Below are 230,686 nucleotides of genomic sequence, written 5' to 3'. Positions count from 1 at the left end.
ATACCCAAAGGCACACAAAGTTCTCAAGATATACTTTCAAGTGCATATGATGCATGTGCTTTAGCCTTTAAAAACGGCGGAAATTGTTATCAGTTATTACCATTTTCCAGCGTCAGCGGTTTTTCACGAGGAAATATTTCATTTTGGCTAAATACAATTCAAAAGGCCTTAAAAGAAAACCGTTTTGTACTATACGCCCAAGCAATTATGCCCCTAAATGATCTTTTATCTCATACTAAGTATGAAATTCTGGTAAGACTTAAAAGCGATGATGATCATATCATAGAACCGGATGTCTTTATTCCTATCGCTGAAAGATACAATCTTATATATGAAATCGATAAATGGGTAATCAAAAACGCTTTTGCTTTTTTTGCCGATGCCGTAAAAAAAGGTATTATTGATGATACTGTCATATTTTCAATTAATATTTCGGCCGATTCTTTTTTTTCAAATGACCTTATAGAATTTATAACTGAAAACCGTAAAGCATTCAATATTCAGCCTCATAACTTTTGTTTTGAAATAACCGAAAGCTGTGCCGTCCGTAACCTTGAAGCAAATTCAAAATTAGTTACGGAATTAAGAAAGCAAGGATTTTCATTTGCCCTAGATGACTTTGGAAAAGGGTTTTCTTACTTTCCATATTTAAAAACCTTACCCATAGACTATGTAAAAATAGACGGCTCTTTTATAAAGTCAATAGATAAAGATTATGTAGATTTTTCAATGGTAAAGGCTATGAGAGATATGTGCCACCATCTAGGTCTTTACACAATAGGTGAATATGCCGAAAACGAAAAAATCGTTTCAATTTTAAAAGATATAGGAATTGATTATGGGCAAGGCTATGCCTTCCAAAAACCTGTTCCCATTGCAGAAGCTATAAAGCTTCAAAACAATAGGAACGGAATATAGGGGCCTAGTTCTTTTTTTCGCCCCAGATTTCTTTAAATGTATGAATGGTACCGCAATATTGGCAAGCATAGCGATTGTCGATTGTGCGGTAAAAAATGGCGGGAACGCCTTCCGATTGCGCCGGATGCGAAACACAAGCCTCGTTCTTACAAATCAGATCTTCAAAATTATAAATTCGAGGCGGAAGGTGAGTACGGTACTTTGACTGAATTTTTCCGTCTTTTATTAGGTTGAGGGTACAGCTCGAAGCAACGGCAGACAGCCTCTTTAAGTCTGCCCTCGAAAACTTATACTCTCCCGGTCGGAAAATTATACCTTTAAAAGTTCCCTTATCTTTTGTAGAAGTTGACACCCATTCACCGCCCTTACCTTCTTCAAGTCCCATAACATTTATAATCTTGGACATGTGATGTCTTATTACTGAGGGCTTCTCTCCTCGGCAAATATGGTCAATAACTATTCCGTTTTGTATGGGCCGGACGCCTTCGGAAAAGGTTTCAACCTTGCTTTCTTTGGAATTATTTATGGGAACTTCAACTATGTAGTCTTCATCTGCGGCACGTTCACAAGATTTAGGTTCAGGCCCCTTATAGTCATCACCTATTTTACCTGCAATCATCGAAAGAAGAACCATTCTTACGTACATTCCGTTTATGGATTGTCTTTCCCAGCCGTTAAGAGAGGTTGTATCTAAAAAAGTAGGAATCGTCGGATGTACGCGGTGTCTTGGAAGAGGATGATAGAAGCGGGTATTTTTAGGAAGTTTTTCGATAAATTCTTTTCGGAAAGTTATGGAGCGGCGGAGCTCGTCTTGCTTTTTTAAAACCTGCTCGCCCATTCTTTCAAGCTGGGGGCGGGTAAAGTACCAAATAAGCGCTACATCGGACTGTCCCAGATATTCCTCTATCGAAGAAAATTCCCTTACGGTAAAGCCGTTTTCCTGCATCCTGACCTTGTAATATTCAGGCATAGCAAGTTCGGCAGGAGCTATAAGGTCAACCTTTACAGACTTAAAAATTTTAAGACCATCGGCCTTTGAGTGTACAGTTCTTCCGTGGTACAAGTCGCCTACTAAGGCTATGTGAATCTTGTCGAATGACCAGTTATTATCTTCGATAAAAGTAAATTCATCAAGAAGCTCTTGAGTAGGATGCTCATGCCTCCCGTCTCCGGCATTTATAAAGGCCGGTTTTCTCTTTAAATTGTTTCTTTGATAAAATGCCTGAGCCTCGTCCTCAAGCCAGCGGCAGACTCCTTCAACCTTGCTGCGTACAATAAAAATGCTGTTTTGATAGCCTGCAAGAGTATTAAATGTGTCGGCATAGCTTTCTCCCTTGTTAAAAGAAGAAGATTCAACAGCTAAATCGCTTAATTTTACTTGATGAAATTTGGCTGCATTCCTAAACGATTCTTTTGTGCGGGTACTGGGTTCCAAAAAAACCTCATAAATACCGAAATCTTTGTCGTTAATTCTAAATTCATCCATAACCTTTTGATCATCTTCTTGAATGGCTTTTTTTAAGCGCTTTGTCTTGTCAAAAAGGTATTTTCTTTCATCGATTGATAAATCGTCGATAACCGTCAATGAACGGCCCATAAATTTGTTTGCCATTTTAAACTCCTGTTAATAAAACAAAAATGCAAAAAAAAACATCGGCAAAACCGATGTTATCAAAATAAACGGGGGAGGCAGAATCTGCAGCTTATAGTAGTTAATGAATAAATCATCTTGGCCCCTCCATGAAAATGCGGACTTAACCGCATATATTAGGAGAGATTTTATCAAAAATTAAAAAAGCTGTCAATAGAATGACAATATTAAATTCAGTCTTGATTTTTTTTAGAAAAAATTATATTATTGACAAATTATTTTTAGGGGTAACTTATGGCTTTTTTTTATGATGAACCTTCGCATACATTCAGTGAATATTTATTGATCCCGCGTCTTTCGGGAATTGAACACGTTCCTCAGGCGGTTTCCCTTAAAACGCCTTTAACAAAATATAAAAACGGCAAAAAGCCTAAAATCAGTTTAAACATTCCTTTAGTTTCTTCGATAATGCAGTCTGTTTCGGATCATAATATGGCTATAGCTTTAGCACGTGAAGGAGGGCTTTCTTTTATATTCGGCTCTCAATCTATTGAAAGTGAAGCTAAAATGGTTTTAAGAGTTAAAAACTATAGGGCAGGTTTTGTAGAAAGCGATTCAAACCTCACGCCTGAGCATCATTTAAGAGATGTTTTAGATTTAAAGGACAGGACAGACCATACTACCGTTGCCGTAACCCATGACGGAACCGGACATGGAAAACTCTTAGGTGTAGTTACAGGCAGGGATTACCGCATAGGGCATACGGATTTAGATACAAAGGTAAAAGAATTTATGACCCCTATCGAACGCCTTCATGTTGCCGAAGAAGGCATAAGCCTAAAAAAAGCTCAAGACATTATTTGGGAGTATAAACTAAATTCTCTACCCATTTTGGATAAAAAAGGATGCCTCGTAGCCTTTGTTTTTAGAAAAGATTATGAAAGCAATACGGAAAACCCGCTCGAACTTCTTGACGAAAAAAAACGGTACATGGTAGGAGCAGGTATAAATACAAGGGACTATGAAGAGCGAGTTCCTGCCCTTGTAGAAGCCGGAGCAGATGTACTTTGTATCGATTCTTCGGACGGATTTAGCGATTGGCAAAAACAAACAATTCAATTTGTAAAAGAAAAATACGGAGAGTCTATTCCTGTAGGAGCAGGAAATGTTGTCGATGCAGACGGATTTAACTTTTTAGCAGATGCCGGAGCCGACTTTATAAAGGTAGGAATAGGGGGCGGTTCAATCTGCATTACCCGTGAGACAAAGGGAATAGGAAGAGGTCAGGCCACTGCCGTAATAGAGGTTGCTAAAGCCCGAGACGAATATTTTAAAAAGAAGGGCGTCTATATTCCTATCTGCTCGGACGGCGGAATTGTCTTTGATTATCACATAACGCTGGCTTTGGCTATGGGAAGCGACTTCTGTATGTTAGGACGCTATTTTGCGCGCTTTGATGAAAGCCCTACAAACAAGGTATTAATTAACGGCAACTATATGAAAGAGTACTGGGGAGAAGGCTCTGCGAGAGCTAGAAACTGGCAGCGATACGATTCGGGCGGGGAGAAAAAACTTTCATTTGAAGAAGGTGTAGACTCCTATGTGCCATATGCAGGAAAACTCCATGACAATGTCTCAGTAACCCTAAACAAGATACGCTCCACCATGTGTAATTGCGGAGTTTTAAGCATTCCGGAATTCCAGCGTGATGCAAAAATTACCTTGGTTTCTTCCGCAAGTATTATAGAAGGAGGGCCTCATGATGTCGTCCTAAAAGACATGAGTCACTCCTCAGGTTCCAATTATTAATTATAGAGCAGCTTAAATTACATATAAGGCTTAACTTTTTTATCTCCCGAATGTGCATTTTGCCGCTTCTTGCCGTAATGGAAATCGGCTGGATCGAATTAGCGGAATAGTTGTGTCTGTCTTATGATTCCATCAATATCTTGTTAAATTTCATAAAATAAAAAGCCTGGTTCGCCCATCGGTATTTCTTTTGTAAGTTTACCTTGATGCCAAACAAAGGCGCCTCCTCCTATAGCCTGAGCATTTTTCTTTACAAGGGAATTTATAAATAAAACCGGTTTATCTAGGATTGCAGTTCTTTCGGCATAGGCTGTGTCTTCACCGTTTTTCCATTCTTCCTTTGTATAACCGCAAAATACCGGCCATAAAAAGGCATCGGGATTAAGGCTTATAATAGGCTCTAAAAGATTATCTTCCCATAAGTCTCCGCAGATAAAAACGGCAAGACGCTTAGCCTCAAAATCAAACTCAAAAAACTCTTTTCCTTCCCGATAGTCGGCACAGGTACCTTCAATTCTCCAGCCTTGGGAAACTCTTTTATAAAGGCAAAGCATTTCTCCGTTTTTTCCTAGTATTATGTAGGAGCTGAAAATAGCGCCATGGTCATTTTCGATAAAGCCGAAACCTATGGCTGTTTTTCCTTTTTTGGCAATTGAACGAATCTTTGCAATGGGTTCAGAGTTTATTTGTAAGGCCGTCAAGATATCTTTTTTGTATTCAAAACAAAGAGAGTCAAAGCCCTGTAAAAAACTTTCTCCAAATAGAAGAAGATCGGGCTTTTCAGACCTTGTCTTTTCTATAAAGCCTTCAATCTGCGATATATTAAAATCAATATCATTGTTTTTATTTTCCGATGCACAAAGTCCGATTTTCATACTTTCCTCCATCATAAAAAAAGGGGCAGCCGATATAAAGCAAAAGCCTTTCGGAGCCCCTATCTCAATTAAAAAAAAGCAGTCCTTAGCAGTAAACGCTCTTTAAATAGTCCAAATCCAATTCAGGATAAAGAACAAATTTATGTAAAAGGGCATCTACTTCTTTTTGTATCGCTGCTTTTACGGCAGGGTCTACAGCTACATTAGCCTTGCTGGGAGCACCGCTTTTTGTTACACCGGGTTTTGAAGCTTTCAATACCCTGTCGATAATTGAAGCAATCTGCTTCATTTCGGGTTTTCCCATTCCAAGACTTGTTACGGCAGGAGTACCTACACGTAAACCGCTTGTCCACCAGGGGCCGTTCGGATCAAAGGGCAAGCTGTTTCTGTTAAGGGTTACACCGCACTCGGACATTGCAGTTTCCGCCTGGCGGCCGTTTAAGCCGTATTTTGTTACATTAATCAGCATTAAGTGATTGTCTGTTCCGTTTGTCTGGAGCTTCATACCGAGCTTCATACATTCTTCAGCAAGGGCAGCAGCGTTGTCTCTTACATTGTGCGCATAGTCTTGATATTCCTTGCTGCTTGCCTCGCGGAAGGCAACGGCCTTTGCAGCCATAACATGAGGAAGAGGTCCGCCGATTACAAGAGGGCAGCCCTTATCTACAAATTCGGCAAATTCTTTTTTACAAAGAATCATAGCACCGCGGGGGCCTCGGAGAGTTTTGTGGGTTGTAGTTGTTACCACATCAGCCCAAAGAACGGGGTTATATTCGCCTTCAAAAACTTTTCCGGCAACAAGACCGGCAAAGTGGGCCATATCAACCATTAAAACGGCTCCGCATTTATCCGCAATTTCTCTAAATTTCTTAAAGTTAATCTTTCTGGGATAAGCACTGTATCCGGCTAAAAGAATCAAGGGCTTTTCTTCCATTGCTCTTTTTTCGATTTCGGCATAATCAAGCTCACCGGTTTCTTTGTTTACCGTATATGAGCATGTTCTAAACATTTTTGAAGAAACGTTTTGAACATAGCCGTGGGTAAGGTGTCCGCCCGAATAGTAATCCAAGCCCATAAGTTTTTGATTTCCAAGAGCATGGCGTAATTCTTCCCACTCCTCATGGCTCAAACCTTCAAGGTTCATCTTTTTAACCTTTCCGTCTACAACCGTCTCAAATTTCTTTAAGAAGGGCTCTTCAACCTTTGCATTTAAGATAGCCCAATAAGCTACGATATTTGCATCGGCTCCGGAGTGAGGCTGAACATAGGCATGTTCGGCTCCAAATATTTTACATGCTTCTTCGCAAGCAGCCATTTCAACGGCATCGACGTTTTCGCATCCTCCGTAATATCTATGTTCAGGGAATCCTTCTGCATATTTATCGGTAAGTAGGTTACCCATAGCAGCTTGAACTGCCAATGAAGAATAGTTTTCGCTGGCGATAAGTTTCAAGTGACTCCGCTGATTTTCTATTTCTTTTACAATGCTCGATGCAACCTCAGGATACACGGAAGAAACCTGATCCAAATTGGCTAAATATGCAACCATAGCTAACTTTGCATTTGAGCCTTCTTTTTCAAGGTATTTTTTTAAACCCTCTTTCATAGTATAACTCCTATATAATATGTTTTATATAATTTACTTCTGTATTATATCAATTTTTGAGATTATGTTCTAGTCAGTTTACGTATAGAATATTACTTGTTATTTTTATACTTTCGATAATCAAGATAATGATTATAAAAAATATAGATTTTTTCAAATAGAAAAACAAAGATTATAAAAGCGCAAGAATACTCTGCAATTAAAAAAGTATTTTGAAACTTTTTTAGGAATGGAATAAAAAATTCTAAAATCTTTATGGTATACAAAACCATAGTTGCTGCAATGGTTATCTTCCCTCCCTGAGTTGATCTTATCTCCATGGGAAACTTTAAAATCATAAAAAAAATCATTCCAAGAGCTTGAAACATAAGTCTTATAAAAATCAGATAAAAAAACCAGTTAGGTAATATACCTAATTGATAATAGATTATTGACACTAAAGCGAGGAGGGAATAATCGCTCATAGAATCAAGCATTCTTCCTATTTTTGTTTCTTGATTACATTTTCTAGCTATAAGACCATCAAACAAATCGGTCAAAAATACTAAAATCAAAACTACTGCTAAAATAGTTTTAATTCCCTCTACTTCATTTTGCTTTAACAAAAAAGCAATCAAAGGAACGGAGCTTATTCTGCAAAGAGTTATAATGTTTGCAATATTTATCTTCTCAAGCATTAGACCGTTTTGTACATTTATAAATTCTCCCTTGTAAAAAATCAAAAAAAACAAAAGAAGAGAGTGCCATAATACTATATGAATTAAAAAAGAAATAAAAATTTCCGCATTTGTATTAAAAATCTTATAAACTGCAAAAATAAACGCACACTGAAAAAGCAAAAAAAACAAAACCAATCTGCCGATCTTTTTTTCCATAAAACTTTTCTTAACTCCACAATACATTTATTGTTTATTTATGATTTTTTCTTTTTCGTAATGTATAAGTGTAAAAAATAATACTCCAATAAGTATAATACCCATCAAAATAACCATTGCTTCAAATCCTCTTAATATTATTGAAAGCGCCGTAAATAAATTAATTATTATCTGAAATATCATAAAGATCCCCAAAGCACCTCTAGGACTGAAACCTATTAGCATGAGTTTATGATGTAAATGAAACCGATCACCCTGCCCTACAGGCTGTTTATCCCTTAAACGCCTCCAGATTGCAGCAATAGTATCAAATATAGGTAACATCAAAATAACTGCAGCAAATTGAATATCTGCAGATTCATAACCCTCAGGGTTTGGAATCAAAGGAAGAACGGATAAAGCAAAGCCTAATACTTGTGAACCGCAGTCTCCCATAAATATTTTTGCAACAGGACGAGAAAGATTGAAAAATAAAAAGCCTACAAGTACAAAAACCAGTATCAAAACATACAAAATAATCACCCGGCTTACACCGTTAATATGATAAACAACTGCATAAGTTAAAAGAACGGAGATACTCAAACAACCGGCTTGTCCGTCAATTCCATCCATTAAATTTACTGCATTAGTAATACCTATTATCCACAAAAAAGTAATTATATAAGATCCATACCCTAAACTCCAAGAAAAACCGAGAGGAGTAAAACTTATTTTTTTAAATGTATAGCCGCCATAAATTACAAGAATAGCGGCGCAACTTTGAATTAATAATTTAAAAACGGCCCTCCAGTTTTTTATATCATCCCAGAGTCCCATTATAAAAATTATAGTGCCGCCTGCAAAAATATAAAAAAAGTTAGAATTAGCTAAACTCAAAGAAGGAAATCTAAAATGTAATATAACTACTGAAAAGAAATACGCAAGACCAAAACCTAATCCGCCGAGTCTCGGTATATTACCCGAGTGAATTTTCCTTCCTCCTGTTTCATCATATAAATTGTGTTTTTTTGAGAAAAGAATAGTTAGAAAAACAAATAAAGCAGATATCAAACACGGAAGAGCTGCAATATAAAAAATAAACTGGACCGAGTTCAAGTTCAAAAATCAGATCTCCTTTTAAGAAATTCTAAAAGTATTATACATCAATAAGGTTAAATTATCAAGGCGAAAATAGCCTTATATCGGCACGCGATATAAGGCTGCCTATTCCGAATACTTTCCTATGCTTCTTATCTTTTTGCTTCGGTATTTTACCAAAACAGCAGGGTCGCGTTTTGTAAGGTCGTCTAAATCCTTTAGGATTTGCTCCTTTATAGCATCTGCGGTTTTTTTGGGATCGGTGTGAGCTCCTTTTTCGGGTTCGGGGATGATGCCGTTGATTACCTTTAGGTCAAGAACTTCTTGGCTGGTAATTTTAAGCATTGCGGCTGCATCCTTTGCCCTGCTTGAATCCCTCAATAGGATTGAAGCGCATCCTTCAGGGGATATAACCGAGAAGATGGCGTTTTCAAGCATGTAAATTTTGTCTCCGACTCCTATGCCGAGGGCTCCGCCGGAGCCTCCTTCGCCTATGATTATGCAGATTATGGGAGTCTTTAGGCGGCTGAATTCCCGCAAGTTAAAGGCGATGGCTTCTCCGATTCCTCTTTCTTCGGCACCAAGGCCGGGGTAGGCTCCTTGCGTGTCGATAAAGGTGATAATCGGCCGTTTAAATTTTTCGGCCTGTTTTGCAAGGCGCATGGCTTTGCGGTAGCCTTCAGGGTTTGCCATACCTCCGTTCCTGTCGATGGTTTCGCGCAAGTTTCTTCCCTTTTGAGTGCCGATTACCGTAACCGGCCTTCCGTCGATAAAGCCTATCCCCCCTATCATTGCAGGGTCATCTCCGAAAAATCTATCGCCGTGAAGTTCGGTAAAATTATCGAAAATCAAGTTGATGTAGTCCAAGGTTCTGGGCCTGTCGCTGTGACGGGCGAGTTCTACCCTTTCCCATGTTTTGGAAAGGGCTGTTGAGCTTTCAAGTTTTGCGTTTATTTTTGCAAGCTCTTCACTTATATCAAGCCCTGCTTTTTGGGCTATATCCTTTAAATTATTTAACAAGTTTGTCTGATCCGTATTGCTCATGCATTTCCTCCATAACACGATGTTTGCCCTTGGGCAAACTCGAAGATAAACATGGAGGCTTGTATTTCAAGCCGTAATGTTTATCGCTCCTCCATAAAAACTTTAGGCCTTTTTCTTTTTAGGGGCTTCTTTAAGGCCGAGGCTGTGAGCGTCAATCATGCGGGCAAAAAACTGCCTTTGCTCTTGGCGCGGCACTATACAGTCCACAAAGCCCTTTTCCAACTGAAATTCCGCCCTCTGAAATCCTTCGGGCAGCTGCTGGCGGATGGTGCCTTCGATAACTCTAGGGCCTGCAAAACCGATAAGGGCTCCGGGTTCCGCTGCCGTTATATCGCCAAGCATTGCAAAACTTGCCGTAACACCTCCCGTGGTAGGGTCGCATAGCATTATAAAAAGAGGAACTCCTTTTTCATCCAACTCTGCAGCCGCACTTGAAGTTTTGGCCATCTGCATCAGCGAAAAAAGCCCTTCCTGCATTCGTGCTCCGCCTGAAGTCGCATAGATAATTACAGGTATCCTTTCGGCTGCTCCCTTTAGCATAAGCCGCGAAATCTTTTCGCCTACAACGGAGCCCATGGAACCTCCCATAAAGTGAAAGGACATGAGGGCTAAGAGGGCGTCTCTTCCTTTAATCTTACAAGAGCCTGTAATAACGGCTTCGTTTAAGGCCGCTTTTTCTTCGGCAGCCGAAATCTTTTCTTCATAACCTTCCATTTCGATGGGGTTACATGTTTTGAGGTTTGGATACAGTTCTTGAAACGAATTTTCATCTGTCAGATAGGTAATCCTTTGCCTCGGTTCTATGCGTAAATGACAATTACAATGAGGACAAACCATCAGGTTATCTGTAAAAACCTCTTCATCGTATGATACTTTACAACTAGGACAATCCATTTAAGTCTCCTATAAAAAGTCAATGAGAAAATATCAATTTTCGATTTGACTTTTTACGCCGTTTCGCAACACCTGTGAGAAACGGCAATCAATAATGCGATGTTTTGTGCAAAGCACAAAACTCGTCAGATAAACAGTGAGGCGGAATTCCTGCCGAACTGTTTATCAACTCTCCTTACTTATTTCCAAAAAGCTCTTCATAGAGCCCTGTACCGAAAACTCCCGATTTGAACTTTTTCGAGTTAAGTATAATCTTTTGCTCTTCGATATTGCAGGTAATGCCTTCAATTTTAAGCTCATCTAGGGCGCAAAGCAGCTTTTGAATGGCATTGGCCCTGTCAGTCCCGTGAACGATGAGTTTAGCCGTCATCGAGTCATAAAACGGAACTACCGAATAGCCTTGATATAAAAAGCTGTCAAAACGCACTCCGTTTCCTCCGGGAATCCTTAAATTCTTTATAAGTCCGGGAGAGCGGGCATTTATTCTGGCTTCGATAGCCCAGCCCTTGGTAGGCAAAATTCCTTGGGCAAACTTCATATTTTCCCCTGTACAAACACGGATTTGTTCTGCAATTATATCGGTGCCGGTAATCATCTCCGAAACGGGATGCTCTACCTGAATTCGGGCGTTTACTTCCATAAAGTAGAAATTATTGCCCGATACGAGGAACTCGATTGTTCCTGCCCCGCGGTATTTAAGGGAAGAAAAAAGGCTGACAGCTCCCTTACACATGGCTTCCCGCATTTCCTCGCTTACGGCCGGAGAGGGGCTTTCTTCTATCAGCTTTTGATGATTTTTTTGAACCGAGCAATCCCTTTCACCCAAAACGGAAACGGCTCCTTTTCCATTGCCTAGAATTTGAAGCTCTACATGGCGCGGATCTACCAGATATTTTTCGATATAAACCGTGCCGTCGGCAAAATTGGCTTCGGCTTCGGCGGAAGCGATTTTTAGGTTTTCGGCTAATTCCGATTCTTTATAAACGATGCGCATTCCCTTTCCGCCGCCGCCTGAGGCAGCTTTAATGATTACGGGATAACCGCATTTTTCGGCCGTTTTTTTGGCTTCAGCCAACTCCTTTATAGCTCCATCCGAGCCGGGGGTTACGGGAAGCCCACTTTTTACGGCTGTTTCGCGGGCACGGACCTTATCGCCGAGCATTTCGATTGTGTCGGGTTTTGGCCCTATCCAAAAGAGCCCTGCGTTTTCTACCTCGCGGGCGAAACCTGCGTTTTCCGATAAAAAGCCTACCCCCGGATGCACGGCCTCACAGGAAGTGCAAAGGGCTGCCGTGATTAGAGCTTCTTTGTTAAGATAGCTTTTAGCCGAGGGGGGCGGGCCTATGCAGACTGCCTCATCAGCTAAAAGCACATGAAGACAGTCCTTGTCCGCCGTAGAGTAAACGGCGACGGTTTTTATTCCCATTTCGCGGCAGGAGCGGATAACCCTCACGGCTATCTCGCCTCTGTTGGCGATAAGTATTTTTTTAATCATAGGAACCTTCCTATTTAGCCTTTATCTTAAACAAGACCTGATCGAATTCTACAAGGTCTCCGTTTGAAACTAAGATTTCCTCTATAACTCCGTCATATTCACATTCGAGGGTATTCATCATTTTCATGGCTTCAAGCACACAAAGGGGTTGCCCTTTTTTTACCGAGCTGCCTTTTTCAACATAGGGCGGAGAATCGGGAGACGGGGCCCTGTAAAAGGTTCCGACAATGGGGCTTTTTACTTCGAGTAGGTTTTGAGCCGATGAAGCTGCGGGTGAGGCTTGAGCAGGAGATTCTGCAGCAGGACTTGCTGCTTGAGGCGCTGCCGCTTGTCCGGTTGTTCCTGCCGGAGCTGTCTGAATGCCCGCCGGAAGGCCGGATTGAAATCCTGCCGGTATCGATGCATAGGGCATAGGATAGGCGGTCTGCACTCCTCCGCACGCACCTGACTGAATGACAGCTTCCTTTTTAGGAAAGGCTCCTTCTTTTTTTAAGATAAGCTCACAGTCGTCCTGCTTTATCTGCAAAACCACAGTATCGCCTTTTTCAAACTTTTCTATCACTTTCAAAATAAAATCTTCTTTCATAAAATCTCCTTAAAGTTTTATTTATTTAACCGTAAAGGCCGACATTTTATCATTTATACAGGCAGAGTGTCTATCCCTTATAAAAATCCATTTTTAAGCATCTTAAACCTCTTCCTCATTTCCAACTGTATCCCGTTTATAGAATCTCCAGTTTTTTGCTTTTGCAGCTTCAAAAGCAGCTTTTAATTCGGCGGAAGAAGAAAAATCCGTTATAGTTCCTTCCCTTAGATCATTTTTTTTACCATATATCAAAGCTCTGCCTTCTTTTTTTTGTTTCCTATCGGGCAGGGCGGTTAGTATCCAGATAAGGGTTTTTTCGTTAAAAAGGTTATCATAGCAGCACAGTTCCTGTAAACCGTGTAATGTTGATAGTTCAAGAGTAGAAAGTTTATTATGATAACAGTTCAGTCTTTGTAAGGTGTTTATGGCCTGTACGTCGAGTTCAGCAAGATTATTGTTAAAGCACTCCAGGTCACGCAATGCGTGTAAGCCTTTTAGGTTAAGTGTTGTAAGTTCATTATAACCGCAATTCAGCCACTGTAAAGCGGTCAGCCACTGTACATTGAGTGAGGTAAGCTTGTTTTTGTAACAGTTCAGTTTCTGCAACGTCTTTAAGCCTTGTATTTCGAGTGAGGTAAGCTCATTTTCGGAACAGTACAATTTCTGTAATGTATTCAATCCTTGCACATTAAGCGAGGTAAGTTTATTGTCCCTGCAATCCAGTTTCTCCAAAGCTGCTAAGTTCCGTACGTCTAGTGAGGCAAGTTGATTTGCGGAACAGTCCAGTTCCTTTAAAGCGGTTAACTTCAGTATATTGATTGAGGTAAGTTGATTTACGGAACAGTTCAGTTCCTTTAAAGCGGTTAACTCCAGTATATCGATTGAGGTAAGTTGATTTACGGAACAGTCCAGTTTTTCCAAGGCCGGTAAGTCCCGTACTTTGAGTGAGGTAAGCTCATTGACGGTACAGCTCAGTATCTTTAAAGCCGGTAATCTTTGTACATCGAGTGAGGTAAGGTCATTGCGGCCGGAATCCAGTACTTCCAAAGCAGTCAAACCCTGTATTTCGAGTGAGGTGAGCTCATTTTCGGAACAGTTCAGTTCCTGTAATGTATTCAATCCCTGCACATTAAGCGAGGTAAGTTTATTGTCCCTGCAATCCAGTTTCTCCAAAGCTGCTAAGTTCCGTACGTCTAGTGAGGCAAGTTGATTTGCGGAACAGTCCAGTTTCGATAAGGAAGTTAAACTTTGTACATCGAGCAAAGTAAGCATGTTTTTGCTGCATTCCAGTCCCCATAATGCGGTTACGCCATGTACATCAAGCGAGGTAAGTTCATTACCTACGCAGTCCAGTTCCTGTAAAGCACTTAAATCCCGAACATCGAGTGAAGTAAGCCGGTTACTGTTACAGTGCAGTCTCTGTAACACTTTTAGGTCTTGTACGTTAAGCGAAATAAGTTTATTGGCGTTGCAGAACAAATCCTGCAAAGCGGTTAAACTCTGTACATCAAGCGAAGACAGATGATTGCGGTTGCAGTACAGTTCCCGTAAACCGGTTAAACCCGATACGTCGAGCGATGTCAGTAGATTCTCTCCGCAGCTCAAGCTTTGCAAAGCGGTTACACCGCTGACATCAAGCGAGGTAAGCAGATTGTCATCGCAGAATAATTTTTGTAAAGATGTTAACCCCTGTACGTTAAGCTCTGTAAGCCTGTTGCCTCCACAGTCCAGCTTGTGTAACGCAGTTAAGCTATGTACATTGAGTGAGGTAAGCAGATTAAAGGCGCAGTCCAGTTCTTGTAATACAGTTAAGTTGCAAACATCGAGTGTGCTAAGCTGATTACTGCGGCAATCCAGCTCGGTAATAGCGCCTTTAAGGATAACCTTTGGTCCCGTTGCCGTGAGCACCGTTTTTTCTCCGCTCGGTAATTTCGTAACCGTACAACCTTCAACCTGTATTGCGGAACCGTCAGCCGTTACCGCCGTCACGACTATCCTTTTTTGGTTGTCGTTTATACCGAGTATTGCTCTTCCTGCACCTGCGGTTTTTGCAGGATTTTCCGCTGCTGCGATACCCGCTGTCAACAGTCCTGTTAAAAATAATACCGTCAAAAATTTTTTCATAAGTGTTTATTAAAATCCCCCATATATAAATGTCTAATTCTTTGCTTTCACAATCCACCGGCCGTCTTTTGCACTGCCGACATACTCAATCTTGTTATCTTTTCTTAATTTTTCAATATCACGCTCTACAGTCCGTTTAGATACATTTAAAAGCTCTTTAAGTCTATCTGCTGTCATAGCGTTATCACTTTCTATATATCTTATGATTCTTTTCAGTCTATTGTTTGCACTTATTTTTTGACCGTCATTTTGGACATCATAATTTCGATTAAACAAAGAAATATCTTTTAACGTTATCATATAGACGACCGTCTCCTTTATTTAATTTGTAATGTGTCGTTACCGCATACCGTACATAAATCGCTTTAACTACCAATTACAAATTCTCCATTACCAATTACCCATTACCCATTACCCCATTATTTCCCAACGCTGTACGCCACACGCAAACCGAGAAAGTCACATCTGCTGACCGGATTACTGATGTCCCGAGAGGCGCAAGCGGCGTAAATCGCTCTATTAAACCAGCTGCCGCCGCGAATGACGCGGACCGAACCCGCCCCAACACCGTCAAGGTCGTGTCCCTCGGCAGGCGTATTATCGTCGTACCAGTCCCAGCACCATTCCCATACGTTCCCGCTCATATCGTATAAGCCGTAGCCGTTCGCTTGCTTCTGCTTTACTTCATGCGTCTTATTGTTCGCATCTCCTCCGTCGCTGTCATCATACCATGCATACCACGCATACTTTTTAAGTTCATCTTGCTCATCCGTTCCTGCCCAGCGGTACTCTTTACCTCCCTTCGCTGCCCATTCCCATTCTGTCTCCGTCGGTAAGCGGAACCCTTTCTTGCTCATATCCATTTCCGGAACCTCTTGATTTTGGGCATCTTCCTTTGTGTATGCGTGTCCTCCAAAGGTATATACGCACTGGTTTTCTTCTAACTCCGATACTTTCTTCGTCAGCTCGTTACAGAACACAATGCAGTCAAACCACGTTACGTTTTCTACCGGCCGTTTTCCCTGCGCTTCGCCTTTAGCCGGTTCGCTGTTTTGGGAACCGTCGAAATAGCTCGGATTATTCCCCATCACTGCAAGCCACAGTTCCTGCGTTACTTCCGTCTCTCCTATATAATACGCTGACAGGTTTACCGAGTGTTCTTGGTTATCCTCCATGCTATTATCACCCAGTACGGCGTCCGTTACGGCGGTAATCCCTTTCATCGTAAAGCTCACGCCTTTTACCGTGTAGGTTTTATCGATTGGAACGGCGGCGCCACCGAAGCCTGTACCGCGCTCCGATTCCTCCGTCACCTCAAGCTCTTCAAAATCTCCTCCGACAATCTGCTTATAAATCGTCCAATTTTTTGCTCTTGCAGTTTTTATTGCTGCTTGGAGACCGGCGGAAGAGCTCCAATCCGTATAGTTTCCTTCACTCCGATTATCCTCTTCCGTGTAAAATACGGCTGTGGCTTCTTCATCACCTGAGCGCCCCCCAATCTTTTTCAGCATGGTGAGATTGATATAGTTATAGGCGCGTTCATAGTAAAAAGTATTGCGTAGATACGATTCAAGGTTTGTCATCGCGTTAATTGCCGCATGCATAATTTTTGCATATCCCAAATTCCCTTCATTTACCATATATTGCTGCATATCGATGTTTTGAGTCCCGACAGTCCACAAAAAATACTCAAAATCGGATTTTTCAGCTTCGGATAATGTACGCTCTTTTACGGCGGTTTCGGATTTTTTCAAATAGGTCAAATCATATTCCACATAAGCGCAAATCCGTTCTGCTTGATGACCGAAATAGGTTCCCCCTCCTGCCGTCAGTGCAAAAAATGTATTGATTGTTTGGTACATTGCATGTAATTCAGTTCGCTCTTTTTCGTATCCCTTATTTTTTTGCTTTAAAATATGAGTATATATCTTAAAATATGCATCCTTTTGAGACTCTGATGTATTGTGATACGTTATTTCCACATCAATCGGCTTTAAGAGTTCCTTCGTTTGTTTTTTATGACGAGCCAAATACGTTAGAATTTCTTGATATTCCTCTGAATCAGTATCGACTTCGTTCATATATTGATCCGTCAAAAAATCGCCGTAATAGTCCGAGCTTTCCGGCTTTACTTCAAATTTTCCAATCGGTATATCGAACAATTCAAAATACCCTTTATCATCCGTCTCAACGGTTTTATACATGAAGCCGTTTTGTAAAATCGAAACCTTCGTATTTTTCAGAGGAGCGTTTGATTGGGCATCTTTTACGATGACTTGTAAGCCTCCCCGCACCGCAAGCAGCCCGCTTTCTTTGCTCCTTATCCCTCCGCACTCGATTATAAATGCGTATTCCGGCAGTGCATAGACGTTTTCATCTTCTTCGCTGTTTGTATCATCCTCACCGGCGGCATAAACGATTTTCCACGCGCATTCAATGGTGTTGTTCCGCACCGGCGCCGTAAGCGTTGCAACATCGGCGTCATTGCCGCCGGCGGCTTTTTCTATGATTTTGATTACCGCGCTCGTTCCATCGGGAATATTTTTCGTGCCGGCGCACAATGTTACCTCGTCGCCGATAAGGGCTTTGGCGATTGCTGTGCCGTCCTTATTCCAGGTGAGATGTACTATGGATTTTTCAGATTCCGTCTGAGCTTCGTTTACCGCAGTCTTTCCAGCAGTGTGTTCGGCGCCCAATGCAGCCGTTACGCTCAGCATACATACTAATAAAAATGCAAGCTGTCTCATATTCCCCATCCTTATTAATCAACGTCAAATTCATTATGTGTAAAAACATTAACATTTTGCGCCAAAACCCTGCCAACCCCTTGTGTTTTAAGTTCGCGATCACGCGTGGCTTGATCGATTTTGTAAAGGTCCCGGTTTGCGTGTATGTTTTCCTTTTTATGCTGAAAGTATACATTTATCGTAAATTGCTCTGCCGAAGAAATTTTCAGATGATAGACGGCTCTTTGTTGTAAATTACGTTCACCGGCAAACAATGTAGCTACTGTAATAAAAAATAATATTATCGGCACCGATTTTATTTGTTCAAAAAGTGGTTCGTACATAACAAAGGCCTCCATTACTAAAATGATTTGTCTTATTCGTGCGGGAGGTATTCATACCTGCCGCTCCTGCGTTACTTCCGTTTCGCCTATATAATACGCTGACAGGCTGACCGAGTGTTCTTGGTTATCCTCCATGTTATTATCGCCCAGTACTGCGCCTTGTACCGCAGCTATAGGCTTCATCGCAAAACGTATACCTTTTACCGTGTAGGTTTTATCGATTGGAACGGCGGCGCCACGAAGCCTGTACCGCGCTCCGATTCCTCCGTCACCTCAAGCTCTTCAAAATCTTCTCCGACAGTCTGCTTATAAATCGTCCAATTTTTTGCTCTTGCAGTTTTTATTGCTGCTTGCAGACCGGCGGAAGAACTCCAATCCGTATAGTTTCCTTCATTCCTACTATCCTCTTCCGTGTAAAATACGGCTTCGGCTTCTTCATCCGTTTTGCGGTCGGGCAAACTGTTGAGTATCCGTATAAGGGCATCTTCTTCAAGGCGGTTATGCTGAAAAACCAGCGCCTGTAAGGCGGGTAAGCCCTGCACATTGAGTGCGGTAAGCTGATTATCCGAGCACACCAGCTTCTGTAAAGCAGTCAGCCCCTGTACATCGAGGGAGGTTAGCCGGTTATTTTCACAGTACAGCATACGTAAGCCGGTAAGTCCCCGTACATCGATGGAAGCGATTGCATTGGAACTGCAATCCAGCTTCTGTAAAGCAGTCAGACCCTGTACATCGAGGGAGGTTAGCCGGTTATTTTCACAGTACAGTATACGTAAGCCGGTAAGTCCCCGTACATCGATGGAAGCGATTGCATTGGAACTGCAATCCAGCTCCTGTAAAGCAGTCAGCCCCTGCACATCAAGGGATGTCAGCCGGTTATTGTCACAGTGCAGTGCCTGCAGCGCGGTAAGCCCCCGTGCATCGAGGGATGCGATTTCGTTATCATTGCAGTACAGCTCCTGCAAAGCGGTCAACCCACGTATATCCAGTGCGGTAAACCAATTTTTGCCGCAATACAGCGTATGTAAGCCGGTTAATTCCCGTACATCAAGCGAAGTAAGCATATTGTTTTGGCAATACAGCTCCTGCAAAGCCGTTAAACCGCGGACATCAAGCGCGGTAAGTTTGTTAGCATAACAGAACAGCTCGATAAGAGCACCTTTAAGGACAACCTTTGTTCCCGTTGCCGTAAGTACCGTTTCTTCGCCGCTCGGGAATTCCGTAACCGTGCAGCCTTCTACCTGTACGGGCGAGCCGTCTGCCGTTACCGCCTTTATGCTTATATCTTTTCCATGCGGACTTATTCCGAGTATAGCCTTTCCTGTGCCAGCAGTTTTCGCAGAATTTTCTGCTGCTGCGATACTCGCTGTCAACAGTCCTGTTAAAAATAATACCGTCAAAAATTTTTTCATAAGTGTTTAGTCCTTTAATTGGTATTGTATAATTACATTATTCATTTCCAACTATCCATAAACTTCATTTTTTATCATCTTCTTTTTTCGAATTCTTTTTGAAAGCTTTTAGGGCTGCTTAAAATTCTATACGCTTCTTCTGAAAGGTTTACTTTTAGAACTCCGGTATCGGTTGTTATATTCATTTCTTTTGTGTCTTTGTAAATATACAGCTTCATAATTTTGTCATCATCCATAAATGAATAATGCACAAGGACTTCTCGGCCATCATGAATGCTTTCGGCGGTAAAAAGGCTTTTCAAATTTCTTTCTTCGATTTCGATTTCGGCGATATCTTTTCCAAACAATGTGTCGAACATATCCAGAATTTTTTCCCCTGTAATAAATAGTAAAAGAGAGTCCTTATCATCATATATGCGGATATAAGAATTTTTCGCAGAATAAGAAAGCAGCTTTTTCACCTCAGCCGGCTTGCCGGCGATTTCGTATGCATATTTAAAAAGTTTCCATGTTAATTCTTTTGGGATATCCTCCTTTTCCTGTAATTGGGGAATCCGGCAAAGAGGATAATTTTTATATACTATAAAACTGAAATACTGCTCATCATCACTGTAATTATATGAAAGAACATAACGGTATAACACTTGTGCGTCTTTAGGTAATTCCGTAAACAAAGCTTCGTCAGCTGCTATCTGCAAAGATTCTTGAAAAAGCAGATATAACGCATTGACTTCGCTCTTGGCGGTTATCTTGTGTACAATATTGTCTTGTGCATCATAAACCGTAAAGCTATTGATTCCATAGGCAAAGGCATTTACACCGCCTGCTAATAAACATACTGTAATCGTTATCATTAAAAATTTTTTCATAAGTGTTTATTAAAATCCCCCCATATATAAATGTCTAATTCTTTGTTTTTACAATCCACCGGCCGTCCTTGGCACTGCCGATATATTCAATCTTGTTGTCTTTTCTTAGTTTAGCTATATCCCTCTCAATGGTAGGTTTTGATACATTAATTATACATTTTATCATATCAATTGTGATTTTGTTATTTGATTTCATCAGTTCCATGATCTTTTCTTTTCTTTGTTCTGCACTCAATTTTTGAACATCATTTTGAACATCATTTTGAACATCATTTTGAACATCATTTTGGCCGCCACTTTGACCGTCATTTTGGACATAATAATTTCGATTGAATAAGGTAACTATTACCCCGTTATCGGAAATATAATATTCGGGTTGTTTTTTAAAATGTGCATAATCTTCAAATATTCTGCGTACGCCCGAAGCATAATTTTCAATAACATCGGCTTTATCCAGAGTATCTACGATAATTTTATTTCTTTTTGCAACCATGCCCATTTTTATGTTTTCCAATGTCAATCCGTCTGGCAAGCTGCCGGGAGAAAAAATCTGCACTCTGTCATCGTAAAATTCTATTTTTATATCTCCGCTTAAGGTCCAATCTCTATGACAATAACAATTTACGATAGCTTCTCTGAGTGCTCTTTCGGGAATATCCAAATATTCATCCCGTTCAGGTTTTCCGGTAATGGTGATTTTTTTTCGATTTGATAAATTGGCAAAATAGAGAACTTCATCTAATTGTTTTAAGATGGAACCTGTAAATTCTTTTTTATCCAAAAAGATATTCACCGTAGTGCCTTGAAAAACTGCAAATTTACTAGTAGTAGGATTTTGGTCACTCAATAAGAGAGCTGCATTATTGTATTTATCATCTTTATCGATGAGGGATAGAGCATATTTGTCAAAAAGGACTCCTTTTTCTTTAAATCTATTTTCTACATAATTAAAGGTTAAATCATCCCGATGACATAACAAACGCTCGTAATCATGCTGACTATGCTGCCGTATCATTCTTTGAATTTCATCAAAACTTGCAAGTCTTTTTGTACTGCCGACTCTGACATATACGCCTTTTGTATTAAAACCTTCTCCATCTTTATAAAAATAAGGTCTTTCTTTTCCCTTAAGAATCTTTATCCTAAAAGGTGTTTCATTTGGATAGATATATATTAAATTCGTTACATCGGGATTAAAAGCATTTACAATCCAATTTGAGAGTATTTCTTCCCATTTTTCCTTTTTTTCGTTTATAAGATCATAATGTATAGTTCCGCTGTCATCTACACCTAAATATATTTCTCCATTGGTGCTATTTAAAAAAGAGATGATTTCAGCTTTAAGTGCACTTTGTTTTTTAGGAATATCGATTTTAAACTCTTTATTATAATCTTCCATATTTTATAATTATCCGCTAATGGTATTTTCCAATTCCGCTAAGTATTTGTCAAAATCGGAAACAAAGGTCTTATCCTGAATGATGCGGTATTTTTCAAATTCGGTTTCGGCATGCAGTTTTGCAATTTCCGCAGATACCTTTCCCGCGTCTTTTAAAAGTCCGTATTCGAACATTTCGATAAAACCGGTAAGCCGCGTTTCCCAATCTTGCATGGTAAGCGGAATCTTCCGCAACGCCATATTTTCTGCAAAGTCGAGATATGAAGTTACCATCCGGTTTAACTGCGAAAGTTCTGTCTCGCTTAAGTAGTTTTTTGCAATAATAACATCGGATTTTTTAATTTTGCCTTCGGGAGCATCCTGCCATGTAGTCAGTCCCATGTGCGGTTGCGTACTGTCGGCACGCTCATAAATAAGCTCCGCAGCCGTATGCCCGTGGACGGCAAAATGCATTTTGTTTTGTACCGTTGCATAAAACCTTTTGGTAGCAGCGGCTGTTTTATCGTAGTCTAAAGCAGTTGCATACAGGTCGGTAATCTTTTGATAGAACTTGCGTTCGCTTGCCCTGATTTCTCTAACCCGCTCCAGCTGTTCTTCAAAATATTTGTCTGTAAGAAAAGAGCCTTTTTTCAGCCGTTCCGAATCCATGACCCAGCCTTTGATTGTGTACTCTTTTGTAATACGGTTGACCCATTTTCTAAATTGCACCGCCCGCTCAGAATTAACTTTAAAGCCTACGGCAATAATCATTTGCAATCCGTAGTGTTTTGTGTCATAGTCTTTTCCGTCAGCGGCAGTTATCCGAAAATTTCGGATAACTGAATTTTCCTGCAATTCACTATCAATAAAAATTTTCTTAATATGATAGTTGACTGTTCTTACATCAACATCATACAAAACAGCCATCATTTTTTGAGTCAGCCAAATATTTTCATCTTCATACCGTATTTCGATATTTTCAGCGCTTTTACCGCCTGCAGCAACAAAAGTCAAATACTCCGCCGCCGAAGATCGAATATCCGTTTTAGCTTTTTTTGCCATTACCTCATTTAAATCCTGTCGAACCTTTCTACTTCGGCTTCGTAGTTGATGCCTTCGACATCAAAGCCGTTTGAGGCTAAAAAGTCGTGGCGGTAGCCTGCAAGGTCGGTTAGGCTTTCGGCATTTTCGCTTGTTACCTTTTCCATTAAAGCTGAAACTGCCTTTTGAACGTCTTCTTCAAGCTCCCAGTCGTCGATACGGATTCTGTTTTCTTCATCGACAGGGATGGTGCCGTCTTTACGGTAGAGCCTTTCGGCATAAAGGCGGGTAATTTGCTCAATACAGCCCTCGTGGTTTCCTTTTTCTTTCATAACCTTAAACAAGGAAGCGAGGTATAGGGGAATTACGGGGATTACCGCACTTGCTCTTGTTACCAAGCCCTTGTTTACCGAAACGAAGGCCCGTATTGACGGGTTTTCTTTGTTTAGGCGGTGGGCAGTTGCTTCAAGGTGTTCTTTTGCCTTTCCTATGGTGCCCTTTCGGTAGAGGGCTTGAGTGGCCTCCGGGCCGATATAGGAATAGGCTAGGGTAATGCAGCCTTCTTCTAAAAGACCTTCTTTTGAAAGCTGCTTTATCCAGCGTTCCCAGTCTTCTCCTCCCATAACCTTAACGGTTGCAGCGGCTTCTTCATCGTTTGCAGGTTCGGCGGAAATTTCTTTTAGTTCTCCCGTAAAGGGATCGACTGTCTTGCCTGTAAATGTCTTTCCGAAAGGCTTTAAGACGGACTTGTGCATTATGCCTGTATCGGGATCGGTTCTTACAGGACTTGCCAAGCTGTAAACTATAAGATCGAATTTAATTCCTTTCTTTTTGGCTTCTTCGATTACTTGTGCCTTGATTTCATCGGAAAAGGCGTCTCCGTCTATAGTTACGGAATAAAGGCCTTCCCTCTTGGCAGCCTCGTCAAAGGCCAGGTTATTGTACCAGCCGGGTGTGCCGTACTTTGTTTCGCTTCCGGCCTTTTCAAAGGAAACGCCGATAGTGGCTGCCCCATAGCCGAATGCTGCCGTTATGCGGCTTGCAAGTCCGTAACCGTTCGAGCAGCCGAGTACCAGCACATTTTTAGGTGCCTTTGCTCCGGCTTTTACCTCAGCGGTAATTCTCTTTTTTGTGTACTCTATTTGATCCTCAACGCCTTTTTTGCATCCTTGCGGATGAGCGTTTAGACAAATATTGTTCCTAACCATTGGTTTTACAATCATATCATACCTCCAGAACTGTTTCTTGTTTAATTTAACCGCAGAGATCGCAATGACCGCAAAGAATATTTAGGGAGTCTTTATAACTCATTTTTTAAATTTCTTTGTGCTCTTGGCGTTCTTAGCGGTTTCTATCGCACTTTATAGTCCATTTGCTATTCGTTTAATTCCGTCCTTTAAAAGTTTGGTATTAAAATTAAGCAATAAACCAAGTTTGCATTTTGATAATTTTAAGTATGTAAGTACTTGAGCAACATGAACATCAGCTATCTTATCAACAGTCTTTAGCTCAACTATTACTTTATTTTCTACAAACAAATCGACTCTATATCCTGAATCGATTATTACTTCTTTGTATTGAATCGGGAAACTCTTTTGCCGTTCAACTTTTAATCCTGCCTGAAGAAGTTCGTAAAAAAGACATTGCTCATAGCTGCTTTCCAAGAGGCCGGGGCCTAAAAATTTGTGGACATCAATTGCTGAGTCAATTACTATTTTAGAAATTTCATCTTCAGTCATGTTTCCCAATTCCTCTACAAAGACTCTTTTAATTTAACCACAGAGATCGCAATGACCGCAAAGAATATTTAGGGAGTCTTTATAACTCATTCTTTAAATTTCTTTGCGCTCTTGGCGTACTTAGCGGTTTCTTAGCTTCATTGCCTGTTATGCACCCAGTCCGCCGTCGACACCTAGGACTTGGGCGGTTATATAAAGCGATAAGTCCGAAGCCAAGAAGACTGCGGCGTTTGCTATGTCTAGGGGCTGTCCTGCTCTTTTAAGGGGGATTCCCTCGACCCATGCCTTCCGCATTTCTTCGTTTACGGCGGCGGTCATATCTGTTTCAATATAGCCGGGGGCGATGGCGTTTACGCGTACTCCTCTTCCTGCCGTTTCTTTTGCAAGGCTCTTTGTAAAACCTATGAGTCCTGCCTTGCTTGCGGAATAGTTGACCTGTCCTCCTTGACCGTGAAGACCTACGATACTTGTCATATTGATAATCGAGCCGGCTCTTTTTCTAATCATATCGGAAGAAACAATTTGCGAGGCGACAAAAACGCCTGTTAAGTTTACGCGTAAAACGTCTTCCCAGTCGGAAAGCTTCATCCTAAATGAAAGGCCGTCTCTTGTAATACCTGCGTTGTTTACAAGTATGTCAAAGCCGCCAGATTCTTCGAGGGCTTTTTTTACCGTTTCGGTAAGGCATTCCGCATTGCCGCAGTCGGCGTATATTTCATGAAATACGCTTCCTTTCTCTTTTGCAAATGCCTCCATTTCTGCCTTGCTTACAGAAGGTTTTGTACATAAACCCCAAACTTCGGCTCCCTCTTCAATGAATCTTCTAACAACCTCTTTTCCGATTCCTCTCGAAGAGCCTGTTACCAATGCTTTTTTTCCTTTTAATAACATAATACTTGTACCTTTCCTATTCTATAATCTTGTTTAATTGGTCTAAAGTGCCTGTCGGTGAACATGCGAGTTCATCCGATGCAAAACCGCTGTCTCTCCAAAGATTGCACAGGGTGTTTCCCGGACCTACTTCCAAGAGGCGGCAGGGTTTTAAGCTTCCGCTTAAAGAAGCGATTTCCTTTTCTTCGCTCGTCCATAGGACGGGGTGGGTAAGGTGAAGAACTGCGTTTGCTTTTGCTTCTTCTCCCGATCTTACTTGCTTGCCCGTAACATTTGAAAATACCGGGATTTGAGGGGCTTTAAAGTTGAAGCTTTTTAAGACCTCTTCAAATCCTTTTGCCGCTTCTTCCATTAGGGGGGAGTGGAAGGGGCCTGCAACCGCAAGGCGGACGCATCTTTTTGCTCCGGCTTCCTTGCACAAGTTTTCGGCAAGGCTTAAACCCTCCGCTGTTCCCGAAATAACGGTTTGAACGGGACTATTCATATTGGCGGCAAATACTATTCCGCTTTTAGGGCCGGAATAGGGTTTTAATAGCTCCAGAACCTTTTCGGGCTCAAGTTTTAAAATAGCCGACATACCCAGGGAACCGGAGCCCTCTGTTGCCTTTGCTGCAATCTTATCGCAGGCTGCCTGCATAATAGCCCCCCGTTTTTGTACGATGCGTATCATATCTTCAAAGCTTAAAATACCGGAAGCATAGAGGGCTGAAAACTCACCCAGACTGAAACCTGCAACGGCTGATGGGCTTATTCCTTTTTCTTTTAAAACGGTAAGAATAGCCGTCTCAACCGCAATTATAGCCAACTGGCTCTTATCGCTCCTTGAAAGTTCTTCGTTTTCGGTGTGCCGTAAAAGGGCATCGATATCCTCTCCGGTTATATCGCCGATTTTTTTGATTAGGTCCTTTGCGGCACCGTATTCGTCAAGAATATCTTGAGCCATACCCTTAAATTGGGCACCCTGCCCCGAAAATAAAAATATACTGTTCATCATAATCCTCTCTTTACTAAAATCTTATTACGGCTCCGCCCCAAGTGAGCCCGGCCCCAAAGCCTGCCGTAATTATTGTTGTTCCTTCAGTTAATTTTCCTTGAAGCCTCAAATCATCGAGGGTTATCGGAATGGAAGCGGCCGAAGTGTTTCCGTAGTTTTCCATATTACATGCGAATTTGCTCATATCGGTGTTAAGTCTTTTTGCGGCAGCTTCTAAAATACGCTTGTTGGCTTGGTGGCATACAACCAGGTCTACATCTTCCATATTGATGTTTTCTTTTTGAAGAAGGCTTTTTACGGTTTCGGTTATAACGCCGACTGCAAAATTGTAGACGGTTCTTCCGTTCATTTTTAGATGGTCTGCCATATAAAGAGCTTCATAACCTGTTCCGTCAGAACCCAAAATTACCGAACCTATGCCCTTCTTTGAATTATCAAATGTGTTTTCAAGGAGGGCTGCCCCGGCCCCGTCTCCGAATAGTACGCAGGTAGAACGGTCTTGCCAATCGATTATTTTGCTTAAAACTTCGGTGCCGCAGACAAGGGCATAACGCCGGCCGTGCCTTTCCATGAGGGCTGCTGCCGTATCTATTGCGTATAAAAAGCCTGAACATGCTGCCGACAAGTCAAAACATGCCGCATTTTTTGCACCCAGCTCTTTTTGGATAAGACAGGCATTCGACGGAAAGCCTTGGTATTCTGCCGTGGCGGTGGCACAGATAATTAAGTCTATATCCTGAGGATTTAGATTTTCATTTGCCAAGACCTGCTTACAGGCCTCGGCACCGAGGGATGCACTTGTATCTTCTTGGGAAGCTATGTAGCGGCTCCCTATCCCTGTGTGGCTTCTGATCCATTCATCCGAAGTATCTAAAGAAGCGGGAAAATCGCTGTTGTGCATTATTTTTTTGGGGATAGCCTTCCCCGTTGTTTTTATTATAATAGCCATAGTTTTCTCGCTTATAATTTTATGGAGGCTATTTTAGTATTTTTTTGATAATAATGTCAACTAATTATCAATATAACAATTATCGATTTTCGCTAGCCTTCATTTATATTGATTGTTATAGTTTAGTTTTTTTGTTATAATGTTTTTATGCTTAAAATAGCCGTCATCGAAGATAATGAAGTTCAATCCAGACTCCTAAAAAACTATGCAAACGAATGGGCAAATAAAAATAATATTTTGCCGGAAATTAAACTTTTTTCTTCAGGCGAACAGTTTTGGTTTGAGTTTGAAGAGCTTTCCGATATAGATATAATCTTATTGGATATACAGATGTCTAGGATAAGCGGTATCGAACTTGCCAAAAAAATAAGAAAAACAAAAACCGATGCAGTTATCATCTTTATAACAGGTATACCCGACTATATGCAGGAAGGGTATGATGTTGAAGCTTTACACTATCTTTTAAAACCTGTAAAGAAAGAAAAACTTTTTGATTGCTTGGATCGAGCCTTAAAAAAACAGGATAAAGTTAAAGAAGAAAATTTTGTATTTTCCTGCGAAGGCCGCCTTACAAAATTAAAGCAATCTGAAATTGTTTTTATAGAATCTATTTCGCATAATCTAAAAATAAAAACTTTAAAAAGCGAATACATAACAAGGATGAATTTATCGGAGGCGGAAGAAAAGTTAAATTCCAAACTATTTGTAAAAACTCACAGAGCCTTTATCGCAAACCTGATGCACATAAGGCAGCTTCAAAAAGACAAGGCCGTCCTTGCGGATAATACTTTAATTCCGATAAGCCGCAGGGAATATAAAAATGTCAACACCCTCTTTATCGGCTTTTTTACCCAAGGAGAAACATGATGTTCATTTTTATACTTGTTTTAAGCTCAATCCTTTTGCTGTTTATACTTCTGTACTTTTTAATTAGAAGAACCGTCAATAAACGTTTTGATGATTTTGAAAACGGTCTTATTAATAAATACTACGAGGATGTAGATTCCATCTATAAAAAAATGCGCGGCTGGCGGCACGACTTTCATAATCATATTCAAGTTATGAAGGCTTATCTTGAATTTAAAAACTATGATGAACTTGAAAGTTATTTAAACAATCTAACCGATGACTTGATTAAGGTAGACAGTGTAATCAAAACCGGAAACTTGATGAGCGATGCAATCTTAAATACAAAGGCCGCTATCGCTCTTTCCCATGATATAAAACTAAACATAAAAGCCTCCATTCCTCAAAACATAACCTTAAGCGACCTTGAACTTTGCGTAATAATAGGGAACCTTTTTGACAATGCCATTGAGGGGACTTTAAGTCTAAAAGAAAAAGAGAAAAGATTTATAAGGGTGTACATAAGAAAATTAAACGACAATCTCTATATCTCGTTTACAAATTCTTGCGAGGGCCGCCGCAAAAAGACCCAAGGAAAATTTCTTACAACAAAAGAAGGTAAAGATCACGGCTTCGGCTCAAGCCGCATCGATGCAATAGTAAAAAAATATTCCGCCTTTATAAACCGCCAAAGCGAAGAAGGCGCCTTCGCCGTAGAACTCATGTTTCCGCTTCTCTTGAACAGCAACCCGCAGTTTTAAATAGCCTTTTGAAAATAGGCGGAGCAGATTCAAGGAGTCAGGCAAAAAAGTACCACAGGCACGACCAAGAATTAGTTTCTCTGGAACTAACAGATTATAAAAAAGAAACTTGGTTTTTAAATAATAATATTCATTACCTGTGCTTCGAGACTCCAAAAGAAATAGTAATCCTAAGAAAAAGGGCAATGTTACATTTTGCAAAACAGTGCATAATAGCGGATTATGGAAGCGGACGGGATTTTTTTGCGACATCTACGCATTTAAAATATAATAAGGATTTTAAGGATTTGTCAATTCAGAATTTAAAGCATTTTAGGCCTATGTTTGTACCGGAAAAGTATAAAAGCCTTATTAAGGAATATGTGGAGTGTCATTGCCCCAAAAACAAGACTGCATTGCTAGCGTTAAAATCAGCTTTCTAAAAATGTGCAATTTAATCGAATTCTACTACATAAAATAAAAATTACAGCTTTTCAATTTCGGATTCGGGGAGGCCTGTAACCTGCATAATTTTTTGCAACGAGTCCCCCAGCTGTTTTAAAATTTTTGCTGTTTCTCTCTTAGTTTTATAAGCCCCTCTATCCATAGCGTCCATTTCAAAAGTAGACATTAACCTGTATTCCTGCCTTGCCTGTTCATTTTGTTTTATTGCTTGTATCATAGTTTCTATCTCCCTTGTAAATTCATTTGTCGCTTTCCCTGTTTTAAGGTATTCTAAAAATTCTTTTAATTCTTTGTCCTCAGTGTTATTAAAGGCCTCTGCATTTATTATAGCCTCTAAAAGGGGAAGGGACAACCCCCCGTTCCCTTACGGGCTTTTCAAGTCAGAGCGGTGGTTTTACCTCGAAACTCCGTTGGTTGTGCCCCTACCCCTTTGACCCCATCCCTTTTTACCTTGAAGCTCCGCTGGTTGTACTCGCGCTGCCAAAGGACTTACAGTCCTTTGGAATCCCTCATTTTTACAAAGTTTATGGCCAATTCGTTGGTTGAGTTAGGAAACAAAGTTTCTGAGCGAAATTTAAAGTTGTCTACGCAAAGATAAGATGTTAAAAGCCCGTCATGGATGGCGGAGGTTCCTGCTTCGAGAGTTTTGCACAGCAAAACTCTTAGATTAAAAATATACAAGGAGGTACATTTTTAATCAATCGTCTGTAAATGTTAAATTTTCAAATCTTTTTACCATTTGTGTTCTCCTATTATTTTTTTAGTTTATTTTCTTCCTCCTCATTATATTTATAGGGATTATTTGAAAAAAATAGTATATTTTAAAGAAAATTAAAAAAATCCTTTGCGCTCTTAGCATCTTTGCGGTTATATAGTATGAGTTCTTTTGAAAATAGGCGGAGTAGATTCAAGGCGCAAACAAAAAACACCTGCAGGCGTACTTTTTGCACGTCGAGGATTGTTTTTTTTGAAGTAACGCAGAAGATGGCCGCCGTTTCAAAACACCGTTTGTGCCAAATCTGATACCATCTACGCCATTCTCTCCCAAAACCTTAGTTTTTATTGTATAATAAGGCTCATTGGAGGGCAACTCTTATGGAGTCAAAAGAAAGAGGCCTTATAAAAAACAGCCTTTATATGTTAAAAAACATTCTTAAAACCGATAAGATTCTTTTTTTTCTGATGGTTTTGTACATACCGGTCTTTGTTTTTTCGCCTCTTGCAAGTGCCTACTTGCCTAGGGCGGTAATAGAATCGATTCAAAATAAGGCAGGAATTTCCGTCTTTATTCAAAATTTTTTGATTATAGCCTTTATTGTAGCAGCCTTAAAAGCTCTTGAAACCTTCCTCAATGCAAGGTTTAATTGCCGCGGATCTTACCGGAGAATAGAGCTTATGACAGAGCTTTACAAAAAAATGTGGACGATGTCATATAAAAATATTGCTTCACAAGAAGGAATTTTAAGTTTGGAAAAAGCAAGAGATATGATAGATAATGATTACTCAATAAGCCAGCAGTTCCCGAAGAAAATAAGCAGCCTTATTGTAAGTATTGTCGGCATCTTCTTTTTCGGAAGCCTTATTGCTTCTATCAATCCTATTCTTATCGGATTAATTTTTATATCGGGAACAGTAAGTTATTTTTACGGAAAATATGAGATAAAAAAGAATAAAGAAATAAATGAAGTCTTAAAAAAAGAACATCATAAGATGAGGTATCTTACGCAAAGGGCTTGTGATTATAAATTTGCTAAAGATATAAAACTCTACAAGATAGAAACTTGGATAGTGCAAGCATATAAGAGTTCTTTAAAAATAATAAACAAATGTTACGGAAAAATAAAAACCGTAAATTTTATCGGTGCCACTATATCGGCTCTTTTTATATTTTTAAGAGACGGCCTTGCCTATATTTATTTAACCGGAATGGTTTTAAACAAAGAGATCGGCATAGGAGAATTTATCTTTTTATTTTCTATTATAAAAACATTTTCAGGCTGGTTATTGGGAATTATTTCGCAGATTACTCTCTTAAAAAGAGAAAGTTTAAGCATAGACTATTACCGCGATTTTTGCGAGCTTGATGACGGATTAACCAAAGGTAAAGGCATTCCTCTTCCTAAAAAATTCGATATAGAGTTAAAAAATGTTTCTTTTAAATATGGCGAATCTGAGAGATATATTTTTAAAGATTTAAATTTGCGCATAGAAGATAAAGAAAAACTTGCAATAGTCGGAGTAAATGGAGCCGGAAAAACTACCCTGACCTGTTTGATAATGAATTTGCTTCAACCCACTGAAGGTGAAGTTTTATTAAACGGAAAAAATATAAACGAATACAATATTGATGAATACTATTCTTTATTTTCAACTGTTTTTCAGGATATGTATGTTTTACCCGATACTATTAAAAATCTGGTTACCGCAGGAAATAAAAAATTTAACCAAGATGACTTTGATTCTGCCCTAAAACAATCCGGCTTACAAAAAACTATTGAGAACTTAAACGAAAAGGAAAACACCTATCTTGTAAAAGGAGTTTGGCCTAATGCGATAGACCTTTCAGGCGGACAAGAACAGCGTCTTATGCTTGCAAGAGCTCTATATAAAAATGGACATATTTCTATTTTAGATGAACCTACAGCGGCTCTTGACCCTATAGCGGAAAGTCAAATTTATTCCGAGTACAATAATATGACAAAGGATAAAACTTCTATATTTATTTCGCATAGACTGGCATCAACCCGTTTTTGCGATAGAATTATCTTAATCGAGAACGGTAAAATAATAGAAGAAGGAAGTCATTCGGACTTAATAAAACAAAACGGAGAATATAAAAAAATGTTCGATATACAAAGCTCATACTATCAAGACAATAAAATAAAGGAATAAAATAAAATGAAAACAGGTATAAAAGATATTATTAAATTTTCTTATAAAACGGATAAGGTTTTATTTACATCCTTGATTTTAGAACAAATTGTAAGTTCAGCCGATATTTTTATAAACCTTTATTTGGTAAAACTCATCATCAATGCTTTTGTAAAGGGTAAAACAAAAGAAGAAATATTATTTCTCTGTCTTATAGCCCTTATAAGTAACTTTGTTTTAATCTTGATAAAAAGATTTTCAGAAGAGACTCAAACTAACAGATTCCGTATCATACTGTATAAAAGGGATATGGAAATAAATAAAAAAACTATGAAACTCGATTACGAATTTTTGGAAGACACTGATCTTCAGTTAGGTCTTACAAAGATGAGAGAATATGACAACTTCGGAAATTACGGTATCTATCATGTAGGCAGGCATTTCGGTGCAATAATAAATTCGGTATTGACTTTTATTTTTGCAATAATTTTTTCCATAAATCTTTTTACGATGCAATCGGAGCTTATTCCTATAGCCAACTGGCTATGGAATACGATTTTTATTCTTTTATTTTTTTCGTTCAGTCTTATTTCAATACTGGCTTCCAAAAAATTTAATACCAAAATGCAGGCAATGTTTGAGAAGGATGCTGTATTTTTTAACAGACTACTTCGTGCATATATGAATATTAACGATGATTACAAATCGGGAAAAGATGCCCGTCTTTATAATTATAATTTACTTACAAGTGTGTTAAAAAATTCCAATAATAATGTGAAAAATTTTTATAAACGGCTGTCTCATAATCTATTTAAGTGCAATGTTCAAACGGGACTGATGACAATTTTTTCTTCTTTGCTTGTATACTTTTATGCAGGATTCAAAGCCTATTACGGTCTTATCGAGTTAGGTGATATTGTTCAGTATACGGGCATTGCAGTACTAACTGCCGATGCCGTAACTCTTATCATCATGTCGATTTCAAGTCTTTATGCCAATAAAGATTATTTTAAGACCATCTTCGATTATCTTAATTTATCGAACGGAAAATACGAAGGCTCTCTTCCGATTGAAAAACGGGATGATAACGAGTATGAGTTTGAATTTAAAAATGTCGGTTTTAAATATCCTAAAACTTCAAAATATGTTCTACAAAATGTGAACTTAAAATTTAAAATAGGCCAAAGGCTTGCCATAGTCGGCATGAATGGCAGTGGAAAAACCACTTTGATAAAACTCCTCACCCGCTTTTATGATCCGACGGATGGCGAAATTTTATTAAACGGTATCAATATCCAAAAGTATGATTATAACGAGTATCTGGATATATTTTCGGTAGTCTTTCAGGATTTTAAACTTTTCTCTTTTATGTTGGGACAAAATATTTCAGCTTCGATGGAATATGATGAAAAAAGAGCGGAAGAAGCCTTAACCAAAGCCGGCTTTGAAAAGGCTTTACAAAAAATGCCGCAAGGTTTAAAAACCTATCTCTATCAAGACTATGAAGAAGGCGGAATCGAAATATCGGGCGGTGAAGCTCAAAAGATTGCGATGGCAAGGGCTATTTACAAGGACTCTCCTTTTATAATACTCGATGAGCCTACCGCTGCCCTCGACCCTATTTCCGAATTTGAAATTTATTCAAAATTTGATACCATAATCGGAAACAAAACAGCCGTTTATATTTCGCACCGTCTTTCTTCATGTAAATTCTGTAATGAAATTGCAGTCTTTGATGAGGGTAAGTTGGTACAGCACGGCTCCCATGATGCTCTTCTTCAAGACAAAGAGGGTAAATATCACGAGCTCTGGAATGCCCAAGCTCAATACTATAAGGAAGAAGAAATTGAAAAGCTGTTAAAATAAATAACATCTTTTAAAAGCTCATAAGGATTTTTAACTATATAAAATATTCGGAGGAATTTAAAATGAAAAAACGAGGTGTTTTACGGAATTGGGGCTATCTACTAAAAAACATGGCCGAAACCGACAAGCTATTATTTTTACTTATATTTGCCTGTGTACCGATTGCAATACTTATGCCTTACCTGCAAGCTTTTTTACCGAGGGCTGTAATCGAGGGTTTACAAAATAAAACGGAGCTTCAATCCTATCTGCTAAAAATTCTTTTAATAGCAATGGCTCTTGCCGTTACAGTGCTTTTAGAACAAACCGTAAAATGGCTGCTCGAAATGAAGGGGCAAAGGCAAAGAGGAAGGTTTTCAAAAGAGCTAAGTAAACACGCAATAAAGGTTGATTATGAAAAAATGGCAGCAGTTTCCTTTGCTCAAAGCTTCGACCTTGCAATAGAAGCAATTGCCGGAGATATAGCTATTACAGGACAGTCTGCAAATATAACCGCAAATTTTTTAACAAGTCTTTTCGGTATAATTGCATTTGCTCCATTAATCATCAATATACAACCTGTTTTAATTTTAATCATCTTTATTTCATTTTTGACAAATTATTTTTATGGAATTTTTCTAACAAATTATGATGAAAAGATAACCGAACAAAATAAGGGAGTAAACCGTAAGCTGCACTACATTGCTTATAAGAGTATCAATTATAAATATGCAAAAGATATAAGACTATATAAAATGTCCGATTGGTTTTTTAAAAGCTATCAAACCTACAACAACGAAAGAAGAAGATGGGAGCGGAAATTAAGCGGCAAGCGTTTTCTAGGCGATTTAATCGCAGGACTTTTTGTATTTATCAGAGACGGCCTTGCATACTTTTATCTTATTACTCAAATATTTACAGGAAAAATCGGAATAGCCCAATTTGTTTTCCTGTTTCCTATTATTACAAGTTTTTCTGATTGGCTTATTTCCCTTTCCACCCAAATAACCGAATTGCGTACAGGCAGTCTAAAGCTGGATTATCTTCGTAATTTTTTTGACACATGTAATGATAACCGTAAAAGCAAGGGAGCACCCCTGCCGGTTTCTTTTAATATAGAATTAAAAAATGTTTCTTATAAATATCCCGAATCGGATAAGCTTATTTTAAAAGATATTAACTTGAATATTAAACAAAACGAAAAAATTGCCATAGTCGGAGTAAACGGTGCAGGAAAAACAACCCTCATCAATTTGATTATGAATTTATTTTTCCCGACTCAAGGAGATGTTTTTATAGGAGGAAAAAACACAAAGGACTATTCCCAAGATGAACTCCTTCCGATTTTTGGAGCGGTGTTTCAAGAGACCTTTATACCTCCTGAAACAATTAAAAATATTATATGTGCATCTTCCGATTCACATGATGAAACAAAGTTCCAAAAAGCAGTAAAAGACTCCGGCTTTGAAAAAACTATTTTAGAACTTCCTCAAAAAGAAAATACTTATTTGGTAAAAAGTACAAGAAAAGAAGCCGTCGATTTATCGGGAGGACAAAACCAGCGGTTAATGCTTGCAAGAGTTTTATATAGAGATGCCCCAATCCTTATTTTGGATGAGCCTACTGCAGCCCTAGACCCGATAGCCGAAAGTGAAATATACGAGCATTACAATAAAATGACTCAAAACAAAACTTCAATCTTTATTTCGCACAGATTGGCTTCTACAAGATTTTGTGACAGGATTATTTTAATAGAAGACGGAAAAATTATCGAAGAGGGAACCCATGAAAGCCTTATGGCTAAGGGCGGCAAGTATGCCGAAATGTTTAATATACAGTCAACATATTATACGGAAAAATAATAGGGAGGAAACGATGTTATTAGAAAAAAAAGGTCATACAACAAAAGAAATTATTTCTACATTTTTTAAGTCGATTAAGTTTTTAAATACTTTGGATAAGGGGCTTTGCTTTAATTATGCATTGATAGGTATCGTAACAGGCTTGCGTCCCTTTGTGAATATCTACATGCTTAAAAAGATTATAAACGCTCTCTCACAAGGTTTACCTAAAGAGCACTTATTTTTGCTTGCAGGAATAAGCATTGCAATAAATTTATTATTATTCTTATGCGAAAAATTTATAGGGCACAATTCCTATTTTAGAATGGAAAATTTAACGCAGCTTCGAAATATGGAAATAGCAAAAAAGAATACCACAATGGATTATGAATTTATCGAAGATGCCGAACTGCAAATCGAAATGGAAAAAATGTATAACATGGATTATAACGGAGGCTTCGGCTTATTTTCACAGCTTATGAATATTCATAATCTTAGCCAAAATATTGTGTTGTTTATCATCGGCTTAATTCTTTCAATTCCAATGTATACATCTTATGCTCCGATTTTAGGAATACCTTTATGGATTCAAAACAGTATTTTCACTTTCTTTATTATTTTGATATCCGTTTTAAGTATAAGAATAAATAAAAGAGCTTTGGAAAAAAGAGATGCATTTATGAAAAACAATCTCTTTGAAGAAATGAGACCTTACAGTTATGCCGTAAGTCTTGCTCCGGAATACAAAATAGGAAAAGATATACGGCTGTACAACAAAAAATTATATAACGAATATTTTACCAGTTCAAAAGATTTTCAAATAAAAATAGTAAACGCATTTTTAAGATTCAGCCTTTTTCCACAGCTTGCTCAAATCTTTTTTAACATGTTCAGTTTAGGTTTAATCTATATCTTTGTGGGAATAAAGGCCTATTACGGAGCCATTCAGATAGGAGATATAATTCAATATTCGGGAGCCGTTACTCAATTTGTTTTTGCGGTTGCAGGTCTTACAAGAGCTTATAATCAAATTGCAGCAAACTGTGATTTCTTCGATCTTTGTTTAGGCTATATCAACTTAAAAGAAACAAAATACAAGGGAAGTCTTCCTATCGAAAAAAGAGATGACAACGAATACGATTTTGAATTTAAAAATGTAAGTTTTAAATATCCTCAAAGCGAAAAATATGCATTAAAAAATGTCAATCTAAAATTCAAGATAGGAAAAAAACTTGCCATAGTCGGCATGAACGGAAGCGGTAAAACAACTCTGGTAAAATTATTAACCCGCCTCTATGATCCGAGCGAAGGCGAAATTTTACTTAACGGTATCGATATTAAAAAATTCGATTACGATGAGTATCTGGATATTTTTTCGGTTGTCTTCCAAGATTTTAACCTTTTTGCTTTAAACATTGCCCAAAATGTAGCCTCTTCAACAGACTACGATAAAGCAAAAGTAGAAGAAGCCTTAAACCTTTCAGGCTTTTCCGATTCGCTTAAAAAAATGCCTAAGGGCATCGAAACATACCTCTACAATGATTTTGAAAAGGGAGGCGTTGAAATATCGGGCGGTGAAGCTCAAAAGATTGCTATGGCAAGGGCTATTTATAAAGACTCTCCTTTTATAATACTCGATGAGCCGACCGCCGCCCTTGACCCTATTTCCGAATTTGAAATTTATTCAAAGTTTGATACCATAATCGGAAACAAAACAGCCGTTTACATTTCGCACCGGCTTTCTTCATGTAAATTCTGCGATGAGATTGCCGTCTTTGATGAGGGCAAGTTAGTACAGCACGGTTCCCATGATGATCTTCTTCAAAACAAAGAAGGTAAATACCATGAGCTCTGGAATGCCCAAGCTCAATATTATAAGGAAGAGGAAATTGAAAAGCTGTTAATATAAAAATACCGGCCGATTGAAAAACACTTTTTTTTATGTTATATTATTCCTTAGTTTACTTTAGGATTAATTATGGAAGAAAAATTATCTACACTTTGTTCGGTTTTAAGCAAAGACCAACCGGTACTTGTACAGACTCATGATTTTCCCGATCATGATGCCCTGGGTGCCGCTTATGCTCTTTTAAAACTTTTAGAAACTTACGGCTACAAAGTAGAGATTGCTTACGGCGGTCATATTCAAAGTCTATCTTTAATAGAATTTGTAGAATATTTAGACCACCCGCTTTTAAAACTTGATGAAATAGAAGATTTAAAAAAATACCAAGTTGTAATTGTAGACGGCTCTCCTTTTAAGGGAACCGTAAAATATGTAGGCGGTATCTTAAAAGCTGTAATAGACCATCATCCTGAAAGAATTCAGTCTACGGCAGCTTATACGGATATAAGAGTAGGAATCGGAGCCTGTTCTTCCATTATTTGGTCTTATTGGAAAGAATCCGGAAAAGAATATGACGGAATGACTGCGACGGCAATGATTGCGGGTATACAGCTGGATACGGCTTTTTTATCCAGAGGTGTAAGTAAACTTGATCTGGATGCTTATTACGAACTCTACTTTAAATCGGATGTGCAAAAAACATATCAAATGATTAAAACGACCATAAACATCTGCGACCTCGAAGAAATAGGACAGGCCTTTACAAACTATTTACGCATAGATAATTTCTTAATTGTAGAATTAAGTGAAGACTACTCAAGAGCTATTTTGTCGGTTGTAGCCGATTTTTTAATTTGGATAAAAGATATTTCTTTTGTTATTGTAATAGAAACAGACGGCCCTGAATATAAACTCTCCGCACGAAGCCGTGATAAAAACCTTGATGCAGGCTGGCTAATTCAAGAAGCAGTAAAAGACATGGGTTCGGGAGGCGGTCATGCACACATGGCCGGAGGAGCAATAGATGCAGAAAGATACTGCGGTAAAACCGCATTTTTAAACTCTATCATTAAGTTAGCTAATTCTGAACAAGGAAATAACTGTGGACGAAAATAACGAAAAAACTTTAAAGCGTATTCTTTTAAAAGACCGTGAAATTATTCTTTTAGGAACGGCCCATGTTTCTAAAGAAAGTATCAATGATGTTGAATCTACAATTAGGGAAGAAAACCCCGATTGTGTATGTGTAGAATTGGATGAAGTAAGGTATAAGTCCTTAACCTCAAAAGATGCTTGGCAACAAATAAATATTTCCCAAGTATTAAGGGAGGGGAAAGGCTTTTTACTCCTTGCAAATCTGGTTCTAGCCTCTTTTCAAAAAAAACTTGGAAGCGACCTTGGCGTAAAACCCGGCGATGAGATGAAGGCCGCAATTGAAGTTTCTCAAGAACTAAACATAAAAACCGAAATGGTCGACCGCCCAATTCATACGACCTTAAAACGAGCTTGGGCAAAAAACCGCGGCTGGGGAAGATCAAAACTATTGGCAACCCTTTTAAGTGCAGCATTTTCAAACGAAAAACTTGAAGAAGCCGAAATCGAAAAATTAAAAAATCAAAGTGCAATGGATAACATGATGCAGGAAATGGCCGAATATCTTCCGAACATAAAAGGCGTCTTAATAGACGAGCGAGACCGCTATCTTGCATCAAAAATTTGGGAAAGCAGCGGTAAAAAAATTGTGGCTGTCTTAGGAGCCGGCCATCTTCCCGGAACGGAACGATTTATAAAAGAACTGGAAGCAGGTACAAAAACAACAGACGTATCCGACATTGAAGTAATTCCGCCGAAAAGCACAGGAAGTAAGATTGCCTCTTGGATATTTCCTATAATTATAATAGGCTTGATTGTTCTAGGTTTTTTTAGAGGGGGGGGCATAAAAACCGGTCAAATGCTATTATCCTTTGTACTCTGGAACGGAGGCCTCGCAGCGATAGGAGCTCTTATTGCACTCGGCCATCCCCTCGCTATTCTCGCCTCATTTTTAGGAGCACCATTTACAACGATAAACCCGTTTTTGGGTATAGGAATGATTTCAGGCCTTGTACAGGCTTGGGCAAAAAAACCTCAGGTAAGAGATATGGAAAACCTTACAAATGATGCAGCAAAAATATCCGGCTGGTATAAAAATAGAATCACAAAGGTTCTTCTTGTTTTTATTCTTTCTTCGCTTGGAAGCTCGATAGGAACATTTATAACTGTTCCTGCCCTTATAGCTAATTTAATCAAATAAAAAGTTGAGGCAATAAAACGGCTAAACGGGCTATAAAAAAGGAGGGGAACCTCTTGAGGAGGTTCCCATTATGAAAAAAAACTAAAAAATGGAAAAGGCGCCGATCAGAATCGAACTGATGAATGAAGGTTTTGCAGACCTGTCCCTTACCACTTGGGTACGGCGCCAAATTATCGTTAGTATATCAAAAAATACAAAGTTTGACAAGGCCTTATAGCAATTTTAATCAAAAAATAGTATAATGTACTCATGTTTGACATGGAACCTGTAATTATAAAGAAGATATTTAAAAATCAGCCTCACTATATTCTTACATGGTCGCCTCTTACGAAGGCTGATAAGTATCAGATTAACCGTGCTGTACCTGCTATGTCAGGTGTTTATGAATTGTATAAAATGGATAAAGAAAAGCATCTTAATCTTTTATCGGTAACCCATGCATGGTACGGCGGTTTACGAAGCAATATCAGAGAAGCTATAGACCCCGACACTAAGACGGATCCTGAAAGAAAAAAAATCTTGGAAGATGATGATATAGAGCTTTATTACAGGTATTCATGCTCGGACTCCTTTGGAGACTTGTTGGATGTTGTCTGGTTTTTACATTCGACATATTTTCCTGATGACATACGTGTAGAATCTTCAAATAGATATGAAAATTTTTTTCTAACCGAAAAAGCTCCGGATAAGGTTTACTGGCTGGAATAAACAAACTTATGAAAACTAAAATCTCACTTACAAAGAAGAGCATATCTTTTTTCTGTATTTTTTTATTAATGTTTAATCTATACTCTAATTATGACGCAAAAAAATTACCTAACTTTTACGATAAGGTGCCGAACGAAAAACTGGCAGCTGAAATAATTGAGAACATGACCGATGAGGAACTTTTGGCTCAAACATTTATGTTTGGCTGGGCAGGTCAAGATCCCGGAGACTTGCTTATTTCATGGATTGAAGACTCCGGATTAGGCAGTATCAAGGTTTTCGGCTGGAATACCGGAGATTCCCGCAAGCTTGCTAAATCCATTTCGCTTTTACAAAAAAAATCCCTCGAAGGCAGATTCGGTATTCCGCTTTTTGTAGCAACGGATCAAGAGGGAGGCTGGGTCAGGCATGTAAAGGGTCTAACCTCGGAAACCCCCGGAAACCTTGCAATAGGAGCTTCCGGCATACCTCAAGATTCTTACTATTCAGGTTATTATATTTCAAGAGAAATAAGGGCTCTCGGCATAAACTTAAACTTTGCTCCCACTGTAGACCTTCTAACGGATCATGACTCATCAATAATAGGCCCCCGCTCCTTTGGGGACTCCCCCCATGCTGCGGGAATCTTAGGAGCCGCCTTTGTACGGGGAAGCAGGGATGCGGGGGTTCTTACAACAGCAAAGCATTTTCCGGGACATGGAGATACCAGCATCGACAGTCACGGCCGTTTGCCTAAAATCGGCATATCCGAAGAGATTTTCCGCAACAGAGAATTAGTTCCTTTTAAGTATCTAATAGATGCGGATGTTCCCGCAATTATGACGGGGCATCTAAACTTTTCATCAATCTTACCTAATGGAGAACCCGCAACATTTTCCAAATATCTTTTAATGGATATACTGCGCGGAGAATTGGGTTTTAAAGGCCTTATAATTACCGATGATATGATGATGCATGGTGCTATGAATTTTGCAGGAGGAATTGCAAAGGCCGTGAAGTTGGCTCTGGAAGCAGGGAACGACATAATCGAATCCTCTACAACACCGCGGCATTATCAAGCCTTTTGGAAAGAAAATATTAAGGCTATGAAGGATGAACCTAAATTTAAAGAAAGGGTAAAGGATGCGGCTTTTCGGATTTTGATTGAAAAATTAAAGTATTTTAAAAGCAGCAACCATGTTCCCATTATGCCGGATATGGAAAAGCTGGATGAAAGAATTCCAGATAAAGAAGGACAAAAATTCTTTTTAAATTTAGCAGGCCGTTCCACCACAATAGTTCGGGATGCCGAGATCCCTTTTAGGCCTGATGAAAATGAGGATATTCTCCTCGTTTCGGCATATAAAGATTTTTTTAAATACGGCTTAAAGCGTTTTCCCAAAGCAAAAATAATAGAAGTAGATTCGGCCTTTTACCATGCCCGCCGGTTTGACACAATTATCTTTTGCCTATCCGACAAATACTCCTTAAGTATTTTACAAAAAATAACGGCTGCTTACCCCAATAAAAAATATATCATTATTTCCGTTTTATCGCCGGCTTTTTTATCAAAGATACCGGATGTGAAAACTGCAATTGCTATTTACAGTTATTCACCTGCTTCATTTATAGCCGCTTTCGGAGCCCTCTGCGGAGACTTTACTCCTACAGGGAAACTGCCGATTTCAGGAATAAAGTAGGCAGCTTAAATGAAATTCTTTGCGATACCATTAACAAAAAAAAACATCGGCAGTTTTATTAAAGAGATTCTTCCATATGAGCATATATGTATAAATCTTTCCGAGTGTTTAAAAAAGCAAAAAAGATTTTTTGATGAAGGGCGGGAACTATATAGCTTCATAAAAGCCGAAAGCTTTTTCTCATCTGATAAAGGTAAAAAAGAATTTGTCGGGATTCTTTTTCTGGCAGCTCACGGTGTTTTGTTCCATTGCTTTTGCAGGAAAATTCCGGACAATCTTTCAGAATATATAATAAATAATTTTTTAAAAGATACCGGTCCTATTTCCGTGATGGGTGAAAAAGAAACTTCCATCCGTTTAGAGGAATTAATAAAACAAAGCTTATCCTTAGAACCCATCAGATATGAAAATTATAAACTTCTTGTTTTAAAAAACAAAACAATTGAAGCAAAAAGCTTTTGTGTAAAAGCTTCTAATAATTTGAATTCTTACTTAGAATTTTTAAAACCTCCGATGGAGGATGCGGAAATTCTTTGTCCTATGGAAATAGAATACAATGAATCCGAAGTCCTAGCTCCCGGAGTAAAAGCTTCACCTGAATTATGCTTAAAACTTTTAAAAAAAAGAATAAACAATAATGCTTTATATGCTGTAAAAAAAGATGGAGAATATATTTCAAAAGCCGGAATAAATGCATCAGGATTTAATTGGTATCAAATAGGAGGAGTTTTTACAAAGCCGAACTACAGAAACAAGGGAGCTTCAACAGCCAATATATTAGTCTTGATCAATGATAGCTCTCAATACAAAAAGAATTTCGCTCTTTTTGTAAAGTTAAAAAACTCTGCAGCAAGACAAATGTATAGAAAAATAGGATTTGCCGAATTTTGCGATTTTAGAATTTCATATTTTTAATATTTTATTTTTTTAATTAATTTGATTAGAAATTTGCCAAAAAAAACATTGCAAGCAAAACGGCATATCTGGCTTTTTCTGCCGAGATAAGCTCTGCCTTTGCAAGACAAGTAACATAGTACCAAAAAAAGCCGAAATCGGGATCAATACGGAAGGCATATTCTATAAAAGAATCGGATTTTACCAAATCCCCAAATAGGAGAGAAACAACATCCTGTAAAATGGAAAAACATTCTTCAAATAATTCTTTATATACCGAAGGACTAGCTGATATAATAAGTTTTTCGCATAAAGAATTTATCCTATATAAAGTATCTTCTTTACATTCTTCATCATCTTTTTCCACCCATGTTTTTTGGACAAGAAGTTGAATGTTTTTCATAAAGCTTTCTATCAATGCTTTTTCAGCATCAGTCTTGGTTATATCCGTATAAACTTCAAAAGATGCTCCTCTGCCGAAGGCTTTGGATATTTTTAAAGCTGATGATGCCAGTTCACCATCTTCAGCATCTATGAACCTCGGAATTTCAAACGCTGCGATATCTTTTATTTCAGGAGACATTAAAAATTCATCATTAAAAATCGGATTAACCATGGCTATACCTTGCTATTTTATAAAGATTTTGTCAATACCTTAACAGCATTTTTTAATTATTTTTTACCGGAATAGGATTTTTCCAATACCAACAATGTTTATACTTCTTAAAGAAAATAAGAAACCTTATGATTATTCTAACCAAAAGATAAAGAATTTGGATAATTTGAATAATCATAGAATAGTCAAACACTACAAAATATAGAATACAGCTGATAGGTACCAAAAAGTCCGGTAAGGATTCTTTTACTTTTTCTGCTGTAGCCGATAAAATCGATTGAATAAACAGAGCATTATAAAATGTAATAATCAAGGTTTGTGTAAATATTGAAGCTTTTACATGCCAAACTAAAACAAATCCTATTAGAGCAGAAAAAATTATATGCAAAAATAAACGTATACTGTGCTGCTTAGTTTTAAAAACCGCAGTTAGGCCCGTAAGCCAAGCCGCTCCAAAAGCCGCAAAAATAATTATATACGGAATACTAAAACCGAATAAAATATTTTGTACACTTGCTTCACGTATAAAACCGATAGAAGAAAGGGCAGACATAAGGGCAATGGCCATAGTTCCTTCACTTGTACTAAATGTTGAAAACTGCATAACACCGTATTTAAACCGTCCCCAAAATGTTCCTATTTGTCCCAAATATAAAAACTGATATACACAAAAAAGCAAGACCGGATTTGTAACTCTAAAACAAAGCATTAGAGTACCGGTAAGGAAGCCTGTAACAAAGCTATCCAAAAAATGATCAAAGTATTCGCCAAGCGGGGAACCGGTTTTTGTCCTCCTTGCCTGTATTCCATCCGAACAGTCCCCTACAATATAAGTCCAGCACAAAATAGGAATCAACCACAAAAATCTATAAGTATCATGAATATAATTTAGATAGGCGATAATAAATGAAAGCACTACAAAGCTATTGGAGAATATGGTTATTATATTTGCCGGAACAGATTCAGGTAAAATTTTTACGAGCGGGAACACAAAATACTTATAAAGCAGAGGAGTAAGCAATGACTTATCCTCTGCACTGTAGGAGTAATTTTCCATTTGCGATTCTTTTTACTTTACCCTTTTATAGTTTTTAATTTCGGTTTTTATTCTTGAAATTAATTCCGTCCTGGGAATTCGAACTTGTTCCATAGAATCCCTAAAGCGCAATGTAACCGTATTATCTTCTTTTGAATCATAATCTACGGTTACGCAAAAAGGAGTGCCAACCTCATCCTGACGGCGGTATCTTTTTCCGATAGCTCCGGATTGGTCATAATCGGTTTTAAATTCCTCTTTAAGCTCATTTCTAATTTCTCCGGCTAACTCTGCAAGTCCGTCTTTTTTCATCAAAGGAAGAACAGCAACGGTTATAGGAGCAATATTAGGATGAAAGTGTAATACGGTTCTCCAATCATCATCATTTCCCTTATCGGCAACCTTTTCTTCATCATATGCATCGCAAATAAACATAAGAACATTTCGCGTTAAGCCGGCTGAGGTTTCAATGATGTAGGGAATATATTTTTCGTTTCCGTTATCTTGATCGATGTACTGCATATCTTTGCCTGAATATTCGGTATGACGTGTAAGGTCATAGTTAGTTCGGTTATGTACACCTTCAAGCTCCTTAAATCCCATCGGGAATTCGTATTCGATATCATAAGCATCTTTTGCATAATGAGCAAGTTCATCTTTGCCGTGCTGATGCCATTGGAGCTTATTTGTTCTTACTCCGTATTTTTCATAGAAGGCCCAGCGCTGTTTTTTCCAATAGTCGAACCACTCATCATCAGTTCCGGGTTTTACAAAAAACTGCATCTCCATCTGTTCAAATTCGCAGGTTCTAAAGATAAAATTCTTTGTAACAATTTCGTTTCGGAAGGCCTTTCCGATTTGAGCGATGCCGAAGGGAATCTTCATCCTGTTTGATTGAATAATATTTTTATAGTTTACATAAATACCTTGTGCAGTTTCGGGGCGAAGATAGATAACGCTTGAATTATCGTCTGTGGGACCGATGTGAGTTTTAAACATAAGGTTGAATTTTCTGGTATCGGTAAGTTCGCCTCCGCAATCGGGGCAAACTCTTTTTTCAAGGTTTTCAGGAGGTAAATGATCTGCTCTAAAGCGGGATTTACATTTTTTGCAATCGACTAAAGGATCGGTAAAATTTTCAACATGGCCAGAAGCCTCCCATGTGCGGGGATGCATCAAAATTGCGGCATCAAGCCCTACGATATTATCATGAAGCTGGGTCATCTCCTTCCACCAAGCGCGGGAAACATTATTTTTTAACTCTATCCCTAAGGGGCCGTAATCCCATGCACCGTTCTGGCCTCCGTAAATTTCTGATGACTGAAAAACAAAACCTCTTCTTTTACAAAGGCTTACAATTTTTTCCATTGAAATTTTATGATCTTCCATAATTATATCTCCCTTATTGCAATTATAAGTGCAAATTATAGTATTTTTTTTATCTTTATACAAGTACCGATTGCTAAGCCGCATTTTCTGCCTTTTTCTATAAATATAAAAATAACACCGCTATCTTGACAATCAAAAAGAAATTATGTATACTAAAAATAACATTGCTATTTTTTATTAACGGCGAAATATTGTGTTTTGCCGAAATCCGTGAATCAACAATCAGAGGAAAAAAATGGATATAAAAGATTTAATGAAAAAATGGTCTGAACAGGCAGAAAATATGCGGATGTTTCACATGCAGGAATTAAAAGAAAACGGGAGTGAATGGAAAAAACTGCTTCAGGAAAATCTCAAGGACTGCAAGGGAAAGAAAGCTTTGGATGCAGGGTGCGGTACAGGTTTTTTAGCTATTCTGCTTGCACAAGACGGCTGGGAAGTTACAGCCATAGACAGCAGCGAGGCGATGCTTGAAGAAGGGAAAAAAACAGCGGAAGAATTGGGGCTTTCTGACAAAATCATCTTTTTGCTTAAAGATGCTCATTCAACGGATTTTCCTGAATGTTTATTTGATGCTGTGGTTTCCAGACATGCTTCATGGCTATTCACCTCACCGGAAACCGTATACAAGGAATGGAAAAGAATACTAAAGCCTGAAGGGATCATGCTGAACATTGACGCTAATTGGCTTAAACCGATATGGAATACAGATGAGTTTGAAAAATTTAAATCATACGAAGCGGAGCTTGTTAAGCAATACGGCGAATTCAGAGATTATTATCATGATGAACAGATTATAAACATTCTGAAAAAATTTCCGCTTGCCTATATAAATCGTCCTGAATGGGATGAAAAAATGCTGAAAAAAATCGGCTTTAAGGAAATTGCAAGCAGCATTCTTTCCAAAGAAAAATATATGGATGCTTTTCAAGCGGCGAGATATAAAACCATACCTATGTTCGTGATAAAAGCAAAAAACATAGAAAAATAGGAGATTCAAATGAATAAAAAAATGAACACAACAGCCAAATGGACGATAAAAGATGTAATAACTACGGTTTTATTAAGTGCTCTTCTTGTCGTTATGCAATTTATTGTAAATATGATGTGCATGGCAAACCATTTTGTCAGTATGACATTATCAGTCGGTTTTTCAGTATTTATCTGTGCTCCGGTTTATTTTCTCATGGTACAACGGGTGGGAAAACGGGGCGTGTCTTTTATCTACATGACACTTCTCGGCATCATTTTTCTAATAATGGGAAACTGGTATTTATTGCCGTATTACATCGTTATCGGCTTAATATGCGAAGCCGTTTTATGGAAACATGGAGCCTATCAAAATCCGCACCGGCTTACGGCTGCATGGACGGTTTCCAGCCTGTTATTTAACGGAACAAATTTGCTTCCGATCTGGTTCTTCTGGGATGCTTATTATGCCTTTGCCGTTTCAAGCGGAATGAGTCAAGAATATATCGACTCATATGTTCGGTATTTTACCGTTCCTTATTGGATTATTTTTATCGTTGCTTTTACGACACTTTGCGGTTTTGCAGGAAGCCTGATTGCTTCAAGACTGATAAAAAAACATTTTGAAAAAGCGGGCGTATTATAAAAATATTTGCAAAAAGCTCATCAGAGTTTTTAAAAATGCCTTGTTAAAAAATTAAATGAAAAAGGTTTCAAAAGATTTTACGGCTCCGGTAAAACTGTGGACGCTTTTGTGCGTTATTGTAAGCTCATTTTTTATCGCCGATTACAGGATAAACGGTATTCTTTCGCTTATCGGACTTTTATATCTTGCCGTCCAATGTAAATGGCGGCTGCTGATATCATTCAGCCTCTTTTATGCGCTGCTTTTGCTTCTCTTAATAGGTATCCGCCGATATGGCATTAGAACAATCATCATACCGGAATTCTATATTTTTTTATGCTGGAACCTCTTACCTGTTATGCTTATAGGATGGGATGTGATAACAACGCCGCCCGGAGAGATTGCAGCTTTCCTTTCCCGTATCGGAATGCCGGTATCCGTTATTTTAGGACTGCTCGTTATTTTCCGTTTTATACCGGTGATGAAAGCGGAAGTAAAAAAGCTCCGCCTTTCAATGAAAACCAAAGGCCTTTTGGAACCGGCCCGCATCCTAACTCATCCCTTAGAAACGGGAAAATATGTGCTGATTCCTCTGCTTTTACGCTGCATTCAAATTGCCGATCAACTCGCAGTCTCGGCTGTTGTGCGGGGTATTCAGTGTCCGGTAAAAAGGAGCAGCTATTACGGAAAAAAGATGCGGACTTTCGACTATATCGCTGTTATCGTGTGGAGTACTACTACAGCTGCGGTTATCATGGTAAGGAGTCTTGCTTAATGATACGGATGGAAAATGTAAGTTTTCATTATGAAAACAGTGAAAGAGGTGTATCAAACATAAACCTTACAATTAACGAAGGCGAATGTACGGTTCTAACCGGGCCGTCGGGCGGCGGAAAAACGACAATATTGCGCCTTTTAAACGGATTAGCACCGGGCTATTACAGCGGAGCGCTTTCAGGAAATATATTTATCGGCGGGAAAGATATGTCTTCTACCCCATTATGGGAGAGGGGCAAATTTATAGGCAGCGTATTTCAGGAGCCACAAAGCCAGTTCTTTTCTTCCGAGCTTGCAGGAGAGATCGCTTTTTCATGCGAAAATTACGGACTGGCACAACACGAGATCATCGCCCGCACGGAGGGGGCAATCGAAGCTTTTCATCTTGCAGCATTACGAGACCATACGCTTGACACATTTTCAAGCGGAGAAAAACAGCGCGCTGCAATCGCTTCTGTCTATGCCCTATCGCCTTCAATATATGTATGTGATGAGCCGACTGCCAATCTCGATGAAGAAAGTGCCGTAAGGCTTTCTCATGTTTTAAAGAAACTCAAAGAAGAAGGGCGTACTCTGATTATTGCAGAACATAGGTTAAGCTGGCTGTACAGAATTGCCGACCGTTTTATCTATATAGATGGAGGAACAATACAGTGGGTGCGTACGGCTGAAGAAATGCAGAAAATGACGCTTGAGCAAAAAAAGCATTTTGGACTGAGGTCTTTTACGCCTGCTATAAAACCGGCTCTTCCCCCTCCTTCATCAAGAGCCTTATCTTCCGGTACGGCAAATGAACCCTTACTGCAAGCAGACGGGATATACCGCAAAGAAAAGGGGACCCTTATTTTGCAAACAGTATCTTTTTCCGTATGGCGCGGACAGATTATTGCGCTTACCGGTAAAAACGGAGTTGGAAAAACAACGCTCGGCCTTATTTTGAGCGGGCTTAATAAAGAGTCGGGCGGCACGGTATTCCTTAACGGAAAAAAATGCGGACTTCGGGCGCGCCGCAAAGCGGTATGGTACAGCGCCAACGATACGGGAACACAATTTTTTACCGAAAGCGTTTCCGAAGAAATTCTATTGAGTATGATGAATACCCCTGATAAGCTTGAACGAGCGCGGAATATCTTACAGACCATGGGGCTCTATGACCTCAAAGATGTTCACCCGGCAACGCTTTCCGGCGGACAAAAACAGAGACTTTCCGTTGCCTGCGCCCTGCTGTCCGGCCGCGATATACTCATTTTCGATGAGCCGACCAGCGGTTTGGACGGCTATCATGCGGACATCCTTGCAAAAGCTTTTTTGGATGCGGCGGCTTGCGGTAAAACGATTATCATTATTACGCATGACTTTGAACTTATCGCTGCTTGCTGCAGCTCCGAAATCTCGCTTGGAGAAGAAGCTCAAACGAAATAACAGTTGCAGCAATTACTTTTTGTGCAGCACGGTTTCCTATACTTGTTTTTTTTAATTAGTTTTAATTTTTTTCGATTTCGGTGCCGGTAATTCATCATATATTGCATTAAACAAGCCCGTTATAAATGCTTTGTCATCGACTTCGTCTACTAAAAGCATTTCTTTTGCGCCCTGATACGGCAATTCGTAAGAAGCGTTCGGCATATACGCAATTGCCGACGGAACCGCTTTTACCAGCAAGCGGTCATCGTAGATACCGCCCACAATTTTATTTCGATAATAAATGATAAATTCTCCCATCATTGCGCGATAGCGTATGTCTTGCAATTCCGATAACTGTTCCAAAATGAAGTCTAAATATGTTTTACTTGATGCCATAATTATCCATTCTATTCTCTCTAAAATTTCAATAGACCATCTTCGTCAAATTGAAAATCGGGTCCCCAAGATACTTCCCAGTAATACCCATCTAAATCGGAAAAATATGCATGATATCCGCCCCAAAATACTTCTTGCGGCTCTTTAACAATAGTTCCTCCTGCTTTTCTTACCAAGTCAATAACACTATCTACATCTTCTTTGTTTTTTACATTGTATGTTAATGTAATTCCTGAAAAGCCGGTTCCTGTCGGCGGATTATTTTCATCAATATCTTTTGCCAATGAATCCAAAGGGAAAAGTTCGAATTTTGTTCCCGGTGTATTAAAAAAGCATACCGCTGGATTATCTTCTTTACAGTCTGTCTTATATCCCAACCCGTCTCTGTAAAATTTTAATGCTTTTTCCATATTTCGCACGCCTAAACAAATACATGTTATTTTATTCATTTTTTCTCCAGACATCCTATTTCTTTTTTGATTATACCATAATCCTAAAATTATTTCCAGAATCCTAATATTTCAAAATCTTCACAGTCATATTCATCTATGCTTTTTAATAGTAAAGTTTTAATTTCTTCATCGTAAACATTATTTATCCTAAAAATCCCGTGTCGTATCAAAAATTTCCAAGAGTTTTTCTTTATTTATAGATAGAGAAGGCGGTATTAAATCTAAAAGTTCTGTAAGAGCACAATAAATATCTTCTCTTTCTACTGTTTCGATAAAATACTTGCGCTTATCCATTTTATTAAAACCTTCGGTATATGCCTTCACCAAAGATTCGGCAGTCCGGGCTGCTTCGAGCGGCGAGCTTTGTTCCAATTTGAGAATTTCGGCTCTTGTTTTTTTATATAAATCGGCTGCTTTCTTGACATTCGCTGCAGAAATATTTTCTTGTCCGTCCCATGAGCGGAACGGATTGTCAAGGTTCTGCGCCAACCATTCCGGTTTTCGCGGCTTTTGTATCCAAAGATCAAGCCCTTCTTCTTTTCTCTTTTTATAAAGCTGTTTAGCTTTTTTGGCTGCATTTTCCGGCAGGCTTCTCATCCAAAACCAATGTAAGTTAGGTAAACATTCCGGCTCCGGAATGTCTTCGGCAGAAAAACCGAATAAATCAACCGTGGTAAAGCCCTCCAATTTTGTAAATTGGGATAGCATAGAAAGGTTAGAAAGAATACCGGGTTTGCCCCATAGCCGCAATTCCCGCAGCATCGGGTATGCTTTTAAAATCTCGGCTACATCAAGTTCTGTAATCTCTGAGCAATGCAGTTTGCCCAAGTCTTTTAGCCCCTGTATTTTAGGCACTATTTCAGTTGCTGTTAAAAGTAATAAAGCTCCGTTTTCAACAGCATGTATTTTACAGTTATTTGTTACTTCACCTAACAGAATAAGTTCTTCCAATTCGTTATTCAGATAAAGGTCTTCCACACCGTTCATATCAATGGAAAGCTTATGTAAATGCGTATTGGAAAAATCCAATTTTTTTTGCTGATGATTTTCAAGTACCAGCTCATCTAAAAACGGACAGGATTGTAAATATTCATATAAACCGGTATGCCATTTTTTACATGCCAAATAGGATAAGCATGGAAAGGCTTTTAATTCCAGCACATTTTCAAAAGGAACATCATCATGTATGCGATGTCTGGAAACCGCCATTTCTTTTCCGGCAAATATAATTTTTTCCTTACTGCTCTCCGCTTTTTTAAACGCATCTCTTTGCTCTTTAGGAATTTCCTGCCATTTAAGTTGACGATATACTTCGTATCCGTTTCCCCAAGACATTGCATAGGTATTTGTGCTTTCATCGGTTAATGGCTGCATGTTACCGATTAACATATGGTTCGCAGGCACCATGACATCAACATTACAAAGATGCAGGCCTCGTTTCCAGTACATAAAGTCCTGATAAAGCGGCTTTAGTAAAGGTAATTCTTCCTCTTTGAGAGGCTGTTCACCCGACCAATCTAACCAGAGCAGCACTGCTTTCGGCTTTTTCTCACCTTCCTCTATCTTGGTTATTTGGCACGCAGTATATTTTTTTAAATATGAATTATACACACAGTATACATCTCCGCTTTTAGCTTTCATTATCGGAATTCTCCTTGTCATTTTTATTTTCTATAACTTAGTATCTTTCATATTGGAACTTTTTTGTTCTATAAACATCTGATTGCTTTTTTAAATTTTATAGCGGTTTATAATTTTTTTCCGTAAGATAATAAATAAAAACCATTGCCGCCCCCTTTAATATCAAAAGTTATAGATAATGTATCATATATTTTTTACCTTTACAATAGAATGATAAAAAAAGAAGACCTTGACAGTAGAAAAAAGGCGTGGTAAACTAAGCTTCATAATAACTATAGGAGGCTTTTTAATGAAAAAGTATGTACCCGAACCGTTTAGAATTAAAATGGTTGAGCCCATCAAAATGACAACGCGTGAGGACCGTATCAAATATCTTGAAAAAGCAAAATACAATATGTTTAACTTACGCGGTGAAGATGTCTACATTGACTTATTGACCGACAGCGGAACTAATGCAATGAGCGATAAGCAGTGGGGCGGCGTTATGGTCGGAGATGAGGCCTATGCCGGAGGAAAAAGCTATTTTAAATTGGTTGAAGCAGGACAGGATATCTTCGGATATGAATTCATCCAGCCCGTCCATCAGGGCCGAGCTGCAGAAAAGGTTTTATTCCCCTTGCTGCTCAAAAAAGGCCAAGTTGCTATTTCAAATATGTTCTTTGACACAACCAGAGCTCACGTAACCCTAGCCGGAGGAAGACCTCTCGACTGTGTATGTAAGGAAGCAAAAAAACCTTCCGAATATGCACCTTTTAAGGGAAATATGGATGTCGAAAAGCTTGAACAACTTATTAACGAGCACGGAAAAGAAAAGGTCGGAATGATTGTAATGACTATTACAAACAATTCAGCCGGAGGACAAGCCGTTTCAATTCAGAATATCCGTGATGTTGCCAAAGTTGCAAAAAAATACGGCATTTTGTTCAATATTGATGCAGCACGATTTGCAGAAAATGCCTACTTTGTAAAACAAAGAGAAGAAGAATTTAAGAACAAGCCTATTAAAGAGATTATCCGTGAAATGTTCAGCTATGCAGACACTTTTACGATGAGTGCAAAAAAAGATGCTATCGTTAATATGGGCGGTTTGATAGGTATTAAAAACAATCAAGAAATCTATCAAATGATTAAGGGCAACTGTATTTCTTTTGAAGGATTTATTACCTACGGAGGTCTTGCCGGCCGCGATCTTGAAGCCTTGGCCATCGGTTTGTACGAAGGTATTGATGAAGAATATTTAAAATACCGAAACGCTTCTATGGAATACCTAGCCTCTCAGCTTCTTGATGCAGGTGTTGCCATTCAAAACCCGGCAGGCGGACACGGTGTTTATGTTGATGCCAACGCCATGTTCCCGCACATTCCGTATTATCAATTCCCCGGCCACACTCTTTGCGTAGAGTTGTATAAAGAAGCCGGAATCCGAACATGCGACATCGGTTCCTTTATGCTCGGAAACGATCCCGAAACCGGAGAACAAATCAAATCCGAATTCGAATTTGCCCGTCTTGCAATTCCGAGAAGAGTATACACACAATCTCACTTAGACGTTATTGCAGGAGCTTTAATCAATATTAAAGAAAGAGCCTCTCAGGTTAAGGGCTACAAAATTATCTGGGAACCCCCGATTCTTAGACACTTCCAAGCTCATTTGGAACCCATAAAATAACCGGTAATTTATAAAATAAGCCTTTAGCGGAGGCTATTCAGGTCCGTCAAAGGCTTATTTGCCCTGATAATGGGATAATTTTAGACTAGAATTTTTCTCTTTTTTATGATATTATCCTCCCGCCTATTCTATCTTAAAGCTTTATGGGGGAATTTTATGTCAATTTTTCAAGCTATTATTTTGGGGGCTGTTCAAGGCTTAGCCGAATTTTTACCTATTTCAAGCTCCGGCCATTTGGCAATTGTAGAGTATTTTTTTAAACAAGAAGATCTTCCCATCCTATTCGATATACTACTGCATGTGGCCACCCTTGCAGCGGTTTGTACGGTTTTTGCAAAAAAAATTGCCGGTCTTTTTTGTGTCTTAGGACGGTTTATTATAAGAAAGTCCAAGGATGAAGATAAAGGCGATTTAATGATGATAGCTGCTATTATACTTGCAACCGCAGTAACGGGCATAATAGGTCTTTTATTAAAGGATTGGGTAAAAAATATAGACATTCGTATTATACCCCTTTGTTTTATAATAACAGGCCTCCTTTTAATAGCTTCCTCCAAGATAAAATGCAAAAAAGCTTCAAAAAATATAAATCTTATTATTGCAGCTATTACAGGCCTTGCTCAAGGAATAGGAGTTATCCCCGGCATCTCGAGATCGGGCAGCACTATTTCAGCCTCTTTGTTATCCGGTCTTGATAGGGAAAAGGCGGGAGAATTTTCCTTCTTATTGTCCATTCCTGCAATTCTTGCAGCATTTATGCTTGAACTTAAATCTGCCGATAATCTACTTGCAGGTGTAAGCCTTACCGCCTTAATTGCCGGAATGATCAGCGCTTTTATTGTAGGTTATTTTTCGCTTAGATTTTTGCTTGGACTTATAAAAAAAGGAAAGCTTATTTATTTTGCTTTCTATTTAATTCCATTAGGAATAGGTCTTAGTGTTTATTTTTGGGGTTTTGCCGGATAGCATGTATATTTTCGGAGTTTTATTTGATGCAGGAATCAAAATTTAGGATTATATCGATTGTATTAGGAATATTTATTTTTATATGCTCAGTATACATAGCTCTTGCAGTCTTACTGCCTATCTTCGGCTTTAAGACCTATATTTTCCCTTTTGCAAACATAGGAAAGCTTATTTTTTCTACATATAAATTTTCTTCCTTATTGATACCTGTTATTCTTCTTTATTCTGCAATCTTATTGATTATTCCGGGATGGACATCTCATTCAAAGCTTTTATTGGCCTTTATGCCCATCTATTTTTTAACATGCGTATTGGGAGAACACTTAGTTTATTTTTTGCTGCCAAAAATAGAAAATAATACAGTACAAGAATTTACGAAGCTCACAGTAACTATTTCCACAGGTCTTGTACTAATTCTTGAGGTGCTTTCTACTTTAATTTTAAGTGAGAGGCTGAGCCGGAAAAAAAATGTTTTGAGTGAAGAAAAAGAAGAGGATATACAGGACATCGTAGGAGACTGCTACTGTTCATCCGGTTTTAGATCTAATCAAAGAGTAAATACTTCGGAGCATGGTACTTCAAATCCTTCACCATCGGAAGAACCGCTTACACAAAATCGGTTTATAAAATCTCAAGTAAATAATAGTACTGAAGAATTTAAAGAAGATATTCCCGCACTCAAAAATGTAGATGCCGATATAAATGTGGATATAGGGGATGTTTCAGGCGGAGAATCTAAAAAAGGCATAATAGAATCTCTTGTCGTTATAGACGATATTAGTATTGAGCAAGATTTAGAAGAGCTTAGCTCTATAGAAGACAGTGAAGATGAAAAGCTTTTATCGGCCCCGGAAGAAGAAAACGGTGAGGATGAGGATGACCCGGCTCAAGAAGATATCCTGCCGGCAGATGAAACCGATGATGAAGAAGCCGAAAGCTCCGAGGAAGAACATTCGGAAGAGATAGAAATCAGTGCTGCCCAACCTTTGGAGCCTAAGGCTGATTCAAAAGATAAAAAAAAGGGTTATTATATTCCTTATGACCTATTAACAAAATACCCGGGAAACGAATATTGGATAGTGGATGATTCAACCCGAAAAGCTGCAATCGCCTTAAAAAACACATTTGAAGAATTTAATATCGGCATCGAAATTACAGGTATCAGGAAGGGGCCTGTAGTTACCATGTTTGAGGTCTTGCCGCCTCCGGGAATAAAACTGGGTAAAATCACAGCTCTTCAAGACAATATAGCTTTACGCCTTGCGGCTCAAAGCGTCCGTATTGTTGCCCCCATTCCGGGAAAACAAGCTGTCGGTATTGAGGTTCCTAATGAATCAAGGGCAATAGTCGGCTTTAGGGAACTAATCGAAACGGAAATACCCGGGACAGAAAAAATGGGTATACCCATAGTGCTTGGAAAAGATGTAACGGGAGAGCCTCAAACCTTAGACCTTTGTCAGACTCCCCATCTTTTGATTGCCGGAGCTACAGGTTCAGGTAAATCTGTCTGTGTAAACTCCATTATTCTTTCAATTCTTTATAATAAGAGCCCTGAAGAGGTAAAGCTCCTCTTGGTTGACCCAAAGATAGTAGAGCTTAAACTTTATAACGGCATAGGCCACTTATTAACTCCGGTCATTACAGAACCTAAGCGGGCGCTTCAAGGCTTGCAATACTGTATCTGCGAAATGGAAAGGCGCTACGCGATGCTTGACTCTATGAGCGTTCGAGATATTAAAAGCTACAATAAAAAAATAAGACGCGAAAAAATTGCTGCAGAAACCCTGCCTTACATAGTGATTATAATCGATGAATTTGCAGATCTTATGGCAACTACGGGCAAAGAACTTGAAGCTACCGTTTCAAGGCTTTGTGCTATGAGCCGTGCTGTAGGTATTCACTTGGTGCTTGCAACCCAAAGGCCTTCGACCAATGTAATTACAGGTTTAATCAAGGCAAATATTCCGAGCAGGATTGCCTTTATGGTTGCCTCCCGTGTAGACAGTCAGATTATCCTCGATAATATCGGTGCCGAAAAACTTTTAGGAAAGGGTGATATGCTCTATGTAAGCACAACAAAGCCTTTCCCTGCCCGAATCCAAGGTACATTTTTATCGGATGACGAAGTAGAACAAGTTGTAGAATGTGTAAAAACTTTCGGTGAACCCGATTACATAGATGACGAAATATTTGTAGATGATGAAGAATATTCGCAAGGAACTCTCTTCGGAGAAGAAAGCGATCCTCTCTATGATGAAGCTTTAGAGATTGTTTTGGCAGAAGGAAAGGCTTCAGCTTCTTACATTCAAAGGCGGCTTAAAATAGGTTATAACCGTGCGGCACGAATAGTAGAAGAAATGGAAGAACGCGGAGTAGTCGGGCCTGCAAACGGCTCAAAGCCGAGGGAAGTTATTATACATTCTTAAAAATAATTATATGAGGTAAAATTTATGATTTGCAACGCTTTATTTTCAGACTTTTATGAATTGACAATGGCTCAAGGTTTTTGGAAAAAAGGAAATAAAACAAAAACCGTTTTTGAAATGTTTTTTAGATCAAATCCTTTTAAGGGGGGCTATTCCGTCTTTGCAGGACTTGAACCCCTCTTAAAAACCATTCAAAATTTTCACTTTGAAAAAAGCGATATCGATTGGCTTAAGTCTTTAGGAATATTCGAAAAAGATTTTTTAGAATATATTGCCGGTTTTAAATTCTCTGGTAATATTTGGGCAATGAAAGAAGGAAGTGTCGTTTTCCCGAATGAACCCTTAATCCGTGTCGAAGCTGATGCGGTTGAAGCCTTGCTCTTGGAAGGCCTAATTTTAAACATGATAAATTTCCAAACCCTTATAGCAACCAAAACAGCCCGAATTTGGCTGGCTTCAAAAAAAGGAGCTATAATGGAATTCGGACTTCGACGGGCTCAGGGCAATGACGGAGCTATGAGTGCAACAAGGGCTGCCTACATAGGCGGAGCCTTCGGTACAAGTAATTCCCTTGCTGCCAAGGAACTCGGCATACCCGCCCTCGGAACAATGGCGCACTCATGGATAATGTCTTTTAAAAGCGAAGAGGATGCTTTTCAGGCCTATGCCGACATGTATCCCGACAATTCAATATTCTTAATAGATACTTATGATACGCTCCGTTCGGGTATCGTAAATGCTATAAAGGTAGGAAAACGCCTGCAAGAAAAGGGAAAGAATTTCGGTGTCCGCCTCGATTCGGGCGATATTTATTATTTGAGTAAGGATGTTCGGAAGCGCCTCGATGAAGCCGGCTGTCCTCAGGCAAGGATTTCCGTTTCAAACGAACTGACGGAAGAAATTGTAGAATCCCTTGTTCAAAATAATGCACCTATAGATTCTTGGGGAGTAGGGACTCACATGGTTACAGGCGGAAATGAAGCCTCCCTTACAGGCGTATACAAAATGGCAGCCCGCAAAAGTTTAGGAGAAACGGAATGGACTCCTGTTATGAAATTTTCGGATAATCCCGCAAAGATGACTAATCCTGCATGTAAGCAGGTTTGGCGCCTATACAATCCTGACGGAACATTTAAGGCCGATGTGTTGACCTTTGAAAACGAAAAAATTGAAGAGGGTGTGGAACAGACCTTTTATCATCCTGCAAACGATTATCAGAATTTTACATTTACACCGACAAAGGTTGAAGCTCTTTTAGAAAAGCGTATTGAAAACGGCAAGGCAGTCGGCAAGACTCCAAGTCTTAAAGAAATAAAAGCCTATGCTGAAAAACAGCTCGACAGTTTGGACTACACTTCAAAACGCCTTTTAAACCCTCACATATACAAGGTTTCTTTAAGCGAAAAAATGAGGGATTTAAAACAGCAGCTGATAAAAAACAAACCGATTTTTAAAAACTGATTTGGGCAATCACCCCATGTAAAAATAGAAAGTTAAACTTATTAGTTAAACATACAGCCTTTCCTACTGAAGCAGGAAAGGCCGTTTTTATTTTAGTTTTTAACTACCAATATTTTTCTTACTTCATCAATATCGGGACCGGCTATCCTTACAAAGTAGATACCTCTAGCAACAGGATTTCCGCCATTGTTTTTACCGTCCCAGAAATAAATGTGGTCACCGGCAGCTTTGTAAGAGCGCTCTATGGTTCTAATAATGCTTCCGTCGAGGCTCATTATTTGAATTGTAAGCATTCCCGGTTTTTGTAAGTGGGCTGCAATGATCGTTTCCTGTCCCTTGTATGGATCCAAAACATTATCAAAGATAGAAACGCCGCCCTTTTGTTTTTGAACACCTACTATCTTAAAGTGCCAAACATCAAAAGAAAGAATATCGTTTGAATTTCTAAGCCTTGCACAAGGAAGCCATCCGTCATAGATATACATAAAGCCTCCCACTTTATTCGGCTCTAAGTGAACATCCTGTTCAGAAATTATAGATTTTAGAAGATTATTTTCTAATGTACAGCCATAGTTTGTGGTTCCGGCTTGAGGAACGGCAAAGCGCGGCGGCGGACCTATAGGTACTGTTCCCGGATGCCAAAGCTTATGTTCGGCTGAATCCTTGGAGTAAAAATAGAGTTGAGCATTATTTGAAGCACCTTTTTTTTCTGCTAATATAGTAACATCAAGCCGAGGCAAAGCCTTATCATCTTCAGACGCATCAAAGCTGCGCAGAACTATTGAGTTAGAAGCTCTTTGGGGTGTTATCATATCTATACCTATATCGGAGATATGGAGCTTTTGTTTTTTTCTATCATAGTAGTCAAGAGAAATAAGAGCGTTTTGATTTAAGATCCAATCCGGCGATATTGAGTTATTAAGGGTAAATTTCCAAAAAGTATGTTCTTTAATAGCCGATGGGAGAGGCAATCTTTCAGGTATATACAATCTATTTTCTGCATACACATGGCTTGACCCATCGGTTATTATTAGAGGAGTAAAATTGGGATTAGCCAAATCTGCTTCTGTCAGTTCCGTATATACATTATTTGCACTGCCGTTTTTAAATAAAAGGTATATTTCGTTTTTACCGGGTATCGCAAAGGAATTAACCAGCTCAAAGGTCTTATAAAAAACCCATCCATTATTATTTTTAGTTGTACCCTGATCATCGGTACTTTCATCGGTTCCATAGTATTTGTTATTGCCTATCTTGACTTTATTGGAGAAAACTCTTAAGAATTTTTGTCTTATATTGGTGATAGAAACATTACCAGGAATGGGGTGATTATTATTAAGAGAAACAACTCCGTTTCCATCTATATTTAAAGGCTTTATTCCGGTACTGTAAGAGCCTGAAAGATACATCTTCTTTTCTACCCAAATTTCATTTTCAAAGGTGAGAGTTTTATCTCCTGCATCTTCGCAGAATAAATTATAGAATTTGGTATCTCCTGCAGTATCTGTGCCTATAATTTTATGATCAGCGTCATTAGTCAGTGTTACGGTATGAGTGTCAGCGTTAAAGGTACCTTTGTTTGTAAAATCTCTTTTAATGGTAATATCCGAGCAGAGTTCTAACTTTGCTCCAGTATCAATTATAAGATTGTATATGTTTTTTTGTCCTGCCGGATTTGTAAATAAAAGAGTTTGAGGAGTTCCGTTACCGTTAAATATGAGAGTTCCGCCTGTTTGTGTAAATTGATTAGCGCTAAGGTTGCCTTTGAGTGCAATATTACCGCTTGAGGCAGTCCATGCATTATTAGATGTTATGTTTCCGGCTGCAGTAACATCGTCTGAAGAAATCCAATCGCGCTGTGTATTGATGTTATCTGCTGTAACAGATCCTGATGAAGTCCATGCACCAGAACCGTTATTTACGGTGATGTCTCCACTTGAATTAATTACCCCTGATGAAGTCCACGCGCCGGTGTTTAAATTTAGGGTTATATTGCCTGCGGTAACCGCTTGCGTATTTATTATGCCTGTACCATCAAATGTAACATTGTTTGCTGAGGCTCCAATAGCATGGCTAAATGTGATCGAGTTGATTGCGCTGAATGTTGTGTTTGCGTTTATCCTTACATCCCCTCCATAAGTCTGTGCCGGCGCAGTAATCGTTGCGGCAGCATTTACAGTTGTCTTTTTATTTACTGTAAGAGAAAATGCTGCTGCTATACTTCTGTTCAGTATAAGATTTGCATAAGGCCCACTGAAAACATTTGCGGAAGAGCCGGAATCGTATTGAACCGTAGAATTATCGCCTAGAGTAATCTTATCGTTGGAGGAAGAATTTTCAAACCATGTTTTTTGATCGGCAGTACCCGTCATTTTTAATAGACCATTGTTTGTAAGAGGGGCAGTATTTAATGTATCAGTTATAACATAGCCGGCTAAGTCCAATTCACCGTTTAGCGTAATTTTTTCTGCCTTAGCATTTGTAGAGCTTTCCAGTTTGGGGTACTTATTTATTCCTGTAGGAATATTTACCTTAGTGTGTGTTCCCGGAATTCCATTAGGAATCCAGTTTTTAGATTTATCCCACTTTGTTTTGTCTGTATCGTTTGCTTCTTTCGCAGACCATTTCATCTCACCGATATAATCGTTAAAAATCCAGTTTAGAGGATTACCGGCCTCTATAAGCTGGATGGTTCCTGTTATGCGGCTTTCATAGGTTTTACAGGTATAAGTATTAGAATCTACTGATTTTATTGGAAGGTTTACATTAACATCCAGCCATTTGCATTTATCCGAATCGTTAGAAGGATTTTTATTGCTATTGATATAAATAGTACCGCTGTGATTCAGCTCCGGTATTGAAGAGGTAATATTATCAGTTCCCGATATTTTAAGTAGGCTGCCTGAGGAACCGCGCAAAGTTAGGTTTCCATGTACGGAAATCTTATTAGCAAATTTAATGGTTTTCCCTCCCGCTCCGGTACAGACGAGGTTATAAAAGTCTGTATTATTTGTTGCACCCACTGTACTTGCTGCCGAATTATTACCTATAATATCTATTTGGCCTCCTAAATGCTCCAGCGTTACGGTCTGAGTGGTTGTTTTAAAGGTTCCATCGTTTTGGAATTTTTTAGTAATAATGATATCAGAGCCGAGACTTACAGTTGCCGAAGAGGATATTTTAAGGCTTTCTATTTTTATCTTCCCTGAAGGAGCTGTATATTTAAGTATACTGCCGTTTCCGCCGAGAGTGAGGATTCCGTTATTTTGAACAAAGGAGCCAGCACTTAAACCGCCTCTAAGATTTATGTCTCCTTTCTGCGATGTCCAGTTGCCTGAAACGGTAATGGATGCAGCACCAATGTTTGCATTCGACTCCCATGCTTCTGCGTTTACTTGTATTGTTCCTGCTGTGATATTAAGAGGGTTGTTCCCAGAAGCCGGTTTTGTCTCTAAAGATTTTGCCGTAAATTCAATATTCATATAGGGAGATGATGAAGTTCCATTACCAGCATCAATAGTGCCGTTGTATGTTTGCGTTCCTCCGGTTGAAGTGTTGCCGGTGTTTATATGGGTATTACTTCCTCTTATGGTCAATTTTTCACTTACAGTTAAATCCTCATTATTTGTTTTCAAGTCAGGTCTGTTATTTAAGCTAAGATTTTTATATGGCCCTTTCCAAACATTATTATTTGTACTGCCGTAGTATTCAACAATGGAGCTGTCATTGTGAGTAATACAGTCGCCAATATTAGAGGTTGGAATCTCAAGCCATGTTTTTTGGTCTGTAGGACTGCCTTCTGTACCCGTCATTTTTAATTTACCTTTATTATCAATATGGCTTCTGCTTGTTCCTCCGGCATCATCGCTTATTGTATAAGAATCTAAATCCAGCTCACCGTTTAGTGTAATGGTCTTTGCTTTTACGTTTGCTGTCAGTTTTGGATAGTATGTTTTTCCCGATTCGATTTTTACCGGAGTGTGTATTCCCGGAATTCCGTTCGGCAGCCAGTTTTTAGGTGCTGACCAAGCTGTTTTTTCGGGATCGGTTGTCCCACTACCGCCCAGCCATTTCATTTCAATAAGGCAATCGTCGAAAATCCAGTTTTTAGGTTTTTTATCGGTATATATTTCTTGCTCTGTACCGTCCGGCTTGCTTTCTTTTACTCTATAGGTATATGTACCAGTGATAGGTATATTTGTGTGTATATTTAAATAATAGCCTTTTTGTGGAGGTGTACCGCTGCCCGGCGTTTGATTACTGCCGAGTGTAATTTCTCCCGGGCCTTTAATATTCAATAAATCGTTCCATGCCGTACCGCTTATATCAAAATTTCCGGCAACCGTTATTTTACCGTTTATTGTAAGGGCTTTTCCGCCTGCGTTTGTGCATTCCAAATTATGAAATTTTGTATTGACTGCAGATGTGTTTCCTTTGATTGTGATATTATTGGGAGGAACAGGTGGAGTAAGTAAGCCTGCGGCATGAACTAACCTTACTTTTTTGCTTTTTGTTACGGCATCAAATTCTCCTTGATTATTCAAACCTACGGTAATAGTTATATCCGATTCAAGCTTCAAAGTTACACCTGATTTTATTTCCAAATTTTGAATTTTACCATCGATAATATTATTACCGCCCGCGCCTGAAAGTTTTCGTGTTCCGCTTCCATTAAAGAAGATTAAGCCTCCGCTATAGGCATCTGAGTAGGCATTTAATTTTTTTGCAGCAAGATTACCGCCTACAGTTATACGGCCTCCGGTAAATGCTAATTCGTTTTCGATATCAATATTTCCGGTTGCAGTAATCCCTCCCCAAGAAGTCCATTTACTTCCGCTTGAAGTTATATTTATTCCGCTGATGATAGACCGTTCTGAATACCAATCACCGGTAACGATAATGTCGGCTCCGGCTGTTATAGATCCTTGTTTAGAATTCCATTTGGCGGCTTCTATGTTTGTTCCAGCAGTAATGTTACCGCTGTTTGAGTTCCAGTCTCCCGTTACCTTAATTTTACCTGTAGTTGCGGTAACATTACCTGTAGAATTCCATTTAGCTGCTTCTATGTTTATGTTGGCTGTTATAGTACCGCTGTTGGAGTTCCAGTCTCCTAGTACCTTAATGTTATTTGCTGTAATATTGTGTTTTGTGGTTATTGTTGAACCTTCGAGAATAATATCTTTCCCTGTCGCAGTTATTATTCCATTGTAGGTTTGAGTACCAGTGCCGGTGTCTATATGGGTACCACTGCCCGTTATGGTTAATACTCCGTTTACAGTTAAATTCTCATTATTTGTTTTCAAGTCAGGCCTGTTATTTAAGCTAAGGTTTTTATAGGGGCCTGCCCAGACATCATTATTCGTGCTATCATAATATTCGATTGTAGAATTATCGCCTAGAGTAATCTTATCGTTGGAGGAAGAATTTTCAAACCACGCTTTTTGAGCGGCAGTACCCGTCATTTTTAATACGCTGTTGTTTATAAGAGGGGCAGTGTTTGATCCATCGCTTATTGTATAAGAATCTAAATCCAGTTCGCCGTGTACCGTAACAGATTGAGCTTGTGGGGCGGGGTTTGTTAGACTGGGCGCTGTAAGTTTGGGATATTTAGTTCCAACACCTCCTGCAGGAATTATGACCGGCCAATCGGCAGTCGGAACTACTCCGGGCGTCCAGTTTGATGCAGTATTCCAATTGTCGTTTGTTGCATTAGTTTTCCATGTAGAATACATATGTTCCCAGTTTGCCGGATTTGGACTTCCCAAGATGCTATCAGCAACATAATAGGTTTTCCCATCCGCTATGCGGATATTCGTGTTTACATTTAAGTAATAGCCTTTTTTTGTGCCCGGATCGGGCGTTTGATCGGAAGTCAGGGTAATTTCGGAGTCAGTTCCGCCTTGAACAGTCAGCTTACTTGCAGCCGATGTACCGCTTATGTTGAGGTTGTCTACCGTAATTTTTCCGTTTATTGTGAGCGTTTTCCCACCTGCATTTGTAAGACTTAGATTATTGAATGCCGTATCGCCTGCAGTGCCGGTACCTGTAATCGTTACGGTTCCGTTTGCAGGAGGGTCAAGTTTAACTGTTCTTGTTTGTGCATCAAAGGTTCCATTATTTTCAAATGTACCGATTATTGTAATATCTGAATTTAGTTTAAGATTTCCATTATTTTCCAAATTTTGTATTTGAGAAGCCGAAACGACCTCTAAAGTTTGTATCCCGCTTCCGTTAAATAGAAGAATAGAGCCGGCTGCTGTTTGTGTGAATGTTCCAGCTTTTATATTACCCTTTGCCGTTATATTACCCGTTCCGGAATGCTGCCAAGGTCCTGTGACATCAATATTTCCTTCGCCGGTGACGCTGCCGTTTGTATTTAAATCTCCGGTTAAAATTATATTACCGTTCAACGTAAGGGTTGATGATGCATGAGAGGTCATGGTTCCGGCATTAACCGCCTGCGTAGTAACGGACTGCCCCCAAAAGCCGATGCTGTTACTCCCTGCATTCACAGCCGCCCCAAAATTTACCGAATTTACCGTATGGAACTCCGTACCTGTATTTATAGTTACAGCTCCTTTATATGTTTGCTCATACGCACTGATTTTGACCGGAGGAGTCAGAGGAACAGAGGAAAGAGAACCGTCTATTGTTATGATTCCGCTACCCGTTTGTTCAATGATACCGTTGGTGCCGGTTAAGGTTATGTTGTTACCTATATTTACATTTCCGGTGCCGGAAAGGGTAATTTTTTGGGAGCCGCTTACCGTGTCCTTAAAAGTAAGCGCTGTCGATGTATTAAATTCCGTGTCCGCGTTTATCGTTACGGCGCCCTTATAGATTTGTGTTGCAGCTTTTATTGAAGACACATTTCCTATGTTTACAGCACCCGTTCCCGTTTGTTCGAACTTGGAAGTACCTCCCGTCAGGTTTATATTCTTTTGTATGTTGACCGTGCCGTTACCCGAAACAATAATGCTTCCCGTTCCGCCGACGGTTCCGTCCGAGCCGAAGGTAAGATTTGAGGATGCGTTGAACGTTGTATTTGCATTTACCGTTACGGCGTCCGTATACGTTTGCGTCTGGGCGGTAATCGTTGTGGCAGTGCTTACGGTTGCCGCTTGGTTCACTTCAATTTTTGCGGCAGAGACAGTAGCGGTATTTACAGTCAAATTCTTTGCTTTTAAATCCCCGCTCAAATTAACGGTTCCGTTTACCGTAAGGCTCAAAGCTCCCGTCGCATCCACCGTTCCGGCGGTAACTCCCTGCATATTCACCGCCCCGCCGCCGGTAAAGGACAGATTTTGCGTTCCCGCGTTCACGTTCGCTGCAGCTGTAAAAGTTACAGAAGTTGCCGCATCAAAGGTGACATCCTTTTGTACAGTTACGGCCCCCTTATAGGTTTGTGTTGCAGCTTTTATTGTTACCGGATTATTATTCCCTATCGACGTCGTTTTCTCTACCGTAAGAGAGTCGGCGTTAATGTTTCCCGTTACTTTAAAATTTTGATATGGCCCGGGGAAAATATTGTTAGGGTAACCGCCGTAATACCAAACTGTGGAATCCGGTTGCAAGGTTATTTGTGAGTTGTTGAACAATGTTATTTGAGCCGGAGTACCGGAAAGTCCCAATGTTCCCTTTTCGTTTACCATTATAGTTACCGAACCCCCAAAAGAAAAATCGCCTAATATTAAGGAAGCTGAAGTACTATTCGTTCCCACTTCAATTTTTGTCGTACCGGCAGCAAGTGTGACATTGTTGGGTAAATACGGAATACGCGAAGGCGTATTAGAAATTTTATACGTAGCAGCCGGCAAAATAGAACCCCATGTTGGCGTATTATTTGAACTATCTTTCCAATTATTGGGATTTGTAAAAACCCCGTCTACAGCCCCCGTCCATGTATAGGTTTCAGCCGAGGCGAGTATTCCTGCGGCAAAGAGAAAAATCGATATAAATAGAGTTTTTTGTATTTTCTTCATAACGTTATAATTATACATCTTTTTTTGTGAAAAATCCAGTCGGATATGGAGAAATTTGAGAAAGATATGCCAATCTACAATTACAAATTAAATTATAGCTTTTCGATTTCTTCCCAGCTTAAGCCTGTACCTTCGGCTATTTTAATAATATCAACTCCGAGTTTTTTTAATGCTGCCGCAGTTTCAAGCTTGGTTTGGTAAGAGCCTTGTGCTATTCCTTGTTCAATTCCTCGTTCAATCCCTTCAGCAAAGGCTATTTCACGCTCTTCTGCACGCTGTACAGCTATATCGGTTTCATAATCATATTCTGCTACTAACATATTTAATACCTCCTTAGTCTTGCGTTTTAGATATTCACGCAAAATATTGTTTGATATGCATTCTTCAACGGCTTTTTCAAAGCCGTTTTGAGTATCTATTTCTTTCCATTTCCTTACCGTTTCCACAAATATACTGTATTCTTGCATTGTTTTACAGTTTTCCAATACAGGATGTCGGTTTTGCCGGTTTATGTTTATGACCTTAACGGTCAACTCAAGATTAGTTCCCGTTGTCTTTTCTGTAAAAGCATCCGATAGTTTCAGAGTTTTATCGGAAGGATATGGCTCTTCTCCATTATAAAAAACATAAAATTCGGGAGTCGGAATGTTTAAGAGTTTACGGCTGTATTTTTCTTTTGATTCAAAGAGGCTTTCATAAAGACGGCTGATGTATTCAAGGCAGCGCAAAGGCATATTTGGGTTGATAGTGGATTGGTGTTCAGCAAGTACTATTATTTTGTTATCCACGAGGTATGATACATCATTATAAAATGTCATATAAAGGACCTGATCAAGGCGGATATTTTTTAGCTGCTCTATATCTTCAAGTGTACTATTATGCAACGCATTATAAAGCGACAAAAAATTCTCTTTTGCTTTTTCATCTTCACTAAACAAATCAACGAATACCGAATCTTTGTATTTTCTGTTTGAAGTACTCATAGCCGGTCCCTCACTTTCTAATTATACATCTTTTTTTGTGAAAAATCCAGTCGGATATGGAGAAATTTGAGAAGTTACGATGTTTAACCGCGAAGATGATATATTTTTAATATGTCTAATTACAAAAAATATCTAAAATCATTAGGTTAAAGGCTTGAAAAAGATGATTTTTTGGGTATATTTATGAAGACATGTTTAATATGTGTTATGTGGATGCACCAGTGGTGCACGATTCTATATTGATATATATTATTAAAATGATATAATAACAGTTGAGGTAATTATGACTTGTTCGCCATTACGATATCCAGGAGGCAAATCGAAATTATATGGTTTTATCGAAGCAATTATTGCTAGTCAAGATAAGAGTATAAATACATATATTGAACCATTTGCAGGTGGAGCAGGTATTGGCATTTCTTTGCTTTTAAATGAAAAAGTTGAAAATATTATTATAAATGATTTGAATAAAGGTGTTTATTCATTTTGGAGGGCTATTTGTACAGAGACGGATAAATTTCTAAGTCTTTTAGAAAAAACTTCTATAAATAAAGAAACCTATTTAATACAAAAAAACATATATCAATCTTCAAATAAATATTCCTTAGAATATGGATTTTCAACATTCTTCTTAAATCGGACAAATTATTCAGGGATACTTGATAGTGGACCTATTGGTGGTATGGAACAGACCGGAAATTTCAAGATGGATGCACGCTACAATAAAGACATTCTTGCCGAAAAATTAAAAAAAATATCAAAATATAAGCATAATATCAAAATATACAATAAAGATATCATAATTTTTAATAATACTATTGTAACTAAAACAAATAATGCATTTGTTTATTATGATCCACCATATTATATAAAAGGTAAAAATTTGTATACAAATTTCTTAGAACATACGGATCATATAAATATTCATAATTCTATAAAATCTGTAAAACAACCTTGGATATTGACTTATGATAATGCGAGTGAAATTGCAAGTATCTATAAGGATTCAAAGGCTTATGAGTTTACATTATCCTATTCTGTGAATTCGAAAAATGTGCGTAAAGCAACGGAATTAATGTATATGAGTGATTCAAATTTTATAAAAGCTATTCCAACTACTATTCTTAATAAGATAAATTTAAAAGAGAGGAGATAAAGATGGATATTGTTAGTCAGGTATCAAATCAAGATTCTTTGGTAAAATTGGTACAAAAAGGAAATGAAATTGGAAGAATATTTTCAATTGATTATGAGAATGCCCTTGTATTGACAAATGATATGTGGAAAAGAAAAGTAAATGGTGTTCCTCAAAATTCTTTTTTAATTGCTACAAACATAAATCCTGACAATTATTCAAAGCAAGCTCCCTTTGATAAAGAGATTATTCTTCTTAGGGTTATAGGTTCATGCAAATTACCTCAAGATGATGATAATATTAGAACAAAACTTGATTCTATTCAGGATGCAACTTCTTTTGTAGATAATACTCAAACATTTGATAAGCTTACACAAAATATGCTTCAGTTCAGTGGCTTAGAATGTAGGGTTCTTGGAACTTTCTATATGAAAAATCAAGAATTACAACTTGGTTCTGACATTGAGAATTTTTCAACTTCTTTGACACAAAGAGTTTATTTACCTAAGGGAGATGCACTAAATACAATTGTAAACTATGTAGATCCAATACGAAAAAACAAATCAAAAGAAGATTTTAAGAATCTTGGAATAACAAGTGAAGTAAAAACATTTAAAATAGGAACGGTCAGCTATACATCATCAGATAGGTTACAACGAAGTGATACAGAAATTAAAGTACCAGTTGAAATTCAACCTTCAGATTTTTTATCTCGAAGAACTGCTGTGCTTGGAATGACAAGAACAGGTAAATCTAATATGGTGAAGCAAACAGTTTCTGTTGTAAAAGATATTTCGAATAAATCGAATTTTCCTATAGGACAATTAATTTTTGATATAAATGGCGAATATGCAAATGCTAACAACCAAGATCATGGTGCAATTTCTGATATTTTTAAAAGTGATTGTGTTCGTTATCGTATGATAAAAACTGAAGGATTCGAATCTTTGCTTATTAATTTCTATGAACAGCTGGAAGACGGTTTCCTAATTATTTCCGATAAAATAAATGAAGAAAAAATAAGTTCTGCTCAAGATATAAAAACTTTTGACAATGGAATGTCATTTGAAAAACCTGAAACTGGGGATTTAAGTGGTAGTAATCGTTATAATGTTAAGATAACAATTTACAAATGTTTATTAAAAGTTGCCGGCTTTGAAACTGAAAATACTACTAAAATTTCATTTAGTGCAAATCCTAAAATTAAATGTATACAATCGTTTGGTAAAAACATAAATGAATACGCACTTGAACAAGGAAAGACACAAGCAGAAGTTGAGAATGAATTAAAAAAGATAAAAGAACCCATTAGTATAAATGATGCTCTTTTCTGGTTTATTAAATTACGAGAAAATGCCCAGAAACTTGCAGATTCTATAAATAAAGAAAATAAAGGTTCAGAAATAAAAAAATTATGGTATGAGGTATTGCCTTCATCTTCAAAAGATAAATTATGGCTTGATGATGTTGATATTGCAATGCTAAACATGATTGTTAAAAAGAATTCAACAGGTACAGCAATGTTTGGTTATAAAGCTTTATTGTCTTCAAAAGATTATCATACTTCATCAAGAAATTCGGATGTTAAAGAAGAAATCTATAATCATTTAGCTAACGGTAAGATTGTTATACTTGATTTATCAGTAGGGAAAGCTAATCTCAGAGAAAAGATAAGTCAAGATTTAGCCAAATATATTTTTAATAAATCAATGGATATTTTTACAAATAATCTCACTCCTCCAAATATTATGATTTTTATAGAAGAAGCTCATAACCTTATAGGTAAACGTATGGAGTTAACTGAAACTTGGCCCCGCGTTGCAAAAGAAGGGGCAAAATATAAAATAGGTCTTGTTTATGCAACTCAAGAAGTGTCATCTGTGCATCCAAATATATTGGCAAATACAGAAAACTGGTTTGTAACTCATCTTAATAGTGAAAATGAAATACGTGAACTTGCCAAATTCTATGATTTTTCTGATTTTAGTAAATCTCTTATACGAGCCCAAGATGTTGGCTTTGCTCGGGTAAAAACACTTTCAAGTTCATTTGTTGTTCCAGTTCAAATTGATAAATTTGATCCTGCTCAATGGAGATAATAGATGCCATACGAAAAAGAAATCGCTAATAAAACATCGCATATAGATATAGTCAAAAATCCTGACGTTCAAGATTTTTTGAAAAGATGTCATAAAATAGATTATCCTGAAGATAAAGAGAAAAAAACAATTTCTCAGATTTTTTCAAATCCATGGAAATCTCATTTTAAAAAACCGCAAAATATTATTTCAATAGATGGAAGTCTTTACGAGTCAAGTATAACAGAAAAATTTCCAAGCAGAAAAATTGGATTTATAAAAATTGGAGTTGTTCTTTTAAAATGTGAATTACTTGAAAATATGAGGCAAGATGCTCCATTTATTGATCCATTCGAAGTTGCAAAATTTAAGGAGAATAATGAATCTTATACATTAATTCTTCCAAGCGCGAATATTGTATATGATAATTGTGAAGATGTTCAAGAAAGTTTCAGAAGGGCTTTAGATGAACAGTTTGATAAATTTCGTTCAGAAAAGAATAATCCTGACTCAAGTCTGCGAATGACACTTTTTAAGCTTGCTTCATTTTCAGAAGGAAGTTCATCTGAAATGATAAAACTTTCCAAATGTCCATGCTGTGAAAAGTATGAAAATATTGTTGTGTCGTATGCAGAAATCAAGAGTAAAGGGTATTCAAGTTGCCCTCATTGTGGTAAGCCTTTGTATGTTACTGATATTCTGCGAGTTTGGGAACAAGTAGAAGGCATGATATCAAATATTTCCGCAATGACAAGAACAATGAATGTAGTAGAAAGATTAATTGCTATACATTATATTCGCACAATTGTTGAAAAGTCCCCTGAATCATATACAGAAGCATTAGAAAATATTTGTTTTTTCATAGATGGACCTCTTGCAATTTTTGGTGAACCAGCAAAGTTACATTCCTGTATTATGAAATATTTAGAAAAGATTAATATAGAAATGAGAAAGCATGGAAAAACAGATATTTTGATAATGGGAATTCAGAAAAGTGGCGCCGTAAATGATTTTTTTGAAAATATAAAAGAATTTGTTCCAAATAATTCTATTTATTCACTAACAGATGATTATAGAGATAAATATATAAATTTCGAAAAAAAGCCAAAATCAAGTAATACATATGGTGCTGAAACATATTTTGGGCAGGATTTTTTATATAAAAGCAAATCTGGAAAAGTATTTGTTTTTAATGCTCCTTATCCATGGTTAAGTAAATCATCTGTTCAAAATTTCTCTTTGGAAAAAGCAAATATAATGAACTATAAAAATATTGAAGTTTATACGAATCTATTAAACGATTTTGAATGTGAATTGTTTGAAAATTCTCTTATTCCAACGGTTTTGGCTCATAAATATACGGCAATTAGCTTGGCTCCAGGAAGTAAAGTATTAGATTTACTCGCTAAAAGTAATATTCTGAATCAAGGAGCTCCTTTATTTGATAAGAAAAGCACATAACACAGTTTTCAAAGCCGACAACGCAGTCGAGCTGCGTTGCGGTTTAAAACAATGTTAGATGGATTGCCCAGTGGGCAACTTTTTCCTTTTACCATTTGATTATATTAAAAAACAATGCTATAATAATACTGAAGTATGCATAGATATGGAGATTTTTATGGCAAATGCAACATTAGTACAGCTAAAAGTCGATTCCGAAATTAAAGAAGATGTTTCAAGAATATATGAAAATTTAGGGTTGGATTTACCGACTGCAATAAGAATTTTTTTCAAGAAAAGTATTGCTGTGGGAGGATTACCGTTTGAATTACGAGAAGAAAATACCAGATGGAAAATATATGATCAAGTTCGAAAAAGTATTCAAGACAATAATGTTCCGGAAATGTCGCTTGAAGAAATAAATGCAGAAATTGCTGAAACGAGAAAACAGGTATTCGGCAAATGAAAAAATATGTTGTTATTGATACAAATGTTTTGGTTACAGGGAATGGAAAACATTTTCCTGAAAAATATTTTATAGTAACACCGGCTAAATTAATGGATATACTTGAAAAAAATTAAAGTAACGTCTAACACCGCACTTTTCACTTAAAACTTTATATTTATACTTGAACCGTTGGCATTTTTTTCTACTTCAATTTTTTGAGGGATTCGGTTTTTTAGTTCGCTTACATGAGAGATTATTCCGACTAAACGGTTGCCTCTAACTTCGTCTAGGATGCTTATAGCGTTTTCAAGACTTGCTTCATCAAGAGTCCCGAAGCCTTCATCTATAAACATTGAATCCAGCCTTATACCCCCGCTCCTTGTCTGAATGGAGTCTGCAAGGCCAAGGGCAAGGCTTATAGATACCATAAATGTTTCGCCGCCAGATAAACTGGCTGTAGGCCGTATCCCTCCGGTATAGGCATCATAAATTTCCATATCCAGACCTGAAAGGTTATTCCCTGAAACTTCTTTGCTTATTTTTAAGACATAGCGTCCTCCGCTCATCCGTTCAAGCCGGCGGTTTGCATAAATAATTATTTCACGCAAAAAAGCCGATAGAATCCAGATATCGAATTTAAGTTTATATTTATTGTTTCCGTTTAAGCCGGATGAAAGCTCGGTGATTAATTTTGCTTCCTCCGTTCTTTGCTTTAAATCGATTAAAAGTTTCTGCCTTTGTTCAAAAAGATGATTTAACTTGTCGGACTCACTTTTTATTTCCGTTAGGCGGTCTCTTTCTTCATCAAGATTTTTTTGTAAAATTTGTATTTCATCTTCTATCGTTTCGGGCGGGACAAATTCTTTACCTTCAAGGTCTTTTTCCAAACCCGCTGCCGAGTGTTCTAATGTTATTTTTTCCTCTTTGAATTTTATGACCGTATCTTCAAGGTTTTCTATTTTTTCATCGGATAAAATGGAATTTAGGAGCTCATCGATTGAAGAGAATCCTTTGCGCTCCATTCCTTCATTTAAAGTCTTTTCTTCAACCGATAAAGATTTTTCCCATTTTTGTAACTGCTCTTGTTTGCCGATAAGCTCCGTTTCAATTTTTGTATGGAGTTTATTATTTTCTTGTACCTTCTCGTCATAACCGCTTATTTTTCGATCTGAGGCTAAAATCATTTCTTTACAGCTTTCGATTGTATCGTCTATATTTTCTTTTTTGATATTATCTGGAAGAGGGATAAAGGCTTCCTCATATTGTTTTTTCTTTTCATGCAATATTGTATTTATTTCGGTTTCTTTTATTTTAATATTTGTAAGTGCAGCCCTATGCAGTTCTTTTTGATTTTGAACTGTTGAAAGTTTTTGCTCTAAATCTATTTTGAATGTATTTGCCGTTTGAGCTTCCTTTAAAAGAATAGAGTCTTGTTCTGCCTCTTTAGCTGCTTGAGGCTTTAAGGCTTCTATTTCATTTCCGGCGGGCATTTTATCAAAAATAAAGGCTTGATCTTTAAACTCTTCATTGAGTTTTATAAAGGATTGTTCAAGCTCGGTAAGTTGAATTTTTTGCCAATCTGCATCGGTATTGCGGGCCGTAAGATTGTTGTTTAAAATATCTTTTTCATGTAAAAATTTTTCGATGCTTCTTTCGCATTTTTGTATTTTGTCTTCCAATGAAAATATACTTTCAGCGTTTTCGATTGCCGGTTTGGGATGATGAATAGAACCGCAGACAGGGCATGGCTCTCCGTCTTTTAGGTGAACGGCAATGGCTGCTGCTTCTTGATTTAACTCAAAGTCCTTTTTTCCTTTTTTTAGTTTTTCAAAAAGTTCTTTTTCTATTTCTATGTCCTTTAAAATCAGCTGTAAATCATTATAGTTTTTTTCGGCTGCCGCCTTATGGGTAGCATATAACTTGGCTGCCTTTTCTTTTTTTAAAACAATTTCAAAAAGTCTTTGTAGATAGGACAGCTTTTTAGATGAGAGGTCGGCTCTTTCTTTTCTTTTATCAAGTTCGTTGATTATCAAAAGATAATCGTTGATTTTATCTTTTAGATCTTTTTCGTTTTTTTCTGCTTGAGTAAGCTTTTCCGTATTTTCTTTTTTTTGTAGACTAAGGCCTTTTTTTTCGTAAGTTTTTTCTTCTATTTCTTTATATATATCGGCGGCTCTTTTTAGACGATCCATATTTTGCTTTAATGCAGCATTTTTTCCTTTTTCGGCTTCGATGTCTTTTTTTTCCATTTTAAGGGAATTTAAAACATCGGATACGCCATTTAAATCTTTTATTTTATTTTCGATATCGGTTTTTGCCTCATAAATATTTGTGTTAAGTTTATTTACCGAGTCTGCAAGAGCGGATAACGATGAAGCTCGGCGTGCTTTTTCTATAAGCTCTTCCATTGACGCAATATCATTTTTTTGAGAGTTAAGAGTTTGTAATTTTGTTTTTATCTCTTCAAACTCTTCCTTCTTTTTTTTAAGCATTTTTGCTTGTTCTTTTGCCTCAGCCTTTGTTTTAATTTTCTCGGAAATTTGACTGTAATTTTTTTTGATAAAGGCAATCTCTTTTTCAAGACTTTCTTTTTTTTCCTGATAAGAATCGGTATCAAATTCTTTTCCTAAGGCTTCTAATGAAGCTTCAGCAGTTTTTATTTTATAAATTTCTTCTTTTTCTCTTTCTTTTAGAGTTTCCATTATTTGACTGTATCTGGATATGGGAAATAGCTCTGCAAGAGTTTCTTTTTTTTGATTTGAGTTTTCCCGTAAAAAAGATGCAAATTCTCCTTGAGGGAGTAAAACAATTCTTGAAAATTCCTTTTCGTTTAAGTTTATTATATTCAATATTTTTTTATCGGTATCCCGCTTATTGGTAGAGCTTAAATTTTTCCATGTTTTACCGTCCCATTCGGAAAGGGCAGATTCTTCAGGAATTTCATTTTTCTTTCCCGGGCGTAAAAAAGGGAGGCGTCTAAAAATCTTGTATTTGGAATTTCCCATTTTAAAGATAAGTTCTACTTCAGCCGGTTCATCATCAGGCGCAAATTGACTTCGAAGGCTTCTTGTAATCTGGGAGCGGCATCCCAGAGGTTTTGAATAAAAGGCATAAGAGATTGCATCAAATATGGTGGTTTTTCCTGCTCCGGTTTTTCCATATACCAAAAAAATGGAGTCTAAAAGACTAAAATCTATTGTGTGAGTTCCTCTAAAGGGGCCTATATTGGTCAGCTTTAAAATTTCAGGCTTCATCTTGTTCCTCCGTTCATGTATTTTTATCCCTTTATATTTGGGATATTTCTTGGCAAATTTTTTTAAAAAGCTCTTGTTTTTTTGCCGAAGGTTTTTCATCTATTGCTTCTTCAAAGAGCATAAAATTTTCAAAAATCACCTCTGTGTCTTCTATATTTTTGTTTAAGATATGATTTTCGCTCTCATCTTTTAATTCTGCCGCTATCGCTTCTTGGTGTAAATTTAAAAGATATGGAAATTTTTGCTGTAAGAGGCTCATGGGGCTTTGAATAAGCGTATCGCCTATTAATTTTATTTCTAAAAAATCGTTTTTATAGGCATCGAATTTGCAGGTATTAAAAAAATCAAAAAATGTTCCCTCAAGCCTTGTCATCTTCCGTAAGGGCTTAATAGGAATTTTTTCTACGCTTATAGGAAAGCCTTGAGTTTTACAGTCGATGTCTATGGATAGAACAACCTTTTCGGTTGAACATTCATCAAAGGCGTATGTAAGGGGAGCTCCCGAATAGTACATCCTATCGGTAACTTTCTGCATTTTGTGTAAGTGTCCCAAGGCCGTATAGGTAAAAAAATCGAATAGAGCAGGTGAAACATATTCCGCAGTGCCTAAAAAAGCTCTTTCAGATGAGGAGCTTTCTCCGTTTAAGGTAAAAAGATGGGCTGCCAAAACCGCAGGCATTAAGGGGTCTACGGCCTCTTTTAAACGGCGGGAGGCTTCTTGGGCCATCTCGGATTGAGAGTTTAAGTTTAAACTTTCCCCTGTTTCGTCAAAAAAGGATCCTAAATGTAAAAAAGGCATCAAAAAAAATTGAACTTTTTCTCCATTTTGTGCTATAATGATAGGTGTGCATAGTTTGCCTGTTCCGGAGGCGATGTGGATATTACTTGATTTTAAAAGTTGAGATCCGAACGATAGCCTTTCAGCTGAGTCATGGTTTCCGGGTATAATAAAAACGGCTGTATTAGGACAATCCCGATGAAGGGCTGATAAAAATGAGTCGAAGATAGCTACATATTCTGCAGGAGGTACGGAGCGGTCATATATGTCGCCTGCAATAATCAGTGCAGCATAATTATCTTCAATAAGGATATTGTGAAGATCCGAGAGCATTTTTTTTTGTCTTTCAGACTGTGAAGTTTCGTACAGGTTTTTACCTAAATGCAAATCGGCTGTATGCAAAATTTTCATACATCTAATGTATGTGTATTTAAGAATTATGTAAAGGACATTGGAATGAAAAATTACATAAAAATCGTTTTTTCTTTATGCGGTATTGCTTTGGCCTTAGGTATCGGCGGGGCGGCTTTTTTTATTGCTGCAAAGCCTTCGTCCGATTTTCAGCTTAAGACGGATTATCTGCTTGAGTACAGGTTTTATCTTGTAAGTTTAAAGGCGGATATGTACAGGACTGCAAGCAAGGATGGGGAATTTTCGGTTCAAAATCTTAACGCAAGGATAAAAGAAACTATTAATTCTTTTGAAAATTTAAAAAAACTTTCAGCTGCCGACAAAAACGATTCCGGCTTAAACTTTGCATATAATGATTATGAAAACTCAAATAATAAGCTGTTTAAAAGTATAGAAGCTTGGAGACAGGAATTTGAACTTACCGGGGATTCTTCAGCAAAACCTTTTTTGCCTGTTTTAAAGGAATTTGAGGCCGTTCAAAAAAGCTTTGAAAGGCTTAAAAAGGAATATAAGGATGGATTTACAAAACAGGAAAAAAGGGCTAAGACTCTTGCCGTCTTATTGATTGTTTTAGCATGGGGTATAGGCGTATTTTTAACATGGCTTGTTTCTTCAATTGTATACAAAATTTATATCGAAAGAGAAAGGGCTAAAAAAGCAAAGCTCAGGCTCCATGTCGGGCCCAAAACCGAGGTACAAAGCTCCGGCCTAAATACAGATTCAGTAAGCTCCATTTCAGTAAATGCCGCTCCGGCAAGAAGTACATTGGAGAAACCGGATTTGATAAGCAGTGCTTCGGTAAGCGCCGTTTTAGTAAACACAGATTTGCCAAATACCGCTCAGTCTAAGATACAAGAAAAAAAACTTCAGCAGCCGGTTATGGTGCAAGGCTCTTATGCTGAAACTGCCCCTTCCCGCATAGAAGAATCGCCTGCTTCTATAGAAAGCTCGCCTGTTTATCTTAAGCTTCAAAAAGAGTATACAAGATTAAAAGAAATGTCTGATGAGTTAAATTCGGCTTATAATGAACTGCAAGAAAAACATAGGGAGCTGGCTTCATCATATAAGGACTTGCAAGACTCTTTTAAACAAAACGACGAAAAAAAAGGCGAAAAATGCGAAACGGTAAAATCATTTTTGGCCGATATACAGATGGAGGCTGCCGAAGCTCAAGAAGATGCTCAGGCTGCACAAGAACTTGTAGATACTTTTCAGGGCGGGCATAAGCTTTTTAAGTCTACTTACGAAAAAATCGTCCATATAAATCAGAACATTTCGGATATACAGGAAATGGCGGAGGTTATAGCCGGTATTGCAGAGCAGACAAAGATGCTTAGTATGAATGCCGCCATTGAAGCTGCCCATGCCGGAGATGCAGGAAAGGGTTTTGCCGTTGTAGCCGAAGAATTGGGACGCTTGGCAGCCGCTTCAATCGAAAGCTCTGCCGGAATAGGAAAAACTGTAATTGAGGTGGTAAAAAATATTTCATTTATGGCAAAGAGCAGCGAGGATCTGGATAAGGCCTTTAACGATATAAATATAAAAACAAATCAAGTTTATACAACCGTTATGAATTTTTCGGATAGAATGATTCAAACCTTCCAAAAAACAGACAATGTTTTAAAAGGCCTTGACACAATTTAACAATTATAGTATTATAGACAGATAGAAGAGTAATTTTAAATTGCTCAAATTCATTGTGTTTTGGAGGTTCTTTTTTGTGAAAGTTGTATATGATCAAAATCGTCCAATATATTTACAAATAGTTGAAAAAATAAAATGTAAAATTGTCTATGGAGAGCTTAAACCCGGGGATAAAATTCCTTCAATGAGCGATATGTCCGTTGAGATGGATGTAAACCCGAATACTATGTTTAGGGTATATAAGCAGCTTGAAAGTGAAGGCATAACGGAATCAAAGCGGGGCCTGGGCAGTTTTGTTGTAAATGAGCCCGATTTGGTAAGAAAATTAACGGACGAGATGGCAGATCAGATTATCTTGCCGGCCATCGAAGGCCTGAGGAATCTAAAATTTTCTAATGAGCAAATAATGGCGTCTATAAAGGCAAAAATAGAATAATTTTTTTGGAGAAAAAAATGAGTATAATACTTGAAACGGAGCACTTAAAAAAAACATACTTGGGAAAAAAGACGGCTCTTTATGATGTCAGTCTCAAGGTAGAAAGCGGAAGAATCTACGGTCTTTTGGGACCTAACGGTTCAGGAAAAACAACATTTTTAAAAATAATTGCAGGTCTTATAAAACCGACCTCCGGCAATTTTAAGGTATGCGGAAAAGAATTCGGCATCGATACAAAAAAGATTGTAGCCTTTTTGCCGGATAAAAATGTCGTATATCCTTGGATGTCCTCGGCAGATGCTATTAATTTCTATGCCGATTTTTTTGAAGATTTTGATAAAAACAAGGCCTTGGAAATGCTTAAATTTATGAAGCTGGAGCCCAAGCAAACCGTAAAAACTATGTCGAAAGGTATGATCGAAAAACTTAATTTAAGCCTTACCTTTTCGAGGGCTTCAAAGCTTTATATTTTGGATGAACCGCTGGGAGGCACCGACCCTGTAGCCAGAGAGCAGATTATTAAAACTATAATCAAAACATGGACCGAAGAAAGTGCGATCCTAATTACAACTCATCTGGTTTCGGATATAGAGCATGTGTTTAACGACGTAGCCTTTTTAAAAGATGGCGAGATTGTTTTGGAAGGCGATGCGGAAGATTTGCGTACTACAAGAGGCAAATCTATTTATCAAATCTATCTTGATGTTTTTGGAGCATAAAATGGGAAGAATTTTTAAATATGAAATAAGGCGAAGGCTGAATACTATTTTGATTTTAAGCGGAACTATGGCCGTATTGGCGATCGGTTCAATGGTTCTATTAGGTATTTTTAAAACTCCTCTTGGGACAATGGGAACAACGGGAAATCTTTGGCTTGGCTTAACTTTTTTTGCCCTTGCCTTTATACCACTCGTAATGTTTTTTACATGCAGCAACGGGCATATAGATGAGCTTTTGTACAAGGACACCAACTACCTTATGCTTACCATTCCTATAAGAAGCGAAGCCATACTGGGAGGCAGAATTCTCGCAGGTTTTGTGGAATATTTAATATATGCTCTGATTGCATGTATATTTTTTATAATAATAGGAGCCCAGCAAGCCGTTTTTTATGGAACTGCCGGACAAAATCTTATATCGGTTTTGGGAGATATATTCTATCAAATATTTGCACAGAATTTTCTTCCCTTTCTTTACGGCGTTTTATTATTGGTTTCATCATTTTTACTTGTGGGAACGGCTTTTATGTTTGTTAAGGCTCTGACGCGTTCTTTTATAAGAAAAAAGATGGCAGCTCAAATTATTGCAGTAATTCTTTTTATCTTAATTTTTGAACGAATAATAGCCTTAGGAACTTATTTAAGTACAAGGTGGGATCTTGTGCAATACATAGACCTAAGACTTATGTCTTCCCAATATGATGCCTTTGTAAATATCCAGCCGATGCCGGTTCATTTGGTTACAATAATTATGACCATGCTTATTTCAGCCGGTTTTTTTGCGGCTACAAGTTGGTTATTCGATAAAAAGGTTGAGTTATAATTTAAATGCGGCATGGGGATAGAGAATTTTAATTTTAATTCTTGATACCGGTGCCGCATCAAAAAAAGAGTATTTTACATGAAAGTAAAAAAATTTAAATACCCGATATCTCCACCTCAACCCTATCTATGATGCTGTCCCAAGAATGTTTTTTTATTTCTGCTGAAACAGGGGAATAAAAATCTTTTTGAGATTTAAGTCTTTCCATTTGAAGCATGATTTTTTCGGCAAGGGCTGCGACAAAGGCGGGCTTATCTTCTTCGTATGCTTTGTCTACATCATAGATGCGAGGAAGTTTGACAAATTCGATAATGCCGCTTGTGTTGATTTTTTCGCCTAGGAGGTTTATAAGACCTTCAATTTCTGTCGTAACCGTAAAAAGGCCGCAGGCTAAGGCTTCAACGGCGACAAGACCTAAGGCTTCATAGTATGAAGGCAAAATAAAAATATCGTTTTGTTTTAAAATTTTACACATACATATTTGAGATGAAGCATTTACTATTTTTAAATTTTCGCTGCAGTCTGCGTTTTTAAAAAGAATGTTTTTTTGTTCTTCACTTGCATTTCCAATTAAAGTTAATTCCGTATTAGGATATTTTTTTAAAATAAGCGGAAGGGTTTTTGCAAGTTCAAACACTCCCTTTGAATCGGATATCTTTCCTGCATAGCAAAGCTTGAATGTTCCGTCAAAGATATGTCTATCCTTATCATTAAAAATATCGGGGTTAAAGCCTCCTCCTGCCAATTTAATTTTTTCGGGTCGTGCCGAAAAAATAGTTTCTACTTCGGCAATATCCTTAGGGCTCACGGTAAAATATAAATCGAGCTTGTCCAAGTTTTGTATGTACCGTGTCTTTATCCAAGGATTTTTTTTAATTTGCCTTATATCCGTACCGTGACTTATGCCTATTATTTTTTTGCCGGAAAATATTTTTTTTACCAAAGAGGTTAAAATAAAAAGATGATGACTTATAATGACATCGGGATTAAATTCTTCTCTTGCACGGAGAAGAGTTTTTCCAAAAACCGAAATCCATTTTTGATACATCTCATCATTCATTTCGGAATAAACGGTTGAAGTATAGGGCATTATGTCGCTCATTCCTGCAATCGGGAAAGGGAGGTCTGCATTAAAAACGGTTTTTTCTCCTTGCACATAATCGGATAAAAATTTGATGGGATATTCTTTTACGCTTCCCTGTAATTTATCGGGTAAAGATTCATTAAAAGTTTTTTCGGCAAAGGGAAGCTGTGTGCCGTAAAGAACCGCATTTTCATGTCCTTTTTTTATCATTCCTTCGACGAGGGTGCTAAAATAAACCCCGCTTCCTGTTTTCATCGGTAGTTGTGCAAGACAGTGAAGTATCTTCAATTTAAATTCTCCTTTATATAAGAGATGTAGACTTTTTCATTCTTTTGATAATTGAAGTCATTGTTTAAAACAATAGCCTTTAATTCTTTTTCTTTAGATTTAAGAAATAATTCTATTATTTCTCCCTTAAAAATAATATTGATAATTTGGGCTTCTTCAAAATCTTCCGTATCTTCTTCCGGTAAGGATTTAAATACTTTTATCTTTTCAGGTCTGATATATGAATTTTCTATTTTATTGTTTGCACCGATAAAGTCAAGAGTAAATTCGCTTGCAGGTTGATTATAAAGAGATTCGGCCGTTCCTTCCTGAATAATTTCTCCATTGTTCATCAAAATAATTTTATCGGCAATTTCAAATGCTTCGCTTTGATCGTGGGTAACAAAAATTGTAGTGATATTGAATTCTTTTTGAATTTGTTTTATTTCTTTACGCATATTGATTCTAAGCTTTGCATCCAAGTTGCTTAAAGGCTCGTCCAACAAAAGAAGCTTAGGCCTTATAATCAAACTGCGTGCAAGAGCAACTCTCTGCTGTTCTCCGCCTGAAAGTTCGCTTATATGTTTTTTTTCATAACCCGATAAGCCCATCGTTTTTATCATCTTCATTCCGGCTTCAAACCGTTCAGCCTTAGGCATCTTTTTAAATTTTAAACCGTAAATAATATTCGATAAAACATTCATGTGAGGAAAAAGTCCATAGGATTGAAAAACGGTAGAAACATTTCTATTTTCAGGCGGATCATTTGTAATTTCTTTACCGTCAAGAATTATTTTTCCGTTATCAGGTTTTAAAAAACCTCCTATCGATTTTAATACCGTACTTTTTCCGCAGCCGGACGGTCCTAAAAGACAGAGGAGCTTTCCTTTTTCAAGATTAAAGTTTATATTTTTTACCGCATTTTTTTCTTTATATGTTTTTGTTAGGTTTGTTAATTCCAAATACATAAAACCTCCGGCCTTTTAAAAATTATTTTTTCTTTAAAACTAAAAAGTAAATTAAATTTACAATTAAACAAATTATAATTATAAGCAAGGCAATTACGGAACCTATTTCATAATAACCGCTTTGAATTACATCGAACATAACAAGGGTTAAAATTTTTTGACTCGGGTATACTAAAAAAATAATTGAACCTATTGTAGTCATCGTCGTTGTAAATCCGTTGATAAAAGAAACGACCAAAGCATTTTTACTTAAAGGAATAACTGCATCGGTGATTTCATTTATTCTTTTACCGCCTAAATCTCTGATTGAATTTAAAGTGTCGATATTGATTTCTTCCATTGCAGCATTCCCTATCTTTGTAGAAAATGGCAGTTGTTTAAATAGTATATTTAAAACAACTATTGCTGCCGTTCCTGTAAGCATTAATGGTTTTGAATTAAAGGCCAATAAATACCCGAGCCCGAAAAAAGTTCCCGGAATTATATAGGGAAGAGTTGCGGCAAAATCTACAGCCTGCATTATCTTTATTTTTCTTATTTGTTTATAATAAGCGATAAGTAAACCGATTATGCTGCCTCCTACTGCAGCGATAAGACTGTAGGCTATACTTCTTATAACCGTGCTTGTAATATGATCTCTTGTTTCTAAAATATTTGCAAAGGTAAAAATCATTTTCCCCTTTTTTATTTTTGTAAATGCAGAAAATATAATAGAAGAATATTGAATGCTTATCCATAATAAAAAGAAAACGGCAATTATGCTTATAAGATAAAAAAGGGTTCCTTGCCTTTTTATTTCAATTTCCGACGAGGCCGTACCGTGTGACGATATGGAAATATTTTTAAAACTTTTTTGATAAAGAATAAAAATAATAATTGCAGGAATTAAAAGAAGTACATTTATTGCGGAAGCCTTTCCCAAATTGCCTTGAGCTATTACCGCAAAATAGCTTTCGGTTGCAAGCACATTAAAAGAGCCTCCTATGATTGCGGGCGTTCCGAAATCCGACAAACTTCGCAAAAAAGTTAAGAGCATAACCGATTTGATTGCAGGAAAAAGAACGGGAAGAATTATATCGATAATCAGGCGGTTTGTCTTTGCTCCGAGGTTGCGGGCACTATCCAATTGAGATCTATCCAAATTATTTAAAAACCCGATTAAGATTAAAGCCGCTAAAGAAAAATTACTTAAAGACTGCATCAACACAATGCCGGTAATTCCGTACGGACTTTTTGAAATACCTAAAAGATAATAAGAAACAAGTCCCCTCCTTCCAAAGAGGTTTATATAACTGAGGGCTGTTACAAAGGGCGGGCTTATCATCGTTACAGCTAAAATTAAAAAAATCAGGCGTTTTATTTTTTTAGGCATCATATAAGAAAACAAGGCTGTGCTTATCCCTGCGATTGCCGTTAAAACCGTCGTATAAAGTCCTACCGATAAGGAATTTTTCAAAAGATGAAGATGATTTTTAAAAACATCTTTAAAAAGCTCAAAGCTAAGACTCCCGTTTATAACAAGACTTTCTTTAAATACATAAAAAAAAGGCATAGCTATAAATATAAAAATACCTAAAATTAAGCTTATTATGAGGATATAGTCGATAAGGCCGTTATAATTTCTTTTAAGTTGCCGTTTCATTAAATCAGCCTATAAGTCTATATTATTTTTAATAAATTTACTAGTATATGGTATGGAATAAATTTTAGGTGATTGATATGGGAAACCCTATTTGTGCAGGCTTGACAGATTCTAAGTTTTGGCTTAATATGGACATATGCTTGGGAGATTTTTAGCTTATTTTCAATTTTATTTTTCTCAAAAATCAAATTTGCTTATTAAAAAAGTAGAGAAAAATGTTAGCCTTAGTTTACCCCCCCCCTATTTTCTCTATTAACTATAATATCTCTAACGAATAGCTTTTTACATTATTGTTTTTCTCATAAAAGAAATTTTCTTTATAAAATTAAATCGAAAGAAGATCCAAAAGAAGTTAAAACACATTTTGCTCTATTAATAAATACTAGTAGTAAAAATTCTGCTAAACTATGTTTGATTGACCGGACTACGGATGACCGGTAACGGAACCGATCAACATTTTTAGATAAAAAATTGAATTGCAATAAAAGTTTGCAAGAAGGAAGGATAAAATGAAACAAAATAAATTGGCTTCAACACTTAGTATAATTGTTGTTTTACTATGTTCTGCAATTTTATTTTCAGGTTGTGTCTCATTTCTAAGAGATTCATTTTTTGGAAAAGAGGATACATCTATAAACTGGGAAATGGTAGAGCTAGAGAAAGCTCCATCTATGAATAAAATTGAGAAATTAGGTGTAACATCTAAAGAAAGAATGGCAGTTTTCAGATATGCAGAAAGAGCACATGCAGAAGAAAAAAAATGGTATAAGCTTACGGCTCCAGAAAAACCGGGAGAAGAGTATTATGTATATAAAATAATAACCGCTAATGGAGCTGGCTGGGAAGTGTATAAGAAAAAATAATAATTAAAGCAAGGCTTTTGAAAGATGTTCCTGATTTTAAAAGCCTTATTATAATATCAAACTAAGGAGAGAAATGATGACCAATTCAGATAGGATAATTAATTTTTTAAAAAAAGAGTCTTGCATTTGTGATGATTGCTTGTCGGAAAAATGTAAGGTTTTTCCTAGGCAGCAAGTAAACAGCATTACTAGAATGCTGTCTATACAAAATAAAATACAAAAGCAAACGGGTACTTGCGTATTTTGTTCAAAAGATAAATTGGTATCTAAAATAATATGAATAAAATAAAAATAAGTAAAAATACGGCTATAGCTTGAAAAGAATTATAAAAAATTCTGAAATCAAAATAAATGCATCGAACAAAGGTATTTTATAAAAAAACTAATCACCGATTTTTATATTAAACCGGTGATTAGCATTTGTTTTAGTTTTTCGGTCTTAACGAAGCAAATTTATCTAAGATTCTTTGCCTGTCTTTTCCAAAGCTGCTTAAATCTTCCTTTATAAGTTTATCTTTCGGCAAGCCTAATGAAAGCCCCTTAATGCCCGGCTTTACAATTTGAGCGGAATCTTTTCCATCAAGCCTTGCGATAATTTCCTGAGCTTCTTTTGTAAGCATAAAGTCGATAAAAGCCTTTGCCGCATCAAGATTCGGACATGATTTAAAGATAGCTGTTCCTTCCGGCACCCACGGAATTCCGTCTTCGGGATATACTACAGTTAAGTTTTTATCGTCGGCAAGTTTAAAAGCCTTTCCGTCGGCAGGAATAATGCCCACTGCAAATTCGCCTTGAGCTGTTTTTTCTTGCGGATCCTTTCCTCTCTTTCCCAAAAAAGGAATATTTGCGTTTAACTTTTCCCAATAAGCCCAGCCTTTTTCTTCACCGAAAAGATCGAGCAGGCCTTTTACTGCTCCATAGCTTGTACCTGAAATTGCAGGATCGCTCATAATAACTTCTCCCTTATATTTGGGACCGGCAAGCTCTGCCCATGTTTTAGGCATGGGAAGTTTTTTCTCGGCTAAGACATCCTTATTTCCGATAAAGCCTACAACGGTAATTCCTTTTGCAATCCAAGCTCCGTCAGGGTCCTTATATCGAGCCGGAATATCTTTTGCGTTGGGAGAAACATAGTTTTCCAAAAGTCCGTCGGTCTTTGCAGCCATAAAAGCATCAAGTCCGCCTCCGAACCAAACATCGGCCATAGATTTTCCTTCTGCCCTTGTTCTTGCTAAAACTTCTCCGCTCGACATCGAAAGAAATTCAACTTTTACATTTGTCTTTGCCGTAAATGCATCAAAGAGTTCCTTGTAAGCACTTGTTGCAACCACATTCAATGTTTTTCCCGAAAGATCCTTCGATTCTTTTTCGGAAGAACCGGCTGCAAACACAAGGGTGCTTGCAAGCAATAAAAATAGTGCAGCAAAAATAATTTTTTTCATTTTGCCCTCCAAAATTATAATTAGATAGTTCAAGATACTATGATATTGCAAAAGAGTCAATATATATAAAAAATAGATATATAGAGAAATTTCATAATATATTGACTATTTTATATTTTTATGTTAGATACAAGAGACAGGAGATTTAAAATGAGAATTAAACGATTCTACTTACCTATTTTTGTATCAATTTTTTTTGTATTGATATTGAGTTCTTGTACTAAACAAGATGCTCAAAATTCTAAAAATGGACTAAAAGACACATATAGAAGTCCGAATGGCAATGTTTTAGTAGCAACTTTGTTTCAAAATCCTAAGACTTTGGATATACAAAAAACGAATGCCGACTACTTTATTCCCTTGCAAATTTATTCGCGATTGGTAGAAGCTATCCCCGCAGGTAACGGCTCTGTAGAGATTATACCGGGCTTGGCCGAAAGCTGGAACATCAGTGAGGATGGAAAAAACTACACCTTTAAACTAAGAAAAGGCGTAAAATTTCATAATGGAGAAGAATTTAAAGCAGATGATGTATTATTTACTATCGAAAAATGTATGGATCCTAAAGAAGCTGCAATAAATTCTTGGATATTTACCCAAATTCAAGGAGCTGAAGATAAATTAGATGGAAAATCTAAAAATGTAAGCGGAGTAAAAGTTATTGATGATTACACTGTTGTACTAACATTAAAGGAAAAATACGCTCCATTCCTTGCAAGCTTAACAAATGCCCCTGCTTCTATATTCAATAGAAAAGCTGTAGAAGAAGGAAAAGATTTATTCGGTTTTGATCCTAAATATACCGTTGGAACAGGATATATGAAATTTAAGGATTGGAAGCAGGATCAAGAGATTAACTTAATACGAAATGAGAATTATTTCGGTGAAAAAGCATACATAGACGGAATAAGATATTTAATAAATGTTGACAGCTCAACATCCCGTATGATGTTTGAAAAAGGCGAGTTGGATGTTATAAATATCAATACAAAAACCGCTTATGATACTTATGTAAATTCCGAAGAGTGGAAAGACTATGTGATCATAAATGATAGACCGGGAATGACCTATTTAGCTTTTAATGAAAACTGTGAGCCTATGAAAGATGTAAGAGTCCGTAAGGCTATACAAAGAGGTATTGACCGCGATTTAATAAATAAGAATTTCTTTAATGGAACTGCAACAATCATAAACGGATGTATTCCTCCAATGATACCGGGATATACAACTAATTTGCCGAAAATTGAATTTAATCCTGAAGAAGCTAAGCACTTGCTCGAAGAAGCCGGATATAAAAACGGATTGGAGCTTGTTCTTCTACAAAACGGAGCCAGCGGATATACTCACTCCATAAATGAAGCAATTCAGTCAATGTTAAAAAATATCGGAATTCAGGTAACAATCAAAAATGTAGATATGGGTGCTTATTGGGATATTAAGACATCCGATACGGGTGAATATGCTCTAAGTGTAGGCCCTGTTACCGCAGGATCCCCTGATCTAGGCGATTTTTTCAGCGATTATGTAATCCCGGAAAACAAGAAAAATAGCTACCCTGCAGAAAGAGTTAAGCTGAGCGATGAGATTAAGCAAGCCGATTTATTGGTTGATCAGCAAGAAAGAATTAATAAGTTTCAAAAATTGGAGATTGAAGTAACTCAAACACAGGCCTTATATTTCCCTCTGGGGGCAACAAAAGGACAGTGGGTAATCAGCCCAAGATTAAAAGATTTTGAGCTTTCATGGCAAGGTTGGCTGTCTGGTGCTACTCGGAAGGTAAAAATTGATCCGCACTATAACAAGTAAAATAATCATATCTTAACCAAAAACATTAAATGACCAAGGTGCATTTTGTACCTTGGTCTTAAATTTCAATAGAAGGTGCTATGTTAAAATATATTCTTAAAAGAATTTTGCTTACAATTCCCATCCTTTTAGGTATTATTTTATTGACATTTGTATTAATGAATTTAATACCCGGAAATCCTATTGCAGTTTTACTTGATGAAAAAATCAATCCTGAAGTAGTTGAAAGACTTACAAAAGAACTACATTTAAATGATCCTGCTCATATTAAATTTTTTAAATATATAAAAGGTTTACTTAGAGGTGATATGGGTAAATCTATAATAATGAATCAAAGTGTTTCAAAACTAATTTTTGATGTATTTCCAAATACTGCTAAGCTCACATTATTCTCAATTTTTATAGCATGGTTTATAGGCATACCATGCGGTATAATTGCTGCATTAAAACAAGATTCCTTTATTGATAAGATAATTTCTCTTTTTTCTATTGTGAATATTTCAATACCTTCTTTTTTTATAGGTATGGCCTTACAGTATTTTATATCCTATAAACTAAACCTTTTGCCTATTTCCGGTTTTTATAGTTTTAAACATATGATTCTTCCTGCCTTTGTTTTGAGTATGTACTTAATCGGACAAATTACAAGATTGATAAGAGCCGGTATGATAAATGTTTTGTCTAACGATTATATAAAAACTGCTGTAAGTAAAGGACAATCAGGATTTAAAATCATAATATTCCATGAGTTGAAAAATTGCATCTTGCCCGTTATAACAGTAATGCTTTTACAGGTAACAAGTCTTTTAGGCGGTGCTATAATTACTGAAAGTATTTTTGCTATACCCGGTATCGGAACATTATCCATATCGGCTTTAACAAATAGAGATATGCCGCTCTTACAGGGTACTATTATCCTATCTACAAGTTTGATAATTATAGGAAATTTGATAGCCGATATTATTTGTGCTTTTATTGATCCGCGGATAAGATATGAATAAGGTTTATTTATTATGGAAGAAAAAAAATTGATTAGAGGATTTATAAAACAAGAACCTATAGGATTTGTTTCTTTTATTTTGCTTTTAGCGGTTATAATACCTGCTGTATTTGCTCCCATTTTTGCGCCTTATGATCCTTATAAAGCAGATTTATCTAATAGTTTGTCTGCGCCAAGTTTTTCGCACATTTTAGGTACAGATGAATTAAGCCGAGATATATTTTCACGTATTATATTTGGAACAAGAACTTCTTTGATGATGGGATTCGGCCCTACCTCTATCAATTTAATATTAGGAGCTCTTATTGGAATGTATTCGGGATTAGCCGGTAAAAAGACTGATAACATAATAATGAGGATAGTTGATATTATCTTATCTTTTCCTTTTATGATTTTGGCTATGGCAATAGTATATAATTTAGGGGCCAGTTTATTTAATTTATTTTTGGCTTTAGTACTTGTCGGATGGGCTTCGATAGCAAGAGTTGTAAGGGCCGAAACAATATCATTAAAAGAAAACCTGTACATTGAAGCCGCAAAATCAATGGGAGCAGGAACATTTAGCATAATGGTAAGGCATATTTTGCCGAACATACTTCCAACATTAATAGTTCTATATACTATGAGTGTTCCTTCTGCTATTCTTTCTGAGGCTGGTTTAAGTTTTTTAGGCTTTGGTGCCCAACCTCCAAGTACAAGTTTAGGGATTATGATACAAAAAGGAAAAGATTATCTATTTGATGCTCCTTGGATATCTTTAGGATCGGGATTTGTACTATTGGTTATAGCAATGAGTTTTAATTTTTTAGGTGATAGTCTTAGAAAATATTTTGATATTAAAATCGGTAAATAAATTATGGAAAAAATACTGGATGTTAAAAATCTTTCTGTAAAAATATTAGAAAAAAAAAGAGAGCTTATTCTGATAAATGATCTAAATTTGTCTATACATAAAAAACAAATTGTAGGCTTAGCCGGTGAATCTGGATCAGGGAAAAGCATGACAGCTCTTTCAATCGCGAGACTTCTGCCTCCGCATATAAAAGAAGAAGGACAAATTTTTCTGGGTAATACCGATTTAACTAAATTGAAAAAAAAAGCTTTAAATAAAATCCGTGCCGAAGACTTGAGTATTATATTTCAAGAACCGTTTAGAGCTTTAAATCCTTTAATAAGAGCAGGAAAACAAGTAGAAGAAGTTCTAAAGATCCATACCGATTTATCTCGGCAAGAGAGAAAAGAAAAAATTTTAAGTATCTTTGATGAAATAGGTTTGACTGATGGAAAGGATAAATATCACGCTTATCCTCATCAGTTATCCGGCGGAATAAACCAAAGAATAATGATAGCTATTGCTGCCATACTAAAACCTAAACTTTTAATTGCAGATGAACCTACAACGGCTTTAGATGTTACAGTTCAAAAACAAATATTGAATTTAATGAAAAAGTTAAGAGATAAAAATGATACTTCGATATTATTAATTTCCCATGATCTTGCATTAGCTTCGGAAATTTGCGATTACATATATGTTATGTATGCAGGGCAAATAGTTGAAAGCGGAAGGGTTCATGATATATTTAGTCTTCCTAAACATCCATATACAAAAGCTCTATTAAAAGCTATTCCAAGGGTAGGTAAAAAAGTTGAAAGGCTTTATGTTATAGACGGAGCAGCTCCTAGATTAACTGATAAAATAAGAGGGTGTGCTTTTTATCCTAGATGTAATGAAAAATCGGATATTTGTATGTTAGAGCAAATACCATTGTGTTCGCTTGATGATGGTTCTCGTGTAAGATGCATAAAATATACCAATGGAGATAATATAAATTGAACGATGAAATATTTACAATAAAAAATTTATCAAAGACCTATGTTAATAAAAATATATTTGGAAAGGTATATAAGGTAGATGCATTAAAAAATATAGACTTGAGTATATATGAAAATGAATCTTTAGCTGTTGTTGGAGAATCAGGTTCAGGAAAAACTACATTGGGCAGAATAATTTTGGGAACTGTGGAGCCGTCTTCTGGAACAATTTTTTTTAAGGGAGATGACCTTTTTAAATTAAGTAAAAAAGAAAAATACAAGATACGGCAAAAAATTCAAATGGTTTTTCAAGACCCATTTTCATCGTTAAATCCTAAGTTGAAGATTAAAAATATTTTATTGGAGCCTATAAATTTATATAAGACAATTAATTCAAAACCGGATGCCGTAAAGCATATTTCTAAAATACTTGAATTGGTAGGATTAAATGATGATTATTTATATAAATATCCTGCAAATATGTCCGGAGGGCAAAGACAAAGAATCGGTATAGCTAGAAGCTTGGTTGTCGAACCGGAATTTATTATTCTTGATGAGCCTACTTCCAGCCTGGACGTATCCATACAGGCACAAATTTTAAACTTACTTATAGATCTTAAACAAAACAGAAAAATAACTTATTTATTTATATCTCACAATCTTGGTGTGGTACGTTATATTGCAGATAGAGTTTGTGTTATGTATGAAGGAATGATATGTGAATTGGGCAAAGTTGAAGACATATACAATGATCCGAAACATCCATATACCCAATATTTATTGAGCAGTGTTCCAAAAATCGATTTTAACAAAACAGTTGAAACTGATGATCAAATTACAGTTAAAGAAAAAAATATTTTCGGATGTCCCTTTTACGGAAAATGTAAATATGGGCTTGATATTTGTCAAAAAGACATACCCGAAAAACAAGTATTGGAAGGAAGAGAGGTTTACTGTTTTAATCCGATATTATGACATGCTGCCGAGTACCCTTCAGTTAACTCTTTTAGTTCCGGCTTAGAGCTTCTGCAAATATCTTTACGAAAACGGCATCGGCTATAATAATAACAGCAGTTTTGAGTCTCCGGAATCTCATTTGTTTTTACTATTTCTGTAGCATTGTTTTTTGTTTTGATGGAAGGTATTGCAGCAAAAAGATCTTTTGTATAAGGATGTGCCATATTATTAAACACGGTTTTTGTATCGCCTATCTCTACAATTCTGCCCTTAAACATAACTGCAATCCGATCCGCCATATTATAAATAACAGGCAGGTCATGTCCGATAAATAAATAGGTTAAAGAATATTCTTTCTTTAAATCTTTTAGCATATTTAAAACTTGTCCTTGAATTGAAACATCCAAAGCGGAAACAGGTTCATCGCAAACAATAAATTCAGGATTTATACTTATGGCTCTTGCAATTCCTACCCTTTGCTTTTGTCCGCCCGATAATTCATGCGGTAATTTTTTTAAATAATTTTCATTTAATCCAACTTTGCGAATAAGACTATGTATTATATCTTTTCTTTCAGACTCCGATAGTTTTGTACAAACAATTAAGGGTTCTTCAATAATTTGTTTGATTGTTCTTTTTGGATTAAAAGAAGCATATGAATCCTGATAAATAATTTGCATTTTTTTCTTAAATGGTAAAAGCTGTTTTTTACTTTTATTGTTTAACTATTCACCTTTGTAAAAAATAGAACCCCTTGTAGGTTTATCCATCATAAGAATATTTCTTCCGAGGGTGGATTTTCCGCAGCCGGACTCCCCGACCAAACCGAAGGTCTCATTTTCTTTTATAGTTAAATTGACATTATCCACGGCAACTATGGTTTTATCTTTTTTATATAAAAAAGAATTGGAATATTCTTTTGTTAAATTTTTAATTTGAAACAAATCGAAATTCATAAACCTATCCTATTGATGACAATAATAATAATGTCCCTCAGAGACTTTTTTTCTCTCAGGGAATTCTTTCTTACATATTTCTTTTGCTGAAGAACACCGGCCATAAAAAGGACAGCCGGCTTCTATGGTTTCGATAGAAGGTGCTGTACCGGGTATTGTTATAAACTTTTCTAAAGGTTCTATTCCTATGGCGGGAATAGTTTTTAGCAAAGCTTGGGTATAAGGATGTTTTGCATTGGAAAAAAGATCATCAACAAATATTTCTTCCATAATTCTTGAACCGTACATAACTAATATTCTATCGCAAATAGAGGCAGCAATACTTAAATCGTGGGTTATAAAAAACATTGACTTGTTAGTTTGTTTTAAAGTTTTTAATAACTCAAGGATTTGAGCTTGAACCGTAACATCCAAGGCTGTGGTCGGTTCATCTGCAATAATAATTTGAGAGTTACATGCCAATGCCATTGCTATCAATACTCTTTGTCTCATTCCTCCTGAAAGCTCATGAGGATACTTATTAAGCCATATGGAAGGGGTGTCTATTCCTACAGCAGATAAGAGGTTGATGGCTTTTTCTTTAACTTCAATTTTATTTAAGCTTGAATATCTTTGTAAAATTTCAGTAAGATGAAAACCTACAGTTCGTAAAGGATTAAGAGAAGTTTCCTGATCTTGAAAAATCATTGAGATTTCTTTTCCCCGTATATTATTTGTATTTTTTTGACTTAATTCTGTAATATCATTATCATTGAGGATTATTCTTCCTGATTCCAAAAATCCGTTTTCGGGGAGTAGTCCTATTAAAGTCTTCATTAAAATTGTTTTTCCGCTTCCGGATTCTCCTACAACAGCTAAAATTTCATTTTTATAAAGAGAAAATGAAACATTCCTCAAGGCAAAATAGTTTTTTTTATCTATTTTAATTGAGGTATTTAGATTGACCGCTTTTAATATTTCATTATTTTGCTGTTTCATCTCTTTTATCCAATGAAAAATATTTTTTTATTACTGTCCCAATCTCTTTAAAAGAATAAACGGTAAAAAAAATCAAAAGGCCGGGGATAATAGCCATATAGGGAGCTTTTTGAAAACTATCCCTTGCATTATTTATTAAAGAACCCCAGCTTGATGTTGGAGGAACTATTCCTAATCCTAAATAACTTAAAGCGCTTTCTGCCATAATGCTTCCCGCTATTCCGATTGTTGCCGTAGAAATTATCAAAGGCATAACTTGAGGTAAAATATGTTTTATTAAAATAGTAATATTTTTTTCTCCTATATGCTTTGCATATTTAACATAATCTCTTTGTCTTAGGCTTAATACTTCGGCCCTAATAATTCTTGCAATACCCATCCAAGAAAACATCCCTATTATAAGCACTATAGAAATAATTCCTTTTTTGATAAACATTCCGACAACCGTAATTAAAATCAAGGCCGGAATAGCCGATATAAAATCTATAAATCTCATAAGAATTTCATCAATTATATTCCCGTAATATCCGGCAGCCAAACCTAGCGTTGTGCCTATAAAAAGACTTGTAAGCATTGCAAAAAAACCTACAGATAAGGAAATTCGGGCTCCATAAACACAGCGCATAAAATAATCTCTACCCATTTCATCGGTTCCGAATATATGTTCTTTAGACGGAGGGTTAAGAGTTTTTTCAAGATTGATTTCATTCGGATCGATCGAAAAAAAACCAGCACAAGAAGCCAGTATGATTATTGATGATAAATAAAGAATAGGTAAAATTATTTTTTTATTGGTTAACAGAAAATTAAATAAAAAAGATTTTTTCATTTTAACTGCTTATCCTCGGATCCAAAATAAAATAAGAAATATCGGATAATAAATTACCTAATATGACCAGACTTCCGGAAAAAAAGAGAACCGTCATTACTACAGGATAATCCATTGCTTGAATAGCTTTTACATAATAAGACCCCATTCCCGGCCATGAAAACATTGTTTCAACTATTAACGATCCTGTAAGAATCATTGGTAATGCCATTCCCATTTTTGTAAGTATCGGCATTAAGACATTTACCGATACATGCCGGAATAAAATATTCAAATTTGTTGCCCCCATTGCCTTTTGCACGGTGATATAATCTTTTTTAAATTCTACATCTGCCGAAGTTTCAACATAAATGATTAAATCAGGTAAAAAGGAAAAAATTAGGCATATAAAAGGTAAAAAATAATGTTTTAAAAAATCAAGTACACCTGTTTCACCGATACTGTGCATTCCCGAGATAGGAAAAATATCCAGAAGATAGCCAAAAACATACAGTAATAGTAAGCAAAACCAAAAAAAAGGGATTGAAAGACTCAAAGATATTAACCAGTCAACTATCTTTCGTAAAAGGCTGTGCTTACGTGAAGATACAAATAAGCCTATCATAACAGCGATACAATTGGATATAAGATATGCAGGAATCATTAATATTGCCGTATTTGGAATTCTTGCTATTAATGAAGTCTTAATGCTTTCATGCGTAATAATTGAATAACCGAGGTCTCCGTTTATTAAATTCTTTACCCAAATCACATACTGCATAATGACCGGTTTATCCAAACCGTTGATCCTTCTTAATCTTTCTATTGTTTCCTTATTCATTTGAGGTGTGGCAATATAATCGATAGCATCATAAGGGGCAATTTGAATTAAAAAGAAACATATAATCGTCAACAGCATTAAAATAGGAACGGCTTTGATAATTCTTTTTAGGACATAAGTTTTCATAATCTGTATCTTAGATATTGGAAATAAAAAGCGAGGCTGTCCGGTGTTAGACAGCCTCAAAGGAGGTTCTATTTATAAAAGAGTTTTGATGCATCATCAAACGTAAAAACGTTCACTAATTTTGCTTCTTCAAATCCGGATAGGGCTTGATTATGGGCAATTATTCCCATGCTTCCGCCGAAAGGATAAAAAGTTTTTGTATCTTGAATTAACTGTTGAACCTTATTATAAAGCTCAATTCGTTTATCCTTATTTGTTTCTACTTTTGCTTGTCTTAATAAATCGCCTAATTCTTTATCCTCCAAGTGGAAATAGGCTTCAGGATTATCATTGAAGAATACGGCATAGGTATCCGGATCGATTCCCATTGTATAGGCCCCTAAAAACATATCAAAAAGTTTTGTCTTTTCAAAAAAAGAAGCCTTATACATTGCAGGAGGATCAAGAGGCATAAGTTCCAAATTGATGCCGGCTTTTTGCAGCTGTTGTTGGATAACCAATGCCATTTTCGCCTGCATTCCGTTTTTTACGTTATAACCCAATTTTAAGTTAAGCTTATCTTTATCTACACTGCTTAATAGTTTTTTGGCTTTTTCAGTATCTCTTTGATAGCTTTTTAAATTATTATTTAACCACTTGCTGTCGGCCGGTAAGAAGGAATCTGTGAAATTATAGTAAGCCTTATTTTTAAAATGCGACTTCATAATTTCATCTCTATCCAATGCATAGAAAATAGCGTCCCTTAAATTCTCGTCCTCAAGCTTTTCGCTCCATTGATTTAGTTTTAGATAAATAACATTGGACTGAGGAAAGGTGGTAATCTTTAAATTTTTATCTTGCTCAATCTCTTCGATAAGATCAGGGCTTACACCCAATAAATCGATATCTCCTTTTTTCAAAGCCAACATTGCCGTATCTTGGTTGCCCATAATCTTGTAAATAACTTTTTCAATTTTAGGCTTTCCGAACATATATGTCTCATTTGCCGTAAACAAAAGGTGTTGTCCCGCTGTGTATTCTGCCAGCTTATAAGGACCTGTTCCTACAGGAGTTTTATTTAGCTCCGTGTTTTCAAGATCATCAACATCCTTATAAATATGCTTTGGAGCAATAAAGATTCCTGCAAATATTTCATAGGGATTGGCAACAGGTTGTGGAAGTTTAAAAACTATTGAGTAATCGTCTATTTTTTTGGTCTTTACTGCCTTGTCTCCGAAAATCAATAAAGAATCTACAAAGCGGTCATCTTGTAAGTTTGTTTTCTTATCAAATGTAAATATAACATCATCAGCCGTAAAAGGCTTTCCGTCAGACCAAACGATATTTTTCCGCAAATTTACAGATACCTCATCCCCGGCTTCATTTGCCTTAACGCTTTCAGCCAAAAAATAGTTAATACCATGATTTGTATAAGTGTATAAGGGCGAGTATACTAATTTTAAAGTCATCAATCCGGTTCTGTCATTTGTTGTAAAAACGTTAATGTTGTTTACAATATCGCCGGGTAAACCGTAGACTAATGCCTTATCTTTGTTAGACGGTGTAGTTTTGGCATCGTCTTTTGAGGGACTGCATGCCGATATCAATACCGCTAAAATTAAAATTGCTTTTAAAAATATAAACTTACTAAGTTTCATATTTTTCTCCTTAAAATTTTAATTATTAAATTTGGTATACGACTATATTATATATTATAATTTTTGTCAATATAAATTTTAATAAATTCACAAATTTCATAATATATCTATTGACTTTTTACTTTTTATGTAGGATTATAGGTACCACACGGAGAACTTGGGAGTATGCACTACATAGGAATTGATATAGGTTCAACGGCAACCAAAACCGTCATTATGGATGAAAATAAAAAAAATATCCTTTATAAAAACCGTATACCCAGCGGGTGGAACAGCAAGGAAACGGGAGAGGCTGTCTTGGACTGGATAAAGGAAACCTTGCAAAATAAGGACTTTAAAATAACCGCTACAGGTTATGGAAGGGTAAGCGTTCCGTTTGCCGACAAAACTCTAACCGAAATTTCCTGTCATGGAAAGGGTGCTCACTTTTTGGCAAAGAAAGATGTAACCGTAATCGATATCGGCGGGCAGGATACAAAAGTCATTGTTGTAAAGGACGGACTTGTAATTGACTTTATCATGAACGATAAGTGTTCGGCCGGTACAGGTAAATTTTTGGAATTAATGGCAAACAGGCTGGGCTTGAGCTTACAGGAAATAAGCGAGTACGCAGTGCGGGGAAAGGACTTAAACCTTTCTTCCGTCTGTACCGTCTTTGCCGAATCTGAAGTAACCTCCCTCATGGGAAAGGGAACTCCCCGCGAAGATATTGCAAGGGGCGTTATCAATCAAATAGTTTCAAAAGTAGTTTCATTAGCAAACAGAAAACCCCGCTCCGGCCTATATTTTTTAACCGGCGGCTTTAGTGCAAACGATTATATAATAGAAGAAATCTCAAAAAAACTTGAAGCCCCCGTTTTATCCGATGACTTGGGGGCCTTTGCCGGAGCAATAGGAGCCTGTATATTATCATGATAGATATTTCGTTTTTGGAAAATCTTAGACGTGAGGCATACGTAGAAGCTGCCGAAAATTATTTATCCTCAGCAAATGTTATAGGAATCTTCGGAGAAAATTTACCTCTCGATATCCTCTATGCTTACGGCCTCTTGCCCGTACCTTGCGAAGGAACCGATTCTGCAATTTTTAAATTCGGTGATATGGGAAATGTATGCGACGTTATAAAAAGTTCCGTAATTTATTTAAAAACCGATAAGTGTCCCATTCTTTTTTCGTGCAGTATGTATTTAATAGAAAATACATGTACTCATTTTTTTAATAAGCTAAAAGAAAACACCGATAAAAAAGTTCTTTTATATAAAGACAAATCCGAATTGGAAAAAGCCATACAGGAAGTTTACGGAAAAAAGTTTGATAATTTAAAATACCTAAAAGCAAAAGAAATTTTAGATTACATTGAAACTGTTTTAAAAAAAATAGATGAGTATTCAGACCTCAGTGCTGAAGAAGCTTTTTTACTGCGTTATTATACGCCTTATATTTTAGACCTTGAAAGAAGAAAAAAATATTTTGACGACATTTGCAGCAGTATAAAATTTAAAACCGAAAAAAATATAATTCAAAAAATTATTGCTCTCTGTCCGAGGGGTTCATATAAAACAATTTTAAAGGAGGTAAAAAAAGAAGCTTATATTAATCCGAAAGAAAATAGAGTTATACGCCTTTGCCGAGGCTGGAATAATGCGGATTACGGATATAAATATTGTCCGTATAAATATAATATGAACGTAATGTACCAGGAGGATTAAAATGGCAGATTACAGAAAAATGTGGGAAGATCTGGGTATGGATGTTAAAACCCACGACTTGTTATGCGAGGCTTTGCCCGGCGCATTTGGAGATGTCTACTTGGCTCAAGAAAACAGACCTGAGGGAATGGATTTTTTCAACATGGTTGTAGCAGACATTCACGGTATTCGTCCGCAAGAACTTGTGGATTTTCAAAAGGAAGGAGGAAAGGTTGTAGGTTCCTTTTGTATTCATGTTCCTGATGAAGTAGTGATTGCGGCAGGAGCCATTGCAACGGGCCTTTGCAGCGGTTCACAATTTTGGGTTCCCGATGGTGAAAAATTTTTACCTACGGCAACTTGTCCCCTAATTAAAGCTTCGCTTGGAGCCCGCTTTGGAAAGACCTGTCCTTTCTTTAGAATATGTGACTTGTTTGTCGGTGAAACAACCTGTGACGGAAAAAAGAAGGCTTGGGAAATTTTGGCAGAAGATGCACCCATGCATATTATGGACATTCCCCAGATGAAAAGGCCTCAGGATTTTGAAAAATGGGCTTTAGAAATCAAGGGCTATATTAAAAAGCTTGAAGAACTTACGGGAAATAAAGTAACTCCCGAATCTTTAAAAAAGGCTATTGAAACCGTAAACAGCAAAAGAAAGGCCTTACAAAGATTGAATAATTTTAGAAAGCTGGAAAACATTCCTATTTCCGGTAAAGATGTTTTATTGATTCATCAGATTGCCTTTTACGATGATCCTACCCGTTTTGTAACAATGGTAAACAAGCTCTGTGATGAACTTGAAACACGAAAAAAGCAAAATGTTTCCGTCTTTAAAAAAGGAACAAAGAGAATCCTTTTGACGGGAACTCCGCTTTCAATTCCAAACTGGAAAATTCATCACATAATCGAAACTACAGGAGGAGCTGTTGTTTGTGAAGAGATGTGTACCGGAATAAGATACTGTGAGGCTTTGGTTGATGAAACGGGAACCACAATTGATGAAATGGTTAATAACTTAACAAAAAGGTATTTGGGACATATAAACTGTGCTTGTTTTACCCCAAATAAAGAAAGAATCGATGATATTATCCGGCTTGCAAAAGAATATAAGGCAGACGGCGTTATCGATTTAAATTTAAAATTCTGTAATATCTATGATACGGAAGGATATTTTGTCGAAAAGGTTTTACGCGAACATAATATTCCATGTTTAGGCATTGAAACGGATTATACCGATGAAGATGCAGAGCAACTAAAAACCCGTATCGGTGCTTTTATAGAAATGTTAAGATGATGAAAAATTATTATGTTTTTTTGCCTGATTCAAAAACAGCTCTTAAGCTTTACGGTCTTATAAAAAAAGAAGGCATAAAGTGTACAATGGCTCCTACTCCCAGGGAAGCCGATGCTTGCTGCGGAGTAAGTATTCTCTATTATGATTTTTCCGACACGGATAAAATTAAGGAGATAATCGAAGAAGAAGGCATTAAAATAAGTAAATTTTGGGAAAGTGAAAAAATTTTTAATCCCGAAAGAAATAAATTTTGCTGATTTTTTAGGGAACGCCGTAAAGAATAATTCTTGTACGGCGTTTCTTTTTATGCTTTAGGACTTATAAGTCCATTTTCGTATATTACTTCAATCAAAGTCTCATAACTGATATTATTTTTGCCTATCCAGCTTTCAACTTCTTCCTTTTGCGCATTTTGAAAAAGACATGCAAAACCGCAGCCGGCTTTTAAAAAGCCCGGTATTGGAATAAGCTTTGCATTTATAGGGTCAGCCTTTATCATCGAGTCGCATTGAATTGCTGCTGTTGTCGTTCCAAAGGTAATTATATAATTCATTTTAGTTTTTTCCTTTCTGAAACAACTTCCAAAAAGGCTTCAAGTCTTGTTGCAAATTGTCCCGCATCTTCTTGCGAATAATCCGATTCTATGTGAATATAGGGAAGTCCTTTTTCTATGATGTGTTTTCCGACAGTATGAGCTTCAAGGTTGAAGGTGTGGCAGGCAACCAAGGTACATTCGATTACGGCATCAGCCTTGTAGTGATCTAAAAGATAATCCAAATCCTTGAGCCTTCCGGGATTTGGACTCATAACGGAACAGTTTGTTTTAAGATACTTTTCGGCAATAGCCTCAATCGGATCCCTTGCGGGGTTTTCATCTACAAATTCCATGTGGGTGCGTAAACCTGAACAGCTGTCATAACCTACGATTACGGCTCCCAGTTTTTCAATCTGTGCCAAAATTTTTTCTTTTACGCCTCCCAATGGACAGCCTGTAACTAAAATCCTCGGCCTGTCATCCCTTGTACCTTTTAAATTCTTTTCCCAATACTCTTTTAATTCTTTTGTGCGTTTTACTATCTCGGCATTTTTCTGCTGTATATCGTATTGAAAACCAAAGGCTTCTTTTACATTAAACTGTTCCAAGCCTGAAACGGGAGAAGGATCTAGGGCTGAAAGCTCAAAGAAATTTACAAGGTTTCTTCTTTCCTGATTGCAGTCCTTTATAGCCTTTCTTAAATCGTCTTCGGTTATTGTTATGTTATAAAATTCCTCGATTCTTTCTTTTAGCTTTTTTACCTCATCAGCCCAAAAGGGGTATGCCTTCGGATCAAGGTTATTTTGAGGCAGATGCATCACATAGGTCGGCTTTATATCGTTTAAAAGTTCGAACATCTTTTTTTTGCCGTCACAGGTAGTTTCTCCCACAATAAAATCAGAAAAATAAAAGAACGGACAGGTGTCGGTTATGGCATGTCCGTAAGAAGCTTTTATAAGAGGACATAGGTTCTTAGGTAAATCTCTCTCGGCTGCACTTATGGGCTTTTCACTTGTTGCACATAAAGAAACGGGAACGGCCCCGGCTGCATATACAAGTTCGGTAGGTACATAGGAACAGTAAAGGCCGATAACCTTGCCGCCTCCATCTTTTAAACTTTTTAAAGCTAAAAATTTTTTCTGCTGAGCTTCAGCCAAGCTGTCAAAGCCTTTAGGCAAATTGTTCATAAGCATACTCCAAAAATAGTTTAGATTGAGTTACTCTATATTTATTATAATATGTTAATATTTATTAAAAAAAATTACAAGTAGTTGAGACAAATATAAAATTTTATTGTTATTTTATATTGAGCAAGAAAATCGAATTGAGCGTTGTGTTAGAAGGTATATAAATTATTTTTTAAAGTTAAGATATCTGCTCGAGTCCTTTTAAACATCTTCAAAATTTTTAAGTTCTTTTTTTACCTTAAAACATTCCGTGCAGTTTAAAAAGTCTTTGATATGGCTTGCGTAGTTTATTTTTTTATTCCATACCAGATAGATATTGCGGTATTGGTGGGGAACATCTCCTAACTCAAAGGCTATCAGTTTTTAATTTTTTACCATGTCTTCAACTGCTATTCTCGATATAAAAGATGTACCCAAGCCTTCTGCGGTCAACTGCTTTATTACCTCAGTGTCGTTTATCGAGGCGCTTATATTTATCGAATCTAAATCTATCTTTTGAGATTTTAAAATCAGCTCCATATTTTGCTTGACGGCCGAGCCTGCTTCACGGATAATAAAGGGTTCTTCGGCAATACGTTTTAAGTTGGGGTTTGATTTTTTTAGTTTTTGGTAATAAGAATTATTAGCGCTTATAAATACAAATTCGTCTTTATAAATGGGAAGAAACTCGCAGTTTTCATCTTCTGTTTTCATTCCGACAATGCCTATATCGACGGTATTTAGAGAAACCTTTTTTATTGTTTCAAGGCTGTTTTTTTCTTCAACCTTTATATAAATGTCGGGATGCTTTTTTTTAAACTCCCTCACTATGGAAGGAAGAAGGTAGCCTGCCGGAATGGTGGATGCTCCTATGGTTATAACCTTCCTTTCAGGATGGATAAATTTTTCTATTATCTTGTCCCTTTCGGCGAGAATAGTTTTTGCTTCGCCGTAAAGTTTATTTCCGGCTTCAGTTAACTTTAGCTCTCTTGTAGAACGCAAAAATAGAGGCGTATCGAGCTCTTCTTCAAGCTGCTTTAAGGTAAGGCTGACTGTGGGCTGAGATATGTTTAACTCGCTTGCCGTAGTCGAAAAACTTAAATTTTCCACAAGTTTGATAAATATTTCAAGCTGCTTAAATTCCATAAAAAGCTCCTTTTATTTTAATTTTTATTTTACATCCATTACAAATACACCTTTCCAACCGGTCTTGGGAGGAAATTCCTCATAATGAGCTATCCGCTTTAAGAAGACCTTAGATGGTGCATCGTTATATTTTTCTGCACATTCCAAAAAGTATTTTTCTGCCATGTTCCATTTTCTTTTTCTATAATATGAAAGACCTTTTTCAAAAAGGTGTTTTATATCTTTAATATGTTCTAAGGGAATCTTTTCTGTAGGTTGAAGAATTTCAAAGATTCTTACAGGCTCCGTTTTTCCTTTTACCGTAACATAGTCAAGCTCACGGCAGATAAAACTGTCATCCAAATTTTCGTATACTGATTCGGAAATAATCGATCTTGAAAGATATTCTTTATTAGCTCCTTCAAGGCGGGCTGCAAGATTTACCGTATCTCCTATTGACGTAAAATCCTTACGGGTTTTGGAACCTACCGGTCCGAATACTACAGGACCTGAGTTTATACCTATTCCTATAGAAACTAAAGCAGAACCTTCTTTTAAAGCCGCCTTCTGTTCCCTCCTCATTGCCTTGCGTATTTCCATAGCAGCCTTACATGCGTTGATTTCTTTTTTAGGTCCTGAGAAAAAGGCCATAATTTCATCGCCGACATATTTATCGACATCGCCGCCGTTTTCAAAAATTATTCTCGTTTCAATATCCAAATAACGGTTTAAAATCGCGATTACATCTTTAGGCTGCATATTTTCGCACATGCTTGTAAAACCCCGTATATCGGTAAATAAAAAACATAAATCTCTAGTAGTACTTTTGCGTAAAATATTTTTTTCAGCATTTTGAAGAGTATGAAAAGATACATAGGGCAAAATCCCTCGAATCAGTGAAATAATATTTTTTAACTCTATAGAGAGAGTCTTTATTTCATCATGGGTTTTGATATTTTCTTCAAAAATAAGCCGTTCTGCTTGAATTGATGCACTGCTTGACATCATATCCCGAATAATATTTGCAGTTTGTCTGATGTTTCCGCAGAGAAAAATAATCGGATTTGCAATAAAGTCTGCAAGAAATAAAGTTATAATTATTGAAGCATAGAAAAAAACGGCAGAAATTGATAGAACAAAAACCTTTGCCTTAAAATACGGACGATTTAAAATTTCTTTTAGGTAAGTAACGACGGAAAATCCTACAAGTCTTTGACCTTCCTTCCTTTGAAAAGTTACCGGATATACATAGATACATGTAGCTTTATTTTTGTTGTAAATAGGATTACTAGCAGTAAACTCATTTTTGCAGTGTTCTATATAACGGGCGGCATCTTCTGCTCTTATAACCTTTTCTTCATCAGGTATATTTTTTACCTGACCGGCAGCCGTCGTATAGGAAAACACATCAAAATCGGGAAGCCCCGAAGAGGAATTTATTTCTTCAAGAAAAACAGGGTTTTTACTGCTTGTTGTTATAATATCGACCCTCTGAAAAGGAAATGGAGCAGAAAGGTTTGTTTTTTTTATCCCTTCAAGAAAGGCACTTATCTTTGCATGAAGACCGTCTGAAAAACTATAGATTGCTGCAGCCTGTTCCGCTTGATTTTTACCCGTATTATTAACATTTTGAGTAAGAAGTACTTTATAGTTTCTTAAATCCGTATAAATAAAAGTTGAAAGAATTACCAATATTGTAAAAAGAATAACTATTGTTATTTTTGTTTTTATATGAGATCTTCTTTCTCTATTTTTTAAGGTATAAATGGATTTTTTAAATAATTCTTTAATATTTAATCTTTCTTTTTTTTCAGTATCTTCAGTCTCTTGTTGTATTTTTTCTTGCCGGCTCTTTAACCGTGCCATCATCTTTTTATACGAAGCTTTCTTTTTTTGTTCTTCTTCGAGTAAAAGTCTTTTATATTCTGTATATGCACTGTTTTGAGTTTTAATAGAAATAATTCCATGAGCAATCAAAATGATATGAAAAACAAGGGCTCCAAAAAAAGCAAAATATGTCAGAAAACTTAAAGACTTAAACCAACGCAATGTATTAGCAAAAGATACCATTCCTGCAACCGCTGTTGATAGGTAAAGCGTTACCGTTATTAACAAAGTTAGGTAAACAGCTGTTTTAGACATCTTTTTCTGAAAAATAGAAACCAAAACAACTATAAAACTTATGGGTAGTACAAAAAAGGAAAAGCAGCTTATATAAAAAAAGTTAAGACCTTTGTGAACAACACCTGAGAACAAAACAGTAAACGGATAAAGATTTATTGCATCCTGTTCTTGATTAAAAAGGTTCATCTTATCCATTCCAAATGGAAGAAACATAAGAGCCGCAAGAGATATAAGAGATATAATTCTCTTTGTATTGGGATGATTATAAATAAAATCCCATATTTTTTTTATCTTTTCATATTCAATCTTAGTCATCTTGCATCCTAATAGAAGTATTACAACTTTAATTCTATAGTTTACATATGTAAACGAATTTTGTCAATAGAATAAATTTCTTTATTATTTTTTATACCATAATTTAATCATATCTTGACAAAGGCATTAAGTTTAAGCTAGACTATCTATGTCTTTTTATGAGGAGGTAATCTTATCTTTAACATAGCATAGGAGTTTTGCAGTTTTATTAACTTGTAAAAGCTCCGCCGTACTTCAATTTAAATATTATTCTCAAATTTTATAAAATAAGGAGTATTGCTATGTTTAAGACATTTTTTATCTTTGTTAAACTTTACATAAAAAGTTTAGCCCTCGTACTAAAAGCGGGCAAAGTTAATGCCGTGCTGCTTTTATTGATTATACCTTTCCAAGCCCTTCTGCCGGCTGTTCTTATAGCTTCTTCAAACAGTATTATAAATGCAGTTGCCGAAAAAACGGGCGAAAACCTTATTCTTTTGCTGACGGTTTGGGCTATAGCCTTTCTTTTGTCGAATATTTTAACACCTGTGTACACAACAGTGCAAGGATTTTTAACCGACAAACTCACACAGTATTTGAACATTTCTTTAATGAATAAATCAAAAGAAATTACAAGTCTTTCAGTCTTTGAAGACAGCCGTTTTTATGATAATATTGAAATTCTTTCAAGCGAAGCAGGCTGGAGGCCGGTAAACCTTCTTGTATTCGGAGCAAGTATTATAAGCTCTTCCATTACGGCAATTTCAATGTTAGTACTTCTAGCAGATTTTAGCCCCTTGATTGCCCTTTTGATGTTCCTTGCTATAATTCCGCAAAGTCTTATCTTTTACCGCATACAACAAGAAGCCTTTGAAGTACTCGTTTCAAATAGTGCCGACTCACGAAAACTAAGTTATTATTCAAGCTTGCTTCTTTCAAAAGAAAATATAAAAGAAGTTCAGCTTTATAATCTCTATGATTTTTTTATTGAGAAATACACTGACAGCTTTCAAACGATAAAAAAGAACTTGGGCAAAAACCGCTTAAAAAAACTTGCCGCCTCAGTTTTCTTTTTAAGCTTTACCGTAATAATAAGCATTTTTATTTTCAGCCGTCTAATAGAAAAAGCTTTTTCGGGCAGCTTGTTGATAGGAAGTATTCTTATCTTTTCTTCGAGCATAATATATACAACCCAAAGTATTTCCCGCCTTGTGGAAGATTCAAGCCTTCTTTATGATACCCTTTTGTACATGCAAAAATATTTTAACTTTCTTTCAATTCAGGAAGAAAAAAACAAAACATCACAAGAATTTAAAACCGAGCCTTTTAAGTGCATTGAATTTAAAAATCTTTGTTTTAAATATCCTTTAAGCGAAGGTCTTGTGCTTGATAATATTTCTTTTTCGGTTAAACAGGGAGAAAAAATTGCAGTTGTCGGTGAAAACGGTTCAGGGAAGACCACATTGATAAAACTTTTTTGCAGATTTTATAAACCGGCAAGCGGAAAAATTCTTTTCGATAATACGGATATAAAAGATATTGATATCTTAGATCACCGAAAGAGAATCGGAGCCGTTTTCCAAGACTTTGCCCGCTTTACTCTTACTTTAAGAGAAAATACGGCTCTATCTTCCTTAGATAAACAAAAAAATAACAAGCTGGTTTTGAATGCCCTTAAAAAAGCAGGTCTCAGTTTTGAGCTTTCAAAAGGCGAAGATTCCGATTACAATCTTGATTCAGACCTTAATTTGGAAACTCTTCTGGGAACATCCTTTGAAGGCGGAAGAGATGTTTCAGGCGGTCAATGGCAAAAAATAGCAATTGCCCGAGCCTTTTTCGGCTCATTCGATATTCTTATTTTAGATGAACCGACAGCCTCGATAGATGCAAAAGCCGAATTCCAAATCTACGAAAAGTTTTTAGCCCTTACAAAAGGCAAAACCGTCTTTTTTGTAACTCATCGTCTTTCGACCGTCAAAAGGGCTGATAAGGTTCTTCTTTTAAAAAAAGGAAAAATCTACGGCTTTGCTCCCCATGAGGTTTTAATAAAAACCAATGCATATTATAAAGAACTTTACAATATGCAGGCAGAGGCTTATAGAGAGTAAGGCTTTATTCAACCATCAATTTTATATTATCAACAACAGAATTTTGCATATAATTGCTATTGACTATATGCATAAACTATAATAGAATTCATAAACCTTATACACCACTAGGAGACCAAAATGGAAATACTTTTAAAATCTTATAGGGGCAAAATTGAAGACCTTTATACATTCGGTTCAATCGCCGTAGTCGATAAGGACGGCAAGATTGTATATTCGGCAGGAGATCCAAAGGAAGTATCCTTTCCGCGTTCAAGTGCAAAACTTATTCAGGCTCTGGTGCCTCTTTCATTGGGTGCCAAGGAAAAGTTCAATCTAAGCCATGAAGAAATAGCTCAAATCTGTGCTTCCCATTCAGGCGAGGATTTTCATATAAAAACCGTAGCGGGAATATTAAAAAAAATCGGGCTTGATGAAAGTGCCTTAAAGTGCGGCCCTCACTACCCTTTTAAACCGGAAGTAGAATTGAGAATGAAGGTAAATAACGAAAAACCTCGCGATATTCACAATAATTGCAGCGGAAAGCATTCCGGTATGCTGGCAGCAGCCGTATTGATGAAGGCTTCTACTGGCGATTATTACAAGCCTCAGCACCCCGTTCAGCAAAAAATACGGGAAATGATAGAACTGATTTGCGATTGCAAGATTCCCGATGATAATATCTCGGTTGACGGCTGCGGAGTTCCGGTTCACTCCCTGCCCCTTTACAATTTTGCATTCGGAATGGCAAGGATGGCCGACTATAAAAACCTGCCTCAAAATTTATCTACCCATGCGAAGGACATAATAGATTCCATAACAGCCTGTTCCGAATACACTTCCGGCACGGATAGAATAGACCATCTTTTGGTCAAAAAATATCCCGGAAAACTTGTTGTAAAATCGGGAGCAAACGGATATTTCGGCGGCCTTTTACCCGATAAAAAATACGGCATTGCCGTCAAAACCTATGACGGAATTTCAAAAACCAGAGATATCGTTTTGGTTCACTTGTTAAAAAAACTCGGTGTAATTGATAAAGCCGATTACGAATATTTTGATAGCATTGCCGATAAAAACATCAAAAATCATAGAGGCGAAATAGCAGGAGAGGTTGTACCCCAGTTTTAAATTCTCAACTCATAAAACGGCAGTTTGAACAGCCTAGAATATGAACCCGTTTTTTCCCTTTTTTTCGGTCAAAGTATCTTGCAATTAGATGAGCTTCATTTGGAACAGTCTTATGGCAAACAGGGCATTGGCGCTGCACATCTTTTTCACAGCTGGGATAACAATGCGGACAGCCGTATATATAGCATAATCGATCATCCGCTCCCGGATACACAGCCGATTTTACCTGTTCATCTCTAGCCAAAAGTGTACCGCAAACAGGGCAAACTCCTGGGGACCCTTTTTTTCCTGTTTGCCTGATTTTTTTGCCGCTTGCATGTTTTGAAGATGCACTGAAAAGAACATAAGCAAATACAATTAAAAAAAGGCCTATAAAAACTAGTATCATCCATGATAAAGGCTGTAAATCCGTCATAAATACATCATACACCTTTTTTTCTATTGATTCAATACTAAAACTATGATATAATTAACAAGTGGGAATTTTATTTGTGGTTGCCACTCCTATAGGCAATCTAAAAGATATCAGTTTTAGAGCTTTAGAGACTTTTCAAGAAGCCGATTTTATCGCCTGTGAGGATACGAGGCACACCTTGGGCCTTTTAACTCATTATGAAATTTCAAAGCCTTTGATTTCATGCAGGGCTGTAAATGAAGCCGCAGCCTCCGAAAAAATTGTAAAACTTTTAGATGAAGGAAAAAAAATAGCCTATGCAAGCGATGCGGGAACACCGGCAATCAGCGATCCGGGTTCTATTTTAGTAAGAACGGCAAGGGAAGCAGGACATACAATAATCCCGATTCCGGGAGCTTCAGCCTTTGGTGCTATAATGAGTATAGCTGGAACCTACGACAAAACAGTAGTGTTTGAGGGTTTTTTGTCGCCTAAGGCCGGAAAACGAAAGCGAAGGCTTCAGGAGCTATTTGACTTTGGGGCAGGCTTTGTTTTATACGAATCCCCCTATAGAATCGTAAAGCTCTTAGCCGATATTGCCGAAATAGATAGTAGCCGTGAGCTTATTGTAGGGAGGGAGCTTACAAAACTCCATGAAGAGATTATCAAGGGACAGGCTGCTGAAGTTTTAAAAAACTTTGAAAAAAGACCCTCGATAAAAGGAGAATTTTCTGTTTTTGTTACAGGAAAATAGATTTTTGTAAAAATAAAACCTTAACTTTTAACTAAGATTAACCGATAATCGGTTAGGAAGGCAGGAAAATATGATGATAGAAAAATTGGGCGGAATTGATCCGATCAAAAACTTACAAAACACTCAAAAACCGAGAAAAATAGAGATGGTAGGAGCTTCTGATTCAATACAAGTGTCTCCTGAGGCTCAAAAACTATCAGAGATTTATTTTGCAATGGATGCAGTAAAGGCTGCTCCGGATGTCCGTCAGGAAAAAATAGAAGAAGTTAGAAGAAAATTTCAAGATCCTTCATATATAGACAGTGTTTTAGATCAAACAGCAGATAAAATCCTAGATTCTTTAGGGTTTTAATTAAATATTTTTATTAAGGACATGGGCTTGCCATACAAACAAGTCAATTTAGCTTAAATATCATCTTTACAAAAACAACAAAGGCTGCAAACTCCTATGAGTTTACAGCCTTTTTTATTTGGTTTTCGTACATCGTTGATAGTTTTTATTGATACATTATAAGGTATGGGCGAGGGTTTAAGTTAAAAACCTCCTGAGGGGTCATCATGGGCTGGTCATAACCGGCTCCAGCAACAGTCGGCTTTGAAAAAAGCTTAAAAGACTTAAGCGGAATATTTTTTGCAAGAGCATTATACGCATAAGAATCTTTCTTCAATTGAGGAGAACCGAAGCCGTCCGCACAATGGATAAGCTGCACTCTTTCATAATCGCTTCTTACATTAGCCCTTTTTTTAATCATTATAGAATTAAACTGATGAATTACAAGCATTCTTCTGCCCGGAATATTATTTTCTTTTATATATTTATCCATAATTTCCTGAGCCTTATTTATCTCATCACCCGTAACGGAGCCGATTACCTTCATCGGTTCTGTTGTATGCCATTCGGGATCCAAGGCTAAATGCACATTTGGGTACTTCAAAAAAGGCAAAATTGCGTTCATAGCTTGTTCTACCGTATATTTTCCGATTTGATGGTCAATAAATACATACCAGCCCCTTTCGGCAGCAAATTCTATATATTTTTTTACAGTAGGCATACGGAGAAGACCTATGTCTCCACCCGGCCAACAGGTACCGTAAATTAGATAAAAAGCCGGAATAAGGCCTCTCTCATTGTTTACTTCATCATAAGTTGCTGCAAACTCATTCATAATCGGTTCGATTTCTTCAGGGGAATATCTGCCTAAAATACCCATAGTATAGGCCCCCGGTTTTCCATAAAGAGCAAAAATATCATTATTTAATAAAACGGATTGCAGCTTTGATTCGTCAAATTTAAGAGACGCCTCCATTTCTTCTTTGGTTTTTGCGCTATAAATAAGGGAGTCCTTTTCATAGGGATTATCTTTTACCCATAAAGCCGAGGGAAACAAAGGATTCCACTTGCTTAAAAGAGAAGATTCAGGCTCATTTTTCTTTATATCTCCGGATTCGGAAGAAAAAACAGAAAAAAACAACAAAAAAAATAATGCATTAAAAAAAATTTTAATAAGAGGCTTTTTCATTAATATCTGTATCGGCTTAAAAAAAATAAGCTTTAACAGATAATTTTTAGTGAACCTATTTTTTTGAAGTCAAAGGTCCGGTATTTTAATTGATTTTTTTAACCTTTTCCTTTATACTTAATTAACGGTAGATATTTTAATAGAGAGATGCCTGTAATTATATGCTTTTATTTTTAGAAAATTTTTTGATAGTTCTTTTTTCTTCTCTTTTTGTACTTCTTAAAACCGGATCGTTTATAGTTATTCCCTGCTTTATGATATTTTTTTCTATGGGGCTTTGGAGCGGTATGATACACAGTAAAATAAAGCCTTTTATCTTTATCATCTTTGTCATATTTATAGCAGCATTCAATAAAAATCTTGCATTTTTTTCTCCCGTTTTTATCGCTATGAATTTAGAAGCCGAAGAAAATCAAAAGAACTTGTCCCTTATTTTTAAATTTCTTCCTTTGTTGTGTGTATTTTTTAATTTCGATCTTATTTTTTTCCTATTTACTTTGATTATATTCTTTTATTCGGGTGTTAAAGAAAACTATTTACTTAAAACATTGGAAGTAACCGGACTAAAAGACAAACTTGCCGAAAACAAAATTAATTCGGAAAAAAGAGAAAGAATTTTAGAAAACGAGGTTTTAAAAAACGCTGAAGTTTTAATCCTAGCCGAACGGAACAGAATTTCAGGAAGTCTTCATAACTCCATAGGGCATACACTTAGTGCCGGTATTTTACAGGTGAATGCACTAAAATATATTTCAAACCAACAAGAAGTAAAAGACAGCTTAAATATTTTACAAAATTCTTTAGAAAACGGTATGACCGAAATAAGAGAATGTCTTCATAATATGCACAACGATTCTTTTAATTTACAAACAGGCTTAGAAGAACTTGTTGAAAGCACAAAAAAAATTAAAATACAATTAACATATAAGGTAGACTCTATACCCTATGAGCTAAAATACGATATTTTTTCAATAGTAAAAGAAAGCCTTTCAAATACCATCAAACACAGCGGAGCAAGCGAATTGAATTTAAGCCTACTGGAACATACCGGCTTTTACTCTCTTATAATAAAAGATAATGGGCGAGGCTTTTCAGGGAAACAAATCAAAAATCTAAATTATGGAATAGGTTTAAAGGTTATAGCCGACCTTGTAGAAAAACATAGAGGTATAATTAAATTTTATTCCGAAAACGGATTTAAAACACATATCATATTTCCAAAAATAAAGGATGAACAAAATGCGGCTCATAATAGTTGATGATGATTGTCTTGTAGTTTCCTCTTTAAAAACAATATTAGCGGCCAATGGATTCGATATTATTGCAACCGGCTCAAACGGAAGCGAAGCTATTACCCTCTTTAATGAATATAAACCGGATATTCTTTTAATGGATATCAGAATGGAAAATATGACCGGAATAGAAGCAAGCGAAAAAATTCTAGCAGAACATAAGGATGCAAAAATATTATTGCTTACAACCTTTAACGATGAAGAATATATTACAAAAGCCATTAACTTCGGATGTAAGGGTTATATATTAAAACAAAATATAGATTCTCTAGTGCCTGCATTAAATGCTGTGGGAGCAGGGAGCATCGTATTCGATTCGGAGATAATATCAAAAATTCCTCAAACAAAACCGGCCCGCTCTCAATTTTCAGACGACTTAAATGATAGAGAAACGGATGTTTTAGAGTTGGTTGCTGACGGGCTTAATAATAAAGAAATAGCAAACCGCCTTAGTTTAAGCGAAGGAACTGTCCGAAATTATGTTTCTTCCATACTCGAAAAACTGAATTTAAGAGATAGAACACAATTAGTTGTATATTATTATACAAGATAGGAGGATCTTGATTGAAAAAGGAAAAAAGCAATAGTCAAAAATTTTTAGCTTGGTATGCAAGAGTTATTCAAGAACAAAAAAAAGGCCTCTATGACTTTAACCAAAAAATATATATCACGATTGTAAGTTTTGTAAATAATGACCTTTTAACTACTGCGGCCGCAGGGGCATATAATTTTTTAATGTCGGCTCTCCCTATTTTTATTTTAACATTAACTATTTTGCTCCGTGTCTTAAAACAAAGTCCTCAGCAAATAAAAGAAGCTATAAGAGCGCTTTCAATTTTTCAAAACACGGTTAATATTGACAGGTTTTTTAATTTTTTACTGAATATAAATAGCTTTTCTTTTTTTGAATTTATTGTTCTAATTTTTGTTTTATGGATGGCCAGACGTTTTTTTGCCACCATTCAGCATTCAATCAGAAAAGTATACCGTAAGAAAATAAAAATAACCCCTTTAAAGACCAGTCTTATAGTTATTCTAGGCGAAATAATTGTTGTCATTCTGCTTGTTTTTCTATTTATATTTTTAATAACGGGCTCTGCGGTATTTAGAAGCGATTTTGCTCAACCGGTTTTTTCAGCGAATTTGTTTAGTCTTTTAAGGAATCTATTTAGATTTATTCCCGTTATTTTTATGCAGCTATTTGTCTGTTTAATATATTATTTTATGCCGCCTATAAAACCTTCTTTTAAGACAGCCTTGCTTTCATCCGCAGCTTGTACCCTGTCTTATTATTTTATAAAGATATTTTTAATTTTTTTTAGGTCTACGGTTAAATTTACATTTGTATACGGCCTTTTTACAAATGTAATACTCATTTTAATTCAAGTCTGGTTTTTCTTTTTTTTCTTTGTGTTTTTTGCACAGTTTATGTATGTAAATCAATTTTTTAACAGCTTTATAATTTCACAGCTTTACAGGCTCCCAAAAGAAGATGCCCCCGGTTTTTTTAATCAGCTTTTAAGACATCTTTTTATAGAACCTCCCAAGGAATATAGAAAAAAAGCTATTGAAGTAAAAGCCGGCGAGGTAATATTTAACTACGAAGATATATCAAGCGATATTTACTACATAATAGAAGGCTCAGTAAGGGTTACAACATTAAATAAAATTTTAGATTTGGAAAAGGGAGACCTGTTTGGAGAATTCGCCTGTCTTTTAAATGGAAAAAGAACGGGCACGGCTATTGCGGTAACAGACTGTCTTTTAGCCGTTGTTCCTGAAAATCTTTTTTTAGAAGCGATTTCAATCGATGGAAATGTTTCAAGGCAGGCCTTAAAAATTTTAGCCGAATCTTTAATAGACCAAAACTGAAATTTAAAGAACCTCGAAGAAGCACTGCTCTTCGAGGTTCTTTTTAAACTTATTTCTTTTTATTAATCAGCTTTAAGGTATAGTTTCCTAAAAAACCTCCGCCGACAAGACAAATTAAAAATATCCATCCTGAAAGTGAAAAGTTTGCAATTGGGGTATACAAGGCACCGACATTGCATCCGTTTGAGAGCCTTGTTCCAAAGCCCATCGCAAAACCGCCGATTGCAAAAACAATAATATCTTTTACCCTAATTTTTAACTCCGATGTAAAGCTTTTTGTAAAGCTTCCTGCAAGAAGAAGACATATCGCAGTACCGGCCACAATACCTATGTTCTGAACAAAAACCGGATGCTCAAAGAAAGGCATTGTATAAGGCTTCGGTTTACCTCCGGTAAAAGCAACAATGGAATCAACACTCATACCGAAAAACTTTAACAGTCTTCCGAACCAAAAGCCAAAAGGAGTAGAGGCACCCCAACCTTCCTTTGTAACACCCATCAAAAGAGTAAACAAAACAGAAAGTAAAACAGCCCCCATAGTTAAAGACCAAGGTTCAACAAAAGGTTTTTTGTAAGTTGTTTCACTAAAAAATTTATAGTTATGTGTATCAAGTTCTTTTACTGCATCCTGATCTTTTTCGGAGCCTACACCTGAATATTTGTTTTGCTTTTTCCTTTTACTTTCATACATATATGAAATTACAACAACAATGCCTGCAAATAAAGCTGTTACAATGATTGCACCTAGATATCCGTCCTTTCCATTTGAAGCGAACCAATCGGGTATAAAGACACCACTGCCTGTTCCGCTTTTAAATAATGAATCTTTGATCCATGACTGTTTGGCCTGAATGGGAAGACCTACAAAAACACCTATTCCAAAAAATAAAAGAGTAATAAGAGCTCGCGGTAAACCCGTAACCAAGTCCGTAAGAGTTCCTGTTGCACAGCAAGAGGAATAACTCATACCGAAACCGAATAGGAGGCCTCCTAAGATTAGGCCTAAGTTGATAGGATTAATCCAAAGGTCATAGTTTTTAACGTCTCCAAAAATAAGAAAGGCAGAAGTAAGAATTGCAGAAATTACGAACATCAACATCAAAGCTCTCATAAGTTTGGTGGAGCCTGTTCGATATGCTCTGTTTACACTTCCTGCAAAGCCAAACAATGAACGGGTTAAAACATAGCCTAAGGCTATTCCTATAACCCATCTAAAAAATAACATATCCGTCTTTAATAAAGCGGAACCCAAAACAATGCTTAAAATCAGCACTGCAAAACCGATAATGTTTTCGATTTTTTTCATACAAAACTCCTTATAAACTATTATGTACTTTTTTCTTTTCGGCGGGTACCGAATCTATAAAATAGAAAACCCAGCAGCGTCCAAGCTATCAAAAAAAACATTGAGCCCTTTGTCAACTGTGCCGGTGAACCCGGAATTAAAAGAAGGCCTATAAATATCAAACCTATAAGACCCGAAAAAGCACACATCGTTTTTTCAAATAAATTTTTACCTTTTCTAATCCCTATTATACCCACATAGGTATAAGCCAATGCAGCCAATACGGAGGCCATATCCACAATCAAAATAATTACTTCTCGTCCTATCCATGGCCCTATTAAACTTACGCCCGCAATAAACAAAATTGCATTCGGGTATAAATTCTTATCGTTCTTTTTACCCAAAAAAGCCGGAGAAAGCTTTTCATTAGACAAAGCACCAAGCAATTTGCTGCTGCTTATCATAAAGCCGTTTATACCTCCGGTAACAGCCGAAAAAATTGCAATAAGTAAAAGGAAAAAGCCTATAGAGCCGGTCTTGCTTGTTACTGATGAGGCAACAGCCCACTCAACCTTAGCAGCTTCTTCAGGGCCATAGCTCAAAGCTCCTATCATGTTTAAAAGGCTGTATAGCAAGATGCCAAAAATTATGGAAATAATCGTAGGCAAATGTGTCTTAGACGGAGCAAACCCCAAATCGCAGGACACTTGCGGAACTACATCAAAGCCCACAAACAAAAAAGGAATTATAGCTATTATCGATGCGGTTTTTGCCAAAGATATTTTATTATAGCCCAAATAATTATCGGAAAAGACTTTCAAATCGCTTTTTCCCAAAATTATAAAAAATAAAACTATAACGATAAGCACAAGCGCAGAGCTCATGATGTTTTGTATCTTTGCACTTAAAGAAAGCCCTCTTAAATTGATTATAGTGAAAACTATAATCGGAGCTGAGGCTATAAGAATATCGGCAAGATAGACACTTGTTTGGCCGAAATCATACATATAGCCCAATAGCATCGCTTTACCGAAAATCTTACGCAATATAAGAACATAAGCTGTTGCATTTAAAGGTATCATGCTCAAATAACAAAGACTCAATGACCAGCCTACAACAAAACCGTGTACCTTTCCCATATTTGTCAAGGTATAGGAAAATTCACCGCCCTCGCCTACATGATTGCTAAGCATAACCTGATAAGCCTTTTGTATTACTATAACAAAAAGGCCACCTATACAAAGACCAAGGACGGTATTTATAACCCCCGAATTAGGTAAGAAAAGAGTTCCCGGCAAAATAAAAGAACCCCATCCGATAATTGAACCTATTACAAGATTTAAAACATCGAATTTTGACAGTCCCTTTACCTTTGCCGGTATTTTTTTATCTTTCAAAAGCTTTTTCCTATCTAAAATTATATTTAGTAACTATCGGCTTTCGCTTTTGAGTAAGGTCATTAAAGTATTCATAAACACTTATACCTAAAAATGAACCCATAATATTTACTATGTTCTTATATCCCTTACCTTTTAAAGCACAAAGAGCATTGTAGCTTCTCTGGCTTGAGCGGCAATGTACATATACCGGTTTATCTTTCGGAATCTCATTCATTCTTTCACGTAATTGGCTCAAAGGAATATTTACGGCATTTAAAAGATGACCTGCTTCAAATTCCTTGGGCTCGCGGACGTCAACAATAAAAGCATTTGATTCGACAAGCTCTCTTACCATTGTAACAGGAACCTGCTTATACACTCCGTTTAAAATATTTAAGCCTACAAGAGCTGCATGGTTAACAATATCCTTTGCAGTCCCGAACATAGGGGAATAACAAAGCTCCAACTCTTTTAAGTCTTCCAAAGTTCCGCCCAACATAATAAATGAAGCTATAACATCTATACGCTTATCGACATTTCCTTTTCCTATTGCTTGAGCTCCTAAAATCTTGCCGGAAGGCTTGGCAAAAATCAGCTTAAAGAAAAGAGGATGTGCATCCGGCATAAGACCTACCTTATCTCCCGGAATAACATAGACAAAGTCATAATTAATTCCCTGTGCCTGACACTCTCTTTCATTGAGACCCGTACATGCGGCATTATAATCAAAACATTGGATAACTGAAGAGCCGATGACTCCCGTGTTTCGATGAGGAATGCCGTACATATCATCTGCTGCTGCTCTAGCCTGTCTTTGTGCAGGGCCTGCAAGAGTAAGTCTTGTCTTTTTGCGCGTTATAAAATGACTTACTTCAATAGCATCTCCTACAGCATAAATGTCATCTACACTGGTACGGTAATTATGATCTACTAAAATAGCTCCCGTATCTCCAAGTTTTATGCCTGCACCTTGAGCTAAAGCAACTTCAGGACGGACACCCAATGATAGAACAACAGCTCCGGCATCAATCTTTTTGCCGCTTTCAAGGATAATAAAACCGTCTCCTATTTCTTTTATACCGTCGCCCAAAACTAAGTTTACGCCCTTATCGTGCAACTCTTTATGAAGAATCTGGGCCATATCATAATCGAACGGAGCCATTACCTGCGGAAGTTTTTCTACGAGAGAAACATTTTTACCTGCAAGCTTAAAGTTTTCGGCAACCTCAATACCGATAAAACCTGCACCTATAACCGCAATATCTTTTACATCATTGGCTTTAACATAATCATCAAGTTTTTTGATATCTACAACATTCCTTACAGTAAAGACATGAGGCTTATCATATCCCGCTATAGAACGCGGAACCACAGGTGCTGCCCCCGGAGAAAGAACTAAAACATCATAAGTCTCTTCAAATTCCTTACCTGTATTTAAGTCTTTTACCTTAACGATTTTTTTTGATGAATCGACAGCCAATACCTCATGAGAGGTCTTTGCAATAATATTATATTGCTTTTTGAACTGTTCGGGACTCATCAAAACAAGATTCTCGCTTTCGGGAACAATCCTGCTCAAAAAAAAGGGTAAAGCACAGTTTGAAAAGGATACATTGGGACCTTTTTCAAACATAATGACTTCAGCATTTTCATCCAAGCGTCTAACTCTTGCAGCAACGGATGCCCCGCCTGCTACGCCTCCTACAATTACAACTTTCTTTGCCATAAACTACTCCTTAAAATAAAATTTATCATGCATTTATTCGTGCGGAGGTTTTAATACCCCGACGCTCTGCGTCGTAACAAAGGGTATTAAAACCGACTGCAACCACCTTATGAGAACAACATACCCCGATGCTCTGCGTCGGGGTTGTTGATTTTTGCAAATACTTTTTTATAATATAAGGCAACACAATCATTTGGATATATTTCTAAAATCTTATCAAAATATTTAGTTGCAGCTTCAATTCCTTCCGTTGATAATGAATTTAAAGCTTTCTTCATATATTCTTGTGTTTTATATTTTAAATTCTTAACAAAATCATCATCACCATCATATACTTCATATAAAAAAACATTTTTATCTAACGTATTTTTAATCTTCTGTATAGGTCTAATATAATGTCCAGAAATATTTTTCAGTGATTCATATATTTTATCGGATATCATAATACATGAACAATACCTTTTTGTTGATTCTTGTAAAACTTCCGCAATATGATAAGAATTAGAAATAATAATACTATCCATACGCATTGAATTGCCTATAGTACCTAAAAGAATATCACCCATATCAATACCTATACCTATTCTTAAGGGGGAAGAATTAGGAGCTGCAATACTATTCTGGGCAAGAGCCTTTTGTATAGCTACTGCACAAGAAAGAGCCGAATCGGCCCCGTCAGGAAATAAAGCAAAAAAACCGTCACCCAAATACTTGGTTATCACTCCGTTATACTCCCTTACAACCGGAGCAACCAATGCAAAATACTCATTTAATAATTCAAAAACCTGATTCGGTTCCAACTTTTCTGAAGTACGAGTAAATGAGCGTATATCTATAGAAAGAATAGGCATTGTAAGCTCTACATTATCTCCTAACTTAACATCTATTATTGATCTTTTATTTAAGAACTCTACAATTTGATCAGGCACAAAACGAATAAGAGACTTATTTATAAGTTTCATTTCAACACTCAAATCTTCTATTCTTTTTATTGAATCGACATAATCATCCAACACTTTTATGGACAAAATAATAACGGCAAAAACCGTTCCTATTTGAATAAAAAATTCTCCCGGTATAATACCTAGGGCAACCATTAAATCGTAAACACCGAATAAAAATAATACGGAGGTTGCTGTAAATATCCAAACGGCAAATTCTTTCTTCTTCTTCAAACCGATAATTGCAATAAAAATAATATGGGCTACACAAAATCCTGCGAAGACTTGATAGTAAATTAACAAAGATACCGACATTTCAGGCGGAAGCACAATAGTAGATATTGCATATAAAATAGATACCGATAATATAATTATGTAAGGAATTTTATACTTAAATTTTAAAGCTTTGCTTAAAAAAACGGTAAACAAAATAATCGGCAGAGGAAAGGAAACATACCTCATAATAAAATTAAATAACCATGGGGTACTAGGAAACAAAATAATAAAAATATGGGGATAAAAGAAAATTCCCCGCAAAGCCAATACCATGGCTGTCAAGGCAAACCAAATAACAAAGGATGCCTGTTTATGAAAAAAAGAAAGAATAAAGAAAAACAGAGCAACCGAAAAAGTTATCGCAAATATAATACCGTAAAAAATCAGATCGGCTCTAAACATTTCTCCGATTTGAGAAGCTTCACCTAAAATAATCGGTCCGGAAATATAGCCCTTATTATTAAAAAAATTAGAAACATTAATAATTATATTGGACGTTCCGTCTTTTAAGGGTCTAAAAGCTATTTGAGAAGACCGAGCTCCGGGAGTTTCAGTTTCACGATTTATACCCGGCTGACCCTGACTGTCAACATCAATTCCATTTATCACTATACCGCAGCTTGCAAAAATATGCGGAACTTGAATTGCATAAATTACAGCAGGATCTAAACCTGAAAGTTCTAATCCATAAGAACCATACCCATAAGCATTGCCAAGTTCCTTACTGGAAAATTTACCTGGAACCTTAGAATACGATTCTGTAGAACCGCTTTTCAAAGAGTAAAATTGATTAGGGGTATAATGGAAATCTCCGCTTAAAGAAAAAAGAATTTTTTCTGATAAAGGCTGAGACGGAATATTAACCTTACCTTTTTTTACCTCCAAATCTATAATTTTTTGTTCATAAGCAGAGGTAAACAAATTAGTTAAATACGGAAGCGCAAATAAAACCAAAAAAGGTATAGACCCCAAAAACAATCTTTTTTTTCCTATCGGCATACTCTTTTTACCTCATATATTTTAAGCGGCTCATCCTTTCCTCTAAATCTTACCAAACCGTTATATTTAAATACAACTTCATCGGTTAATAAATCAGATGCATTTTTTTTCACGGCCTCACTTATAAAAATATCGGCTTCTTTTTTTAAAGCATAAAAATGGAGACGGGAGGCAACATTGACAGCATCGGATATAACAGTACTGTCCATTCTTTGCTCTTCTCCTATAGTACCAAGCATAAGCCTTCCATAATGGATTCCTACAGCAAGATTTATTTTAGGAAGCCGGTTTATTTGTCTATCCATATTTTCAACATGAATAATATCCTTAATTTCAAGCATACATTTTATGACTTCATCTGCCGATCCGTAAAAAAGAACCATTAAACCTTCAGGTAAATATTTATCAACAAATCCTTTATGAGATTGAATAATGGGATTAATTCTTGATAAAGTATCATTATAAACATGAAGTAAACTCAACCTCTCTTTTTCCGTTTGCAATCCCGTATAAACGCTTAAATGAATAAAAGCTATATACATATCTTTTAAAATATTATCACCAAGCTTAATATCTACATGTTTTTTGCTTAAAAAGTTCATAAATTCATTAGGAACGAATTTTGCCAGAGCCTTATTTGTAGCCTCTATCTGCTCCGTAATTCTTATAACCTTATTGGCACTATCTCTAAAAGTACGCAAAATAACAATGGCCATAGGAATCAATAAAACTAAAACGCCTACATGTGACACAAAAAAGCCTTGAATAACTCTATTTGAAATTAAAATATCTCTTATACTTAAGATTAAGAAAATGGAAAAACCTGTCAAAAAAAGGATAGCTGACGCATCTTTTCGTAAAGCGGCTTTAACAACAATTATTATATTATACACGGCAAACAATAAAACATAGATTTGAGCAGGCTGCAGCAGAGCTGCTGAAACTCTCATAGGAGCAAAAATATTTATCATAATATATAATATTGCGGGAACGAACATTATAATCCAATATTTGCTTTTCATTTTACTAAACAAGTTATGTATAAATAATGAAGCAAAAACAAGACCAAGAGAAAGAGTCATATAACCTATTCTAAAAAGAATCTCCCCGTTAATACTAGGTATTATTGTAGTAAGTAAAAATTCGTCGTAACAGCATATCCTTAAACAAAAATTTGCCGACAATAAACCAAAATAAAGAGAATGTTTTTCTTTAGGATAAAAAATAAACAAAGCGGTAAAAAAAGAAGCTGCCAGCAAAAGAATACCGGCCAATATGGTTAAAGTTAAAATACTCGCATTTTTTTTATCTAAAAGAGTAGAAAAAAAACCGAACTCTATAGGTTTTAAAAATCCTGCCTTATTATCGTTAAAATTGGAAACATGGAATACTAATATTACTTCTTCCTTTCCTAAAGTAGGAAGAGGAATAAAGGGTGCATCCCAATTAAAGGTTTCAGATTTGGGGGAATAACCAACAACACCGCTTCTATGAATTTCCTTGCCGTCAAGATATGCAATAAAGGCTGAAGAAACAGTTCCTGTTTTTATTGCATATACACCGCTTGAAGAAAGATTTTTTATTTTCAAAGCATAAGTGCCGTAACCATAGACGGAAAGATTATCTGCATACTTATGCCAAGACTTGTTTATATCCTCAAAACGGCTGTATTCAGAAAAATCTTCTGAAGGATTTACAAATTTATTTGGAATAAAAATCCAATCTCCTTCAAGAACCTGTATATCCCCTACAGTAATATTTTCTGCATCAAAAACACCCTTTACAACAGGTTTTGATGCAGGACCGGTAGATTTCGTACATGAAATTAAAAATAAGATACAAATAAAAATCAGAAGAAACTTTTTCACACACTTACTCCACAAGTTTTATAGATGATACTCTAATACCGGAGATTGTCAATAGGGGGATTATTTATAAAAAGCTTCTTCGATACGGCTTATTAAATCTTTTGAGACTGCGAATTCCATTTCGGTATTATTATCAAGCTCTACCTTTAATACAGTCTTTTCCTTATGAAGCCCATGCAAGACATCTTTAACTTTTTCTTTTTTTATAGTTGTAGAAACGCGTAAATATCCTAAAGAAAGATTTCTATCAAGAGTATTAAGGTCAAAAAGTTCTACAATTTCTTTAGAGTCTAAAATAAAATAGGCCTTTAAAATAAAAGCATCGGCTTTATTATATAAGGTAAAATTAAAAAAGGCATCCGAAACATATTCTCTTTGCCTCATTTGATAGGTAAAATCAGCCATTATATGGCTTGAAGTATCCTTTTCGTTTTGTAATACCATTTTCCCCGGCCGGATATAATACTTTATTGTACCGGAGTCCATATAAGCAGTGATAACCTTATCCTTTCCCGATGAAGCGGTTACACATGAAGAAAATAAGAATAAAAAAGGTATTAAAATAAAAAGATATTTTTTCATACAATCAATCTAAAAAAAGGCCTCACTATCAAAATAATGAGGCCGTTAAAGCTATAATAGCTTATTCTCCCGTAACAACAGTCGTTACTACAAAATAGGGAATAATAGGGCTTGCAGGCCAGTTTACTCTAACATCAACCGTTCCTACCTTTGTGATACCGCCATTTTTAGCAGCCTGAGCAACACCGCCCTCACCTTTTAATGGAAGCATAAAAACAAAGGCTTGAGAAGCCTCACCTGTTTTTTTCCCTACAGAGCCTGTCGCACCTGCAACGGGCATTACTGTTGAACATGATGCAATTAAAATAGCAGCAAGTACAACAAACAAAACTAAAGCAATTTTTTTCATTTGTCACTCCTTATATTGTTATCTTTAAATAAGGCTATCATTTTTTTATATTTATGTCAATCTAACACCTGTATTTTTTAGAAAATTTTTAGAGAAAAATTATAAAAAACTTGACGGCTAAATACATGTGTGCTACAATTTTAATCGGCAGTTAAAAAGTGTCTATTTTGCCGTTAAGATATTTCTTAATTAAGCAGGTGATGCACAAAACTGCAAAGTTTTTAAACTTTTATAGTTTTCTTAAAAAATGGAGGTTCATTTATGAAAAAGAGAACTTTGGTATTCGGTGTTTTTTTGATAGCATTGTTTGCTTTTATTGCAGGATGCAGCAAAGAAACTGAGGAAAAAGGATCTGCAAAAACAGAAACTAAAGGTCCGGCATATCACATTGGAATTATGACCGGAACAGTATCGCAATCTGAAGATGACTTGCGCGGAGCTGAAGAGCTTATCCGCCTTTACGGTTCTGTAAAAGACGGAGGAATGATTCAGCATATTACCTATCCTGATGATTTTATGTCTCAGCAGGAAACAACAATCTCTCAGATTGTAGCTCTTGCGGATGATCCTAAAATGAAGGCTATCGTTACAAATCAGTCAATTCCGGGAACAGCAGAAGCTTTTAAACGCGTAAAAGAAAAGAGACCCGATATTCTTTGTTTTGCTGGTGAAGCTCATGAGGATCCGCTTGTAATTGATGCCGCCGCCGATATGGTTGCATCTCAGGATTTTATTTCTCGAGGATATACAATCGCTTGGGCTGCAAAACAAATAGGAGCAAAGCATTTTGTTCATATTTCTTTCCCCAGACACATGTCATATCAGACCTTAGGCTTACGCCGACAGCTTCTTGAAATTGCTTGTAAAGAGGATTTGGGTATGGAATTCCATTTTGAAACAGCTCCTGATCCCACAAGCGATGTCGGAACAGCCGGTGCTCAGCAATTCATTTTGGAAAAAGTTCCTCAGTGGATTGAAAAATACGGAAAAGAAACCTGTTTCTTCTGTACAAATGATGCTCATACGGAACCTTTGTTAAAGCAGCTTTTTGCTTACGGCGGTATGTTTATTGAAGCAGACTTGCCCTCACCATTGATGGGATATCCCGGAGCTTTAGGTATCGACTTATCTGCAGAGCAGGGCGACTTCCAGAAAATATTAAAGAAAGTCGAAGATACTGTTATTGCAAAGGGCGGAAAAGGAAGATTCGGTACTTGGGCATATTCTTTAGGCTTTACCGTTTCTGCAGGTTTGGGCGAATATGCCCGCCGTGTTATTGACGGAGAAGCAAAACTACATAATATGAAGGATTTGTCGGAAGCCTTTAATAAGTTTACTCCGGGAGCAAAATGGAAGAGTACTGCATATGTTGATGCAAGCACAGGCGTTCGCTCAAAGAATCATGCCTTGATGTTTATGGATACATACGTTTTCGGTCAGGGTTATCTGCCGTCTACAGCTCAGGAAATTCCGGATAAATATTATACCACTAAATTCTCCAACTAAATTGGGGCGAATTATTGGTTAATTTATTTTTAAAGGATTATTTAATTTTCCTTAACTCGTAATTTTATAGGGGCGGATTAGCTTCGCCCCTTACTTTTTGATTTAGGACAGAACTGTTATGAATGACAATAAAGATTTTTTGACATTGGAAAATATCACAAAAGATTTTTCCGGTACACAGGTTCTGCAAGGTGTGAATTTTTCGTTAAAAAGAGGAGAAATAATCGGTTTGGTAGGAGAAAACGGGGCCGGTAAAACAACTCTGATGAGCATCTTGTTCGGAATGCCTGTTATTAATGATACAGGAGGATATGGCGGACGTATTTTGATTGAGGGAAAAGAAGTCAAATTTAAGTCTCCTTTTGATGCTTTGGATGCAGGAATCGGAATGGTTCACCAAGAATTTTCACTGATTCCCGGATTTTCTGCAACGGAAAATATAATGTTGAACAGGGAGTTACAAACCCCTTCTATCCTTTCGGACTTATTTACCCCCCGATTAAGTTTATTAAAAAGAAAAGAAATGAATGAAAGAGCTCAAGCCGTTTTAAACGAGCTTGGCGTTTCAATAGATGCACATACATTGATTTCGGAAATGCCTGTAGGCCATAAGCAATTTACCGAGATTGCACGGGAAATAGACAGAGATAATGTAAAACTTTTGGTTTTAGATGAGCCGACTGCCGTTTTAACCGAATCCGAGGCGGATATTCTTTTAGCGGCAGTAAAAAAACTTGCAGATAAGGGAATAGCCGTAATTTTTATTTCGCATAGATTGCAGGAAGTTATAGATATATGCGATAGAGTCGTAATCCTACGAGATGGAAAAACGATTCAAGATAAAAAAACAAGCGAGATAACAATTCCTGAAATTGCGGCAGGTATGGTAGGCCGCGAAATTTCCAATACGGAAAAAAAAGATAAGGACAAGAATATTGGGCCTGTAGTACTTGATGTAAAAAATCTTTGGGTTGATATGCCCGGTGAGATTGTCCGAAATGTAAACTTTTCCGTTCACGAAGGCGAAATCTTCGGTATAGGCGGCCTTGCAGGTCAAGGAAAGGTCGGTATTCCCAACGGAATTATGGGTATCTTCCCGGCCGGAGGAACCGTAACCTTTAAAGGAAAAGAGCTCACGTTAAATAATACTAAGCAGGCCTTACTGGACGGATTAGCATTTGTTTCTGAAGACAGACGAGGTGTAGGTCTTCTTCTTGATGAAAGCCTTGAGTGGAATATCGCTTTTACGGCTATTCAATCTAAAAGAGCATATCTAAAAAGTTATTTGGGCGGACTTCTTAAAATAAGAGATGAAAAAGCGATGAAGTCTCTGGCAGACAAATATATAGATATGCTTCAAATACGATGTACGGGAAGTCATCAAAAGGCAAAGGAGCTTTCGGGCGGAAATCAGCAAAAGATTTGTTTGGCTAAGGCTTTTTGCCTTGAGCCTGAGATTCTTTTTGTTGCAGAACCTACGCGAGGTATTGACGTAGGTGCAAAGGCTCTTGTTTTGGATGCCTTGAGAAAGATAAATAAGGAACTCGGTACTACAATTATTATGATTTCAAGTGAGCTGGAAGAGCTTCGTTCCGTATGCGACAGGGTTGCAATCGTTTTCCACGGAGAGATTTCAGGAATTTTGCCGCCGGAAGAAAAACCGGCAGAATTTGCTTTATATATGGCGGGGGTAAAATAGTATGGAAAAGTTTAAAAAAATACTTGCGGATTTCGGTATACCTAGAATAATTATTCTATTATTTCTTCTCAGCCTTTTTATAATTGCCCCCTTTGTTAAGGTAAGCATAGGAGCTTCTCTTTCTGACGTTGCAAACCGTTTCGGTATGAATGCCTTGATGGTTTTGGCCATGGTTCCAATGATTCAAACAGGATGCGGTTTAAACTTCGGTCTTTCATTAGGAGTTTTGGGAGGGCTGCTAGGTTCTACTTTAGCAATGCAATTCGGGCTTGTTGGTATTGCAGGCTTTTTTACTGCTGTGTTTCTAACAATTATTTTTTCAGGAATAATAGGCTTAGGTTATAGTCAAATATTGAATAAGGTTAAAGGGGAAGAAATGACAATAGCCATGTATATCGGCTTTGCATCGGTTACCTTTATGGCTATTTTGTGGATAGTGCTTCCTTATTCAAATCCGAGTATGGTTTGGGCTTATTCGGGACAGGGCTTGCGTACAACAATAACTCTTGATGGGTATTGGGTAAATATTTTAAATGATTTTTTACCCATTAAAATCGGCTCTTTTAAATTCCCTACAGGTGTAATATTGTTCTGTGCAGTATGTATGTTCTTAATGAAGCTTTTTATGAAAACGAGAACAGGTACGGCATTGACGGCTGTCGGTTCAAACCCCGATTTTGCAAGGGCAAGCGGCGTAAGTATAAACAGGGCAAGAACTATAAGTATAGTCCTTTCGACGATATGCGGAGGAATAGGAATCTTATTGTATCAGCAAAGTTTCGGTTTTATTCAGCTTTATAAGGCCCCGCTTTTTATGGCCTTTCCTGCAGTAGCCGCTATTCTTATAGGCGGAGCTTCGGTCAATAAGGCTTCAATTTTAAATGTCGTTATAGGTACTGTTCTGTTTCAGGGAATTTTGTCGATGACCCCTTCAGTTATAAACAGTATTTTGCAGACCGATATGTCCGAGGTTATCCGAATTGTGCTTTCAAACGGTATGATTTTATATGCTCTGACAAGAAAAACACAAAAGACGAGGTAATTGATTATGAATAAAATAACGGAAAAATTAAATAGAAAATTAAAGAAATTTTCGGTACTCGATTTTTTGGCTGATAATCTTGTTTCACTTATTTTCTTATTGATTTCTTTTGTGGCTATTCCCGTATCGGGACTTTCGGCCCATCATATTATCGGTGAGATTTTAACCCGAATAGGAAGGAATTCCTTTTTGGTGTTCTCCCTTATCTTGCCGATTATGGCCGGTATGGGTATAAACTTCGGTATGGTTTTAGGTGCTATGGCCGGGCAGATAGGCTTAATCTTTGCAATGGACTGGGGTATCGGCGGTATTTACGGTTTGGTATTTGCAGCCTTGATAGGAATGCCTATTTCTGTACTGCTCGGCTGGGTTGCCGGCTCAATATTAAACAAAGCAAGAGGCCGGGAAATGGTAACAAGTTATATCTTGGGCTTTTTCTTTAACGGTGTATATCAGTTCTTTGTTTTGTATCTCATGGGTTCGGTTATACCGATGCACAATAGAGCTATAAAACTTTCGCGCGGTTTCGGCGTGCGGAATACTCTTGAACTTGCCCCTGTACGACAGGTATTGGACACGACTTTCTCATTCAATATAGCAGGGCTACGTATACCAGTCTTATCCTATCTTATTATTATTGCTCTTTGTTTATTTATCGTATGGTTTAGAAAAACAAAGCTTGGACAGGATATGAGGGCAATCGGACAAAATCAATCGGTTTCAAATTCGGCCGGTATCGCCGTTGAACACACAAGGATTATTTCGATTATAATTTCGACTGTATTGGCCTGTATAGGACAGATTATTTTCTTACAGAATATGGGAAATATGAGCACTTACAATGCCCACGACCAGACGGGCTTTTTTGCCGCCGCCGCTATCTTGGTTGGAGGCGCTTCGGTCAGCAGGGTAAGTATAAAGAATGTTTTTATAGGCGTTGTTCTCCTCCACTTCTTGTACATTGTTACCCCAATGGCGGGTCAACAGCTTCTTGGTTCTGCAATGATTGGAGAATACTTTAGAGATTTTGCCGGTTATGCGGCAATAGCTCTTTCATTGGTGCTCTATGCTGCAAGAAATCAGAGAAATGCGGAGAAGAAACGTTCCGAATTGCGTTTGCAAGCTGAAGGAGAAAAAAAATGAGAATACAATCGAAAAAAACGGTTTTAGCAATAAGAATTATTTTGCCTATTCTTTATGTTTTGCTGCTTATCCTTATGTTTACTATGGGTAGAACTCACGCAGTTTTATTTGAAAACAAAAAAGCCGATGACGGCAGCTTTAAGGCCTTTGATTCAATTGAGGTCAGCTTTGACGGGCAAGAACCTTTGGAGCTTTTTAAGGGTGATAGGGATCAAATACTTTTAAGGGGGCAAAAGCACAAGGTTGTTATAAGATTTACTGACGGAAGAGATGACTTTGTCGGAGAATTTAGAATACCTCTTTTTCAAGATACCGTCTTATTGTCCCTTCCTGCCTTGGTAGAAAATTTACCTTCGGCAGTAAGTCCTTTCGATCTATATACCGAGCCTACAAAAGAATAGGACTTTAAATATTTTAGATCAAATCAACCGCCTTGTAAAACAATTAAGTTTTTCGAGGCGGTTTTTGTTATATATGAGTTATTGATAATTTTCTACTTCCTTTTTTGATGACAAACTAAAAAATATATGATAAAATACTCATTAAAATAGGGGCGAAATTCTACCCATACCGGAGGGATTTATTATATGAATAAAATCTTTAAACAAATAGAAAAAATAGGCATTGTACCTGTCATCGTTTTAGACAATGAAAAAGATGCTCTTCCTTTGGGAAACGCCCTATCTGCTGCCGGTCTTCTCTGTGCCGAAATCACATTTAGAACGGAAGCCGCTGAAAAAGCTATTCAAGTTTTTCCAAAAAACTTTCCGGATTTTCTTGTAGGAGCAGGCACAGTTCTCTCTCCGGAACAAGCCGACAAAGCTATCGCTGCAGGAGCAAAATTTATTGTCAGCCCCGGACTCAATCCTAAGGTTGTAGAGCACTGCATCAACTCAGGCTATCCGATAATTCCGGGAGTTTCCACCGCAGGAGAAATCGAACAGGCTATGAGCTTAGGCCTTGAAGTAGTAAAATTCTTTCCGGCTGAGGCTGCAGGGGGCTTAAAATTTATAAAAGCCCTTTCCGCCCCTTATCCGAATATAAAATTTATGCCGACCGGAGGAATAAACGCTCAAAATATTGCGGAATATGCAGCCTTTTCAAAGGTCATTGCCTGCGGCGGAAGCTGGATGGTTTCAAAAGAGCTTATATCTTCAAAAGACTTTAAAAAAATAGAAGAAGAGTCTTCCATTGTATTACAAATAGTAAAAGAAGCCCGTAATCCTAAAAAAAAGCCAAGTGCTTTAACTGCATTTTCATACCCAAAAACTTCAACAGAAACAAAGGCCACAACATCAAATGGAAGCTCTTTAAACGCCAGCATTGAAACAAATCAAGCACCCAAAGTTATAACAATGGGCGAAATAATGCTCCGCCTCTCCCCCACAGGCTTTAACCGCTTTGTTCAAGCCGATGCCCTGGAATTGGTTTTCGGCGGAGCAGAGGCAAATGTCGCAGTTTCTTTAGCTAACTTCGGAATGCAGTCCTCATACATAACAAAACTGCCGGCCCATGAGATAGGCCAAGCAGCTGTAAATTCTTTGAGGCGATACGGGGTAGATGTTTCAGACATAGTCCGTGGAGGGAAGCGTGTAGGTATCTATTTTTTAGAAAAGGGGGCTTCTCAGCGTGCCTCCAAGGTAATATATGACAGAGCTAACTCAGCCATAGCCGAAGCCTCTCCCGAAGACTTTAACTGGAAAGAAATTTTTAAAAGAGCCTCATGGTTTCATTTTACAGGGATCACTCCCGCTTTAAGTAAAAATGCTGCCGAAATTTGTCTTGAGGCCTGCAAGACGGCAAGATCAATGGGTATTACCGTTTCATGCGACCTTAACTACCGCAAAAAACTATGGACTCCTGATGAAGCAAAAGAAACTATGAGCAGTATCTGCGAGTTTGTCGATATCTGTATTTCAAACGAAGAGGACGCAGAGCAAGTCTTCGGCATAACCTCAAAAAACACGGTTGTAAGTTCGGGCAAACTGAATGAAAAGGGCTACAAAGAGGTTGCTGCAAAGTTATGCAAAAAATTCGGTTTTCAAAAAGTAGGAATAACCCTGAGAGAATCCACATCAGCCAGTGAAAACAACTGGTCGGCCATGCTTTATACAAAAGGCAAAGCATATTTTAGTAAAAAATATACAATGCAGGTTGTTGACCGCCTAGGAGGCGGCGACAGTTTTGCCGCAGCCTTAATCTGTGCCGAATTAAAAGGCTTTAAACCTCAAAAACAAATCGACTTTGCTTCAGCCGCCTCTTGCTTAAAACACTCCATAAACGGCGACTTTAACCAAGTTTCTTTTGATGAAGTTTTAACTCTTGCAGAAGGAGATGCTTCCGGAAGGGTGCAAAGATAGGAGATTTTATATCTGTCAATATCTTAATTTATCAGCCATACCGGGCACTTTATTTTTTAAACATTTCGGCATAGCGGCCGTTTTTGTTTATAAGCTCTTTAAAAACTCGGAAGGTGTATAAACCGGTATTTTTGAAGAGAAAAAATCTTTTTTATTCCGTGTAATTATACAGTCAATAAATTCTTCTAAGGCACATTGATATTGCAATCCGTCTTCAAAATCAGTAAATTCCGTATTTTTCAAGGCCTCCAAAACGGAATTCTTATCGGCTCTTCCAATTTCAATAATTTCAAATAAATTATAAAAAATATCTCTCAAGGTTTCCGGTGAAACATATTTTTTTAATAAATAAAACAGAGTAGAAACCGTATGAACTGCCACTATGCCTATTATTTCTCCATCTCTACATTTACTTATTATTTTTTCAGCCTCATTAAAAAACACGGGCCGTTTTGATAGAAAATCGACTATTATGTTCGTATCAAGTAATACTTTCATATTTTTTTAAAGCTGCTTCCATATATTCTTTTTTATAATCAATATCGGAAGGTATGCATCCTGTATAGTTTAATAAATTTTCATATGCAACAATTTTTTCTTTGCGGTCATTTTTTTCAGAGCAGCCTTTATTATTTTTTTTTGATTTTAAGAGCAAGTATTCAATATAATTTTGAACCTCACTCTGAAATTCTTTTGGAAGTAAATTATATCGTTTCAATAACAAATCACTCATAAATGCCTCCACTAATAATATACTTTATGCCCTCATATCTGTCAATATATTAATTTATCAGCTATACCGGGCACTTTGTTTTTTAAACATTTCGGCATAGCGTCCGTTTTTATTTATAAGCTCGGTGTGAGTGCCGGTTTCAGCGATTGAGCCGTCTTCAACGACGATTATTCTATCGACACTGCGGCAAAGGGCTAACCTGTGTGTAACGACTATCGCCGTTTTTCCTTTCATAAGTTCAATCATAGCTTCAAGAACCTTATGCTCGGAATCGGGATCAAGAGCCGAGGTAGGTTCGTCCAAAAGAATTATTTCCCTATCCGCCCAAGCACAACGCATTAGGGCAAGTCTCTGCCATTGGCCTCCCGATAAATCAAGCCCTCCTTCAAACTGCCTTGTAAGCAGGGTTTTAGGCTCCAACATTGAATTTGCTATCGGAAAACACTTACAAAGCTCTTCAAATTTAAAGGCATCTATCTTAAATCCTTTTTTTTCAGTTTTAAAAGAATCCGGCTCATCATTAAACTGCTCGGCAATTTCGGAAATTGCTGCATTTTCTTCAAACGTCATAGGAAAACGGGCAAAGTCTTGGTAAACGGCCGCAAAAGATCTTCTTAAATTATTAACCGCAATCTCTTTTGAATTTTTTCCATTAAAAAAATAGCCACCTTCAAAATCGGGATACATTCCGCTTATGATTTTAATCAAAGTAGATTTACCGGAACCGTTTGCGCCGACAAGAGCTATTTTTTCTCCTTTTTTAATTTCAAGGTTTATATCTTTAAGAGCCTTTTCTTCACATTTAGGATAAGAAAATGAAAGAGATTTTAAAACTATAGCATTTTGTACTGTCTGAGGAACCTTGATTTCCTCATCATAGGGCTGGCTCTTTTCGATTATAGTTTCATCGTAGTTTATAACATCAAAATAAGGCTTTAACCTGTTAAAATCGCTTTTAAGATCGACACCGAATAAAAGCACAGTAAAGGCATTTTGCCGCAGCTGAATAACCGCCGTAACCGCAAAAACGAAGGCTCCCGTTGTTAAGGCATTTCGGCTTACAAGCATATATAAGTATGCAATCACAGCACAATCCACAAGCCCCTCAAAAATATGGGCTAAAAGGGTCATTCCCATGCTTTTATTTCTAAGCCGGGAAGTTTCCTTTAAAAGATTATATCTATTTTTCTTCCATCTTTTTAGAATAAATGAAGCGGCATTCCACAGACGTATTTCTTTTGCAAAGGCAGAATCCAAAAGAATGTGCTCATGAACAGCGGCCTCCTTGTAGGACTCTCCGTTTTGAATTTCCAGGGCCCATAGCCTTTCTTCAAGATTCCATTTTATAATTAAACTCGGTAAAAAACCCGTTATCAGAGCAAGGGGCACCCACCAAGCTGTCGTAATTCCAATCCATAAAAAAGGCAAAGAACCCAGCACACCCGAAAAAAGCATAGCAAGAGAATTAAAAAAACTGTTAAATTTGGGAATGAGTTGATCGGCCAATCTTAACTTATTTAAAAAATCCGGATTTTCAAAGATGTCTATGTACGCATATTTTGAAACCTTTTCCAAAAGTCTCTCTTTCATTTCCAAAAAGATTTTCCCTTCCATATAGGTAGAATAGGTCCAGCGGATAGCTTCAAAACTGTCGTTTGTAACTAAAAATGCCCCTATAAAAATTATGTATAGAATGACATTTTGAACTTGGGAAAGGTTTGAAAGAGCGTCAATTGTTTTTGAAAGAGCCCAAAAGCTCACAAAGGGAGCCAAGGCTGACACAAGAGCTAAAAAGAACAAGACCGAAAGCTGTTTAAAAGGCAATATCGAAAAAAAACTATTTTTAAAATTTAAAGTCTTTTCTCTCATTCTTTTTTAGTAATAGCTTTAACTGCCGAAAGATAGCCGGGAGCAATTCTAATTTCCATATCATCTTTAAGAGTTTCTGTGTATTCGCTTGAGCCCCTTAACATCCCCTTCCATTCAACAAATTCGTATCCGGATTTTAACTGTATACATTTTTTAGCTGCAATCCACTTTGTACCGGGCTTTACCCTAAAAGTTTGCTCCTTTACGATTATACCCTCATCTCCTTCTACAGCAACAGAAACCGGATGCACAAAAAGAGAACATCCTATAGTTGTCATAATCATAATAACAATAAACACAATAAGTTTTATTTTTAATTTATGTTTCATAAAGACCTCTTTATTCTAACCTTATATTTTTTATTGTTATCAAACAATTATCCACATTATAAATAAAGAAATTGTATTGTCAATAGTATCAATGGTTGGAAATCTCTTAAAATTATTGTACAATATGGATAAATTTTCTTAAAAATTTTAAAATGAATAAATTCTCATGGATAGAAAAACAAGTATTAACTTAGAAAAAGGAGCTCGGAGATGAATAAAGAAATAAAAAATGATAATGGTGAAATTCTAATTTATAATACGGAAGATGGTTTAACAAAAATAGACGTTCATTTTGTTGATGAAACGGTTTGGTTATCACAAGCACAACTTTGCAAGTTATATCAAACTAGCAAATCAAATATTAGTGAACATATAAAACACATTTTTGAGGAAGGCGAATTAAGTGAAGAATCAGTTGTTCGGAATTTCCGAACAACTTCCTCAGACGGCAAAAATTACAATATCTTACACTATAATTTAGATATGATAATTTCGCTTGGCTATAGGATTAAATCAAAAATTGCTACGAATTTTAGAAGATGGGCTACAGAACGTTTAAAAGAATACATCATAAAAGGTTTTGCGATAGACGATGACAGGCTCAAAAACCTTGGAGGCGGCAATTACTTTAAAGAGCTTTTAGACAGAATCAGGGATATCCGTTCAAGCGAAAAGGTTTTTTACAGGCAAGTTTTGGATTTATTTGCCACCAGCATCGACTATAACGCGAATACCGAAGAAGCCAAATTATTTTTTGCAACCGTACAAAACAAGATGCATTATGCGATACACAATCACACAGCCGCCGAATTGATTTACGACCGAGTAGACAGTGAAAAAGAGTTTATGGGACTTACCATATTTAAAGGCGAACTTCCAACATTAAAAGAAGCGAAAACGGCAAAAAACTATCTTACGGAAAAAGAACTAAAGGGCTTAAACAATTTAGTGTCAGGTTATCTGGATTTTGCAGAAAGACAAGCACAAAAAGAAATTCCTATGACAATGAAGGATTGGGTAGAACATGTGGACAAAATACTTGCAGCTGCAGGTGAAAATCTTTTAACCGGCAGCGGAACGGTATCTAGGCCACAGATGGAAAACAAGGTTGAAACCGAGTATAAAAAATACTCTATGAAAACTTTTAGCCAAGTAGAAAAAGACTATCTAAATGAATTAAAACGCCTCGAAACCCTTGCCAAAAAAGTAACACAAAAAAAATAAATAAGATAGATGAAATGTTGAAAACTGGATCGCATTATACCGCCTACATCACGCCGTCACGGAGCAAGAGAAAAGAAAAAAAATCTGTTTTGGATAAAATAAGAAATATTGTCGAAATCTTCGTCGGTATTTAAATAAATTTCCTTAAATAGACTTCCGTAAAATAAAGAAATTGTATTGTCAAGCATGAAAATACATTAAAAATCGTCATTAAAGTAAATTATAACTTGCTATTTTGCTAAATTTATGTTAAAATAAATCCATTAGGAGAGAAAATGGATATAAAAGACTTTAAATCCGGCAGCTTAAAACTTGGTACACAGTAAAGTCTTACAAAAACCGCTTTTATATCTTTCCGATTTTTTGGAAAAAAATAAAACCCTTTATTATGATAACCTCACCTTTGTGCGGACAAAAAATGATATGTCTCAATGGATAAAGTACTTTTTAGAGGGAGTAAGTCAAACTGCCGAAAATTCGGCACAAACCTTAAAGAAAATAATTGAGCTAAAAACCGATTTGGAAAAAAACAAGCTGCTTTCTCTTGGTAAACGTACCAAAACGGCAAATGAATTTTTATATTTCCTTTTTCATAGTCCCGTTATTACAAGTACTGCCCTCCAAAAAGAAATGAAAATTACAGCCAAAACAGCCAATAGCTTAATAGATGCCTTTATCGGACTGAATATACTAAAAGAACGTACAGGATATTCACGAAATAGAATATTTGTTTTTGATAAATACGTCGAGCTTTTTATGTAGTATAATTTTTTTCCATTAATTTTCTATAAATCTCCTCATTTTCCTTTCCAAAGCAGACGATAAAAACCTTCATACAATCCTTATGTTCTTTTAAAAATAAGGAAATCTCATTTAAGGCTATTTTTGCAGCTTCTTCTTTAGGATAACCATAAACTCCGGTACTTATACAAGGAAAAGCTATGGATTTACAGCCGTATGCAAAAGCTAAATTCAAACAAGACCTATAAGAATTCGCTAAAAGTTCCGCTTCTCCGTTTTTTCCGTTCTCATAAACAGGGCCGGGAGTGTGTATCACATATTTTGAAGGAAGTTTATAGGCTCCCGTTATCTTAGCTTCCCCTATTTTACAGCCCTTTAAGGTTCTACATTCTTCCAATAATTCCGGGCCTGCAGCGGCATGAATAGCTCCATCAACACCGCTTCCGCCTAAAAGAGTAGTATTTGCAGCGTTTACGATAGCATCTACTTTTAATTTTGTAATATCGGCATTTATTATTTCTATTAAAGTACTTGTATTTTCCATAATTATAGATTATAACATAAAAATCAAAATAAAACACCATATTTTGACTGTATAACCTCTGTATTTTTTTTAGAATATATGTTAATATATAACCGAGTTTTGTGGATAACTTTTTTATTGCTGTATAATCAGTAATAAGATGTTTATAATTTTACGAACTTATAAATATTCTAATTCAATATTCAATATAGAATTAAGTAACTTATCAACAAATTCACAGGGCTTACTACTATAACTACTAATTATTATAAAAGATATAATAAACTAAGGAGAAAAAAATGAAAATAAGTTTTGACAGAGACACTCTTTTAAAAGAAATATCCATCGCTCAGGAAATTATCGCTACAAAAACGGCTTTAACGATTCTTTCAAACGTATTGTTATCGGTTAAAGACGGAAGCCTTACGATAAAGGCCACAGATATAAAGGTCAGCTTTGAAACAAAAATACCAGTAAACATAATCGAAGAAGGCTCAACAACTGTTTTTTGCGATAAATTCGCAGGTATTCTTTCATCTCTGCCATCAGGAGAAGTAGAAATAGAACAAAAAGACCAAAAACTCACGATAAAATCGGTAGTAAAAAAAGCAAAATTCCAACTTAAAACAATACCTGAAAATGACTTCCCTGCCTTTACGGAACCTACAAATGTAAACTTCTTTAATATTCCCACAAAAGAATTTAAAGAAATGATTCATCAAACTATTTTTTCGGTTTCGGATGATGAAACACGCTACTTTATGAACGGTGTTTATATCGAAAATAAAGAAGATACCTTATATTTTGTTGCAACCGACGGAAGGCGTCTTGCTCATATCAAGAAAAATTTCGGAATACCTATTCCCGAATTTAAAGGAGTAATTGTTCCTCCTAAAATTTTAAACATCATCAACAAAAGAGCATCTGATGAAGGAAATATAGAAGTAGGAATCGGTGAAAAAAACATATTCTTTAATTTTAATTCTTATAAATTCTCCTCAGTTCTAATCGACGGTCAATTCCCCAATTATGAAAGAGTAATTCCTGAAAATCAAAACCTTTCCTTTGAAGTTTCAAGAACGGAATTTATAGAAGCTTTAAAACGCGTTTCTCTTTTGGTAGAATTAAAAACAAGAAGAATATTTTTAAACATTCTTCCCGGTTCTCTTATTATTTCTTCTCAAGAAAATGAAATAGGAAGTGCACGCGAAGAAATTCCTTGTAAATATGACGGTCAAGAAGTTATGCTGGCCTTAAACTATGTTTATATAGAAGATCCTTTAAAGACCATCACTTCAGACAGAATAAAGGTAGAATTTACCGAAGCTATGAAAGCTATAACATTAAAACCTGAACCTGAAGAAGACTTTTTCCATATAATAATGCCTATGCAGACGGAGTAAGGTTATAAGTGCCCTTTCTTTCCGCTTCTTTCTATAATTTTAGAAATCTGGAAAATGCTACAGTAAATATTTCTTCCCCTGAAGTTTTTTTAGTAGGAAAAAACGGACAGGGGAAGACTAATTTTTTAGAAGCCCTCTATGTTTCTTCTTATGGAACTTCATTTAGAACACGTTCTTTAGCTCAGATATGTACAAAAGATGAAAAAGAATTTAGTATAAGGGCTCTTTACAAAGAAACCGATCAAATAAGCCATACTATTTCCATAATAATTCAAGATAAAAAAAAAGACATTCAAAAGAATTTTAAAAAAATTAAAAACTCTAAGGAATTGATAAGCACTATTCCCTGTATTTTGTTTCATGGGGACGATATAGAATTTGCCGTCGGAACTCCTTCAAGGAAGAGATTTTTTATAGATCAATCGGTTTCATTGTGCAATTCCGACTTTATAGAAGCCTTAGTAAAATATTCAAAGGCCTTAAAATCAAGAAATGTAATTTTAGAACAAAAAAAAGCTTCTCTTTTAGATTCTATAGATGAAATTTTTGCTTCCCTTGCTCTTTTAATCACTAGTGATAGAAAAAACATTGTAGAAGAGTATGCAAAGCATTTTTCTTTAATCTATGAAGAAATAAGCGGCGTTTCCGGTGTAGAAATGGTTTACCGCCCTTCGGTTAAGGTAGAAAGTGAAGAAGATTTGCTAATCTTGCTTGCAGAAAAACGCCAAAACGATCTGATTGATAGAACAAGTTCTATAGGTCCCCACCGCGACCGCATTCATTTTATAAAAGATAAAAAACCCTTTACCGAAAGAGCCTCAAACGGCCAAAGGCGGCTTATCTCCCTTGTTTTAAGAATGATTCAAGCCAAAATCTATTCCGAAAAAACCGGCCGAAAACCCATTTTTTTGATGGACGATATTCTTTTAGAACTCGACCCCGAAAAACGCCAAAAATTCATGGAACTCCTCCCCCCCTACGAACAACTTTTCTGTACCTTCCTCCCCGGCGAACCCTACAAAAACTACCAAAAAGAGAACACCAAAATATTTTTTGTTGAAGATGGGAAGTTTAGTGTGGAGAGGGAGTAAAATTCTTTTGATAAAATTTAATAAAGATAGTCCTAATCTGACAGCTTTTATTTATCAGATTTGTATTATGGTAGAAAGATGTTATTTTTGTTTTACAGCAGTTTAGGTTGTAAATTATTGGTTTTTATGGTATAGTGAGGAAGGGTCGAAGGAATGTTAACCTTACAAAATAAATACTAATCATAGGTGGTGTAAAATGAAGGTAGTAGTACTTGCTGGAGGATTAAGTCCTGAAAGAGATGTATCTTTATCATCAGGAGCATTAATTGCAAATGCATTAATCGAAAATGGGCATAGTGTTTTTCTTTTAGATTTACTAATAGGAACTGATAAAAAATTTGAAGAATTATCATTTTTAACAAAAGATTCAATAGATCGATATGAGTATATTATACCACCAGAAGAGCCAAATCTTATTGAATTGCATCAAAAGTATCCTGATCAAATCGGAAAAGGTGTACTGAGCATTTGTAAACAAGCAGATGTTGTGTTTATTGCATTACATGGTTCAATAGGTGAAAATGGTCAGCTACAATCAATTTTTGAAATGCAATCAATTAAACACACAGGATCAAGTTACTTTGGCTGTATGTTGGCGATGGATAAAGATATATCAAAAAAAATTGCAACTATTGAGGGTATTTCTACAGCAAAATGGAAAACTTATTCATTATCAGAAGTTAATTTTGATACAATAAAGAGAGAAACAAAAATACCTTGTGTTGTTAAACCACTTAGTTGTGGTTCTAGTATTGGGATATCAATAGTTAAAACCGAAGAAGAATTATTGAATGCATTAAGAGTTGCGAAAAAATATGAAGATAGTATTTTGATTGAAGATATGATCAAAGGGAGAGAAGTGTCATGTGGTATAGTTGGAGATAAGGCATTACCGGTAATTGAAATAATTCCAAAGTCAGGATTTTATGATTATAAAAATAAGTATCAAAAAGGATTATCCAACGAAATATGTCCTGCTGAAATAGATAGAAGCATTGAGAAAACAATACAGGCATTTTCATATAAAATGCATAAAGCTTTAAGACTAGGTTATTATTCACGATCAGATTTTATTATTCGAGATAATGAAGAAATTGTTTATTTGGAGACTAATACATTGCCTGGAATGACTCCAACGAGTTTATTGCCTCAAGAAGCAAGAGTATCTGGAATTACATATAATGAATTATGTAATCAAATTGTACATAATGCAATAAAAATTGAAGGCTAACACTCGCTTCAACCTGACATTGCGGACAAGCCGCAAATGCAGGTTAAGCGGTAGTTAGGTTGACAAGCTAACCGCTTGCGGAAAGATTTGTGCGGAACCGACCTATAACATTTATGATTGAGTAATATTTTGTCATAGTTGGTTATTTGATGAATTAATAATTGACTATGACATTATTTAAATATTATTTGGATTTAAAATCAAATCTAACAATAGCTTAAAATTTTTTATTATGAAATTTACTATAACGCTCTATGTTAATAGCGTATTTTTCTAAACGACATCTTCATTTAAAATATTTAAATAATTCTACTTGACAAAAGTAAACATTAATGCTAACATTTACATGTGAAGTGGGAAATAAAATTTTATAAAACAAAGGATGGAAAATGTCCTGTAAAAGAATTTATAGATACTCAGCCTGGAAAGATTGCTCAAAAAATAACATGGGTTTTAAGATTAATTGAAACACAAGAAAAGGTGCCTAGAACTTATTTTAAGAATTTGAGTGGTACAAAAATATATGAATGCAGAATAGAATTTGGAGGAAATATATATAGAATTTTAGGCCAGTTTTATCAAGGTTATTTTCTTTTATTGACAAATGGATTTCAGAAAAAAACACAAAAAACACCTAAAAATGAAATAGAATTGTGTAATAAAAGAATGGCAGATCAGATTGAAAGAGGGGTAAAGTATGAGTGATTTAGAAGAATATATTGCAGAAAGGAAAAAAAGAGATGTCGAATTTGCTGAAGATTTTGAAATAGGATATGAGCGGTTTAAAATAGGTGCTATTATCAAAGAGATGAGACTTGAACAGGGAATGACACAGGAACAGTTGGCAGAAAAATTGGAAACAAAAAAAAGTGTTATTTCTAGGATGGAGAATCATGCTGAAGATGTTCGACTCTCAACATTAGAGAAAATAGCAAATGTATTTGGACGACAATTAAAAGTTTCAATGCTATAGAGAAAGAACCTGACATTGCGGACAAGCCGCAAATGCAGGTTAAGCGGTAGTTAGGTTGACGCCTACGGCGCGGAGGAAAAATGTAATGATAAGTGAAAATGATGTTTTCAAACTCAATGAAATGATACTTTCAAAAAATAGTTGTAATAGCAATATTTCACTTAAAGATGTTTTTCTCTCTAAAGAACTTATAGGTATTTATATATCCGTATTTTTTATCATATTGATTTCAATAATAATAAAAAATACGGAATATAAACATGAAATATTAATGGTTATAAGTTTAGTAATACTGTTTTTTTGTTTTTTATATTTATTTTTGGTTGTTTTATTCATGACAATTAAAAGTTATTATGATACAACAATTGAAATCTTAAATGTTAGTAAAAATGCCGCAAAGACATTCATAATAGAAAAAGAATTAAAGCAAAAAATATCTCATTTTATAGATGAGTTAAATTCAAAAGATTCAGATTTTCCTGCAAATTATATAAAGCATTTAAAGAATGAAATTAATAGTAATGTAAATAACCATGAGTTAATATTTGGTAGGATTCAAACTTTGAGTTTAATTGGAATGGTTATTGCATCTCTTAATGTAGCATTAAACTTTAAAGAACTTATAAACAAAAATAATTATATTGAAATTTTTATAATAGTAATTCCAATCATTGTAAGTTATTGGATATATATAGAAAAAAAGAAAATAAACAGAATTAACAAAATTATCTATTATGTAAGTGAATGGAGGGCAAATCTAACACCCGCTTCAACGCTGACAACAAGGACAACCGCAAATGCAGGTTAAGCGGAAGTTCAACATACAGTCCTATGGACGGGTAATGGAAATTAATAGAAGTATATTTTAATGTCAAAGCAAAATATCTATAATAACGAAATCTTTTTTAAAGGCTATAAAACAATCGGGCAGAGAAAAGTGCTGTAATAAATAATTGATTTTGGAGAACCACTAGGAAGTTGCCTCAAAAAATTCTGTATCAATAATACATCTTTTAGATGCTGTAAATAAATTCTGTTTTAAAATAAACATTCGGAAAATTTTCAGAAGAAAACTACCAAAAACTTGTAGAAGCAGTTATAAAACTTATCTCAAACAAATAAATCAAATAAAATCCACCTTAACCTGACATTACATGGTAATTATGAGTATGGAAACCTATGAAAATATCTTTATAAATTAGTATAAACCTTGACAAATCGCACTATAAATAGTACTATTTATAGTGCGAGGTGATTATATGAATATAACAATAACTGCTAATGATTTAAAAGTTAAGGGTGTAAGTTTAATTGATTCTGTAGTAGAAAAAAATGAAAGTGCAATTATTTCAGTTCATGGTAAAGATAAATATGTAGTTTTAAAAATTTCCGAATATAATAAATTGCGTGAATTAGAACTGGAAAATGCTATAAAAGAAACAAAAGCTGATATAGCATCAGGCAAATTTTATACCGACGGAATATCTGAACATATGAAGAGAGTAAGCGGTGTATAAAATCATTTTTACAGAATCATATGAAGAAAAGGCAAAAAAATTCCTAAAAAAACATCCTGATTTACAAAAACAATATCGGAAAACTTTAGAACTTATGGAATTAAACCCTTATCATCCTTCATTAAGATTACATAAATTTTCTGAGTTATTTTCCATTTATATAAACATGCAATATAGGATAGCAATTGATTTTCAGATTGAAAATGAAACAATAATTCCAATAAACATTGGCGATCGTAAATTAATTTACGGATAGAAAAAAATCTTATAGACTTTGCTTCTGCAGATATAAACAATAGTCTTTATATATAATATTATTGTTTCAAAACCTTGTATTTTTGTGCAAAAAAATGTACAATAATATTAACTGAGGTCTTATGATTACGGCAATGACAATTACAGAGGCGAGAAAGAAAATAACATCGCTTGAAGATACAATGGATTATGATGATACTATTTCTATAACCAATCATGGGAAGGAAATTTTTGCTCTAATAAAATGGGATACATATGAGAGTATTTGTGAGACTTTAGAAATTTTATCGGATGAAGAACTTTCAAAAAATCTTGCTATTGGTGTCCAACAGATTAAACAAAATAATTTGTTGGATTTCGATTCATTTAAAAAAAGCCTTTCATGTACACAGTAAAACTTACTGAAATTGCTGCAAACTATATTGCTTCATTGGACAAAAAGCATGATATTTATGAATTGATGAAAAAATACATCAAAACCGGATTGCTGGATAACAAATAGAATCTACCATGTAATGTTGGGAATGGTAATCAAAGAAATATTGGTTGATTAACAGATTGTAAGAACTTGTTTTTTGCGATATTATTATATAAAAATATTACTGAGAAAGGGAATAAAATGGCTATTCGTAAAGTTATTTTTTTAACACTCTTAATTATGATGCTTTCAAGCTGTACAACCTCCGGTTATGATAGTTTTCGAACAAGAGAAAGCTCCTTTAACCAAACACAAATCGTTACGAGTAATTCTGCTTTTTCAAAAGAAATGATAACAACAATCCTTGAAACGAAATTTCCTCCAAATAAAATTGTTTCTATAGCGATTTTATTTATAGATAAGCAAAGTCCATATTCTACAGATTTTTCTATTGAAATAATGAAAAAAAGTAATTTAATAAACGGAGTAGAAAAATTTGTTTCTGTACCATCAATAATGATACCAAATAAATTAACTTTTGATGATATTCAGCAAATTGGAATTCGCTCACTTTGTGAATATACTTTAGTCTTTTATTCAGAATCAAGAACAGAGATGTCATTCACCCAATTTATAAAAGGAGAGATAGAATTTAAATCTGATGTTGAATTTTCATTAATAGATAACCAAACGACTGCAGTAATTGCTTCTGATAGACTTGTAACAAAGATAATGAAAAAAAATAAGTTTTTTAACGATAAAATTATTGAACAAGCAAAAAATGAAGTATTTAATGAACAAGCAAATATTTTAGCAGTTAAATTAAATGCCCTTTTTAGTAGTAAATACCAAAAAAAGTAACCACTTAAAACAGATATATAAAAAATGAGTGATACAAGAATTATTAATATTTCTAAAATAATAGCAAATGACTGTTATGAAATTTCAAAAAGCTTTGAAGAACAACAATGGCAAAAACCAATTGAGCAATATATCCAATACATGGATGATCAAAACAATGGTTTAATTGATGTTCTATTGGCTAAAGATAATAATAAATTTGCAGGATATTGTATAATTCAATGGAAGTCAGAATACACATTCTTTTATAAAAATAATATTCCTGAAATAAAAGATTTGAATGTCTTAAAAAAGTACCAAAGAAAGGGAATTGCTACGGCATTATATGGAAGAAGCGGAAAGACGAATATTTTATAAGAGTAATTTATGCGGTCTTCAAGGTTGTTGTAGATGATGATCTTACTATTGCATTGTTAAAAGCAAAAAAGGAGAACTAATGCAAAAAAACTTTTCAGACCTAAAAACAAAAATAGATAATCTCTTAAAAGAAGATACAGAGGAAAAAATAGTTCTTATCCTACAAGATATAATGTACACCCTTTTATCCGATTATGTATTTAAAATACAAGGAAATAAGAGCTTTGTTATAATTGATCCCATCGAAATAGAAGCGTATTTTTTTAAAGAAGCTTGCTTTGAAGATGATTGTGTGCATCGCAATGAAAAGCAAAAAAACAATTTCGGGAAGCTCTATGTGCATAAAACTAAAAACAATCATTTAAAAGGCGGAACAAGGAAGGGTATGGACCTTTGTCTTTCCGACAGTGAAAGCTATACCCTCGCCTTCTTAATAAGAAGTGCCTATGTAAACAGTATGAAAAACAGAATTTACGGTCCGTCTTTGTTGACTGATGGAGTCTTTGAAGAGCTTGGATTTGATTATAAAACAGACTATGGTAATCTTGAGTCCAAAAATGTGCTTTTCAAAGAAAAAAAACCGGAAGCCGAATTTTACATAAGTACAAGAATAAATGTAAATTCAAAGATGCAGAGCTCTCTTTTAAGAATGGTGCGGATAAAAGATAATTATTTTACAGGCTTAAAAGAAATTAATAAACTTAAAGCCGGCCTGTTTCCATTGATTAATCATACAAAATGATGTATATTGTATGCAAGGAAGCTCGATATGCCGCTATTGCAAGTAAGAGAATGTCCTGAAGATATTTATAGAAAAATTACTTATGCCGCAAAGAGTGAAAATAGAACTATTGCACAGCAAATCATTATTTTACTTGAAAAAGCCTTGGGGCAAGAAGAATCAAATATTTTGCGTCGGAAAAATATTCTAAAAAAGATTCAAAGCCGGGATGTTTCGCATGAAATAAAAGCTGTAAATCCTGTAGAGCTTATCAGAGAGGATAGAGACAGGTGATTATAGCTCCTGATTTATTTGTTGCAGAGATCACAAATGTTTTATGGAAGTATTATAAAGCCGGACTTATAACACATGAAGATTGTATTCAATATGTACAAGACGGGCTTGATATGGTGGATGATTTCATCGATGCAAGGACTTTATGGAAAGAATCTTTATCGGAAGGAATCAAAAATAATCATTCAATTTATGATATGTACTATTTGGTTTTAACTAGAAGAAATGACGGTACATTAATTACTAATGATACTGCCTTAGCCGAGATTTGTAAAAAAATGAATATAAAAGTTTGTAATTAAAAATAGGATTTATTATTTGTATAGAGGAAAGAAACATGAATTTAATCGAATTTTTTGGAACTACGGTAAAACCTAAAATTACAAAAGGCAAAAATATGCTGAATCCCATACCTACAGGTAAGATCACAGAAGGTGTTTTTTGTATAAGGGATAAGGATGTAAATGTCTTTTTAATCAAAACAAAAAACTACTATATAGCAATAGATTCGGGCTATAAAAACAGTGAAAATCTGATAAATGGCTTAAAAGAGCTGGATATAGACAGAAACGATGTAAAATACCTTTTTTTAACCCACTTGGATTTGGATCATGCGGGCGGTATTGACGGAAGATGTAATAATATTTTCCCGAATGCAAAAATCTTTTTGGGAAAAGAAGAAGAAAAATATCTTAAATCGATTTATTTCCGCAAAAAAGTGCTCTTTTTTAACCTAAAAACCCCTATCAAAATCTTTAAAGATTATACCTGCCTTGAAGACAGAGAAACCGTTAATTTGGATGAAAACAGCATAGAAGCCGTTCTTACTCCAGGCCACACCCTTGGACATCTTGCTTATATCTTGAACGATAAAATCATTTTTTCCGGAGATTGCCTTATAATGAACAGTGAGGGCGGCTACAGTATGTATGACCTATGGAACATTGATACGGCACAAAATATACGCTCTCTATTTAAACTAAAAGAAATAGCTCTTCAAAAAAAATGTGAAATGCTCATAAGCTCCCATACAGGTTTTACTGCCGATATCGAAAAGGCTTTTAAACATATAGATGAAGCTCCTGACTGGAAGGCCAAAGGATTCAAGTTTATCGAAAATGCCGTAGAAAATCTTTATGAGTAAAAAATATGAAACTTTTTAAAACATCAAAAGAAATAGTAGATAATTTTTCTCAGAAATTTAATGAAATGGCGGAAATTTCCTCGAACCTAAATAACGAGCAAGTTCTATCTGTCTTTGAAGGTTGGGAAAGAGTTATAGGCGATAAAAAACTGGCTGCATATTGCGAGCTTTATGATATAAAAAATGAAACGGCAATCATAAAAACCGAACATACAGGCTGGAGTCAGCAGCTTTTAATGAGGAAGAAAAAAATCATATATAATTTTAAAAAATTTTATCCGGCGTTGGAGGTAAAAAATATTTCGATTTTTGTTGAGCCCGAATTTGAACTAAAGAGAAATTCTGATGTATCTGAAAATCTTAATCAGAACTTAAATATAGATATTGAAGAAGATAATCCAAAAACAACTGAAGAACCCGATAAACCTCTTCCTCCCGAATTAGCGAAAGCTTTAAAATCCCTAAAAAAATCCATATTAAAAAAGAATAAGTGAAAGGCAACATATTCACAGTTATTCAAATTTAATAAACAAGTTATCCACAAGTAAAAATTGGAGAATTTTATAAAATCTTTTTATATCGATATCTTTTTTTGGAAAAAGTACGAAAAAAGGTAATAAAACTCTAAAAAGTCCATCAAAAAGGCTGTTTTAGGCTTATTTTTACTTATCTTGCAATTTAAAATGTTTCACGTGAAACATTGCTTTTATGCTTAATTTTAAGCTAAGTTTATCACAAGTTATCCACAAGAGGAATTAATTCGATTTGGCACTCTTTTTGCTCAAGACTTAAAAGAAATCTTTTGCGATCTAAACCTGCGGAAAAACCGCCTAATTTTCCGCCTGTGCAGATTACCCTATGACATGGAATTATAATCGGGATAGGGTTTTTTCCGTTTGCATTTCCTACGGCACGGCAAGATTTGGGATTGTTTAAATTTTCTGCTATCTGTTTATAGGATCGAGTTTTTCCATAGGGAATTTTACAAAGCTCTTTCCACACGGATTTTTGGAAGTCTGTACCTTCAGGAGAAAGCTGTACCGTAAATTGTTTTAAACTTCCTTCAAAGTATTTTTGTAATTCTTCTTTGGTCTGTTTGCATATTTCTTCTGCCTTTGTAAAATTATTCTGAGTTCTTTCAGGCTGATTTATAAAGGAATCTCTTTTTATAAATCTTAACTCTTTTAGACCGGAGTTGTCAGCAATAATAAGTATCGTTCCTATTGGGCTGTCAAAATTTTCGTATACCATAAATACCTCTGTCTTAGTTTTCATTTAAAAGTTTTCCAAACAAGGTTCAATTAAAAAGGCTTGTTTTATCTCTTTAAAATCTTCTTTGGCTTTTTCAATAAGCGCTGTTTTACTTTTTGCCTTATTATTAAGCTTTATAGCCTTGATTAAGATGTTTTTAGGCGTATGTTCCGTTTCGATAAATTCCTCAACGCTTACCCTATACCCTTCTGATTCCAGTAGTTTTCCTCTAATTGTATCAGTAAGCAAGGAAGCAAATTTTTCTGTAATAATACCGTAATCAAGCATCGGAGATAACGGCTTTATAACCTTATTTCTGTTTTTACGAATTTGAGTATTAAGCTCGTGTTGGCAGCAGGGAACTGCGAATATTATTTTTGCATTGCTTTTGACAGCCTTGGCTATAGCCAAATCCGTTGCCGTATCGCAGGCATGGAGGCTTATTACCATATCCGGCGGCGCATTAAACTTAAATCGGCCTATATCTCCGACTTCAAAGATAAGATTGTCAAAACGGCATTCCCGGCTTAATTTATTACAAAAATCTATTACATCTTCTTTTAGATCCAAGCCGCATATTCTAACGGGCAATTTTTCAATTTCAGTTAAATAATAGTAAAGGGCAAAACTTAAATAGGCCTTCCCACAGCCGAAATCCACAATTTGCAGCTCTTTTTTTTCCTTTAAAATATCTTTTAGTTCAGGTAAAACGGATTTTATAAATTCCAGATATTTATTTATCTGCCGGAATTTATGGTATTTGCTTTGAATAATCTTTCCGTCATCGGTAAAAAAGTTAAGTTTTTTTAAAAAGAGCGGCATATCGGAAGAGTTTAAAATATATTCTTTTTGCTTATTGTGTTCAAAACTTTCGTTTATCGATGCATTCCCTTTACTTAAAAGTTTTTCTTTTTTTATCTTGTTTGTCTTAAAATGAATGCTCCCTTTATTGTTCTGTAAGAAAATAAGTTGATTATTTGAAGAGTTAAATTCTGCAATCTTAAATCCAAAAAAAAGACTCTCGAGTTCTTTTTGCAAATTTTGAGGTAAAAGATTTTTATGAGAAACCTTTGCATCTTCAAAGATTTCAAGTTGATATTGTTCTTGATTTTTTAATATTATTTTTCTCAATTTTATTTTTTGAATCTGTGAATCTTTTTTTACTGGCTTTGAAAAAAAGCCTGAAATAATATTATGCTCAATACAAAGTTCCGCTGCTTTTTCTGTTGATACTGTATTCATAAAAATGCTCCGGCAATATTTTATCATAAAGCCCTATGTGATACAAGACTGCAAAATGTTTCACGTGAAACATTTAATTTGTTTTAATTATATAGATAAATATGTAACTGATATAAATGCACTGTGAAAGGAAGGATTATCTAAAAAAGAGTGATCCCGTTGTCATAAACCTATTGACAAAAACCCTGTTTTTAGGGTAATATGAACCCTACATTTTGGAGCGATGGCCGAGCGGTTGAAGGCGGCGGTCTTGAAAACCGTTGTGCTGAGAGGTACCGGGGGTTCGAATCCCTCTCGCTCCGCTATTGTTTGTGATTGTACGAACTCTGGAGTGGTGCGAGAGCGGTCGAATCGGGCTCCCTGCTAAGGAGTTGTACCCTTACGGGTACCGGGGGTTCGAATCCCCCCTACTCCGAATAGTTTTTGAGGCTATAGCTCAGCTGGATAGAGCGTCAGATTGCGGATCTGAAGGTCGGCAGTTCGAACCCGCCTAGCCTCGTTAATAGCCGGCTGAAGATTTCAACCGGCTTTTTTATTTTTGGAGAGATGCGAGAGCGGTCGAATCGGGCGGTCTCGAAAACCGTTGTACCGCAAGGTACCGGGGGTTCGAATCCCCCTCTCTCCGTTTTATAACGGAGAAAAGATTTTACTGTAAACGCATTCCTTATTTTGGAGAGATGTCCGAGTGGTCGAAGGTACACGATTGGAAGTCGTGTGTGCCAGAGATGGTACCGAGGGTTCGAATCCCTCTCTCTCCGTCCCGGGGCCTATGCAAAAAAGGTTTTTCAAACCCCGTCAGATCCGGAAGGAAGCAGCGGTAGATTAATTCTTTTTGTGCCGTAGTGTTCCCGGGTTTTTTTATTTTAAGCCTTATTGACCTTTTAGCAAATAACTATTATCATATACCTATGGCCTTTGCAGTAAGTCAGCAGATAAACAGATATTACAATCTATATAAAAATATTGATGTAACTTTCTCAAAAGAAGTCGTTTCTACCCTTAATTTTGAGCCGAAGCAGGTTTTTGTACGTTGTTCCGGCGGACAGTGGCCATGCATTATCAATTCGGCTTCTATGACAAAGGCTAAAATAATTTGCGGCAAAAAAAGCGGTTTCCTAGACAGATTGAGGAGCGGTATAACATCCGTAAATATAAGATTTGCTTTTTTTGATGCTGAAGGAAAAGATTCTCTTTCTTTTTTTGTTGCAGCTAAATTGGTCGGTATTTCTTCTTATGAGGCCGGGGACCAAGATCTTGTATTAATAACTTTCGAATATACCCAAAGAGCTCCGGATGATTTAATAGAAAAATTAGGTATCTTACTTGAAGCTAATATCAATTCACAAAAACGTCAAAATGAGAGAATTGTTATCACTCCTGAAATAAGCAGAAAAATAGGTCTTGTAGAAAAAGGAACGGTTGTGTATATTGATGCCGTTCCCAGGCGCTGTCTTATTAGGGACCTCTCTTTTCCGGGGGCTAAAATTCTTCTTGTCGGTATTGCTAACTTTTTAATGAATAAAGAAATAATTCTCCGCTTTGCTTTTGATGACCCGCAGTCTGTTTTCGGAATAAAGGGAAGAGCTATAAGGACAGAACCTGTTGAAGGCAGGAAAGACTTGGTTGCTCTTGCAGTTCAGTATTATCCGAAGAGTATTCCAATGATGTATAAGATGTACTTAAATAAGTATTTTTCGGTTATGCGTAAACCGGCTTCGGATGGTTTTGGAGATGACTTTTTGGAAGATGTGGCTCCTCCTACATCTTTTGAGCCTGTTTCGTCTCCTATCAGTAGCAATACGCCTCCTCTAACACCGCCCCCTGCTGATTTGGCTCCGGAACAAATTCCTTAATAATGACCTGCTGAAATTTCAAATTACCATATTTAGGAGAAAAAATGCAAAATCCTATCGATTCGCTTTTATATGTACAAATATCGGCTGAACAAGCCGGTAAGATTTTTGAACATCTTGAGTCTTCTATTCCTCTTCCTATTCAATTATCCGAACCTAATCAAAAAGAAGATTTTAAGGCCGAAGATATGGAACCGGAAATGATTTTGGCCGGAATGCTTACCGTTTTTGCGTATGACCGGGAAAATCCCAATATTGCATATTATCGAAAAATATTTAATTTGCTCCGTCCCGATATCCGTAAAGAAATGACTCAGGCTGCAATCATCAAAATCAAAAATAATGATTTTGATATGGCTGAAGAGATTTTACTTTCTCTTGAAGGCTTAAATCCCGATGACGGTATAACCAAATTAAATCTTGCTCTTTTGATGGAGGAGCGTGCTCAATTCTGTGAGATGAGAGAGCTTTTTGATGATGCTTTGAGCTTTAATAAAAGAGCCGAAGAGCTTTATTCAGAGCTGATACTTTTTGAGCCTCCTTTGCCGGCCGCTTTTTTTAATGCTGCATATTTTTTTATAAAGCAGAAAAATTATATAAAAGCCAAATCTCTTTTAAAAACATATTTGGAAATAGAAAATGACTCTTCAGAAACAGCCGAATTCCGAAAAGCTAAGGCTTCCGAGATGCTTAAAACTATTTCGGAGCAATCTCTGGACGATGAGCTTTTCCAAAAAGCCCATAAATATATTGATTTAGGCGAAGAAGAAAAAGCTGCCGAAAGTATAAAGCTTTTTTTGAGAAAAAATCCCAAGGTTTGGAATGCTTGGTTTTTGTTGGGCTGGGCTTTAAGACGAATGGGCCGGTGGGAAGATGCCCGATCTTCTTTTTTAAAAGCTATTGAACTTTTAGAAAATTCCGAAATTTCAGACAAAGAACCTCTTTGCAATGTTTACAATGAGCTTGCAATTTGTTTGATGGAGTTAAAACTTTTTGGTGAAGCTGAAAAATACCTTATAAATGCCCTGAGTTTAGATTCCGAGAATATAAAAATTATTTCCAATCTCGGCACCCTCGCCCTAAAACAGGGAAAACAAGAAGAAGCCGAAGCCTTTTTTAGAACCGTTTTAGAAATAAATCCTGACGATAAAATCGCTTTGAGTGTTTTGGGTAAATAAAGCAATTAAAAGTAGAATACAAAAAAAAGTGCCGTCTAATTTGACGGCACTTTTTATTCCTTTTTAATTTATTTCCCCTCTCTTAAAACATATGAAAGGCATAACTCTGCAGTGTTATAAATAGATTCAAAAAAGGTTCTTTCAATACCGTGCGAAGTATAAACCGTCATACCGAAAGCGGCATGTTTTAAGTTATTGCCGTGTATAAAGGCGCACATTCCATCCGTGCTATAGCGGTGGTAAAGTTCAACTGAATACGGAATGTCTATCTCCTTTGCCATTTTAATCAGCTCGGTTGTTAAAGCTCTGTCGTAGTTGAACAGTCGGTCTCCTGCCACAATGGAAACACTTCTTTCAGTACCGCTGTTATCGGGACCAATCACGCCTATATCAATTGCGGCGTATTCTCTAACTTCAGGCGGAACATAGGAGCCTCCGGCGTTTACTTCTTCGTAATAAGGGAAAGCAAAAAGAGTTCTGTATTTTGGTTTTTTACCGGTAGTTTTTAAGTATTCTAAAACTGAAAGGGAGGCTGCAACAGCCGCCTTATTATCTAAAAAACGCGATCTTATTCTGCCGTTAGGCATGACTTCAAAATAGGGCTCGGGAGCAATCCAATCTCCAACTGAAATTCCTAATTCTTCAACAGACTCTTTTGAATCTACTTCTTCGTCCAACAAAAAACGCATATTAACATCAGTACGGGGCATATCCTTGGCATCATCAAAAACATGAACCGAATGGTGTTGTAAAGCGATGTAGCCTGTGTATTTTTTCATATCGCGGGTAAACAAATAGCATTTACTGTGCTCCAAACTGTGATGGTTTAAGCCTCCTAATTCTTTTAGTGAAAGCGAGCCGTCTTCGTTTATACAGCGAACCAAATAGCCTAATGTGTCCATATGTGATCCTACCAAAACCGTGCGGCTGTTATCTTCTCCTTCTGCTTCAATGTAAAAGCAATGCCGCTCGTCTTCAAAACTTTTGAATCCCAAACTGTCGGCGTATTCCTTTAAAACGGGATTCCCCAACTCGTAAAATCCGACAGGGCTGGGTGTGTTGATGACTTTTTCCAGCGTTTCCAAAAGGTATTCTGCCTTAATTCGTTTTTTGTGTGCATCTAAAAACATAAACTTCTCCTTATTTAATATAAATGACAAGCAATAATATGTCCGGCCTCAATTTCCTTTAAGGCCGGTGAAACGGTCAAGCATTTTTCCGTAGCGTGCGGACATCGCACTGCAAATCGACAACCCGGCTTAGGATCAATCGGAGAGCTTATCTCTCCTTTTAATAAAATCCTCTCCGGTCTATTATGAATCCTAGGTACAGGTATAGCAGATAAAAGAGCCTTTGTATAAGGATGCATGGGATTCAAAAAAAGCTGCTCGGAAGGAGCCTTTTCCACGGCCTGCCCCAGATACATAACCATAATTTCATCGGAAAAATAATTAACGACCGATAAATCGTGAGTTATAAAAATATATGTCAGGCCTAATTTTTCTTGCAGCTCTTGCAGCAAATTTAAAATTTGAGCCTGAATCGATACATCAAGGGCAGAAACCGGCTCATCGCAAACGATGAATTTAGGATTTAAGGCAATTGCCCTTGCAACACCAATTCTTTGTCTCCTTCCGCCGTCCAGTTCGTGCGGATAGGCATTAAATAAACGAGGCGACAAACCGACCGTATCCATTAGCTCTTTTATTCGCTCTTCAAATTCTTTTTTACTTTTATAAGTTTTATGAATCTTCATCGGGTTGCCGATTAAAGAAGCTACAGTTCGGCGGGGATTTAGCGATGCAAAAGGATCTTGAAAAATAATTTGCATTTTCTGCCGTAATTTTCTCATTTCGCCTGCGTTTAATTTTGCAATATCGGAATCTTCAAAAAATACCGAACCTGAAGTCGGCTCCAATAAACGCAAAATAGTCCTACCCAATGTCGATTTACCACAACCGGATTCACCTACAACCCCTAAGGTTTTTCCTTCATCTAAAGAAAAGTTGATATCATCAACAGCGTGCAGCATTCCCTTGGGCGTTTTAAAATATTTTTTTAAGTTTGAAACTTTTAATATTTCCTTGCTCATTTTTCAGCCCTCCTTTGTACATCTGCCATCAGTTTAAAATCAAAAAGATTTTTGTATTTATCCTCATATGCCAGACAGGCAACATAGTGGCTGTCATTTAATTGAGAAAGAGATGGTAAGTTTTTTTCACATTCAGATTTTGCGTAGGGACAACGCGGAAAAAATGAGCAGCCTGCCGGTAAGTTTGTCGGGTCAGGCATTAAACCCTTAATTGGGCGTAGGGGTTCATGCCGATTTTCTACATCGGGTAAAGAATTAAATAAACCTTCCGTATAAGGATGCTTAAAATTATCAAAAATATCTTCCAAGTTTCCTTTTTCTACAATTCTTCCGGCATACATAATTGCAACTTCGTCACATATATCGGCAACAACTCCAAGGTCGTGGGTAATCATCAAAAGCGAAGTTTTATAATCTTTGCGTAACCGCTTCATCAAATCGAGAACTTGAGCTTGAATTGTTACATCTAAAGCTGTGGTTGGCTCGTCGGCAATAAGAAGGTGAGGATTACAGGCTAGAGCAATTGCAATAATAACTCGTTGCTTCATTCCGCCTGAAAATTGATGAGGATAATCGCCTGCTCTTTTTGCGGAGATACCAACCATTTCCAGCATCTTGCCTGCTTCGATTAAAGCTTCCTTTTTATTAAGATCTTGATGCTTAATAAAACATTCCGCTATTTGATTTCCTACCTTCATAACAGGATTTAAGGATGTCATCGGATCTTGGAATATCATCGAGATTTGATTTCCACGAAGTTTCCGCATTTCTTTTTCCGGTAATTTGAGCAGATCAACTTCTTCTTGAATTATCTTTCCGCTGTCGACGGAACCGACGGGTTCAGGCAACAAGCCCATTATAGCCAAGGCCGTAGTCGTTTTTCCTGCACCTGTTTCACCCACCAATCCCAGAGTTTGCCCCGTTTTAAGTTGAAAGGTCAAATCATTTACAGCCTTGACTACAGCTGTATCTGTTTTGTAAGAAACCGATAAATTTTGTATATCTAAAGCTAATTTTTCTGTCATTATGATACCCTATTGTTTGAGTTTTGGGTCTAATGCGTCTCTAAGACCATCGCCTAATAAATTTATCGCCAAAGCCGTGATAGCTATTGCCAAACCCGGAAATACAATTAAATATCCTGAATTCTTAAAGTATTGTCTTCCATTGGAGAGCATTGCACCCCATTCGGGGGTTGGTGCTTGAACGCCTAATCCTATAAAACTCATTGACGAAATTGTAAGGATTGCACCTGCTAATGCAATTGAATATTGAACTATGATGGGAGCCAAACTGTTAGGTATAACTTCTTCAAAAATAATCCGCCAACTGCTTGCACCGTTTGCCTTAGCAGCTTCAATAAATTCGTAACTCCTTACAGATAAAACTGAAGCTCTAGCGATTCGGGCAAAGCGGGGCATTCCTGCAATTGCAATTGCCAATATAAGGTTTACGCTACTTGTTCCCAAGGCGGCTACGACCGTAATTGCTAAAAGCATATTGGGGATAGCTAAAAAAACATCCATAATTCTCATTATAATTGAATCTACAATGCCTCCGAAATATCCTGCAACAGCACCAAATAAAGAACCTATAAAAGTGCCGACAGTAATAGAAATTGCAGCAACAATTAACGAAATTCTTGAACCATGAATTAACCGAGCTAAAACATCACGCCCGAATTCGTCCGTACCTAAATAATGCTCTGATGACGGAGGTTGGAGCGTTGCATCGTAGTTGGGTTTTATTGCCATTGTTTCATAGTCATATAATTGATCGGCAAAAATTGCCAATAAAACTATACACATTACTATTACCATTCCGACAAGGGCGGTCTTGTTTTTTCTAAATCGACGCCAAGTTTCGGTAAATAAACTGTTTTGCTTAGGTGGTAGTGCTTGCGTTTGTTTTTCCATAATTTAGACCTCTTTATCTAAGCTTTAATTCTTGGGTCGATAATACCATAAACAAAATCGACCAATAAATTTACAAAACTGAATGCAATACAAAAGCAGGTAATTGACCCCATAACCGCCGGTATATCCTTACCTTTAATTGCACTAATCATAAAACTGCCTACACCCGGAAGAGAGAATACAGCTTCTATGACAACCGAACCGGCCATCATTGATCCAAACTGTAAACCTGCAATTGTAACTACAGGAATGAGAACATTTCTTATTTCGTGCTTATTTACTATTTCTCTTGGAGTTAGGCCTTTAGCCTTTGCTGTTCGTACAAAATCCGTGCGGACAACTTCCAGCATGGCAGACCTTGTCATTCGCATAATATTTGCGGCACAAGAAATTCCTACTGCAAAACACGGCATAATAAAGCCTTTAAAGCCTGATAGGCCTTGTGATGGCAACCAGCCCAGTCTCAGTGAGAAAAACATAATCATCATTAATCCGAACCAAAATGACGGCATTGCGATACCAAGCATACCTAATACTGTTGCCAGTCCATCAATGAAGGAATATTGTTTTAAGGCTGAAATTGTTCCCAAGGGAATGCCGACTAAAATTGCTATCAGCATTCCGCCAAGGGCTAATTCTATGGTAATGGGGAACCGTTGAATAACCTCTCTAAAAACATCGCGATTATTAAAATAAGAGCGGCCTAAATCCCCTTTTATCATATTACCAATATATCGAAAATATCTAACAAAAAAAGGATCGTTAAGCCCTCTTTCAACTCTCCATCTGTCAATACTTTCTTGCGGTGCCATTTCTCCAAGAGCTAATCTAGCAGGATCGCCAGGAGATAAGTCCAAAACAAAAAAAATTAATAAGGTTACGCCTAAAATAACCGGTATTAAAAGAAAAAATCGTTTTAGCACATACTTTAACATTTACATACTCCCATAAAAACTATAAAACCTAACCGACCGGTTTGTTAGAAATGTTTTAAGGACCGGTCGGTTAAGTACAAATCCAAATAAGCTTACAAAAGCATCACACTTTTGTAAGTCGTTGTAAAAATTCAACAACTTTTCATAAGCAACTACTTAACAGTATGTAATTTATCGAAGTTATGCATGTGAATACTGGATACATCAAAGCCTTCAATATTTTTACGCATAGCTATAAAGCCCATATCCGAGCTAAAACCTATAATAGCACATTCTTCTGCAACAATTTTTGCAATGTCTGTGTAAGCCTGCAATTTTTCATTATTGTCATTTGTTGTAGAACCTTTTTCTAAAAGTTCTTCTATCCTCGGATCCCAAAAACATGCGTAATTATATCCTCCAGTCGCAACTGTTGCCTTACTGAATAAGGGACGATATGTATTGTCCGGCTCTGCATTTGCAGACCAGCCTGCAAACGAACTTTGATGTAATCCTTTGCCGATTCTTTCAGTGTACATAGATCTTTCAACTTGATCTAATACCAACTCTATACCTACTTCATGGCAAGCAGCCTGTACAACCTGCAAAGCTCTGGCCTGAGATTCATTTCGGAGTGTACAAGTGAATTTAAATCCATCCGGTTTTCCGCCTTCCTTTAATTTAGCTTTTGCTTTTTCAAGATCATATTCATATTTTTTTACGTCAGGAGTGTAACCTATGGCTGCAACACCTATACAAGAGTAATTAGGCACCGCATAACCGTTACTTTGAATTTTAATAATTGCATCTCGGTCAATACAGTGAGCAACAGCTTGTCTTAGAGCCTTATTATTAAAAGGCTCCTTTGTTACATTAAAAGCAATACCATTTAACGTTGTAGTAATATATTCTTCCATCTTCAAATTTGCATTTGCTTTAATGTCATTTACAGAGATAGTTGGTACATCTATAAGAACATCAATTTCGCCAGCTTCAAGAGCAACCATTCGGGATGTTTCTTCTGGAATGACTTTGAAGATTAGGCCTGGAGATTTTGCTTTTTCTTTCCAATAGTTTTCATTTCTTGCCAGCTCAAATTTGCTGCCAAGAGTCCATGATTTAAAAGTAAAGGGGGCCTGTACCGATTACGGTTTCTGAATTTTCCATTTGTTTTCCTGCAGCATCTAAGGGTTCGACAACTTTTTTGCACATAATTGAGCTGCCCATGTGAGACAGTGAAGAAATCAAGGCAGAAGACGGAGTTTTAAGATGAAGAACAACCTTTAATTTGCCTATAACTTCGATATCACCGACCATTGCAATTAGGTGACCAACCTTGCCCGATTTCTTTTGTCTGTCTAAAGAGAATTTAACATCTTCAGCAGTTAAAGGTTCTCCATTGCTAAAGGTTATTCCTTCTCGTAAAGAAATTTCAAGAGTTTTGGGATCTTTGTAAACAAAGTCTTTTGCAAGCCAATTTTCAAACTGCATTGTTTTATTATTCAGTTTGACTAATGTTTCAAAAACATTTCTGGTAACACTTGCAGAAGCAACATCATTGTGTAGATGCGGATCCAAAGAAGTTATATCAGATACTTGGGCAATTACAATAAACCCGTCTGTAGAAGATTGCTTTGCTTGCTCTGAATTATTACCTCCACAGCTGATAAGACCAAAAACCATTGTAAAAATTAACAAAGCCGTTAATATCCTTTTCATTTTATACCTCCAAGTACAATAATAAAATAAGTTCATAAAAGAACTAAAATTTAACTGAAAAAAGAGTAAGATGAAATAATCGTCAATATACTTTTCTCAGATAAATTATTCTAACATAGATTTATAAATTTGACAATAAAAAAAATATTTTTTCTAAAAATAATTAATATATTTTGGATAATACCTCTTATAATTTCTACTTTTATGATGCGGTTGCCCTAATCTCTTGACTTAAAAAGATTATTTATAGTATTCTTATCCGGCCGGAAAATCGGCATTGGAGGAAAGTATGAAAAAAATATATTCGAGTTTCTTTTTCTTGTTTGTTGGCCTTAGCTTACTATTTGCAGGCGGAACCAAGGAAAAATCTGTAAATGACAGCTTTAAAGTTAAGGTTGTATTACCCGCAGGAGCTCCTGCGGCAGCTCTTTCAAAACTTGTGTATGAAAAAACACAGTTTGATAATTCTGAAACGGAATATGAAGTTGTTTCAGGTCCGGAGCTTTTACAAGCGAGGGTTTTATCCGGGGAGGCCGATATTGTAGCCGTGCCTACCAATCTTGCATCAGTTTTATATTCCAAACAGAAAAATATAAAATTGTTGGCTCCCATTGTTTGGGGAAATCTTTACTTTATAAGTTCGGAACCTGTTTCTTCGATAGCGGACTTAAAGGGCAAAACTATTTATTCTTTCGGAAGAAATAATACTCCCGATTTGACGGCCCGCGAAGTGCTTAAGAAGAACGGTATTGATCCTGATAAGGATGTGAGTTTTGAGTATTTAAGTGCTGTCGGGGATATTCCCTCTGCTTTTATAAGCGGGAAAGCGAAGTATGCCCTTGCTGCAGAACCTTCTCTCAGCATGATTATGACAAAAAAGCCCGATACTAAGATTGTTGTTGATATTCAAGAGGAATGGAAAAAAGCCTTTGAAGGAGCTTCTTATCCTCAAGCTTCTTTAATTGTAAATGCCGAATTTTTAAAAAAGCATCCCGAATATGTAAGTGCTTTTTTAGATAAGGCTAAAGGGTCTTCCGAATGGGTAAAGGAAAATCCTCAAAAGGCTGCCGAGTATGCCTCCAAAATTGCTGCATTGCCTCCGCCGCCCATTTTATCCAAGGCTATTCCTAAGCTGAACATAGTCTTTGTTGAGGCCGGAAAAGCAAGACCGGCTGTAGAAGCTTATTTGAAGGTTTTGGCTGAAGCCGATCCTAAATTTATAGGCGGAAGTTTGCCTGATGATGCTTTTTACTATAAAGCAAAATAAGTTTAAAATAGGCGGGGCTTTTTTTTGCCTTATTCTTTGGGAAATATTTGCCCAAGCCTTAAAAGCTCCGCTTATTATCCCACCTATAAAAGAAATATTATCAGCTCTTTTCGTTATTATAAAAACTCCGGAAACTTATGTTTTTATTTTAAGCACCCTTATCAGGATTTTTATAACATTGACTATAGATTCCTTTATTGCCTTTCTTTTAGGTATAGCTTCCGGTTTAAATAAAAACATTGAAGATTTTTTATCGGCTCCCGAAAATATTTTAAAATCCAGCCCTACCATATCCGTTTTGCTTTTAGCCTTAATTTGGTTTAAATCAAATATGACACCCATCTTTGTTACAAGCTTGATAGTTCTTCCGCTCTTGTATAGAAACATTGTAGACGGAGTAAAAAACATAGATAAAGGTCTGATAGAAATGTCTTACGATTTTAATGTTCCTTTCGGTAAAAGATTAAAAAGTTTATACCTTCCCTGCATAAGACCCTTTTTGAAGAACGGTTATATTTTAAGTACGGGCTTTGCTGTGAAGGTTGTTATAATGGCAGAGGTCTTAAGCCAGCCGAAATACGGCATAGGCTCTGCTTTTCAAACAGCTAAGATTCAGATTGAGACCGCTTCTATCTTTGCATGGACGGGAATAGCCGTCTTGCTCGCCTCTCTCTTGCAGAAGGGAGTTAAGAAAATATTTAAATAAGATTAGTCCGCCATATAAAATCTAAAAAGATAGACAGGCTGATTTCTTTATGGTATAATTAAAAAAAATTAAGGGAGGTATCAGATATGAGTAAAAGTAAAATTGTTTGTCTATTTGCTTTTTTCTTTATGTTTGCCTTGCTTGGTGCAGAAAAATCTTCTACTAAGATGTATATAAATGTAAAAGAATCTTGGATAAAGTCAGGTTCCGGCGTTTTTGATAAAAATATAGCTACAGTAAAATACGGTGAGCAGGTTTATCTTTTACAAGAAAAAGGAAAGTGGGCTAAAATTTCTCTTGTTTCAAATCACAATATTATGGGTTGGATACCTAAGGCCAATCTTACAAAGAAAAAGATAGTAGGGGCTTTTGATAAAAAGACTTCGGCTGAGTCAAAAGAGTTAGCTCTTGCGGGAAAAGGTTTAACTGAAGGTTCAGGATCGGAATTTTCTACTTCCGGAAGAAAAAATTATGAAGCAGTTGATAGTATCGAAAAGATTAATATAAGTTTAAAAGATCTTCAGATATTTATTATAAACGGCTCCTTAAAAGAAGGTGAATAATGAAAAGGAAATTTGCAGTATTTTTAATTATAACTATGATACCGGCTATTATTCTTTCTTGTGCTTTTCTTGAAAGTTTGAGTGATCCTTTCGAATTCACAAAAAATGTTGTTGATGCCGCAGCACCTATTGTTGAAGCTTCAAAGCCTATATACAACGAAGAAGAATATTACATAGGAAGAGAGGTTGGGGCAATTATTTTGAGTAATTATAAACTCTATAGAAATAAGGCTTTAGAAAAATACCTAAATTTAATTTGTATGGCTCTTGTTATTAATTCCGATATGCCGGAAATATATAACGGTTATCATGTTGCAGTATTGGACACGGATGAAATAAATGCTTTTGCAACTCCGGGCGGGCATATTTTGATTACAAGGGGTTTACTGGCTTGTACAGATTCTGAAGATGCTCTAGCCGGTGTAATAGCTCATGAGATAGGTCATATTCAGCTTAAGCATGGCATTGGAGCCATTAAGGCTAATAGAATAACGAATGCTGCTGTTGAAAGTACGGGAACTATGATGGTAGGCTCAAAAAATAAAGAAGCTCTTAAGTTTTTAGAAGATGCATCAAAAGAGATTGTAAGCACTCTGGTAGATTCAGGTTATTCTAAAGCTCAAGAATATGCAGCAGATAGTTTTGCCGTTAAACTTATGGCTAAGACAGGTTATGATCCTAATGCTATGACTGAAATGCTTAAGACTATGAGTGAAAAACAAAAGAACGACCATCGAGGCTTTGGTAAAACGCATCCGTCTGCTTTGTCACGAATAAATAAGGTTTCATGGGAAACAAAGAGCCTAAAGGGAAATTATAATAGAGAAAGCAGAGTAAAAAGATTTAAAGAATATAGACCGAATAATTGATAGGTATTAATATGAAAAAATTAAAAAAGATTTTTTTTATTTCTGTACCGATTTTTATTCTTGTGCTGATTTTAAACCTTGCAGGGTTTTTTCGGCAGGCAGAATATTTCTTTTATGATGATAGAATGAATAAGACGGCTCCTTTTTTTTCTGCTTCTGATAAGATAGTATTAGTTTTGGTAGATCAAAAAAGTTTAACTTATGCAGCTCAAGAGCTAGGATGGACATGGCCCTGGCCTAGAGAGGCCTATGCTGAAATAGTTGATTTTTTTTCGGCAGGCGGGGCTAGGTCCATAGCATTTGATATGCTTTTTACGGAAGAATCAGCCTACGGCCCTGAAGATGATGATAAGTTTGCACAGGTATCTGAAGAAAGTAAAATAGTTATCCAAACAGTTTTTTTTGACTATAATCATGGAAATACGGATATCTGGCCTCAAGATGCACCGAAACCTGAGCCGGTTGATAAAGCTTTTTTAAAAAAATACGGCTTAATATTAGGAAAGGATTTGCCTGCAATTTTTCCTATCGAAAAAATAAGAGAAAAAGCTAGGATGATAGGGAATGTAAATAGTCTGCCTGATTCCGATGGGACTATAAGGCGAGCCCGTCTTTTTTATTTATGGAAGGAATATAAAATTCCTACATTGGGAATTGCTTCTTACATTGTCGGAGGTGATAAGAGTGAAGAGCTTCCTTATACTCTTAATCTAAGATTTACAAAGAGTATTGATGATTATATACCCTATAGTGCAGGAGATATTTTAAAGGCTCAGGTTGACATCAGAGCCGGGCTTGAGCCTGAATTAAGTCCCCAAGATTTTGAAGGAATGTATGTATTTTTTGGGCTTTATGCTCCGGGGCTTTTCGATATTTGTCAAACTCCCGTTTCCTCGTCTTATCCTGGCGTTGGTATACATATAACTCTTCTGGATAATATTATTTCAGGACAAAAGATTATAAAAACCCCTTTTTCCATTGATTTACTGATTATTTTTATTTGTATAATTTTGTCTATACTAATTGAAATTATTTCAGAGAAAATAAAATCCAGAGCGGTCTCAGTAATTGTAAATACGGGATGCTTTTTGTGTTTAGCTTTTTGTTATCTTTTTGTTTCCTACTTTTTATTCCGGTTTGGAATATCTGTTCCTGTTGCTGCCTCCCTTTCGGCTATGCTGGCAGCATTTATTGCTTCTCTTGCAGTGAGTTATATGGTCGAAGGGAAACAAAGAAGATATTTAAAGAATGCATTTAAACAATATCTAAGCCCTGCGGTTATCGAGCAGTTAATCGCAAATCCGTCACAATTAAAATTAGGGGGAGAGAGAAAAGAGCTTTCTATCTTTTTTTCAGACTTGCAAGGTTTTACTTCTATTTCTGAAAGTTTAAGCCCTGAAGATTTGACTGAACTTTTAAATGATTATCTTTCAGATATGAGTGCTATTATTTTGGATTCAGGAGGAACTATAGATAAGTATGAAGGAGATGCGATAATTGCATTTTGGAATGCGCCCACTTCTGTTGAAAATCATGCTTGTTGTGCTTTAGAAGCGGCTTGGGCTTGTCAAAGAAAACTTGAAGAACGCAGGCCGGAATTTGAAAAAAAAGCAGGGGGTAAGCCGTTTAAAATGCGTATAGGGCTTAATACCGGTTTTGCTATTGTAGGAAATATGGGTTCGGTAAACCGATTTGATTATACAATGCTTGGAGATTCGGTAAATTTGGCAGCCCGTTTAGAGGGTTTAAACAAACAATTCGGTACATATACGATGTGTTCCGAGGCTTCAAAAAAGCAGGCAGAAGAGGCCGGTACGATTTTAAAATTTAGAGAGCTTGCCCGTGCCGCAGTTGTAGGAAAAAATGAACCTGTAATTGTTTATGAGATTATGGATGAAAGAATTTATAACGAAAAAAAGGATATATTTATTTCTTTTGATAAAGGCTTAAGAGAGTTTTATGCCGGAAATATTAAAGAAGCTTTAAATATTTTTAAGCAAACGGAAACTATCGATCCGCCTGCAAAAAAATATGCAGAAAAATGTGAGGCTCTTCTTTCTCAAAAAATAGAGGATAAATGGAGCGGTGTTTGGAGGGCTGACTCAAAATAATTATATTATAAAGATAAGCGGTTCCAATAAATCAGTTAAAATCCATATGTGTTTCTGTCTTATCTTCATGGTGTAAGAACATAAAAAGAGCGACAGCAAAGATTATAGCAAACCCCAAAAGGCTCCACCGATCAGGAAGTTCTCCTAAAAAAGCAAAACCGAAAATTGCAGAAAAAACTATTTGTGTATAATCATAGACTGAGATTGAACCTGCCGGAGCATGGGCATAAGCTGCAGTTACACAAAATTGGCCCCCTGTCCCAAAAAGCCCCGCAATTAAGAGCATAATGATTTGAAAAAGGCTCATCGGATGATAAAAAATAATAAAGACCGGAAACAGCATTAAAATCGAAAAAAATGAAAAGAAAAATACGATGAGAGGCCCCTTTTCACCTTTAAGAGAAAGACAGCGGACACAAGTATAGGCGGCTCCTGCCATCATTCCTCCGCAAGCCCCTATAAGAGCTGCAATCACATGGCCTGTGTCTGCAAAGGCCGGTTTTATTATAAGAAGGCTTGCCGAAAAAGCCGTAATTACCGCAAGGATTTGATATAGCTTTATTTTTTCCTTTAAAAATAAAAAAGAAAACAGAATGGCAAAAAAAGGTGCCAACTTTGCAAGAATAGAAGCATCCGCAAGGAGCATGTGCTCTATCGCATAAAAGTTTCCGACAATCCCCATAGTGCCGAAAATTGCCCTCATAAAAAAGAAGGGTAGATTTTTTTTATTCAAATGAAATTTTTCCTTTGAATTTATAAGCACGGCAAAGGACACAACAGCCGCTATTAGATTTCTAAAAAAAGCCTTTTGCATTGAAGGCAAACTACCGGCAAGCTTTGCCGACAAATTCATCGATGCAAAGCAAAGAGCCGACAAAATTAAAAACATAATACCCTTTTGTTTCGATGTTAATTTCATTTTTTTCAACTCCTAAATAATTTTACATATCCCCTATATCATAACTGCTCATGCCTTCATATTCATAAGACGCCTGTATACCCCTCATATAAATTTCCCTATTTTGAATATCATCGGTCAGAGCAGATTCCAATAAAACCTTAAGCTCCAGACTGTTTATCGGAGAGCGCTCCATCGCACTTAAATAAGAAGACTTATCTATCTTTGACCAATCAACACAGCGTCCCAGGCGGTGTTTTAAAAGAGCATCCAGCCATATCCTCATACTTCTTCCATTACCTTCTCTGAAAGGATGAGCAACATTTAGTTCTACATATTTATCCACAATTTCGTCAAAGGTTTCCGACTTCATCTTATCGATTATTTTAAGGTTTTCAGCCAAAAATAAAATCGGAGCAAAGCGGAAATTCCCCTTTGAAATGTTTACCTTTCTAATTTCTCCTGCAAAATCAAACACATCTTGAAACAGGTACCTATGTATTTCCTGCAAGCCCTTAAAGGTTCCAACTTCAATATTATCAATTAAATTTTTATCCCAAAGCTCGAGAGCCCGTATCTTTGTCAGCTTTTCTTCATCTTTCATGGCTCATCTCCTTTGTAAGTTTTTTTAACTCCCGATCAAAGTCCGATTCTATTTTTTGTGTCTTATTGAATATATCATATTCCGATTCGGCTTTTCCTTTTGCCTTAGCATGTGAAATTTTTCCTTTATTTTGAAGAATATCATATCGGCGGAAAGCTAAAAATTCGTTTACACTTTGGGCAAATTCCTGCATGGTAAAGGTATTCTCCCTTTCTATTATGTCTTCGATATAATCAAAATATCCGGTAATAGCCCGTTCAAGTCTTTTTATGGATTTTTCATCAAGATAGTTCTTTGCAACACTGACATCAGATTTTAAAATACGCCCCTTAGGAGAATTCTTCCATGTCATAAGCCCCATATTTTCCTTTTTGCTGTCTGCACTTTCATATACAATTTCAGCAGCTGTTTTTCCGCTTATAGCATAATGGAATTTATTTTGTACCATAGCATAAAAATCTTTCGTAATTTGATCGTCTTTATTATAATCTATGGAACATTCAGCAAAAATATCGGTTATCTGCTGCCATATACGCCTTTCACTTGCACGGATTGAGCGGACACGCTCCAATAATTCTCTAAAATAGTCCTTACCGAAAAGTGTTTTACCCTGTTTTAATCTTTCATCATCAAGGGTAAAACCTTTTATCATATATTCTTTTAAAACTCCTGTCGCCCAAATACGGAATTTAGTTGCTTTTTGGGAATTTACGCGGTAGCCGACCGAGATGATTGCATCTAAATTATAAAACTTCGTATCCTTTGTCTGTGTTTTTCCGGGAATAGCACCATGGTCAGTGGTATGTGCAAATTCTGCACATACCACTTTTTCATATAATTCACCTGTCTCAAAAATATTTTTTAAGTGTCTTGATATTGAGGTTCTATCCACACCAAAAAGTTCAGCCATGGCTTTTTGGGTAAGCCAAATGGTTTCATCTTTTACAACAACATTAACCGATATATTTTCCTCTTTTGAGGTGTACATTAAAAACGAAAGTTCTTTTAACTCTTTCATATCCCACCCCTCTAAAATATTTTTCTAAAATTTTTTTGTTCTTTTTTGCTGGTATATCCCATTGCCTCATAGAATTTATGGGCATCGGTACGGCCTACACTTGAAACAAGTCTTATACCTGCGGCACCGGTTTCTCTCGCCCAAGTTTCAGCCTGACTAAGAAGGGCTCTGCCTATTCCCTGCTTTCGGTATGAGGGATCAACGGCAATACCTATAATATTTTTTAAGCTGTCACTAAAAGAACATTCATAATCGGAAACATGTACATAGCCGATTAATTTACCGTCAACAAAGGCTCCAAAAACTTTAGCTCCCTTGCCGGTCAAAATTTTTTCCAACTGAGTTTTGGTTTTTTCCAAAGAAAAATCATAACCCAGAGCATTCTTATTTAAATTCCGGATATCTTTATAATCATCTATAGTAACTTCTCGTACTACCATAACAGCCTCCTACAAGTTTTCGTCCAGCCATAAAACGGCCTCATCAAGCATTTGAATGCTTATATAATGGTCCATTCTTTCGACGCTCATAAGCCTTAAAAGCTCCTTGTTTTTATAAAGCGGTAATGTTGAATCGTAAAATTGTTTTTGGATTTTATAAGAAACTAGGGAGTCCTTTATTCCGTGTAGTAAGAAAAGAGGACGGTTTAGGAGCTTGCCGATGTTTTGAGCGGGATCGGCTTTTTTTGTTGCCTCATCAAATTCGATATGGGCTTCATCATATTCTTTTTCGATTTGAAGAATTGCATTTTGCCAATCGCAGGCACCGTTAAAAACGACCGCAGTTTTTACGCTTGGATTATGGGTAAAGATTCCTGCCGTAGTAAAGCCTCCCATAGAATGTCCTGAAACGGCAATCCTGTTTTTATCGGCATTACAATTTTTGACGGCATAATCTTTTAGTACGGAAAACTCGGCAAAGTTTTGCATAATTGTAGGCAAAAAAAATTCGTTTAAAGCCTTATCATAATCTTCAAACTTATTTCTTTCACCGTGATGGACTGCATCGGGTAAGATTACCTGATAACCCAAAGTCGAAAAAACATAGCCCATCAGTTTTTGCTTATTTTTTTCTGAAGACCAGCCGTGATAATAAAATACGGTAGGAAAAGGCTGAACAAAACCGCTTATTTCTGAAGGATAAAAACGCAGACAAGGTATTCCCTCAATTTCTACACGCTCTTCGATTATATTTTGATTTTTGTATTTGCCCATAGCTTTGCCTCCTTTTATTCCGTCATCCCCTTATTCCGAAAAAATAGAATTTTGAATCAGCTTTATTTTTGAAATATGGGCTATAGAAATTTTCAGCTTGTCATTAAGATTACCGCATGCAAGTATAAGAACAGCATCTTTTTCTTGTTTTAAAATTTCTTCAGGAACCCCGCTTATCTTTTCCTTTCCTTTTTCAGTGTTTATCTCTATTTCAAGGAGGTGCTTTCCTAAGATTGCCTGCTCTGCTATTTTTTGTTTTCCCAAAAAATCAAGACCGGAAGCTTCTTTTTTTGTAAATTTAAAAACTCCGTTTTTAAGCTGCTCCTCCGTAATTATAGCTTTACGGTTTATACGGCTGCTTACAGCCTTAGCATCTTCCTTTGTTAAGTGCAAATCTTTTAGTACCGCACTTAATTGAGCTAAGGTGTTTGAATATTTATTTTCTCTTTCTTTTTGCTGTTTTACCCAATCAAGCTTTTTTGTATAATCTTTTTTTTCTTTTTGAGAAAATAAATTCAAACTTTGAAAATTTCTTACAGAAGGGGATTGAAGATGTTTATTTTTATAAAAGATAAATTCCAAACCGCTTTTATAAACGGCTTGTTCAAAATCTTTTAAATCTTGAACATTTAAAAGATAAACGCCCTCTGCTATTTTTTTACGGACAAGTTTTTTTAAAGGCGTATCAAGTTCAAAAAACTTTTCCTTTTCCTTGTTTACGGAAACGATAAAGCCGCTGTATAATTCCAGTGAAGTAAAATTCCTATACCACTCGTTTATTGAAACTCTTATATTTTGAGGAATCTCATGCCCTGTTGCATCCGATAAGATTTTATATATATTTTCGGAAGTTAGTTCCGACTGAAAAATTTTAGAACAAGCTTTTTTTGTGATTTCGAATTTTCCTGTAGTTTGAATTAAAACAGGCTCCATACACTCCGCTGCAGGCAGAAGATGTTTTAGATTACTGTCAGGCAAAACAGTAACTTCAAATGAGGGGTCAATTAAAAGAGGCTTTTGAGGTTCTTCCGCATTTTTAAATAATTCGGGATTTAAATAAATCAAATTTTCCTCTCTGCATAAAATTCCGAACAGTTCTGCAGTTTCGATAAAGCTTGTATGTAAAATATTCTCGTTTCCAATTTCATTTTGTATTGCCGAAGAAAAATTTTGCATACACAAAAGAAGAAAAAATTGTTCTACATCTTCTTCTTCATAATATGCATCGGGATAAAAACTATTTAAAAATTCAAAAAGGATTATAACAAGTTTTTGTAAATTTTCTTTCCTCATTTTAAATAAGGATGCTGCCGTAAAATATACCAAACGCTCAAGTTTGCTTAATTGCGAAAAGGCCCCCCATTTTGCTTTTTGGACTGCAAATCCGTTTTCGGTTCTAAAAACAAGACCTAAAGATTCACATGCTAAAAAAATAGAGTCAATATATTTTGTCTTTTCCGAAAGCCACGGAAAAACTTCTTTGATTAAATCTTCGTATTTTTTTTTAAAAGAACCGTCATTTTTTAAAACAGATTCGTTATGAATACAAAAGGAATAAAGTCCGGCAAGGGCCGTATCGTTTATATTTATTTCTTTAAATTTTACCTGTCCTGTTTTTTCAGGCATAAAAAAAAGATTGGTTGATAAAAGGGGTTCTATAATTTTTTGTAAAATAGGATTTATCTTGTATATTTTATCCCCGTCATTGTTTTGAACTCGGTACAAAAGAAGGCGTTCTTCCGCATTTAAAAGTTTTTCGGATAATACAGAATAAGATATTTTTTGTGAAAAAAATATAGACAGCATTGCCTGTGTAGGATTGGGAATTTCGCTTACGGCTTTTAAAATCAATATATCGTAAGAATCCAAACTTTCTGCAATTTTTTCTTGTATTGCCGGTTTTCGCAAGAAAGCACTGAGCTGTTCCGCAAGCCGCTGCTTGTTAAAGGGGGTTTTAATTTTTCCCAAATACAGCTGTATTAAATCAAAAAATTGATGATCGGGCAGCTTTACAATGCTTTCCCGCCATTCGACAACATCTTTGGGATTCATTCTTTACCTCCTCTTATCGAAAACTTTTTAGCGAGGTAGTATTTTATCACATAAGATGAAAAAATAAAAGTAGGAGGAGGCTTAATTACCGGCCTTAACAACACTTAATACGACAAAGAATGCGGCAATATTATCGGATAAATTTTTACGCCCTTATCTGCAGCAAGTTTATCTACATCTTCTTTTGTTACCTTGCCTCGAGGTTTGGGATGGGGAGGCGCATCTCCTATAAGAATAAGTTTTTTATCCACATCAGCATCTAAGGCACGCCATGACTGACGAAGTCCTAAAAAGATACCTTCATATACGGCTTCGGGAATATCCCTTCCTCCGAAAACTTTAAAGCCGTATAAGGCTTTTTCAAATTTTTTTAAGTTATCGGTAAAAACGCAGGCTTCCCGCACTAAAAAGTCTTCACGGTAATCCTTGTATAAAACCAAGGCTATTCTATAGGTTTTATACTGAGGCAGAGTCTCGGCAAGCATTGAGCTGATATTTTTACGAACCTCTTCAATATCATCCTTCATGCTTTCAGTGGAATCTAAAGCAAAGAGTAAATCAAGCTGGTCCTTTTCTCCTTTTTTTAAAATTTCTTTTATTGTTGGAAGAATATCCTCAGGCCCCTTTGCATAGATCATTTCTCCTTCGGTTGTGTCGGCTAAATCCGTAAAAGTTTTTACGGCCTCATCACTGTAAGAAAGATCAGGAGGCGGAACTTTTTCAACAGGTTTTTGGGTTACCCGCAAGGTAAAAGGATTATCCTGAAAATTTCCCGTATAATCTCCATAAGGTTTTGCAAAGGTTCTTATATTAAAAAAGGTTCCATCTTTTACTTCGATTTCGCCGCTTCGCGACCAATCATACCCGTACAAAATTATATAGGGAATCCAAATATGATAGGCCTCCCCCAGAGGCGTGTTTTTTTCGGGAGTAGAATCTATAAGACTGTAAAGTTTTTTTTCGGGCAGCAAAAATTCACCGTTTAAAAGCCTTTTTTCATCTCCGTTTATTTCATTATAATTGGGATCACGGTAGGCATAGTTATCCAATTTTAAATCAGGATCCTTTGTCGTCTCCGTTAAAAGCACGCTTTTTATATCGGGTTTGGCTCTTATGTATAAATGATAGCCGCCCTTTGGGTTTTGTATAACGAGCAAATCTTCTTTTGAAAGGCTCAAGTCCTCAGCCTCAAGAAAAACAGAAAGAAATCCGACAACAAGAATCCATAAAAACTTTCTTTTTTGCATATATTAATTATCGGATAGAATTTTTATTTTGTAAATAGAAATTTTATGCAAAAAATATTTTATAAATCATCCTTTAAAACCGCATAATAACAAGTATCAACCCATTTTCCGCCGTCATATTTAGACTTGCGAAAATGTCCTTCCATTTTGAGTCCGGCCTTTTCCAGTAATTTTCTGGAAGCTATATTGTCATAATCGCAGCCTGCCCGTTTTTATAGGTTCAAATTTCATAAAAGGCATACTATAAGATTTATGTATAAATTTCAAGCGGGATATTTTTACAAGTGTAAATTATTTCACGGCAGATATTCAGGCAAGATATTCTTTAGAGAATTAAAAAGATTTATCTTGAGCTTGTAGGAGCCGCCTGTCAGGCGGTCGAGTCTTGAGCGGGCTGTTTTGCGGGCAGAGTTTTCTTGAAAGTTGCAGGTGCAGGTAGAACATATATAACCGGCCTGCTCTGAATGGCGGATAATCATGGGGAGGTCTGCAAGGCAGAGAGGCCTTATCATCGTAACGGGATATTTTTCGAATTTTAAGACAGGGGGCATTGTAGACAATATTCCCTTTTCTAAGGAATTCATCAAAAGAGTTTCCAAAATATCATCCAAGTGATGTCCCAAGGCTATCTTATTAAAACCTTCCTCCATGGCAAACTTATTTAGCTCGGTACGCCTTTGGGTTGAACACCACCAGCAATTCATCTTTTCATTAGGTTTTAATCTTCCTAAAACGGAAACGGTTTTTATTGTGAGCGGAATATTCCAGTTTTCAAACATTTTTATTAAATCAGGAGAAAGGGGAGGTGCTATGTCGGTTGCAATGTGCATAGCATGAACTTGAAATCTAGGCGAGGGGCGTTTTAAGCGCATTGAAAAATACTCGGCTAAGGCCGTAGAATCCTTTCCGCCTGAAGCAGCAAGTAAAACTCGGTCTCCTTCTTCTATCATTTTATAATCAAAAACAGCCCTGTCGATTGTTCTAAAAAGTTTGGGGTTTGCCATGTATACGAGAATAATATTTTTTTTAAAAAAAGACAATGGCTTTTGTTTTAATAAGCTGCCTGCCGATAATGAATAGAGGTGTTGTATGAACTTTAATGCGGATATAAAGAATTTGGAAAACATGGGCGAAGGTGAATTAAAAGTTGAACTTAAAAACCTTTTTGATGAGGTTTATGGCGCTTCGCCGGAAGAAGGAATTTTAATAGCCTCTCCTCTTAGTTTGACCCTCATGGGCGAAGAGCTGGATTATAACGGCGGAAATGTTTTAAATTTATGCTGCGATAAATCTATTTATTTTTTTATTAAAAAAAATAACTCGGATAAAATTTCTTTGACGGATTTGGTTTTAAATAAAAAGTTTGAAGGCCTTATAAGCGGACAAGCCGGAAAAAATCAAAATCCGGACAGCAGGAAAGAAGGTTTTGCAAGTTCCATATTCAATATTATTCTTTTAACGATACAAAAAATTAATAAGCATTTTGAAAATCCTTTAAGCGGGTTTGATATAATGGTCTTCGATAAGTTACGCTTTAAAACAGGGCAGACCTCTTTACCGGCCTTTGAAGCGGGCTTTTGTACGGGCCTCATATCTCTATTTAAACTTAAAGAGAACTTTAAAGCTATAGCCTCGCTCTGTCTGGAAGCCGAGCATGAAATCTTAAACACAAAGAGAGGCCTCTCAAATCAAATATCTTCTTTTTCGGCAAAACAAGATGCTCTTAATTTGTTTGACTCTAGGGATCTTTCTTTTTTAAGTCTGCCTTTAAATTTAAGTGAATATGGAATAGTAATAATAGGTACCCGTTCAAATAGTGAAGCTTATAGGGCTTCTTCCAATATCCGCTACATGGAATGTGAAGAAGGCCTGCGTATCTTAAAAAACAAATTAGACTTGGATCATCTTTGCGAAATAACCGAGGCGGATTATACATACTATCAGCCCAGTTTTTTGGATAAGACAATTATGCGGAGGGTAAAGCACTGCATTACCGAAAACGCAAGAACATCTAAGGCGGTAATAGCTTTAGAGAAAGGAGACATGGATCTCTTGGGAAAACTCCTTTGTGAATCCCATATTTCGATGCGGGATGATTTTGAGCTTATGAGTACCGAACAAAATATTCTTTTTGAAACAGCGATTATTCAAAGAGGATGCCGAGGAGCAAAGTTAGTCGGAAATACCGAAGGCTGCTATATTTTGGCCTTGGTAAAAAAAGATGCTCTTGATGAATTTTATCTTGAGGTACATAAAAGGTATTTTGAAAAAACAGGAGACAGTCCCGAATTTTTTGAATTTAAAAGTGCTGCAGGAGTCCGCATTTTATAAAAATAGATATAAAACAAAAAGAGGTGTTTTAATGAGTTTAGAAGCTCGTTAAAACACCTTCTTTTTTGCTTAAGATTGAGTGAAGTGCCTTACACGCCTCTTTCGCTCATTATAACTTTTATTTCTTCTTCATTGATTCCTACCATGGCAGGGCCGAGGTTTTCTGAAACCTCTGCTAAGACTGCAGGATTATCGTAATTTTTTACGGCCTTTACGATGGCGGCAGCTCTTTTTGCAGGATCGCCCGATTTAAAAATTCCGCTTCCGACAAAAACGCCGTCAGCACCGAGGTGAACCATCAAGGCTGCGTCTGCGGGGGTTGCAACTCCTCCTGCCGAAAAGTTTGGAACGGGGAGCTTCCCGTGCTTATGCACATATTCTACAAGGGCATAAGGTACTTGGAAATTCTTTGCTGCGACATAGAGCTCATCTTCACGCAGGGTTGTAAGTTGGCGCATTTCGCTTTGGATTTGGCGCATGTGTTTTACAGCCTGAATAACGTCTCCGGTTCCGGCCTCACCCTTTGTGCGTATCATCTTTGCACCTTCTTGGATCCTTCTTAACGCTTCTCCTAAATTTCGGGCACCGCATACAAAGGGCACCTTGAATTTGTTTTTATCTACATGGTAAACCTCATCTGCCGGAGATAAAACTTCGGACTCATCAATAAAATCGATACCGATGGCTTCCAAAATTGAAGCTTCTACAAAGTGACCGATTCTAACCTTTGCCATAACGGGAATCTTTACAGCCTTTATGATTTCTTTAATCATCTTAGGATCGCTCATTCTTGAGACCCCTCCGGCTGCCCTTATATCGGCCGGAATTCTTTCGAGGGCCATGACTGCAACAGCTCCTGCATTTTCTGCAATCTTTGCCTGTTCGGGGTTGGTTACGTCCATAATGACTCCGCCCCTTAGTTTATCTAAAATATCCACAAAAACCTCCATAAATGTTTAGAACGGGTGCAATTATACCGCAAAGCAGGGATAAGTTAAAGTAGGGTATCATTTTAACTTGTAGAGTAAGTAAAAAATTTGACAGTGCAACTATTTTAAAAAGTTCGAATTTACGTGATTTAGATATTTTATCGGTAAACTTTGCTCATTGTTCCCTTCAGAAAAGAAACAGTTATTACAGACGTTGATTAAAATGCAAATCAACACCGAGATATGTTTAAAAACAGCCATCATATAAAAATGGGGCAGCTTGAAAAAAATTCAAGCTGCCCCATTTTTATTAAAGATTTCGGTTATTCATAAACCTTATTTACCGCCAAACAAAGACTTAATAACTGATGAAGCATCGCTTGAACGGAGCATTTCTGAATCGCCGAGTTTAGCACCAGGATGGCGTCCGGCCTGCTCGGGAGGATTCTTATATTTTATCGCCAAAGCAGTACCGATATATTCAACTTCCTTTGTAGAACCGGTAAAATAATCAAAAATGCTTGAAGAACTTTTGTTTGCAACATCAATGCGGACATTTATAATATCATGAGCACCCAGCTTTTTAGCTTCGGCAATGAGCATATCATAAGTAACCTTTGACCCAGTGCTTGATTTGCTAAAACGGAAAGGTCCTACTTTGAATACTTCTTTTGAAGTTACACGTACAATACCGACTGGTTCAAAATCTTTTACCGAGATTTCAGCATAATCCGACCAACCAGTTTTATTGGTGGTTAAATCAGTCGTTGTACATCCAACAGTTAAGAAAGCTATACTTGTAAAAAGTACCGCCACTACAAGAAAATTTTTCTTCACATTATCCTCCTGATATCCATTATTTATTATGGATAAGATAAACTAATATTTACCTCAGCGTACTTGAAATGAATAAAAATGTCAAGATATCGATGTGAGAACAGCTTCTTAATAAATAATTTAAACGAAAATTTATATAGCATAAATATTTTTTTTGTGCTAAAATAACAGTTTAGGAATTAGGGTATCAAACTATGCAAAATTTAAAAAGACTTTTATCGTATGCGAGAGGGCAAAGCCGGCTTTATCTGCTTGCCCTTATTTTTACGCTTTTTTCGCAAGTGATTGTTGCCATGCAGCCCCAGCTAATCCGAATTACAATAGACTCGGTAATAGGCGGTGCCGCCCTGCCTGCGGGCTTAATATCCCAAGTGGTTGCCTTGTTTAAAAATCACTTAAACGGAACAAGCGGTCTTATTGTGATGGCCTCCTTGGTAGTTGCTTTTTCACTTATAAGGGGCCTCTTTACATTCGGCAGAATAAATATAGCCAGTATTGCAACCGAGCGCTCAATAAAGACCCTTAGAAACAGGTTGTACAATCATATTCAGCTTCTTCCTTATTCTTATCATTCAAAGGCAGAAACCGGAAATTTGATTCAGCGATGTACTTCTGATGTTGAAACCATCCGCTTGGCCCTGTATTCTCAGATAATGGACACTATAAGTGCCGTGTTTTTAATAATTTATACTATTTACCTGATGGCTCAATTAAACACAAGCTTGATGCTTATTTCTTTTTGCATTATGCCTTTAACATTTTTTTCGTCGGTTATATTTTTTAAAAGAATTCAAAGTCAATTTAAAAAAGCAACAGAGTATGAAGCTTCAATGACTACTGCAATACAGGAAAATTTAACAGGCATAAGAGTCGTAAAGGCTTTTACCCGCCATCAATACGAAATAGAAAAATTTATTAAACGGAGCGAAAGATACCGCAATCAGAATTTAAAGATCAACAACAGCTTTGCCGCTTTTTGGGCATTTTCCGATTTTATTTCGATTGCTCAAGTTTTTGTAGTAATCCTTTACGGAAGCCTTCTTGCCTACCGCAATGAGATAACTGCGGGTGATTTAGTAGCCTTTATTTCCTATACGGGAATGTTAATTTGGCCTGTCCGCCGTTTAGGCCGAATAATAAGCAATATAGGTAAATCATTTGTTTCTGCAAACCGTATTGAAACTATTTTAAATGAAACGACAGAAGATATTTTTCCGACAAACGAAAAACCCGAAATTAGGGGAAACATAGTTTTTCATTCCGTTTCGTTTTCTTATCCCGAAACGCAAAATCAAAAGATACTCGACAATGTTTCTTTTAGTATTAAAAGCGGACAGACCCTTGCAATCTTAGGGCCTACAGGTTCGGGAAAAAGCTCCCTTGTACATTTACTTGCCCGTCTTTATGAATATGATTCCGGTTCTATCAAAATAGATGGAAAAGAATTAAACACTATAGACAAGGGCTGGATAAGGTCTCAGGTCGGGCTTATTTTACAGGAGCCTTTTTTATATGCCAGAACAATTATGGAAAACATTAAATTAGCCGTGCCCGATGTTTCGGATTCTTCGGCCCGTCACTTCTCAAAGGTCGCTTTTTTAGATGATGAAATAAATAAGTTTGAAAAAGGCTATGAAACCTTAGTCGGCGAGCGCGGAGTATCTTTATCTGGAGGCCAAAAACAAAGACTTGCAATTGCCAGAACCCTCATCAAAGATTCTCCCATTATTATTTTTGATGACTCCCTTTCGGCTGTAGACACCCAAACGGATATCAGCATCCGTTCTGCTTTAAAAGAAGAAAAGGGAAGCAAAACAATGATTATAATTTCGCATAGAATTTCAACTATTTGCGATGCGGATAATATAATCGTTTTAGAAAACGGAAAGATAAGCCAAGAGGGAACTCATGAGCAGCTGATAGCCCAAGAAGGTTTATATAAGAGAATTTACGATATTCAAAGTGCTGTACAAGCTGGAGTGTAATTTAAGGAAATAAAATTATGGAAGATTTTGATATAGATAAAGATAACGAGAAATTTAAAAGCGGAGTATGGAAAAAGGTTCTAAAAGAATTCGGTTATTTTAAGGAGCTGCTGGTTCCGGGCATTCTTTTGGGCGGTCTGACAGGGGCATTGGATGTTGTTCAGCCTAAGATGACTAAATATGTTCTAGACACTTTTGTAAAGGGGCGGGATTTAAGTAATTTTAATGCTTCAATCATTTTTACAGGAGTGTTCTTACTGATTTCTGCTGCCACTACCTTTTTCTTTATAAAATTTGTAGGTTATTTGGAAATAAAAATGTGCCACCGCCTGAGAACAAGGTGTTTTACAAAATTGCAGACTCTTTCTCTTTCTTTTTATGATAAAAATGCCGTCGGATGGCTTATGTCAAGGATGTCATCCGATATAAATAAATTATCCGGTATTGTTTCATGGGGAGTAAGCGACCTCTTTTGGGGTTTTTGTATGATGATAGCTGTAATAATTGCAATGTTGGGAGACAGCCCGAAACTTGCCCTAATCGGTTTGGCTACATTGCCCGTAATTGTGCTTTTCAGTATTTATCTTCGGGGTAAAATCTTAAAAGCCCAAAGACGGGTGCGCAAAATAAATTCTCAATTAACAGCCTCCTACAATGAAGATATTCAGGGGGCTAAAACTACCAAGACCTTAGTTCGTGAAGAACTTAACGCAAAAGAATTCTTGTCTAAAACCGAAGAGATGAAAAAAGCATCTATTATGGGTATCTTAATTTCTTCTGTTCTTATGCCGACCGTTCAATTAATCGGCGCTGTCGGAACGGGTTTAATGGTAATTTACGGCGGAATTTCGGTTATTTCGGGGGCCATTACAATGGGCTTGCTGGTTGCATTTTTTTCTTATGTTACTCAGTTTAATGCTCCCTTGGCTGAAGCCGCCGATCTCTTTGCCGAATTTATTTCGGCTCAGGCAGCAGCTGAACGTATCTTCGGGCTTCTTGAAGAGGAGTCCGAAATTAAGGACAAGAATGAGGTTATAAAAAAATACGGCACAGCCCTTTGTCCCACAGGAGAGCAAATGCCGCCGATTAACGGCAGTGTAAAATTTGAAAATGTTTCCTTTTGGTACAAGGAGGGAGAACCTGTATTAAGCGGTTTTAACCTCGATGTTGAAGCGGGACAGACTATAGCCTTGGTCGGGGCTACGGGAGCCGGAAAATCTACCATCGTAAATCTTTTTTGCAGGTTTTATGAGCCCAAAAGCGGACGCATCCTTGTAGACGGCATAGACTATACGGATATGAGCGAAAGCTGGATTCACGAAAACCTAGGCTATGTGCTTCAGTCTCCCCATCTTTTTTCGGGAACAATTGCAGAAAATATCAGGTACGGAAAATTGGATGCAAGCGATGAAGAAATTATTGAGGCTGCAAAGCTGGTAGATGCCCATGATTTTATAGTTAAAATGGAAAAGGGTTATGATACGGAGGTCGGAGAAGGCGGAAGCCTCCTTTCTACAGGACAAAAGCAGCTTGTTTCTTTTGCCCGCACCTTGGTAAGAAACCCGCGTCTTTTTGTTTTGGATGAAGCGACTTCTTCTATAGATACCGAAACCGAACAAAAAATTCAAAGCGCCATTACGACCGTATTGTCGGGACGCACATCCTTTGTTGTAGCTCATAGGTTATCTACAATCAGAAATGCTGATAAGATAATTGTTGTTGAAAGCGGAAAAATGATTGAGTGCGGTAATCATGATGAGCTTATGAAGCAAAAGGGTCATTATTATGAGCTTTATACCCATCAGTTTATCAGTGAAGAGCAAAGATCTCTGAATATAAAGAGTTAAAAATTATTCTCATTGCTGTTGTCTTTTTACAATTATAAGTGTATAATGGAAAAAGGAGGAATTGAAAATGCAAAAACTCTACTCAAAAATATTTATCGCAATTTTATGCACGGTCTTTGTTTTAGGCTGTAAATCGACTCCGGAGCAGATTCCTGACACTAGATCGGCTTCTGCAAAGATATCCATTAATTCGGTTACATGGATGATAGAAAGGCTGGATCCTTCTATATGGAATGGAACGCTTAAAAACAATGGAGAAATGTTTATAAGCTTTTTTATCAGCTATACCGGTTCCTTTAATACAAATGATGTTAAAAAGCTTCTGGTAGAATCTCCTGTGGATGTGTGGGCCTTAAACGGTTCTCAACTTGAAAAGATTACCGAGGTTGATGATAGAGCTAAAATCGCTTCAGTTAAAAGGCTTCAATGCGGAGAAGGTATCGGTTCAGTCCCCCTAGGAAAGTGGAAATTCACTTTAATTGATAAAAGCGGTAATAAATACGAGCAAATTTTAAATGTTGCCGGTTTTGAAAAAAAAGCTGATGATAAGACATCCGAGGCTAAGTCGGAGGAGGACTCTATCGCAAAGGCTGAAGAAGAGCCGGAAGAGATAAAGCTTATTGTTCCTCAATCCTCCGGTAAAAATGAAATAGCGGCTCTTTCCGTTCCGAAAATTAAATCGGTTTCTAAAGATGCTGATTCTATGGAAATCTTTTTTTCAGTAAACGATGAACGGGTAAAAAACGGATATTTTTGGTTCGATGTTCCGGGTGAAAAATATTATAAAGATTCCGGTTCTATGATAGACGCTGCCGGAAAACCGGTAAACGGATGCAGAGCTTTTTCAAAGGACGGAAAAGACTGCCGCTATATTCTACGCAAGGATGATTCCAATTCGGACTGGTTTGATAAAATAACCGCCTGTTTTTTTGTTGTTTCGGATACAAATAGAGTAGCTTCTCCTTGGGAAGAGAGAAATAGAACCGTAAGTGCCAAGGCTGAAGTCAAATAAACTATTTTTTAAGAGGAAAAGATGAAAAAGAGATTGTATAAATCATCAAGAAATAAAAAAATTTTGGGCGTTTGTGCAGGTATTGCCGAGTATTTAAATGTTGATCCTGTTTTAATTAGGCTCTTGTGGATTATATTTGCCCTTGTTGTGGGCTCAGGAATCATTGTATATATAATAGCGGCTATAATTATGCCCTATGATACCGAAATCAATGATGATGATAATGATAATGAAGCGTATGAATACGCTCCTCGTGATTGACATATTTTGTAATGGTGTAAAGCATTAAAAAGCTGTCTTTAAAGACAGCTTTTTTTATTCAAGATTACGAGAATCATAGTTTGGATAGACTTCATGTTCTCTTTGCGTTTCAGTGTAAAGAAAGTCCTTAATGTTTTTAAAAAGAATATCGTCCTTCTTAAATAATCCTATTTTTCCTTTTTTCCCTTTTAAAAAAGCGTCAAACCAAGATACTGTTAATTCTGTATACCGGTTGAATATTTTTTCGTCATATCCCCCTGCAAAGGGCGCTATATAAATATCCAGGGCTCCATTATGTTTTACATCTTTAAATGATAAAAAGCAGGCAGGATTTTCTTTGTTTAGATTTGTAAAAAAGCGGTATGTTTTTTCAGGATAGGCTGTTATATCGGCTTCGGAGGTTAAAAATAGAACGGCAGCTTTAATTTGCAAAAATGTATCGCCTAGGTCTTCATTGGCGCTTCCTACAGCTTCTATAAGATGAGATGATCCGTTATAAGCATGAATTGCTGCAACGGCTTTAACTTGCGGCATAAAATTGGCATAATACAGTGAGGCGGCTCCTCCCATTGAATGAGCCAATAGGCCTATATTTTCCGTATCGATTAGCCCATATAGGCTGTGTTCCGGATCCTCCGTTTTTTCTTTTATCAGTTCGTAGGCTGAAGAAAAAGCCGGAAGCCAATCTCTAGGAAGAGCTTGGTTCTTAGAGGTAAAAACTGCAACTGCATAACCGTTTGAGGCAAGATAACGGCCTATAGATAAAAAGGCATATTTTGAATTACTCCAGCCATGAGTGATTAAGATGAGAGGATATTTTCCTTCTTTTTTAGGAATGTAAACGGTAATCTGTCCTTTTAAATTTATATTGTCGGAAAGACTTTTGTCTATACGGTTGTCTTGTACTAATTCCTTATAAACATGATTAAAGCCTATACGTTTTTCGTCATTATAAGCTCTTAGATCATAAGGTCCTTTAAAAGTCTGATTTCCTTTATTTGCGTTGAAGTGCAAACATGATGTATTCAATAATAATACTAATACTAAGATAATGTTTTTTTTGATTCTCATGACTTTTTCCGCGTTTAAAATTTTTTTACGGTTTTGTAATAAAAACCGATTAAAAGAATCTTTTATGATCTTCTGCAGCCCTTACAAGACCGTCAACCAAGCCCGGTTCCATACTGGAATGTCCGCCGAATAAGACTATGTTTAAATTCGATTTGGGTAATTTTTTATGTAGTTTGTAAGCAGAAAAAGGAGGACAGTCCATATCATATCTTCCTTGCACGATAGTACAGGGGATATCTTTAATCTTATCGCAATTGTTTAGGATGTAATTATCATCTTTAAAAAAACACTTATGTAAAAAATAATGACATTCTGCCTTGGCCATAGCAAGGGCTTCGTCATCGCTCATATCGTAGACAGCCGGAAAGAGTCTTACGAGGGCTGATTCCCAACGGCTCCAGCTATGGGCAGCTTCAAGTGAAAGTTCTTTATTTTCTCCGAAAAGGCGTTTTGAATAAGCCCTCACCAAAGAGCTTCTTTCTTCTTGCGGAATAAAATTTTTATAGGCTTCAAAATCTTCAGGGAAGAATTTAGAAGCTCCGCCTTCTTCGTAAATCCAATCTATTTCTTGTTGTGTTCCTAAAAAGATTCCTCTTAGGATTATAGATACAACATTATCGGGGTGGGCGATAGCGTATATTAGGGCAAGGGTGCTTCCCCAGCTTCCTCCGAAAACCATCCACTTATCGACATTTAAATATTTTCTCAGCTTTTCGATATCTTCAACCAGATTTTCCGATTTGTTTTCTTTCATCTCGCAAGGCGGCAAACTTTTGCCGGCCCCCCTTTGGTCAAATAAAACGATTCGGTAAAATTCGGGATCAAAGTATTGGCTTGCAACGGGAATGCAGCCGCCTCCGGGGCCTCCGTGTAAAAAAACTACGGGTTTTCCTTTGGGGTTACCGTATTGAGCATAATAGATGCTATGTATATCGGATACTTTTAAAAAGCCTTCGTCAAAAAGCGGTGTTTTTTCATATAAAATTTTCATAGATTACCTCTTATACTAAACCCTATGATAACTTTTTTGTTGAGGAATTTCAAGGTACCATTGATTTCCGCACGGAAATCAATTTTACTAAAAACTGCCGATAATGTAGGTATGGAAATAGAAAATATATTTGATTACTTTAACGACATCAAAATAATAAGCAATTACGACGGATATTTTTACAGCGTAAATGAAGCTTTAAAAATATTACTACTTGGACTTCTTTGCGGCCGTAAAAACATTAGAGAAATACACGAATGGGCAACTGCCGACATTATAAAAGATAGGCTCAATAAAGAATTCGGCATAAAAAAGATACCTTGCTATTATTGGCTAACCTGTCTACTTAAATTGATAAACATAGACTCATTAAACGAATGTTTTATGAATATGGCTGAGGCTCTTATCAAAGAATACGGTACAGAAAAGCCTCTTACAATAGCGATAGACGGAAAAACTATCCGTTCAACAGATAAAATGAGCAGCTATGAAAGTCCGCTGCACATAGTCTCTGCACAAGTTGCAGAATTTGGTATAACATTGGCACAAAAGTGTGTTAAAGGAAAGACAAACGAGATACCTACGGTTCAATCTCTTATAAAAAACTCTTAATATAAAAGGGCATATAATCGTTGCAGATGCCTTAAATTGTCAAAAAGAAACGGCAAAAATCATAAAAGAAGGAAAAGGGGACTATTTATTGTCGGTAAAAGGGAACCAGCCTTTATTAAAAGCGGATATTGAAGAATATGTTCAAGATGAAATTCTAAGAAAACAAATGGACACAGCTTGTAAAAGTGAAAAAAATCGTGAAAGAGTTGAAAAGCGAACAGCCTTTTGCACAACTAATTTAGGTTGGATGGATAATACAGATGAATGGGAGGGGGTTAAGCTGTATTGGAGCTATTCATTCAGAGTTTAAGAGTAAGAAAGGAAAGAGTGATGAATGGCATTATTATATTTCGAGTAGAAAACTTACAGCGCAACAGCTATTGGATATAGCAAGAAAAGAATGGGTTGTAGAAACCATGCATTGGTTATTAGATGTTCATTTTAGAGAAGACTTTTGTCGGCTTTTAGATAAAAATCTACAACAAGCCTTGAACATAGGACGGAAAGTGGCGTTAAATTTGGTCTCGCGATACAAACAAAAAAATGCACCTAAATCTTCTTTGTCACACATTATGTTTAAAGCTCTCATGGATATATCTTTTATCAAAAAAATATTACAAAATTGATTTCCATGACCCTGTGTGACTGGCTATTGACATTTGCATAAAATAGTGGTAGCATTTTTAAAACTTAATTTACTGTAGATTACAGCAGTTTTATTTTAGGTTAGTTTATATAAAATTACATATAAAAATTGTTTTACAGTTTAAAAATTATACATAAAGGAAAAAATATGAAAAGGGCATCATGGATACAGGCATCTATTTTAGTACTCTTACTGATATCGTTTTCGACTTGTTCACAAGCTAATAAAAGAAGCGAATCTGCTTTTGGAGCTTTTTTCCCCATTCCGCCGGATATTACAACAATTGACGGGGATGACCCATATCAAAATAATATAATCCCGCCGATAGCTGATATTTACTGGGATAATACCCTATCTCAAATAGGATATGCTAAGAATCAAAATAATGAGATGAAAGCATCTGGTGAATTTGTTCAATTTTATAGAGCAATAGCTAATTTATCAGCAGGTGCAAACTACCGTCCTAAATATTGGACATTGCAGCCTGATAAAAGCGATCTTCTAAAATGGACAGACACCGAATATCTTGCACCTGGAGAACGCCGATTCTATGTCGAAGGAGGCCGCTTTGAAAACCAAGAAGCAGGCCCCTTAACTATGATTTATAACAGTGACCTAATTAATCCAAAGAATTTAACTGTTGTTATTACCGACCTTGAAGAACAAGGTTTAAATATGAGTCTTTTGGCGGATTTAATTAGAAATAAACTTTTAAAAACAGACGATTATGCTGCTGCCGTTATAGCGATTAAACTTCCTTTTAACGGAATAAATTATAGACCAGATCCCGCAGCACTGAACCGAATGGTAAATGTACAGTGTAATGGATATAAACCTCTTTATGCTATAATTTCGGGGCAGCAGGAAGCTGTCAGCTTATTTATTAGGCGTTTTTCGGAACAAACAGAAAATTTGGATATCAAATGGAATATCTTAACCACTACCCAAAGTGGAAAAATCCGCCCTATACAGCTTTCAAATATTACAATACCGCAAAGTGTGCATCGCAATGAACTTACAAGATTTATAAAAAATAAATATAATATAAAAGATAAGATAATGGTCGATAAAGATAGGAGAGAAACCTCCATTTCCGTCCAAGACCGTATATGGAATTTGCAAAATAGAACAGATAGGATGGTCGAGCATTTAGGTTTAGAAGAAAAAGGGGAGCTTAAACATATAAATACTCAGCTTGAAACCTTTATATTTGAATATCAGCCTGAAATGCCTCGTAAAAAAAACGATAATTGGATATGGCGGCTTAACTTAAATTTTGATATGCCCCAAAACTGTTCTATAGAGGAACTTAAAACTGAAATAAAAAATTACCGATATCTTACAAAAAATGAATCAGAAGATGTTTTAAAATGGCAAAAAAATAATCTTTTTATAAGCCGTGATATTGAATCCTTTCAACCGGTCTTATTAGAAGATGCAAAAACAGTGCAAGTTAGCATACTTCCAAAAAATATTAGTGCGGCAATGGAGTCATCTGTAATATGTTTTGATATAATCGTAAGGGTTAAACAAAAAATTGAAATACCTCAATGGGTAAATGAATTTGATAATGCCGATTTTAGCAATTTAAAATTGAATCAGGATAGAACCCCTAATTTTAAAAATTTTATAAATAATTTGCTTAAAGGTGAAGCTGCAGAACAAACAGTATATACAAATGATGAATTTGTTAAGATACCTGTTGTACTCTTCAATCTGCCCCAAAGCAAAACAAATAAGAGGAAATAAGAATGAAAAAACAAACATTGAATTGGCTTCTGGCTTTAGGCACTTATATTACAGCCTGTCTTCTTGTAATATTATATTCATATTTAAGCAATATAATTTATCTTGATGGCGGAGATAATGCGGAAGATGAAATAATTTTTATACTCGGTATTATCATTGCAGTTTTAATAGGAGCCTTTGGATTAGGTTATTCTCTTTTATTCTGGTTAAAAGAGAGAAAGGCTGCTGTGGAACATTATCAGAATTATCTAGGATATGGTTCAAGGATTACAAGCGGTCTTATAGCATCTGTTATTACCGGTATTATTCTTTTTCTGTTTTTTTATTTTACAACTTCTCCAATAAGCAGGGTAGACATATATGAGTCGTTTTTAATTACAAGTCTACCTGAAGCCATATGTTTTTTTGTCTTTTTAATTTTTGTAAATATATTTGTTTTCATTTTTTTAAAGCCACGCCCCTAGTTATTTGAGGCACTATAATAAAAAGAGAGGTCAACAATGTCCGAAAATACAATGTTTGTTTGTTTAGGTGGAACAGGAACACAAATAGGTACCGCTATAGGTCATTTATATCCATTACTTAAAGAGGCAAGAATTGCCGACAACGGTAGTGTATATAAGATGTTTATAATGGATAAAGATACACGCGGTAAAAATTATGAATACTGCGTAAATACTGCAAAAAATTACGGCTTATTTTATGAAAGTCTTCCATTTGATTCAGAGCCTTTACCACCTTATAACTTAGAAAAAGGAGTTTATCAAGAACTTCAACATAATGCAGGAATACTAAACTCCAACTATACGGTAATGAATCTTATAGGTGAAGATGATTTAATGCAAAAGTTAGCAAATATGTGCTGGAAGGAAGAAAAACAAAATGAACTTTTGCGTGACGGAAATAATAGAGATCCGTCAAGAGGAAGTCTTGATGCTAATGTGTGTTTAGAGCATTTTGAACAATCGTCTCTTTTTAAAGAACTTGAGGAAACTGCTAAAAATAAGGCTATAGAAAATCTTAGGCTTGTTCTTCTAGGAGGAATAACAGGCGGAATGGGTTCATCCTTAATTGTTCCTTTAGTAAAAAAAATAAAAAATTACTACAATAAAGATGACCCAGATAAAATTAAGATTTTGGAAAAACTCCGTATAGATTTAGTACTTTTAGGTACATATTTTTTAATACCTGTTAATCCCGATAAAAAGCGAAAAGTGGATGATATAGGTGAAACAATTGATTCTTATTATCGTGTATGCGATCAGTTACGGGAACTTGAAGAAGACCTGATAAAAGAATTTCCTAACGACCCTTGGTATGTTTATTACGCAGCCATACCTCTTTTTGATGATATCTGCGGAGAATTTCAAAAAAACGGAGCATCAAAACGCTTTTCTCATCTTCTTGAGCTTACAGCAGCCTTATCCTCTTTTGCTCTCAAATCAGTTGCAGAACCAGGTTTATATCAAACAGTATTGCCTGCTGATGAAAAAACAGGAAACCTAAATATAGGTTGGGGAGAACTTCCTTTAGGAAACGATATTAAGATATCAGCAAAAAATTTAATGCGGCTTATAAGTATTATTGTATGTCAATTATACCCTCGCTTTTCTCAAGAAGCAAAAGATCTTAAAAAAGATGTGTATGTAAAAAAGTATATTAAAAATCCTCAAAATGATATGCAAAAAATAGAGGCAATACGGACAATGCTGAAAGAATGGTTGACATATCTTGTACCCTACTTTGAATTTTGGAATGAGATACAAAACTATTCAAAGTTTGGAGGTGCAACAAACATAGTTTTGGATTTTTTCACGGCTGAAGACATGAAGGATTTATCAAATTATTTTTCTGAAATATTTACAAATCCTTTTGCAGCATGGGAAAATAAGCCTATTAACAAAATGCCCTTACTGAAGGATTCATGGATGAATTATCTTTTTGATTTTAAACAAGATAAAACCAAACTAAAAAAACTTCTAGAAATCGAAGATAATACAAAAGAAATTTTCTTTTTAATGATAAAAGATATCTATAAAACACTGGAAGCAAGAAAGGAGGAATAAATGCGTCTTACATCGTATGAAGATAAAAGTGCCGTAACCCCTATAGGAAAACTTGACAGCAACACGGCTGAAGGCTTAAGAACAAGCTATAGTCAAACGGAAATGTTTGCAAAAAAAATAACGGATACACCGCCTGAAAATACAAGATCAAACCCTGCAGATCGTATAAAGCGTTTTAGGGAAGCTATTTCATGGAAAAATAATGAAGAAAAGAAAATAAATGTTTTAAAGTCTGCAATGTATAAAAAAAGTGCTATTTTATTCATACATTGTGTACTTGCATCTGCAAGCGGACAAAACATTAGTCTTAAATCGGACAAAATAAGCAAGCTTACACAAGAAATAAAATATCCGGGGCGTAAATATTTTTTAGATGAAATAAAAAAAGCTCTATACGGCAATGAAAATGAAAATCCCGGAATAAAAATGAATAGGGATGACATAATATCTATATACAATGATCAGGAACTTATAGGCCTTTTATCATCGGCAGGACCTATACCATCTGTGGATTATATTTTTAATTTTAAAAAACTAAAAGTAGACAATTCTGCAGGTACAAAAACAATTCTTGACAGTCTTACGGATCAAGATAAACAAATAATAAAATTTTGGCTTAATGAAAATATAGAACTCGTAAACTCTTGTTGTATGTATGAGGAGATAAATAACAATTTAAGCGATGTAGTGGTTTCTGATGCCGTAAAAGGAAATTTAAAAATTGATAAAACAGAATCACAAATGCCTTGTTTTCCTGTTATGAAAAACTATCAAGGTGAGATGCTTACGGATAGTATTTCGCTTATTCCGATGGTAGATGAAAATGCTAAGCTCGGTTATGATATAAAACCGCTCATGTTGGAATTTCAAGATCTGTGCTATGCTTTTATTCCGCCTATAACCGAAAAAAACGTTGAATGGACAAAAAATGATTCTTTTGAAATAAAGTCTATAGCTATCGATGATGCGATAATTGTTGAAAATAAAATAACTTCAGTAACAATAAATTGCAAAATAAACATAGATAACTTAGATATTACCGTTTCTAAGATTTATGAAGGTGGGCAAATACGTTATATTAAGCGTTTTCCCGTTCTCTCATTATTCGGACCTGCTCCGAAATTCGGCTGGATAGCACGCCGTAATTTAATCCCTGAGGCAGGTGAATATCCTTCACCTCTTGTTAATGACTCCGTAGCAGCTATTGATGGGCTTAATGATATAGAATTTTCAGGGCTTCAATTTGATAAAATTGAAAGTGACTATTTGATGTATTGCGGTGAAATACCGAAATGGCTTGGTATTAAAGGAAACGGAAACTGGCTTGGGGCATTGCCTTTAAGGGTTGTTTCCGAGACAGAACAGCTGGATTGGAAAAAAGCGCCTAACTTTATACACAGAGAACTTCCATCTCAAAAACGAATGAATGTTGCCGTTGATATAGGTTCTTCACGATCTGTTGTTATATTTTTAGAAGAAGGAATGCGTGAAGAAGAAATAAAAAAGGTCTTAATTGAAGAAGGTCAAGTTTTAAGTGTACCTATAACAACACCTCTTGATGATAAGCCGGATAGAGAAACACAGTTTAGCAATACAAAATTTCAAAGTGAAAAACAATATGAGGTCGTACAAGGTAAGACTCCTGTCGGCATAATTGGAACTCCTCTGCTTTATTCAAATACGGGAAATGATTTATTATTATATAAATCAGGTAAGCTCATTCTTTTAAATCCTAAAACCGTTTCCGAAGCAGGCGGTAAAAACATTACCTCCGATATCAAATCTAATGTTGAAGAAAAAAGAAATGAGATGGAGCTTTTAATTCAAGGTATTTTAACTATGATAATAGACCGTGCTGTACATTTAGGATGTTCCGAAATCAATATACGCACAGCCTACCTTAAAGAACAGCACGAAGCTATGAAAAGTTGTTGGGATCACGCTCAAGAAAGCATTGAAAAAAGAATGCCTTATTTACGACCTAAGATAAACATTGATTTATATCTTCCCGAATCACTGGCAATAGCAAATAGAGTATGTCACAATAATGCCTTCCACACAGGTTCAGGAGCTGCTTTGATTGATATAGGAGACCTTTCAACAGATATAGCTTTATTTAAAAATAAGGCTTCAAAAGATTCAAGTGCCGATGCATCAAGTGTTTCTTTGGTAACAAACTTTTCTATTAGGCTTGGAGGCCATAAAATAATTTTACAGCCTATATGGGATTATCTTTATTTTTCAAAATACAAAAATGTTGAAGACTTTTTTAAAGTTGACATGCGGGACAATTCAAACCTTATTGATATTGTGAAAAATTTAAATGAAGAACTGATAAAACAACGCTCTGAAAAACATATTGATGTCAATAAAGCCCGTAATAATCTTCTTTGCTTAATTAACCGTCTCCAAAAAGGACAAATCCCTTTAGAGTTACAAAATCTTTTTGATCTTGGCTATCTTGCTGAAATAGTCATATTAAAGAACTTTGTCAAAACTATGACAAAGGGAGATGGGACTTTCGATATCCACCTTTTCGGCGGAGGGTCAAGTCACTTTACCGGCCAAAAAGACGGATTTAACTGCGGTGCAGTTATAGGAAGGATTTGTGAAACATATGACAGAAGTGCAGATGGCGATATTCTAGCCTTGGGCTTACTTTCGGGAGCTGACGGCAAAATGCATAAAAACATAGAAGCTGCTGCTGCTGAAGCTAAAAAGGAAGCTCAAAATTATATAAAGACCGTAAAGAAACAGCCCATTGTTACAACAGCAAGTGCTAAAGAACTTAAAGAAAGTTATGCACAATTTATTGAAGCTGCAGAAATTTTAAAACCGTCATGGTACTTCAAAGATAATTACGGTAATAATCTTGATGCCCGCTGGGTTTTAAATGTTGAGGATAAACAAGAACGCACAGCTTCTTATGAACCGCTTGACTCGTCTTTATGGAGAGAAAATTTTGAACCTGCTATGGACTTTGCAAGAAATTGCCGAACGGATAGTATGGAAATATTCAAGATTTTATTTTCTTACAAAATGGCATATCTAAATGCCGTTGCTTTTTACAATGGAGAAAGATAAATAATGAAGATTAATAAAATTCTATTTTTGTTTTTATTGTTTATAACTCTTTCTTTCCAAAATTTTGCAGAAGATGCAGACGGAGGAAAAGATAAAAATCAGGAAAGTAAAACTGAAATTTCTGAAAAAAAGGAAGTGAAGACTGAAGACACCGGTAAGAAAGATGCTGGTGCCAAAACCGATAATAAGGATAAACAAAAGTCAGAAAAATCTAAATCCTCAAGCAATATGTCTAACAAAGGGCATCCTGCAAAAACTGAAAAAGCAGACAGCACAAATGATAATTCCAAAAAACAAGAAATAAAAGAAAAAGAAAGTTTAGATATGTTGAGAGAATATTTAGAAAAAAGCGATCAGCGTTATTCCGAATATGACTTAAAATTAAAGAATCTTGAAGAAGCTATAGAGATATTCAAAAAAAAGAAAATTAATTTGGAAGATAAAATTATTAGTTTGAACAATAAACTGATTATTCTAATAATTGTATTTATCATTTTAATTTTAATCATCATATTGATAACTTGTGTAATTTTACTTATGCGTCCCAAAACTCAGCGGGGATACAGTACTGATGCGGATAGGGTAAGGTCTTTAAATCATATAGAAAACTCTGAAACGGCAAAATTAAAAAATGAGAATTCACATCGGCAAATCTTTTTATCAGACATCCAACGATCAAGCTCTGTTTCTGTAAAAAGACCGGCGGAACCGCTTAAACCCATATCCTCAGTTGACGAAATTACACCTCTTTATCAATCTAAAGAGCTTAGAGAGCAAAGGATGAACAAATCGAAAGGAGATATTTTCTTAGTTATTTCTAAGGCTGTTTTCGAGCATAAATATAGAGGAGGTAAAATATCTCTATCTTCCATAATTCTTGAAGAAGGCGGTTCCCGAGTTTCTGCAATGTTCATCTTAACAAAAGATATGAATTTATTTTTAAACTTTCATTTGTACAACGAAGCTAAGGAGCTAAAAGGCTTAACTAAAGATATTGAAGACATTTTAAAAATGATATATCAAGTTGAAGGAAACATTCAGGGATTTGTAAAAAAATGTTTACCTGCTAAAGTTTCAAAAGTAGGTAATACTTATGAAATTGTAGAAACAGGTAAATTATTAATATCAACATAAATTGAGGTAAATGTATGAAAGGAAAAAGTAAACTTTTATTTTTATTTTCTCTCTTCTTACTTGTTACCTCTTGTGCGAAATCGAAAAATAATTATATAAGAGAATATGAACGTCATATAAATGAAGTTAAAGTAAACCATAATAATTACGATGAACGGGATTGGGCAAAATCGGATAGACACATAACTCACTTACATACAGTGATAGAACGTTATGAAAAAAGGCTCACAGTAGAAGACAAGGAGCGTATTGCAAAGGCTTTTAACATATACAGGTCATACCGCAGCGGCATTGATTGCCCTTTTATTGAAACAAAAATAACCGATAATCAAGAAAAAGAAAAAAATGAAAATTCTGAGGTAGATTCTACAGATTCAGGAGCTGAAGCATTAAAGCGGCTGACCGAACAGCAAGAACAAATTGCATCAGAGCTTGAACTCTTGCGTAAAAAAATAACAGAAGAATTTAAAGAAAAAAACAGCTCATCCCAAGTAGATGAAAAGAAAAAAACGGAAAAGGAATTTTTAATTGATAAGCTTCAAAATGAATTGCTGCAAAAAATTCTTAATGAAAAAAAAGAAGGCAGGAGGAAAATTTCAGGACGAATAAAAGTATTGATTTTTCCGGCAAATTTTAAAAATAATATATTCCGGATGGATTATAACGCTCTTACCGAACCTATAAACAAAGCAGTAAAAATTATCCTTTCTCAGGCAAAAAAATATAATCAGTATATTTCAATAGATTGGGAATTTATGGGCAGTTCTAACGGCTCCTTTGTTTCTCTTGATAATTACGTTGAAGGTTTAAATGAGTATACATATTATCAAAATATGTTTTCTAATTATGACTATTTGGTTACTGTCTATGCTGTAGATAAACAAGATCGTTCTTATTGCGGTTTAAGAGGCGGCTTAGGGCGAAGCGATGCAAATGCCGTGATTTGGTTTAAAGATATACATCATCATTCGGCTGGTACTTTAGCTCATGAAATATTTCATACATTCGGCGCAGAGGATTTATACTACGAAGAAGGTGTTGTACCAAAAGAAGTCGAAGCAAATTTTAAAAAACTGCTTGGAAACTCAATAATGATTACTTCAAATAATTCGGCAGAGTTAGATCCTATTAATGCTTGGCTTATGGGCTGGAATGATAGACCGGAACTCTGGTATGCTTGGTTTGTTGATAGAAGAAATAATAGCGGAGATGGATTAAATTTAGTAGATAAGTAATTTGGAGAAAAAAAGTAATGGAATATCGTAGCGAAATATCAAAAGACGAAGCGAAATTAAAACTTGAAAAAGAAATTGGTATTGAATTTGAATATAGCGATGCTTTATATGATGAAAATAAGGCTGCATGGGTTTTTACAATCAAGATAGAAAATGTTGAAACACTCTTACACGTTTCCACTGCAGAGGATTTTATACCGTACCTTGCACTTGCAGAACATTTAAACTTAACCTTTTCTGAAACGTTAAGCCGACACGTTTTTCTTAATTACGGAACCGAATATATTTTCGGTATAGGAAAACTTAAAAATCAATATTGTTATACCGAAAAAGGCTGGCTGGATTTACAAGAAATAGAAAATATTTTTTTAGAAAAATTTGGAAACAAACGTAAAAATTATTCTATGAAAGATGAAAACTGGGCGGTTTATATATATAGAAACGGCTGCTTTAGTACAAGCTATAAAAAAAATGAAAAACTGGATTGGCCTGTTTCCGAAAAAATAGAATTGCTATTTACAGATTTAGAAGATAAAGTGCTGTCCCTTAATACCGAAAAAATAGAAAACAGAATAAAACAAAACCAAGCAGAAATTCTTGAAGCAGATAAAAAAACGGAAGAAAGAGAAATTGTACCGGAAGAAGATCCTATTTTAGATATTAAAAACTATCAAGATGAAATACTTGCGAATAGTATTTCACTTATTCCAATGATAGATGAAAGAGCCAGATTAGGGTATAATATGAAACCTCTAATGTTGGAAGTGCAAGATATGTGCTATGCTTTTATTCCGCCTATAACCCAAAAAAGCATTGAATGGACAACAAATGACTCTCTTGAGATAATATCTCTATCTATCGAAAATACCGTAATTGTTGAAAATAAAATAACTTCAATAACAATAAATTGCAAAATAAACATAGATAACTTAGATATTACCGTTTCTAAGATTTATAAAGGAGGGCAAATACGTTATATTAAGCGTTTTCCTGTTCTCTCATTGTTCGGACCTGCTCCAAAATTCGGCTGGATAGCACGCCGTAATTTGACGTATGAATTTTATAAACATTATGAATATCCTTCACCTCTTATTAATGAGTCTGTAGCAGCTATTGACGGTCTTAATGATATAGAATTTGCAGGTATGCAATTTGATAAAATTGAAAGTGATTATTTTATATATTGCGGTGAAATACCGAAATGGCTTGGTGTTAGAGGCAACGGAAGCTGGCTTGGGGCCTTACCTCTAAGGGTTGTTTCCGAGACAGAACAGCTGGATTGGAAAAAAGCGCCTAACTTTATACACGGAGAACTTCCATCTCAAAAACGAATGAATGTTGCCGTTGATATAGGTTTTTCAAGCTTTGTTGTTCTCTTTTTAGAAGAAGGAATGCGTGAAGAAGAAATAAAAAAGGTCTTAATTGAAGAAGGTCAAGTTTTAAGTGTACCTATAACAACACCTCTTTATTATAAGCCGGATAGAGAAACACAGTTTAGCAATACAAAATTTCAAAGTGAAAAACAATATGAGGTCGTACAAGGTAAGATTCCTGTCGGCATAATTGGAACTCCTCTGCTTTATTCAAATACGGGAAATGATTTATTATTATATAAATCAGGTAAGCTCATTCTTTTAAATCCTAAAACCGTTTCCGAAGCAAGCGGTGTAAAAATTACCTCCGATATCAAATCTAATGTTGAAGAAAAAAGAAATGAGATGGAGCTTTTAATTCAAGGTATTCTAACTATGATAATAGACCGCTCATTACATTTAGAATGTTCCGAAATCAATATACGCACAGCCTACCTTAAAGAAAATTATGAATTTATGAAAAGTTGTTGGGAGTCTGCTAAAGAAAATATTGAAAAAAGAATGCCTTATTTAAGACCTAAGATAAACATTGATTTATATCTTCCCGAATCACTGGCAATAGCAAATAGAATATGTCATAATAATGCTTTCCACACAGGTTCAGGAGCTGCTTTGATTGATATAAAAGCCCTTTCAACAGATATAGCTTTATTTAAAAATAAGGCCGCAAAAGATTCAAGTGCCGATGCATCAAGTGTTTCTTTGGTAACAAACTTTTCTATTAGGCTTGGAGGCCATAAAATAATTTTACAGCCTATATGGGATTATCTTTATTTTTCAAAATACAAAAAGGTTGAAGACCTTTTTAAAGTTGATACGCGGGACAATTCAAACCTTATTGATATTGTGAAAAAGTTAAATGACGAACTGACAAAACAACGCTCTGAAAAACATATTGATGTCAATAAAGCCCGTAATAATCTTCTTTGCTTAATTAACCGTCTCCAAAAAGGACAAATCCCTTTAGAGTTACAAAATCTTTTTGATCTTGGCTATCTTGCTGAAATAGTCATATTAAAGAACTTTGTCAAAACTATGACAAAGGGAGATGGGACTTTCGATATCCACCTTTTCGGCGGAGGGTCAAGTCACTTTACCGGCCAAAAAGACGGATTTAACTGCGGTGCCATTATAGGAAGGATTTGTGAAACATATGACAGAAGTGCAGATGGTGATATTTTAGCCTTGGGCTTACTGTCGGGTGCTGACGGCAAAATGCATAAAAACATAGAAGCTGCTGCTGCTGAAGCTAAAAAGGAAGCTCAAAATTATATAAAAACTATAAAAAAGCAGCCTATAATTACAACGGCAAGTGTTAAAGAACTTGAGGAAAATTATGCTCAATTTATTGAAGCTGCAGAAATCTTAAAACCTTCATGGTATTTCAAAGATAATTACAGTAATAATCTTGATGCCCGTTGGGTTTTAAATGTTAAGGAGAAACAAGAACGCACAGCTTCTTATGAACCGCTTGACTCGTCTTTATGGACGCAAAATTTTGAACCTGCTATGGACTTTGCAAGAAATTGCCGAACGGATAGTATGGAAATATTCAAGATTTTATTTTCTTACAAAATGGCATATCTAAATGCCGTTGCTTTTTATAATGGAGAAAGATAAATAATGAAGATTAATAAAATTCTATTTTTGTTTTTATTGTTTATAACTCTTTCTTTTCAAAATTTTGCAGAAGATGCAGACGGGGGAAAAGATAAAAATCAGGAAAGTAAACAAGCAAGTACGAGAAAAGAATCCTTTTACTTTTTGTCTTGTTACAATTTTGTGGGCTTACAACAAAAGATTTCGATAGAAGAAATAATAGCGGAGATGGATTAAATTTAGTAGATAAGTAATTTGGAGAAAAAAAGTAATGGAATATCGTAGCGAAATATCAAAAGACGAAGCGAAATTAAAACTTGAAAAAGAAATTGGTATTGAATTTGAATATAGCGATGCTTTATATGATGAAAATAAGGCTGCATGGGTTTTTACAATCAAGATAGAAAATGCTGAAACACTCTTACACGTTTCCACTGCAGAGGATTTTATACCGTACCTTGCACTTGCAGAACATTTAAACTTAACCTTTTCTGAAACGTTAAGCCGACACGTTTTTCTTAATTACGGAACCGAATATATTTTCGGTATAGGAAAACTTAAAAATCAATATTGTTATACCGAAAAAGGCTGGCTGGATTTACAAGAAATAGAAAATATTTTTTTAGAAAAATTTGGAAGCAAACGTAAAAATTATTCTATGAAAGATGAAAACTGGGCGGTTTATATATATAGAAACGGCTGCTTTAGTACAAGCTATAAAAAAAATGAAAAACTGGATTGGCCTGTTTCCGAAAAAATAGAATTGCTATTTACAGATTTAGAAGATAAAGTGCTGTCCCTTAATACCGAAAAAATAGAAAACAGAATAAAACAAAACCAAGCAGAAATTCTTGAAGCAGATAAAAAAACGGAAGAAAGAGAAATTGTACCGGAAGAAGATCCTATTTTATATGAGCAGAGTGCAGATGCAGACATGGATGATGCCGAACCGGAATTAAAAAATAGCAGCGAAGATAAAGACTCTCAAACATATTCGGAATTAAATACGGAATACGAGATTGATAATGATTATATAGAAGAAGCTATTGATACTGAAGAACAATTCATTGAGCAGGATATAGAATACGAAGATGATGCTCAGGTATCGTCAGAATTACCATTTGCAGCTTCAGATATAAATATAAATGAAGTAGAAGTTCAAAATACACCGCGAGAAACAGGCAAAAACTCTTATAAACCGCTATTTATTGTTCTTTTTTTAGTTGCTTTTATCGGTTTTATATTTATAATTTATAACTCAACACAAAATTATAAAGTTACCTTTGATGCTAATGGAGGAAGCGGTTACGCTCCAAATTCTATAAAAGAAAAAAAAGGAAATGCCATAATACTTCCATTTAATGAAAATATGTACATTTACGGTTATGAATTTGAGGGGTGGAATACAAGAGCTGACGGAACAGGGACTACCTATTTTGCAGGTTCTAGGCAATATTTTGACGGCAATATGACTCTTTATGCTTTATGGGATAAATATAAAGAAAAATATGTTCATATCAACGATTTACGAGTTCGTTCAGGGCCTTCTACCGACTATAGTATTAATGAATTATTAAAACAAGATAAATTAATAAAAATTTCCGAAAAATCAAACTCTAATAATTTTGTAAAAGCTAGATATGACGGAAAAATCGGTTATTTAAATTATAAGTATTTACGGGACATTAAAATTACCGAAATAAAACTTGGAAATTGGTATAATAATAGGTGGTTGACAAATCCGGGAGATACACTAACGGCCTACAATATAAGATATTTAAAGCCGCAAATTAAAATCGAAACTTGTAATAATGTAAATAAAGAATATAAATTTAATATAAAAATTATTGAACCAGATGGTACTATCAAAAGAAATTATAAGACATCACCTTCAGGATATAGTTATAGTACTACTATAAACATATCTGGAGATAGAGTACAGGCTATAAGCGGATGGGGTAATGATCAAGGAGGGACTTATTATTCAGGTTGGTGGACAATTGAGATATGGTATACAAACCCTGACGGCATTAATGATTGTATAAAAAAACAACGTTTTTATTTACGCTAATTGATTAGCTACTTTTTTGATGAAAATAGATTCTTAAAAATAGAATGTTTAATCGTATTTTCTTTTTTTAAATTATTTTTTAGGCTTATCTTTCCGCCGGAAAAGTTATAGATGTGTTCTTCAGAGGCAACAACTAAAAGAACATCATCATCTTCGAATTTATACTCAGGGTCATCCATAAAGATAAAGTCTTCGCTTTCTTTTTTTCGGCGGGCTATGATGTTTACGCTCATATCTTTTCGGATATTGGATTCGGCAAGGCTTTTACCGACATATCTTGCTTCCACTCCGACTTCGGCAAGGGCAAGGTTTTTTGAAATAGGCATAAATTTAAGAAGGAGATCGGCGGCTAAAATAGGGGTTGTTCTTTTGGCTGCCTCACTGTCGGGATAAATTACACTGGTGGCTCCTACTGTTTTTAAGAGTCTTCCGTGTTCGTCGGATTGGGCACGTACAACAATGTTTACAATACCTAAATTTTTTAAGATTGTCGTGCTGATTACTGAAAGCTCCACCTTGCGGCCGAAGTCTACGATTACCGTATCCACCTTGGAGGGAAGAATTTTGCGTACTGAAAGCTCGCTTATTTCTTCAAGTACAATTGCAGAAGAAGCTTTAGATTTATACATTTCAATAAGGTCTTTATTTTGCTCAATGATTATAACCTCAGCCCCGATTTTTATAAGCTCATCCAGCATTCGTACTCCGAATGTTCCTAAACCCATAATCGCAAATTTTTTCATAAACTTTACCTATTCTTCATCGCGGGCAACAACATCAAGCCCGATAAGCATATCGGGACTTTCAATGTCCAATATTCTTACACCCTGTGCAGACCTTCCCATAGTGCCGACAGAGTCTACGCTTATGCGGATTGTTTTTCCTTGGCCCGTTATGCAGACAACTTCATCGTCATCAAAGACGGTAAGAAGCCCTACAACCTCTCCCGTTTTTTCAGAGAGGGTATAGATACGCTGTCCTCCGGTTCCCCTTCCATGAGCTGAAAATTCGGAAAACTCCACGCGCTTACCGTAGCCGTTTTCGGTCATAACAAGCATTTTTTGATTTTCCGTTACTCGAAGTGCGCCTGTAAGCTCATCCTCGGAAGAAAGCTTTATTCCGGTAACACCTCGCGACGAACGCCCTTGAGAGCGGATGTCCTCTTCGCTTGTGCGGAGGGCCTGACCTCGGCGGGTAATCAGCATGATTTCGTCCTTGCCGCCTGTAAGAATTGCACTTACCAGTTTATCGCCCTCATCGAGTTTTATGGCGATGATTCCGCGGGTTTTTGCATTTGCAAAATTATCGGTTGTTACTTTTTTTACAACACCGCCTGCTGTTGCCATCAAAAGATAGGTCTTATCGTCAAATTCTTTTAAGGAAACAACGGCCGTAATTTCTTCATCGGAAGAAACGGAAAGAAGGGATTTTATGTGAGAGCCGCGGCTTGTTCTGCTGGCTTCCTGTATTTCATGCACCTTTAACCAGTAAGCCTTTCCCGCATTTGTGATAAACATAATGTAATCATGGGTTGAGGCCGTAAAAATCTGATCCAAAAAGTCGTCTTCGGCAAGGTTTGCAGAGTTGGAACCCTTACCTCCCCTGTTTTGACTCTTATAGGCTGTGGCAGGAATACGCTTAATATATCCGAGGTGAGAAATTAAAATAACCATCTCTTCTTTTTTGATAAGGTCTTCGATATTGAGCTCTTCAACCTCATCGGCTACTATATCGGTCTTGCGTTCATCTCCAAACTTTTCGGCAATCTCGTTAGTTTCTTCCTTTATTAAGGCTAAAATCTTTTCGGGATGGGCAAGGAGGTCTTTTAAGTGAGCGATTAGAACCTGCAATTCCTGTAACTCTTTTCGGAGGTCTTCAATTTCCAAGCTGGTTAAACGCTTTAGCTGCATATCGACTATGGCCTGAGCTTGAACATCATCAAAGCCAAACCTTTCCATCAAGTTGTTTTTTGCCGTTTGCGTATCGCGGGATGCCCTTATTATTTTGATAACTTCATCTATATTGTCGATGGCGACGATGAGGGCTTCCAAGATATGGGCTCTTTCTTCCGCCTTGCGTAAATCGAATTTTGTTCTGCGGGTAACGACATCGACCCTGTGCTCAACAAAGTATTTTACGAGAAGTTTTAAGTTGAGGGTTTCAGGTCTTCCGTTTACAAGAGCAAGGTTTATAACTCCGAAAGAAGATTGAAGAGCTGTCTTTGCAAAAAGCTGGTTTAAAACAACCTTTGTAATAGCCCCCCTCTTTAGCTCTATAACAACTCGTAAGCCTGTTCTATCCGAAGTTTCATCGTTTACATTTGCGATTCCGTCTATAATTTTTTCGCGGGCCAGTTCTCCGATACGGGATACAAGGGTGGTCGTGTTTACCTGATAGGGTACTTCGGTAAAGACTATTGTTTCTTTTCCTTTTTTATCGACCTCGATTGTAAATTTACCGCGCACCAAGATTTTTCCGCGGCCTGTCTTAAAGGCTTGTTTTATTCCCTTTCGTCCGTAGATAACTCCGCCTGTCGGGAAGTCGGGGCCCTTCATATATTTACAAAGCTCGTCTATTTCGATTTCGGGATTGTCTATGTAGGCTGAAACTGCATCGGCTATTTCGCGTAAGTTATGGGGCGGCATATTGGTTGCCATACCGACAGCAATTCCGCTTGAGCCGTTTGCAAGCAAGAAGGGGAATTTAGCCGGAAGAACAGTCGGCTCCTTTGTAGAATCGTCAAAGTTCGGAATAAAATCGACTGTTTCTTTTTTTATGTCCTCGACCATGGTTTCGGCTATTTTGGCCATCTTAGCTTCCGTATATCGGTAAGCTGCGGGCGGGTCGCCTCCTATGGTTCCGAAGTTTCCTTGGGGATAAATAACCGGATAGCGGAGAGAGAAGTCCTGTCCAAGGCGGACGAGGGCATCATAGACCGAAGCGTCGCCGTGAGGGTGGTAACTTCCTAATACATCACCTACAATCTTAGCGCACTTTCGGGTGGGGCCTGAACTACGTAAGCCCTTTTCTTCCATTGAATAAAGGATACGCCTGTGAACGGGCTTTAGACCGTCCCTTACATCGGGCAGGGCTCGGCTTACGATAACTGACATTGAATAATCTATGTAGGCTCTTTTTACTTCATTTTCGATAGGAATCGGAATTACGGCTCCGCCTTCCTTAGTTTGTATCTCTTCCACGCATTATACTCCTAAATTCGAGGCATTTTAGCATAAAAAAGGGGCTTGGTCAAGGAATGGAGAATTTTCAGTATGCCGGAAACCTGAGAAGATATCCTAAATTATACTAGAGTTTAAGTTCAGGCTGCTAAATTAAAATTTATTCATTATTCGTACAAAAAATGCGAGAGTTCTTTTAAACTCGTCCAAGCGTATTCTTTCGTCATTGCCGTGAATTAAACTTCTCTCTTCTTTTGTTAGGTGCATTGCAGAAAACCTATAAACCTTATCCGATATTTTTGAGTAATGGCGGGAGTCCGAACAGGCCATCATCAGATAGGGAGTTACTAATGTCTTTTCCCAAGTCTGTCTGATTGCATCGCTTAAAAGCTCAAATTCGGGGCAATCTATTTTTGAATATCGGCTGGGTTCTTCATCGTATTTGACTTCAATTTTTACATCCTCATTTTTTATTATTCTTTTAAAATGAGAAGTAATCTTTTCTCTTCCGTCCTCGGCTAAATAGCGGATATTGATTCCTATATTCGCTTTAGGCGGAATAACATTAAAAGCATCAGAGCCGGCCATCTTTGTTACGGCTGTTGTGGTGCGGAGCATAGCATTTAATTCTCCGCCTGTTTTTTTGGTAAGCATGTTAAATAGGGGATAAAAAATTTTTAGGTTTGCAAAGACTAATCTCATTCCAAGGCCTGCATGACGGCCGAGAACATCGAACATAGCCGAAACCGGTGGAGTTACATGCATGGGGAGGGGATTGTTTTCGATGTTGCAGACGGCTTGAGCCAATTTACCTACAATCGTGTGCTTAGGAGGTGTTGAAGCGTGTCCGCCCTTACTTTCCATCGAAAGCTCCACATCCATCTGCCCCTTTTCTCCTATACCTATTACGGCAAACCTTTCTTTGATGCCGGGGAAAACGCCTTCAACTACGGCCCCTCCCTCATCAAGAACAAACTCCACATTTATATTTTCTTTTTTAAGCTCTTCGACTATTGCAGGGCAGCTTGGGCCGTGCGGTTCTTCATCCCCTGAAAAAGAAAGATAGATATCATGTTCGGGTACAAAGCCCTTTGAAAGAAGATACTCGGCGGCTTCCATTACGCCGCAAAGGGTACACTTAGTATCCAAAGTGCCGCGTCCCCAGAGTACATTATCTATAATTTCAGCCCCGAAGGGATCTCGGCTCCAACCCTCCCGATTTACGGGAACTACATCATAATGAGCCATAAAAACCGAGGCTTTTTCGGAGCCCTTGCCCTTCCAATGATAGAGGAGTCCTTTAGGCCCTAAGATTCGGCGCGGGCAGGTTTTTGTAACAAGAGGGTAGGCATCGTTCAGATAGTCTTGGAATTTCTTAAAAACTGACGGGTCTTCAAGACTGACATCGGCGTGAGATACCGTAGGAATCTTTATCATCCCTGCAAACCGGCTTATGGCCTTATCAAAGTCCATATCGACATTTTCTATGATAAGTTTATTCTGTTTTTTAGGTTTAAATGTGAGAGCCCTTAGCAGCAAAACTAAGGGAAATACAAGAAGCAAAAATAATAGGTAAAAATAATTCATAAGGTTTCTCCCTCTTTTACTCTGTATTATAGCATAAACTATCGAAAAAATCTTCCCCCCGTATGTATTGAATTCTTTGTCCTTATCTTGTACAATCCCCTATTATTATTAAACTTTAGGAGAATTGCATGGCTGTCATAAATGTTACAAGCGAAATAGGAAAACTAAAAAAGGTGCTCTTGCACCGCCCCGGAAAGGAACTTTTAAATCTTACCCCCGATAAACTTGATGAACTATTGTTTGACGATATTCCATTTTTAAAAATGGCCCAAAAAGAACACGATGCTTTTGCCAATATTCTGTCTAAAAACGGGGTGGAGGTTGTATATCTTGAAGACTTGGCGGCTGAGGCTGTTTCTCAAAGTGCGGAAATCCGCGAAAAATTTATAAAGCAGTATATTAACGAAGCTGACATCTATTCCGAATATTATCAAAAAATGATCTATGATTTTCTTAATGGAATCAAGGATCCGAAAGAACTTATCCTAAAAACAATGGAAGGCGTAAACGCAAATGAGATACCCTTTAAGAATACACATTCGCTTTCGCACTATGTTTTGGATTCAGGCTCTATGATAATAAACCCTATGCCCAACCTCTACTTTACCCGCGACCCCTTTGCTTGTATAGGAAACGGGGTCAGCTTAAATAAAATGTACTCGGTAACAAGATGCCGTGAAACTATTTACGGAGAATACATCTTTGAGCATCATCCCGAATATGCCGGAAAGGTAAACAGATTTTACAACCGCTATGATGCTCCCAGTATTGAAGGCGGAGACATCTTAAATATCGGTAAAGATGTTTTGGCTATAGGGCTTTCACAGAGGACATCCGCCAACGCCATCGATTCTATAGCAAACAATATCTTTTATAACTCGGATTCCCCGATAAAAACGATCTTAGCTTTTCAAATCCCTGCTATCAGGGCCTTTATGCATTTGGATACGGTCTTTACCCAGATAGACTTTGACAAGTTTACCATTCATCCGGGAATTCTAGGTCCTTTAAGAGTTTTTGAAATTACAAGAGGAACAAAAAAGGGAGAGCTTAGCGTAAAACAAATTGATTCTACCTTAGAAAAAGTTCTTGAAAAATATACGGGAGCCGGAAAGATTGAGCTCATCCAATGTGCCGGAGGCGACAAGATTGCAGCCGAACGCGAACAGTGGAATGACGGTTCCAATACCCTCTGCGTAAGCCCGGGCACAATAGTCGTTTATGAAAGAAACGATGTTACAAACGAAATCTTAAACAAGAAGGGCTTAAAAGTTCTCGAAATGCCCTGCGGTGAACTTTCCCGCGGACGCGGCGGCCCCCGTTGTATGAGCATGCCCTTATTGAGAGAAGATATAAAATAATAGAAATCGGAAATATGTAAATAGAAATCGCTATATTGACATTTTTTTGATTTGATGATATAGTTAATCCTCAATTATTCCCCGGTTGTGTAATGGTAGCACCGCAGATTCTGGTTCTGCTTGTGGGGGTTCGAATCCTCCCTGGGGAATTTTTTAATTTACTTTGGTCCCTTCGTCTATCGGTTAGGACATGAGATTCTCAATCTTAAAAGACGGGTTCGATTCCCGTAGGGACCGGTGTATAAAAGATCTGATTTTAGATAAAACTTTATACTTTCCTTATTCCCCTATAGACTTTTTCAGAATTTACGGTAATATATAAGTGTATGGATAAAAGTCTTTCAACATTTGACCAATTAGTAAAATCCTTGTCCACAGAAGAGACTCAGTCTTTGCTAAACAGTATACAGCAGAGCATGGATGAATTTAGTTCAGCAGTTCCGCAAGAAGAAAAAGAGGATAATTTTTCTGAAAAAATAAGAGAACATCAGGCGGAAGGCCTATCTAATGAGCCTTTTTTTGTACGGCTATGGCTTTCAATAAGAGCTTTTTTGAGATCCATACCCTTAAAGGTTATCTACAATGAGGAATTGTTGAAAAGAATGGCCAAAAATCTTAAAAGAACGGCAGGCTCATATATTAATATCAGCCAAAATGTATATACCGGTGTTTTTTATAAGGAATTGAAAAACTTGCGTAAAACCCAATTATTTTTTACCTCTTTGCTTTCTTCATATGATTCAGATAAGGGTTCTTTTTATATGCTGCTAAGCTCCTTTGTTTCTCCGGCAACTTATGAAAAACTTATGAAAGAAACAAACCCTTTTTCTATTAAAATCGGCTCCGAAGTATCTGCAAATATACGAACAGGTTTTTTAAGGAAAATAGATTCGGTTTTTTCAAATTTAACAGATGAAGAAAAAAGAGAGATGTATTTATGTGCTCAGGCTATTGAATGGATGAAATCATTTTGTTCCTTAGCTCTGGATAAAACCTTACTAAGATTTGCCGTGGTTTCCGATACAAATGCAACATGCCAAGCTCTTACAATACAGCCTGAGATGGAAGTCCTTTCATCAATTTTATATTCCAAAAAAAATATACCGCATAATTTGCTTCAAGCTCTATTTTTAATGCATGCTCAAGAAAATATAATTGATGATGACAGCCGGATGTTAAAAGAGGCGGATGAATTTATAAAAGATGCGATAGAGGCCTTGGGTACAATAAGAATTTTTTTAAAACAAGTTCCCCTCCTTGATATTACACGTTATATCAAAAAAGATATTAGTTGGATTCCTTATAAACTCACCGGAGGAGAAGATTGGTTTATTTATTTTAAACAGGCTTGGTATGAGCGTTTTAATCAAAAATGGTCTACATGGTCATATGAGCAAAAAAAATTCAATATAAAGGTGCAAATGATTAACTTGTTAAAAGTGGGAGACTTGGACTCTATGAAATTTTGCCCTTGGAGAAATTTATGGGTAGATTGTAAATTCAAAAAAGAAATGCCCTTCTTATTTTTAAAAACATTTTTTTATGCATTCTACAGTCAAAGAGTTTCAGAAACCCTTAAAACTATTTTAGTAGAGGGAAGCTTTTATAGGCATGAAAACTTAAATGAGTACACTACCTCTTATAATGTTCTTGAGCATCGTAAAGGAGAATTTGAAAAATTTGAAAACCGCCTATCTCCTACAGGAGATATCGGTTCAACATTTGTAAAAATACGTGCTGAAAAAACAGCTACTTTAAAAAATAAAAATCAAATTGAAGGTTTGATGCATACGATAGAATCTGAAGCAAAGCAGCTTATAAACTCCAGCATAGAAGCTTTAAAATCGATAGAGCTGATTTTGACAGGAATCTTAGGCGGAGGGAAAACAAGCCTTTATGCAACTATTACCAACTGGGCTTCTATAGGAGGTTCAAATAACGGAATCTTTCGAGAAGAAGTTGCAACCGTAAAGGAGCAAATCCATACAATGCTCAACCTTCTATCATTAACCGAAAAGCTTGAGACTGAAGCAAAATAAGGCTGACATATGGCCTATACGAATCTAAAATAGCTGAACATTACCCCTAATGAACCTATAAAAGCTCCTATTAAAAATCTTATAGCTATTAGGAATATCAGACATACTATTATTTGTTTCCGTAGACTCATAAATCTTCCGCCTGATAGTTTATGTACTCTTACAAAAACCGGAGACAAAAATCTATCCAGCATATCTGCAAAATTTCCGTGCCGATAATTTTCTGAAAAGTCAAGAACTAGCCTTATTATCAATATTATGATAAAGAAATTTAGTAAAAATGAAAAGAAAGACCAAATAATTCCTAGGAGATTTAGAAGAATACCCAAAATGGAAAAACTTTGTGGTGCAGAGATTTGGAACAATAGATTAGATATTAGAGATAAAATCCCTATAGCTAAAATGGGGGAAAAATCTACCAATCCGATTTGTGTGAATCTAAATCGTCTAAACCAGCTCAGGTAAGGATTACAGATTTCGTAAAGAAACCCTCCATTGGAGCCGGATCCGAACCATGAAAGAAAAATATAGACAATACAAAGATAAGAATAAATCTTTACCGCGAAACCTAAAGTGCTAAAAAGTGACGATATCATATAAACCTCTCTTTTTTAATTTAATCAATTTTTTTATTCCAGCCAAATTTGTTCTACTCCAAATTGCATTTTTAATTCTTCAATAAATTCCGGAGTAGACGGAATTCTGATTTGAGGCGAAGTTTTAATTATATAAGCCGTATCCTCATCCTTTGCATGAATATAAACATCGCAGTTTCCTGTCCTTTCATACAAAAAGTCCTTTAAACCGGTTAATTCTTTTTTGGAAGTTATATTGGGATCAAGCTCGATATGGACTTCGCTTAAAGCTTTTTGTTGTAATTTATCGATTTCTAAGATCTCATCTACCAAAAAGGAGTGAGAATCTCCATTGCTGTTGTCTATAGAACCTGCAAAGCCGCAAACGGTTTCAGGCAAGAGGCTTGGGCGGTATTTTTCCCAAGTTTTTGGAAAAAACACCAAATCTATTGTACCGTTTAAATCCTCAAAAGATCCGAATCCCATCATTGCGCCTTTTTTTGTTTGATGTTGACGTACTCCCGTCAGCATTCCGACAAGGATATACTTTTTTTTAGATATTGCCCGTGAAAGATGCGAAATATCTAAGGTTGCGGAATTATTTATTACTTTGCGGTATTCATCCAAGGGGTGTCCGGAAATATAAAATCCCATAAGCTCTTTTTCAAGGCGTAGTTTTTCTTTTTGAGGGAATTCTTCTATTTTTTCAAAAACAAAATCCGAAAATTCCTTTATGCCGGAACCTTCAAACAAGCTCCCTTGTCCTGTGTTTTCATTTTCTTTTTTTTGAGAAGCATAAGCAACAGAAGCATCTAAGTTTACCATCAATGTAGAGCGCTCTTCTCCCAAACCGTCAAAACATCCTGTTTTAATCATTACTTCAAGATTTCGCTTGTTTTGTGTGTGAAGATTGTTTCTTTCTAAAAAATCTATAAAAGACTTGTATTTGCCGTGTTTGCTTCTTTCCTCTGCGAGTTCATAGGCTGCCTGCATTCCTACTCCCTTTATTCCCAATAAGCCGAATATTATATTTCCGTCAGCAGAAACGCTAAAATAGGGATCGGATAAATTTACATGGGGGGGAAGAATTTTAATTCCCATTTTTTCTGCCTCTGAAATATACTCGGGGAGTTTATCTGTTGAGGTAATTTCGTTAGTTAAGTTTGCCGCCATAAATTCTGCAGGAAAATGAGCTTTAAGGTAGGCTGTTTGAAAGGCTAAGACCGAATAGGCTGCAGCATGGCTCTTATTAAAACCGTAACCGGCAAAAGGAATAAGAATCTCAAAAATTCTATCAGCGTCTTCTTTGGAGAATCCTTTTTCCTGTGCACCTTTAATAAATTTCTCTTTTTCGGTTTTCATAACCTCTATTTTTTTCTTACCCATAGCACGGCGGAGTATATCGGCTTGACCCAAAGAGTAACCCGCAATTCTTTGGGCTACCTGCATAACCTGTTCCTGATAAACGATAACGCCATAGGTTTCCGATAGGATATCCTCAAGGCATGGATCCGGATATTTTATTTTTGTGTTATCGAATTTGGACTCGATAAATTGATTGATATAATCCATGGGGCCGGGACGGTACAGGGCATTTAAGGCGATTAAGTCTTCCATTTTTGAAGGTTTTGCTCTTTTTAAAATATTTTGCATTCCTTGACTTTCAAATTGGAAGACGGCTGCAGCCTTTCCTTCACTAAGCATTTTAAAGGTTTCGCTGTCGGAATAATCTATATCTGCGATGGAGAATTTTTCCCATTCCTTTCCGCGCTTATGGATAAGGTCCTCGGTATGTTTTATTAGGGTTAAGGTTTTTAGACCTAAAAAGTCCATCTTTACAAGACCGCAGTTTTCTATTAAGTCCATTGTAAATTGAGTGGCAACCTTTCCTGTTTTTGAATCCTTATATAGGGGCACATAGTCGGTTAATACCGTTTTACCTATAACGATGCCGGCGGCATGTAAGCTGGAATTTCTATTGCGGCCTTCAAGAGCTATACTGATTTCAAAGAGCTCTTTATATTGGGGGTCTTCCGACATTTCTTTTAGTTCTGGTACCACATCGACGGCATATTTTAACGTAACTTCTTTTATGCCGTCGGTTAAGGGCTTAGGGGGTATGAGTTTTGTAATGGAATTTACATCTGCAAGAGGAATATTTAAAACGCGGCCTACATCTTTTACAACAGCTTTTGGTTTTAAGGTACCGAAAGTAATTATTTGGCCGACATTTTCATCTCCATATTTTTGACGGACATAGTCTATTACTTCTTGACGCCTTTCAAAGCAAAAGTCAACATCGAAGTCAGGCATTGAAACTCTTTCGGGGTTTAAAAATCGTTCAAAAAGAAGATTGTATTTTAAAGGATCTATATCGGTGATACGCAGAGAATATGCAAGAATGGAGCCTGCTCCCGAACCTCTTCCGGGGCCTACAGGAATACCGTTGTTTTTTGCCCAGTTTATAAAATCCCATACAATTAAAAAATATCCGACAAAATCCATTTTTATAACTATATCAAGCTCATAGTTGAGCCTTTCCGTTATTTTTTCGGTTATTTCAGGATAGCGTTTTTTTAAACCTTCTTCGGCCAAATGGCGGATATAATCTTCTTTTGATTTAAAATCTTCAGGAATCTTATATATCGGAAGAATGGGGCCCGGCTGGGGGATTTCTAAATTACACATTTCTGCTATCCGGACAGTGTTTAAAGCAGCCTCAGGATATTCAGGAAAAAGCTTAGCCATCTCCTCTCCTGATTTAAAGTAAAATTCACTGCCTTCGAATTTCATTCTGTTTGTATCGCTTCTTAGCTTCTTCATGCCGATACACATGAGAATATCTTGGGCTATATAATCTTTTTGTTCTATATAGTGAATATCGTTGGTTAAAACCAAAGGAACGCCGACTTTGCGAGCCATTTCGATTAAAAGTTTTGAAGCTTTTTTTTCTTCAGCTATTCCATGGTCTTGAATTTCGATAAAATAGTTTTCATTGCCGAATATTTTGCGGTACTTTCTTACATGGGCTTCAGCTTTTCCTTTTTCTCCGTTGAGTAAAAGAACGGGGAGCTCTCCGGCAAGGCAAGCCGATAAGCATATAAGGCCTTTTGAATGTTTTTCTAAAATTTCATCATCTATGCGTGGTTTATAGTACATACCCTCGGTATAGCCCTTTGCACAAAGAACCATTAAATTACGGTAACCTGTTTCGTTTTTTGCCAATAGGATGAGATGATAATACTTTTTTTTCCCCTGAGTTTCTTTTTTTTCAAAACGGCTATCAGGAGCTACATAGAACTCGCAGCCGATTATAGGTTTGATATTTTTTTCTTTGCAAGCATTATAAAAATTTATAACGCCGAACATATTTCCATGATCTGTTAAAGCAAGAGCCGTTTGGCCCAGCTGGACAGCCTTTGCAGCAAGGCCCTTAACCGAAGCCGCTCCGTCTAAGAGAGAAAAGTCCGAATGAACATGCAGATGAACAAAATCGTCAGCCATAAGGCTTTAAGACTACCATAAAACTTTTTTTTTTGCAAGACTTAGAAAAAAATCTTCTTGATACATATTATTTTTTTTTAAGACTTGTCTAAGTGTTTTTTTTATGCTAGACTAACCGTATATTCCATACAAATATTAGGAGGTTTTATGATGAATAAAATAATTGAATGTGTTCCAAATTTTAGTAACGGCCGCGATCCTGAAGTTTTGGAAAAAATTATAGCCCCTTTCCGCGGAAAAGAAAAGGTAAAACTGCTTGATTATGAGTCCGACAAGGATCATAACCGCTCTGTTGTAACTGTAATCGGAGAACCTGAAGAGTTAAAAAAAGCTGTAGTAGAAGCTGTGGGTATAGCTGCAAGCCTCATAGATTTACGCAAGCATGAGGGTGCTCACCCCAGAATGGGCGCTACGGACGTTGTACCCTTTATTCCGATTAAAAATTCTTCAATGGAAGAGTGTATTGAACTTTCTAAAGAGGTAGGAAAACTGATTTGGGAACAGCACAAGATTCCGGTATTCTTATATGAGAAATCGGCTTCAGCACCTGATCGGGAAAATCTTTCTACAATCCGAAAAGGTCAGTTTGAAGGCATGGCTGAAAAGGTAAAGCTGCCTGAATGGAAGCCTGATTTCGGCGGAACGGAAATTCACCCTTCGGCAGGTGTTACGGCTGTCGGCTGCAGAATGCCCCTTGTTGCCTTTAACGTAAACTTGGCAACCAATGACCTTTCAATTGCTGATAAAATTGCAAAGAAGGTCCGTTTTATAGGCGGAGGTTTGAGATTTGTCAAAGCGATGGGAGTAGATCTTTCCGAGCGCGGTATTGTTCAAGTTTCTATGAATATGACGGATTATACAAAAACATCTCTTTATCAGTCATATGAAATGGTAAAAATGGAAGCTAAACGCTATGGTGTAAATGTTGCCGGAACTGAAATTGTAGGACTTACACCTATGGCTGCCTTAATGGATGTAGCCTCTTATTATCTCCAAATTGAGAATTTTGAATTTAGTCAAATCATTGAAGCAAGATTACTTGAATAGATGGAAAAGCCGATTACTGTTAAGTAATCGGCTTTTTTTCTATTTTTTGGGAGCACTTGTAAGACTCCAATCTCCTGCATTGTGATTTATTAGTTCAAGTGAGACTCTTTTAATCATTTTTGCCGGTGTTATATTGGCCTGTACGGCATTTGAAATATCTCCGTCAGGCTTCCAAAGTCCTTTTTCAGATGCTTGATTTGCTGCATATTCAACTTCCGGTTTTCCCCAGTTTTCGTCTGTAGGATTTCTAAATAAAACTGCATCTTGAATCTCTCCGGTATAGGGCTGCTTGATAAGGACTGCATTTGTTTTTTTGGGTGTAAATTTTTTGAATTTTCCCCAGAAGCAAATTGCCTCTTCTCCTTGGTCTAAAGCATTGCACCCATGAGATGAAGCAAGACTGCCGTCTTCAGGCTCTGAACCGTCTATGGGTAAAAACCAATGGTAAACAATTATTTTTCCTTCCTCTACTTCGAATGGCGGAAATGTGTAGTCTGCCTCCTTCAAATTTCCGGTATTTAAAAGCTCGAAGCCGAATAGATTGCCTCTTTTTTTTACTTTAAATTTTATAAAACCCGGATTTGAGGTAGACCCGACTTTTAAGGCAGAAAATACAAGTTCTGCAGGATTGTTATTAGCTCCTTTAAATGGGAGCTCAAAATCAAGCGATTGATTTAGCCCTGATTTAATGGTTCCGCAGATTTTAAAATCTTCACCTATTTTAAATTGAACCAGAGGAATAACTTTAAAAATCGAAAGATTAGAATTCTCATTTTCTTGAGGCTCAAGCTTTTGAATAGAACATACGGCTTTTTCACCGTCTTTTAACGCATGTATTTTTAGATCATCCGCTGAGCCTTCAAAAATAAGGCTTATCTCATTATCTTGGGACTGTTCAAAGCTTTTGAGAGTTATGCCGTCATCAATTCCTGAAAAAATTGAAATAAAGCCCGGCTGTTCAATCATTCCGCTGCATGAGACACATAAACTCAAAACAGGCATAAGAAGTAAAAAGAATCTTTTTGTCATATAAGACCTCCTACTTATCTTTTATGTTTTTTTTGAGTTTAAGAGTAAAAATTAAAATTATTTTTAAGAATTCTTATTAAATTCTTGTAATTACAGACTCAAAGGGGCGTAATACCTTTTGTTGAGGGTTAAAGTTTCTATAATTAAATAGAATCGGAAGACCTCTAACCTCTTCACTTATCTTCTGAGCCTTGCCTGACATATTGGAAACAATAAAAAAGGTTTTATCGCCTTTTTTGCGGTAATATGCAAAAATATCTTTTCCTAAATCAACAAATTCTATATCGCCTGACTGCAAGGCTTCTTCCGTATTTCTCAATGCTATCAGCCTCTTGTAATAGTTAAAGCAAGAATCAGGCTCGGAAAGATTCTTCTTTACATTTATCTCTTTATATTTTTCGTTAAGCCGGAGCCAAGGCTTTACGGTACAAAATCCCCCGTTTTCTGAATCATCCCAAGGTATGGGAGTTCTTGCATGGTCCCGGGCATAGTTCATGGTCATTTTAAATGCCCGTTTTTTACCGAATTTAAGACGGCGGAGTGTGTCATAAATATTCTTTGTGGCTATATCATCGATTTCATCCATGCTTTTAAAATCGGTATTGGTAAGCCCGATTTCCTCGCCTTGATAAATAAAGGGCGTTCCTTTTTGGGTTAGAAGAACCGCTGCGAGCATTTTGACGCTTTCTTTATAGTATTTTCCCTCATCCCCAAACCTTGAAACGGAACGAGCCTGATCGTGATTTTCAAAGAAAAGAGGAGTCCACGGCATTTTAGTCTGCCATTTTTTTAAGATTTTAATCATTCGGAAAGGCTTATATTTCCGTTTTAAAACCGGAATTTGAAACCAGCAGTCTACCCCTGTGTGGTGTTCAAAAGGAAAAACAAGAGTCAATTCGTCCTGAATAAAATCTTTAGCTTCTTCTAAAGAAACATCCATAGTTTCTCCTACGGTAAAGGCATTGTAGGGTTTTAGGACATCTCTATTTAATTCTTTTAAAATATCGTGGCAGCCCTTTTGAGAAAGATAAAACTCTTTGCCTGTTTTAATCCTTCTTTTTTTTGCATCCTCATAAGAGGTTTTATAAATGCAGTTTATAACATCGCAGCGGAAACCGGCAACACCCATATCCAGCCAGAATTTCAATATCTTTTTTACTTCTTCAATTACCGCAGGATTGTTATAGTTTAGATCCGGCTGATTTTCGGTAAAAAGGTGAAGATAATAGAGTCCGTTTTCTTCGCAATACTTCCATGCAGAACCTAAAAAAAGGCTGTCCCAGTTATTGGGAGGCAGCTTTTTACCCTTTACAAGCCTAGGTTCTTTCCAAACATAATAATTATGGTAGGGCGATTCGGTATTTTTTGATTCGATAAACCACCTGTGCTGATCGCTTGTATGGTTTATAACCAAGTCCATCACAATCTTTATATCCAGTTTATCCGCTTCTTTTAATAGAGCCTTAAAGTCATCCATGGTGCCGAATTTGGGGTTTATATCGCAATAATCGGAAACATCATAGCCGTTATCATAATCGGAGGATGCGGTTACGGGAGAAAGCCAAATTGCCCCTATACCCAGTTCCTTTAAATAAGGCAATTTTGAAATAATACCCTGAATATCCCCCATCCCGTCGTTGTTTGCATCACAAAAGCTTCTGGGATATATCTGATAAAAAACCCTTTTATTCCACCATTCCATAAGAGCCTCCTTATAAGCTTTTTACTTCCTGAGCCTGACTCCCTCAATGTCCGAGCTGAATAACTCTCTCAAATCGTTTAAGCCAAGGGCCATAAGGGCCATTCGGTCAATGCCTATTCCCCAAGCCAATACGGGGACATCAACTCCCATTGTTCTCGATACTTCGGGGCGGAGGATACCTGAGCCGCCAAGTTCGAACCAGCCTAAAACGGGATGTTTTATATGCACTTCAATCGAAGGTTCGGTAAAGGGGAAGTAGCCTCCGACATATTTAACCTCAGTAGCGCCTGCTATTTCGACAGCAAACATTTTGAGGATGCCTAAAAGGGTTTTTAAATTAACCTCATCTCCTAAAACTATTCCTTCGGTTTGATAAAAGTCGGACAAGTGGGTAGCATCCACCTTATCGTACCGGAAACATCTGGCTATGCCGAAATATTTGCCGGGTATTTTTGCCTTTGCCAGCTGATGGGCTGAAAGAACCGTGCCTTGGCTTCTAAGCAAGAGGCGCTTTGTAAAGTTTCTATCAAAGGAATAATTCCAGCCTCGGCTTCCTGTATTTCCGCCTGTTTCGTGGACTTCGGCAACGCGGGATAAAAAGGGCTCTTCAATACTCTTTGCATGTGTCGGATTTTTTATGTAGTAAACGTCATGAATATCGCGGGCAGCATGGAATTGGGGCATAAAAAGAGCATCCGAGTTCCAAAAATCGGTTTCTACGAGAGGACCGTCAAATTCTTCAAAGCCCAAACCTACGAGCTTGTCCTTTACTCCCTCCAAAAAGTCGCAATAGGGATTAGTCCTTCCCGAAATTATACGGGCAGGCGGAAGATTTATATTGTAGCTTCTAAATGTTTGATTTTTCCAGCTTCCGGTTTTTAGGCTTTCGGCTGTAAGCTGTCCCGTCTCATCTCCGGTTATACCCTCTGCTTCAAGTTCTTTTTGAATGGCTTCTACCTCATCCGTAAAGGAGTAAACAACCGAATCCCGCTCTACAATCTTATAGGGGCTGTCTGCGGCTCCGCGTTTTTTTGCAATGGTAGCTATTATTTTTAACTCTTCGGCATTTAAGCTTTCTTCCGAAAGAAGATTATCGGCTGCTTCTTTTCCCTTTTTTAATAAGCTTTTTAGCAGTTCTAAGCGGCCGGAAGAAGGCTCGGCAACAAAGGAGGCTTTTTTTTCTTCGTCCATTTTAACGGCGCCTTCTTTTGAAAGGGTTCCGAAGGCTGAGCCTACATCTTTGTTGGCAAGGCCTAGGGCTTCGGCAATTTCAGGAAGGCGTAATTTGCCTTTTTCTTTTAAAAGAGAAAGAATTCGCTGTTCGGGCATTCCATGTTCTGCAAAATCTTTTCCCAGTTCGGTAAGTTCAAAGAAAATCTTTGTTTTTCTGCTTTTTTCTTGAACAAGTTTTTTCATTTGAAGCCATGAAAATACCTGATTTGCATGACCTTCTTTATAATCTAATTGCTGTTCCAATGTTTTTGTATCAAGGTCTTCATTTTTTTTGAATTTTTTTAATACCTTAATTTCAAGAGGGTGAAGGTTTTTTATAATATTTTTTATGTCCATGTTTACTCCGAGATTCCTTCTATAAAAAAGATAGAGGATTATACCATATTTTTAAGTCTTTGTACACAATATTTTTAATTTTAATATTTGCATTCTAAATATTTATATGATATACTCTTCCTTACATTTATTTATTAAATGTCCGGAGGTTTATATGCAAGGTATAGCACTTATTATTACATTTGTTATTGCTATTGCTCTTATGATTTTCGCTATTTCAAAGCTGAAAATTCATCCTTTTTTATCGATTATGGGCATTTCGCTCCTTTTGGCTCTGGCCGCAGGAATCCCGCTGGTAAAGATTCCCGGCACAATAGGAGCCGGTTTTAGCGGAACTTTTACAAGTATCGGTATTGTTATTATTCTTGGTGCCCTAATCGGAACAATCCTTGAAAAAACAGGAGCAGCCCTAAAGCTATCTGACATGGTTATCAAGCTTGTAGGTAAAAAGCATCCTGAACTTGCTATGTTGATTATGGGCTGGATAGTTTCAATTCCCGTATTTTGTGACAGCGGTTTTGTTATTTTAAACCCGATACGCAAGGCTCTTGTTCAAAGAACAAGAATTTCGAGCGTTGCAATGACTGTAGCCCTATCGGCGGGTTTGTATATTTCACATGTATTTATTCCGCCTACACCCGGGCCTATCGCAGCTGCAAGCTCTCTCGGCATAGGAAACAACCTTCTTTTAGTAATCGGTATGGGAGCCCTAGCTTCTATTTTCCCCCTCATTGCAGGTTATTTTTTTGCAAGATATATAGGAACTAAGGTAAAGGCTTCAGAGGACAGCGCTATAGATGAGGTTTCACAATCCTATGAAGAATTGGTTGCAAGTTACGGATCTCTTCCAAACGGTTTTAGTTCCATAGCCCCTATTGTTGTGCCGATTGTCCTCATGGCCCTTTCTTCCGTTGCTTCTATGGCAAATATTAGCGGTACCGGTGCCGATATTTTGAAATTCCTGGGAGCTCCGATTATGGCCTTAGCAGTAGGTCTCCTTTTCGGTGTCATACTTTTTGCAAGCAAAAAAACAGCAGAGGATTTTTATATTATCACAAATGAAACCTTAAAGGTTGTAGGCCCCATTCTCTTTGTAACTGCCGCAGGCGGTGTTTTAGGCAAGGTTATAGCTTCATCAAGCTTAGTAGCTTATATTACTGAACATGCTGCCGTTTTAAAAACCGTCGGCATTTTCTTCCCATTCCTTTTGGCTGCTATCTTAAAATCTGCACAAGGTTCATCGACGGTTGCAATTACAACCACGGCAGGAATCCTTGCTCCTCTTATGGCACCCCTGGGCCTTGCTACCGTTCCCCTATCGGCCTTAACCGTTATGGCAATCGGAGCCGGAGCAATGACCGTTTCTCATGCAAACGACAGTTATTTCTGGGTAGTCACAACCTTCGGCGGTCTAAAGGCTGAGGATGGATACAAGACTCAAACCCTTATGACTCTTGTAATCGGTATTGCCGCAATTATAGGTATATTTATCATATCCTTATTTTTATAGAACGATTTAAAAGAGGTTAAATCTATGAAAAAGATACTGCTTATCCCCGATTCCTTTAAGGGAACAATGAGCTCGGCTCGAATATGCACTTTGATGAAAAATGCGATAAAAGAGATTTTCCCTGAAGCTCAAACTCTTTCAATCCCTGTCGCAGACGGCGGGGAGGGCAGTGTCGAAGCCTTTTTAGAAGCTATAGGCGGCATAAAAAAAACGGTTAAAGTCAAAAATCCTTTTTTTGAAGAAATGGAAGGCTTTTACGGTATTTTAAAAAATGAAGACCCGAATGTCGAAAAGACTGCCGTAATTGAAATGGCCGCCTGTGCGGGCCTCCCTATTGCGTTGGGAAGGCTTAATCCATCCCTTACCACGACCTATGGAGTAGGTGAACTCATAGCCGATGCCCTTAAAAACGGCTGTACAAATATTATAATCGGTTTGGGAGGAAGTGCGACAAATGACGGCGGCTGCGGAGCTGCAGCAGCCTTGGGAGTCAAGTTTTTTGATAAGGAAGGAAAAAGTTTTATTCCGGCAGGCGGAACTTTAAAAAATATTGAACGCATAGATATGACCGGCTTAAATCCCCTCGTAAAAAAAGCAAGATTTACGACTATGTGCGATATAGATAATCCTCTTTTCGGAAAAACCGGAGCAGCCTACATCTTTGCTCCGCAAAAAGGAGCCGACCCCGGCATGGTTGAAGAACTCGACCAAGGACTAAAACATCTGGCCTTGGTTGCAGGAAAAACAGCATCCCTCAATTCCGGTTCTGAAACGGCAGAAATCCCCGGGGCTGGGGCTGCCGGAGGCATGGGCTACGGAACTCTTGTCTTTTTAGGTTCCGAGTTAAAAATGGGTATTGAAATTGTTCTTGATACGGTTGACTTTGAAAAAAAACTGGATAATACCGATTTTGTTTTTACGGGAGAAGGCAAATTGGATAGTCAAAGTTTAAGAGGAAAGGTTGTTGCAGGCGTTGCCCAAAGAGCCAAAAAGAAAAATGTACCTGTGATAGCTGTCGTAGGCGATGCAGAAGAGGGTATAGACGATATTTATAAAATGGGAGTTTCCGCCGTATTCAGCATAAACCGTCTTGCCGTACCTTTCAGTCAAGCAAAAAAAACAGCCGAGTCGGATTTGACCTCAACAATGAAAGATGTCTTGCGCCTAATCAATATTTTATAAATAATGCGGTATACGTAATTTTTCCTGTTGAAATTTGCTTTTAAATTGGCTATATTGCAATTATATGCTGTTCGCCACTTCAACTTGAAATTAGGAGTATCCATATATGAAAAAAATTTTGCGGATTTTAACGATTGCAGCGGCACTGACAGCTGCTGTATTACTTACAGCTTGTAAACAATTTCTGGATGATCCGGAAGATTTTTTCGCCTATTGGTCGACAGAGTCATATGTTAAAGACTATACTATCGATAAAGTATATAAAAAAGATGCGAAAGACTTATTGTACATACCGTCATCGGAAGATATAAGGGCTACGGTTAAACTGCACAATCCGAATAAATTTACATTCACTATGCCTACTTCTTCTGCTGATGCAGGAAAGGTTATCCGCTTTCCCGGATTGTCGCTGCAGCCTGAGTCCGGCACGGACTATACATTAAAGCAGACGGCACCTGATACTCTCATTCTTACATATAAAAAAGCTTTTTTACAGGCTCACGAATGGAGTAACGGAAATATCGGGGCCGAGCTTACCCTTGTTTCCACAGACGGCAGAAAATTCAATAGAAAATTCGATTTGAGCCTAAAGGTCGACACTGCTCCTGTTTTAGAGTACGCGGGGATCGGAAAAACGTCTGATGCGGACGGCAACCATTACTATGTGCTTTTATTCCGCGCAAAAGATATGGACACAATGATAGGCGGTCAGAGTGTACATAAAGACATTAACACAATGAATATTACGGCAGGCGGCGTGTTACTTCCGGCCATTACTTTGAGCGTAACAGGTACGGATTTTGCAACAGGCGGAGACCTTTTAGCTCCAGGTGCCGTAAGTACGCTCGACACGGCCCATCCGCTTCCTGCGGGGAGCGGTCTTCTCCGATTAAAGACCGATGTTAAACTAGGAGGGGCTGTAAAAACATACGCCGTCAGCATAAAAGACGCACAGGGCCTCAGTTCTAATGTTATAGAGGTAAGTACCCAAAAAAATAAGCTCTCCGATGTGGAATTGTTTGACGGCTTAACCGCAATAACGGGAACAACGGAAAGCAATCCGAAGACATTTGCAGGTATAAGCGGAAAAATATTGACTGCAAAGACTGTACAAAGCGGAGCCGGTATAACTGGAATAATCTATAAGAAAAACGGCAGCAGCTGGATGCAGATAGGCAGTGAGACGGTAAGCGGCACAACGAGCGCCGCGGTAAACTTGCCGGCTCTCGCCGCAGACGAAAACGAAGCGCTATACAAAATTACCCTGAAAGCGCAATTAAGCGGCTATGATGACAGCAATGAAAAACCTTTTTTTATTAAGCTGTTATGGCGGGAGCTTCCCGTCCTTAAACTAATGCAGGACTTTAACCACAGCGATCCCTATTTGCACTGTATTTCCGCAGCCGCTAAAGGATATGTTTCCGAAGACATCGTACCCGATGCAGGAAGCTATGATGCTGCAAAGCCGCTGCTTATTTATAGTTTAAACGGAGCGGCAAAGGTTGTACTATCTCCGCGTGCAGACAGCGGTGCAACTGTAAAGTATAAACTGAACGGCGGAGCCGAAACTTCATCAGCTGGAGAATTACACATATCATTAACTGGTGCAGCTTCATTCACTCTCAACGTATGGGCTGAAAAAGACTCCTTAGCAGGCCCTGAAATTACAGTGCATATTAAGGTTATAAATGCTGTTACCGCTTACGGCGAGCTTAAAAACGTTGTGAAAAATTCTCCTGCCGGAAACGAAATTCAGATTAACATTGACGGCAACCTTACAGCTCCTTCCGGTGATACCGAAATAGCTGTATCGGGCGGCAAAAATCTTAAACTGATACCCAAATCAGGCAGTCCGATTTATACAATAAATGCAGACGGAAATGGACGCATTTTCAAAATAAGCGGAAGCGGCACGGTGCTTAATCTGAAAGACATAAAACTTGAAGGAGGAAATGCAAGTACCGGTGGGGCGGTTTACGTTGAAGATGGAGGAATACTTAAACTGACACGCAACACCCTTATCACCCCCTCAACGGGCGACGATACAAATACGCGGGGCAAAAACGATGTGTATCTTGCAAACGGCACTTCGATTCAAGTAGACGGTACTTTGAGGAGTAACGAGCCTATTATTGCCCGCATTACGCCAGAACAGTATAGCGATACAAATACGGTGCTTACGGGCGATATAACAGCAGGTATAGTGAAAAACTACACCAGATTCAGCGTAACACCGCAAGACTCGGAGTATGTATGGAAAATAAAGAGCGACGGAAAGTTGCAAAAGCTAAACACAACCGTAAACGGCTCGGATAGCGGCGCATGGGAAAAATTGCTAAAGCTTGTGCAGGATGCCCCCGAAGGCAGCACCATAACCGTAAACGGAGAAATTAAAGCGACAAGCGATTTCGGCAACTCAGGCGAAATCGTCATCGATAAAGACCTCACGATAAAGGGCAAAAACGTAGCGGTTTCGGATATTCTTAACGCAAACTCGGGCGGTGCGGATGCCCCCGCAGCGAAGCACCGCATCTTCAACGTGGCAAGCGGTGTAACCCTTACCCTTGAAAACCTGACGCTCACAGGCGGAAAGGTAGCCGGGACTGGTGCTGCAGGCGACGGCGGAGCTATCTACGCAAGCGGCACAACCGTTATCCTAACAAACTGCATCATTAAGGGCAATGAGGCGCAAAACGGCGGCGCAATCTACGCAACAAAGGACAGCAGCACTGCCTCCACCGTAATCATCAAAGGCTGCACCATAGGCGGCACGGGCGCAGGAGAAGCAAACAAAGCGGACGGCAAGGGCGGCGGCATCTATGTCGGCGGGAAATGCACATTGACGCTTCAAAATGGCGCAGATGGCAATGGTGCTAAGATTATCGGCAATACGGCAACTAACGGCGGCGGCGTTTATATTGCATCCGGCGGAACCCTTAACTTAAGAAAAGGACAACTTTCTTTTAATAGAGTAACAGATACTCCTAAAAAAGGGATCGCTGTATATAACGAAAATGGCACATTTAACTGGACGGGAGGCACAATTGAAAACCATGGGACGGGCGGCTCTGTAATTGAAGGCCATTGCAATAATACTTCCGGTCATACTGCAAACTAACCTTATAGGCTATAGTAATCACTGTCGGCAGCCGCTTTCCCCCTCAAGGCGGCATAGCCCCAGTCTATGGGTAAAGCGGTTCTCCGCACGGGTACTCGAGTTACCCTATAGTTTTTTCAATCTCTGCTTCGGGAAGGCCGGTTATTTCTTTAATTAAAGCTATATCAACGCTTTGCGCACGCTGCGATTAAATAAATGAATAGAAACCGGATAGCCTTGTTTTTTCAGCTGAAGTTCTATATAAAAAGCTTGGACTATAAATAAAAAGAAAGCAGCCCGAAAAGGAGGAGAAAGGGCTGCTTGTGAATAGAATAATAGTGTGTATCTTCTGTGTGTGAATTTAATATACTTAATTTTTAAATAAATGTCAAGCGGTTTTACGAAAAATACATGGAAATCAATTTTGTAATATTTTTTTGATAAAAGATATATCCATGAGAGCTTTAAACATAATGTGTGACAAAGAAGATTTAGGTGCATTTTTTTGTTTGTATCGCGAGACCAAATTTAACGCCACTTTCCGTCCTATGTTCAAGGCTTGTTGTAGATTTTTATCTAAAAGCCGACAAAAGTCTTCTCTAAAATGAACATCTAATAACCAATGCATGGTTTCTACAACCCATTCTTTTCTTGCTATATCCAATAGCTGTTGAGCTGTAAGTTTTCTGCTCGAAATATAATAATGCCATTCATCACTCTTTCCTTTCTTACTCTTAAACTCTGAATGAATAGCTCCAATACAGCTTAACCCCTCCCATTCATCCGTATTATCCATCCAACCTAAATTAGTTGTGCAGAAGGCTGTTCGCTTTTCAACTCTTTCACGATTTTTTTCACTTTTACAAGCCGTGTCCATTTGTTTTCTTAGAATTTCATCTTGAACATATTCTTCAATATCCGCTTTTAATAAAGGCTGGTTCCCTTTACCGACAATAAATAGTCCCCTTTTCCTTCTTTTATGATTTTGCCGTTTCTTTTGACAATTTAAGGCATCTGCAACGATTATATGCCCTTTTATATTAAGAGTTTTTATAAGAGATTGAACCGTAGGTATCTCATTTGTCTTTCCTTTAACACACTTTTGTGCCAATGTTATACCAAATTCTGCAACTTGTGCAGAGACTATGTGCAGCGGACTTTCATAGCTGCTCATTTTATCTGTTGAACGGATAGTTTTTCCGTCTATCGCTATTGTAAGAGGCTTTTCTGTACCGTATTCTTTGATAAGAGCTTCAGCCATATTCATAAAACATTCGTTTAATGAGTCTATGTTTATCAATTTAAGTAGACAGGTTAGCCAATAATAGCAAGGTATCTTTTTTATGCCGAATTCTTTATTGAGCCTATCTTTTATAATGTCGGCAGTTGCCCATTCGTGTATTTCTCTAATGTTTTTACGGCCGCAAAGAAGTCCAAGTAGTAATATTTTTAAAGCTTCATTTACGCTGTAAAAATATCCGTCGTAATTGCTTATTATTTTGATGTCGTTAAAGTAATCAAATATATTTTCTATTTCCATACCTACATTATCGGCAGTTTTTAGTAAAATTGATTTCCGTGCGAAAAATATTGTTAATCGGCAAAACAATCATAAGGGGCCGTTTTATCAAATATAAATCCTTTTTCATTCCATTTTGGAATAACATCAACATGCGCAAAGACATCCTTCACTTTATCCGTAAATCCGTTATGGGAAGTAAATACATACTTAATTCTATTTAAATCCAGTTTTTCTTTTAATGCTTTCAAGGATTCAATATTCATTTCACTGTTGTAGTTAAACAGATCAAAAAAACACCATCCGCCTTCTTGATTCAGCGCAATGGAGTCTCCCGTAAAAAGCAGTTCGTTGTCGATTAAATACATTAAATGCCCGAGAGTATGACCGGGAACTAAAAACGGCTGAATTGTCAAATCACCGACGGAAACGGATTGGCCGTCTTTAAGAAGGTGATAATTGTCTTTTATTTTCACGGAATTTTTTAATCCGAACGGGCCGATTTTTTTACGATATATGGTATTTGTCAGATAATTTTCTTCAATTTCGCCTAGATAAATTTCAGCGTTAATAAAACAATTCTCACAACGAATATCCAAGCCGCCTGCATGATCCGGATCTGCATGTGTAAGAAACAGCGCCTGAACCGCTTTAGGATCGATTCCGATTTTTTTACATCCCGGCAAGAGAGCATGATGATTTTTGTATCCGGAATCTATTGCGATCAGAGTGTTACCTTTGCGGATAAAAAAGATATTAACATCGTACTCTCTTACGCAGCTTACCGTTTCCGTCAATTTTCCGGTTTCCGCAGGATGAAAAGCTCCTTTTCCTCTATACAGTTTCGGAACAACGTGAATTGCAAAATAATCCATCAAACTCATAAAAACACCTCCTATATTAATATATGGGCATTTCTAAAAACTGAAGTTTTTAGTTCCTACTTATTATTTTAGCAATCACTTTGTAAGTTGTCAAGCCTGCGCATTGCCTCAACACAGAAATCAATTTTGTAATATTTTTTTAATAAAAGAGGTATCCATAAGAGCCTTTTAAATCCAAGCGTTGTCTTGCACTTTAGTTTTGAATAGGGTATACTTATATTATCGCAGATATATTGGAGGTGTGATAAACAGCTCGGCAGGAATTCTGCCTCACTGTTTATCTGACGAGTTTTGTGCAAAGCACAAAACATCGCATATTGTATGCGGTTTGTAAACAAACCGCTTGAAAAACCTTTTTTCGGAAATTGATATTTCCTGCAAAAGGTTTTTATTGGAGGTGAAGATGAGTGTTCATATAGCTGCAAAACAAGGAGAAATTGCCGATAAAATTCTTCTACCGGGAGATCCTTTGAGGGCGGAATTTGTTGCAAACAATTTTTTGGAAAATCCTCAATGTTATAACAAGGTTAGAGGTATGTTGGGCTTTACGGGAACCTACAAGGGTGTAAGGGTTTCGGTTCAGGGAACCGGAATGGGGCAGCCTTCTTTTTCGATCTATGCAAATGAGCTGTTTAACGAGTACGGCGTACAAAGGGCTATCCGCATAGGAACGGCCGGAGCCTTGCAAAAGGATATGGGCCTGCGGGACGTAGTTTTAGCTATGTCGGCCTCTACCGATTCGGGTATTAACACGCACCGTTTTAGGGGTTGTCATTACGCTCCTACCGCCGATTGGAACTTGCTAAAAAATGCCTATGACCATGCTCAAAAAATGGGAATTAAACCCTTAGTAGGTTCGATTGCCAGCTCTGATGTTTTTTATGATGACCTTGAAACATGGAAGATGTGGGCCGCTTACGGGGTTTTAGCTGTCGAGATGGAAGCTGCAGAGCTTTATACTCTGGCTGCAAAGTATAAGCGCCAAGCCCTTGCCGTTCTTACCATTTCGGATAATGTCGTTACACAGGAGCAGACTAGTGCCGAAGAGCGGCAAACTACCTTTAAAACCATGATGGAAATTGCCTTAGAGGCAATAATAGCTTAACCGCTCTAAGATTTTAAACCGCGACTACCTCGGTAACTTCGGGGAACATGTCCTTAAGCTGTTCTTCAACACCCATTTTAAGAGTGTAGATAGCCATAGGACATGAGCCGCAGGCTCCCTTTAATTTAACATAAACTTTTCCGGCTTCATCAACCGAATCAAGCTCTATATCTCCGCCGTCTGCCTGTAAATAAGGCCTAACCAAGGCTATGCCTTTTTCGATTTCTTCTTTAACCAACATAATGACCTCCCATAAAAAGTCAACAAACAAAATCGACTTTCTTAAAAAAAATTAAAATAGATGGCAGATAAAAATTAAACTGCAAGATTCATACGGTTGTATGTTCCTTTCATCTTTTCACAGTCAAAATCTTCTTTATTGCTGAGCATTGCCCATACAATCTCTGCCAACTTCCTCGCAGCGGCTATGATTGACTTTCCGCTGCCCTTATGTGTTTTCATATATTCATAACGCTGCATTAAACGCCAACAGGCAGTATCTTTGCAACGTCTTATACCCATTACCAATTGTACAAAGCTCACTCTTAATTCCTGCGGGCCTCGCTTCGTAATTTTTCCATGCCTAATACTTTCATTAGAATCAGACACCCATGGAACAAGTCCGCAAAAGGCTGCATATTTTTTTGCACTTGCAAACCTTCCCATATCCTCAGTATAGGCTCTTATAGTCCATGCCGTTATCTTTCCACAACCTCGTATACTCAAAAGACGATTTACCATTTGATCATCCTTTGTCAATTCTGTAAGTTGTTTTTCTATTATCTTGACACTTTCTTCCATTTGCCTTATAATTTCAAACATCAGTTGTACTGATTGTGCCTCGAGCACGTTGTCGTTATTCGACTCAAGGACGTCCAGAACTCTCTGGTGTCCTTTTTTACTTTGTAGGCTCCTGCTTTCATCTTTTAGCCCCATACTTACCAAAAGAGCATGAACTTCATTCTTTTGACCTACTATCGAGCGAACCAGCCTTTCCCTAGACTTTAAAAGCCGCCTCATATTTTCAGTTTCTTTACTGCAAAGATAGCTTTCAGGTAGCATGTCTTTTGAAAGAAACTCTGAAATTGTACAAGCATCATGCTTATCAGTTTTTTTAGCAGATTCAGTTATAACCTTGAACTTCAAAGTATTTATGACTGTAACTTCTGCCCGGCTTTTCTACCTCGTGTTTGAAAAAACGGGTGTTCCCTGTTGATTCAACTCCAATTTTTACAACAGCTCCGATTTCTTTGTAAGCTTTTATTCTTGTCATAAAGTCGGCATAACCTTTGTCATCAGTTTTATATTGTCTTATCTGATTTAGGGTTTCAGACCTTTCTTCCGTTCTTACATGAACTGTAAACTGTGTTTTGTGCAAATCCACGCCAATAAAAAATGTCATTTCGACCTCCCTCCCTTTGTGTTTCAGCGGAAAGTCTTTTCGGTAATATATTCCAATCTCCCATTCAGTCTTTAACGACTACTGTATGATGCGGCAAAAGCTCTTCATTCTCCCATTCGGAGGTCATTGCCTCCACTAAACATGACGAACTATTGCCTGGTTTCCACTGAACTTCTTTTTAGTTCAGTTTATCACATTACCGTTTGTTTGTTTACTATTTTATCATACCTCCCATTATCTTAATAAATACTTTACAAAATATACAAAAAATAATAGGATAAAGCAAGGCGAAGCAAGCTATTAGATATTTTTAGTTACCAAATAGTTAAAACTCATAGCCGATGCTCATTTTTATAAAATGATTGTTTTTGTAGCGGCCTAATTTACCGCTTTCTTTGCCGCCGAAAAAGCCGAGGCCTAGATCGAAGTCGATTGTGCCTATAAGCCACGAAAGTTCGGGGTTTAGCATAAAGTCCGCATCTTCTATTCCTACAAGAGCGTTGAGCTTCCATTCAAGGGAGCCTCGTACCAAGGTTTGAGAGATGGAGAAAAGGAGGCGGGTATCGGTTATAGGGCTTCCCTTTTCCGTGTCGAGACTGAGTTTATCTTGATTTATTCCCGAATTTAAAAGTCTTACGGTTTCGGCAGCTTGAAGTCTTAAGTTTATATTTTTAGGAAGAGCGTATAAAAGGCCTAAATTCCATGCAAGGTTCGGGTTGTATATATCGGGATTGTTTCCTTTTAAGTCAGCGGTTATGTTTGCAGCAAATTCGGCCTGTACTGTAAACTGTCCGAACATTGCCTCATAATCGGCCCCGATTTGATGATAGCGGTTGTATATAAGCTGAGCATTTTCAAAGACCTGTTTGAATTCCGCTTCGGTGGGGGCGGAAGGTTTATAGTCCGATTTAAAATTAGGCTCATGTAAAAAGCCCGTAAAATACTGAAAGCCTAGGTCGTGTTTACCGCCGATTGTCAAGCTATAACGCAAGCCTCCTTGGGCATAGTCAAATGTGTTTGTCTTTATACCTTGCAAAAAACGTTTTTTCTTTGCTTCAACTAAGGCCTTATTGGCAGAAAAAGGTAGAGCTTGCGTAATGTTTGCAAATGTGTTTTTTTCCCATCTGCCGTCTAGGGTAAATTCATCGGCTTCAAAAACCGGAAGATATGCAAACTCAAGCTTCATTTCTTTGGGCAGATAGGCCGAAAGAAAAAAAATCGGAGAAGCTTTTTTAATTTTTTCGGGATAGAATTCATAGGGCTTGCTGTAGTCCTTGGGGTTTACAATATCCAAAACACTTAAAAAATTAGCTCTTCCCCAGTTTATTTTTTTGATTCCTCCGCCGAAAACTACAGGGCCTGTGAGGGCTTGTACATAGGCTTCGTCAATCCATGCAGGAAAAAGAGGATTGGGAAAGAATTCGGCTGTTTCGCCCATTCCGGCCGCAAGAGTTTTGGCATTTAAGTTTACCGAGGCATAGGCTTCGGCAAGGGGCGACTTTGCTTCTAAATGGAGATGACCCCAAAGAGGGAAGGGCGGTTTAAGGTTTTCAGGCTTTTTAAAGGCATCAAAGAAGACCTCCGTGCCCGCATAAAAAGCACCGCCGAAATCTATGCTGAATACGCTTGATTCGGTTCCGCTTTCTTCATCATCAAAACCGAAATCTCCTAAGCTGTCATCTTCGCTAAAAATCAATGCACTTATAGAAAGGATAAAAACTAACGTAAAGAAAGACTTTTTCATATTGTAAAATACCTTATGGGAGACCGTAACTCAATTTGTGTTTAAGGTCTCCCTTAATTTCTAAATAATTTATTTTTTACCGGTTTCCAAGTATTTTTGTGTAAAAACATAATCGGGAATCTTCATACCGTATTCTATATTTTTTATTGTGATTATGGTTGAGGTATTTGTTTTGACGGTGGACAGTTTTGTTTTATAGGCTGTCATTATTCCGTTTACTTCCTTATAATCGTAAAGCTCAAGAATCTTTACGAGTTGAGAACCTTGATAAAATTCGGCCTTTAGTAAAAGATTTTTATCCTTTGTGATCCGCATTATGGTTTTTGAATATGTATAATTTTTATCCTTAGGGGTAGATTCTATAAGATAGACAGGCTTTCCGGCATATTCTTCTTCGCCTAAGATTTTAAAATTATCGAGCTTTGTGTCCCTTTCCATAAACGAAATATCGTTATTTGAAAAGTCCGAACCCATAAATGGCTCATCGGCACTTCCTTGGGCCGATATTTTTTGTACCTTTTTTGTTTGGGCCAAATACATTTTCTGGTCCGTAGTGCCGTCGGCTTTTTCAATCAT

At 36.7% G+C, this 230,686-nt stretch carries 196 protein-coding genes, 8 tRNA genes, 1 other RNA gene and 4 pseudogenes (2 of these 209 only partly in view); 110 read left to right on the top strand and 99 right to left on the bottom strand.

What is annotated here, in order from left to right:
* On the top strand, positions 1-918 hold the 3' end of the coding sequence (locus tag E4N78_RS01285) for an EAL domain-containing protein (RefSeq protein WP_255811301.1). It extends 1,482 nt beyond the left edge of the window; only the last 918 of its 2,400 coding nucleotides appear in the window; its start codon lies beyond the left edge, outside the window; its stop codon occupies positions 916-918.
* Between the two features lie 4 nt (positions 919-922).
* On the opposite strand, the gene E4N78_RS01280 is transcribed toward E4N78_RS01285, so the two are convergent.
* Positions 923-2,530, bottom strand: a complete 1,608-nt coding sequence (locus E4N78_RS01280; protein ID WP_255811300.1) for a bifunctional aspartate carbamoyltransferase catalytic subunit/aspartate carbamoyltransferase regulatory subunit — start codon at positions 2,528-2,530, stop codon at positions 923-925.
* 273 nt (positions 2,531-2,803) lie between these two features.
* Here E4N78_RS01280 and E4N78_RS01275 point away from each other — a divergent pair, with 273 nt between their 5' ends.
* Positions 2,804-4,318: an IMP dehydrogenase gene (locus E4N78_RS01275; RefSeq protein WP_255811299.1), complete on the top strand. Its 1,515-nt coding sequence runs from the start codon at positions 2,804-2,806 to the stop codon at positions 4,316-4,318.
* Between the two features lie 143 nt (positions 4,319-4,461).
* Here E4N78_RS01275 and E4N78_RS01270 read toward each other — a convergent pair whose 3' ends face one another.
* From E4N78_RS01270 to E4N78_RS01165, 22 genes and pseudogenes are all read right to left on the bottom strand, one after another.
* Positions 4,462-5,193, bottom strand: coding sequence for a carbon-nitrogen hydrolase family protein (locus E4N78_RS01270; protein WP_255811298.1), 732 nt, complete (start codon positions 5,191-5,193; stop codon positions 4,462-4,464).
* A gap of 85 nt (positions 5,194-5,278) precedes the next feature.
* Positions 5,279-6,799, bottom strand: a complete 1,521-nt coding sequence (locus E4N78_RS01265) for a glycine hydroxymethyltransferase (protein ID WP_255811297.1) — start codon at positions 6,797-6,799, stop codon at positions 5,279-5,281.
* 92 nt (positions 6,800-6,891) lie between these two features.
* Positions 6,892-7,674 carry a CDP-alcohol phosphatidyltransferase family protein gene (locus E4N78_RS01260; protein WP_255811296.1) on the bottom strand — a complete coding sequence of 261 codons (783 nt, stop codon included), beginning with the start codon at positions 7,672-7,674 and terminating at the stop codon, positions 6,892-6,894.
* A gap of 27 nt (positions 7,675-7,701) precedes the next feature.
* Positions 7,702-8,769 carry an MraY family glycosyltransferase gene (locus E4N78_RS01255; protein ID WP_370645020.1) on the bottom strand — a complete coding sequence of 356 codons (1,068 nt, stop codon included), beginning with the start codon at positions 8,767-8,769 and terminating at the stop codon, positions 7,702-7,704.
* 108 nt (positions 8,770-8,877) lie between these two features.
* Positions 8,878-9,795: an acetyl-CoA carboxylase carboxyltransferase subunit alpha gene (locus tag E4N78_RS01250; protein ID WP_253696235.1), complete on the bottom strand. Its 918-nt coding sequence runs from the start codon at positions 9,793-9,795 to the stop codon at positions 8,878-8,880.
* A gap of 102 nt (positions 9,796-9,897) precedes the next feature.
* Positions 9,898-10,689, bottom strand: a complete 792-nt coding sequence (gene accD, locus E4N78_RS01245; RefSeq protein WP_255811295.1) for an acetyl-CoA carboxylase, carboxyltransferase subunit beta — start codon at positions 10,687-10,689, stop codon at positions 9,898-9,900.
* A 175-nt stretch (positions 10,690-10,864) separates the two neighbouring features.
* Positions 10,865-12,184, bottom strand: coding sequence for an acetyl-CoA carboxylase biotin carboxylase subunit (locus E4N78_RS01240; RefSeq protein WP_255811294.1), 1,320 nt, complete (start codon positions 12,182-12,184; stop codon positions 10,865-10,867).
* A 10-nt stretch (positions 12,185-12,194) separates the two neighbouring features.
* Positions 12,195-12,770 carry an acetyl-CoA carboxylase biotin carboxyl carrier protein gene (accB, locus tag E4N78_RS01235; RefSeq protein ID WP_255811293.1) on the bottom strand — a complete coding sequence of 192 codons (576 nt, stop codon included), beginning with the start codon at positions 12,768-12,770 and terminating at the stop codon, positions 12,195-12,197.
* 102 nt (positions 12,771-12,872) lie between these two features.
* Positions 12,873-14,894 carry a leucine-rich repeat domain-containing protein gene (locus E4N78_RS01230; RefSeq protein ID WP_255811292.1) on the bottom strand — a complete coding sequence of 674 codons (2,022 nt, stop codon included), beginning with the start codon at positions 14,892-14,894 and terminating at the stop codon, positions 12,873-12,875.
* Positions 14,895-14,927: 33 nt separating this feature from the next.
* Positions 14,928-15,176, bottom strand: a pseudogene (locus E4N78_RS01225) (HTH domain-containing protein); the annotation flags it as partial.
* Positions 15,177-15,313: 137 nt separating this feature from the next.
* Positions 15,314-17,455, bottom strand: coding sequence for an SUMF1/EgtB/PvdO family nonheme iron enzyme (locus tag E4N78_RS01220; RefSeq protein ID WP_255811290.1), 2,142 nt, complete (start codon positions 17,453-17,455; stop codon positions 15,314-15,316).
* Positions 17,456-17,655: 200 nt separating this feature from the next.
* Positions 17,656-17,964: a hypothetical protein gene (locus tag E4N78_RS01215; RefSeq protein ID WP_255811289.1), complete on the bottom strand. Its 309-nt coding sequence runs from the start codon at positions 17,962-17,964 to the stop codon at positions 17,656-17,658.
* 51 nt (positions 17,965-18,015) lie between these two features.
* The gene (locus E4N78_RS01210) at positions 18,016-18,147 is read right to left on the bottom strand and encodes a hypothetical protein (RefSeq protein WP_255811288.1); all 132 of its coding nucleotides are present in this window, start codon (positions 18,145-18,147) and stop codon (positions 18,016-18,018) included.
* A gap of 17 nt (positions 18,148-18,164) precedes the next feature.
* Entirely contained in the window at positions 18,165-19,376 is a 1,212-nt protein-coding gene (locus E4N78_RS01205; protein ID WP_255811287.1) for a leucine-rich repeat domain-containing protein, read from the bottom strand.
* Positions 19,377-19,450: 74 nt separating this feature from the next.
* Complete coding sequence (locus tag E4N78_RS01200) at positions 19,451-20,245, bottom strand: cysteine protease (RefSeq protein ID WP_255811286.1); 795 nt, start codon at positions 20,243-20,245, stop codon at positions 19,451-19,453.
* Positions 20,246-20,279: 34 nt separating this feature from the next.
* Positions 20,280-21,644 (bottom strand): ATP-binding protein, encoded by a 1,365-nt coding sequence (locus E4N78_RS01195; protein ID WP_255811285.1) that lies wholly within the window; start codon positions 21,642-21,644, stop codon positions 20,280-20,282.
* 9 nt (positions 21,645-21,653) lie between these two features.
* Positions 21,654-22,685 (bottom strand): virulence RhuM family protein, encoded by a 1,032-nt coding sequence (locus E4N78_RS01190; protein ID WP_255811284.1) that lies wholly within the window; start codon positions 22,683-22,685, stop codon positions 21,654-21,656.
* 8 nt (positions 22,686-22,693) lie between these two features.
* Entirely contained in the window at positions 22,694-23,887 is a 1,194-nt protein-coding gene (fabV, locus tag E4N78_RS01185) for an enoyl-ACP reductase FabV (RefSeq protein WP_002685379.1), read from the bottom strand.
* A gap of 138 nt (positions 23,888-24,025) precedes the next feature.
* Positions 24,026-24,403 carry a GxxExxY protein gene (locus E4N78_RS01180; protein WP_255811283.1) on the bottom strand — a complete coding sequence of 126 codons (378 nt, stop codon included), beginning with the start codon at positions 24,401-24,403 and terminating at the stop codon, positions 24,026-24,028.
* A gap of 147 nt (positions 24,404-24,550) precedes the next feature.
* On the bottom strand, positions 24,551-25,294 hold the full coding sequence (fabG, locus tag E4N78_RS01175; protein ID WP_255811282.1) for a 3-oxoacyl-[acyl-carrier-protein] reductase: 744 nt from the start codon (positions 25,292-25,294) through the stop codon (positions 24,551-24,553).
* A gap of 16 nt (positions 25,295-25,310) precedes the next feature.
* On the bottom strand, positions 25,311-26,285 hold the full coding sequence (locus E4N78_RS01170) for an ACP S-malonyltransferase (RefSeq protein WP_255812300.1): 975 nt from the start codon (positions 26,283-26,285) through the stop codon (positions 25,311-25,313).
* A 16-nt stretch (positions 26,286-26,301) separates the two neighbouring features.
* A complete protein-coding gene (locus E4N78_RS01165) occupies positions 26,302-27,237 on the bottom strand; it encodes a beta-ketoacyl-ACP synthase III (RefSeq protein WP_255811281.1) in 936 nt (311 codons plus the stop codon).
* Between the two features lie 147 nt (positions 27,238-27,384).
* Between E4N78_RS01165 and atcR the strand changes: the two genes are divergently transcribed.
* From atcR to E4N78_RS01150, 3 genes are read left to right on the top strand one after another with little or no spacing between them, the layout of a single operon-like run.
* Positions 27,385-28,104, top strand: a complete 720-nt coding sequence (atcR, locus tag E4N78_RS01160; protein ID WP_255811280.1) for a response regulator transcription factor AtcR — start codon at positions 27,385-27,387, stop codon at positions 28,102-28,104.
* Positions 28,104-28,844, top strand: coding sequence for a histidine kinase AtcS (atcS, locus tag E4N78_RS01155; protein ID WP_370645018.1), 741 nt, complete (start codon positions 28,104-28,106; stop codon positions 28,842-28,844). The genes atcR and atcS overlap by 1 nt, the downstream gene beginning before the upstream one ends.
* Positions 28,845-28,852: 8 nt before the next feature.
* Positions 28,853-29,266 (top strand): hypothetical protein, encoded by a 414-nt coding sequence (locus E4N78_RS01150; protein WP_255811278.1) that lies wholly within the window; start codon positions 28,853-28,855, stop codon positions 29,264-29,266.
* Positions 29,267-29,307: 41 nt separating this feature from the next.
* Here the strand turns inward: E4N78_RS01150 and E4N78_RS01145 are convergent, their stop codons facing one another.
* Positions 29,308-29,640, bottom strand: a complete 333-nt coding sequence (locus E4N78_RS01145; protein WP_255811277.1) for a hypothetical protein — start codon at positions 29,638-29,640, stop codon at positions 29,308-29,310.
* Positions 29,641-30,383: 743 nt separating this feature from the next.
* Here E4N78_RS01145 and E4N78_RS01140 point away from each other — a divergent pair.
* From E4N78_RS01140 to E4N78_RS01115, 6 genes are all read left to right on the top strand, one after another.
* A complete protein-coding gene (locus E4N78_RS01140; RefSeq protein ID WP_255811276.1) occupies positions 30,384-32,180 on the top strand; it encodes an ABC transporter ATP-binding protein in 1,797 nt (598 codons plus the stop codon).
* A gap of 6 nt (positions 32,181-32,186) precedes the next feature.
* Positions 32,187-34,025, top strand: a complete 1,839-nt coding sequence (locus tag E4N78_RS01135) for an ABC transporter ATP-binding protein (RefSeq protein ID WP_255811275.1) — start codon at positions 32,187-32,189, stop codon at positions 34,023-34,025.
* Positions 34,026-34,087: 62 nt separating this feature from the next.
* On the top strand, positions 34,088-35,866 hold the full coding sequence (locus E4N78_RS01130; protein ID WP_255811274.1) for an ABC transporter ATP-binding protein: 1,779 nt from the start codon (positions 34,088-34,090) through the stop codon (positions 35,864-35,866).
* A gap of 13 nt (positions 35,867-35,879) precedes the next feature.
* Positions 35,880-37,754 carry an ABC transporter ATP-binding protein gene (locus E4N78_RS01125; protein ID WP_255811273.1) on the top strand — a complete coding sequence of 625 codons (1,875 nt, stop codon included), beginning with the start codon at positions 35,880-35,882 and terminating at the stop codon, positions 37,752-37,754.
* A 69-nt stretch (positions 37,755-37,823) separates the two neighbouring features.
* Positions 37,824-38,807: a DHH family phosphoesterase gene (locus E4N78_RS01120; protein WP_255811272.1), complete on the top strand. Its 984-nt coding sequence runs from the start codon at positions 37,824-37,826 to the stop codon at positions 38,805-38,807.
* A complete protein-coding gene (locus tag E4N78_RS01115) occupies positions 38,794-39,984 on the top strand; it encodes a TraB/GumN family protein (RefSeq protein WP_255811271.1) in 1,191 nt (396 codons plus the stop codon). The genes E4N78_RS01120 and E4N78_RS01115 overlap by 14 nt, the downstream gene beginning before the upstream one ends.
* A 95-nt stretch (positions 39,985-40,079) precedes the next feature.
* On the opposite strand, the gene E4N78_RS01110 is transcribed toward E4N78_RS01115, so the two are convergent.
* Positions 40,080-40,151, bottom strand: a tRNA-Cys gene (locus E4N78_RS01110).
* 82 nt (positions 40,152-40,233) lie between these two features.
* Here E4N78_RS01110 and E4N78_RS01105 point away from each other — a divergent pair.
* The 3 genes from E4N78_RS01105 to E4N78_RS01095 are packed head-to-tail and all read left to right on the top strand — an operon-like array spanning position 40,234 to position 43,286.
* Complete coding sequence (locus E4N78_RS01105; protein ID WP_255811270.1) at positions 40,234-40,692, top strand: hypothetical protein; 459 nt, start codon at positions 40,234-40,236, stop codon at positions 40,690-40,692.
* An 8-nt stretch (positions 40,693-40,700) separates the two neighbouring features.
* The gene (locus E4N78_RS01100) at positions 40,701-42,371 is read left to right on the top strand and encodes a glycoside hydrolase family 3 protein (protein WP_255811269.1); all 1,671 of its coding nucleotides are present in this window, start codon (positions 40,701-40,703) and stop codon (positions 42,369-42,371) included.
* Positions 42,372-42,380: 9 nt separating this feature from the next.
* Positions 42,381-43,286: a GNAT family N-acetyltransferase gene (locus E4N78_RS01095; protein ID WP_255811268.1), complete on the top strand. Its 906-nt coding sequence runs from the start codon at positions 42,381-42,383 to the stop codon at positions 43,284-43,286.
* Positions 43,287-43,311: 25 nt separating this feature from the next.
* Here E4N78_RS01095 and E4N78_RS01090 read toward each other — a convergent pair whose 3' ends face one another.
* Genes E4N78_RS01090 through E4N78_RS01080 form a run of 3 tightly spaced genes read right to left on the bottom strand, consistent with a single transcriptional unit; the run spans position 43,312 to position 46,306 of the window.
* Entirely contained in the window at positions 43,312-43,881 is a 570-nt protein-coding gene (locus E4N78_RS01090) for a hypothetical protein (RefSeq protein WP_255811267.1), read from the bottom strand.
* Positions 43,882-43,933: 52 nt separating this feature from the next.
* Positions 43,934-44,938: a CDP-alcohol phosphatidyltransferase family protein gene (locus tag E4N78_RS01085; RefSeq protein ID WP_255811266.1), complete on the bottom strand. Its 1,005-nt coding sequence runs from the start codon at positions 44,936-44,938 to the stop codon at positions 43,934-43,936.
* A 12-nt stretch (positions 44,939-44,950) separates the two neighbouring features.
* Positions 44,951-46,306, bottom strand: a complete 1,356-nt coding sequence (locus E4N78_RS01080) for a glycine--tRNA ligase (RefSeq protein ID WP_255811265.1) — start codon at positions 46,304-46,306, stop codon at positions 44,951-44,953.
* Between the two features lie 235 nt (positions 46,307-46,541).
* Here E4N78_RS01080 and E4N78_RS01075 point away from each other — a divergent pair, with 235 nt between their 5' ends.
* Genes E4N78_RS01075 through E4N78_RS01060 form a run of 4 tightly spaced genes read left to right on the top strand, consistent with a single transcriptional unit; the run spans position 46,542 to position 50,099 of the window.
* Positions 46,542-47,297 carry a class I SAM-dependent methyltransferase gene (locus E4N78_RS01075; RefSeq protein WP_255811264.1) on the top strand — a complete coding sequence of 252 codons (756 nt, stop codon included), beginning with the start codon at positions 46,542-46,544 and terminating at the stop codon, positions 47,295-47,297.
* Positions 47,298-47,306: 9 nt separating this feature from the next.
* Entirely contained in the window at positions 47,307-47,921 is a 615-nt protein-coding gene (locus E4N78_RS01070) for an MptD family putative ECF transporter S component (protein WP_255811263.1), read from the top strand.
* 55 nt (positions 47,922-47,976) lie between these two features.
* Entirely contained in the window at positions 47,977-48,675 is a 699-nt protein-coding gene (locus E4N78_RS01065) for an energy-coupling factor transporter transmembrane component T (RefSeq protein WP_255811262.1), read from the top strand.
* The gene (locus E4N78_RS01060) at positions 48,675-50,099 is read left to right on the top strand and encodes an ABC transporter ATP-binding protein (protein ID WP_255811261.1); all 1,425 of its coding nucleotides are present in this window, start codon (positions 48,675-48,677) and stop codon (positions 50,097-50,099) included. Before E4N78_RS01065 ends, E4N78_RS01060 begins: the two co-directional genes overlap by 1 nt.
* A 51-nt stretch (positions 50,100-50,150) precedes the next feature.
* On the opposite strand, the gene E4N78_RS01055 is transcribed toward E4N78_RS01060, so the two are convergent.
* The 3 genes from E4N78_RS01055 to E4N78_RS01045 all read right to left on the bottom strand — a co-directional run bounded on the left by E4N78_RS01055 (position 50,151) and on the right by E4N78_RS01045 (position 52,570).
* Positions 50,151-50,477: a TfoX/Sxy family protein gene (locus tag E4N78_RS01055; protein ID WP_255811260.1), complete on the bottom strand. Its 327-nt coding sequence runs from the start codon at positions 50,475-50,477 to the stop codon at positions 50,151-50,153.
* Positions 50,478-50,497: 20 nt separating this feature from the next.
* Entirely contained in the window at positions 50,498-50,926 is a 429-nt protein-coding gene (locus E4N78_RS01050) for a VOC family protein (protein ID WP_002673006.1), read from the bottom strand.
* Positions 50,927-51,076: 150 nt separating this feature from the next.
* The gene (locus E4N78_RS01045; protein WP_255811259.1) at positions 51,077-52,570 is read right to left on the bottom strand and encodes a gliding motility protein; all 1,494 of its coding nucleotides are present in this window, start codon (positions 52,568-52,570) and stop codon (positions 51,077-51,079) included.
* Positions 52,571-52,859: 289 nt separating this feature from the next.
* Here E4N78_RS01045 and E4N78_RS01040 point away from each other — a divergent pair, with 289 nt between their 5' ends.
* From E4N78_RS01040 to E4N78_RS01025, 4 genes are all read left to right on the top strand, one after another.
* The gene (locus E4N78_RS01040) at positions 52,860-54,239 is read left to right on the top strand and encodes a tryptophanase (protein WP_010694138.1); all 1,380 of its coding nucleotides are present in this window, start codon (positions 52,860-52,862) and stop codon (positions 54,237-54,239) included.
* 156 nt (positions 54,240-54,395) lie between these two features.
* Positions 54,396-55,205 carry an undecaprenyl-diphosphate phosphatase gene (locus tag E4N78_RS01035; RefSeq protein WP_255811258.1) on the top strand — a complete coding sequence of 270 codons (810 nt, stop codon included), beginning with the start codon at positions 54,396-54,398 and terminating at the stop codon, positions 55,203-55,205.
* 23 nt (positions 55,206-55,228) lie between these two features.
* Entirely contained in the window at positions 55,229-57,631 is a 2,403-nt protein-coding gene (locus E4N78_RS01030) for a DNA translocase FtsK (protein ID WP_255811257.1), read from the top strand.
* Between the two features lie 24 nt (positions 57,632-57,655).
* A complete protein-coding gene (locus E4N78_RS01025; RefSeq protein WP_255811256.1) occupies positions 57,656-59,092 on the top strand; it encodes a nicotinate phosphoribosyltransferase in 1,437 nt (478 codons plus the stop codon).
* 92 nt (positions 59,093-59,184) lie between these two features.
* Here the strand turns inward: E4N78_RS01025 and E4N78_RS01020 are convergent, their stop codons facing one another.
* Positions 59,185-67,074, bottom strand: a complete 7,890-nt coding sequence (locus E4N78_RS01020; protein WP_255811255.1) for a FlgD immunoglobulin-like domain containing protein — start codon at positions 67,072-67,074, stop codon at positions 59,185-59,187.
* A gap of 92 nt (positions 67,075-67,166) precedes the next feature.
* Positions 67,167-68,057, bottom strand: a complete 891-nt coding sequence (locus tag E4N78_RS01015) for an Rpn family recombination-promoting nuclease/putative transposase (protein ID WP_255811254.1) — start codon at positions 68,055-68,057, stop codon at positions 67,167-67,169.
* A gap of 283 nt (positions 68,058-68,340) precedes the next feature.
* Between E4N78_RS01015 and E4N78_RS01010 the strand changes: the two genes are divergently transcribed.
* The 4 genes from E4N78_RS01010 (at position 68,341) to E4N78_RS00995 (ending at position 73,176) form a co-directional block, all read left to right on the top strand.
* A complete protein-coding gene (locus E4N78_RS01010; RefSeq protein WP_255811253.1) occupies positions 68,341-69,213 on the top strand; it encodes a DNA adenine methylase in 873 nt (290 codons plus the stop codon).
* A 2-nt stretch (positions 69,214-69,215) separates the two neighbouring features.
* Positions 69,216-71,291 carry an ATP-binding protein gene (locus E4N78_RS01005; protein WP_255811252.1) on the top strand — a complete coding sequence of 692 codons (2,076 nt, stop codon included), beginning with the start codon at positions 69,216-69,218 and terminating at the stop codon, positions 71,289-71,291.
* A 3-nt stretch (positions 71,292-71,294) separates the two neighbouring features.
* Positions 71,295-72,731 (top strand): hypothetical protein, encoded by a 1,437-nt coding sequence (locus E4N78_RS01000; RefSeq protein ID WP_255811251.1) that lies wholly within the window; start codon positions 71,295-71,297, stop codon positions 72,729-72,731.
* Between the two features lie 157 nt (positions 72,732-72,888).
* Positions 72,889-73,176, top strand: coding sequence for a type II toxin-antitoxin system RelB/DinJ family antitoxin (locus E4N78_RS00995; RefSeq protein ID WP_187419710.1), 288 nt, complete (start codon positions 72,889-72,891; stop codon positions 73,174-73,176).
* A 143-nt stretch (positions 73,177-73,319) separates the two neighbouring features.
* Here the strand turns inward: E4N78_RS00995 and E4N78_RS00990 are convergent, their stop codons facing one another.
* Together E4N78_RS00990 and sbcD are read right to left on the bottom strand one after the other, a co-directional pair.
* Positions 73,320-76,412: an AAA family ATPase gene (locus E4N78_RS00990; protein ID WP_255811250.1), complete on the bottom strand. Its 3,093-nt coding sequence runs from the start codon at positions 76,410-76,412 to the stop codon at positions 73,320-73,322.
* A gap of 31 nt (positions 76,413-76,443) precedes the next feature.
* Positions 76,444-77,601 (bottom strand): exonuclease subunit SbcD, encoded by a 1,158-nt coding sequence (sbcD, locus tag E4N78_RS00985; RefSeq protein WP_255811249.1) that lies wholly within the window; start codon positions 77,599-77,601, stop codon positions 76,444-76,446.
* A 45-nt stretch (positions 77,602-77,646) separates the two neighbouring features.
* Here sbcD and E4N78_RS00980 point away from each other — a divergent pair, with 45 nt between their 5' ends.
* The 4 genes from E4N78_RS00980 to E4N78_RS00965 all read left to right on the top strand — a co-directional run bounded on the left by E4N78_RS00980 (position 77,647) and on the right by E4N78_RS00965 (position 81,223).
* A complete protein-coding gene (locus E4N78_RS00980) occupies positions 77,647-79,245 on the top strand; it encodes a methyl-accepting chemotaxis protein (protein ID WP_255811248.1) in 1,599 nt (532 codons plus the stop codon).
* Between the two features lie 76 nt (positions 79,246-79,321).
* Positions 79,322-79,681: a GntR family transcriptional regulator gene (locus E4N78_RS00975; protein ID WP_255811247.1), complete on the top strand. Its 360-nt coding sequence runs from the start codon at positions 79,322-79,324 to the stop codon at positions 79,679-79,681.
* A gap of 17 nt (positions 79,682-79,698) precedes the next feature.
* The gene (locus E4N78_RS00970; RefSeq protein WP_255811246.1) at positions 79,699-80,400 is read left to right on the top strand and encodes an ABC transporter ATP-binding protein; all 702 of its coding nucleotides are present in this window, start codon (positions 79,699-79,701) and stop codon (positions 80,398-80,400) included.
* Between the two features lies 1 nt (position 80,401).
* Complete coding sequence (locus tag E4N78_RS00965; protein WP_255811245.1) at positions 80,402-81,223, top strand: hypothetical protein; 822 nt, start codon at positions 80,402-80,404, stop codon at positions 81,221-81,223.
* Positions 81,224-81,317: 94 nt separating this feature from the next.
* Here the strand turns inward: E4N78_RS00965 and E4N78_RS00960 are convergent, their stop codons facing one another.
* From E4N78_RS00960 to E4N78_RS00950, 3 genes are read right to left on the bottom strand one after another with little or no spacing between them, the layout of a single operon-like run.
* Positions 81,318-82,595, bottom strand: a complete 1,278-nt coding sequence (locus tag E4N78_RS00960; RefSeq protein ID WP_255811244.1) for a glycosyltransferase family 4 protein — start codon at positions 82,593-82,595, stop codon at positions 81,318-81,320.
* Positions 82,592-83,542, bottom strand: coding sequence for an ABC transporter ATP-binding protein (locus E4N78_RS00955; protein ID WP_255811243.1), 951 nt, complete (start codon positions 83,540-83,542; stop codon positions 82,592-82,594). Before E4N78_RS00955 ends, E4N78_RS00960 begins: the two co-directional genes overlap by 4 nt.
* Before the next feature lie 22 nt (positions 83,543-83,564).
* Complete coding sequence (locus E4N78_RS00950) at positions 83,565-85,184, bottom strand: ABC transporter permease (protein ID WP_255811242.1); 1,620 nt, start codon at positions 85,182-85,184, stop codon at positions 83,565-83,567.
* 509 nt (positions 85,185-85,693) lie between these two features.
* Here E4N78_RS00950 and E4N78_RS00945 point away from each other — a divergent pair.
* A complete protein-coding gene (locus E4N78_RS00945) occupies positions 85,694-86,047 on the top strand; it encodes a glycosyltransferase (protein ID WP_255811241.1) in 354 nt (117 codons plus the stop codon).
* Positions 86,048-86,472: 425 nt separating this feature from the next.
* On the opposite strand, the gene E4N78_RS00940 is transcribed toward E4N78_RS00945, so the two are convergent.
* Positions 86,473-87,489 (bottom strand): ABC transporter substrate-binding protein, encoded by a 1,017-nt coding sequence (locus E4N78_RS00940; RefSeq protein WP_255811240.1) that lies wholly within the window; start codon positions 87,487-87,489, stop codon positions 86,473-86,475.
* Between the two features lie 150 nt (positions 87,490-87,639).
* On the opposite strand from E4N78_RS00940, the gene E4N78_RS00935 reads away from it, so the two are divergent.
* From E4N78_RS00935 to E4N78_RS00915, 5 genes are all read left to right on the top strand, one after another.
* Positions 87,640-89,295 (top strand): ABC transporter substrate-binding protein, encoded by a 1,656-nt coding sequence (locus E4N78_RS00935; protein ID WP_255811239.1) that lies wholly within the window; start codon positions 87,640-87,642, stop codon positions 89,293-89,295.
* A gap of 80 nt (positions 89,296-89,375) precedes the next feature.
* The gene (locus tag E4N78_RS00930) at positions 89,376-90,296 is read left to right on the top strand and encodes an ABC transporter permease (RefSeq protein ID WP_255811238.1); all 921 of its coding nucleotides are present in this window, start codon (positions 89,376-89,378) and stop codon (positions 90,294-90,296) included.
* A gap of 12 nt (positions 90,297-90,308) precedes the next feature.
* A complete protein-coding gene (locus tag E4N78_RS00925) occupies positions 90,309-91,148 on the top strand; it encodes an ABC transporter permease (protein ID WP_255811237.1) in 840 nt (279 codons plus the stop codon).
* Between the two features lie 3 nt (positions 91,149-91,151).
* The gene (locus E4N78_RS00920) at positions 91,152-92,129 is read left to right on the top strand and encodes an ABC transporter ATP-binding protein (protein ID WP_255811236.1); all 978 of its coding nucleotides are present in this window, start codon (positions 91,152-91,154) and stop codon (positions 92,127-92,129) included.
* On the top strand, positions 92,126-93,082 hold the full coding sequence (locus tag E4N78_RS00915) for an ABC transporter ATP-binding protein (RefSeq protein WP_255811235.1): 957 nt from the start codon (positions 92,126-92,128) through the stop codon (positions 93,080-93,082). Before E4N78_RS00920 ends, E4N78_RS00915 begins: the two co-directional genes overlap by 4 nt.
* Here E4N78_RS00915 and E4N78_RS00910 read toward each other — a convergent pair.
* The 6 genes and pseudogenes from E4N78_RS00910 to E4N78_RS00885 form a co-directional block, all read right to left on the bottom strand.
* Entirely contained in the window at positions 93,058-93,342 is a 285-nt protein-coding gene (locus tag E4N78_RS00910; protein WP_255812299.1) for an oligopeptide/dipeptide ABC transporter ATP-binding protein, read from the bottom strand. The genes E4N78_RS00915 and E4N78_RS00910 overlap by 25 nt on opposite strands.
* 147 nt (positions 93,343-93,489) lie before the next feature.
* Positions 93,490-94,020: pseudogene (locus E4N78_RS00905) on the bottom strand (ATP-binding cassette domain-containing protein); the annotation flags it as partial.
* 9 nt (positions 94,021-94,029) lie between these two features.
* The gene (locus tag E4N78_RS00900; protein ID WP_010694267.1) at positions 94,030-94,998 is read right to left on the bottom strand and encodes an ABC transporter ATP-binding protein; all 969 of its coding nucleotides are present in this window, start codon (positions 94,996-94,998) and stop codon (positions 94,030-94,032) included.
* Entirely contained in the window at positions 94,982-95,827 is an 846-nt protein-coding gene (locus E4N78_RS00895) for an ABC transporter permease (RefSeq protein WP_010694271.1), read from the bottom strand. Before E4N78_RS00895 ends, E4N78_RS00900 begins: the two co-directional genes overlap by 17 nt.
* A gap of 1 nt (position 95,828) precedes the next feature.
* A complete protein-coding gene (locus tag E4N78_RS00890) occupies positions 95,829-96,773 on the bottom strand; it encodes an ABC transporter permease (protein WP_255811234.1) in 945 nt (314 codons plus the stop codon).
* 68 nt (positions 96,774-96,841) lie between these two features.
* Positions 96,842-98,410 (bottom strand): ABC transporter substrate-binding protein, encoded by a 1,569-nt coding sequence (locus E4N78_RS00885; RefSeq protein ID WP_255811233.1) that lies wholly within the window; start codon positions 98,408-98,410, stop codon positions 96,842-96,844.
* 165 nt (positions 98,411-98,575) lie between these two features.
* Between E4N78_RS00885 and E4N78_RS00880 the strand changes: the two genes are divergently transcribed.
* From E4N78_RS00880 to E4N78_RS00865, 4 genes are read left to right on the top strand one after another with little or no spacing between them, the layout of a single operon-like run.
* Positions 98,576-99,325: an acyl-CoA dehydratase activase gene (locus E4N78_RS00880; RefSeq protein ID WP_255811232.1), complete on the top strand. Its 750-nt coding sequence runs from the start codon at positions 98,576-98,578 to the stop codon at positions 99,323-99,325.
* The gene (locus E4N78_RS00875; protein WP_255811231.1) at positions 99,322-100,119 is read left to right on the top strand and encodes a 2-hydroxyacyl-CoA dehydratase family protein; all 798 of its coding nucleotides are present in this window, start codon (positions 99,322-99,324) and stop codon (positions 100,117-100,119) included. Before E4N78_RS00880 ends, E4N78_RS00875 begins: the two co-directional genes overlap by 4 nt.
* A 1-nt stretch (position 100,120) precedes the next feature.
* Entirely contained in the window at positions 100,121-101,395 is a 1,275-nt protein-coding gene (locus E4N78_RS00870) for a double-cubane-cluster-containing anaerobic reductase (protein ID WP_255803000.1), read from the top strand.
* Positions 101,392-101,652, top strand: coding sequence for a putative Se/S carrier protein (locus E4N78_RS00865; RefSeq protein WP_002672763.1), 261 nt, complete (start codon positions 101,392-101,394; stop codon positions 101,650-101,652). Before E4N78_RS00870 ends, E4N78_RS00865 begins: the two co-directional genes overlap by 4 nt.
* A gap of 47 nt (positions 101,653-101,699) precedes the next feature.
* Here the strand turns inward: E4N78_RS00865 and E4N78_RS00860 are convergent, their stop codons facing one another.
* The 4 genes and pseudogenes from E4N78_RS00860 to E4N78_RS00845 all read right to left on the bottom strand — a co-directional run bounded on the left by E4N78_RS00860 (position 101,700) and on the right by E4N78_RS00845 (position 106,660).
* The gene (locus E4N78_RS00860) at positions 101,700-101,948 is read right to left on the bottom strand and encodes a putative Se/S carrier protein (RefSeq protein WP_255811230.1); all 249 of its coding nucleotides are present in this window, start codon (positions 101,946-101,948) and stop codon (positions 101,700-101,702) included.
* Entirely contained in the window at positions 101,945-103,117 is a 1,173-nt protein-coding gene (locus E4N78_RS00855; protein WP_255811229.1) for a double-cubane-cluster-containing anaerobic reductase, read from the bottom strand. Before E4N78_RS00855 ends, E4N78_RS00860 begins: the two co-directional genes overlap by 4 nt.
* A gap of 201 nt (positions 103,118-103,318) precedes the next feature.
* Positions 103,319-104,242: pseudogene (locus E4N78_RS00850) on the bottom strand (selenium metabolism-associated LysR family transcriptional regulator).
* Between the two features lie 24 nt (positions 104,243-104,266).
* Positions 104,267-106,660 carry an adenylate/guanylate cyclase domain-containing protein gene (locus E4N78_RS00845; protein WP_255811227.1) on the bottom strand — a complete coding sequence of 798 codons (2,394 nt, stop codon included), beginning with the start codon at positions 106,658-106,660 and terminating at the stop codon, positions 104,267-104,269.
* A gap of 281 nt (positions 106,661-106,941) precedes the next feature.
* Here E4N78_RS00845 and E4N78_RS00840 point away from each other — a divergent pair, with 281 nt between their 5' ends.
* The gene (locus E4N78_RS00840; protein WP_255811226.1) at positions 106,942-108,747 is read left to right on the top strand and encodes an ABC transporter ATP-binding protein; all 1,806 of its coding nucleotides are present in this window, start codon (positions 106,942-106,944) and stop codon (positions 108,745-108,747) included.
* 120 nt (positions 108,748-108,867) lie between these two features.
* Entirely contained in the window at positions 108,868-109,857 is a 990-nt protein-coding gene (locus E4N78_RS00835; RefSeq protein ID WP_255811225.1) for an asparaginase, read from the top strand.
* A gap of 4 nt (positions 109,858-109,861) precedes the next feature.
* Here E4N78_RS00835 and E4N78_RS00830 read toward each other — a convergent pair whose 3' ends face one another.
* Positions 109,862-110,272 carry a hypothetical protein gene (locus E4N78_RS00830; protein ID WP_255811224.1) on the bottom strand — a complete coding sequence of 137 codons (411 nt, stop codon included), beginning with the start codon at positions 110,270-110,272 and terminating at the stop codon, positions 109,862-109,864.
* 76 nt (positions 110,273-110,348) lie between these two features.
* On the opposite strand from E4N78_RS00830, the gene rsmI reads away from it, so the two are divergent.
* Positions 110,349-111,005, top strand: coding sequence for a 16S rRNA (cytidine(1402)-2'-O)-methyltransferase (gene rsmI / locus E4N78_RS00825; protein WP_255812298.1), 657 nt, complete (start codon positions 110,349-110,351; stop codon positions 111,003-111,005).
* Positions 111,006-111,075: 70 nt separating this feature from the next.
* Positions 111,076-111,357: a flagellar biosynthesis anti-sigma factor FlgM gene (locus E4N78_RS00820; RefSeq protein ID WP_255811223.1), complete on the top strand. Its 282-nt coding sequence runs from the start codon at positions 111,076-111,078 to the stop codon at positions 111,355-111,357.
* 145 nt (positions 111,358-111,502) lie between these two features.
* Here the strand turns inward: E4N78_RS00820 and E4N78_RS00815 are convergent, their stop codons facing one another.
* The gene (locus tag E4N78_RS00815; RefSeq protein WP_255811222.1) at positions 111,503-112,525 is read right to left on the bottom strand and encodes a hypothetical protein; all 1,023 of its coding nucleotides are present in this window, start codon (positions 112,523-112,525) and stop codon (positions 111,503-111,505) included.
* A gap of 161 nt (positions 112,526-112,686) precedes the next feature.
* Between E4N78_RS00815 and E4N78_RS00810 the strand changes: the two genes are divergently transcribed.
* From E4N78_RS00810 to E4N78_RS00800, 3 genes are read left to right on the top strand one after another with little or no spacing between them, the layout of a single operon-like run.
* Positions 112,687-113,784 carry a sensor histidine kinase gene (locus E4N78_RS00810; protein WP_255811221.1) on the top strand — a complete coding sequence of 366 codons (1,098 nt, stop codon included), beginning with the start codon at positions 112,687-112,689 and terminating at the stop codon, positions 113,782-113,784.
* Positions 113,765-114,370 carry a response regulator gene (locus E4N78_RS00805; RefSeq protein WP_255811220.1) on the top strand — a complete coding sequence of 202 codons (606 nt, stop codon included), beginning with the start codon at positions 113,765-113,767 and terminating at the stop codon, positions 114,368-114,370. Before E4N78_RS00810 ends, E4N78_RS00805 begins: the two co-directional genes overlap by 20 nt.
* An 11-nt stretch (positions 114,371-114,381) precedes the next feature.
* On the top strand, positions 114,382-115,689 hold the full coding sequence (locus E4N78_RS00800; RefSeq protein WP_255811219.1) for a YhjD/YihY/BrkB family envelope integrity protein: 1,308 nt from the start codon (positions 114,382-114,384) through the stop codon (positions 115,687-115,689).
* Positions 115,690-115,738: 49 nt separating this feature from the next.
* Here the strand turns inward: E4N78_RS00800 and E4N78_RS00795 are convergent, their stop codons facing one another.
* The 7 genes from E4N78_RS00795 to E4N78_RS00765 all read right to left on the bottom strand — a co-directional run bounded on the left by E4N78_RS00795 (position 115,739) and on the right by E4N78_RS00765 (position 125,094).
* A complete protein-coding gene (locus tag E4N78_RS00795) occupies positions 115,739-116,995 on the bottom strand; it encodes a YeeE/YedE family protein (protein ID WP_255811218.1) in 1,257 nt (418 codons plus the stop codon).
* Between the two features lie 20 nt (positions 116,996-117,015).
* Positions 117,016-118,371 carry an APC family permease gene (locus tag E4N78_RS00790; protein ID WP_255811217.1) on the bottom strand — a complete coding sequence of 452 codons (1,356 nt, stop codon included), beginning with the start codon at positions 118,369-118,371 and terminating at the stop codon, positions 117,016-117,018.
* Positions 118,372-118,381: 10 nt separating this feature from the next.
* A complete protein-coding gene (locus E4N78_RS00785; RefSeq protein WP_255811216.1) occupies positions 118,382-120,079 on the bottom strand; it encodes an FAD-dependent oxidoreductase in 1,698 nt (565 codons plus the stop codon).
* 107 nt (positions 120,080-120,186) lie between these two features.
* On the bottom strand, positions 120,187-122,295 hold the full coding sequence (locus E4N78_RS00780; RefSeq protein WP_255811215.1) for an adenylate/guanylate cyclase domain-containing protein: 2,109 nt from the start codon (positions 122,293-122,295) through the stop codon (positions 120,187-120,189).
* On the bottom strand, positions 122,286-124,163 hold the full coding sequence (locus E4N78_RS00775; protein WP_255811214.1) for an adenylate/guanylate cyclase domain-containing protein: 1,878 nt from the start codon (positions 124,161-124,163) through the stop codon (positions 122,286-122,288). Before E4N78_RS00775 ends, E4N78_RS00780 begins: the two co-directional genes overlap by 10 nt.
* A gap of 60 nt (positions 124,164-124,223) precedes the next feature.
* The gene (locus E4N78_RS00770; protein WP_255811213.1) at positions 124,224-124,745 is read right to left on the bottom strand and encodes a hypothetical protein; all 522 of its coding nucleotides are present in this window, start codon (positions 124,743-124,745) and stop codon (positions 124,224-124,226) included.
* Positions 124,746-124,806: 61 nt separating this feature from the next.
* A complete protein-coding gene (locus E4N78_RS00765; protein WP_255811212.1) occupies positions 124,807-125,094 on the bottom strand; it encodes a TRL-like family protein in 288 nt (95 codons plus the stop codon).
* A 261-nt stretch (positions 125,095-125,355) separates the two neighbouring features.
* Between E4N78_RS00765 and E4N78_RS00760 the strand changes: the two genes are divergently transcribed.
* The 6 genes from E4N78_RS00760 (at position 125,356) to E4N78_RS13720 (ending at position 132,844) form a co-directional block, all read left to right on the top strand.
* Positions 125,356-126,600 carry a DUF3798 domain-containing protein gene (locus E4N78_RS00760; protein ID WP_010693715.1) on the top strand — a complete coding sequence of 415 codons (1,245 nt, stop codon included), beginning with the start codon at positions 125,356-125,358 and terminating at the stop codon, positions 126,598-126,600.
* 118 nt (positions 126,601-126,718) lie between these two features.
* On the top strand, positions 126,719-128,299 hold the full coding sequence (locus E4N78_RS00755; protein ID WP_255811211.1) for a sugar ABC transporter ATP-binding protein: 1,581 nt from the start codon (positions 126,719-126,721) through the stop codon (positions 128,297-128,299).
* A 1-nt stretch (position 128,300) separates the two neighbouring features.
* Complete coding sequence (locus tag E4N78_RS00750) at positions 128,301-129,341, top strand: ABC transporter permease subunit (RefSeq protein ID WP_002673231.1); 1,041 nt, start codon at positions 128,301-128,303, stop codon at positions 129,339-129,341.
* Between the two features lie 6 nt (positions 129,342-129,347).
* Positions 129,348-130,484: an ABC transporter permease subunit gene (locus tag E4N78_RS00745; protein ID WP_255811210.1), complete on the top strand. Its 1,137-nt coding sequence runs from the start codon at positions 129,348-129,350 to the stop codon at positions 130,482-130,484.
* Positions 130,481-130,885, top strand: a complete 405-nt coding sequence (locus E4N78_RS00740; RefSeq protein WP_255811209.1) for a DUF6672 family protein — start codon at positions 130,481-130,483, stop codon at positions 130,883-130,885. The genes E4N78_RS00745 and E4N78_RS00740 overlap by 4 nt, the downstream gene beginning before the upstream one ends.
* Positions 130,886-131,071: 186 nt before the next feature.
* Positions 131,072-132,844 (top strand): KHG/KDPG aldolase/sugar kinase fusion protein, encoded by a 1,773-nt coding sequence (locus E4N78_RS13720; RefSeq protein WP_304665934.1) that lies wholly within the window; start codon positions 131,072-131,074, stop codon positions 132,842-132,844.
* An 87-nt stretch (positions 132,845-132,931) separates the two neighbouring features.
* Here E4N78_RS13720 and E4N78_RS00725 read toward each other — a convergent pair whose 3' ends face one another.
* The 4 genes from E4N78_RS00725 to E4N78_RS00710 are packed head-to-tail and all read right to left on the bottom strand — an operon-like array spanning position 132,932 to position 135,775.
* Positions 132,932-133,342, bottom strand: coding sequence for a type II toxin-antitoxin system VapC family toxin (locus E4N78_RS00725; protein ID WP_255811208.1), 411 nt, complete (start codon positions 133,340-133,342; stop codon positions 132,932-132,934).
* Positions 133,326-133,577: a hypothetical protein gene (locus tag E4N78_RS00720; protein ID WP_255811207.1), complete on the bottom strand. Its 252-nt coding sequence runs from the start codon at positions 133,575-133,577 to the stop codon at positions 133,326-133,328. The genes E4N78_RS00725 and E4N78_RS00720 overlap by 17 nt, the downstream gene beginning before the upstream one ends.
* Positions 133,578-133,634: 57 nt before the next feature.
* Positions 133,635-135,446: an ABC transporter ATP-binding protein gene (locus E4N78_RS00715; RefSeq protein WP_255811206.1), complete on the bottom strand. Its 1,812-nt coding sequence runs from the start codon at positions 135,444-135,446 to the stop codon at positions 133,635-133,637.
* Positions 135,443-135,775 (bottom strand): hypothetical protein, encoded by a 333-nt coding sequence (locus E4N78_RS00710; RefSeq protein WP_255811205.1) that lies wholly within the window; start codon positions 135,773-135,775, stop codon positions 135,443-135,445. The genes E4N78_RS00715 and E4N78_RS00710 overlap by 4 nt, the downstream gene beginning before the upstream one ends.
* A 210-nt stretch (positions 135,776-135,985) precedes the next feature.
* On the opposite strand from E4N78_RS00710, the gene E4N78_RS00705 reads away from it, so the two are divergent.
* Together E4N78_RS00705 and E4N78_RS00700 are read left to right on the top strand one after the other, a co-directional pair.
* Positions 135,986-136,999 (top strand): virulence RhuM family protein, encoded by a 1,014-nt coding sequence (locus E4N78_RS00705; RefSeq protein WP_255811204.1) that lies wholly within the window; start codon positions 135,986-135,988, stop codon positions 136,997-136,999.
* Positions 137,000-137,311: 312 nt separating this feature from the next.
* A pseudogene (locus E4N78_RS00700) lies at positions 137,312-137,761 on the top strand (Fic family protein); the annotation flags it as partial.
* Here E4N78_RS00700 and E4N78_RS00695 read toward each other — a convergent pair.
* Complete coding sequence (locus E4N78_RS00695; protein WP_255811202.1) at positions 137,754-138,284, bottom strand: O-acetyl-ADP-ribose deacetylase; 531 nt, start codon at positions 138,282-138,284, stop codon at positions 137,754-137,756. The pseudogene E4N78_RS00700 and the gene E4N78_RS00695 overlap by 8 nt on opposite strands.
* A 278-nt stretch (positions 138,285-138,562) precedes the next feature.
* Here E4N78_RS00695 and dnaN point away from each other — a divergent pair, with 278 nt between their 5' ends.
* From dnaN to E4N78_RS00615, 16 genes are all read left to right on the top strand, one after another.
* Positions 138,563-139,666: a DNA polymerase III subunit beta gene (gene dnaN / locus E4N78_RS00690; RefSeq protein ID WP_002673039.1), complete on the top strand. Its 1,104-nt coding sequence runs from the start codon at positions 138,563-138,565 to the stop codon at positions 139,664-139,666.
* 8 nt (positions 139,667-139,674) lie between these two features.
* A complete protein-coding gene (gene recF, locus E4N78_RS00685; RefSeq protein WP_255811201.1) occupies positions 139,675-140,757 on the top strand; it encodes a DNA replication/repair protein RecF in 1,083 nt (360 codons plus the stop codon).
* 196 nt (positions 140,758-140,953) lie between these two features.
* Complete coding sequence (locus E4N78_RS00680) at positions 140,954-141,988, top strand: D-alanine--D-alanine ligase family protein (protein ID WP_255811200.1); 1,035 nt, start codon at positions 140,954-140,956, stop codon at positions 141,986-141,988.
* Positions 141,989-142,336: 348 nt separating this feature from the next.
* Entirely contained in the window at positions 142,337-142,693 is a 357-nt protein-coding gene (locus E4N78_RS00675; RefSeq protein WP_255811199.1) for a type II toxin-antitoxin system RelE/ParE family toxin, read from the top strand.
* Positions 142,686-142,961 (top strand): helix-turn-helix domain-containing protein, encoded by a 276-nt coding sequence (locus tag E4N78_RS00670; RefSeq protein WP_002683262.1) that lies wholly within the window; start codon positions 142,686-142,688, stop codon positions 142,959-142,961. Before E4N78_RS00675 ends, E4N78_RS00670 begins: the two co-directional genes overlap by 8 nt.
* 85 nt (positions 142,962-143,046) lie before the next feature.
* A complete protein-coding gene (locus E4N78_RS00665; protein ID WP_255811198.1) occupies positions 143,047-143,769 on the top strand; it encodes a hypothetical protein in 723 nt (240 codons plus the stop codon).
* A gap of 451 nt (positions 143,770-144,220) precedes the next feature.
* The gene (locus E4N78_RS00660) at positions 144,221-144,478 is read left to right on the top strand and encodes a type II toxin-antitoxin system prevent-host-death family antitoxin (protein WP_255811197.1); all 258 of its coding nucleotides are present in this window, start codon (positions 144,221-144,223) and stop codon (positions 144,476-144,478) included.
* The gene (locus E4N78_RS00655) at positions 144,471-144,734 is read left to right on the top strand and encodes a type II toxin-antitoxin system RelE/ParE family toxin (RefSeq protein WP_255803142.1); all 264 of its coding nucleotides are present in this window, start codon (positions 144,471-144,473) and stop codon (positions 144,732-144,734) included. The genes E4N78_RS00660 and E4N78_RS00655 overlap by 8 nt, the downstream gene beginning before the upstream one ends.
* 121 nt (positions 144,735-144,855) lie before the next feature.
* Positions 144,856-145,128 carry a type II toxin-antitoxin system Phd/YefM family antitoxin gene (locus E4N78_RS00650; RefSeq protein WP_010694015.1) on the top strand — a complete coding sequence of 91 codons (273 nt, stop codon included), beginning with the start codon at positions 144,856-144,858 and terminating at the stop codon, positions 145,126-145,128.
* 224 nt (positions 145,129-145,352) lie between these two features.
* A complete protein-coding gene (locus tag E4N78_RS00645; RefSeq protein WP_255811196.1) occupies positions 145,353-146,012 on the top strand; it encodes a hypothetical protein in 660 nt (219 codons plus the stop codon).
* Positions 146,013-146,036: 24 nt separating this feature from the next.
* Positions 146,037-146,369 carry a GNAT family N-acetyltransferase gene (locus E4N78_RS00640; RefSeq protein ID WP_255811195.1) on the top strand — a complete coding sequence of 111 codons (333 nt, stop codon included), beginning with the start codon at positions 146,037-146,039 and terminating at the stop codon, positions 146,367-146,369.
* Positions 146,370-146,448: 79 nt separating this feature from the next.
* Positions 146,449-147,111 carry a hypothetical protein gene (locus tag E4N78_RS00635; RefSeq protein WP_255811194.1) on the top strand — a complete coding sequence of 221 codons (663 nt, stop codon included), beginning with the start codon at positions 146,449-146,451 and terminating at the stop codon, positions 147,109-147,111.
* Positions 147,112-147,138: 27 nt separating this feature from the next.
* On the top strand, positions 147,139-147,384 hold the full coding sequence (locus E4N78_RS00630; RefSeq protein WP_255811193.1) for a hypothetical protein: 246 nt from the start codon (positions 147,139-147,141) through the stop codon (positions 147,382-147,384).
* Complete coding sequence (locus E4N78_RS00625) at positions 147,381-147,686, top strand: type II toxin-antitoxin system VapC family toxin (RefSeq protein WP_255811192.1); 306 nt, start codon at positions 147,381-147,383, stop codon at positions 147,684-147,686. The genes E4N78_RS00630 and E4N78_RS00625 overlap by 4 nt, the downstream gene beginning before the upstream one ends.
* Before the next feature lie 35 nt (positions 147,687-147,721).
* Entirely contained in the window at positions 147,722-148,528 is an 807-nt protein-coding gene (locus tag E4N78_RS00620; protein ID WP_255811191.1) for an MBL fold metallo-hydrolase, read from the top strand.
* A 5-nt stretch (positions 148,529-148,533) separates the two neighbouring features.
* Entirely contained in the window at positions 148,534-149,022 is a 489-nt protein-coding gene (locus E4N78_RS00615) for a DciA family protein (protein WP_255811190.1), read from the top strand.
* A 238-nt stretch (positions 149,023-149,260) separates the two neighbouring features.
* Here E4N78_RS00615 and E4N78_RS00610 read toward each other — a convergent pair whose 3' ends face one another.
* Complete coding sequence (locus tag E4N78_RS00610; protein ID WP_370645017.1) at positions 149,261-149,779, bottom strand: methylated-DNA--[protein]-cysteine S-methyltransferase; 519 nt, start codon at positions 149,777-149,779, stop codon at positions 149,261-149,263.
* Between the two features lie 24 nt (positions 149,780-149,803).
* Positions 149,804-151,021, bottom strand: a complete 1,218-nt coding sequence (locus E4N78_RS00605) for a class I SAM-dependent methyltransferase (RefSeq protein WP_255811188.1) — start codon at positions 151,019-151,021, stop codon at positions 149,804-149,806.
* 217 nt (positions 151,022-151,238) lie between these two features.
* On the opposite strand from E4N78_RS00605, the gene E4N78_RS00600 reads away from it, so the two are divergent.
* The 8 genes from E4N78_RS00600 (at position 151,239) to E4N78_RS00565 (ending at position 154,052) form a co-directional block, all read left to right on the top strand.
* A tRNA-Ser gene (locus tag E4N78_RS00600) sits at positions 151,239-151,323 on the top strand.
* A 26-nt stretch (positions 151,324-151,349) separates the two neighbouring features.
* Positions 151,350-151,436, top strand: a tRNA-Ser gene (locus E4N78_RS00595).
* A gap of 10 nt (positions 151,437-151,446) precedes the next feature.
* A tRNA-Arg gene (locus E4N78_RS00590) sits at positions 151,447-151,520 on the top strand.
* 41 nt (positions 151,521-151,561) lie between these two features.
* Positions 151,562-151,646, top strand: a tRNA-Ser gene (locus tag E4N78_RS00585).
* Between the two features lie 46 nt (positions 151,647-151,692).
* Positions 151,693-151,779 (top strand) — tRNA-Ser (locus E4N78_RS00580).
* Positions 151,780-151,878: signal recognition particle sRNA small type (gene ffs / locus E4N78_RS00575), an RNA gene on the top strand.
* Between the two features lie 51 nt (positions 151,879-151,929).
* Complete coding sequence (locus tag E4N78_RS00570; RefSeq protein WP_255811187.1) at positions 151,930-152,874, top strand: cyclic di-GMP binding protein; 945 nt, start codon at positions 151,930-151,932, stop codon at positions 152,872-152,874.
* 44 nt (positions 152,875-152,918) lie between these two features.
* Positions 152,919-154,052, top strand: coding sequence for a tetratricopeptide repeat protein (locus E4N78_RS00565; protein ID WP_255811186.1), 1,134 nt, complete (start codon positions 152,919-152,921; stop codon positions 154,050-154,052).
* A gap of 68 nt (positions 154,053-154,120) precedes the next feature.
* Here E4N78_RS00565 and E4N78_RS00560 read toward each other — a convergent pair whose 3' ends face one another.
* The 7 genes from E4N78_RS00560 to E4N78_RS00530 form a co-directional block, all read right to left on the bottom strand.
* The gene (locus E4N78_RS00560) at positions 154,121-155,182 is read right to left on the bottom strand and encodes a zinc-binding metallopeptidase family protein (protein WP_010693997.1); all 1,062 of its coding nucleotides are present in this window, start codon (positions 155,180-155,182) and stop codon (positions 154,121-154,123) included.
* Between the two features lie 14 nt (positions 155,183-155,196).
* Positions 155,197-156,144, bottom strand: a complete 948-nt coding sequence (locus E4N78_RS00555) for an ABC transporter ATP-binding protein (protein ID WP_255811185.1) — start codon at positions 156,142-156,144, stop codon at positions 155,197-155,199.
* Positions 156,141-157,169, bottom strand: a complete 1,029-nt coding sequence (locus E4N78_RS00550; RefSeq protein WP_010693993.1) for an ABC transporter ATP-binding protein — start codon at positions 157,167-157,169, stop codon at positions 156,141-156,143. The genes E4N78_RS00555 and E4N78_RS00550 overlap by 4 nt, the downstream gene beginning before the upstream one ends.
* Positions 157,170-157,178: 9 nt before the next feature.
* Positions 157,179-158,060 (bottom strand): ABC transporter permease, encoded by an 882-nt coding sequence (locus E4N78_RS00545; RefSeq protein ID WP_010693991.1) that lies wholly within the window; start codon positions 158,058-158,060, stop codon positions 157,179-157,181.
* Between the two features lie 17 nt (positions 158,061-158,077).
* Positions 158,078-158,995: an ABC transporter permease gene (locus E4N78_RS00540; protein ID WP_010693989.1), complete on the bottom strand. Its 918-nt coding sequence runs from the start codon at positions 158,993-158,995 to the stop codon at positions 158,078-158,080.
* 152 nt (positions 158,996-159,147) lie between these two features.
* On the bottom strand, positions 159,148-160,065 hold the full coding sequence (locus E4N78_RS00535; protein WP_255812296.1) for an ABC transporter substrate-binding protein: 918 nt from the start codon (positions 160,063-160,065) through the stop codon (positions 159,148-159,150).
* Between the two features lie 28 nt (positions 160,066-160,093).
* Complete coding sequence (locus E4N78_RS00530) at positions 160,094-160,693, bottom strand: ABC transporter substrate-binding protein (RefSeq protein ID WP_255811184.1); 600 nt, start codon at positions 160,691-160,693, stop codon at positions 160,094-160,096.
* 289 nt (positions 160,694-160,982) lie between these two features.
* Between E4N78_RS00530 and E4N78_RS00525 the strand changes: the two genes are divergently transcribed.
* The 5 genes from E4N78_RS00525 to E4N78_RS00505 all read left to right on the top strand — a co-directional run bounded on the left by E4N78_RS00525 (position 160,983) and on the right by E4N78_RS00505 (position 166,209).
* Complete coding sequence (locus E4N78_RS00525; protein ID WP_255811183.1) at positions 160,983-161,960, top strand: ABC transporter substrate-binding protein; 978 nt, start codon at positions 160,983-160,985, stop codon at positions 161,958-161,960.
* Entirely contained in the window at positions 161,932-162,666 is a 735-nt protein-coding gene (locus tag E4N78_RS00520; RefSeq protein ID WP_255811182.1) for an ABC transporter permease, read from the top strand. Before E4N78_RS00525 ends, E4N78_RS00520 begins: the two co-directional genes overlap by 29 nt.
* Positions 162,667-162,752: 86 nt before the next feature.
* On the top strand, positions 162,753-163,229 hold the full coding sequence (locus E4N78_RS00515; protein WP_255811181.1) for an SH3 domain-containing protein: 477 nt from the start codon (positions 162,753-162,755) through the stop codon (positions 163,227-163,229).
* Entirely contained in the window at positions 163,229-164,098 is an 870-nt protein-coding gene (locus E4N78_RS00510) for a M48 family metallopeptidase (protein ID WP_255811180.1), read from the top strand. Before E4N78_RS00515 ends, E4N78_RS00510 begins: the two co-directional genes overlap by 1 nt.
* An 11-nt stretch (positions 164,099-164,109) precedes the next feature.
* Positions 164,110-166,209, top strand: a complete 2,100-nt coding sequence (locus E4N78_RS00505) for an adenylate/guanylate cyclase domain-containing protein (RefSeq protein WP_255811179.1) — start codon at positions 164,110-164,112, stop codon at positions 166,207-166,209.
* A gap of 31 nt (positions 166,210-166,240) precedes the next feature.
* Here E4N78_RS00505 and E4N78_RS00500 read toward each other — a convergent pair whose 3' ends face one another.
* The 8 genes from E4N78_RS00500 to E4N78_RS00465 form a co-directional block, all read right to left on the bottom strand.
* Positions 166,241-167,128, bottom strand: a complete 888-nt coding sequence (locus E4N78_RS00500) for a DMT family transporter (RefSeq protein WP_255811178.1) — start codon at positions 167,126-167,128, stop codon at positions 166,241-166,243.
* Between the two features lie 22 nt (positions 167,129-167,150).
* A complete protein-coding gene (fic, locus tag E4N78_RS00495) occupies positions 167,151-167,711 on the bottom strand; it encodes a protein adenylyltransferase Fic (protein ID WP_255811177.1) in 561 nt (186 codons plus the stop codon).
* Positions 167,701-168,729: a virulence RhuM family protein gene (locus E4N78_RS00490; protein WP_255811176.1), complete on the bottom strand. Its 1,029-nt coding sequence runs from the start codon at positions 168,727-168,729 to the stop codon at positions 167,701-167,703. The genes fic and E4N78_RS00490 overlap by 11 nt, the downstream gene beginning before the upstream one ends.
* Before the next feature lie 11 nt (positions 168,730-168,740).
* Positions 168,741-169,169: a GNAT family N-acetyltransferase gene (locus tag E4N78_RS00485; RefSeq protein WP_255811175.1), complete on the bottom strand. Its 429-nt coding sequence runs from the start codon at positions 169,167-169,169 to the stop codon at positions 168,741-168,743.
* A 9-nt stretch (positions 169,170-169,178) separates the two neighbouring features.
* A complete protein-coding gene (locus E4N78_RS00480; RefSeq protein WP_255811174.1) occupies positions 169,179-169,943 on the bottom strand; it encodes a prolyl oligopeptidase family serine peptidase in 765 nt (254 codons plus the stop codon).
* Between the two features lie 30 nt (positions 169,944-169,973).
* Positions 169,974-171,995 carry a helicase gene (locus E4N78_RS00475; protein WP_255811173.1) on the bottom strand — a complete coding sequence of 674 codons (2,022 nt, stop codon included), beginning with the start codon at positions 171,993-171,995 and terminating at the stop codon, positions 169,974-169,976.
* A 104-nt stretch (positions 171,996-172,099) separates the two neighbouring features.
* Positions 172,100-173,242: a vWA domain-containing protein gene (locus E4N78_RS00470; protein WP_255811172.1), complete on the bottom strand. Its 1,143-nt coding sequence runs from the start codon at positions 173,240-173,242 to the stop codon at positions 172,100-172,102.
* Between the two features lie 296 nt (positions 173,243-173,538).
* Complete coding sequence (locus E4N78_RS00465; protein WP_255811171.1) at positions 173,539-174,246, bottom strand: tRNA 2-thiocytidine biosynthesis TtcA family protein; 708 nt, start codon at positions 174,244-174,246, stop codon at positions 173,539-173,541.
* An 85-nt stretch (positions 174,247-174,331) separates the two neighbouring features.
* Between E4N78_RS00465 and E4N78_RS00460 the strand changes: the two genes are divergently transcribed.
* Positions 174,332-175,573 (top strand): galactokinase, encoded by a 1,242-nt coding sequence (locus E4N78_RS00460; protein WP_255811170.1) that lies wholly within the window; start codon positions 174,332-174,334, stop codon positions 175,571-175,573.
* An 89-nt stretch (positions 175,574-175,662) separates the two neighbouring features.
* Here E4N78_RS00460 and pdxS read toward each other — a convergent pair whose 3' ends face one another.
* Entirely contained in the window at positions 175,663-176,511 is an 849-nt protein-coding gene (gene pdxS, locus E4N78_RS00455; protein WP_442267881.1) for a pyridoxal 5'-phosphate synthase lyase subunit PdxS, read from the bottom strand.
* 327 nt (positions 176,512-176,838) lie between these two features.
* A complete protein-coding gene (locus tag E4N78_RS00450; protein WP_255811168.1) occupies positions 176,839-177,339 on the bottom strand; it encodes a hypothetical protein in 501 nt (166 codons plus the stop codon).
* Between the two features lie 194 nt (positions 177,340-177,533).
* On the opposite strand from E4N78_RS00450, the gene E4N78_RS00445 reads away from it, so the two are divergent.
* The 4 genes from E4N78_RS00445 to E4N78_RS00430 all read left to right on the top strand — a co-directional run bounded on the left by E4N78_RS00445 (position 177,534) and on the right by E4N78_RS00430 (position 182,444).
* Positions 177,534-179,324 (top strand): ABC transporter ATP-binding protein, encoded by a 1,791-nt coding sequence (locus tag E4N78_RS00445; RefSeq protein ID WP_255811167.1) that lies wholly within the window; start codon positions 177,534-177,536, stop codon positions 179,322-179,324.
* A gap of 17 nt (positions 179,325-179,341) precedes the next feature.
* Complete coding sequence (locus tag E4N78_RS00440) at positions 179,342-181,171, top strand: ABC transporter ATP-binding protein (protein ID WP_255811166.1); 1,830 nt, start codon at positions 179,342-179,344, stop codon at positions 181,169-181,171.
* A gap of 67 nt (positions 181,172-181,238) precedes the next feature.
* Positions 181,239-182,183 (top strand): hypothetical protein, encoded by a 945-nt coding sequence (locus E4N78_RS00435; RefSeq protein ID WP_255811165.1) that lies wholly within the window; start codon positions 181,239-181,241, stop codon positions 182,181-182,183.
* Positions 182,184-182,204: 21 nt separating this feature from the next.
* Positions 182,205-182,444, top strand: a complete 240-nt coding sequence (locus tag E4N78_RS00430; RefSeq protein ID WP_255811164.1) for a PspC domain-containing protein — start codon at positions 182,205-182,207, stop codon at positions 182,442-182,444.
* 54 nt (positions 182,445-182,498) lie between these two features.
* Here the strand turns inward: E4N78_RS00430 and E4N78_RS00425 are convergent, their stop codons facing one another.
* The gene (locus E4N78_RS00425; RefSeq protein ID WP_255811163.1) at positions 182,499-183,515 is read right to left on the bottom strand and encodes an alpha/beta hydrolase family protein; all 1,017 of its coding nucleotides are present in this window, start codon (positions 183,513-183,515) and stop codon (positions 182,499-182,501) included.
* 49 nt (positions 183,516-183,564) lie between these two features.
* The gene (gene pip, locus E4N78_RS00420; RefSeq protein ID WP_255811162.1) at positions 183,565-184,506 is read right to left on the bottom strand and encodes a prolyl aminopeptidase; all 942 of its coding nucleotides are present in this window, start codon (positions 184,504-184,506) and stop codon (positions 183,565-183,567) included.
* Between the two features lie 24 nt (positions 184,507-184,530).
* Here pip and E4N78_RS00415 point away from each other — a divergent pair, with 24 nt between their 5' ends.
* The 12 genes from E4N78_RS00415 (at position 184,531) to E4N78_RS00360 (ending at position 200,075) form a co-directional block, all read left to right on the top strand.
* Positions 184,531-185,118 carry an ISAs1 family transposase gene (locus E4N78_RS00415; RefSeq protein WP_255811161.1) on the top strand — a complete coding sequence of 196 codons (588 nt, stop codon included), beginning with the start codon at positions 184,531-184,533 and terminating at the stop codon, positions 185,116-185,118.
* Position 185,119: 1 nt separating this feature from the next.
* Complete coding sequence (locus E4N78_RS00410; RefSeq protein ID WP_370645016.1) at positions 185,120-185,428, top strand: ISAs1 family transposase; 309 nt, start codon at positions 185,120-185,122, stop codon at positions 185,426-185,428.
* Positions 185,379-185,744 carry an ISAs1 family transposase gene (locus tag E4N78_RS00405; RefSeq protein WP_255811160.1) on the top strand — a complete coding sequence of 122 codons (366 nt, stop codon included), beginning with the start codon at positions 185,379-185,381 and terminating at the stop codon, positions 185,742-185,744. Before E4N78_RS00410 ends, E4N78_RS00405 begins: the two co-directional genes overlap by 50 nt.
* Before the next feature lie 167 nt (positions 185,745-185,911).
* Positions 185,912-187,513: a hypothetical protein gene (locus tag E4N78_RS00400; RefSeq protein WP_255811159.1), complete on the top strand. Its 1,602-nt coding sequence runs from the start codon at positions 185,912-185,914 to the stop codon at positions 187,511-187,513.
* 2 nt (positions 187,514-187,515) lie between these two features.
* Positions 187,516-187,977: a hypothetical protein gene (locus E4N78_RS00395; protein ID WP_255811158.1), complete on the top strand. Its 462-nt coding sequence runs from the start codon at positions 187,516-187,518 to the stop codon at positions 187,975-187,977.
* Between the two features lie 36 nt (positions 187,978-188,013).
* Complete coding sequence (locus E4N78_RS00390) at positions 188,014-189,579, top strand: hypothetical protein (RefSeq protein WP_255811157.1); 1,566 nt, start codon at positions 188,014-188,016, stop codon at positions 189,577-189,579.
* Positions 189,580-192,663, top strand: coding sequence for a hypothetical protein (locus E4N78_RS00385; RefSeq protein WP_255811156.1), 3,084 nt, complete (start codon positions 189,580-189,582; stop codon positions 192,661-192,663). It abuts the gene before it with no gap.
* Positions 192,664-192,666: 3 nt separating this feature from the next.
* Positions 192,667-193,797, top strand: a complete 1,131-nt coding sequence (locus E4N78_RS00380) for a hypothetical protein (protein WP_255811155.1) — start codon at positions 192,667-192,669, stop codon at positions 193,795-193,797.
* Between the two features lie 14 nt (positions 193,798-193,811).
* Positions 193,812-195,032 (top strand): hypothetical protein, encoded by a 1,221-nt coding sequence (locus E4N78_RS00375; RefSeq protein WP_255811154.1) that lies wholly within the window; start codon positions 193,812-193,814, stop codon positions 195,030-195,032.
* Between the two features lie 17 nt (positions 195,033-195,049).
* Positions 195,050-198,025, top strand: a complete 2,976-nt coding sequence (locus E4N78_RS00370) for a hypothetical protein (protein WP_255811153.1) — start codon at positions 195,050-195,052, stop codon at positions 198,023-198,025.
* Between the two features lie 3 nt (positions 198,026-198,028).
* Positions 198,029-198,241 (top strand): hypothetical protein, encoded by a 213-nt coding sequence (locus tag E4N78_RS00365; protein WP_255811152.1) that lies wholly within the window; start codon positions 198,029-198,031, stop codon positions 198,239-198,241.
* Positions 198,242-198,275: 34 nt separating this feature from the next.
* Complete coding sequence (locus E4N78_RS00360; protein WP_255811151.1) at positions 198,276-200,075, top strand: InlB B-repeat-containing protein; 1,800 nt, start codon at positions 198,276-198,278, stop codon at positions 200,073-200,075.
* Between the two features lie 8 nt (positions 200,076-200,083).
* Here the strand turns inward: E4N78_RS00360 and E4N78_RS00355 are convergent, their stop codons facing one another.
* From E4N78_RS00355 to E4N78_RS00345, 3 genes are all read right to left on the bottom strand, one after another.
* On the bottom strand, positions 200,084-200,818 hold the full coding sequence (locus tag E4N78_RS00355; protein ID WP_255811150.1) for a potassium channel family protein: 735 nt from the start codon (positions 200,816-200,818) through the stop codon (positions 200,084-200,086).
* A 9-nt stretch (positions 200,819-200,827) separates the two neighbouring features.
* Positions 200,828-203,275 carry a DNA topoisomerase (ATP-hydrolyzing) subunit A gene (gyrA, locus tag E4N78_RS00350; RefSeq protein ID WP_255811149.1) on the bottom strand — a complete coding sequence of 816 codons (2,448 nt, stop codon included), beginning with the start codon at positions 203,273-203,275 and terminating at the stop codon, positions 200,828-200,830.
* A gap of 132 nt (positions 203,276-203,407) precedes the next feature.
* Entirely contained in the window at positions 203,408-204,841 is a 1,434-nt protein-coding gene (locus tag E4N78_RS00345; RefSeq protein ID WP_255811148.1) for a M20 family peptidase, read from the bottom strand.
* 128 nt (positions 204,842-204,969) lie between these two features.
* On the opposite strand from E4N78_RS00345, the gene arcA reads away from it, so the two are divergent.
* The 4 genes from arcA (at position 204,970) to E4N78_RS00325 (ending at position 208,241) form a co-directional block, all read left to right on the top strand.
* Positions 204,970-206,202, top strand: coding sequence for an arginine deiminase (arcA, locus tag E4N78_RS00340; RefSeq protein WP_255811147.1), 1,233 nt, complete (start codon positions 204,970-204,972; stop codon positions 206,200-206,202).
* A gap of 78 nt (positions 206,203-206,280) precedes the next feature.
* Positions 206,281-206,351: transfer RNA gene (locus tag E4N78_RS00335), tRNA-Gln, on the top strand.
* Positions 206,352-206,367: 16 nt separating this feature from the next.
* Positions 206,368-206,439: transfer RNA gene (locus E4N78_RS00330), tRNA-Glu, on the top strand.
* 89 nt (positions 206,440-206,528) lie between these two features.
* Positions 206,529-208,241 carry a DUF5312 domain-containing protein gene (locus E4N78_RS00325; protein ID WP_255811146.1) on the top strand — a complete coding sequence of 571 codons (1,713 nt, stop codon included), beginning with the start codon at positions 206,529-206,531 and terminating at the stop codon, positions 208,239-208,241.
* Between the two features lie 14 nt (positions 208,242-208,255).
* Here the strand turns inward: E4N78_RS00325 and E4N78_RS00320 are convergent, their stop codons facing one another.
* Positions 208,256-208,837, bottom strand: a complete 582-nt coding sequence (locus E4N78_RS00320) for a YggT family protein (protein WP_255811145.1) — start codon at positions 208,835-208,837, stop codon at positions 208,256-208,258.
* A 33-nt stretch (positions 208,838-208,870) separates the two neighbouring features.
* A complete protein-coding gene (dnaE, locus tag E4N78_RS00315) occupies positions 208,871-212,320 on the bottom strand; it encodes a DNA polymerase III subunit alpha (protein ID WP_255811144.1) in 3,450 nt (1,149 codons plus the stop codon).
* 147 nt (positions 212,321-212,467) lie between these two features.
* Here dnaE and ftcD point away from each other — a divergent pair, with 147 nt between their 5' ends.
* Positions 212,468-213,367 (top strand): glutamate formimidoyltransferase, encoded by a 900-nt coding sequence (ftcD, locus tag E4N78_RS00310; protein WP_255811143.1) that lies wholly within the window; start codon positions 212,468-212,470, stop codon positions 213,365-213,367.
* A gap of 39 nt (positions 213,368-213,406) precedes the next feature.
* Here ftcD and E4N78_RS00305 read toward each other — a convergent pair whose 3' ends face one another.
* From E4N78_RS00305 to pheS, 3 genes are all read right to left on the bottom strand, one after another.
* Positions 213,407-214,396, bottom strand: a complete 990-nt coding sequence (locus E4N78_RS00305; protein ID WP_255811142.1) for a lipoprotein TP_1001-related protein — start codon at positions 214,394-214,396, stop codon at positions 213,407-213,409.
* A gap of 76 nt (positions 214,397-214,472) precedes the next feature.
* Positions 214,473-216,098, bottom strand: a complete 1,626-nt coding sequence (locus tag E4N78_RS00300) for an alpha-glucosidase (RefSeq protein ID WP_255811141.1) — start codon at positions 216,096-216,098, stop codon at positions 214,473-214,475.
* 21 nt (positions 216,099-216,119) lie between these two features.
* The gene (gene pheS, locus E4N78_RS00295) at positions 216,120-217,667 is read right to left on the bottom strand and encodes a phenylalanine--tRNA ligase subunit alpha (RefSeq protein ID WP_255811140.1); all 1,548 of its coding nucleotides are present in this window, start codon (positions 217,665-217,667) and stop codon (positions 216,120-216,122) included.
* Positions 217,668-217,821: 154 nt separating this feature from the next.
* Here pheS and E4N78_RS00290 point away from each other — a divergent pair, with 154 nt between their 5' ends.
* The 3 genes from E4N78_RS00290 (at position 217,822) to E4N78_RS00280 (ending at position 223,477) form a co-directional block, all read left to right on the top strand.
* Positions 217,822-219,177, top strand: a complete 1,356-nt coding sequence (locus E4N78_RS00290) for a GntP family permease (RefSeq protein WP_255811139.1) — start codon at positions 217,822-217,824, stop codon at positions 219,175-219,177.
* A 24-nt stretch (positions 219,178-219,201) separates the two neighbouring features.
* Positions 219,202-220,359, top strand: coding sequence for a glycerate kinase family protein (locus E4N78_RS00285; protein ID WP_255811138.1), 1,158 nt, complete (start codon positions 219,202-219,204; stop codon positions 220,357-220,359).
* A 106-nt stretch (positions 220,360-220,465) separates the two neighbouring features.
* Positions 220,466-223,477 carry a right-handed parallel beta-helix repeat-containing protein gene (locus E4N78_RS00280; RefSeq protein ID WP_255811137.1) on the top strand — a complete coding sequence of 1,004 codons (3,012 nt, stop codon included), beginning with the start codon at positions 220,466-220,468 and terminating at the stop codon, positions 223,475-223,477.
* A gap of 397 nt (positions 223,478-223,874) precedes the next feature.
* Here E4N78_RS00280 and E4N78_RS00275 read toward each other — a convergent pair whose 3' ends face one another.
* Both E4N78_RS00275 and E4N78_RS00270 read right to left on the bottom strand, forming a co-directional pair.
* A complete protein-coding gene (locus E4N78_RS00275) occupies positions 223,875-224,996 on the bottom strand; it encodes an ISAs1 family transposase (RefSeq protein WP_255811136.1) in 1,122 nt (373 codons plus the stop codon).
* Positions 224,997-225,049: 53 nt separating this feature from the next.
* Complete coding sequence (locus E4N78_RS00270; RefSeq protein WP_255811135.1) at positions 225,050-225,859, bottom strand: MBL fold metallo-hydrolase; 810 nt, start codon at positions 225,857-225,859, stop codon at positions 225,050-225,052.
* 403 nt (positions 225,860-226,262) lie between these two features.
* Here E4N78_RS00270 and deoD point away from each other — a divergent pair, with 403 nt between their 5' ends.
* A complete protein-coding gene (deoD, locus tag E4N78_RS00265) occupies positions 226,263-226,964 on the top strand; it encodes a purine-nucleoside phosphorylase (RefSeq protein WP_255811134.1) in 702 nt (233 codons plus the stop codon).
* Positions 226,965-226,977: 13 nt separating this feature from the next.
* Here the strand turns inward: deoD and E4N78_RS00260 are convergent, their stop codons facing one another.
* From E4N78_RS00260 to E4N78_RS00240, 5 genes are all read right to left on the bottom strand, one after another.
* Complete coding sequence (locus E4N78_RS00260; protein ID WP_002681558.1) at positions 226,978-227,205, bottom strand: NifU family protein; 228 nt, start codon at positions 227,203-227,205, stop codon at positions 226,978-226,980.
* Between the two features lie 74 nt (positions 227,206-227,279).
* Complete coding sequence (locus E4N78_RS00255; RefSeq protein WP_255811133.1) at positions 227,280-228,110, bottom strand: IS110 family RNA-guided transposase; 831 nt, start codon at positions 228,108-228,110, stop codon at positions 227,280-227,282.
* Positions 228,088-228,366 carry a hypothetical protein gene (locus tag E4N78_RS00250; protein ID WP_255811132.1) on the bottom strand — a complete coding sequence of 93 codons (279 nt, stop codon included), beginning with the start codon at positions 228,364-228,366 and terminating at the stop codon, positions 228,088-228,090. The genes E4N78_RS00255 and E4N78_RS00250 overlap by 23 nt, the downstream gene beginning before the upstream one ends.
* Before the next feature lie 325 nt (positions 228,367-228,691).
* Positions 228,692-230,110 (bottom strand): hypothetical protein, encoded by a 1,419-nt coding sequence (locus E4N78_RS00245; RefSeq protein ID WP_255811131.1) that lies wholly within the window; start codon positions 230,108-230,110, stop codon positions 228,692-228,694.
* A gap of 69 nt (positions 230,111-230,179) precedes the next feature.
* Positions 230,180-230,686 carry the 3' portion of an outer membrane lipoprotein-sorting protein gene (locus tag E4N78_RS00240; protein ID WP_255811130.1) on the bottom strand. Its footprint extends 267 nt past the window's final position, so the window shows 507 of its 774 coding nt (coding positions 268-774); the start codon falls outside the window, past its right edge; it ends in the stop codon at positions 230,180-230,182.

It is taken from the genome of Treponema denticola, from assembly GCF_024400535.1.
GTDB lineage: Bacteria > Spirochaetota > Spirochaetia > Treponematales > Treponemataceae > Treponema_B > Treponema_B denticola_C.
This window is presented reverse-complemented; position numbering and strand designations above follow the sequence as displayed.

Excerpts from the sequence above, each read along its gene's own strand:
- E4N78_RS01280 (WP_255811300.1), bottom strand. The coding sequence starts at position 2,530 with ATGGCAAACAAATTTATGGGCCGTTCATTGACGGTTATCGACGATTTA.
- E4N78_RS01275 (WP_255811299.1), top strand. The coding sequence starts at position 2,804 with ATGGCTTTTTTTTATGATGAACCTTCGCATACATTCAGTGAATATTTA.
- E4N78_RS01270 (WP_255811298.1), bottom strand. The coding sequence starts at position 5,193 with ATGAAAATCGGACTTTGTGCATCGGAAAATAAAAACAATGATATTGAT.
- E4N78_RS01265 (WP_255811297.1), bottom strand. The coding sequence starts at position 6,799 with ATGAAAGAGGGTTTAAAAAAATACCTTGAAAAAGAAGGCTCAAATGCA.
- E4N78_RS01260 (WP_255811296.1), bottom strand. The coding sequence starts at position 7,674 with ATGGAAAAAAAGATCGGCAGATTGGTTTTGTTTTTTTTGCTTTTTCAG.
- E4N78_RS01250 (WP_253696235.1), bottom strand. The coding sequence starts at position 9,795 with ATGAGCAATACGGATCAGACAAACTTGTTAAATAATTTAAAGGATATA.
- accD (WP_255811295.1), bottom strand. The coding sequence starts at position 10,689 with ATGGATTGTCCTAGTTGTAAAGTATCATACGATGAAGAGGTTTTTACA.
- E4N78_RS01240 (WP_255811294.1), bottom strand. The coding sequence starts at position 12,184 with ATGATTAAAAAAATACTTATCGCCAACAGAGGCGAGATAGCCGTGAGG.
- accB (WP_255811293.1), bottom strand. The coding sequence starts at position 12,770 with ATGAAAGAAGATTTTATTTTGAAAGTGATAGAAAAGTTTGAAAAAGGC.
- E4N78_RS01230 (WP_255811292.1), bottom strand. The coding sequence starts at position 14,894 with ATGAAAAAATTTTTGACGGTATTATTTTTAACAGGACTGTTGACAGCG.
- E4N78_RS01215 (WP_255811289.1), bottom strand. The coding sequence starts at position 17,964 with ATGTACGAACCACTTTTTGAACAAATAAAATCGGTGCCGATAATATTA.
- E4N78_RS01210 (WP_255811288.1), bottom strand. The coding sequence starts at position 18,147 with ATGAAGCCTATAGCTGCGGTACAAGGCGCAGTACTGGGCGATAATAAC.
- E4N78_RS01205 (WP_255811287.1), bottom strand. The coding sequence starts at position 19,376 with ATGAAAAAATTTTTGACGGTATTATTTTTAACAGGACTGTTGACAGCG.
- E4N78_RS01200 (WP_255811286.1), bottom strand. The coding sequence starts at position 20,245 with ATGAAAAAATTTTTAATGATAACGATTACAGTATGTTTATTAGCAGGC.
- E4N78_RS01195 (WP_255811285.1), bottom strand. The coding sequence starts at position 21,644 with ATGGAAGATTATAATAAAGAGTTTAAAATCGATATTCCTAAAAAACAA.
- E4N78_RS01190 (WP_255811284.1), bottom strand. The coding sequence starts at position 22,685 with ATGGCAAAAAAAGCTAAAACGGATATTCGATCTTCGGCGGCGGAGTAT.
- fabV (WP_002685379.1), bottom strand. The coding sequence starts at position 23,887 with ATGATTGTAAAACCAATGGTTAGGAACAATATTTGTCTAAACGCTCAT.
- E4N78_RS01180 (WP_255811283.1), bottom strand. The coding sequence starts at position 24,403 with ATGACTGAAGATGAAATTTCTAAAATAGTAATTGACTCAGCAATTGAT.
- fabG (WP_255811282.1), bottom strand. The coding sequence starts at position 25,294 with ATGTTATTAAAAGGAAAAAAAGCATTGGTAACAGGCTCTTCGAGAGGA.
- E4N78_RS01170 (WP_255812300.1), bottom strand. The coding sequence starts at position 26,285 with ATGAACAGTATATTTTTATTTTCGGGGCAGGGTGCCCAATTTAAGGGT.
- E4N78_RS01165 (WP_255811281.1), bottom strand. The coding sequence starts at position 27,237 with ATGGCTATTATAATAAAAACAACGGGGAAGGCTATCCCCAAAAAAATA.
- atcR (WP_255811280.1), top strand. The coding sequence starts at position 27,385 with ATGCTTAAAATAGCCGTCATCGAAGATAATGAAGTTCAATCCAGACTC.
- atcS (WP_370645018.1), top strand. The coding sequence starts at position 28,104 with ATGTTCATTTTTATACTTGTTTTAAGCTCAATCCTTTTGCTGTTTATA.
- E4N78_RS01140 (WP_255811276.1), top strand. The coding sequence starts at position 30,384 with ATGGAGTCAAAAGAAAGAGGCCTTATAAAAAACAGCCTTTATATGTTA.
- E4N78_RS01135 (WP_255811275.1), top strand. The coding sequence starts at position 32,187 with ATGAAAACAGGTATAAAAGATATTATTAAATTTTCTTATAAAACGGAT.
- E4N78_RS01130 (WP_255811274.1), top strand. The coding sequence starts at position 34,088 with ATGAAAAAACGAGGTGTTTTACGGAATTGGGGCTATCTACTAAAAAAC.
- E4N78_RS01125 (WP_255811273.1), top strand. The coding sequence starts at position 35,880 with ATGTTATTAGAAAAAAAAGGTCATACAACAAAAGAAATTATTTCTACA.
- E4N78_RS01120 (WP_255811272.1), top strand. The coding sequence starts at position 37,824 with ATGGAAGAAAAATTATCTACACTTTGTTCGGTTTTAAGCAAAGACCAA.
- E4N78_RS01105 (WP_255811270.1), top strand. The coding sequence starts at position 40,234 with ATGTTTGACATGGAACCTGTAATTATAAAGAAGATATTTAAAAATCAG.
- E4N78_RS01100 (WP_255811269.1), top strand. The coding sequence starts at position 40,701 with ATGAAAACTAAAATCTCACTTACAAAGAAGAGCATATCTTTTTTCTGT.
- E4N78_RS01095 (WP_255811268.1), top strand. The coding sequence starts at position 42,381 with ATGAAATTCTTTGCGATACCATTAACAAAAAAAAACATCGGCAGTTTT.
- E4N78_RS01090 (WP_255811267.1), bottom strand. The coding sequence starts at position 43,881 with ATGGTTAATCCGATTTTTAATGATGAATTTTTAATGTCTCCTGAAATA.
- E4N78_RS01085 (WP_255811266.1), bottom strand. The coding sequence starts at position 44,938 with ATGGAAAATTACTCCTACAGTGCAGAGGATAAGTCATTGCTTACTCCT.
- E4N78_RS01080 (WP_255811265.1), bottom strand. The coding sequence starts at position 46,306 with ATGGAAGATCATAAAATTTCAATGGAAAAAATTGTAAGCCTTTGTAAA.
- E4N78_RS01075 (WP_255811264.1), top strand. The coding sequence starts at position 46,542 with ATGGATATAAAAGATTTAATGAAAAAATGGTCTGAACAGGCAGAAAAT.
- E4N78_RS01070 (WP_255811263.1), top strand. The coding sequence starts at position 47,307 with ATGAATAAAAAAATGAACACAACAGCCAAATGGACGATAAAAGATGTA.
- E4N78_RS01065 (WP_255811262.1), top strand. The coding sequence starts at position 47,977 with ATGAAAAAGGTTTCAAAAGATTTTACGGCTCCGGTAAAACTGTGGACG.
- E4N78_RS01060 (WP_255811261.1), top strand. The coding sequence starts at position 48,675 with ATGATACGGATGGAAAATGTAAGTTTTCATTATGAAAACAGTGAAAGA.
- E4N78_RS01055 (WP_255811260.1), bottom strand. The coding sequence starts at position 50,477 with ATGGCATCAAGTAAAACATATTTAGACTTCATTTTGGAACAGTTATCG.
- E4N78_RS01050 (WP_002673006.1), bottom strand. The coding sequence starts at position 50,926 with ATGAATAAAATAACATGTATTTGTTTAGGCGTGCGAAATATGGAAAAA.
- E4N78_RS01045 (WP_255811259.1), bottom strand. The coding sequence starts at position 52,570 with ATGAAAGCTAAAAGCGGAGATGTATACTGTGTGTATAATTCATATTTA.
- E4N78_RS01040 (WP_010694138.1), top strand. The coding sequence starts at position 52,860 with ATGAAAAAGTATGTACCCGAACCGTTTAGAATTAAAATGGTTGAGCCC.
- E4N78_RS01035 (WP_255811258.1), top strand. The coding sequence starts at position 54,396 with ATGTCAATTTTTCAAGCTATTATTTTGGGGGCTGTTCAAGGCTTAGCC.
- E4N78_RS01025 (WP_255811256.1), top strand. The coding sequence starts at position 57,656 with ATGATTTGCAACGCTTTATTTTCAGACTTTTATGAATTGACAATGGCT.
- E4N78_RS01020 (WP_255811255.1), bottom strand. The coding sequence starts at position 67,074 with ATGAAGAAAATACAAAAAACTCTATTTATATCGATTTTTCTCTTTGCC.
- E4N78_RS01015 (WP_255811254.1), bottom strand. The coding sequence starts at position 68,057 with ATGAGTACTTCAAACAGAAAATACAAAGATTCGGTATTCGTTGATTTG.
- E4N78_RS01010 (WP_255811253.1), top strand. The coding sequence starts at position 68,341 with ATGACTTGTTCGCCATTACGATATCCAGGAGGCAAATCGAAATTATAT.
- E4N78_RS01005 (WP_255811252.1), top strand. The coding sequence starts at position 69,216 with ATGGATATTGTTAGTCAGGTATCAAATCAAGATTCTTTGGTAAAATTG.
- E4N78_RS01000 (WP_255811251.1), top strand. The coding sequence starts at position 71,295 with ATGCCATACGAAAAAGAAATCGCTAATAAAACATCGCATATAGATATA.
- E4N78_RS00995 (WP_187419710.1), top strand. The coding sequence starts at position 72,889 with ATGGCAAATGCAACATTAGTACAGCTAAAAGTCGATTCCGAAATTAAA.
- E4N78_RS00990 (WP_255811250.1), bottom strand. The coding sequence starts at position 76,412 with ATGAAGCCTGAAATTTTAAAGCTGACCAATATAGGCCCCTTTAGAGGA.
- sbcD (WP_255811249.1), bottom strand. The coding sequence starts at position 77,601 with ATGAAAATTTTGCATACAGCCGATTTGCATTTAGGTAAAAACCTGTAC.
- E4N78_RS00980 (WP_255811248.1), top strand. The coding sequence starts at position 77,647 with ATGAAAAATTACATAAAAATCGTTTTTTCTTTATGCGGTATTGCTTTG.
- E4N78_RS00970 (WP_255811246.1), top strand. The coding sequence starts at position 79,699 with ATGAGTATAATACTTGAAACGGAGCACTTAAAAAAAACATACTTGGGA.
- E4N78_RS00965 (WP_255811245.1), top strand. The coding sequence starts at position 80,402 with ATGGGAAGAATTTTTAAATATGAAATAAGGCGAAGGCTGAATACTATT.
- E4N78_RS00955 (WP_255811243.1), bottom strand. The coding sequence starts at position 83,542 with ATGTATTTGGAATTAACAAACCTAACAAAAACATATAAAGAAAAAAAT.
- E4N78_RS00950 (WP_255811242.1), bottom strand. The coding sequence starts at position 85,184 with ATGAAACGGCAACTTAAAAGAAATTATAACGGCCTTATCGACTATATC.
- E4N78_RS00945 (WP_255811241.1), top strand. The coding sequence starts at position 85,694 with ATGAAACAAAATAAATTGGCTTCAACACTTAGTATAATTGTTGTTTTA.
- E4N78_RS00940 (WP_255811240.1), bottom strand. The coding sequence starts at position 87,489 with ATGAAAAAAATTATTTTTGCTGCACTATTTTTATTGCTTGCAAGCACC.
- E4N78_RS00935 (WP_255811239.1), top strand. The coding sequence starts at position 87,640 with ATGAGAATTAAACGATTCTACTTACCTATTTTTGTATCAATTTTTTTT.
- E4N78_RS00930 (WP_255811238.1), top strand. The coding sequence starts at position 89,376 with ATGTTAAAATATATTCTTAAAAGAATTTTGCTTACAATTCCCATCCTT.
- E4N78_RS00925 (WP_255811237.1), top strand. The coding sequence starts at position 90,309 with ATGGAAGAAAAAAAATTGATTAGAGGATTTATAAAACAAGAACCTATA.
- E4N78_RS00920 (WP_255811236.1), top strand. The coding sequence starts at position 91,152 with ATGGAAAAAATACTGGATGTTAAAAATCTTTCTGTAAAAATATTAGAA.
- E4N78_RS00910 (WP_255812299.1), bottom strand. The coding sequence starts at position 93,342 with ATGTTTAAGGGCAGAATTGTAGAGATAGGCGATACAAAAACCGTGTTT.
- E4N78_RS00900 (WP_010694267.1), bottom strand. The coding sequence starts at position 94,998 with ATGAAACAGCAAAATAATGAAATATTAAAAGCGGTCAATCTAAATACC.
- E4N78_RS00895 (WP_010694271.1), bottom strand. The coding sequence starts at position 95,827 with ATGAAAAAATCTTTTTTATTTAATTTTCTGTTAACCAATAAAAAAATA.
- E4N78_RS00890 (WP_255811234.1), bottom strand. The coding sequence starts at position 96,773 with ATGAAAACTTATGTCCTAAAAAGAATTATCAAAGCCGTTCCTATTTTA.
- E4N78_RS00885 (WP_255811233.1), bottom strand. The coding sequence starts at position 98,410 with ATGAAACTTAGTAAGTTTATATTTTTAAAAGCAATTTTAATTTTAGCG.
- E4N78_RS00880 (WP_255811232.1), top strand. The coding sequence starts at position 98,576 with ATGCACTACATAGGAATTGATATAGGTTCAACGGCAACCAAAACCGTC.
- E4N78_RS00875 (WP_255811231.1), top strand. The coding sequence starts at position 99,322 with ATGATAGATATTTCGTTTTTGGAAAATCTTAGACGTGAGGCATACGTA.
- E4N78_RS00870 (WP_255803000.1), top strand. The coding sequence starts at position 100,121 with ATGGCAGATTACAGAAAAATGTGGGAAGATCTGGGTATGGATGTTAAA.
- E4N78_RS00865 (WP_002672763.1), top strand. The coding sequence starts at position 101,392 with ATGATGAAAAATTATTATGTTTTTTTGCCTGATTCAAAAACAGCTCTT.
- E4N78_RS00860 (WP_255811230.1), bottom strand. The coding sequence starts at position 101,948 with ATGAATTATATAATTACCTTTGGAACGACAACAGCAGCAATTCAATGC.
- E4N78_RS00855 (WP_255811229.1), bottom strand. The coding sequence starts at position 103,117 with ATGAACAATTTGCCTAAAGGCTTTGACAGCTTGGCTGAAGCTCAGCAG.
- E4N78_RS00845 (WP_255811227.1), bottom strand. The coding sequence starts at position 106,660 with ATGACTAAGATTGAATATGAAAAGATAAAAAAAATATGGGATTTTATT.
- E4N78_RS00840 (WP_255811226.1), top strand. The coding sequence starts at position 106,942 with ATGTTTAAGACATTTTTTATCTTTGTTAAACTTTACATAAAAAGTTTA.
- E4N78_RS00835 (WP_255811225.1), top strand. The coding sequence starts at position 108,868 with ATGGAAATACTTTTAAAATCTTATAGGGGCAAAATTGAAGACCTTTAT.
- E4N78_RS00830 (WP_255811224.1), bottom strand. The coding sequence starts at position 110,272 with ATGACGGATTTACAGCCTTTATCATGGATGATACTAGTTTTTATAGGC.
- E4N78_RS00820 (WP_255811223.1), top strand. The coding sequence starts at position 111,076 with ATGATGATAGAAAAATTGGGCGGAATTGATCCGATCAAAAACTTACAA.
- E4N78_RS00815 (WP_255811222.1), bottom strand. The coding sequence starts at position 112,525 with ATGAAAAAGCCTCTTATTAAAATTTTTTTTAATGCATTATTTTTTTTG.
- E4N78_RS00810 (WP_255811221.1), top strand. The coding sequence starts at position 112,687 with ATGCTTTTATTTTTAGAAAATTTTTTGATAGTTCTTTTTTCTTCTCTT.
- E4N78_RS00805 (WP_255811220.1), top strand. The coding sequence starts at position 113,765 with ATGCGGCTCATAATAGTTGATGATGATTGTCTTGTAGTTTCCTCTTTA.
- E4N78_RS00795 (WP_255811218.1), bottom strand. The coding sequence starts at position 116,995 with ATGAAAAAAATCGAAAACATTATCGGTTTTGCAGTGCTGATTTTAAGC.
- E4N78_RS00785 (WP_255811216.1), bottom strand. The coding sequence starts at position 120,079 with ATGGCAAAGAAAGTTGTAATTGTAGGAGGCGTAGCAGGCGGGGCATCC.
- E4N78_RS00780 (WP_255811215.1), bottom strand. The coding sequence starts at position 122,295 with ATGCCGATAGGAAAAAAAAGATTGTTTTTGGGGTCTATACCTTTTTTG.
- E4N78_RS00770 (WP_255811213.1), bottom strand. The coding sequence starts at position 124,745 with ATGAAAAAATATCTTTTTATTTTAATACCTTTTTTATTCTTATTTTCT.
- E4N78_RS00765 (WP_255811212.1), bottom strand. The coding sequence starts at position 125,094 with ATGAAAAAAATTGCTTTAGTTTTGTTTGTTGTACTTGCTGCTATTTTA.
- E4N78_RS00760 (WP_010693715.1), top strand. The coding sequence starts at position 125,356 with ATGAAAAAGAGAACTTTGGTATTCGGTGTTTTTTTGATAGCATTGTTT.
- E4N78_RS00755 (WP_255811211.1), top strand. The coding sequence starts at position 126,719 with ATGAATGACAATAAAGATTTTTTGACATTGGAAAATATCACAAAAGAT.
- E4N78_RS00750 (WP_002673231.1), top strand. The coding sequence starts at position 128,301 with ATGGAAAAGTTTAAAAAAATACTTGCGGATTTCGGTATACCTAGAATA.
- E4N78_RS00745 (WP_255811210.1), top strand. The coding sequence starts at position 129,348 with ATGAATAAAATAACGGAAAAATTAAATAGAAAATTAAAGAAATTTTCG.
- E4N78_RS00740 (WP_255811209.1), top strand. The coding sequence starts at position 130,481 with ATGAGAATACAATCGAAAAAAACGGTTTTAGCAATAAGAATTATTTTG.
- E4N78_RS13720 (WP_304665934.1), top strand. The coding sequence starts at position 131,072 with ATGAATAAAATCTTTAAACAAATAGAAAAAATAGGCATTGTACCTGTC.
- E4N78_RS00725 (WP_255811208.1), bottom strand. The coding sequence starts at position 133,342 with ATGAAAGTATTACTTGATACGAACATAATAGTCGATTTTCTATCAAAA.
- E4N78_RS00720 (WP_255811207.1), bottom strand. The coding sequence starts at position 133,577 with ATGAGTGATTTGTTATTGAAACGATATAATTTACTTCCAAAAGAATTT.
- E4N78_RS00715 (WP_255811206.1), bottom strand. The coding sequence starts at position 135,446 with ATGAGAGAAAAGACTTTAAATTTTAAAAATAGTTTTTTTTCGATATTG.
- E4N78_RS00710 (WP_255811205.1), bottom strand. The coding sequence starts at position 135,775 with ATGAAACATAAATTAAAAATAAAACTTATTGTGTTTATTGTTATTATG.
- E4N78_RS00705 (WP_255811204.1), top strand. The coding sequence starts at position 135,986 with ATGAATAAAGAAATAAAAAATGATAATGGTGAAATTCTAATTTATAAT.
- E4N78_RS00695 (WP_255811202.1), bottom strand. The coding sequence starts at position 138,284 with ATGGAAAATACAAGTACTTTAATAGAAATAATAAATGCCGATATTACA.
- dnaN (WP_002673039.1), top strand. The coding sequence starts at position 138,563 with ATGAAAATAAGTTTTGACAGAGACACTCTTTTAAAAGAAATATCCATC.
- E4N78_RS00680 (WP_255811200.1), top strand. The coding sequence starts at position 140,954 with ATGAAGGTAGTAGTACTTGCTGGAGGATTAAGTCCTGAAAGAGATGTA.
- E4N78_RS00670 (WP_002683262.1), top strand. The coding sequence starts at position 142,686 with ATGAGTGATTTAGAAGAATATATTGCAGAAAGGAAAAAAAGAGATGTC.
- E4N78_RS00665 (WP_255811198.1), top strand. The coding sequence starts at position 143,047 with ATGATAAGTGAAAATGATGTTTTCAAACTCAATGAAATGATACTTTCA.
- E4N78_RS00660 (WP_255811197.1), top strand. The coding sequence starts at position 144,221 with ATGAATATAACAATAACTGCTAATGATTTAAAAGTTAAGGGTGTAAGT.
- E4N78_RS00650 (WP_010694015.1), top strand. The coding sequence starts at position 144,856 with ATGATTACGGCAATGACAATTACAGAGGCGAGAAAGAAAATAACATCG.
- E4N78_RS00645 (WP_255811196.1), top strand. The coding sequence starts at position 145,353 with ATGGCTATTCGTAAAGTTATTTTTTTAACACTCTTAATTATGATGCTT.
- E4N78_RS00640 (WP_255811195.1), top strand. The coding sequence starts at position 146,037 with ATGAGTGATACAAGAATTATTAATATTTCTAAAATAATAGCAAATGAC.
- E4N78_RS00635 (WP_255811194.1), top strand. The coding sequence starts at position 146,449 with ATGCAAAAAAACTTTTCAGACCTAAAAACAAAAATAGATAATCTCTTA.
- E4N78_RS00630 (WP_255811193.1), top strand. The coding sequence starts at position 147,139 with ATGCCGCTATTGCAAGTAAGAGAATGTCCTGAAGATATTTATAGAAAA.
- E4N78_RS00620 (WP_255811191.1), top strand. The coding sequence starts at position 147,722 with ATGAATTTAATCGAATTTTTTGGAACTACGGTAAAACCTAAAATTACA.
- E4N78_RS00615 (WP_255811190.1), top strand. The coding sequence starts at position 148,534 with ATGAAACTTTTTAAAACATCAAAAGAAATAGTAGATAATTTTTCTCAG.
- E4N78_RS00610 (WP_370645017.1), bottom strand. The coding sequence starts at position 149,779 with ATGGTATACGAAAATTTTGACAGCCCAATAGGAACGATACTTATTATT.
- E4N78_RS00605 (WP_255811188.1), bottom strand. The coding sequence starts at position 151,021 with ATGAATACAGTATCAACAGAAAAAGCAGCGGAACTTTGTATTGAGCAT.
- E4N78_RS00570 (WP_255811187.1), top strand. The coding sequence starts at position 151,930 with ATGGCCTTTGCAGTAAGTCAGCAGATAAACAGATATTACAATCTATAT.
- E4N78_RS00565 (WP_255811186.1), top strand. The coding sequence starts at position 152,919 with ATGCAAAATCCTATCGATTCGCTTTTATATGTACAAATATCGGCTGAA.
- E4N78_RS00560 (WP_010693997.1), bottom strand. The coding sequence starts at position 155,182 with ATGTTTTTAGATGCACACAAAAAACGAATTAAGGCAGAATACCTTTTG.
- E4N78_RS00555 (WP_255811185.1), bottom strand. The coding sequence starts at position 156,144 with ATGAGCAAGGAAATATTAAAAGTTTCAAACTTAAAAAAATATTTTAAA.
- E4N78_RS00550 (WP_010693993.1), bottom strand. The coding sequence starts at position 157,169 with ATGACAGAAAAATTAGCTTTAGATATACAAAATTTATCGGTTTCTTAC.
- E4N78_RS00545 (WP_010693991.1), bottom strand. The coding sequence starts at position 158,060 with ATGGAAAAACAAACGCAAGCACTACCACCTAAGCAAAACAGTTTATTT.
- E4N78_RS00540 (WP_010693989.1), bottom strand. The coding sequence starts at position 158,995 with ATGTTAAAGTATGTGCTAAAACGATTTTTTCTTTTAATACCGGTTATT.
- E4N78_RS00530 (WP_255811184.1), bottom strand. The coding sequence starts at position 160,693 with ATGAAAAGGATATTAACGGCTTTGTTAATTTTTACAATGGTTTTTGGT.
- E4N78_RS00525 (WP_255811183.1), top strand. The coding sequence starts at position 160,983 with ATGAAAAAAATATATTCGAGTTTCTTTTTCTTGTTTGTTGGCCTTAGC.
- E4N78_RS00520 (WP_255811182.1), top strand. The coding sequence starts at position 161,932 with ATGATGCTTTTTACTATAAAGCAAAATAAGTTTAAAATAGGCGGGGCT.
- E4N78_RS00515 (WP_255811181.1), top strand. The coding sequence starts at position 162,753 with ATGAGTAAAAGTAAAATTGTTTGTCTATTTGCTTTTTTCTTTATGTTT.
- E4N78_RS00510 (WP_255811180.1), top strand. The coding sequence starts at position 163,229 with ATGAAAAGGAAATTTGCAGTATTTTTAATTATAACTATGATACCGGCT.
- E4N78_RS00505 (WP_255811179.1), top strand. The coding sequence starts at position 164,110 with ATGAAAAAATTAAAAAAGATTTTTTTTATTTCTGTACCGATTTTTATT.
- E4N78_RS00500 (WP_255811178.1), bottom strand. The coding sequence starts at position 167,128 with ATGAAATTAACATCGAAACAAAAGGGTATTATGTTTTTAATTTTGTCG.
- fic (WP_255811177.1), bottom strand. The coding sequence starts at position 167,711 with ATGAAAGATGAAGAAAAGCTGACAAAGATACGGGCTCTCGAGCTTTGG.
- E4N78_RS00490 (WP_255811176.1), bottom strand. The coding sequence starts at position 168,729 with ATGAAAGAGTTAAAAGAACTTTCGTTTTTAATGTACACCTCAAAAGAG.
- E4N78_RS00485 (WP_255811175.1), bottom strand. The coding sequence starts at position 169,169 with ATGGTAGTACGAGAAGTTACTATAGATGATTATAAAGATATCCGGAAT.
- E4N78_RS00480 (WP_255811174.1), bottom strand. The coding sequence starts at position 169,943 with ATGGGCAAATACAAAAATCAAAATATAATCGAAGAGCGTGTAGAAATT.
- E4N78_RS00475 (WP_255811173.1), bottom strand. The coding sequence starts at position 171,995 with ATGAATCCCAAAGATGTTGTCGAATGGCGGGAAAGCATTGTAAAGCTG.
- E4N78_RS00470 (WP_255811172.1), bottom strand. The coding sequence starts at position 173,242 with ATGCAAAAAAGAAAGTTTTTATGGATTCTTGTTGTCGGATTTCTTTCT.
- E4N78_RS00465 (WP_255811171.1), bottom strand. The coding sequence starts at position 174,246 with ATGGCAAACCCCAAACTTTTTAGAACAATCGACAGGGCTGTTTTTGAT.
- E4N78_RS00460 (WP_255811170.1), top strand. The coding sequence starts at position 174,332 with ATGAACTTTAATGCGGATATAAAGAATTTGGAAAACATGGGCGAAGGT.
- E4N78_RS00445 (WP_255811167.1), top strand. The coding sequence starts at position 177,534 with ATGCAAAATTTAAAAAGACTTTTATCGTATGCGAGAGGGCAAAGCCGG.
- E4N78_RS00440 (WP_255811166.1), top strand. The coding sequence starts at position 179,342 with ATGGAAGATTTTGATATAGATAAAGATAACGAGAAATTTAAAAGCGGA.
- E4N78_RS00435 (WP_255811165.1), top strand. The coding sequence starts at position 181,239 with ATGCAAAAACTCTACTCAAAAATATTTATCGCAATTTTATGCACGGTC.
- E4N78_RS00430 (WP_255811164.1), top strand. The coding sequence starts at position 182,205 with ATGAAAAAGAGATTGTATAAATCATCAAGAAATAAAAAAATTTTGGGC.
- E4N78_RS00425 (WP_255811163.1), bottom strand. The coding sequence starts at position 183,515 with ATGAGAATCAAAAAAAACATTATCTTAGTATTAGTATTATTATTGAAT.
- pip (WP_255811162.1), bottom strand. The coding sequence starts at position 184,506 with ATGAAAATTTTATATGAAAAAACACCGCTTTTTGACGAAGGCTTTTTA.
- E4N78_RS00415 (WP_255811161.1), top strand. The coding sequence starts at position 184,531 with ATGATAACTTTTTTGTTGAGGAATTTCAAGGTACCATTGATTTCCGCA.
- E4N78_RS00405 (WP_255811160.1), top strand. The coding sequence starts at position 185,379 with ATGAATGGGAGGGGGTTAAGCTGTATTGGAGCTATTCATTCAGAGTTT.
- E4N78_RS00400 (WP_255811159.1), top strand. The coding sequence starts at position 185,912 with ATGAAAAGGGCATCATGGATACAGGCATCTATTTTAGTACTCTTACTG.
- E4N78_RS00395 (WP_255811158.1), top strand. The coding sequence starts at position 187,516 with ATGAAAAAACAAACATTGAATTGGCTTCTGGCTTTAGGCACTTATATT.
- E4N78_RS00390 (WP_255811157.1), top strand. The coding sequence starts at position 188,014 with ATGTCCGAAAATACAATGTTTGTTTGTTTAGGTGGAACAGGAACACAA.
- E4N78_RS00385 (WP_255811156.1), top strand. The coding sequence starts at position 189,580 with ATGCGTCTTACATCGTATGAAGATAAAAGTGCCGTAACCCCTATAGGA.
- E4N78_RS00380 (WP_255811155.1), top strand. The coding sequence starts at position 192,667 with ATGAAGATTAATAAAATTCTATTTTTGTTTTTATTGTTTATAACTCTT.
- E4N78_RS00375 (WP_255811154.1), top strand. The coding sequence starts at position 193,812 with ATGAAAGGAAAAAGTAAACTTTTATTTTTATTTTCTCTCTTCTTACTT.
- E4N78_RS00370 (WP_255811153.1), top strand. The coding sequence starts at position 195,050 with ATGGAATATCGTAGCGAAATATCAAAAGACGAAGCGAAATTAAAACTT.
- E4N78_RS00365 (WP_255811152.1), top strand. The coding sequence starts at position 198,029 with ATGAAGATTAATAAAATTCTATTTTTGTTTTTATTGTTTATAACTCTT.
- E4N78_RS00360 (WP_255811151.1), top strand. The coding sequence starts at position 198,276 with ATGGAATATCGTAGCGAAATATCAAAAGACGAAGCGAAATTAAAACTT.
- E4N78_RS00355 (WP_255811150.1), bottom strand. The coding sequence starts at position 200,818 with ATGAAAAAATTTGCGATTATGGGTTTAGGAACATTCGGAGTACGAATG.
- E4N78_RS00345 (WP_255811148.1), bottom strand. The coding sequence starts at position 204,841 with ATGAATTATTTTTACCTATTATTTTTGCTTCTTGTATTTCCCTTAGTT.
- arcA (WP_255811147.1), top strand. The coding sequence starts at position 204,970 with ATGGCTGTCATAAATGTTACAAGCGAAATAGGAAAACTAAAAAAGGTG.
- E4N78_RS00325 (WP_255811146.1), top strand. The coding sequence starts at position 206,529 with ATGGATAAAAGTCTTTCAACATTTGACCAATTAGTAAAATCCTTGTCC.
- E4N78_RS00320 (WP_255811145.1), bottom strand. The coding sequence starts at position 208,837 with ATGATATCGTCACTTTTTAGCACTTTAGGTTTCGCGGTAAAGATTTAT.
- dnaE (WP_255811144.1), bottom strand. The coding sequence starts at position 212,320 with ATGGCTGACGATTTTGTTCATCTGCATGTTCATTCGGACTTTTCTCTC.
- ftcD (WP_255811143.1), top strand. The coding sequence starts at position 212,468 with ATGATGAATAAAATAATTGAATGTGTTCCAAATTTTAGTAACGGCCGC.
- E4N78_RS00305 (WP_255811142.1), bottom strand. The coding sequence starts at position 214,396 with ATGACAAAAAGATTCTTTTTACTTCTTATGCCTGTTTTGAGTTTATGT.
- E4N78_RS00300 (WP_255811141.1), bottom strand. The coding sequence starts at position 216,098 with ATGGAATGGTGGAATAAAAGGGTTTTTTATCAGATATATCCCAGAAGC.
- pheS (WP_255811140.1), bottom strand. The coding sequence starts at position 217,667 with ATGGACATAAAAAATATTATAAAAAACCTTCACCCTCTTGAAATTAAG.
- E4N78_RS00290 (WP_255811139.1), top strand. The coding sequence starts at position 217,822 with ATGCAAGGTATAGCACTTATTATTACATTTGTTATTGCTATTGCTCTT.
- E4N78_RS00285 (WP_255811138.1), top strand. The coding sequence starts at position 219,202 with ATGAAAAAGATACTGCTTATCCCCGATTCCTTTAAGGGAACAATGAGC.
- E4N78_RS00280 (WP_255811137.1), top strand. The coding sequence starts at position 220,466 with ATGAAAAAAATTTTGCGGATTTTAACGATTGCAGCGGCACTGACAGCT.
- E4N78_RS00275 (WP_255811136.1), bottom strand. The coding sequence starts at position 224,996 with ATGGAAATAGAAAATATATTTGATTACTTTAACGACATCAAAATAATA.
- E4N78_RS00270 (WP_255811135.1), bottom strand. The coding sequence starts at position 225,859 with ATGAGTTTGATGGATTATTTTGCAATTCACGTTGTTCCGAAACTGTAT.
- deoD (WP_255811134.1), top strand. The coding sequence starts at position 226,263 with ATGAGTGTTCATATAGCTGCAAAACAAGGAGAAATTGCCGATAAAATT.
- E4N78_RS00260 (WP_002681558.1), bottom strand. The coding sequence starts at position 227,205 with ATGTTGGTTAAAGAAGAAATCGAAAAAGGCATAGCCTTGGTTAGGCCT.
- E4N78_RS00250 (WP_255811132.1), bottom strand. The coding sequence starts at position 228,366 with ATGACATTTTTTATTGGCGTGGATTTGCACAAAACACAGTTTACAGTT.
- E4N78_RS00245 (WP_255811131.1), bottom strand. The coding sequence starts at position 230,110 with ATGAAAAAGTCTTTCTTTACGTTAGTTTTTATCCTTTCTATAAGTGCA.